Here is a 230,686-nt window from a genome sequence, read left to right on the forward strand (position 1 = left end):
AATGCATCTGTTTCAATCTCAGCGCGTGGTGCAATCGCCTTAAAAGCAGTCCCTACATAAATGATACCTGAAATTAAATCATGCGTTTGTAGCCCTAACTTTCTTTTAAATAGATCCGACTCCACAACAGCACCACTGCGCCACATGGTATTGAAACCCTGAGCTTGTAAACTGAGCAAAAGATTTTGTATTGCAGCACCTGAACTTAAAGTTTGTTCAAAATATGGAACTTTCGCATGATCATGAAATCGTGTTACAGCGATAATCAGCATAGGTGCACGCATAGGATGCTGACGTGCGCGTTCAATTTGAATTGAATCAGTTTCACCAAGGTCTGCTACTGCTTCACTGAGTAAAACTCCAAATGCTTCTCGTTGCTCTCCTTTCACAACAATAAATTGTGTCGGTTTCAGACGATGATGATCAGGCGCGGTTAAAGCTGCTTGAAAAGCTAATTCTAATTGTTCTGCGTTAGGATGAGGTTCTACCAAATGACCAACGGATTGACGCTGATGAATATTGTCATGCACTACTTGAGAAAATTGATCTGACATTTGAAGACTAATCTTTAAACTAACACTATGTACTTAAGCTTAGCATAAACATTGAAAACTACTCTACAGTTATACTTATACACAATGCATCCAGCATGATTACAATCAAACAGAAATCAGGTATTTCACTTCAAAATCGATACAAAACATGCTTAATTCTTTGGAATTTAAGCCCTAGCATACATGACTGAGCTCCAAACTTAATATTGCAACGCTAGAGGAAAAAAAAATGAAAAAATTAATGACATTGGCTTCTGTAGCTACTGCAACAATTCTCCTGAGTGCTTGTGCATCAACACCTACTGAAACACTTGCTATTCAAAAACCAAACAATCAATATGAAGTGTCAGGATTAGGCAAAACCCAAGTTCTTGCAAAAAATAATGCAATTTCTGCCGCGAACAAAACTTGTGGTAAGAATTCTGCGCCTGTCTTAATTGACGAAAAAACTGAATATAACGGCGCACTAAAAGGTGTTGTGGATGAACAGACTGGTAAACTCATTACTGCAGCTTCATCAGTTCTTGGCTCTGTGATCGGCACTAAAAATACAATCGAAAAAGACACTGACTACCAAACTACAATCACCTTCAGCTGTAATTCAACCCGCTAAAATTTCCTATAAAAAAAGTCCCTTTGATGGGACTTTTTTTTATTGAGCAATTAGCAATAACCATCTAAACGTGTCAATGGAATCTTTTGACCAATCGCTTTTTCTATCTCAGGTAAATAAAAAGCATCATCTTCTGACAAGAAACTGATACTCACCCCTCTTGTTCCTGCTCGACCTGTACGACCTATACGGTGTACATAATCATCAGACTGCTCAGGCAGAGTAAAATTAATCACGTGTGACACACCATCCACATGAATACCTCGACCAGCCACATCAGTTGCGATCATAATGTTGTGTTTGCCATTTTTAAACTGATCCAACATCTTTAAACGTTTATCTTGCGCGATTTCACCAGATAACATCACTACTTTGTAACCATCATGCTTAAGATGATCATACAGCTTACGGACCTGATCACGGCGATTTGCAAATATCATGACTTTTTCAATGGGCTCATCACGCAATATTTCTTGTAGCAATTTGTATTTATCCGATTTCCCAACTACATAAACACGTTGCTCTACGTCAGCATTGGTTTTTTTCTCAGGCTCAATTTCGACAGTAACAGGTTCAAATAACCATTGTTGAGCAAGATTGAGTACATCATAACTAAACGTAGCAGAGAACATTAACGTTTGACGTTGTTCTTTGCGTGGAGAGAATCGCACAATGCGTTTAACAGAAGGAATAAACCCCATATCCAGTAAACGATCTGCCTCATCAATAACTAAAAATTCAATTTGATCCAACCAAATTTCTTTTTGTTCAGTGAAATCAATCAAACGACCTGGTGTCGCGACAAGAATATCAACGAAATTTTCATCCAGTTGTTTTTTTTGCTTATCAAAATCTACGCCACCCACCAAAGTCACAACATTTAAGTCGGTAAATTTAGTCAGATCACGTGCATCGTTTTCAATTTGAATCGCAAGCTCTCGCGTTGGCGCCAAAATTAGAGCACGGGGTTCACCACGATATCGCTGTGTTTGTATCGGATTGTTCAATAAATCATTAATAACACTAATTAAGAATGCTGCGGTTTTTCCTGTGCCTGTTTGTGCACGTCCAATTGCATCATGCCCTGCCAACGTATATTTCAATACTTTCTGTTGAATGGGGGTCATTTCATTAAACCCTAAAGCATCAATCGCTTGCTTAAGTTGCGGATGTAAATTAAGGGTTTCGAAACCTGATGACATATAAGGGGCTCTACAATCAATATTTGATAATGGTCTATAGTATAAACAAAAAACGCCCCAATTTATCAAAATTGGAGCGCAACCTAATTTTCAGTGAAAAGTAGGATTAGTCTAAAGGCTGAACTTCTTCAGCTTGAAAACCTTTTTGACCTTGCACAACGCTGAATTCTACGCGTTGACCGTCACGAAGTGAACGGTGGCCTTCACCTTGAATAGCACGGAAATGAACGAATACGTCATCACCGCCTGCGCGTTGAATAAAGCCAAAACCTTTAGTATCGTTAAACCACTTAACAACGCCTTGTTCGCGAGCTGTCATAAGTTAATCCTCAGTTGGTAAGAAAAGGGACCACCCGGTGTTGCAAACAGCAGAGCAAACAAATTTTAAAACATTTTTTATTTCAAAGCTTGTAATCATTCTGTAAAACTATTAACAAAATCCCGGTTATATCCATTATAAATAAGGCTTAGAGAACAAATTTCTCTACGCAATCCTTAAGTACGCATTGAGCTTAACATGGGTACAACACAATTAATAGAAAAATTTTAGCTAATTATCTAACTAAAACTTGTATATTAATCACACAAATTTAGTGCAAAAATTGCACTTTATTTGAACAGTTCATCTAAATCATTTAATTTTATTCTTAAGTCACACTTTTGCTAGAATAATGACCAACTTTATTATTCAATCTCGTGTTTTACTATGTCTCAAGTGTTAATCGATGCGATGGGTAAACCTTGCCCTTTACCTTTACTGCTACTTAAGAAATCGATGAAACAAAATAGTGCACCTCAGCAATTTTTATTAAAAGCTTCAGATCCGAACAGTCAAATCGATATTCAACGTTATTGTCAGCTACATAAATTGACATGCGCATTTAAACAAGTTTCGGATTCTGAATTTCATTACGTGATTGAATCTTAGGTGTTTTCATCTAAATTAATCATGGATAAATATTGTATTTAAATTTACATTTCACTACCCAAATCCGCTTAATTCTGTATGCTATAAGGATTAAGATGAATGTAATTGGTTTTTTAAACTATTTTCCTATAAGGAGTACTCATGACTGACAGCAGCAATCAATTGATGCCCCTGTCATTGTCTGCGCCCGGGGTCAATTTAGGTGCTTACATTAGTACTGTAAATCAGATCCCTATTTTGACAGCTGAACAAGAAAAAGAGTTAGCTGAACGTTATTTTTATGACCAAGATCTAGACGCAGCTAAAATGCTGGTGATGTCCCACCTTCGTTTTGTTGTGCATATTGCCCGCAGTTACGCAGGTTACGGCTTACCTCAAGGCGATTTAATCCAAGAAGGTAATTTAGGCTTGATGAAAGCCGTAAAACGCTTCGATCCCAATATGGGAGTACGCTTAGTTTCTTTTGCAGTACATTGGATTAAAGCTGAAATCCACGAATATGTGATTCGTAACTGGCGTATTGTTAAAATTGCGACAACTAAAGCTCAACGTAAACTGTTCTTCAACTTAAGAAGCTTAAAAAAATCGAGCAAGAAATTAACGCTCGAGGAAGCGCAATCTATTGCGGCTGATTTAAATGTAACAGCTGAACAAGTTCTTGAAATGGAAGGTCGTTTAACAGCTTATGACGCAGCCTTCGAAGCTCAATCCGATGAAGATGATGAAAGCTCAGTTCATGTCGCTCCTGCGCTTTACTTAGAGGATAATCGTTATGACCCTGCTCGTTTAGCAGAGGAAGAAGATTATGAATCTCAGAGCACCTCTGCTTTACATGAAGCAATGGATCAGCTGGATGATCGTTCACGCAATATTTTACAGCGCCGCTGGTTAGATGATGATAAGTCTACGTTGCATGAATTAGCAGCCGAATATAATGTTTCCGCTGAACGTATTCGCCAGCTTGAAAAAAATGCCATGGACAAGATCAAGATCGCCATGTCATCAAATTAATACGATTACAAAAAAAGAGCTATAAGCTCTTTTTTTGTATTTACGCTATGCAAGTTTAAAAAAATCGTACGTCATATATGCTATGGTATGACGCAATTTTCGATTGGGAATAACCTGATGTGGATCTCAATATCAGCCATTAATTTAGCGCTTGCCGTAATGCTAGGTGCTTTCGGCGCTCATGGCCTTAAAGCTCGTGCAACCGAAGCCCAACTGACATGGTGGCAGACTGCAACTGATTATTTCTTTTATCATGCAATTGGATTATTAATACTCGCACTCATACCCAAAATAATTCCAAACTTTTCAACTCAATTCAGCTTTATCTTCATCCAGTTCGGTATCATTTTATTTTGTGGATCTCTATATCTCATGGCTTTAGGGCTCCCGCGCGGGTTAGGGGCAATTACACCTCTTGGTGGAGCATTGATGATTATTGGCTGGCTACTTTTAGCATGGCAAGCATTCAAAATTCAACATTAATTTGAAGGTCATCTGATGAATATTTTTTTAAATGGCGAGTCGATTCAAACGCAATGCCAAAACTTATTAGAACTGGTTCAAGAATTATCGCTAGAAGGTAAACGATTTGCTGTTGAAAAAAATGAAATGATCATTTCAAAAAGTAAACTAGCAGATACCCCTATTTCAGATGCTGACCGTATAGAAATAATTCATGCTGTTGGCGGTGGTTAACTCGGAGTAAATATGGAAGATAGTCCGTTGATCATAGGATCACGTTCATTTAGTTCACGACTATTAGTGGGCACTGGAAAATATAAGGATATGCAGGAAACTGACTTAGCAATCCAAGCCAGTGGTGCTGAGATCGTTACTGTTGCAATCCGTCGCGTAAACATTGGTCAAAATCCAGATCAACCTAACCTACTCTCAGTGATTCCACCGGAAAAATACACCATTCTTCCCAATACAGCTGGTTGCTTTGATGCCAATAGTGCCATTCGCACTTGTATGCTCGCACGTGAACTTTTAGATGGTCACAATTTAGTCAAGCTTGAAGTATTAGGTGATGAAAAAACGCTTTATCCTAATATTACTGAAACCTTAAAAGCTGCAAGAACATTGATCGATGATGGTTTTGAAATCATGGTTTATACCTCTGATGATCCTATCGTCGCGCAAGAACTTGAGAGTATGGGCTGTGTCGCTATTATGCCTTTGGGGAGTTTAATTGGTTCTGGTTTAGGTATTCTTAATCCACATACCATTTCTATCATCAAAGAAAATGCCAAAGTCCCTGTATTGGTGGATGCTGGGGTTGGTACAGCTAGTGATGCTGCTATTGCGATGGAATTAGGTTGTGATGGCGTACTCATGAACACTGCAATTGCTGCTGCACAGAATCCGATTCTAATGGCTTCTGCTATGAAAAAAGCCGTTGAAGCTGGACGCGAGGCTTATCTTGCTGGTCGTATGCCACGCAAACGTATGGCAAATGCAAGCTCTCCAGAAACTGGATACTTTTTTAAATAAAAAAAACCCACTTTTTAAAGTGGGTTTTTTCTTAACTCACTCGACGATACAAAGGATCATCCAATCCATCAATTTTGATAAAGTTAGGTAAATCTTTTATTCTTTCAATCCAAGCGCGTACGTTTGGATAAGGCTCTAGAGAAATATCACCCATAGGTGCTAACGCGACATAGACAAACACTGCGATATCCGCAATAGTTGGTCTATTATTCGCTAACCATTCACGGTCTTTGAGCACACCATCTAAAATAGCCAAAGATTTGTGACCACGTATTTTCGCCTCTTTAAATGTTTGCTCAGTACTTTCTAATCCCAAACCATTGTATGGACCTTTGAAAGACAATATCGCGCGTGCCGTGAAAACCCCGAATTGCACCCAACTGGCAGCAAAGGCAAGCCAATCTACAATTTTAGCTTGTTCTACTAAATCTTCAGACCACCATGTGTTTTTATCTGAATATTTACCTGCTAAATACACCAAAATTGCGGCAGAATCAGTTAAAACAATATCGCCATCTACTAATGCTGGCACTTCGCCTTTAGGATTAATTTTTAAAAATTTCTCACTATGCTGTTCATCACTGAAATAATCTAGTTCTACAATTTCAAGATCCACTTTCAATAATGCTGCTAACAGACGTACTTTATAACTGTTACCTAATTCGTTGTAATAATATAATTTCAAACTCATTTTTTAGTCCAACGATTTAAATACAAAATATAAATATCAGATTTAAATCAGCAACTTAAATAATGTTTAGTTCAAAAAATATCATGAATATCGATATCTTATTTAATGAATTACCACTGAATCTGAAACGAATTATGATGAAAAATTTGTCTTTTTAATGCTCTCTATTTCTGAAAAATATTTGTGAAATTTCTTTGAAAATTTTAGAGTAAAAAAAGAGCCTTTCGGCTCTTTCTCGAAACAAACGGAACGAAACCTTACCTGTTAAGGAATCAATCCTTCATCTCGCATCGCAATCTGTACAGACTGACGCTCTGCAACTTTATTGCGTATATGAATAATATTTTTATAAGGACTCAAGTCATGTTCAATATGATTAGACCAATTGGTGAGTACAAATAAGTACGCATCTGCAGGTCCAAAATTATCATCTACCAAATAATCATTATTAGATTCACCAATTGTTTTATCAATAAATGTCAGTAAACGATCAACTTCGGCATACGCTTTTTGTTTAGCATCGTCCGTGAGCGGTGCACCGAAAAACACTGCATAAGCATCGTGTAATTCAGAATTTAGATAACCAAGCCACTCTAATACTTTTGCTCGACCTAATCCAGAAGGTGGGATTAAATCTTGAGCAGGATCATGCTGTGCCAAAAATGGTAAAATTGCGACATTTTCCGTTAAAATTAAGCCAGGATTAATTTCTAGCGCCGGCACATAGCCTTTAGGATTAATTGCGAAGTAATCTTCGCCTTTTTCAGTGGTATGAGTTTTAAGATCAACACGAACCAAATCAAAATCAACATTAATTTCATTTAAAATAATATGCGCTGCGAGTGAACATGCACCTGGCGAATAATACAACTTCATACTTTTTCCTTGTTATCTAACTACTATCATTTTTAAATTGCTTCACGCTTTTTTTCAATAAGAACTGTTTTTTAAATTGCAAGCAAGCGTAAACATCGATGATCTCTTTATGAATATTGTGCAGATTGAATTAATTTTCAAGCTTTTTTCAGCTTTTATTTGTGTGATGTTTTACCATAGCGCTGCTACATCTTTGTGAAAGGCAAATTGTGATTTATTTAAAGAAAGATCAGTGGTTTTCTAACATTCGAACTGACGTACTTGCAGGCTTAGTCGTAGGCTTAGCTTTGATTCCTGAGTCAATCGCATTTTCGGCGATAGCTGGCGTTGATCCTCAGGTAGGTCTGTATGCCTCATTCTGTATAGCTGTTACGATCGCCTTCTTTGGTGGTAGGACTGCTATGATTTCGGCTGCTACAGGTGCGATGGCGCTGCTGATGATCACTCTTGTTAAAGAACACGGATTACAATATTTATTGGCAGCTACGATTCTGACAGGTGTAATTCAAATTATCGCTGGATATCTCAAAGTCGCAAAACTCATGCGTTTTGTTTCCCAGTCAGTGGTCTATGGTTTCTTAAATGCTTTAGCGATTCTCATTTTTATCGCTCAATTTCCAGAAATTGCTCAAATGAATAGCTTAGGCTATATATTTTTAGCGATTGGTTTATTGGTCATTTACGCATTTCCCTATTTACCCAAAATCGGAAAAATCATACCATCGCCATTAGTGTGTATTATTGTACTCAGTGTATTGGCACTTCTACTTGGCGCTGACATGAGAACAGTTAGTGATTTAGGTGCATTCCCAGATACCTTGCCTGTATTTTTAGTTCCTGAAATTCCATTCAATCTCGACACTTTACTTATTATTTTACCGTACTCTCTCACGCTCGCCACAGTTGGTTTGCTTGAGACCATGATGACTACGACTGTGATTGATGAAATGACTGAGTCTGAAGGAGATCGTCATCAAGAATGTCGCGGTCAAGGGATCGCGAACATGGTAAGTGGCTTTATGGGGGGTATGGCTGGATGTGCAATGATCGGTCAATCCATCATCAATGTCAGCTCAGGTGCAAGAACAAGATTATCGACATTAGTGGCTGGTGTTTTTTTGCTATGTCTCGTGGTCTTCTTTAAAGATTGGTTGGCTTATATTCCTATGGCTGCTTTAGTCGCCATTATGATCATGGTCGCGTTCACCACATTTAATTGGGATTCAGTAAAAAATTTCCGCAAACATCCCGTGCAAAGTAATGTTGTCATGCTTACTGTCGTGATGATTGTTCTTGCAACACATAACCTTGCTCTAGGCGTATTGATTGGTGTAATTCTGTCAGCCCTATTTCTCATTAATAAACTCGAGAGTGAAGTAAAAGTTCAATCTGAATTAGAAAATCACGTGCGCTACTATACGGTGAAAGGTCAAATATTTTTCAGTAGCGCAGAAATTTTTTATGCATTTTTTGATTTCAAAGAAGATATCAAGCAAGTAGAAATAGATCTCAGCTATGCTCATATTTGGGACATCACTTCTGTCAATATGTTAGCGAATGTCGTGGCTAAATTTGAAGCTCAAGGGACTCAGGTACGTGTGATTGGTTTAAACCAAGCGAGCGTAACATTGATAGAACGTATCTCAAATACTTAAAAAAGAGCCAAATGGCTCTTTTTTACTACTAAGTTTTAGGAATGGTTTCTGCGTCTCCAACCAATCAAGGCTAACAGGCTTAATCCTAAAATGGATAGCCAGTTCAACGAACCACCACCTGACTTAGTGTCACGCTGTGGCTGCTCAGCATTTGTTGAGCTGTTAAGTTCTAAGTCGACAATCACTGGATCATGATCAGATGATCTAAATGCATGATCAGCATAAAAGAGCGACTTCTGCTCTGTAGTCTTAAATTCTTCGTTATAATCTAGATTCGTTGGCTCATCAGCGTTGATGTGCCATACAAATGCACGCTTAACCGCAGGAAATAGCGAAGCATCAGCTAAAGCATGATCCAAATTACCTGCTCCACCAAATCCAGCTTTGTTACTGTCGACACCAAATACATAGGTATATGCCTGTTCACCGAGCCCTACAACCTTGTCCGCCAGTACATTCGTATAATTAGCACGCTCTAAAGCCAAAATTGGATCTTCTTTTGCATAACTATTTAAATCACCAATCAAGAGCGTATTCGTATGACCTGTAATTTGCGTTGGATTCTTTGCAATCCACTGCATGAGTTGTTGTACCGCTTTAACCCGTGTCGCATTCCAACACCCCTGACCATCACCTTGATCCGCATCAGCAGATTGATCATTTGAAGGACAACTTCCTTTAGACTTCAAATGATTCGGAATAACCGTAAAGATTTTACCGCCACTCACTGGTTGAAAACTTTGAGCAAGGGTCACTCGATTTCTTTGTGACTGGTCATCAAACACTGCAGCAGCGTTAACAGGTTTTACACGCTTACTGTTGTAAATAATCGCAACAGCAATCGCATCATCACCTAATCGATTTGAATTTGGCGGAGTGATATATTTCCACTCCGATCCAAGTGCTCGTGTTAAATATGCAATGGCACTATTTTCACCATAACCATTATTCGCAATTTCCATTAAACCAAATACATCAGCATCGATTTCTTTCATTGCACTGACTATTTTGGTATGTTGCTTCTCAAACTCAGCTTTGCTGCTAGCACCTCGCTCAGTTGGAAAACCATTTAAACCATTATCATAGTTCAAAACATTGAAAGCCACGACACGGGTTTGGTTTGAATTTTTCTGAATCATTGGTGGCCGCGGGTTATTGGCTTTAATTTGGATTTGAGTACGACCTTGTACAGGTTGAATACGCCAAGAATTAAATCGATATTCTAGAATACCCTCAACAGCATTTAACTGATCACCTACACGTAGGGTATTTAAAGCACTAAACTGACTTGGCAGTGTAGGCGTTAAATTTTGTGCATTATATCCATCATCAAGTTCAATTTTGGACAAAAGATTTTTTTGCGCCAATGCCGTTGCTTCTGCTGATTTAGCTGGATAAATATTGGTCGGCATAAACAAACGTCCTAGACTTAATGACAGTTGTCCGTAGCGACCATAATTGTAATTTTCACTTACCGTTAATGTTTGAGGGATTTTAACCAACATACCTTGATAACGCTTTGGCGCATGCCCTGACGCGTTAGTTAAACTCTCAAATGGTAACTCGATTGATAATGGCGTTATCCAAGCGCTTGCCGCTTGATTACAAGTTAAAATATTTTCGGATAAATTATCAATCTGTAACTGATTTTGATATTCAGTTAATCGACCTTTAAGAACGACTTCTTCTCCGACTTTTCCTCCTTTTATAGGACTTGAAGCAGGAGCATATACAAAAATCGCGTTAGTTAGATCGGGTTTTGCTTTGGCATCAGGGGTTTGGATATAGAAACCTGAGAATCCATTCGCATAACGATAATCCGCAGTAATCACCCCCTTCACAGTATAGTTTTGATTCTTAGCTGCTTGCGAGAGTTCAGCGATAGGTGTATTCGCAGAGTTACAACTTAGAGTCGTCGGAGATGGCTCTATTGGTTCATTTGTACTAATCGCTAAATACTGGTTAAAAGCATTGCGATCCGACCATTTAGCCCACTCTTTTTGAATTTCAAAGGGTGCAGATGGATCTATCGAAACGACATCATGTGTTTTCTTTGTACGTTCAAAGCTTAAACCGGTTGCCCAGTTTTGCTGTATTCCAATCGCACCAAAACGGTCGACAGCCACATTGTTTTTATAGAGAACAATTGCATCATCGCCATTAAATGATAGGTTAGCAGTTTGCTGAACTGCTTCACCCAATTCAGTTTTTAAATTTGAATGTCCAATTAAAAAGTGCTGCTGAGCTGTTAAAGTTCCTTGCAGCTTAACCGTCAAATTCGCGGTGGTTAGACCATTCGGAAATATTTTTAATTGATACGCGGATAAATCAACAACACCTCCATCTGGATTGTATAGTTCAATACCTTTCTTGTTGTTATTACCATCCACATACTGGCTGATCATGAGTTCAGCATACGGCGTTGAACTAAATCCGATCAAACATAAAGATAATGTGAGTTTATTGAACACCCATTTATTTAGCGTTATTTTATTCATTTTAAGTCTTATTCATTGTTCATATTATTTTCCAAGCCTAGTGTACAGGCATGACAAGTAGATGAACAATTCATGACATTTTGAAAAAGTCCATGAATAGATCGACAAATCATTGATAGCTACGTAGTGCTTTCAGGTAGAAAAAGGTTTGACTTAGGAGACTCAGGTCTTAAAATACCGCATTCGAATTTTTTCTCATTTGCCAAAGTTATGTCGAACGATCAATTAGACCCGCAAGTTGTAGAATTAGACAACTTGAACGAGCATCGCGAAATTGTCACATTTATGCGCCGTTCATCTCCGTTGAATACTTCTCAACGAACTGCGCTTGAACAATATGGTCACTTAATTTTGGAATATCCTGTTGGTGATTTACGTCAGCAATTTGAGCATCCTGAACGTCCATTGACGGTTGAAATCGGTTTCGGTATGGGGCGCTCTCTTGTACTTATGGCAAAAGCCAATCCTGAACGCAATTATGTCGGCATCGAAGTACATGTTCCCGGCATTGCACAATGTGTATATGAAGCGGGTATGGCTGGTTTGACAAACTTACGTTTACTTGATGCGGATGCAATTCAAGTTTTGCGTGAAATGCCAGATAACAGTATCAATGCAATTCAACTTTATTTCCCCGATCCTTGGCAGAAAAAACGTCACCATAAACGTCGCTTCGTCTCACACGATCGTATGCCTTTAGTTGAAGAAAAACTTGAAATGGGTGGAACATTCCATGCTGCGACCGATTGGGAACCCTATGCAGAATGGATGTTAGATGTATTAGATAACCGCCCTCGTTTAGAAAATATGGCGGGTAAAGGTAACAGTTATCCTCGTCCTGACTGGCGTCCTCAAACTAAGTTTGAACGTCGTGGAATTGAAGAAGGCCATAAAATTAACGACTTCTTATTTAAAAAGATTCAATAATAAAAAAACAGGACTTAAGTCCTGTTTTTTTATTCTGATTGTCTTTTATAAATTTGATCACTCACCACACTATACACTTGGCTTAAATCCGTACGTCCAGCCTGCGCCAGCATCTCTTGATGCATATGGATAATGTTTTGATCACCACGCATCGCTGGACCAGTTTGCACCTGTTTTGGGGGATTTAAAGTCGCTTTTTTCGCAGTTTCCAAAATCAATGGGTACAATAAATTAAAATCGACTTTTTGTGCATCTACGAGCTGCTTAGCGACGTCATAGCAGTAGTTGGTAAAGTTACACGCGAAGACAGCTGCTAAATGCAAACTCAAGCGCTGTGTTGAGTCATATTGATAAACCTTTTGACTCAACTCTTTTGCCATTTGAGTCAAGGATGCTAAATCCTGGTCGCTCATCGCTTCAACAAATATTGGCGTACTCAACCAATCAATTTGACTTTCAAAGCTAAAGGTTTGTAGTGGATAGAACACACCTGCACGCTCATGATATTGCGTGATTTTAGAGATATGGGTACTGCCAGACGTATGTACAATTAAAGCCTGAGGAAGCTGTTTTGCAACTTTTTCAGCAACTTCTTCAATTGCCTTATCACTCACCACCAATAATGCAATATCAACAGTGTCTTCGAGATCTTCAATTGCATTGCATGGTCTAGCTCTTACTAAAGCCGCCAACAAATTGGCTTTAGATTGCTCTCGACTAAACACTTGGACAATCTCATGATGCTGACTCAATACCTGAGCCAAATGATGAGCTACGCGCCCTGCTCCAATCACACTAATACGCATATCGCTTCCACATATATTCTGTATACCTAAGCATGCCGATAAAAAAAGAGCGAATCAATTCGCCCTTTTGCTATATTGTAATGAATTAATTAAACACATTGTTTAGGTACACAATTCTCTCATTGGTCTTTTGAATGAAACATTTAGAATATTGCATCTCAACATTCATTTGATTCATTTCATTGTCCCAATATTGATAATGTTGCTGATAAGTTTCGCGTTCTTTTTCTGGGATACTTTCAATTGACTTTTGAGAGACCACTTTACAGTCCACGTCACGACGTTCGAACCATTCAGTTTGATCGCTCTTTAGCTGCTCTTTTTGTTCGCCGCTCAAATTATCCCAAGTTAAATTAAGTCGCTCGACAGCTCTTGCTTGCTCTTTATCTAAATCAGATTTTCTCAATTGCATAGCTTTGAGTGCCAAGGCCTTTTGTTTTTGTTGAACAGCCTCATACTCTTCGTAAGCTTTTGATTCATTCTGATTTGCTTTACGAAATGCTTCAAATTGAACAGCATATCTCGTCATACTTGCAGCAATATCTAACAATGCATTATCAGGTTGCACACTCAGCATTAAACCTTCTTTATCCGTCTTGGTAATCTCATAATTCAAAGTGCCTGTGAGCTTATCTTGCCCATAACTGATATTGCCATGAACATCATTAATCCAATGTTGGAGCGTATAACTACCTTCGTCATGTTCACATTCGTATTCGCAAGGTTTTTCAAGGTATGCATTTTCAGCACGACGTTGAAGCCCCTTCGGCAGGTGGATAACCAACTGGCTTGAACACGTCAATTTGTTTGTTGCATTTGAAGGATCACTCGTTGTTGTAATCGACTTGAGTTCAAATCTAAGCGATGAGTTGATTTGGGAAAGTAATTTTAAATCTGACTCATACTGATCTGTTGCTTTTAAACGACGATCTAAAATGTTGTTATATTCCTGTTGCGCAAAGCGTTCAATTTCTTTGACATTCGTAGGAGAAGTACAACTCCAATCAGCAATTTCTACATTCTGTGAGGTGTCTTTGCTTTTCTTATTCAGATCACAACCTGCAACGAAGATGGTAGAGATAATCAAAGCCAATTTAATCTTATACGTCATTTTTTATACCGCATATTTATAATTTTGACATATTTAATCAAATAAAAAACAACAACTCCATCACATTTTTATTTTTTTAAAATTCGATGCGTAAAAGCTAACGCTCAACAACCCTGTTTAATCAATGCCTAACTTAGAGTGAAAATTTTTTGCTGTAATTCAGATGTTCGACTAATCGCCATATTTGTTTCGCAATTCAATCGAAAAACTTCAGGATTATCGGCGCCTTCACTATTTAATTTACATTCTAAATTACGCTTTTTTGCCCACAGTTCTTGCTCGTATTGTATTTTTTGGCGTGCTTGAAGTGAAGCTCTACTCCATACAGAATTTAGATCTTCATTGGCTTGATCTAATTTAAGTTGTGCTTCAGCAATAAGAATGGATTGATAATCATCTGATGTTTTATTTTGCTGATTTAAAAGTGCTTGTTTCTTTTGACGATCTAACACTAAAGCCGTCAAACGTGATGGTTTTAAATGGGCATCTATTAGAACTTTTTGCATAAAACTGGTGAAATGTAGTGCATTCACCAATTGTACAGTTACTTCATGCTCTGAAATTCGTACACTATAATTTAACTCAGTAGAAATCTGATTGTTCTCAAAGTTTAATTGAGAAAGTGCAGCTGATTCTAAAACATTTGACTCTCGATTTAATGCGCGCGATACATCAGCATCCGTCAGATAATTTGATGGTAGTTCAGCAGTGACTCTTGCTGTACACATCGTCTGATCAGAGGATCTCATTTTCTTTATTTTATCAATGTTTTCAATTTTAAATTGAACTGGTTTCAAACTACGCTGTAAGAGTTGACCATCTATAATAACTTGATCATTTTCTATAATACTTTTGAGTTGAGTCGCTGAGATATTCGCGATGTCTTTATGGATGACTTGTTCGAGTTTTAATTGCACTTCAGGTTGATCACAACGATTAAAAGCATACATGATTGAATACACTTGTTGGCATCCTGACAATGCACCAACCATGCACAATGTGGTCAATGTTTTCATCCGAAGTTTCATGCTACTCCCCCAATCAAACTCAAGCTCTTGATACCAAACCTCATTGGTTTTGTTTTGATTCTTATTAAAGCTCTCAGTTAAATTTTATTAAAAAATACAGATCTTCATAAAATATACTGAATCATGAATTATTCAATCATCCAAAATAAAAAAGGCCGATATTAATCGACCTTTAAATGATTGAATTCACATTATTTTATGAAAGTACGAATTACCTTACCTTTGACTTTTTGATTAATCAACGGTGTATTTTTACCTTGAGAAATAATAGAAGATTTATCAAGTGTCCATTCCAAATCTGGATCAACCAGCACCCATCCAGCCTGTGCTTTCCATGTCTCAGTCATTTGTGCAACAGCAGCTGGCGCACTCGTTACTTTTTCAACCCACTCTAATGGACTAAATAAACCTTCTTCAATCAATTTGATTCCAAAAGGAACATATGAATCAAAAGCAGTAAAACCTGGCAAAGTCTCTGCAAAAGGTGCCATTTTTGCAGAACTACTGAGTGGTTCATGATGCGTACAAATCGCGTCAATTACTCCAGATTTCACTCCCTGACGAAGTAACTCTTTATCAGACTCTGAACGCAAAGGTGGACGTACATGTGCCAAGGAATTGAATCCATCAATTAAAGATTCCGTAAGATGTAACTGATGCATTGCAACATCACACGTGACTGGCAATCCTTTTTCCTTCGCGATACGTATTAACTCAACCGAAGCACCACAAGACAGTAATCCGAAGTGTGCGCGGACTTTTGTCGCCTCTATCATTAATAGATATTTTGCGATCGCGACCGTTTCTGCCAAAGCAGGAATCATTGGTAAACCTTGGCGTGAAGCAATAAAGCCTTCATGCACACAGCCATCTTTCGCAATTTGAGGCTCTTCAGCATAGAATACGACAGTTAAATTCAAACCTGCAGCATATTCAAGCGTACGAAGCACCACATCGTCATTCGCAAAAGGTGCATTTGCATTTGATACAGCAGTACAACCACCCTTTTTTAAACCTGCCATGTTGGCTGGTTGATTTCCTTGAAGCCCTTGTGTTTGTGCACCTATCACTTCAAGGTAAATCCCGCCATCTAACATTGCCTTTTCAACAAGACCATGAATTAAAGCACCATTGTCCTGAACGATAGGTTTTGAATCTGGTGGGGTAAATACATGTAAAATGCCATTTTCACGTGCTGCTTTACCTTCAGATTTCAACGTTCCATGTTGTTGTTGACCTGGCTCTCGTAAACGTGCACACAAATCAACCATCGTTGGCATCAACCATTTGCCTTGCCCATCGATGCTTTCATGCACATCTGAAGTCGCTTCGATGCGTTTTCCATCTTGAATAAAAATAGTTTGTATTTGATCAGTTTGAGCAATTGGATCTAGGACGCGTACATTTTCGACTTTAACAATAGACATGACTGATTCCTTATACCGCAACTGCTTCAATTAAACCTTGTTCTTGTAACTGACCCTGCATCGCCAGCGCGAGAACTGCCATACGCACCGCAATACCATTGGTCACCTGATTCAAAATCACTGATTGAGGACCATCTGCAATACTTGAATCAATCTCAACACCACGATTCATCGGCCCTGGATGCATCACGATACAATCAGGTTTGGCCAAAGCCAAACGCTCTTTGTTCAAACCATACATTTTGTAAAATTCAGCTTGTGAAGATAATGCAGGTGAATCGATACGTTCATTTTGAATACGTAAAGTAATGATGACATCACAATCCTTAATCCCAGCTTCCATATTGTTAAATAGGCGAACACCTTCACCATATTCATCGAAGCCATAAGGAAGTAACGTATTCGGCGCAATCACACGAATATCTTTACAACCTAATGTTTGCAATGCAGCCACATCAGAACGTGCAACTCGTGAATGTTTAATATCCCCAATGATCGCAATGGAAATATCTTCAAATTTTTTATTGGTTTCACGGCGAATCGTAAGCATATCCAACATTGCTTGTGTTGGATGCGCATGACGTCCATCACCCGCGTTGATAATCGCAACAGTTGGACAAACATCCTTCGCAATAAAATGTGCAGCACCCGATGAAGAATGTCGAACAACAAAGATATCGGCCGCCATTGCTTCTAAATTCCACAGTGTATCTCTCAGTGTTTCGCCTTTAGAAGTACTTGAGCGAGCAATATCAATATTGAGCACGTTGGCAGAAAGACGTTTTGCCGCTGCTTCAAATGTCGTTCGTGTACGTGTCGAATTTTCGAAAAACAGATTCATTACCGTTTTGCCTTCAAGCATATTATTGGTAATGAGCTGATTTTGGTCATTAAAAAAGGACTGTGCAGTGTCCAATATTTTTGTAAGAGTTTCTTTTGAAAGGCCTTCGATGGTGAGGAAGTGTTTGAGATTCCCATCTTGGTTGAGTTGAATCTGGCTCGGTGTATGCAATGCAGCGAAGTGCATGAGAGATTCCTTATACGTTAAGTTAACGTATTATACAGAAATTCTTTTCTGACCGCAGTTTAACTTTTAAACATTAGTTTTTTAAAAACTAGAAACCAATTAAATTTCAAAAATATAATTATTCCAAATACAACCACGCTGCCATAATTCACGCTTAATACATATATTTGCAACAATTCGAGACCTTTCCAATAATGGAAGTATATCTCCAACTGCAATTTTTATTGGTACATCAGGTATCAGATATTGCATTCTAGCAACTTGTACATTATTGGTGTCTATTTCAATCACTAGGCACTAACTTGAGTAAATTAATGATTGATTTGTGTCGTTGAATAATAAATCCCACCTTTCGGAATATGGTCCTTTCCTCCTTCTTCTAAAGAAAGCCATTAGATAAATACCGAAAATATTGGTTTAGGTTTCATCCTATTTAGCAATAAGTTTTTAAAAAATTTAATTTTTATAAGTTTACATGATACTTTTTTTCATGATCTTTCAATATCTAAAAATATGGACATTACCCCTTTTTTAAATTTATAGGCGCTGTAGTTTAGATTCAACGAGATTGATAACATGAGTAAATTCAACGCCAATAGAATATTCCATCTTTATCAAAAACAACAGATTCTTTCACTGTCTGTCTCTGCCCATTTTTCCAAACACGTGTCTGTATATCCACCTGAAACTTTCCATCATCACGATTGATCCATGCGATAGGTGTTGTTTCAATTCGATCATAATAATTAGAACGATAAAGACCCAACTTCCCCAAATTCATTCCTTCAACTTGACTAATATCAATTTCTTCTAGTAAATCTTGTCCAAATTGCATATAAATTGTGATTTTGTTCTTTCTATCTTGTTTTTGAGTGTCAATCGCTAAGGTCTTTTCGGCGTTCCATAACGCATGTGTTGAAATTTGTGCGTATATTTGCCCTTGAAAGAGAAAAAACATACTCAATATTAAAGCGATTTTTTTCATATGGTTATTTTTTTGGCATTTTTATTGATTCAATTTAACCATAAAAATGCGCCAAACACATCTGAAGTGAAATAAAGATTAAAATCAATCCCATCCAAATATTAAAAATTCTTGCTCGATTTCCCACATTAAGAAACTGAGCCAATTTTTCCCCTGCATATCCCCAAAGCCATAAAGAGACATAGCAGACCATAAAATAAATCAAAACAAAAAGCGCTAAATAAACACTATTCTCTGAAGCTGAAAATAGAGCTGTACCTGAAACAGCGGCAATCCAAGCTTTTGGATTCAGCCACTGCATTAAAGCACCTTGCGTAAAATTTGGAATTTTATCTAGATCTTGTTGATCCGTTTGAATTTTCTCGCCTTTAGCACTTAAAATATTCCAGCCAATCCAAACCAATAGAGCCGTTCCTAACAGCGCAATAGCATCCAAAAGAACCGGATACAATAAAATAATCTGATATAAACCAAAGCAAACTGCTGCAAGTAAAGCAGTAAATCCAATGGTAGCACCTGAAATAAAAGCAAAAGTTTTTCGAACACCAAAGTTCATACTGCTACTGAGAATAGTTAAATTAACAGGTCCAGGAGAGATAGACATCGATAATGAAAAAGTAAACATAGAGAAAATTAAAGCCAGCATATTTTTTATCTTTTAGTGTTTTTTTAGTTTTATGGGGCTATATCAACCAGTTTCAATCAATCTTTAAATTTAAATTATTTTTAAAATGGTTGTATCAGCGCATTAAAGCAGTTTTAAAATCAAAAATAAGTTAAAATATGCGATTGCTTTATTTGTCTTTGGGAATGTTCATGAATTCTAAACCTCGTCTTTCTACATATTGGGTTACCTGTGCAGATGGGCTTGAAACCTTACTTCAAGAAGAAATTGAAGGTTTAGGAGTACAAAACGTTGAACGTTTCCCTGGGCGATTGGTTTTCAAAGGTCAATTGGCTGATGCCTACCGCATTTGTATGTGGTCTCGTCTTGCATCACGTGTTTTGACGCCTATTCATACGTTTGAAGTTGAATTTACTCACGATGCACGCGATGTAGCTGAAGAACTCTACGAAGGTGCAAATAGTTTTGACTGGTCGCTTATTTTTGCACCTCAAAGTACATTTGCTGTGCGTTTACATGTTGAACGTGAGATCAAGGTCAATAGCCAATTCGCCACATTACGTGTAAAAGACGGTATCGTAGATTCCTTCATGGAGGCTGTCGGTAAACGTCCAAGCATCGATATCAAACAACCAGAAATTACCATTTATGCTTTGGCTGGTAAGAAAGAACATACTTTTTGTTTAGATTTGTCTGGTGATTCATTGCATAAACGTGGCTATCGCCACTATATGACTGATGCACCCATCAAAGAAAACTTGGCTGCAGCCATCCTTCAACATGCAAAATTAATTGAAAAGAATCCAGATATTGTTCTTGATCCAATGTGTGGTTCAGGAACATTCATTATTGAAGCTTTGATGATGTTAACTGACCGTGCTCCTGGTTTGGTTCGTCGTTTCGGCTTTAATGGCTGGAATGGTCATGATCATGATCTTTGGATGCAAATTAAAGGTGAAGCTGCGGAACGTCACAAAGTTGCCTTAGAAAAACCGCTTCCAAAATTCTATGCCTTTGACGCAGATTGGGAAGCAGTAAAAGCAACCAAAAATAATATCCGCGCTGCAGGATTTGAGGCATTGCTAGATCAAATTCAAATAGAAGAGCGCACCCTTTCTGATTGGCCAGATTTTAAGGCAGAAGGTAAATCTGTGGTCGTTGTCACTAACCCACCTTATGGTGAGCGTCTTGGTGATAAAGGCTCTAGCCGTTCATTCTATCTTGGTCTATCTGGCTTACTTCAAAAGAACTTTGCCAACCAAACTGCCGCAGTTATTGCAGCTCAAATTGAACAAGCAGACGTTTTGGCATTTAGCGAAACTCAAACACTTCGCTTAATGAATGGTAAGCTACCTATTTATATTCGCTCAGGTAAGATTAAGCCGCCTGTTGTGACACAACCTTTCTTAGCCAATTGGCAACCACTTCAATTCGATAAAATTGAAGGTGCTGAAGATTTTACAAATCGCCTGCAAAAGAATATGCAGAATTTGAAAAAATGGGCAGTAAAAGAAAATATCTATTGTTTGCGAATTTATGATGCTGATCTACCAGACTTCAATGTCGCCGTAGATCTATATGGTGACCGATTGCATGTTCAAGAATATGCCCCACCAAAATCAATCGATCCTGAAAAAGCGAAAAAACGTTTTAATCTTGCTTTACAAGCTATCCGTGCTGTCACAGGTTTAGGTCGCGATGCCATTTTTATCAAGACTCGTGCTCGTCAGGAAGGTAAAAACCAATACACAAAACAAAGTACTGCCTCTAAACGCTTTATCGTTCAAGAAGGCAAAGCGAAAATTTTGGTTAACCTCACAGATTATTTGGATACTGGCCTTTTCCTCGACCATCGCCAAATTCGCTTACGCATCGCTGCTGAAGCAAAAGGTAAACATTTCCTTAATCTATACAGTTATACCTCAACTGCAAGTTTACATGCTGCGTTAGGTGGTGCTGCGAGCACGACCAGTGTCGACCTTTCAAATACTTATTTGAACTGGTCTAAAGAAAACTTTGTCTTAAATGGTTTAACGGTTGATCATGCTGACCAACAACACCAGTTCTTTGCCAGCGATTGTTTTGAATGGTTAAAAGAAGGTCATGAACAATATGACTTAATCTTTATCGATCCGCCAACGTTCTCGAACTCTAAAAAATTCCATGGTACGTTTGACGTTCAACGTGATCACTTATCCCTGATTAAACGTGCAATGAATCGTTTAACCACTGGTGGTACGCTGTATTTCTCAAATAACTATCGTGGTTTCGAATTAGACGACGAAATCAAAGCGTTTTATGACATTGAAGAACTCACCCATGAAACAATTGGTCTAGACTTTAAACGTAATACTAAAATTCATCGTTCATGGAAAATTAGACACCTTCAAGCCTAATGACTAGAGAGCTTGACCAATAAAAAAAAGGGCAATTCGTTTGCCCTTTTTTTATTTTTTTAAATTTTTTGAAGGTGAATATTCCTTTGTCACAATAATGGTTGGATCTGTTGAAACATAGACAATGCGTGGTAGCGTATCATAAGGATAATACGTCAGTAGTTTAATGGTTTTGCTAATCTGCTCTGGATCTGCTTTTTTGCTCAATTCAAAATCAGAAACTGCATTTGAAACCAATTGCTTCTGATTAAACTCTTCTGCTTGAGTCTGAGCCAAATGTTGTTGATTTTGTATTTGTACCTCAGCGCTCTGTGATACTTCTTTTTTTAATTCTTGCACTAAATTTTCATTCAAATTCTGATCAATCACTTGCTGTTCGATGAGTTCAGATTCATCTAATTGCTGTGCAGTTGCCCATTGGAAACCACACATCAGCATGCAAGAAATTAAAATTGACCGTCGAAAAGTAACACTTATGAATTCCATTTTTTATCTCGAGAATTATTATTGTAATTTTATTTATATATTTATTAATTACAGCTAATCAAGTGCGTTCACTCGCATTCCGATGAACGCACCATATTCTTAAATACGACTCACTTCAAAGTAAGAGTATTTAGAACGATCAATCACGTCATAGGGTTTACTTTCATAACTATGAAGCGTGTGAACTGCTTTCATTTTATGTGATGAACACTGCTCTAGAACTTGCTTACGTGGGTCATTCTCAACCACAGTCACACAAAATGATGTTTTACCCTGAGCTTTCACCAATGTATTTACTTTGGTCAGCATAAACTTTAGTACGTCTAACGCACTTGGATCACAGAGGAAACTATGCGTCATGAGATAATCAAAGGATTGCCCTTCTTCGGGAAGCGTTAACTGTCCAGTAATTCGAGCATAAGTGTTATAGACAGGTTTTAACAGTTTTAACGTTGTAGAATAACTCGCCACTTTAGTTTGTTTGAAATCTTTTTGATCCCACAAACCAAATAAACCTACGATTTTATGATCTGAATTGAGCACTAAATGAAAGTCTTCTAATCTCAGCCCATACCAAAAAGGATGATTAGCTTCCAATAACTGTCTAAAGTCATAATCAGGTAAAAAATTATAATGGGAAGCCATTTCTTGTATAAAACCATTGACCGCATCAATCTTATCTATGGTCATTGTTTCAAGGCGAAGTTCAGCAGACTGCTTAAACTTAGGCACCTTAGAAATGGTAAAAGTGGTCATCGAATCAAAGATATAAGGTAAAGCATATCCTTCTCTTTCACGATGCATCATATTACGAGCTACTTTATTATCTTCTAAAATCACACTCTGGAAGATAATTTCACGAGGGAAACATTCAAAAATGTATTCCATAAATACATTAAACGCTTTTTTACCCCGAGCTGTAAGTTTGATTCGTAAATCTGATACATAGCGTAATTGTTCAGTGACGCCATTGATCCAATACGATTTCCAACCGATGTTCATCATGGCAATAATTTGATCAGGCTGATCTTGATGTACGACAACCAAAATTTCAGGCTTATTATATTGTGCATGTGTAGCCCGAAAATAACTCGGTTTCCGCTCAAATGAAATCACCATACCGTTACTCGGCATACTTTCAGAAATCAGCTCAATCAATTGAGGATCATCTTGCTCCGCAGCATAACGTAGATAAAATTCAGGCGAGATTTTTGATCGATATAGTAAATTTTGCTCTGTCATTTTTAAATTCTTAAATAAATTTCATTTTCTTCAACGGTTCTGGCTTGATATTCCCCTCAATCATGCCATTGCGCATTGCGATTGTCTTATATTCATGCCATGCATCTTCCACATGCATCACGCGTGCTTCATCTAATTGCCCTAAATTACGTGCCAACTCATAGTGAAAATTTTGTTTTAGCAATTGATCTAACTGTTGATCGGACGGCTGCCCACTCACACTACCCTCAGAAAGCAAAACATAATAAGGTTTCGATTCGGTCTGTTCTATACCGAGTAAACTAATGGGTAAAAAACCGTTTTGTTTAAATGTATCGATCACACTCAAAGCAACAGATTGATCAATCTTTTCTCCGACCAAATCAACTGTCATCTTTCGACCGAGAAATTTAAAGCACGGAATGCCCTGATAAAAAGAATCAACCAATAATTCATCATCAATAATGTAGCGTTTTAGGCCAGACCCTGTCGTAATAATCGGACTCACGATTTGACCTGGTTTAAGCTGCCAAGCAGGATAAATTTGCTGAGTATCTAAATCTTGAAACTCATAAAAATGAGCTTGATACATCAAGGGATAATGATCATCTAAAGGTATAGTCACTACGCCTTCAGTGGCCCAAAGCCCTTTACCTTCAAAACTTACACCCTTAATTTTGGTTTTTAAAATTTGTGCCCAGTGCTGTGCGCTTGCGGTATCCCAAGATGAAATTAAAAATAGCTTTGGCCACAATTTTTTCCAACAAGTCGGATCTTCCAAATCTAATCGTTCTAGAATCTGGCTACGTTTTACTGATTTTTTTATTTTTAAAAAATCTAAACTTTGACGACTCCACTGACCAGTCGATAAAACCTCAACGATTTCACTCTTATTTTCTTGGATAATTTCGATCAGTTGCAGTGCAAAAGTTGGGCTCCACACTGAAATCATGCCGAGATTTTCATCTCTGACTAAATATACAGCCGTAGCGAACATCGCATCTTCAGCAGTTTCTGCCAAAGCAATGTCAGCAGGCACGGCCTGCGTAATTTGAGTTAAAATTCGTTTTGAAAAAGAAAGTAAGGCACTATCATCATTTAAATTATGAGTGGTCGTCAGTTGACGCTGGCTTTCAGGCAACCAAGATACAGACCAATAGTGAGTTGTACGTTTTAGTTCAGGATAACGACGATATAAACTCGTGAGCCATAAACCAATCGCCTGATCTATTTCATCTAAAAATTGTTGGGTATATGGAATAAATTTGAGTGCTTCACTTGAACCACTTGTAGGCTGGAATCGGATAATTTTACTTTTATTAAGTAAATTTACGCCTTGATTACGTGATGCTTCAACTTTCTGCTTCCAATCAGCATAACGTGTTACTGGAAAATGTTGAGCAAACGACTCATATTCCATCTTTGGATCATCACATATAACTTTTAATTTATCACGCTGAACTTTTTCCAATTGATCAGCGTATTGATAAAAGTCTTTAAATGATTTTTTACAGGCCAAATTTAAAACTTGATGAGCTGCAAATATCACAGACATTAGGCCACCTTAGAATCTTGATCTTGATCTTGATCTTTGGTTTGAGCCGATTTAGATAATTTATCTTTATTCAGATTCGACTTATTTTTTTTGAGCGATGATTTTTTCACAAACCTTACCGCTGTTTGCAAAATATCAACCCAACGCAGCTCACCAATACACGGTAATTCAGTACCTTGAACCCAAGATGGATTGCATTCCTCAAAAAACTCAATTTTACGATTTTTCTGGCGCATTTCTTCTGTTATTGGGGCCACATCAGGTTTCAGACACTGATAGTTTTCTCCAAAATCAATCAGCTTTGATTCATCATCATAGTATTCTGCAAAATACTCACGACAATACGCTTCAACATAATCTTTTAAATATTCATCTTTATTTTCTGGATTTGGATAATAGTGATAATAATTATTTGCAAGAAGTAAGTAGGTCTTAAAGCCCTTTGAGATCAGCATCCAATAGATCGGTACCCCCGTATGACGTAATTTGAAGGTCATTACATAACGAAACATCGCACGTTGTAATGCTCGACTACCCCAATACGCCTCCTCAATAATGGTATCACCACTAAAAAAAGCATGGGCAGTTTTACCATTCACGGTAAAATTTCGCTCCATTACAGTTGAGAAACCCACTAAAAAATCTTTTTTGGGTTCTCGAATGATAAACACACCAGTCTTTTCCAGAAGGTCTCTTTCAAAAATTTCAAAGACTGTATTTGAATAATAGTTACTGTAAATATTGAACATCTTTTCAATATCACGGGGTTTTAAATCTTTTACCTTAACAAACTCACTATAAGGTTCTTTTTTTAATTTTCGGAGTCGTTTTAATTCTAGCATATTGATCCCATTAAGCTAAACAATGAATTCCTTTTGTGAATCAATAAACAAATTAAACATTTATTCACAAAAATATTGAGTGCAATCTTATACTTAATAGATTTGAGTAGCAATTTTATTAAAAAATAAATTTATTATTTTTAAATCACTTAAATGAAAAAAAACCTGAACGAATTCAGGTTTTCTAAGTTTGTTTATTAAATTCTAATTTAATTTAAGTTTACTAAAACTCAAATTTCCATCAGTGCTTTGTATAACAATTGTATCTCCTGGCAAAAATTCTCCCGCTAAGATTTTTTGAGCCAATGTATTTTCAACCTTTTGTTGAATAGCACGTTTAAGTGGTCGAGCCCCATAGATTGGGTCATATCCTGCCTCAATTAATTCATCGAAAGCAGTGTCATCTACAGTCAAACTTAAATCACGATCAGCCAAACGAGCACGTAAGCGATCTAACTGAATATCCGCGATACCTCGAATCTGCGATTTTTTCAGTGCATGGAAGATTACAAGCTCATCAATTCGGTTAATAAACTCTGGTCTAAAATGCTCAGAAACAGCAGCCATCACAACACTGCGTACATCTTGTTCCGTCGCCATGTCACCTAATTCGCGCACTTCATTTGAACCTAAGTTTGAAGTCATGACGATCACGGTATTTTTAAAATCCACCACACGCCCTTGCGAATCAGTCAAGCGACCATCGTCAAGTACCTGAAGCAGAATATTAAATACATCTGGATGAGCCTTCTCTACTTCATCAAATAACACCACGCTATAAGGCTTACGGCGAACTGCTTCAGTTAGCACACCACCCTCTTCATAACCAACATAACCAGGAGGTGCTCCCACCAAACGACTAACAGAATGTTTCTCCATAAATTCAGACATATCGATACGGATCATGGCATCGTCACTGTCAAATAAGAAGTTTGCTAAAGCTTTAGTTAACTCAGTTTTACCGACACCTGTTGGACCTAAAAATAAGAATGAACCACTTGGGCGATTTGGATCTGAAAGTCCAGCACGTGAGCGTCGTACAGCATTAGAAACTGCAACTACCGCTTCATCTTGGCCTACGACGCGGTTATGTAAAAATGTTTCCATACTGAGTAATTTTTCACGCTCACCCTGTAGCATTTTTGCTACAGGAATTCCTGTTGCTGCACTTACAACTTCGGCAATTTCATTGTCCGTCACTTTATTACGCAATAATTTAGGTTCAACTTTCTCTTCAGATGCTTCTTCACTGAGTCGTTTCTCCAAATCAGGAATTACTCCATATTGAAGTCGTGCCATTTCAGCTAGATCATTTTCACGTTGTGCCTTTTGCATCGCAATACGTGCTTGATCAAGCTCAGCCTGAGTTTGTTGATCGCCTTGGACCAAACGCTTTTCAGAAATCCACACTTCTTCAAGATCGCTGTATTCCTTCTCCACTTCAGCAATTTGTTTTTCTAAGTGTGAAACTTCAGCTTTACTTCCCGCATCTTCGTCTTTTTTTACAGCCTCAAGCTGTAATTTGAGTTGAATAAGACGACGCTCTAATTTATCTAGAGACTCAGGTTTTGAATCAAGCTCCATCTTAATTCGAGATGCCGCCTCATCAATTAGATCAATCGCTTTATCTGGTAGTTGACGATCTGTAATGTAGCGATGTGACATTTTAGCTGCAGCAATGATGGCAGAATCTAAGATTTTGACACCATGATGTACTTCATAGCGCTCTTTTAATCCACGTAAAATCGCAATCGTGTCTTCAACGCTAGGCTCGTCAACCAATACTTTCTGGAAACGACGTTCAAGTGCTGCATCTTTTTCAATGAATTGTCGATATTCATCTAAAGTTGTAGCACCTACACAACGTAATTCTCCGCGTGCTAAAGCAGGTTTCAACATGTTACCTGCATCCATTGCACCGTCGCCTTTACCTGCACCGACTAGAGTGTGCAACTCATCGATAAACAGAATAATTTCACCATCATGTTTAGCTAGATCTTTTAATACTGCTTTTAAGCGCTCTTCAAATTCACCACGATATTTTGCACCAGCTAAAAGCGATCCAAGATCAAGTGATAAGACACGTTTATTTTTTAAACTTTCAGGCACTTCTCCATTGACGATACGCTGTGCTAAACCCTCAACAATGGCAGTTTTACCAACACCCGGTTCACCAATCAAAACAGGATTATTTTTTGTACGGCGTGATAAAACTTGGACTGTTCGACGAATTTCATCATCTCGCCCAATCACTGGATCAAGCTTGCCAGAAAGTGCTCGCTCAGTGAGATCAATGGTGTATTTGTTTAATGAATCACGTTGATCTTCATGATTGTTACTCATGACTTTTTCATCACCTCGAACTTTAGTTATCGCCGCTTTTAAACCTGCGGATTGAACACCAACCGCATTTAAAATAGTTTTGGTTGCACCTGTTTCTGCTAAACCAAGTAACACCCAATCTGTTGAAAGAAACTCATCACCCGATTTTTGTGCATAACTATCTGCCAAGTTAAGCGCTTTAACCGCATCTGGACTGAGATTGATATCCCCAGTTGGATGGGCAAGTGTTGGTGCATCAGCAAGCGCCTGTTGCAACTTTGTGCTCAATTCTCGTAAATTCGCCCCTGCCTGCTGCAACAAACTCATATTTGATGGCTCTTCAAGCAGTGTCGATAGTATATGGATGCCTTCAATCGCTGTATGATCCTTGCCCATTGCTAAAGATTGCGCATCAGATAAGGCTTGCTGTAAGCGATTTGTAAATTTTTCAAAACGCATTATTATTTTCCTCACAACAAATTTGGTACTTGCTTAGTTAATGGGTGAGAAGCGTCATATTTCAAGTCGTTTTTTTAATTATTTTCTTAAATTTCAATTATTTAAAAAATAAAGATAGATTATAATTATAATATTTGTGCTGCTCATACATTTTTCAATACCACTTCACAATTTTTTCATGGTGATTATGATATTTATCTACTATTCACTACATATGACAAAGAAAATATATTCTCAGTAAACGGTCATTATTGTTCTCAAATCATCACATAGGAGTACGCCGAACTTATATCGACCTAATCGGTACATGTTGTGCAAAATCATTCAATATGAATTTATAAGATAAACAATTAATTTTATATTTATTTAAAGAATATAGATAAAACTTATAATAATCACCGTTTTCCATAAACGGATGATTTAATCATTCAGGCATACTTATATGAATCATTTTATAAATCTCTCAGAAAATAAAGTCCATCAAGATAAAATTAAATTTATTTTATCTGAAGCAAAAAAAAATGTAGAAGATCATACACTCCTCTTTGCAGGCTCTTTAAAACCCCAAGATGCGTGGCTTTTATTTCAATCCCAGCAAGCGATCATTATTGATGTCAGAACACATGAAGAGCGAAAATTCGTAGGTTATGTCGAACATTCAGAACATATTCCTTGGCTGACAGGCATCTCACTTGAACGTAACCCAGAGTTTTTAGAGAAGTTACAATCTTTTGTTAATGTATATGATATCATTTTGCTCATGTGCCGTAGTGGAAAGCGCTCCGCGGCAGCAGCGAGTGTGGCGTATAATGCTGGTTTCACAAACGTATATAATATCGATCAAGGTTTTGAAGGTGATTTAGATCCCAACTCCCATCGTGGTACTTACAATGGCTGGCGATTTCACAATCTGCCATGGGTACAAGAGTAAAATTGATTCGCTCAACTTACATAAAAAAAGCAACCTTAAGGTTGCTTTTTTCAACTCGATAAAATCAAGCTTCGGCTTCAATGATTTCAAAATCATGTGTAATTTCAACACCGCCATCTGAAAGCATTTTACTTGCTGAGCAATATTTTTCTGCAGATAGCTCAACCGCTTTAGCAACTTGCTTTTCTTTAACTGCTTTTCCTGTAACCACAAAATGCAAATGTATCTTCGTGAAAACCGCGGGAATTGTGTCTGCCCTCTCGGCTTTCAACTGACATTGAACACCCATCACATCTTGTCTAGATTTTTTTAATATGGTCACAATATCAAACGAAGCACACCCACCAAGCCCCATTAATATAAGTTCCATCGGACGTGGACCACGGTTTTCACCACCGTAAGCTTCAGCACCATCCATGATAATTTGGTGACCGCTTTCAGATTTTGCTTCAAAAGCAACATTCTCTAACCAATGTACGCTAGTATGCATTGCAACTACCTAAAAAAAACTATAAATTTACTTAGGACTGTACACTAGCATATATTGAGCTGATAAGGAATTTCACCTCTTATGCTTCACGTGGCAAGTTTATTTAGGTCTAAAGATCTAGTTACTATCCAAATCGGAATTTAAAAAGCATGACTTCTAATTTTTCACAACTTAGTACAGATGCTTTGTCGCCAGGTCAATTACCTGAATCTGTCAAAGCTTTGCTCAAGCGTGCGCACATCAATAGATTTCCAAAACGAACTTCAATTATTGATGCGGGCTCAGAGTCGAAATCTCTGTATCTAATTTTAAAAGGGTCGGTTTCAATTATTTTACGTGAAGATGATGAACGTGAAATTGTGGTAGCCTATTTAAACCCAGGGGACTTTTTTGGAGAGATGGGATTATTTGAAAGTAATCCTCAGCGTACTGCAGAAGTACGTACACGTGATGTATGTGAGATTGCTGAAATTTCATATGCTAACTTCCATGAAGTAAGTAAGCAGTATCCAGATCTTAGCTATGCGGTGTTCGCACAGCTTGTTCGTCGCTTAAAAAATACAACTCGAAAAGTAACTGACCTAGCATTTATTGATGTATCGGGTCGTATTGCACGTTGTTTAATCGACTTGTCAGCTCAACCTGAAGCAATGATTCTTCCAAATGGACGCCAAATTCGTATTACTCGTCAAGAAATTGGTCGTATTGTAGGTTGTTCACGTGAAATGGTTGGTCGTGTTCTTAAAACACTTGAAGAACAAGGCATGATTGAAACTGATGGTAAAGCTATCTTAATTTTTGATTCATCATTAGAAGCAGTAAATTCTGTTGAAGAAGACTTTGACAACAATGATGATGAATAAATTTTCATCTGATCTACATTCAAAAAAGCAAATCTGACGATTTGCTTTTTTATTGCCTTTTTTCTGAAAACTTTCGAATTTATTTTACATACGTTTTGAATCTTAGATTAGGTATGATTTCAATATATCAACTTAAAAAATACAGCAAGGATGTTGAGCATGAAATTTAATCGACTTGGGCAAACAGATATACACGTTCCCGAAATTTGTTTAGGAACAATGACCTTTGGTGAGCAAAATAGCCAGTCCGAGGCTTTCCAACAACTGGAATATGCACTCGAGCGGGGGTTAAATTTTTGGGATACTGCAGAGATGTACCCAGTACCTCCTAAAGTCGAAACTCAAGGCGCGACGGAAGAAATTATCGGCAATTGGATTCAGCAGCGCGGCCAACGTGATCAACTTTTTCTTGCTTCAAAAATTGCAGGTCCAGGCCAAGGTGGTAGCAATATTAGAGGCGGCACAACTCGCTATACTGCCAGCGACATCAGCTCAGCCTTAGACTCAAATCTTAGACGCTTAAAAACTGACTATATTGATCTTTATCAGCTGCATTGGCCTCAACGCCCAACCAATATGTTTGGTCAATTGGGTTATACCAATCACCATGCTCACAGTACACTAGATATCACACCACTCGAGGAAACCTTATCTGCCCTTCAAGCGGAAATTAATAGAGGTAGAATTCGTTATATCGGACTCTCCAATGAGACACCATGGGGAACCATGAAATTTCTACATTTAGCTGAAAAGTTAGGGCTGTCTAAATTTGTTTCTGTACAAAACCCCTATAACTTATTAAATCGTACCTATGAAATCGGCATGTCGGAGATTGCTAAATTTGAAGGCATCGGTTTACTGGCCTATTCACCGCTCGCTTTTGGCTATTTAACAGGAAAATTTAGACATGGTGCGAGACCTGCAAATGCCAGAGTCACCTTATACTCTAGATTTGTGCGTTATAGTAATCCTGAAAGTGAATGGGCAACTGAACAATACGCCCTCTTAGCAGAAAAACATGGACTGACATTAACGCAATTGGCGTTAGCTTTCATTAAGCAGCAGTTCTTCGTGACCAGCACAATCATTGGTGCAACCGATTTAAATCAACTCAAAGAGAATATTGATGCTTTTAATGTGTCATTGTCAGCAGAAATACTTCAGGAAATTGAGATCATCCATAAACAACAGCCAAATCCAGCACCTTAAGTGTCTAATAAATTCGATTTCAATACATTTGAATCAAAGCCATACTGTGATAACAATTTACTAAGTGGTGAATATAAAAAAAAGGATGCTAACGCATCCTTTTTTAGCTTTATTCTTTTAACGGCGACTTTGGTTATAAATCGCTTGAGCTGCAGGTAAGTTTTTACGCATCGCCTCAATTCGTTGAGCATTTGAAGGGTGTGTTGATAAGAAAGATGCATTGCCACCATTACTTGCTTTAGCCATTTTCTCCCATAATGTAATCGCTGCTTGTGGGTTATAACCAGCTCGAGCCATTAACATTAATCCACCCTGATCAGCACGGCTCTCCAAGTTACGTGAATAAGGCAACCCTACACCCAGTTGAGAACCAATTTGTGCAACTGCTGCGCCACCTTGACCTACCCCAGCTGCACTTAAACCAACACCTAAAGCCAAGTCAGTTAAAGCTTGAGCACCCAATTTACTTTTTGCATGCTCTTCCAAAGCATGGATCATTTCATGTCCCATGATGGCCGCAATTTCAGCATCTGTTAAATTTAAACGTTCCACAATACCTGTATAAAAAACAACTTTACCACCCGGCATGACAGAAGCATTTAATTCACTTGATTTAATTACAGATACCTGCCATTGGAATGGCTGACCCGTTTGATTCATTTGATCAGCATATGGACGCAAACGATTGTAGACATTGGTAATACGCTTATAGGTATTTGAGCTTGTATCCAATAAGCCCTTGCTGCGAGCTGTATCAATGGCTTGCGAGTAACTTTGTGCAGCAGCTGCATTTAATGTCGCTGAGTCCGCACCCGCCATATCCGCAAATGTTGTACACCCTGAAATCGAGATCACCGCAGATGCTGTAAGACCGAGCAATAATTTGTTCTTCATTATAATGTTCCAATCTACTTGAAAGTACTTGTTCATAATTATAGACAAACTCAACTAAGCTTAATATCTCATTTTTCTTCACTTTTTTATTTGTTATGTAATTTAGTAAACAAATTGATAGCTGATCCAAAAGACCAAACAAAAAATATTAAGCACGAGATAGGTTTGACTCCACGGTTTTAAACGAGTTTCAAGCTTCTCATCTTTACGTTTAAAAAATAAATAGGTGTTCTGAATTAAAATAATAGGGACCAATATGCAAGCGATCATAATCGACAGCCCAATAAAGACTTGGTAGACCACATCTTCGGCTACTGTTTGAGATCGAATTATCATCATCGCAATCGTGGGTGCCCCCCCCATTGCAAATAACAACGAATAAAACATTGTTCCAGAAATATTTTTATGCATCCTGCACACTCTATTATTTTATACATTCGATTTTAACAATCTCTAAGATTCAGCACAGCCAATTTTTATACAACTTTGGTCGTTGTTTAGATCAAAAAAAGCCCTGTGATATCACAGGGCTTTTTTAAAACTTTTAATTAAGCTTCAAACGGGTGACGAAGAATAATCGTTTCATCACGGTCTGGACCAGTTGATACGATGTCGATTGGACATTCGATTAACTGTTCAAGTCGCTTAATATAGTTGATTGCTGCTTCTGGCAATTGGTCTAAAGATTTAGCACCAAAAGTAGACTCAGTCCAACCAGGCATTGTTTCGTAAATTGGTTTTAAAGTTTCAAATGCAAGTGCATCAGAAGAACCTACGCAGCCCGAATCTGCAGCTTCATAACCTACACAGATTTTGATTTCTTCTAAACCATCAAGAACGTCAAGTTTAGTCAAGCAAATACCCGAAAGTGAGTTTACTTCTACTGAACGACGAAGGATTTCAGCATCGAACCAACCACAGCGACGTTGGCGACCAGTAGATGCGCCAAATTCTGAACCTACAGTACCAAGGTGCTTACCAATTGCATCACCAACATCGTTTGCAGCATCATAAACCAACTCAGTTGGGAATGGACCTGCACCTACGCGAGTTGTATAAGCTTTGGTAATACCCAATACATAGTCAAGGTGTAATGGACCAAGACCAGAACCAGAACTCACACCACCAGCAGTCGTATTTGAAGATGTTACGTATGGATAAGTACCATGGTCAACATCAAGAAGTGAGCCTTGAGCACCTTCAAACATGATGTTGTCACCGTTCTTACGATATTTATGCAATTCGCCAGTAACATCAACAACCAGTGGAGCAACAACTTCACGCCATTGATCACATAACGCAAGCACGTCTTCAAGCTTAACCGCTTCTACACCGTAGAATTGTGTTAATTGGAAGTTATGGTATTCAAGTAACTCTTCAAGCAATGCTTTAAGATGATCACCACCACGCACTAAATCAGCGACACGAACCGCACGACGTGCAACTTTATCCTCATACGCTGGACCAATACCACGACCTGTTGTACCAATCTTGGCATTCCCACGTTTTTTCTCACGTGCTTGGTCTAATGCAATATGGTTTGGCAAAATTAATGGACAGTTTGGAGAAATACGTAAACGTTCTTTAACTGGCACACCTTGCTCTTCAAGAATCGTCATCTCTTTGATTAACGCTTCAGGAGAAAGCACTACACCGTTACCAATTAAGCAAAGTACGTTTTCACGTAAAATACCAGATGGAATGAGGTGTAAAACAGTTTTCTTACCACCTACGACGAGAGTATGACCTGCATTGTGTCCACCTTGATAGCGAACAACTGCAGCCGCTTGATCTGTGAGCAGGTCAACGATTTTACCTTTACCTTCGTCGCCCCATTGGGTACCAAGTACCACAACATTCTTGCCCATAATAGCCTCATTGCATCATGCTGTTAAAATTGAAGAACATGATTTGAAATTTAGTATTCAAATCAGGTGATTAAATCTGTTCGAGTTTCCACTCACCCGCTTGATTCACCAACTGGTGAGTCGCGTTAGGTACTGAATTCAACTCATCTTGACCAAGCAACTGCACAACGCTTTTGCCTTGATCACGTAATCCTTGAATTGCTTTGACTAGGTCAGCATTATTGCCCTTAGGTGCAACGATTACTTCCAATGCTTTAAATTGACCAGCGCTTAAAGCGTATAAGTCACATGAAAAGCCAGTTGCTGGACGTGCACGACCAAAATGCTCACCAATACCATCATAACGTCCACCTTGAGCTAATGGTGCAGCACGATTTGGTGCATACACTGCATACATTAAGCCAGTGTGATAGTGATATGAACGAAGCTCTACAACATCGATACCAATATGCAGATTTGGCCAACGTTGCTGAATCGCATCTTGTGTGCTTTGAACTGCATTAAATGCTTCTTGGAATGCCGAATCTTCTAAGATTTCTTGGCTTAAATGTGATTTTAAAGCGACTAAATCACTTGCATAACGACCAAGCGCATAAAAATCAGAGCCGAATTTAAGTTGTTGCGTATATTCAGCAAGCTCTGGTAATGCTTTACGCTGATATAAATCAGATAGATGCGACTCTGTAGCTTTGTTCAATCCTGCATGTTTAACTAAGCTACGGAATAGACCAACGTGTCCAATATCTAAATGGATCGCCTCAGTTACACCTGTATTTTTTAATAATTCCAACATGACATCGATCATTTCGACGTCAGCATCGATACTGTCTGAACCAAACAACTCAGCACCGAGCTGTAAAGGCGCACGTGTGGTATTGAAACCTTGTGGTTTGGTATGAAGTACCGTTCCAGCGTAGCAATAGCGTGCAACACCTTCAACTGGATACACGTGTGCATCAATACGCGCCACCTGAGGCGTCATATCTGCACGCACACCAAGTAAACGACCTGAAAGTTGATCGATTACTTTAAATGTGGCTAAGTCTAAATCTTGATTCGATTCTGAAAGAGAAGATAGAGATTCGATGTATTCAATAAATGGCGTGTACACCAATTGATAACCTCGAGCTGCGAGGAAATCTAACGCGGTACGACGCAAAGTTTCAATAACTTGCGCTTGCTCTGGTAATACATCAGCTACACCATCAGGTAATAACCATGTCTCTGAAATGGGCATGTTGTAAACCTAAATTCTGTCAGCGCGGAACAAATCCGCATAAAAAAATCGGGAACACACCCGATTTCTCCTAGTCTATCACGATCAACCCCCATGTGCATCAGACTTTTAAATAATTAAATCGGAATTTTAGATTATTCATAAGCTTCGATTGGTAATTCTGAACGCACTAGCAGTTGATCTATGTTATAGACATAAGCCTTTATAAAAGACACAGCATTTCAGTTTCATGACTGATCTGGAAATGAATGACATAAATCCAGTAAACGATTGGTATATCCCCATTCATTATCATACCAAGCATAGACTTTAGCTTGCTTCCCGACCACCATGGTTTGAGTTAAATCAACAATGAGTGAAAACGGAGAATGATTAAAGTCAGATGATACTAAAGGCTCATCTGTTACCGACATAATTTCCGAAAATTGCTCTCGTGCTGCTGAAATTAACGCTTCATTTAACTGATGGTCTGTAATTGACTGTTGCGCTATAAATGTCAAATCAATAGCTGCCACATTAATAGTAGGAACACGAATTGAGTAACCGTCTATTCGCCCTTCCATTTTTGGCATGACACGTTTGATTGCACCTAGAGCAGATGAAGTCGTTGGAATAATGTTTTGCCCAGATGCCCTCGCACGACGTAAATCGCGGTGAACATGATCTAAAACGGATTGATCCGCTGTAACAGCATGAATTTCTGTCATTAACGCACTTTCTATGCCAAAGGCATCGTCAATAATTTTGACCAGAGGAACCAATGCTTGTGTCGTACATGAAACACTCGAAATAATCTGATCCGTAGTTTTAACCTCTGTATGATTTACCCCGTAGACAATTGCAGCATCAACCGTATCAAAAGGTGCAGCCCCAATTATCACACGTTGAGCGCCAGCATTGAGATGGCGTGTCGCTTCTGCTCGAGATCTAAATAAACCAGTACACTCTAAAACAACATCAACGTTTAAACGCTTCCATGGCAGTTGATCAGGTTCTGTTTGACAGTGGACTTCAATAGATAATTTTTTTTGATAGGCATAAATATTGAGAAATACTTGCTCTGCAACATAACTCAACTCCACTTCCCCATGAAATCTTCCATGTGTGGTGTCATATTTAAATAAATGAATTAAAGTTTCTACATCAGCCACATCATTAATCGCAACGATTTCAAAATTGAATTGTTTTGGATTTTCAAACCAAGCTCTTAAAACATTTCGCCCGATTCGTCCAAATCCATTAATTGCGATACGCTGCATATGTAACCTTCAACTCTTTAATACAAGTTCTTGAAAGCTCTATGTTAAAGTATTTCTAAAATATTCAGTAATAAATAATGGTCTTATGACTACTCAATATTTTTGATTGATCTTCGTGCGAGATACACTGCTTAAGCATTTGAAAATGATCTCAACACCAATAATGATTAAAATTTCACCTAAAATCAGAATTAAAGAGAATTGTCATTAAAACACTTTAAAATCATTGGTACAGGTGGCAAATTCCGTTATAATTTGGCGTTTTTAAACTTTTAGCCCGGTATGCTGGGGTGAATTTTTTTGTGAATTCGCACTTTATTTCCCAGACATATTATTTGCCAATACAGAATTAATGGAGTGACTTGGTTGTGAGTACTCGTTTTATGACATCAGCTGAAATTCGTGAAGCATTTTTGCGTTACTTTGAATCGCAAGGCCACACACGTGTCGCGTCGAGTTCTCTAGTTCCTGCCAACGACCCAACTTTGCTCTTTACAAATGCTGGTATGAACCAGTTCAAAGATTGCTTCTTAGGCCTAGAAAAACGAGATTATGTACGTGCAGTGTCATCACAAAAATGTGTTCGTGCTGGCGGTAAACATAACGACTTAGATAACGTGGGCTACACAGCTCGTCACCATACGTTTTTTGAAATGTTAGGTAACTTCTCTTTCGGAGATTACTTTAAACGTGACGCGATTAAATTCGCTTGGGATTTCTTAACCAATGAAAAATGGTTAGGTCTACCTAAAGACAAATTATATGCAACGGTTTATCACACTGATGATGAAGCATTCGACATCTGGAACAAAGAAATCGGTCTAGATGAGTCTCGCATTATCCGTATCGGCGACAACAAAGGCGGTCAATACGCTTCAGATAACTTCTGGGCAATGGGCGATACAGGTCCTTGTGGTCCATGTTCTGAAATTTTCTATGACCATGGCGATCACATTTGGGGCGGCTTACCAGGCACACCTGAAGAAGATGGCGACCGCTTCATCGAAATTTGGAACAACGTATTCATGCAGTTTAACCGTACTGCTGATGGCGTACTCCATCCGCTTCCTGCTCCGTCTGTCGATACAGGTATGGGCTTAGAGCGTATTTCTGCTGTTTTACAACACGTCAACTCAAACTACGAAATTGATCTATTCCAACACCTATTAAAAGCTGCAGCTGAAATTATTGGTTTAGATACTGCTGAACTTGAAGCGAAAGCGCAAGCGGAAGGCAAACCAGTTGAATACCCAGCATCACTTAAAGTCGTTGCCGACCATGCACGCTCGTGCTCATTCCTAATCGCTGATGGCGTAAACCCATCAAATGAAGGGCGTGGCTACGTTCTACGTCGTATCATCCGTCGTGCAGTTCGTCATGGTAACAAGTTGGGTGCGACAGGTTCATTCTTCCACAAAATGTTAAAGCCTTTAATTAAGGTGATGGGCGCTGCCTATCCTGAACTTGAAGCACAACAAGCGCGTATCGAAGCGCAACTTTTAAAAGAAGAAGAGCAATTTGCTAAAACCTTAGAACAAGGTTTGAAATTGCTTGAGGGCGAACTTGCGAACTTAAAAGGTTCTGTAATTCCAGGCGAAGTAGTATTCAAACTTTACGACACGTACGGCTTCCCAACTGACTTAACGGCTGACATCGCACGTGAACGTGATTTAACGATTGACGAAGCTGGTTTTGAAAAAGAAATGGCTGCTCAACGTCAACGTGCACGTGATGCGGGTAAATTCGCAATCGACTACAACAACGTTGTAAAAGTTGAAGGCGAAACTCAGTTTGACGGCTACGATGCAACTGCTGGTGAGGGTCAAATCATCGCAATCTATAAGGATGGCGAACAAGTTGATGAAGTCGTTGAAGGTGATGAAGCTTTAATCGTTCTAAACCAAACACCTTTCTATGCAGAAAGCGGTGGTCAAATTGGTGATACAGGTATCTTTAAAAACGATACAGGTATTTTCGAAGTTCAAGACACGAAAAAATCTGGTGGTGCGTTCGTTCACCAAGGTATCGTGACCATGGGTAACTTTAAAGTTACTCAAAATGTAGAAGCAACAGTTAAAGCAGACATTCGTGCAGCAACAGCACGTAACCACTCTGCGACTCACCTTCTACATGCTGCACTTCGTCAAATCTTGGGTTCACATGTTCAACAAAAAGGTTCATTGGTTGCTTCTGACGTGTTACGTTTCGACTTTGCCAATGATCAACCCGTGACATTTGAACAGATTCAAGAAATTGAACGTCTGGTAAATGCTGAAGTGATTGCCAATACGCCTGTAACAACCGAACTCCTTGACATCGAATCTGCAAAAGCTAAAGGTGCGATGATGTTGTTTGGTGAGAAATATGGCGAAGAAGTTCGCGTACTTTCTATGGGTTCAATCATTGAAGAGAAAAACTTCTCGATCGAACTTTGTGGCGGTATTCACGTAAAACGTACAGGTGACATTGGTCTGTTCAAAATCACTTCTGAAGGCGGTGTTGCTGCAGGTGTACGTCGTATTGAGGCAGTTACAGGTACGAAAGCAATTGAGGTGGCTCAAAAAGCTGATCGAGACATCAACACGATTAATGGCTTATTGAAAGCACAAAAAGATCAAACGATTGAGAAAGTTGAAGCCTTAGCGGACACAGCATCAAGCTTACAAAAGCAAATTGATCAATTGAATCAAAAACTTGCACATTTACAGGCGGCTGAACTACTTAGCCAAGTTAAGGAAATTGCAGGTCGCAAAACGTTAATCACGACTGTTCAAGGTATGGATGCGAAATCACTTCGCAATCTACACGACGGCGTGAAATCAAAATTAGAAAATGCTGTGATTGTCCTTGCAGGTGTAGAGGGTGACAAGGTGAGCTTGATCGCATCTGTAGCTAAAGACTTCACAGCTTCTATAAAAGCAGGTGACATCATCAAACACTTAGCAACTGAGCTAGGTGGTAAAGGTGGTGGTAAGCCTGATTTGGCACAAGGTGGCGCGCCACTTAACGAGAAGTTTGCTTCTGTCATGGCAGAATTAACTGCTTGGCTAGCTGCAAAATAAAACTTCACCTTTTGTGTAACTGACCTTGAACAACTCTTCAAGGTCATGGTTTATATGGAACAACTATGGCATTAATCGTTCAAAAATATGGCGGTACTTCAATGGGTACTCCTGAGCGCATTTTAAATGTTGCTCGTCGTGTAAAGCGTTGGCATGATCACGGCCACAAGGTTGTGGTTGTTGTATCAGCAATGAGTGGTGAAACTAATCGCCTACTCGCTTTAGCGAAAGCCATTACCGACACCCCTGACCCACGAGAATTAGACCAAATGGTTTCAACGGGTGAACAGGTAACGATTTCAATGTTAGCAATGGCACTGAACTCTATCGGTGTGGAAGCGAAATCTTTGACTGGACGCCAAGTTGGTATTAAAACTGACAGCTCATTCACAAAAGCACGTATTGAATCAATTGATACAGATGTCATGACTGAACAATTAGATGCTGGTCGTGTCATCGTTGTTGCAGGTTTCCAAGGTTTTGATGCTAATGGAAACACAACAACTTTGGGTCGTGGTGGTTCTGATACTTCTGGTGTTGCATTAGCAGCTGCACTCAAAGCGGATGAATGCCAAATTTATACAGATGTGGATGGTGTATATACAACAGATCCACGTGTTGCACCAAAAGCGAAAAAAGTTGATCGTATTTCTTTTGAAGAAATGCTCGAAATGGCTTCTCTTGGTTCTAAAGTTTTACAGATACGTTCTGTTGAGTTCGCGGGTAAATATCAAGTCCCTTTACGCGTACTCTCTAGCTTCGACAATGAAAATGATGGCGCATTTGACGAAGAATTCAAAAACAACGTCGGAACACTTATCACTACTGAATTGGAAGACAACATGGAACAGCCAATTATCTCTGGTATCGCATTTAACCGTGACGAAGCTAAATTAACTATCTTAGGTGTGCCTGATCTTCCTGGTATTGCATCTAAAATTTTAAAACCGATTGGTGATGCTAATATCGAAGTGGATATGATCATCCAAAACGTTGAAGAAGATGGTACAACTGACTTCACATTCACAGTCAATCGTGGCGAACTTGCTAAAGCTAAAAAAATTCTTGAAGAAACTGCTCAAGCAATCGGTGCTCGTGAAGTTGCAACACGTGATGATATTGTAAAAGTATCTATCGTAGGTGTTGGTATGCGCTCTCATGCTGGTGTTGCAAGTAAAATGTTTACAGCACTTGCTGATGAAGGCATCAATATCCTGATGATTTCAACTTCTGAAATCAAAATCTCTGTTATTATTGAAGAAAATTATTTAGAGCTTGCTGTTCGCTCACTTCACACTGCGTTTGGTCTTGACCGCGAACATGGTGAGTCTAGCGCACGTGCTTAATTTTCTGCCATGAGTTAGCAGAAACAATGCATACTTGATGAAGAAATATTCAGAGCCACTATAGTTTTTCCTATAGTGGCTCTGTTATATTAGGTCTAGAGGTTTATGGGATAATTTCAATAGTCCTGTGCGAATGGTTAAATTCGTCACATTTATCTATTAAAATATTTCGTGGTGCCGAGGTTGTTATTTTCATTTTTGAAAAAACTATCGCAGGTTTAGCGTTTAAGCAAGGAGATAAACATGCTGATTCTCACCCGTCGTGTTGGTGAAACATTAATGATTGGGGATCAAGTCAGTGTCACTGTACTTGGTGTAAAAGGTAACCAAGTGCGAATTGGTGTGAATGCGCCTAAAGAAGTATCTGTACATCGTGAAGAAATCTATCAACGAATTCAGCATGAACGTGCGATGCATGAGCACTTGCAACATCTTGACCAAGATTACCAACCTTCTTACGAAGAAGAGAATTACACTCAAAATGATTTCAATCGTTGATTAGAAATGATTTTGTGACTAAAGCGGCTAAATTTAGCCGCTTTAAATTTTTGGTGTTTAAGCTGTTTAAAGTCCCAATGATTTGCGTACTGGACCAAAACTACGCCTGTGCTCTTCAACCACGCCAAACTGTGCAATAGCTTCAAAATGAGCTTTGGTCGGGTAGCCTTTATGTTTTGCAAAACCAAACTGAGGATATTTAGCATCAAGTTCTAACATTTGATGATCACGTGTCACCTTAGCCAGGATACTGGCAGCAGAAATTTCTGGATGTAATGCATCTCCTCCAACTACAGCATCACAACTCATACTCAATCCTTGGGGAATTTTATTACCATCAACCAATACATGTTGTGGTTGCACAGTCAATTGTTCAACGGCACGACGCATTGCCAACAACGAAGCATTCAATATATTGAGTTCATCAATTTCGTGATGACTCGCTTCAGCGATAGCCCAAGCTAGTGCTTTTTCTTTGATCTCTATAAATAATTTTTCACGTTTCTTTTCACTGAGTTTTTTAGAATCATTTAACCCAAGAATCGGATTGTTAGGATCCAAAATTACAGCAGCCGCAACGACCGATCCCACCAGTGGACCGCGCCCTGCTTCATCAGCACCAGCAATCAACATCATTTTCCTAATTTATCCTTAAAAAAATAGGCCGATCAAAATCAGCCTATTCATATATCTTTAAAATTAACGTACAGCTTCAGCTACACATTCATTAATAGTTTTAGTCACGATATTGCTGACGATTGTTGCACGTGCTGTTGGATCAATCGCTGCTGTAGCCAAATCAACCGTAGTTACGCTTTGAGGAGCTTTTTCACTTACACATCCACAAATTTCACCTTGGATATTTTCTTTCTGCTCTGCAGTCATTAATTTCGTTGCAGTTTTCCAAGCAGAAATATTGTTCAATTCAGTTGTGCATTTTGCATTGATCGCAATTTTAAGTGCAGCCGAACCTAACTGTTGAGTGGTATTTGCGGCAGGTGATGATGTCCCTGTTGTACCTGTAGCACAAGCTCCGAGCACTAATGTCATTGGTGCGAGTAAAGCGATTAATTTTTTCACAGTATTGTCCTTATCATCTTACGAATTGAGCTATTTTGCCTAATGTAACATCATGAAGAAATAGATTTTTTGTATTTCCCGACTATATGTTCAGTTATAAGTCGCATTCCGTTGCATATTTTCAACACTGTGTCCCATTTCAATACTTATAAATAATTTATGCTTAAATTATTATGTGCGAAATTCAATCATAAGTTTATATCATGAATAATAAATCCAAATATTACACACGTACAGCTCAAGTCTTGCATTGGGTCATGGCGATTATTTTTATCACGGCGTGGGCGATCGGCTTTTATAGCGGCAATTTTTTAAGTTATGAAGTAGATGGTAGCTTCAAAGGTGACGTCATCACGCTTCACAAAAATATTGCAACCACAATTATTTTTCTGGTCGTGGTTCGTATCTTTTGGCGCTACACTCATCCTGCACCCGAGTTACCAGAGACAATGTCTCCCCTCATGAAAAGACTCGCACATTTAGGGCATCTTGGACTTTATTTTATGCTTCTGGCTTTACCAATTACGGGTTGCTTATGGAGTTGGAGTCTCGGCTACCCTGCACCAGTATTATTCTTATTTGATCTACCCGCTTTAATAGGTGAGAATCCTCAAGTAACTGAAATTGTAAAACCACTTCATATTTGGATTTCTTGGGCTGCAGGTTTACTTTTACTCGGACATATTGCTGCGGCATTAAAGCATCACTTTATAGATAAAGATCATGTCTTAGACAGCATGACCAAACAACCTAAAGATTGATTGAGTACGGCTCTAAATTTATGAGTTAGATTTAGAGCTAATCACACATGCTTTTAGGCTATTCAACATGGCTTTTCGAATGACTTCTTGCTTGATATCTTCGTTAACTGTTGCTTTGACAAGTTCCTGAGCCGGAATATCTTTTAAAGCATGATTTGATACACAATCACAGGTTTCTAATTTTAATTTCTTTTTGTTTTCTTCATTCATTAAATATGTCGTTATTTTCCATATTTTTGAATGGTCGACTTCACGCTCACATTGATACTGGATGACAGGCTTTAATATACGCTGTGTCAATGTCGTATTTGCATTCGCGATAACTACGGGCAACATTAGCAGACTCAAGTAAAACAAAGACTTCAATTTCAACATCACATTCGGCTCTATTGTTTAAAGCATATTAAACCAAAGGTGGGATTTTGCCCCCACCTTCCAGTATTTCACATAAACAAGTTTAACTGTTTTAAATTGCGAGAATTTTATCTTTCCACTTTTGTTTTTGCACATCGGAAATAAACGATGCTTCAAATGAATTTATAGCGAGTTGCTTTAATTCATGATTTGTTAAATCTAAGGCCTCAGCAATCGCAATAAAGTTATCATTCATATACCCACCGAAATAAGATGGATCATCTGAATTGACGGTTACATGCACACCCTGCTGTAACAAACGGCGAATATTATGATCTGCCATATCATCTACAACACAAAGCTTTAAATTTGATAATGGACAAACCGTTAAAGGCATTTTTTCAGCAATCAAACGCGCCAACAACTTTGGATCTTCTTCAGAGCGTACGCCGTGATCAATACGATTCACTTTAAGTAAATCCAAAGCTTCCCAGACATATTCTGCTGGACCTTCTTCACCTGCATGAGCAACAACCAAAAATCCTTCATCACGTGATTTTGCAAATACCCTTTCAAATTTAGAAGGTGGATGCCCAACTTCACTTGAATCTAACCCTACCCCAATAATTTGGTCTTTGTAAGGTAAAGCCTGTTCAAGTGTTTCAAATGCTGCCTCTTCACTCAAATGACGTAAGAAACACATAATCAAATGCGTTGTGATGCCTAATTTTACCTCAGCATCGTGGCAAGCTCGTTTTAAGCCTTTAATTACCGTTTCAAATGACACACCACGATCCGTATGGGTTTGCGGATCAAAAAACATTTCAGTATGAACCACTCGATCTTCTGCACATTTTTCAAAATATGCCCATGCAAGATCATAAAAATCTTGCTCATTGATCAATACATTCGCACCTGCATAGTAAATATCTAGAAATGATTGCAGATTGTGAAAATTATAAGCCTGTTTGACTTCTTCAACTGATTGATATGGGATTGCAATTTCATTGCGCTGAGCAATGGCAAACATCAACTCAGGTTCAAATGTCCCTTCAATATGGACATGAAGCTCAGCTTTAGGTAAAGCTTTAATTAACTCAACACGGTTCATTGCTACTCCTCATGAAACCAAAAATAAAAAGGGTGCAAACTGAGTTTACACCCTTTTAAAAACTGTTAAAAATTAGCCGCCAAACATTGCAAATTTTAGCGCCCATAATACTGCGATAATCCATACCATATATGGTACTGTAGATGCTTTACCTGTAAGTAACTTCACCAACGCATAACTGATAAAGCCCATGGCAATACCATCAGCGATTGAGTAAGTGAACGGCATAAACACGATCGTTAAGAAAGCAGGAACCGCTTCAGTAATATCATCCCAATCAATATGTGTAATACCCTGAATCATCAATACCCCTACAAAGAGTAAGGCTGGTGCAGTTGCAAATCCAGGAACAGATTGAGCCAACGGTGCTAAGAACAAACAAGCAATAAAAAGTAAGCCAACTATTACCGCTGTAAGACCTGTACGCCCCCCTGCTGCTACACCCGCAGAAGACTCAATATATGGTGTCGTTGATGATGTACCTAATGCAGCACCAGCAACAATCGCTGAAGAGTCGGCAAACAGAGCTTTCTTCAAACGTGGTAATTTACCATCTTTGAGTAAACCAGCACGATGTGAAACACCAACCAGCGTTCCTGTTGAATCAAATAGATCAACTAAGAAGAACACAAAAATTACACCGATTAAACTTGCGGTAAATAAGCCTTCAAAATCCATTTGCATGAATGTTGGTGCAATTGAAGGAATTTGACCAACCACACCTTTAAATTCACTCAATCCTAGGAATGTTGAGATTGCAGTCAACACTAAAATACTAATGATAATCGCACCACGTATTTTAAAGTGATGCATAACAACAACCATCAAAAAACCGAATAAGGCTAAGAGAACGGTTGGTTGTTTTAAATCACCTAAACCCACTAGAGTCGCAGGATTATCCACAATGATGCCAGCATTTTTCAAAGCGATTAATGCTAGGAATAAACCAATACCACCACCAATAGCCAATTTTAAAGACATTGGAATGGCATTCACGATCGCTTCACGAATTTTAAACATACTGATCGCGATGAAGACCAGACCAGACACAAATACCGCAGCTAAAGCGGTTTGCCAAGGTACACCCATTCCTAAACATACCGAATAGGTGAAATATGCATTTAAGCCCATACCCGGAGCCAATGCGATTGGGTAATTGGCAATAATACCCATGACAAAACAACCAATTGCTGCTGCCAAACATGTCGCAACAAATACCGCACCATGATCCATTCCTGTTTCAGACAGAATCATTGGATTGACAATGATGATGTAGCACATTGTCAGGAATGTCGTCATCCCTGCAATCATTTCAGTTCGAAAAGTTGTTTTGTTTTCACTTAGTTTAAATAAGCGTTCAAGCAAACCCGCTGAAGAATTTGGATTTGTCATTGTCGAGCCCCTGCTTAAGATCGAGCGAGTCGTAAAAATTATTTAGATCATTTATTCAATGATTCATTGGCAAATGTAGCTCAGATGACGCATTCAATAAACGTACCAAAATGACATTTCCGATAAATTGAAGCACAATTAAAAAAGCTGCAATAAAGCAGCTTTGATATGATGATCTATCAATTGAACAGTCGCTAGACAATTCGATCTATCGGGATATATTTTTAATTATAACATAGACTGAATTTGAAGGGCTGAATACACAGTCATAGGTTATAAAACGCTAAAATTTAATCTTTATTTAAATCACGTTAAAAAATATAAATTTAAATATACCCCTTAAAAAATCACTGATGATTTTTAGATCATTTAATTTTAAATGGTAGAGTAAATTATGCTTGCTAACAGTGAATACTTTCTAAATTTGCACTCTTACCGATCAATATGAACATTATTTCATTTGGAGGTATTCCCAAATTATGTAACCTAATCCAAAGCCCAAACAGGAATACGCAGTAATAATAAAGAAAACGAAACTTGCTTTATTCTTTTTTTTCAAGAAATTCATAATGCTCACCTTAAGTTAACTCGTCATGCACTATGATAATGCATTTAGCTAATAATACCAGTGAAATAGAATTATTTCCCTTAAATATCAATAAATTACTATTTTTAATAAATACTATCAGTACTTTTCATAACCACTTCATTTTATTATAAAAAATTGAGCACCCTAACTAGATGCATCGATTTGCTGATCTTTAAAATAAAAAGGCCACTATTCATAGTAGCCTTTCATTCGATCAGTTTTGTTGAGAAACAAAACGTGCTCTGGCAGCATGAAGCTTCTTATAGCTCTCAATAAGTTTTAAATGACGATCGAGACCTTCAAGTTGCATATTGGTTGGCGTCAATCCATAAAAACGCACATCACCTTCGATTGAGCCTATTGCAGCATCAACTCTCTCATCACCGAACATACGTCTAAAATTCGGTTCATAGTCTTCAATTTCCATTTCTTCATCTAACAACACTTCTAATACAACATCCATGCATTGATAGAATAAGCCTCGTTCTACAGTATTGGTGTTGTATTGTAAGAACTGTTCTACTTGGTCTTTCGCTTCTTCGAAATTTTCCAAAGCTAAGTTAATTAATAGTTTTAATTCAAGAATAGTTAACTGACCCCACACCGTATTATCGTCAAATTCAACACCAATCAAGGTAATAATATCGGTATAGTCATCCACTTCAACTTCTTCAAGTTTCTCTAGCAAAGCTTCGAGCTGTTTATTATCTAAACGATGTAAGTTAAGAATATCTTCTCTAAAGGCTAAAGCTTTATTGGTATTGTCCCAAACCAGATCTTCAACCAAATACACCTCAGAATATCCTGGCACCAGAATTCGGCATGCAGTTGCACCTAAATGTTGGTATACAGCCATGTAAACTTCTTTACCCATCTCTTTTAGGATATTGAACATCTTTTCAGCTTCTTCAGCGTTTGTATTTTCACCTTGACTGGTGAAATCCCACTCTACGAAATCATAATCAGATTTCGAACTGAAGAATCTCCAAGACACAACACCCGATGAATCAATAAAGTGTTCCACAAAGTTATTTGGTTCTGTCAGTGCATGGCTATTGAAAGTAGGACGTGGTAAGTCATTTAAACCTTCAAAACTACGACCTTGTAAAAGCTCTGTTAGGCTGCGTTCTAATGCAACTTCAAAGTTTGGATGAGCCCCGAATGATGCAAAAACGCCACCCGTTCTTGGATTCATTAATGTCACGCACATGACTGGGAATTTCCCACCTAATGAAGCATCTTTGACCAGCACTGGAAAACCTTGCTCCTCAAGCCCCTTAATACCCTCAACTATTTTTGGGTACTTTGCTAGAACATGTTCAGGTACATCTGGCAGGGTAATTTCACCCTCTAAAATTTCGCGCTTAACCGCACGCTCAAATATTTCAGATAAACATTGTACTTGTGCTTCAGCCAAGGTATTTCCTGCGCTCATACCATTTGACAGATACAAATTTTCAATCAAATTTGAAGGGAAATATACAATCTCACCGTCTGACTGGCGCACAAATGGTAACGAACAAATACCTCTCTCAGTATTGCCAGAATTTGTGTCGTACAGATGTGTGCCTAATAACTCATCTTCAGGATCGTAAATTTCAAGTGTATATTCATCTAAAATTTCTGATGGCAATTCACCATTTGGACCTGGTTGGAACCACTTTTCATCTGGGTAATGCACAAATTCTGCATTTGCGATTTCTTCACCCCAAAATTGGTCGTTATAGAAGAAATTACAATTCAAACGTTCAATAAACTCGCCTAATGCAGACGCTAAAGCACTCTCTTTCGTTGAACCTTTACCATTGGTAAAGCACATTGGCGCTTGTGCATCGCGAATATGTAAAGACCATACGTTTGGCACTATATTCCGCCAAGACGCAATTTCAATCTTCATCCCTAAGCCCGCCAAAATTGCAGACATGTTGGCAATCGTTTCTTCAAGCGGTAAATCTTTGCCCGGAATAACAGTCACATTTTTCTTGGCAATATTTGGCATAAGTAAAGCTTGAGCATCCGCATCAATGCTTTCAACTTCCTCAATAACAAATTCAGGACCTGTTTGAATGACTTTTTTTACAGTGCAACGGTCGATTGAACGCAAAATACCTTGTCGATCCTTCTCAGAGATATCTGAGGGTAATTCGACTTGAATTTTAAAAATTTGTTTATAACGGTTTTCTGGATCAACAATATTATTTTGGGATAATCGAATATTTTCTGTAGGAATATCTCGTGCAGCACAATACACCTTTACAAAATAAGCTGCACATAATGCTGAAGACGCAAGAAAATAATCAAATGGGCCTGGTGCAGATCCATCACCTTTATAACGAATAGGTTGATCGGCAATAACCGTGAAATCGTCGAACTTTGCTTCCTGTCGAAGATTGTCGAGATAATTGACTTTGATTTCCATGCGGGCACCTACAGAACTTATCCAAACAGCTAGATAAGTTAAAAATAAATTAAAACGCATTGTAATCAGAAATGCTTGCAAATTGAATGAAAGTTTTTTAAATCCTCCCCTTAAGCTCTCTCTAATTGGGCGTTATCAGTGTTTTATTTACAAAAATTTTAATAAAAAAAAGCTGGTACCGAAGTACCAGCTTTTTTAATCCGCCAAACTGAAATTCAGTTCAAATTAAGTGTTATTAGATGCTTGCAATAGCAGCATTTAAAGTTGCACTTGGACGCATAACTGCATTTACTTTCTCTTGATCGATTGCGTAGTAACCACCGATATCAACAGATTTACCTTGAACTTCTGCAAGTTCAGCAACGATCTTCTCTTCATTTTCAGCTAAAGTCTTCGCTAAAGTAGAGAATGTCGCTTTTAATTCAGCATCTTCGTCTTGAGCTGCTAATTCTTCAGCCCAGAACTTCGCTAAATAGAAATGGCTACCACGGTTGTCTAACTCACCTGTACGACGTGATGGAGATTTGCCGTTGTCAAGTAATTTACCAGTTGCAGCATCCAATGTTTTCGCAAGAAGTTTAGCTTTAGGGTTGTTTTCTTTAATACCAAGCTCTTCAAGTGAAACAGCGAGTGCAAGGAACTCACCTAAAGAATCCCAACGTAAGTGGTTTTCTTCAACAAGTTGTTGTACGTGTTTAGGTGCTGAACCACCTGCACCAGTTTCGTACATACCACCACCCGCCATTAAAGGCACGATAGACAGCATTTTCGCAGAAGTACCAAGCTCCATAATTGGGAACAAGTCAGTGAGGTAGTCACGTAGAATGTTACCCGTTACAGAGATTGTATCTAGACCACGAGCAACACGTTCAAGTGTGTAACGCATTGCACGTACTTGAGACATGATTTGGATGTCTAGACCATCTGTATCGTGATCTTTTAAGTATTTTTGAACTTTCTTGATCAATTCGTTTTCGTGTGGACGGTATGGGTCTAACCAGAAGATTGCTGGCATACCAGAGTTACGTGCACGTGTTACAGCTAGTTTCACCCAGTCGCGGATCGGTGCATCTTTCACCTGACACATACGCCAGATATCACCTTCTTCCACGTTTTGAGACATTAACACTTCGCCAGTTTCGATATCTGTGATGTTAGCAACACCAGCTTGCGCGATTTCGAAAGTTTTGTCGTGTGAACCGTATTCTTCAGCTTTTTGAGCCATTAGACCAACGTTAGGTACAGTACCCATTGTACGTGGGTCAAAGTTACCATTCCACTTACAGAAGTTGATCATTTCTTGGTAAATACGTGCAAATGTAGATTCAGGCATTACTGCTTTACAGTCGTAAGGCTTACCGTCAGCACCCCACATTTTACCACCACCACGGATCATTGCAGGCATAGAAGCATCTACGATCACGTCGTTTGGAGAATGGAAGTTAGTGATGCCTTTTGCTGAATCCACCATTGCTAAAGCAGGACGGTGTTCTTGACATGCGTGTAGATCTTCGATGATCTCTTCACGTAAAGAAGTCGGTAAAGTTTCGATCTTCTCGTAAAGACCAGCCATACCGTTGTTTACGTTAATACCTAGTTCGTCGAACAGTTTACCGTGTTTTTCGAACGCTTCTTTGTAATAAATCTTCACACAGTGACCGAATACGATCGGGTGTGAAACTTTCATCATGGTTGCTTTAACGTGTAAAGAGAACAAGATGCCCGCTTCTTTACAATCATCTAATTCTTTTTCATAGAAGTCGCAAAGCGCTTTCTTGCTCATGAACATAGAATCGATGATTTCGCCGTCTTGCAGTGCAACTTTGTCTTTAAGAACGATGGTTTCACCAGAATTCGTGATCAATTCCATTTTCACATTGCGAGGACGATCTAAAGTCATAGACTTTTCGCCGTGATAGAAATCACCTTCATCCATGTGAGAAACGTGAGTTTGTGACCACTGTTTCCACTCACCCATAGAATGTGGGTGTTTTTTCGCATAGTTTTTAACAGCAGCAGGCGCACGACGGTCAGAGTTCCCTTCACGCAATACTGGGTTTACTGCTGAACCTAAGCATTTGCCAAAACGTGCTTTGAGTGCTTTTTCTTCTTCAGTCGTAGGATTCTCAGGATAATCTGGAATTGCATAGCCTTTTGATTGAAGCTCTTTGATACATGCAGTCAACTGAGCTACAGATGCACTGATGTTTGGAAGTTTGATGATGTTTGTGTCTGGATCTTGTGTAAGACGACCTAATTCTGCAAGATTGTCTGATACTTTCTGCTCTTCGCTAAGGTATTCAGAGAATTCAGCGAGCACGCGTGCTGCAACTGAGATGTCAGTTTTTACAATCTCAACACCAGCAGGCTTAGTAAAGGTCTCAATGATCGGCAGTAGTGAGTAAGTCGCCAGTAATGGCGCCTCGTCGGTCAGTGTGTAGATGATAGTTGACTTTCCACCAGCCATATATAGCCCCTTGCTTTGGATTGAGTTACAGAGCACCGAACTTTTGGTCCAGTCTCTTAGAACCGATTTGCTTAAATTAAAACGTTGAGAGTATCGTTCTTCGTCGCATTTCAGTCAATGAAATAAGCTTTTAGTACGCTATTTTGATGAAATAACATACAAAATAGTATCCATTTTTAGTTTGATAATACTGTATGAATTTCATTACTTCTGAATGAAAAGTGAAGAACTGGTAATGAACGTTGATCTCAACTTCCCTGTAATATGAACATTATACGTGTCTCATATTTAAACAGGATGGCAAAAGCGTACATTTCGGACGTTATTGTAAGTGTTAATGTACAGGCATATTAATAAATTACGGAAATACCCAATATTTAGATTAAAGCATTTTGGGTATTTATACTTAAAATATATAATTTAATATCAAATTTAGAGATTTTTGAAACGCAATTTTTCTTGATAGAGCAAGTGATAACGAATACTTTACTTTTAAATAAAGAAGTAATATCTTGCTTACGAAAAAAGGGCTTAAGTAAAATACTTAAGCCCTTTTTTTAAATCTTGGTAGGTATATCCAGACTCGAACTGGAGACCTCTACGATGTCAACGTAGCGCTCTAACCAACTGAGCTATACACCTAGAATGCTTCGCATCTTATGCAAAAATCACTTGGCTGACAAGCCTTTTTCATATTTAACCAAAAGATATGAACAAGTTTTAATCATTGACTTAAAATTTGCGAACTCTTGTTTAGAAATACTCGATTGTGAATAACTTAAGTGCTCGTACAGAATGATAATTTCGAGGAAAACAGCTCTATCATTTTGACTTAAAGGTGATGAAATTCTTTCTAACCATTGTCGAACCGTTTCGTAAGAATAACGGCGATTGTGAAGTCCTAATTTTCTATTAAAAACATGAAGTACCCAATCGATTTGTGAATAGTGTTTTCTTTTTTTCCTCAACATCCATAGTGCATAACATCCTAATATGCTCAGTGAGCCTGCAAGGATAATCACAAACACTGAAGCAACTGAATGAATTCCAAATTTTGTCATCCAACTCTGCTGTTGATCAGCGTTATATCCAACAACTTTACTTTGCCATTGATAACTTGCGTAATCACTCCATACGCGAATTTTTGTCAAAAAAGGATATTTTGTAACTGACCAATTTTTATTCTCAGAGTAAAGTGTTTGATTATTTTGAATTAAACTTTGCATTCCCTGGTCAATACGCTCTGGAGCAATCATTGCAGTGGGATCAATCCTCTGCCATTGACCTCCAAAATATACTTCAGTCCAAGCATGTGCATCTAACTGCCTCACTTCCCAACTTTTTTGGTCTGGCGCAAATTGACCTCCTTGATAACCAGTCACGACTCGGGCAGGAATACCGACATAACGCATCAACATGACAAAACTAGAAGCAAAATGCTCACAAAATCCATGTCGTGAATTAAACAGAAATGCATCTATCCGATCACCACTCAAAACACCGGGAGATAAAGAATACTGAAAGCTATTTTGCTTAAACCAGTCTAAAACTTGCTGGATATAACGCTCTGGCTGCTCTCCACTTTTAATAAATAAGTCCCACGCTAAACTTTGACTTTTGATATCACTCTGATGGAGATACTGGGTGTAATACTGAGTTTGAAACTGACTAAGTTCATGATTTATTTTCGTCTCACGCCCTAACCAAACTAAGTTTATGGGTTGAGCCGTTTGAATAGGTCGTTGAGCTGAAATACCACCGTCATAACGCAGATAATAATTTCGTTGTTGAGGTACAGATTGCTCTAATCCCATGATCCATTCTACAGAAGAATCTTTAGCCAAATACTGATAATCAACTTTTTGATTTAAATTAGAAAGTTGATAAGAGTTTAACTCATTTAGCCCTCTATTAAATCCATGACTCGTCCATTTTTGACCATCATATTTATCTAAGACCAAAGCTCGCCAATACATTTCTGAACGCTTCGGTAATTTTGTGATATCACCAATAATACGAAATGCCAATTCATTTGACTGAGACAGCTCAGCAATATCACCTGGGGACATAGAATCACTGATTCCTGTCATCCCCTTATTTTGTTGAATGGGGATATGCCAGAGCGGAGGTAATCGTGGAAAAAAAATAAAGAGTAGTATAAAAAAAGGAATTGCCAATCCGATGAATTTACCGACATGAATGACATCGTGCTTTAAGCCATTTTTAGTTTCAGGAGTGGACAGAAACTCCGCGGTTTGAATTCTATACAGTCCTACAAAACAGCTCACTAAGCACAGCACCACTCCCAAAGCAACATACAACGTTTGACTGTATAAAAACGTACTTGCCGCCACGAATAAGGCAAAATTAAAAACGATGATCAAATCACGTTTTTTTTGGGTTTCTAATGCTTTTGCAAATAGAAAAGTTGTCAGCGATGCTACCCCAGCCTCAACACCAACAAAGGTATGGTAATGCAGATAAATCGCGCCAAGTGCAATTGCTGTAAAACTAAATTTTATTGCTTTGGAGACATTTTTTTTACTTTTTTGAATATGCCATAAATACATGAGCTCAATACAGAGCACCAAAATTAAAGTATAAGGCAGATAAATAATCTGGATAAATAAAATGAGTGCCAAACTCACTAGCATGGATTGTGAAACTTTAGGATGTACCATATATCTAAACCTATTTTCTATTTCACACTTTATGCCTGAGCAAGCAGAATTTTAGCCTGCTTGATATGCTCAGCTCCAAATCCTTGATTCAATTCGGCATGAGGTAACACTAGCTTAAAAGAAATTTGTAATTGCTCACACTGCTCCACCACACCCATCATATATTTGAGCTTTTCTTCATGCTCGACTGACGGCATATGATGATAATGAATATCAACACATCGATCCTGTTGATGCTCTTCAAAAACTTTAATATACAAACCTTGGCCACGAGCAGCCTGCTTCCACGATACACTTTGTAATGAGTCGCCGACCTGAAAACTTCTTAATTCTTTAAACTCATCTTTTTCCTGATCCAATACAAATGCATTTGAAAAGCTTGTATTCGGATTTATTTTGGCTTGAGGCGCAATCCATGCATGTCGTCCATGAAAGATATAAGTCCAAGCTCGAACTAGTCCAAATGGATACACAGAAGCAATGCGTATATCGGGATAGTTATACTTTCCTCGTTGATCAACATGAATCGGTATAACACATTCAGACTGTTTTTGGTCAATGTGAATGTGCTGTGTCTCAGAATCGATGGAGATCGATAAATAACGTGAATATGAATAAGATTGATTCAAGTAGATTTTAAATAAAATCGAGTGCCCTACCTGTCCGACTTCATCAGTAATGATGTCTATCTCAAGACCATGCAATTGTTTAAAGGTGATATAAAAACTAATGCATAAGATTGCACTAATTAAAAAGCAGAAACCTAATATCAAATTATTGGCATAGTTAATACCCGCAATAAATGTGATCAAAATCAACACAAGATATAAGAAACCTTGCTGATAAATAAAAATCAAAATATCGCGTTGACCAATTTTTTTACTCTGCTCAAACCGAAATCTTTTTTTTAACCATTGCTTCCAGATACTGGTCACCTGCATACCCTCAAATCAATTTAACCTGATTCATTAGGGAGACCGTCTCATCCTCACTCAAGTTTAATCGATGAGCGCATACTGCTGAAAATACAGCTTTTACATCATCAGGAATGACAAAGGCTCTGGCATGCACGATCGCTCTCGCTTGTGATGCTCGTTTTAAAGCCAATAATCCACGCGTCGATAAACCATGCGCACTTTTTCGTGTTACCGCAGCCAAATCCAATAAATAGTCTTGAATTGCATCACTTAAATGGACTTGATGAGTCAAGGATTGCAATCTTAGTATTTCAGTCTCATTAAATACATGGATCAACTGTGCGATTAATTTGGCACGTGATTCTTGTTGAAGAAGTATTTTTTCTGCATGGCGAGATGGATAGCCAAGAGATAACCGCATGAGGAATCTGTCTAACTGAGACTCTGGTAGTGCATAAGTCCCGCTTTGAAAGAGTGGATTCTGAGTTGCTATCACCCAAAAAGGCTGAGGTAAAGCATAACGCTGTCCATCAATCGTGGCGTAGCCCTCTTCCATCGCTTCTAGCAATGCACTCTGTGTCTTAGGACTACAGCGATTAATTTCATCTGCCAAAAGAACTTGGGTAAAGACAGGTCCGTACTTAAATTCAAACTGATGCTCTTTTTGATTAAAAACATTCACGCCAATTACATCACTGGCGAGCATATCATTGGTAAATTGGATTCTTTGAAATGATAAACCTGATAATGATGCCAAACTACTGGCCAATGTGGTCTTACCCAATCCAGGTAAGTCTTCAAACAAAATATGACCACCTGCAATTAAACTACATAAAGCCAATTCAGTTTGCGTATTTTTATCCAAAACAATTTGATTGATTTGTTCTAGAAATAATGAAATTTTGGGAGTAAATGATTGAATCTGAGATTCTAACTCAGGCTGTATAATATCTTTTGATTGAACACTCTGCTTCATTCCCCAAATCATCATTTACATTTCCAAAACTATATATTTCTACCATACAGGTTTTTTTTATTTTCTCAAATATTTCTAATAATCAGTGTATTAAAGAATCAGTATCAAACTTAATGCTGAATAAGCTTCAACTGTGTGAGCATCTCTTCAGGTCCAATTTGAAGGCTTGAATTATTGTTTTCCGCCAGCTTGATCTGTTCAATAAAGTAGCTGTTGATCGGTGCATTCCCCCCGAGTGTATTAGCAAGTCTGACCACTTCACCATTAATCCAATCAACCTCCGTCGTGCGCCCTAAATTCAGATCATCCTGCATAGATGAACGAGCTAGTGGATCAATGGCTAACATTTTGCGACTGATCAACTTAAACAACCAATTAGGCAGTCGAAGAATATGAGGAATGATGTTCGCTGGTACAGGCGTTAATTGTGCGGGTTTAATATTTGCCTGCTTTAAAATTTGAAGCGTCTCTAACTGTGCCTGAGCAAGGCACTTTCTATACATTCGATTAGTAAGTTGATTTCTTAAAGTTAGACCAGATAAAGCGTTAATCGAATTGTTCAAGTTGAATAAGACTTTAGCCCACTGTACCTCTAACATATCATCACGGAATTCAACTTGTAGTTTCGCCGCATCTAACATTATTTTTAGCTGATTATTTTCTGCAAATTTTTTTATCATTAATATTCCATCAGAACCTTGATGAAAATGAGAAGGTTTGAGTTCTGCGACATTAAATGGAACCATTCCTTCCATAATCTCCCATTCTGGCAGCATTTTTTTTAACCGTGGAACATTACTCACCCCATTTTGAAAACCGATGAGACGTGGTTTATTGAGAGTGTCACAGCTTCGTATTTCAGATGCCACTTGCTCTGTCGCTGCTGATTTTACACAAATCATGACTAAGTCCGTGACTAGGACTTCTGCTAGATTTGTTGTAAGTCTTAATTGATCTGGAATGAGCTTATGATGGTAGCCGTTTAAATCACTGAGCTCCAACCCATTTTGGCTTAATTTTTGATAGCTTCTTTCCCTACAGTAAAATGTCACCTGATGGCCTGCTGCGACCATTCTTCCACCGATATAACACCCAATCGACCCAGCACCATAAATTCCAATTTTCATGTTTTTATCCTTTGTTATTAATCAAGAGTATACGAGTTTCAGAACAATAAATTTGTCAGGTTTTATACAATTAAGACAAATAAAAAACGACACCTCAGTGCCGTTTTTTATGTAAAGCTAAAAAATTAACATGGACATTTCTTCATACCGCCTGCTGCACTTGGATAGCGTGCATCGACACAATAACGATGAAAAGTTTTTTCATCCATCGGCTCTAGGTCAGGGTGATGCTTTTTCATATGTTCTACATAGTTTTGGTAATCTGGGACACCCACCATTAAACGAAAACTTTGTTGTAGCCGCTGCCAAATCAGTTGAACTGTTTTGATTCCATTCAACATTAAAAACTTCTTCGGCTGAGCCAAAATCGTGAATTTAATGATTTTACCCAATGCCAGCTTTTGACGAATTTGTTCTTTCAAACTCATTTGGTCTCTCCTGCAGGGATTTGATCTGTATAAATTGCTTCAGCTTCCTGAGCCGTTGTCTGCGGATTTGCCAAAGCACGACGAATCACTTTAATGGCAGCAAACAACATCACCACGGCAACAATCATAAAGAATGCACACAACGCAGCATTAATCTGATTAGATAAAGCAACAGTTTGCATTTCCGCAATTGATTTCGCAGGCGCTAAAATTTCGTTTCGCTCAATAGCCGCATTGAAACGATCTGCTTGTGCCAAGAATCCGATTTTTGGATTTTCATGGAAGATTTTTTGCCAACCAGCAGTCATCGCTGTAATGAATAGGAAAATCGTTGGAACAATGGTGACCCATACATATTTTTCTTTCTTCATCTTAAACAGAATTACGGTACCCAGCATCAGCGCCATCGCAGCTAAAATTTGGTTACCAATACCAAATAATGGCCACAAACTATTGATACCGCCCAGTGGATCAACTACGCCTTGATATACAAAGAAACCCCAGCCTGCGACTGCAACGGCAGTACCAATCAAGTTGCCCACAAACGATTTAGAGTTTTTAACCGATGGGACAACGATACCCACAGTATCTTGAACCATAAAACGGCAAGCACGTGTTCCTGCATCAACAGCAGTTAGAATAAATAGCGCTTCAAACAATATTGCAAAGTGATACCAAAATGCCATCATTTCACGACTATTAAAAATTTCAGTGATGATGTGCGCCATACCAATCGCAAACGTCGGAGCACCACCAGTACGAGAAAGAATTGTGCTCTCACCAACCTCTTGAGCAAGTAGCGTTAAAGCTTCAGGTGTAACCACAAATCCTAAATTACGTACCGCTTCTGCGGCACTTTCAACCGTTGTTCCTATCACCGCAGCTGGTGAGTTAATGGCAAAATAAACGCCTGGATCCAATATCGTTGCACAGATCATCGCCATGATTGCGACAAATGATTCCATCAACATACCGCCGTATCCGATCATCCGAATATCGCGTTCATTATTTACGAGCTTAGGTGTAGTTCCTGATGAAACCAATGCATGGAAACCTGAAATTGCACCACAGGCAATGGTAATAAATAAGAATGGGAAAAGTGATCCAGAGAATACAGGTCCCGTACCATCTACGAAGTGGGTAATTGCAGGCATTTTTAATTCAGGCATCGCAAATACGATACCCAATGCTAAACCTGCAATCACGCCAATTTTCAAGAAAGTCGATAAATAATCACGTGGCGCCAATAACAACCATACTGGTAATACAGAAGCGATGAAACCGTAGATAATCAATGCCCATGTTAACTCTGTACCAGATAAAGTGAATAATTGCCCCCAATAAGGATGTTGAGCAATATTTTCACCGTAGATGATACCGAGCATCATCAGTACAAAGCCAATGATTGAAACTTCGGCAATCTTTCCTGGACGGATATATCGCATATATACGCCCATAAATAATGCAATTGGAATGGTAGCAGCAATACTAAACACACCCCATGGACTATTGGTTAATGCTTTAACCACTACGAGTGCAAGCACAGCAAGGATAATGATCATTACCCCTAATGCACCAAGCATCACAATAATTCCTGCAAATGAACCCAGTTCTTGTTTTGCCATTTCACCCAGTGAACGTCCGTCACGGCGTGTAGAAATAAATAAAACTAGAAAATCTTGGACTGCACCAGCCAGTACAACACCGACTAACAGCCAAATCGTTCCTGGTAAATAACCCATTTGCGCAGCAAGAATAGGCCCAACTAACGGACCAGCACCTGCAATCGCAGCAAAGTGATGACCAAACAAAACACTTTTATTTGTAGGCACATAATCTAGACCATCCGCTAGACGGTGCGCAGGTGTTAAACGCCGAGCATTTAACTCGAATACTTTATTAGCAATAAATAAACTATAAAAACGATATGCAATACTGTAAACACAGACTGCAGCGAGTACGAGCCAAACTGCGTTGACATGTTCTCCACGACTAACCGCTAATATTCCAAAGGATACTGCACCGATTATGGCCACAATAATCCAAATCAATTTCGAAGTCATGGATGACTTCGGTTGTATTTGATCCATATCAAACCCTCATTATTTCGTATTTGCAATCAGCTCAATTTTATTATTCGTGTTACTGCTGTTTTCCCTTGCGACTATACTCCTCAATAATTCTTCTTTACCTTAGACCTTGGCATTAAAAAAGGGATGATTGTCATCATCCCTTTCGATAATAGTATAAATTTACACCATTATGCACGTTCTAAGTATTCACCAGTACGTGTATCAACACGAACGCTTTCTTCTTGTTGAACGAATAATGGAACACGTACTACAGCACCTGTTTCAAGTTTCGCTGGTTTACCACCACCGCCAGAAGTATCACCACGTACGCCTGGATCAGTTTCAACAATTTTTAATACCACGAAGTTAGGTGCATTCACTGTTAAAGGAACACCATTCCATAACATGATTGTGCATTTTTCGTTTGAATCGTCTTTCAACCATTTCGCAGCATCACCCATTGCAACTTTGTCAGCCGCAATTTGCTCGAAAGTCACAGGATCCATGAAGTTCCATAGTTCGCCGTCGTTGTATAAGTAGTCCATTTCTACTTCTACGATATCTGCTGCTTCTAAAGAATCACCAGATTTAAATGTTTTTTCTAATACTTTACCTGATTTAAGGTTACGTAATTTAACACGGTTGAACGCTTGGCCTTTACCTGGTTTAACGTATTCGTTTTCCATGATTGAGCATGGGTTACCATCAAGCATTACCTTAAGGCCAGACTTGAAATCGTTCGTAGAATAATAGGCCATGAGAGGCTCACTCCAAACTTACTAACTTTAATCTATTAATGCGATGGGCTGCTACACTGTCATTTAGCAAGGCTGACAGGTGCATGATATGCCACATGCACATGCATTTATGTTGCGTATTCTAAATGACCAACCTACTCTGCCGCAATGATAAATTCCGAAATACAACGTTTAAGCTGTCTAAGTTCCATGCAGAACTACTGTTGTAGACTTAATTTGATCATCTTTAGGCTTGAGTATTTTCATCCCAACATTCAATAAAGAAGGCTTAATCAGGACACAACTGAGTTTTTCAATGGGTTTTGATTTAAAATGAAGCCTTTCATCTCCCTCTAAATTTAAACTGTATGACCCACTATTTGTATCAAGAGCAACATTGGCAAAATCAACTCAGCGATTTAATCACTGACCCACATGAGCTCATTGAACTCTTGGAATTGCAACCTGAAGATTTAATACATGGTGCAATTTTGGCATCAGCCCAATTTAAATTAAGAGTCCCTCGCGCCTTCGTCGCGAAGATGCAAAAATCTAATCCTGATGATCCACTGTTACTTCAAGTACTCCCTCATCATCTGGAGTTAAATGAACATCCTGATTTTGTGACAGACCCCCTTGATGAGGAGGCTGCCAATTTAATTCCAGGTGTATTACATAAATATCAGTCACGTTTTTTACTGACTTTAACAGGTGCATGTGCTGTTCATTGTCGTTATTGTTTTAGACGTCATTTTCCATATCAAGAAAATTTACCTAAAAATGACGACTGGAAAAAAATACAAGACTACTTACTCGCTCATCCAGAAATCAATGAAGTGATCTTAAGCGGAGGGGATCCCCTAACACTTTCAAATCGTAAACTTGCCGTTTGGATCGATAGATTAAGTTCAATTCCACATCTTAAAATTTTGCGTATTCATTCTAGAGTTCCAATCGTTATCCCAAATCGGCTTGATGATGAACTTATTTCTCTGTTAAAAAACAGTAGGCTACGTATTATTCTAGTGGTACACTCAAACCATGCTACTGAAATTGATGACTTTACCGCTTCGAAATTAATGCAAATTTCACAACAAAATATTTTGGTGTTGAATCAAGCTGTGTTATTAAAAGGTATTAATGATCATCCTGATATTTTGGTTGATCTAAGTCATCGATTATTTGATGCGCGTGTGATGCCTTATTATTTACATGTGTTGGATAAAGTGAAAGGTGCTCAGCATTTTGATTTACCAAGTGAATCTATTGATTCAATCTATAAAGAGGTTTTGGCAAGGTTGCCTGGATACTTGGTTCCAAAGCTGGTTAGAGAAATTGCGGGAGAACAGAATAAAACACCGCTTTATGGAGTTGCCACTTTTTAGAGACTCATTCACATGCTTCAGGCTCAGATTTCAGAAATTTTTCACTATCCTACTGCCTTGACTCGAGATCAACTGAGTTTTGCAAATGCAAATGTTCAGGACTTGGGTTTTTGGGCATCTCAACTTTCAATTATGCAATTAGGTGACACCTCTGAAGCGGTGTTAAAAGCCCTATATGAAATCGCTGAACTCAAATGTTCGGAAACATTGCGCTTTGATCTTATTCAAGCGCTACACCCTTTGATCGAAAATATTTTAGAGAGACTTGAAAAAAACTTTTTAAATCAAGGTCTTTTTCTATCTGACCGTAACAAAGATATTATAGAATTAACCACTCGCTTGAGAACATTATTTGCTGATATCTACATAGATATTGCACAGCGCAGTGAAATGCAGCTAAAACAACAAAAGTTTTCTATTTTGAAGTTTGCTCAAAAGCGTAATGTGAAAACTGCACGACTCCTTTCCAGTTATTACGCTCTTCAACAATTGGGTTTATTGCTAGTACAACAACAGATGCTTTATCGTTCTGCCTTGTCTAAGCAATGGTTAATGACCCATTATCTGTATGATTTGGCATTAAAAAACCAAGAACACACGGTCAATATTAATTTATTGCAAGGCACTCATCACGCTTTAAAAAATATTCAACAGTGCTATGCCCAAGTCTTATTATTAGAAATATTTAATACTCACCAAATTCGTCCTTCTGAGATCTACGCGCTCTATCAATGCACAGCGGATTGGGCACAATTAGTGCAAGTTTTACCACGCGAAACCGCTTTATCTCGTTACGTCATTGATACCACTAAAGATCATCCGCCAGTTTACAACCGAAAACACCATGAGAGTTTTAAACCTAACATTTTCGTGGCGACACAATCGTTGCTTGAGCATGTCAACTTAACCATTCAAAAGGACAATGAATATTTATCTAAGAAAGAGAAAGCATATTTAACTGCGCCTCTTAAATTTCATGTACAAAATGTTTTAGGCTCGACCATTGAACGCAGACATGAACGTTATGAACATTCCGCTCAGTTACAACTCTGTTTCAGTTTACTTACCGCTCATTATTATCTCTCTAAAACCAAAACTTTTAGCGAAACCTTACGACTAACACCGCCTAAATCAAAATCAGAAGACGAGTTTGCATTTACATATTTAAATGACTACCCAGATGCCTATACAGACAAATCAAACAAGGTTCTAGATAAACAGGCACGTCAAATCCATGCGGCTCAAGTTTTAGATATCAGTTTAAATGGTTATCGCGTACGTTGGTTAGAAGAAGAAGCACCTCCAAATTTAAGAACTGGTGAATTTATCCTGATCAATGAGGGAGTGAACAGCAAATGGAAAGGTGGTGTAATTCGTTGGATCAAACAATCTGTTAAAAAAAGCTATGAACTTGGGCTTGAAGTGATTGGACCCGACATCCACCCTTGCGCCGCAAAAGTTTATACAGATCGAAGTTCTTTTAATTATCATCCATGTTTATTTGTACATACCTTGAAGATTGATGCTCCACAGCATTCTCTTATTTTGCCAAATTTACAGTTTTTCAAAGAACAACAATCTATTTATTTACGCTTAACTGATCAAGATATCAAAGTAGAATTGATAAAGACCATGCTCATCACACAAAGTTTTGTTCAATTTGAATTTGAATTATTTAATGATGAGCAGCAATATCTGATTGATGAATTTTTACAACATCAAAACCTTGAATCAAATCGTTTTCAAGATGTATGGGAAGCATTGAAGTGAAAAACCTACTTCTATCAACACAATTAAAACAATCTGGAATGCGCTTACTCATTGTCGATGATAACCAGATTCGTTATAACCATATTATCTCTTTACTCGAAAAACGCGAGTACAAGGTAGAAGCAGTGCTACTCGATGATCAAGTGAGTCTTGAAAAGCAACTTCATTTAGATTGGGATTTAATTCTGTTTGGTCGTGCCTATGAACTGACCTTAACTCATTTTCTTCGACTGCTTGCAGATTCTGATAAAGCTTTTACCCCAACACTTTATCTAGCTCCAGAAGCGCTAGAAATGTCTGAAGTAAAACTCATTTCGATGGGCATCTACGATGTTTTAAATATTGATCAACCTGAACAATGTTTACTTAAAATTATTCGAGCATTGGCTTTTAGTCGCTTACAAAAAAATCAGATGCAATTAACGGATGAACTGAAACACAATGTTCAAATTAAACAAAATTGGATCGAAGAGCATAAAAAAGCAGTTGCAATCATAGAAGAAGGGATTGTCGTTGAATGCAACCATGAGTTTACGCATTTATTTGGCTTCAAAACGTGTGATGACGTTATTGGATCCCCGCTCATTGATTTAATACAACCTGAGGATATTCAATCTTTTAAAGCACGATTTAAAAAATTAGCTTTCGGTAAATTTGAGTATGGACCTTTTGAACTGATTTCTCTTAATCCACAGTTAACACATCAAAATCCAGTCCAAATTGAATGTAATCCTACAGATCAAAATCAAATCATTGAAATTACGATTTCAACGCATTTTCAACAGGATGATCAACCATTTAGTCCTCAACTTGAGACTGCACCTCACCAAGACAGTAGAATTGCACCACACACAACATTGGCAAAAATTTTACAACATCTTGAAGAACACCCTGCTCAAGAAAATGCTTTAGTCATCTTCAGCCTAGCCAGTTGTCCAGACTATATCTTGAGTTCTGATTGGGATACTTTTAAAGGCTATTTCGGCAAACTTTCAGACTTTATTCTCGAACAGACCAATGGCGCTGTATTTAAAATTGAAACAGCCCTGTATGCCACTATCATTCAAGCTGAAACGATTAAAGTTCTAAAATCAAGACTCTCTGCGCTACATGCGCTTGAAAAACCTAGGCTCGTCAATCTGGGAGATCAAACCTATCAACAGCATGTCAAAATTGGTTATAGTCTCTTCAAACTGTCAGATTTAAATGTAGTTAATTTTGAACAGCTCATTGCAAATGCTTATAACACACCCCTACCCAATTTATTGAGCAATGATGCTGCTTTAGAGACAACGCTTGAAGAAATTGAAGAGATTCATTTTGAAGTTACTCAAGCAGATGAGCCGACCTCTATTCAGTTGAATACACCTTCTTCTGAAGTAGAGCCTGATCATTCAACAGAATTTGTATTTCAAGCAATTGAAGAACCTGTACAGTCAGACGAAGTTCACGGCGATATCCTAGTACATCTTCGTAAAGTTCTTGAACGCGATCAAATTACGCTAAAGTTCCAACAAATCTATGATAAAGAAGACACTAGTCTTAATACCTATGAAGTAAGCAGTGGGTTTATTTTTGAAAACCAATGGATTCAATTGGATGATATTGAAGAATTGGTGGATGACCCTGAGTTGTCTATTAAAATTGACCGATGGATTTTGGTTGAAGCAGCAAAGCAACTGCACAATTTTTTAACACAATATCCTGAAGCTAAACTGATTATTAATTTACGACACCATGTTCTTTTAAAGCATCATCAATTGGCAGAATTAATTTCAAAACTGCTCATGATTGTAGGCGCAAAAGCACCTCAACCACTGATTTTACAGTTTAAAGAAAAATACATTGCTCAACATTTAAATGAAATTCTGCCTGCGATTGAGGTATTGAGAGCGCAAGGTGCAGATATTGCCGTTTGTGAGTTTGGATTAAGTAAATGTAGCGATCTCATTCTCAAAGTTGCCAATATTCAGAATTTCACGCTGCATGAAGAATTCACAGATGATTTAAATACTGAAGAAGGTATTGAACGTTTTAAACAAGCGATTGAATACTTCAATAGTCATCGATCAGTCAATTTATTACTCAAAAATCTCAATGATATGAATAGCTTTGCCAACGCGTGGAATGTCGACGTGAGATTTTTACAAGGTGATTATTACCAGCGTAAATTGGATCAGCTCATGAATGTTCAAGATCAAAGTTAAATCCGAATTTTGGACATAAAAAAACAGGCTGAACGCCTGTTTTTTATTTTGGGTATTAACGTTTGATAGAACGTGACATACCAGCAAAACGTTGTTTGAACTTGTCGATACGACCGCCAGTGTCAACGTTCTTTTGCTTACCAGTGTAGAATGGGTGGCAAGCTGAGCATACGTCTAGGTAAAGTGTTTCTTTACCAACAGCTGAACGAGTTTCGATTACGTTACCGCAAGAGCAAGTAGCAACTAATTTTTCGTATTTTGGGTGAATATCGGCGCGCATGGTCGATTCTCCATAGAGTTAAGAAGGCTTTAGCTGTCATCGCAATTGATCACTCTCTTCATCCATTACAACAGACGCAGAGGAAAGGCTGAAATACAGCAGATCAACACCACAACAGACCATTCTTTTGGCCCACCGAGACGGCTTCCGTCAGAGCTAAGCACAACAAGTGGACGACATTATACGCCACTTTATTTCAGATAGCGAATTTTTCCTTTAAGACTTTTCAATTTGCTTGGACCAATGATTTGCAATAATTCCGCACACCATTAATTGGATTTGATGGAAAATCATAATTGGCAATATGATCATCCCCATAGGTTGTCCAATGAAAAGAATTTGCGCCATAGGCACTCCACTTGCGAGTGTTTTCTTAGAACCACAAAAAAATACAGCGATTTGATCGGCACGATTAAATCCAAACCACTTTGGGGCGTGATAGGCTAAAAGCATAATCAAAGTCAGAAGCACAGAGCATGCAATAATTAACCACATTAAGGTCACCCCACTGACTTCATTCCATAGATCTGCTACGACTGCACTACTGAATGCGCCATACACCACCAAAAGAATTGAGCCTTGATCAAAAGTTTTGACAATACTCGGGGCTTTTTGAATCAGAGGAAAAACGATAGGACGCAATAATTGTCCCAGAATAAATGGAACCAATAACAGCAGAATAATTTTGACGATCGCACTGGTTGGATCAAACCCATGATCAGACTGGCCTAAAATAAATAAGGTCACTAATATAGGTGTGATAAACATACCAATAATATTAGAGAATGAAGCACTACACACAGCACTTGCGACATTACCACCTGCTACTGAAGTAAATGCAATAGAAGACTGAACTGTTGAGGGTAAGAAGCACATAAACAAGAAGCCCCAATACAGTTCTTGTCCAAGTAGCGGTAGCAATACAGGTTTAGCCATTAACCCTAGAATTGGGAAAACTGCAAACGTCAGTGCAAAGACCAAACTGTGTAATTGCCAATGTTTAATGCCTTGAATCACCGCCTCACGTGATAACTTTGCACCATGTAAAAAAAATAGGATTGCAATTGCAATCGTGGTGAAATAAGAAAAATAGTGAGCAGCAACACCTGAAATTGGCATCAGTGACGCTAAAATCACCATAACAAACAGCAATATCGTGAAACGATCTAACGCTAAGAGCTTTAGCACCCCATATCCCTCTTTTTATTCTCTAAATTGAAAATAAGCCCAATACTCATCGATTGGGCTTATCTTTAAAATTTTACTCACCAATCAGCGAGTGAAACTTAATTATTTCTCGCATTACTGTCTTGTTGAATAAGTTCAATCTTGTAACCATCTGGATCTTCCACAAAAGCGATTACGGTTACACCGCCTTTCATTGGTCCAGCTTCACGGACAACATTACCACCACGTGCTTTGATTTCTTCACACGCTTTATAAGCATCATCCACTGCGATCGCAATATGACCATACGCATTACCCAGCTCATAGCTGTCTGTATCCCAGTTATGCGTTAGCTCAAGAACAGTATTGTTTTCTTCATCACCATAACCTACAAAGGCTAAAGTGAATCGACCTTCTTCATAATCGCGTTTACGAAGCAAAGTCATACCGAGTACTTCAGTATAGAACGCCAATGAACGCTCTAAATTGCCTACACGTAACATGGTATGTAACATTCGCATAAAATTTACCTATTGATTGAAAGATGTACTTTTCAACTGATTTAACAATTTCGCCACCCAAATAACAAGTAACAAAATAGGTAAACCCATTAAAAAAGTCATAAAGAAGAATGATGAATAACCGAAGTTTGTCACTATTGTACCTGAATAGCCACCAATCATCTTTGGAAGTAATAACATCAATGAACTAAAAATTGCATATTGCATTGCTGTAAATGAAACGCTAGTCAAACTTGATAGGAACGCAATAAATACTGCACCAGCAAGTCCTGATGCGAGATTGTCAAATACAATCCCCATCACCAGCCACACCTTGCTATAAGGGACAACCACTTTACCTTTGAGTTCGACTATTTGATCACTATCAACTTGAACAGCTGGAAGATCAGATAAAGCCATACGTGACTTCGGTTGGATCGTTGAAACTGTTTTATAAATATGATCTTGGGTTAATTCATGCGCCTGACCTGCATGCTGCACAACCGCTTGCACCGTAAATTTAGTGTGGTCTTTTAGACTGTCTCCGGGGACGACCACGCTCCAATTATTTTGATCCAACTTCGCAGGTATCACTTGCTGATTTGAAATACGAATATTCAGTGTTTGTAGTGTGCTGTCAGCTTTTAAGTTCGAGAGTTGACCGCGAATAATGACATCCTTGCTTAACTCATCTTGGTAGAGAACATTATCCCCTCCAATGGCTTGGATGAAAATCTGAGAATCATCTTGACTCGAATAGCGTTGAAGCGGGATTTCAACATTCAGGGCTTTATCATAACCATCAGGGGTGGATAACACTTGAATACTATTATGTTCAGCAAAATTAGATGCAGGGAGCTTTAAAGACCAGTTCCCCACTTCATCAGGAGTCACTTGATGCTGTTGCCCCCCCATTTGTACCAAGACTTGATTCATCGTTGGTCCAGATTTTACGAGCCCCACAAAGATGAGATTGGTCGTGCTGGCAACAATAGCGCCCACCAACATCATTTTCATAATGTTATAACGCTGAGCTAATAAGCCTCCAAGGAAGCCACCTAAAATTACAAAAAAAATGGCGAAAAACTTGTTAAACCAAGCGATTTCTTCTTTATCAAAATTCAAATCAAGATAAAAAAGATTGGCAACCACTCCAGCGACAATATCTGAAATTCGATAAAAACCAATGAGTAATAAAATAGCTAACGCAACTTTCAAACCATAACGTTTGAAGAAATCTAAAATCGGTGATAGCCATGTCTCGACGACTATTTTTTCATCAATGAGTTTTGCTCGGATTAATCCAAATACGACTAGCACAGCCAACGCCACACTCGCGAAGAAACGTAAAACTTGCCCGATAAATGACAAAAAATTACCATCAATATTTAACTGTGAAATCCAAGCACCAAATTGGAGAAACCCACAAACGAAAACTACTGTTGAAATCACAAAGACGATAAATAACTGAAAATAATCCTTTGCTTGATATTGATGAGGTTCTTGATTTACTACCGGTTCATGAATCACTAAAGTCGTCACAATCCCAATCATCATCAATCCAGCCATAAGTAAATAGGTGGACTGCCACGCCTCATAAATATAGTTACCCATGGCTGTACCAAGTGATGCAGCGAAGAGTAATGCACCGAGCTGAGTTACAATGGTCGCAATTCGATAACCTGCGTTATAGGTCGAAGCCATAACCGTCTGAACACTCGTATCTTGTGTCAACTCAATACGATAAGCATCCACGATAATATCTTGTGTCGCTGATGAGAATCCTAGAAAGATTGCGGATATCGCCATGAACGTTAAACTTGAAAATGGCCCTACACTTCCTCCATGAATACTCGGATCAGTAAATGCCATTGAACAAATAGCAATTGCGACCAAAATCTGAGAAACCAATAACCACCCTCGTCGTTTACCCAATTTCCTTGTTAAATAAGGCAATGGTAATCGGTCAATCAAAGGTGCCCAAATGAACTTGAAGGCATAAGCTAAGGCTGCCCATGAAAACATGGTAATGGTACTACGCTGAATACCGGCTTCACTCAACCAGAAAGATAGAGTTGAAAAAATCAGAAAAATTGGGATACCTGATGAGAAACCCAAAAAAAGCATAATGATCGCGCGTCGATCAAGAAAGGCTTTAAATGCCGAAGTCCATCCAGCTGATTCTGGTGACGAAGATTGTGATGTCATTGCGTTGTTATTTTCAGTGAAAAGTACTCTCGCTATTCAACTCTGTAATGCGCTTGGTTTCAATATAATTTACGCAAACTTCACCGAGTATTTCATCAATTTGATCTATCTCAACTTGATATTTTTGGCTAAACCTGTATACCTTAAACTATCAAATGTAAATTATAGTTTTGGATTTCACCTGTGACCCAGAGACACGATCAAATTAGTTCCACCGCAGTAGCTTTAACCACGACATCCACAAACTTAGAACAAAACTCGCAAAACAAGCTCCTATCCGTATTTGAACTTGAAGCCACGCAAAACACCTTGAATGCAACAGCACTCAAACCAGAACAACTGACGCATATTCCAAATTATGACAATATTCCTGCGTCTACAAAACGTATCAAGCCTCTTAATAATTTTTTAGGACAAGATCGTGCTAAAGCATCTGTAGAAGCAGGCATTGCCCTTCCATACTCAGGTTATAACATCTTTGCTGTGGGTACGGCAGGGTTGGGTAAACGCACCATGATCAAGCGCTTACTCCAACAACATGCCAAAGATATGCCTACACCGGATGATTGGGTTTATGTATACAACTTCAAAAATGCACGCAACCCAATTGCGCTTAACTTTCCTGCAGGACAAGGCGCAAAGTTTCAAAGTACGCTACATCAAACATGGCAAACCATTTTCAAACAGCTCGAACGTCGTTTTAGTGCTGAAACGTATCACAATCGGATAGAAAAAATTCGTTTAACGACAGGTCATGAACAACAACAAGCTTTGATTGAGCTCACCAAAGAAGGTGAAGAGCTTGATTTAAAGTTGATCAGTCGTAATGAAGAACACTGCTTTATTCCTGTTCATATTAAAGACAATAAAATTCAAGAGATGTCTCAAGATGACATCAATGCACTGAGTAGCAAAGAACGTTCTGAAATTGCGTCCAATATCCGTTATATGGATAAAAAGCTTGAGCGTTTAGGTTTACAAATTGGTGATCTTGAAGATGAAGCACGTGATATGGTGTCTGAGTTGAATCGTGACATTGCCAAACAAGTCATTATTCCTCGCATGGAACATATTTTAAATAAATTTCCAGATATCAAACATCTTGAACAATACTTAAAATTATATGCTCAAGATATTATCGACAATGTGGAAACCGTACTAGAACAGGAAGAAAGTGATTTTTCACCTGCATTATTTAACCGTGTCCCTGCGCGTTATCAAGCAAATTTAGTCATTAGCAACAAGCCAAATTCTGGGGCACCAGTCATCTTTGAAGATTTCCCCACACATTACAACTTACTTGGCCATGTTGAACAATTAACGCAAAATGGCACTATCAGCACTGATTTCACTTTAATACGACCTGGTGCACTGCATCGTGCCAATGGTGGTTTTTTAATGCTTGAGGCTGAGCAGCTTTTAGAACAACCTTATGCATGGCAAGGACTCAAACGAGCGATTAAGTCTGGTCAAATTAAACTCTCATCTCTAGAGCACATGCTAACGCTGACGGGCAGCATTTCAATTGAGCCAGCATCGATTCCATTACAATTGAAAGTCATTTTAATGGCTGAACCAGAAATCTATTATGAGATTCTGGAGGTGGAGCCTGAGTTAGGAAGTATCTTTAAAATCAGAGCTGATTTTACTGACACATTACAACGTAATGACGAAAATGAACAAGCTTATATGCATTTGATTGCAGACTATGTTCAATCCTCTAAACTCCTTCCATTTGATCGTTCTGCCTTGGCTGCTTTACTGACCGACTCAAGTCGTCAAGCAGAGGATCAGAGTTCGTTGTCACTACATGCCTTAACTTTAGGTGATCTGATTCATGAATCTCATCACCATGCATCCAAATCTAATGCAACTATGGTGACAGCAGAACATATCGGCACTGCGCTCAAACACCGCCAATATCGTCTAGGTTATTTACGAGAGTTGTACTGGCAAGATTTATCTCGTGGTACACAGCTTATCGAAACGCGTGGTCATCGACTCGGTCAGATTAATGCTTTGTCTGTGATTCACTACGCAGATGTCGAGTTTGGCTTACCATCACGATTGACTGCTTCAGTGTATCAGGGTGGCGGCGATATTTTAGATATCGAACGTAGCGTGGAGTTAGGAGGTTCACTTCATGCTAAAGGTGTACTGTTAATGTCATCTTTCTTGAAAGCACATTTCGGACGTGAACAAACCTTGCACTTCTCTGCCGCTTTGGCTTTTGAACAAAGTTATGGTCAAGTCGATGGTGATAGTGCAACCGTTGCAGAACTCTCCGCTTTAATTTCTGCGATCAGCCAACTGCCGATTGATCAGTCATGGGCGATTACGGGTTCAATGAATCAACTGGGTCAAGTACAACCGATTGGTGGCGTCAATGCCAAAATCGAAGGTTTCTTTGATGCATGTAAACTTCAAGGTTTAACAGGCAAACAAGGTGTCATTATTCCACGTCAAAACATGCAGCATCTAATGTTACGTCAAGATGTGATTGATGCTGTCGAGGCCAGTCAATTCCATATTCATGCCATCAACACAATTGATCAAGCACTTGAGATTCTCATGGCGCGTCCTGTCGGAGAATTAAATAAAAAAGGTCGCTATACCAAAGGATCAATTTACGCTGCTGTCATGGAGCAGCTAGAATATTGGCAAGCCATTGAAGATGGCGCTGAAATTGAAGAAGAGCCAAAGAAAAAGAAAAAAAAGAAGAAAAAAGACAAAGCTAAAAAAGATAAAGCGATCAATGTTGAAGAACAACATTCTCAACTCGCTGATGAAACTTCAAACTAGTTTGAAGTTTTCAAAATAAAAAAAGCACCCATCGGTGCTTTTTTTATTGCGCTCAAATTAAGCTTCAGGCGCTGGGCTATATTGCTCCACGAGCGTTTTTAATTCGCCTGTTTGGAACATTTCTAGCATAATATCACTACCACCGATCAACTCACCATTGATCCATAATTGTGGGAATGTTGGCCAGTTTGCAATTTGTGGCAAAGTCGCACGAATGTCTTGGTTTTCAAGAATATTTACATAAGCAAATGGGCGACCAATTTGGCTCAATGCTTCAACTGCACGTGCAGAGAAACCACATTGTGGGAACTGTGGTGTGCCTTTCATATAAAGAAGAACTGCATGTTTTGCAATTTGATCACGAATTAACGCTTCTGTATCACGCACTTGTTCAGTCATTGATTAAATCCTCAACTATTCTGCCTGCATTATACCTAAAACCGCCGTAAAGAGTATGGATTGGTAAATTTTTCCAGTTTAATTTGCAATTAGGCTTTTAATCTTAAGCAGATTTTGCTTAGATAAACTTTTATTTTCCACCTAACAAATACGAGTTAGACATGAACAATATCACCCTCGCTCCAGTTCAAACTGATCAACCATCTCATTTGATGCCTGTATTCAGCCGTCAACCGATCAGCTTTGTGCGTGGCCGAGGTTCGTATCTTTATACAGCTGAAGGTACAGAATATTTAGATGCGCTGACTGGCATTGCAGTATGTGGTCTAGGTCATGCACATCCAGTTTTGGCAGAAGCAATTGCAGAACAAGCGGCGACGCTTATTCACACCAGTAATATTTATGAAGTACCTTGGCAGACTGCAGCTGCGCAAAAGTTAGCTAAAGTATCTGGTATGGAAGAAATTTTCTTCTCGAATAGTGGTGCTGAATCAAATGAAGGTGCAATTAAAATTGCGCGTAAATATGGTCATATGCAAGGTATTGCTCTTCCGAAAATCATTGTAGCTGATCATTCTTTCCATGGTCGTACAATGGCAACACTTTCTGCGACAGGCAATAAAAAAGTACAAGAAGGTTTTGGCCCGCTCGTTGAAGGTTTTATCCGAGTACCTTTTGGCGACATTGAGGCAATTGAAGAAGCAGCAATCAACCATCCAGATATCGTCGCGATTCTCGTTGAACCGATCCAAGGTGAAGGTGGTGTAAATACTGCCCCTCAAGGTTTTAGTTATCTTGAAGAAATTCGTCAAATCTGTAATCAACATAATTGGTTGATGATGCTAGATGAAGTTCAAACAGGTAACGGTCGTACAGGAAAATATTTCGCGTATCAACATACCAATATTATTCCTGATGTCATGACGACAGCTAAAGGCTTGGGTAATGGTTTCCCAATTGGTGCAGTGATGACTCAAGGTAAAGGTGTAGGTATTCTTACTGCAGGTAACCACGGATCAACTTATAGTGGTACTGCATTAGGTTCGCGCATTGTCTACACGATTATCGATTTGATGCAAAAAGAAAATATTGTTGAAAATGCAGCAACAATTGGCCAATACTTAGTCGATCAATTCCGTACACAACTTGCAGATCAAAACGTTATTGTTCGCGGCTTTGGTATGATGATTGGTATTGAATTACCAAAACCATGCGCAGAGTTGGTGGATATTGCACGCATAGAGCACAATCTAATTATTAATGTCACCGCAGGTAATGTCGTTCGTTTGTTGCCAGCGTTGAATATGAATCAAGAACAAGCTGATGATTTATTAAAACGCTTAGTTCCAGCGATTAAAAACTTCTTGGCTTAAGCCAAGATCAATAAAAAAGCCGCATATTGCGGCTTTTTTATTAAGAAGAACACTTAAGATGCCTCTTGGAATACTCGACCACCAGGCAACTGGCTGAAATATTGTTTTAAAGCATCTAGGCAGCGATGAATTTTCATTGGTTGTTGTTCACGTTTTAATGTCATTGCATTCAAAGTGTATGCAGGTAACTTCCATTCAGGTAAAACTTCAACCAATGTGCCATTCATTAATTCTTTTTGCACATCTAGATATAATAATCGCGCAATGCCGTGACCATTTTGGCACAATGATTTAGCGACATAAACATTGTTTGTCTGTAAACGATTTTCCATGGACACATTCACCAATTCACGCGATGTACTGTGTTCAAATGTCATCATTTGCTGATTTTTTACAATATTTACTGGAATCAAATCATGCTGTGCTAAATCTTCAGGTCTTGAAATAACTGCATTTTGATTCAAATAACTTGGTGAAGCCACCAAGACTTGATCCACACGTGCAAGCGGCAGACAAGATAAGTGATTAGATTCATCCACGCGAGAACACATTCTCACTGCAATATCGATTCTTTCTTGAATCAAATCGACAAACTGATTTTCAACTTCAAAGTGAACGGTTAAACCACGATGTGCCGAAATCCAATGCGACAGCGCAGGAACTACATGGGTTGCACCGAGTTCTGGCGTTGTTGCAATACGTAAATCACCAACTAAATCGTCTCGTAACTCATTAATTCGAATTTTACCGCGCTCTGCTGCAGCGAGCATTTCTTGACAGCTATGAAAAAAGGCCTGCCCTGCTTCCGTTAAACTTAGTTTTCTTGTGGAACGGTGCAGAAGTGTTACTTCCATTTCTTGTTCTAGTGAACGAATTTGCTGACTAACTGCACTCGTCGTAATGCCTAAATCTCGAGCAGCACCACTGAAAGAGCTTTTTTCAACAACACATGCAAATACGCCCATCGAGCGAAGTTGATCTAACATAAATTTCCCTCTGAAATTATGAGATGCTTCTCTAATTAACAAAAATTAACAAAAGCAACTCATTGTATTATACGAAGAAATTGTTAAATTGCACTAAATATCTTCAGTTGATTGGCAAAATATTTGCTGGATTGATTGGCTTACCATCTAAACGAACTTGAAACTCAAGCATCGTACGGGTTGCACCACTCGAGCCCATTTCTGCAATTTGTTGCCCTGCACTTACGTTTTGCCCACTCTTCACTAACATCCGGTTATTGTGCGCATACGCAGTGATATAACCATCAATATGTTTAATGAGCACCAAATTACCATATTCTTTTAAACCATCAGCTGCGTAAACCACTTGACCATCAGCTGCTGCAAAAATTGGATCACCAACATTGCCACCAAAACGTAATCCCTTGACATTACTTGCCACATTAAAGTTTTCAATGACTGGACCATTCGATGGTTTCACCCAGCGTAATGAAGTTGCTTTAGTCGAAGTCGTCGGTACTGCAGCAGTTACCGCTGGTACTGGTGTGGTTTGTGGTGGTGGCGTACCCACAGCTGGTTTTGTTGGTAACTGAATGGTTTGACGTTGAATCTGAGTTTCAGTCGCTGTCAAAGGACGCGTGGTCGAACGTGTCACTTGTCGATTGCCAGAGGGTTTTAATCTTAAAGATTGATTTACATAGATGCGATAAGGCGGTGCAATATCATTCATCTCCGCAATGCTCAAATAGCTCAATCCATAACGTGCCGCAATTTTACTTAAAGTGTCGCCAGAACGAACTGTATAGAAGTCAGGAGCAACCGCATAACGAGCAGAATTGTGGATTTGGGGTTTCGATGCACAGCCCGACAAACCAAGAAAAGAAGCGACAGCAACCGCGATCAATGCTGAGTGAATAGATGGTTTAGACAACTTCAAAACTGTTTTGGGTCTGGCCAAAAGCATGATTTCCCTCTCTGACAAAAGATTAAAAAGACTGAATTCGGCTTAAGAGTAGCAAAATTAATGCTAAATTCACCGTTTCAAATATATTTTTCACAAAGTTATAACACATCCTACCTGTGGTCATTCAATTAAAGCTCTAACTGAGATTCAAGTGAAGCCAACACCTGATAGTTGGTAGCATCCATTTGGATCGGTGTCACACTGACATATCCATTTGCAATGGCATAAAAGTCTGACTGATAACCCAGTTGGCTTTTTTCGGGATCTGTTACGGCCTCTCCAGCCAAACCAATCCAAACAACTTGACGGCCTCTCGGGTCAACTTGTGTGGTAATCGGTTTCGTTTGTTTTCTTCTTCCTTGATAAGTCACTAATGTCCCTTTTATTTCAGCCGTATCCGGAATATTAATATTGAAAATATGACGCGGTGGTAACTCAGGCAAACCATTTTTAATAAACTCATATACCCAATTTGCAGCTTGTGCATAATCTTGAGCATCTTGATACGAACGAACATTTGGACCAGCCAATGAAACTGCGATTGCAGGTTGTTTCATGAGTCGGCCTTCAAACGCGGCCCCAACTGTACCTGAATACAACACATCATCACCTAAATTCGCTCCACTGTTGATCCCGCTTACAACTAGATCAAATTCAAAATCAAATAGACCATTCATGGACAGATAAACACAGTCCGCTGGCGTGCCATTAATTGCCCATACATCCTCTGAAATTTGCACGGGTCGCAATGGACGATCAAGCGTTAATGCACTTGAAAAACCACTCCGCTCACTTTCTGGAGCAACCACGACTACTCGACCCAAAGGTTTTAATGCTTGTGCTAATGCTTGTATTCCTGGTGCGAACACACCGTCATCGTTGGCAATCAAAATATTCAAAACAATTCACTCAATTCATGTAATCCCATCTGTTCGATAGCCTAATCAAAATCCCCCAACACAACAATGAGTACACGCATAGATGTTGAGGTTTTAAACGCCTTTAATCTTGAAAATCTGCTTACCCTTTAATCTTGAAAACTCGGCATGTAGTCATCCCCCTGTTCATACCTGAACTTTTCTTCTTTACTTTCTGAGTTCCAACAGCATTAATACACTTTCTCTATTTTTTAAACACGAAAAAAGATTATTCTATTCTTATAACTAACTTACTAATTTTTGAGTCATTTATGCAAAACCGTTTTTTACAATTGATTTCAACCGCATTTATCAGCAGCTCAATGTTATTTTCAAGTTTCACTTTCGCCAATGCTCAAGACTTAAAAGAAAATATCGAAGTTACTCAACAAAAAGTGACTAAAGATGAACTCGCTGCAATCTATGTCTTTTCAGAATCATGCCCAAGTTTAGTGGAAGAAGATGCGGCGTTTAAAGCAGGATATCAAAAGCTATTAAAAGACTATTTACCTAACGAAAATTCACCTCAAACCACGCTGAACAATCTAATTAAACAACAGGATTATCAGCAAGCATTAGCTCAAGCGAGACAAGATGCGAAAAACGCTGGAGATAAAGCAAATCAACAAGTGTGCGAGGATATAAAAAAATATCAGTCTTCAGTTAAATAGAGCACGAAATAGTTACAATTCGATTGAAATAAGCCGACACCACTGCTAGAAGTCGGCTTTGCTTTGTCCTAGAATGCAAAGCTGATTTTTGCGTTCATACAAGATTGGAACTACATAGAATGACCCGAAAAAGCGCCATTGCTGCATTATTACTATTACCTTCATTTACTTATGCAGCAACTGTTTTATCTTCACCACCAGAACTCAATAACAAGTCTTACGTTTTGATGGATTATGAAACAGGTCAAATTCTCGCAAGTAAAAATGAAAATGAAAAACTTGCGCCTGCTTCAATGACCAAAATGATGACCAGTTTCATTATTGAACAAAAGTTGTTGAACGGTGAACTCACTGAAGATGAAAAAGTTCGTATGAACGAGTCTGCTTGGTGTCGTGGTAGTAGTACAGAATCTTGTATGTATGTACCTCTCAACGGCACAGCAACCGTATTGGAAATGTTACGCGGGATTATCATTCAATCTGGTAATGACGCATCTAAGGCGATGGCTGAGCATATTTCTGGTAATGAAGGTACATTTGTACACAGCATGAACCAAGAAGCTAAGCGTATTGGCATGACCAACACGAACTTTATGAACTCAACAGGTATGCCTGCTGAAGGTCATTATTCTACTGCGAAAGATATGGCTACTCTTGCGAAGCACATCATTCATGACAGTTCAAAGTATTATCCTATCTACTCTGAAAAAGAGTTTACTTTTAACGGGATCAAGCAAGGTAACCGTAACGCGTTGCTATATACAGATCCGAGTGTAGATGGTCTTAAAACAGGTCATACTTCTGAAGCTGGTTATTGTTTAACGACTTCAGCTAAACGTGGCCCGATGCGTTTAATTTCAGTGATTTTTGGTGCTCCATCAATGCAAGCACGTGCAACGCAAACACGTGATTTGTTATCTTGGGGTTATGCAAACTTTGAAACTGTCAGTGTTCAACCCGCTCACAAAGAGTTGACCACTTCTAAAGTTTGGTTTGGTCAATCTAATCAAGTGAGTGTGGGTCTTGCTGAAAACTTCAACGTGACTATGCCAAAAGGTCAAGCAAATGCCATTCAAACTCAAATCGCGGTTCAACCGAACTTAAATGCCCCTCTTCAACAAGGGCAAGTTGTAGGTAAATTAACAGCGACACTTGACGGCAAAGTTATTGCTGAGAAGCCGCTTGTTGCTTTGCAAGCTGTTGAAGAAGCTGGTTTCTTCTCGCGTATGATCGATCATATCAAACAGTTCTTTAGTAATTTGTTTTAAGTCGCAGCTTGACTAAAGATATAAAGGCACTCAAATTCTTTTGGGTGCTTTTTTGTTTATAATGAGTAAAAACAGGCAATTTTTTATGACTGAAAATATCCGCAAATACTTAGAGACTTACCCAAAATTTGATACAACAAATTATATTGATCCAACTGCGTTAGTGATTGGTGATGTTTTCTTGGCTGAGAATGTTTCAGTCTGGCCTTATGCTGTGATCCGCGGTGATGTTAATTTTATTCGGATTGGTAAAAATTCCAATATCCAAGATCATTCCATGTTGCATGTCAGTCATAAGAAAGCTGATAAACCTGAAGGTTCACCGCTCATTATTGGTGAGGACGTTACTGTGGGTCATCATGTGAAATTACATGGTTGTACTATTGGTAATCGTGTTTTAGTCGGTATTGGAACGATTATTTTGGATGATGTTGTTGTTGAAGATGATGTGATGATAGGTGCGGGTTCGCTTGTTCCACCCAACAAAGTTTTAGAAAGTGGTTATTTGTATGTGGGTAGCCCAGTTAAAAAAGTGCGTCCACTGACTGATAAAGAAAAAGCGTTTCTGCCGTATTCAGCGCAGAATTATGTAAAGGTTTCGGGAAATTATAAATAATTTTGAATTCGCATAACAGCCATTATGTTAAATGGAAGATGGAAATGTATGGAATATAAAAAATTTTACTACCTAAATAAATAAAACATCAAAAATGTAAATTATTTACCATAAATATTTTTTATAGCTTAGATACTTGACCCTCACGTAACGTTAGCCTCTAGCATAAAACATGCCTAAGGGATAAAGGAGTCAAAAGATGTTATTACAAGTCGGTGAATTGGCGAAGCGAACAGGGTTAACTATTCGTACCCTTCATCACTATGATGATATCGGTTTACTTCAGCCTTCGGCCCGCTCCGACGCCGGTTATAGACTTTACAGTCGTCAAGATATTACTCGCTTATACCAAATTCAGGCATTGCGAGGGCTTGGAATGACATTGGCAGAAATTGGCGCGGTTCTTAATAGTCCAAACCTTGCACTCGCCCCTTTAATTGATCGGCAGATTCAGGCAATCGATCAGATGATCATTAAGCAGACTCAACTGCGCTATCGTTTGAGCAGTCTCAAAAATCAACTGATGAATGGTGAAGAGCTGGAACTGGACAATTGGCTAAAAACATTGGAGCTTATGTCTATGTACGAACAATATTTTACAAAAGAGGAACTTGCAGAACTGACTTTTTTACAGGCAGATAGTAGACAACAAAAAGAATGGGAAGCGCTTGTCATCGAAGCCAATGCACTCTTTAAGGCCGGAGAATCTTCTAGTAGTGAAACTGCCCAAAACCTGGCTTCACGCTGGATGCTGACCCTCGAACAGAATACGGCTGCTAATCCTGAATGGTTGGCTAAATTGAATAGCATGCATTCAGCTGAATCGGCATTTCAGGAAAAATTGGGTGTGCGTCCGGAAGTGGTTGAGTTTCTACTTGAAGCATTTGCCGAGAGTAAGCTGAACGTTTTTGCACGTTATTTATCCGAGCAGGAATTTGCTTTTATGAAGCAACATTATGTACGTGAGATGAAAAATTGGCCCCAGTTATTGATTGGATTGGAGAAGGCCATTCGTGCTGGGATTGAACCTGACAGTGAACAAGCAAAATGTTTAGCACAGCAATGGCTCTCCATGTTACAGGGTTACGCAGGCAAAAATCCAGCGACACATGCGAAGATTCGCAATGCCATGCAAAATGAACCAAGTCTTGCCGAGGGAACCTGGCTCAAACCTACCACTTTGCAATTTTTAGAAAAAGCAGTAGCAGCTTTGATGCGTTGTGCTTAGTACATGCTTACCTCTATTCAAATAATCAAAGTAGTGTGGCTATCCCATAATACGGGGTAGTCATTAAGCTTATGATTTCAAAATATTTTATATAGAGAAAGTAGAGTAAATGGTATTATCACAAACTTATCCAACTACACTATATAAGTTGGTTATTTTCGATTTTGATGGAACCTTAGCAGATTCATTTCCTTTCTTTGTTTCAACTATAAATCATCTGGCTGACATGCACTCTTTCAAGAAGATTCATTTAGATGAAGTGGAATCTTTTAGAGAAATACCTTCCCGAGAGCTAATGAAAACTCTTGGAATACCAGTATGGAAACTACCTGCGATTACTCAGAATTTTATAAAACTCATGAAGGTAAATCCTTCAAAGATTCCTCTATTCGACCATACCGATGAAATGCTTTCCCACCTTAATGAACATGGAATTACAGTGGGCCTGGTTTCTTCAAATGGATACGAAAATGTGACCCGTATTCTTGGTTCAAGCTGTCGATACTTTAATTACTTTGAATGCGGTGCATCTTTTTTTGGAAAAGCATCTAGGTTAAAGCAGCTTTTAAAAAAAGCAGGCTATAAACCCTCAGAAACTATCTATATAGGTGATCAGATTACCGATTATGAGGCAGCTAGATCGGTAGGAATTGCTTTCGGTGCAGTTTCATGGGGTTACAGCACAGAAAGACTTTTAAAGAAATTGTCACCTGATGAGACATTTGAAAATGTGTCTGCCATAAAGAGGATTACTGTCAGCAAAAAATAACCCTACTAAATTATGCTTATAAGCAGAGAATCGCCATTCTAGATACCCGAGGTAAATTATGCTTTCTTTAAAGATAACTACACATATTGATATTCATGCGACACCGGAGCAAGTTTGGCAGGTACTGACTGATTTTAAATCGTATGACAGTTGGAATCCCTTTATCCGTAAAGTTTAAGGAAAGTTAAACATAGGTGAAAAACTAAAGATTAGGATTCACCCAACTAAGCAAAAAGCAATGGAATTTAAGCCTACACTATTGGAAGTTAAAAATGCTCAGTCTTTAAGCTGGCTAGGTCACTTTCTAATCCCTGGTCTTTTAGATGGTGAGCATCATTTTAAACTTTGCTCCCAAGAAGATGGCAGCACTTGTCTCATACATTCTGAGACATTTAGTGGTCTACTTGTACCTATGATGCGTAATAATTTGAAATCTATAAGGAAAGATTTTGAATACATGAATCAATCTCTAAAATTATTTGTAGAATCAAAACTTTAGATTTGAAATCATAGGGTAATAAATTGTTATTTTTATTAAAACAGATCCATGTAGGCACTTCGCTTCTTTATTCTTTCAATTTTTAAATTCCCCTAAAATTAACATAATACACCTTATGCGAAATTATCTTTTTTATTTCATATAAATCATAATCTTAAATTACATTCAAAAGCCCAATTTACTTAAATTGGGCTTTTTTGTTGATTCTTCATGTTCCACGCCCTTTATTAAATTATTGATCCAAAGAACTTCTTAGTTAAACTTAAGATAGAATGCCTTCAAAGAAATCCCCTCCCATCATAGCCACACACCTCAAAATTTTATACAATATGCCTTCCCTTCATCTGGTGCTTTTTTATGACCGCTTGGACTGCTCACGTCACTGTTGCAACAGTGGTTGAAAAAGATGGTAAATATCTGTTTGTAGAAGAACAAACAGAAGGTGTCATGCACACCGTTTTTAATCAACCTGCAGGTCATGTTGAAGCTGGTGAAACCCTTATTCAAGCTGCGGTTCGTGAAACCATGGAAGAAACAGGTCACCAAGTTGAAGTCACAGATTTATTGGGTATATACACCTATACCCCACCTATGTTTCCAGATCGTACCTATTACCGCTTCTGTTTTTTAGCAAAATCAACACAGTATTTTGCAGATGCAACACTAGATACAGGTATCGTAGGTGCAGTTTGGATGAGCCTAGATGAGCTGTTAGAAACGGCACGCGCGCGTAGCCCATTGGTCATCAAAGCCATTAAAGATGCCCAATCAGGACAAAAATTTCCTTTATCGCTCGTTTATGAGCACCAAAACTCTCCCTTAATTTCAAATTTGGATGCCTAATCCTATGCAACAACGTGTCATCGTCGGTATGTCAGGTGGTGTAGACTCATCTGTCTCTGCGGCTTTATTACTTCAACAAGGATATCAAGTTGAAGGTCTTTTCATGAAAAACTGGGAAGAAGATGACGGCACAGAATACTGCACGGCTATGGATGATCTTGCAGATGCGCAAGCCGTATGTGATCGTATCGGTATCAAATTACATACAGCCAACTTCGCAATGGAATATTGGGATCGTGTATTTGAGCACTTCTTGGCTGAATATGCTGCGGGGCGCACCCCAAACCCAGATATTTTATGTAATAAAGAAATTAAGTTCCGTGCATTCCTCGATCATGCCATGAAATTAGGTGCTGACTTCATCGCGACAGGACACTATGCTCGTCGCGGTGAAACCATGACCAACTCTAAAGGTGAGCAATATGCGCCTTTACTCCGTGGCGTGGATAACAACAAAGACCAAACCTATTTCCTACATGCCGTTCATGGTCGTGAAATTAACAAGACCTTGTTCCCTGTCGGTGAAATTGAAAAGCCTCAAGTTCGTAAAATTGCTGAAGATTTAGGTCTTGTAACAGCGCAGAAAAAAGACTCTACAGGTATCTGTTTTATTGGTGAACGCCGATTTAATGACTTCTTGAAGCAATATTTACCTGCTCAACCGGGTAAAATTGTACTTGAAGATGGTAAAGAGGTTGGTGATCATCACGGCTTAATGTACTATACGCTCGGTCAACGTGGTGGTATTGGTATCGGTGGAATGAAAGGCGCTGAAGAAGGTGCTTGGTTCGTATTACACAAAGATATCGAAGGCAATCGTTTAGTTGTTGGCCAAGGTCATGAGCATCCCCTCATGCAAAGTACCATGTTATGGTCTGAAGCGATTGATTGGGTTGCAGGTGAGCAAGAGATTCCAGAAAATGGTTTCCGTTGCACAGCGAAAACTCGCTATCGACAACCTGATCAAGCATGTGTCTTATTTAATGACCCAAATGCACCGCAAGGTGTACGTGTAGAATTTGATGAACCTCAACGTGCTGTTACGCCAGGACAAAGCGTTGTGTTTTACGCGGATGAAGTTTGTTTAGGTGGCGGTGTGATTCATCATACTAATGCGCCTAAACCTGATTTTATTTAAAGGAATTTTCAGGCATGACAGAGTTACCGTTCCAGCAGCTTCAGACTCTGAATGATCGTCAAAACAGAGCTTTGGCTTTGGCAGCAGTATTTCAATCGACTCAGCTGACACATATGACAGCCATTGCAGGTCGACAAAATATTGGTGAAAACGGTAACTTCTATTTAGAACAATTAATTAAGGCGAGTTTAAATATTCGCCCTACTTCCAATAAGAATTGTCAAACCTTAGATTTTTTTAACCAGCTTGCAGATATTTCTCTGGGATTAAAAACATTAGAAAGTAGCATCACCCAACCATTCAATACTGCACCAAAATCAAGAATACCTAAATTTGCCAATGCAAAACTTCCAATGTCCTATGCAATGGCATTATTACATTTAGAAAAGAAAGTATATAGCAACCCAAAATTCGTTGAAATTATTGAAAAATCACAAGAAAAAATACTAAAACAACTCTCCTTTTTTGATCATAATTATCTACATCCAAGTATTCTTGCAAACCTTGCTCAAACCTATGTCGAAACTGCAGGACAGATTAATCCTCGCATTATGGTGAAAGGCAATGCAGAAGCTTTTAAGGATTCTTCGCACACCAATCGTATTCGTGCTTCATTGTTTACAGGTTTACAGATGGCGCATTTATGGCGTCAGTCAGGTGGAAGTTCATGGAGCATGATCTTCACCAAACGCAAGTTACTGAAAGATATTCAAGATCTCGCTCGTTTACAGTTTCAGGTGGTTTAACCTGATGTATATCGAGTTCTGTTTTACGTTTCATTCCAAAGTTTAAGGAATTGCTATGAACGCTTTAACCGCACTTTCTCCATTAGATGGTCGCTATGCAAGCAAATGTGATGCTTTGCGCCCTTTCCTCTCTGAGTTTGGTTTAATCCATGCTCGTGTGACTGTTGAAGTGCGCTGGTTACAAGCACTTGCAAATCGCCCAGAAATTACTGAAGTGCCAGCTTTTTCTAACGAAACAAATGCAGCTTTAGATGCAATCGTTGCAAATTTCTCTGAAGACGATGCTAACCGTATCAAAGAAATCGAACGCACAACCAACCACGATGTAAAAGCGGTTGAATATTTCTTAAAAGAGAAAATTGCAAACATTGATGAACTTAAAAATGCGGGTGAATTCATTCACTTTGCTTGTACATCTGAAGACATCAACAACTTGTCTCATGCACTCATGCTAAAAAGCGGTCGTGAAGTACTAGCTACGTCTATGCAACAAATCGTGGACTCAATTGTTGCACTTGCAGAAAAACACGCTGACCAACCAATGTTGTCTCGTACACATGGTCAAACTGCAAGCCCAACAACATTGGGTAAAGAAATGGCGAACGTGGCATACCGTCTTGCACGCCAAATCAAACAATTCAACAATGTTGAGCTTCTAGGTAAAATCAATGGTGCGGTAGGTAACTATAATGCTCACCTTTCTGCTTACCCTGAAATTAACTGGCCTGCTCACTCGCAAGCATTTGTTGAATCTTTAGGTCTCACGTTTAACCCGTATACAACTCAAATTGAGCCGCACGACTACATGGCTGAATTGTTTGATGCGCTTCGTCGTTTCAACACAATCCTCATCGATTTCAACCGTGATGTTTGGGGTTATATCTCTCTTGGTTTCTTCAAACAAAAATTAAAAGAAGGTGAAGTTGGTTCTTCAACAATGCCACACAAAGTGAACCCAATCGACTTTGAAAACTCTGAAGGTAACTTGGGTATTGCTAATGCAGTCCTTGCTCACCTTGGTGAAAAGCTCCCAATTTCTCGCTGGCAGCGTGACTTAACTGACTCTACTGTTCTTCGGAACATGGGCGTTGGTTTTGCACAAAGCTTGATCGCATTTGAAGCTTGCTTGAAAGGTGTGGGCAAACTTGAATTGAATGCCGACCGTATTCTTGAAGACTTAGACAACGCTCAAGAAGTTCTTGCTGAACCAATTCAAACAGTAATGCGTCGTTATAACGTTGAAAAACCATACGAAAAACTGAAAGCCCTTACTCGTGGTCAAGCAATGACTCGCGAAATGATGGTGAATTTTGTAAATAGTAACGAATTAGAAGCTGTTCCTGCAGCAGATCGTGCGCGTCTTGCTGAAATGACACCTGCATCTTATACAGGTAATGCTGCTGAGCAAGCGAAACAAATTAAAGATTTGATTGCTAAAATCTAAATATGAATTGAGAAAAAAAGCGAAGCTTAGGCTTCGCTTTTTTTTGTATGAGACTCATCAAATGTTTCAATAAAAATCATGCTTCATCAGGACAGTAACGTATAAAGTCAGTTCTGAGCTTTTCTAATTCATCACCAGTTAAAACATCGCTATAGTAAATATAATGAGTCACTTGAGCATATTGAATGTCATGCCTAAACATCATTCCTCGAAGTGATACTGAGATCTCTTCAGGAAAGTCATCCAGAGTAAGCTCTTCAAACTCATAATGAAAATATGCATTTTGCTGTGCAAGAAAAGCAGCTGAAACCGTCATAATAAAAACTCAAAATAAATCATATTCTAACTGATCATTCTGATTGCAATGAGCTATTGATATAAACAACTATTTATAAAAATAATGCGATCTGCAGCTTATTCTCAGGATTGATCCATTACAATCATATGAAGAAATTAATCAAATCAACATATAACAAAATGCACTACAAAAAATTTACTCCTAAACACCACCTCGTATTCTTCATTTTCATAATGGTGCTGATCTTGGCAAGTATAAAGCCTCTTGAATATGCTTCTTATGGCTTACATCAACTTGGCACAGCTTTAATGCTGGTGTTTTTGATCTATATACAAAAGAAAGTTGGTTTGAGTTTTATCGCATTTTCTCTCTATATTGGATTTCTGATCATTCATATTCTTGGGGCGCACTATTTATATTCGTATGTTCCCTATAATGAATGGTTGATGCACTACTTCAACATACATTTAAATGCACAGATGGGTTGGGAGCGAAATATGTATGATCGCTTGGTCCATTTTGCCTATGGTCTACTTCTCTATCCTTTTTTCCTGAGGATCATTCAATTCTATTTACCACAATTATCTGAACGAGTACTTTTTCTTATTGTGGTTCAGTTTGTCATGGCCACCAGTCTCATTTACGAATGGATTGAATGGTCGATTGCGATTAATCTTTCCCCTGAGGCAGCAGAAAATTATAATGGTCAACAAGGTGATATTTGGGATGCCCATAAAGATATGCTGTTCGCAACACTTGGGTCCATGATCACAGGAATAGTGATGTTATATCGAAAATTAGACTCTCGACCATACAAATGATAAATCATAAAAAAACCAATCATTAGATTGGCTTTTTTTATTTCATCGAATTTAAAGTTTAGGATCACGTAGTTGCACTAAGTTCGCATTAGTTTTGACTAAAGTGTCCATAACTTTATTCATCACAGCAGGAATCAAACTGTCCGCCATTTGTGCCGCTTGCAGTCCTAATTTCTCACCTAAGGTAGGTTTACGGCGAGTTTGAATCAAGTAAACATCATGCACTGTCAATAAACTTAATAAATACTCATCCGAGGTTTGAAGCTTATCAACCAAATTCAAATCTAATGAATCTTGACCGTACCAATGTTCACCTGTTGCTACTTTTTCAACATTTAACTGTGGACGATATTTTTCAACAAAATGCTTGAACAATGCATGCGTTTGTTGCAACTCTTCTTCAAACTTTGCTTTACCTTCTTCCGTATTTTCACCAAACATGGTCACGGTACGTTTATATTGACCCGCAGTATAAAGCTCAAAATCAACATTATGTTCTTTAAGTAAACGATTAAAATTAGGCACTTGAGCAACAACACCAATTGAACCAATCACTGCAAATGGAGCAGAAATAATTTCGTTACCGATACATGCCATCATGTATCCACCACTTGCTGCGACTTTATCAACACAAATGGTTAAATGAAAACCAGCATCGCGCAGACGCACCAATTGAGCAGCCGCAAGTCCATAACCATGTACCATCCCACCTGGACTTTCCAAACGAACTACGACACGATCACGCCCTGCTTTAGCAGTCGCCAAAATCAAGGTGATTTCTTCACGAAGATTTTCTACAGCTGAAGCTGCCATGTCACCTTTAAAATCAATTACATATACTTTCTGATTATTCTTTTTACGCGTGCGTGCTTCTTTTGAAAACTGCTGAGACAACTGCAGAAGTTCAAGTTTAGATGCAGTACTTTGCGCAATTTTTTTTCGTTGTTCATTAATACGCGCATTTAAGTGAGTGACTCGAATTTCGGCAGGAAGTTTCGGCAAATGAAATAACATATAAATTCACATCTCTATAATTCATCTTTATGAGGATAACATGAGGTCAAAATAGACAAATTTCAATAGCTTTATTGAAATGTTCTGCCAATCATAGGATCAATTTTATCAACAATCAGCATAAAAAGTAGATACATTATGCATACTATCTCGATAAAAAATTATCGAACCGGCTCGCATCCACGCATCATCTAATGATTGATATCTATCTTTATAATCAATTAGAGACTCTTATATGATTTGAGAGTGAATAAATTGAATTATATTTGAAGAATAATTCTTAAAATCAATATCTTAATACTCATTATTTTACTTCTTAAACTTTTCTGAAATGCATTTTCAATGCGCCAAATTATGTCGTGTCAGCATATATTTTTCACGATTTTTTTGGCATGATGGTTCCATACAGTGATGATGAATAATGATAAATGACTCAAATGCGTTGGCTGGAACTGTTATCAACAGTTCGATTTGGTAGTTCAAAACAAAATACAGAACAAGCACGTAGCCCCTTCCATAAAGATTACGATCGTATTATTTTTTCTCAGAGTTTTAGGCAACTTAACCGTAAAACTCAAGTTCATCCCCTGACTCAACATGATGGCATTCATACGCGTCTAACACATTCCCTTGAGGTTTCTTGTATAGGACGCTCTTTGGGAATGCTAGCAGCTGAAAAAATTCGTGATGAGTTACCTATGTGGATCTCTCCTGCAGATGTCGGTGCAATTATTCAAGCAGCTTGTCTTGCACACGATATTGGTAATCCCCCTTTTGGTCATGCAGGTGAATATGCGATTCGAGAATGGTTTGATGATGCATCACATGGCAATTTTTTATCGAGTTTAACCCCTGAACAGCAGGCCGATGTTCGCCAGTTTGAAGGCAATGCTCAAGGTCTTCGTTTACTCACGAAAATTGACTATCACCCTAATGACGGTGGAATGCGCCTCACTTACGCAACCTTAGGAGCTTACTTAAAGTACCCATGGCTTTCTAAAACCATTGACTCTCAGGGAAATACGCCTGCCAGTAAACGAGCTAAGTTTGGTTGTTATCAATCTGAAAAAGAAATTTTGCAACAAATTGGTCACCAATTAGGTCTTATACAATATGGTGAATATCATTTCTGTCGCCACCCACTCACCTATTTACTCGAAGCTGCGGATGATATTTGTTATGCCCTGATCGATTTAGAAGATGGCATTATTCTTAACATGCTCAGCTATGAGCAAGTCGAACCTATTTTTTTAAATCTGCTCGGTGACTATGGCACGCCTGCTGAACTTGCAATGCCATACACCACGTGGCAACAAAAGATTGCAGCATTGCGTGGTCGTGTGATGAAACGCTTGGTTGATGAAGTCACTTCCGCTTTTGCTAAACATCATTTTGAAATTTTGTCAGGACAGCTTAAAGGTAGTTTGCTCCAATATTGCTCGCCCGATATCGAAGCAGGAATTGATTGTGCAAAGAATTTAGCGCGGGAAAAAATCTTTGAGCATCCTCAAAAATCTGGTTTAGAAATCATTGCACATCAAAGCTTACAGCACATACTAGGTGCCTTTATTCCGCTTACGACCCCCAATAAAATTCATAATTTTAAGGAAGGACGTTTACTGTCTATTATCTCAGGCTTAGGTGTACGTTTTAGTGATGATCACTATGACAATATCATGCAAGTCTTAGATGTGATCTCAAAATTTTCGGATCATCAGGCTTATCATTTGGCACAGGAACTTCAAGGGAATAAAGTTGGATTTTTATAAACCTTAAATTAGTGTTCAGGAAAAGAGCATAAAGTGTTTTTTGATTTTGCGTTCTGAAGCAATGAACACTACTATGCTGACATAGTGAATTTAACATCGACAAATAAGTGAAATAATTGAATGATTGGATGTCTTATTGGTGAAGTGCTTGCTTTAGAAGCACCAACAGTTTTATTGAATGTAAATGGTGTTGGCTATGAGGTAGATACACCTCTCTCAACATTTTGCCAATTGCAGAAAGGACAAAAAGTCACATTGTGGACGCACTTGGCTGTACGTGAAGATGCTCAATTACTGTATGGTTTTTCCAACGCACAAGAAAAAAGTATTTTCCGCACTTTACTTAAAGTGAACGGCGTTGGTCCCAAAATGGCATTGGGTATTCTCTCAACACTCAGCGTAGACATGCTCATTCATACCGTTGAACATGAAGATGTAAACACTTTAGTCAAAGTTCCAGGTGTTGGTAAAAAGACTGCAGAGCGTTTGATGATTGAACTTCGAGATCGCTTTAAAGCGCTTGCAGCTCAGCCATCCACATCAAACTCTACAACAGCGCAAATTCAGTTTACGGGTAACTCTGCTGTCGCTGAGGCTGAAGCTGCTTTACAGTCATTAGGTTACAAGCCACTAGAAGCACAAAAGTTAGTCAATACCGTTAAAGGTGACTTCACTGAGGCATCCGATATTATCCGTGCTGCTTTAAAATCGATGAATAAATAAGATCTCATATTATGCAAGACCGTATTATCAGTGGTTCTGAAAAACCAGAAGATCATTTTGATCGTGCCATTCGACCAACATCATTAGATGATTATATTGGTCAACCTGTTGTGCGTGAGCAGATGGAAATTTTCATTGGTGCAGCTCGTGGACGTGGTGAAGCTTTAGACCATACCTTGATTTTTGGTCCTCCGGGTTTAGGTAAAACCACACTTGCCAATATTATCGCGCGTGAAATGGGTGGCAATCTCAAATCCACCTCAGGTCCTGTGTTAGAGCGCGCTGGTGATTTGGCAGCAATGCTCACCAACTTAGAAGAAGGTGACGTTTTATTTATTGATGAGATTCACCGTCTCTCTCCAGTGATCGAGGAAATCCTTTATCCCGCGATGGAAGATTACCAACTGGATATTATGATTGGTGAAGGCCCTGCTGCGCGTTCAATTAAGTTGGATTTACCGCCATTCACTTTAGTCGCTGCGACTACTCGTGCCGGTTTACTGACCTCTCCGCTTCGAGATCGTTTTGGTATTGTCCAACGATTAGAGTTTTATTCGGTTGAAGATTTGACCCATATCGTGACTCGTTCTGCAAACCTGATGGATGTTCCAATCACAGAAGCTGGTTCGAAGGAAGTGGCTCGTCGTTCTCGTGGTACGCCTCGTATCGCAAACCGTTTACTGCGTCGTGTACGTGACTATGCTCAAGTGAAAGGTACAGGTGAGGTCACACAAGAAATGGCGCAACGTGCGCTTGATATGTTGAATGTAGACAAGGATGGTTTAGATACACTCGACCGCCGTTATTTATCCATGTTATTAGAACGTTTTGATGGTGGTCCTGCAGGTGTTGAAGCTCTAGCAGCGGCAATGGCAGAAGATTCAGGCACGCTTGAAGACGTGATCGAACCTTATTTAATTCAGCAAGGTTATGCAATGCGTACTGCTCGTGGTCGTATTGCGACGAATCAGGCATATTTACAGTTTGGGATGACACCACCTGAACCTAAAGAAAAGTGATGAAAAGCAGCTTAGGCTGCTTTTTTTCTTAAATTATTTTTTAAATTTTTATTAATTTCACGCATTAATAAAGAGAGTATTTCTAATCTATTTAATTTATTTCCATTTTTCCAACTTGCTAGCCTTAATATCTTGTTATCTCCATAATCAATATGAGATAAATCTTCAAAAACTTCGAATAACTCAATAGAATGTTTGTTATAAAACTCATCTATTAATTCCTGTGATAAAATAGTGAAATGATCTAATAATTTAATAAAATATTCATGCATATCATTATTGTCTTCCAAATATAGATCAAGTTTCGAATTTTTAAGAATTAATTGATGACTAATTTCTTCCAACTCACCTATCTTTTCCCCAAATATACTTGAGGGATTTGATTTATCTCTACTATTAGTTCTCAGGTAAAACTTGATTATTTCCTGTGCTTTAAAAATATAGTTATTGATTAATATATTACAATCGGCACATATTTCGTAAACTAAATCATTCCATACTATACGCTCTTTAGACTGCAACTCATTTTTTTGTAACGCTATCTGTTGCTCAAATAATTTTTGATTTAGATCAAAAGCAATTTGTTGTGAACTTTTTATTTCTAGTACTACTGTATTAAAAGACATTTCAGTTAATTTAAAACTTCTGACACCATACCAAATTGCAATGATTGTTGCTGAAATTCCTAGAATAAAAGCTATCGCCATTGCAATCATAAAAGACCAAATTGCAGTCGTATCAGTTGAGCTTACATTCAAATCCAAAGGAATTTTCTGCGTTTCAGGATCAACTTGAATACTCGTCGTATATAAAGGCGGTTGTGGCACGGTCCACGGAAGTTGAATCATGACATCTTGATTATGCTTAAGTTCTTCTTCAACGCCCATTAGCTCCCCCACAACTATTAAAATAATTATTTAAAATGAATAATTTACAAATAATAACAACTTTAAATCTATGGATAAAGCATTAAAAATCAATGCTTCATGTTCACTATACTTTTCATGTATTTCGATATACCTGTTAAGTTTTGCAACTATCGGAAGTGAATGAGAAGCTCCTAAAACTTTTGGATTTTTAGGACATTGTGTTCATGATTTCACTTAGGCTATTTTCTGCTTGTACCATCTTGCCCCTTTGTTCAACCTTGAGTTTTGCAGATTGGGTTGATGACGGTGTAAACGCTGTTGAACAACATACCATCAAATTAAGACAGCACATTCACCAACATCCCGAACTCGGCAATATGGAATTTAAAACCTCGGCTCTGGTTCAAAAAGAATTAAAAAAATATGGAATTGAAGTCCGCACAGGCTATGCCAAAACAGGTGTAATCGGAATTCTTAAAGGTGCAAAACCTGGCCCAGTGATGGCATTACGTGCAGATATGGATGCATTACCGATTGAGGAAAAAACAGGACTTTCTTTTGCGAGTAAGGCAAAGGCAATCTATCAAGGTAAAGAAACGCCAGTGATGCATGCCTGTGGACATGATGCTCACACAGCAATGTTACTCGGCGCTGCAAAAGTGCTTTCGGAAAATAAAGATAAAATTGCAGGTACTGTTGTGTTTGTCTTCCAACCAGCTGAAGAAGGTGGAGCAGATATTGATAACTTTAGCCATGGCGATCAAATTGGTTCACGTAAGATGATTGCAGATGGGGCTTTAAAAAATCCTAAGCCTGAAGTGATCTTCGGTATGCATGTTATGGCGGGTATGCCAAGTGGTCATATTTTTTATAAAGATGGCACCATTTTAAACAGTGCAGATCACTTGCGCATTCAGGTCAGTGGAAAACAAGTTCATGGTTCTATGCCATGGCTTGGACGCGATCCCATTTACGCTTCATCTCAAATGATTAGTAATATGCAGAGTTTGATCAGCCGTCGTGCAGATTTAACCAAAGGTATGGGGGCAATCAGTATTGGTAGTATCCAAGGTGGAACGGTAGGAAATGTGATACCAGAGCAAGTCAATATGGTTGGCACGATTCGATCAAATAGTGAAGAAGTCCGCCAGAATATTCTCAAGGATTTACCGAAGTTGATCGAACATAATGCTCATGCAAATGACGTAAAAGCCAAAGTAGAAATTGCCGCTTATGCCCCCGTCACTACGAACGATAAAACACTAACTCAACTCATCGCGCCCTCACTTGCGAAAGTTCATGGCGAAAATAAATTACATGTGCTTGAGAACAATGCGAGTGCCAGTGAAGACTTTGCCTATTATGGTCAACTTATGCCTTCATTGTTCATTTTCATTGGTGCAACACCTCAAGATCAAGAGATGAGTAAGGCTGCACCCAATCATAACCCTCAATTTATTGTAGATGATGCGACATTAAAAACTGGCGTTGAAAGCCACATTCGTTTTGTGATGGACTATCCGACTATTGCACAACAAGTTCAACAAGATTGGAATAACAAATCTTAAGCATCATAAAAAAAATCCTCCTTGATGGAGGATTTTTTTATTTCAATAATTTATTTCTGCTCGACGAACTCTTTAAAATCTGCTTTACGAATCATCGCATGGATGCCTTTGGTTTTATCTACAACTTGAGAAGCTTCAAAATCAGTCGCAGCGCTGAGATAAGCATATGCAATTTCTTCACTTATGCCATATTCATTTACTAAGAAATTGATTGCTTCACGCGTAGATTTGCGCATTGCTTCATCCAAATCTTCATCTAAGCCAGGTGTAATCCAAAATTGATCATTTTCACCTAATGGCTGAGAAAGTTGCTTACCTGGAATATAATCTTTACCCGCTTTTAACACACTAATTTTAAACGTTGCACGCGCTGAACCTTCTAAAGCAGTTAATGCAACCTCACCATCACCTTGAACAAAATGACTATCACCTGTGTAGAATAATGCACCTGGAACTTGAACAGGATAATAAGCGGTTGCCCCAGCAGTTAAATCATTAATATCAATATTTCCACCATAAAATGAGGGTGGAACTGAGTGAACAGGTTCGCTGGTATTTGGTGCAACACCCATTGTTCCCATAAACGGATTTAATGGAAAACGAATCGCTTTACCAGATTCTGTTTGAATCACCCCCTCCCATACACCCTCTTTATTTTGCGCAATGGGTGTAAATACTGAAACATTGCCATAAGCATCTGGATTTTCTGGCGAAGCATGATCATGTTTTTGTCGTTTAGGGAATTCAGGCAATGTACCTTTACCATGGCGGTTCGAAATAACACCATAAGGAACACGTGGTTCTATTTTCAATATTTCAACTTTAAGCACGTCTCCCGGCATTGCACCTTCAACGTAGATCGGACCAGTAATAATGTGTGGACCATCTTTATGGAAATCATGCTTTAAATTAGAGCGGGTGATCAATTTCGCTTCATCTAAAATGTGCTCTTTTTTAACACCTTTAGATGTAAAGTATTTTTCAGCATCACGCCCTTGATCCTCTAATAAACCTTCATGTGACACTGTATCAAAAGTCACATGACTCCCCCGATGGAACCGTTAAAACTGGCTTAGCATCTTTATTCGGTAGATAACCCCATTGAATAGTATTGAGTGTGCTTGGAATATAATAGTGTCCAGCATATTCCCCTTTTTTTAGTAAAGTTGGCTTGCTTTCAATCTGTTTTAAAATTTTAAAATCTTCAGCCGAACTAAAAGTCGAAAAACTTAATATTGATGTAGCAATCGAAATCGATAAAGCTAACTTTTTTAACATGCACTCAAATCCAACTATAAATTTCATGTGAATTTATTTAAGCAATCCCTATGCCAAACATGATTAAAATTCAATTAAATCTGCATTTTCATCTTAAAATATTTCGCCCAATCTACAGCTATTTTTGAAATCTTGTGCCATTGGTCTGTAAAAATGGAGTGCTAAACTTCAAGCCTTTCAAACATTGTATAAATCAGCGTTTCGCATTCTTTGTCAAGAATGTTGCAAAACACTGGACTATTTAAAGTAATGGAACACCTGTATGGCGAACAAATTTGAATTTCAAATCCGAGTGTATATTGAAGATACAGATGCAGGAGGCATTGTTTATCATGCCAATCATATTCGCTTTATGGAACGCGCACGTACAGAATGGTTACGCGCTTCAGGGATTTCACATTACTGGCATCAAAAAGATTACAACTTTGTCGTGCATAAATTAGCGCTTAAATATTCACGCCCAATATTAATGGATGACTTAATTACTGTTACAGCAAGTGTAGTTTCGTGTAAAGCAACGTCTTTTGTATTGCAACAAAATATTTATCGTGGTGAAATCATGCTAGCTTCAGGGGAAGTAGAATTGGCGTGTATTAGCGCCGAAATGAAACCGCTGAGAATTCCAAATGAAATCCGTGATCTAATCGAAAAAGAATTAGCCCACGCATAAAAATATGATTGGCACATGTAACTATGGCAACACAACTCGAATCTTCACTTCACGTCACAGATTTAATTCTTCAAGCGAGTCCAGTCGTACAACTGGTCATGCTGGTGTTGGTACTAGCTTCACTCTTTAGCTGGTACCTTATTGCCAAGTTACATATGACGTTTAAAAAAGCTCGCCAAGGTGATGATCATTTTCAAAAGATTTTTTGGTCTGGTGCAGAACTCAACACTTTATATAACAATGCACAAGTCAACTCTAAGCGTGAAGGCTTGGAAGATGTTTTTTATCTTGGTTTTGCAGAGTTTCTCAAACTCAAAAAAACCAAAGCTGAAACAGCACAAGTCATTGATGGCACAGAGCGTATTCTTGGGGTGGGTTTAAGCCGAGATCAGAGCCGTATGGAGCAAGGCGTCAGTGCACTTGCCAGTATTGGTTCAGTTGCGCCCTATGTTGGTTTATTTGGTACAGTTTGGGGCATTATGAATGCTTTTATCGGCTTAGCCCAAGTCGATCAAGTGACGCTAGCAACTGTCGCACCAGGTATCGCGGAAGCCCTCATTGCGACTGCTATTGGTTTATTTGCTGCGATTCCTGCAGTACTTGCATTCAACCACTATACGGCCAAAAGTGAAGAAATTTACTCAGATCGTTCCTTGTTTGCTGAAGAAATGGTGGCGCTTTTACAACGTCGTTCTGTGGGTTCTACACAGGAAGCTGAATAAATGGTCGTTCGTCGTTCAGGGCGTTTCCAACGCATCAAAAAACCACTTAAAAGTGACATGAATGTAGTTCCTTATATTGACGTCATGTTAGTACTTTTGGTGATTTTTATGGTGACCGCACCAATGATCACAAGTGGCATAAAAGTTGATTTACCTGAAGCAAATAGTGTACCGATTGAATCTAAGGATGCACCAGCTATGGTGACTTTAGATCAACAAGGACAATACTTTTTAGAATACAAGGGTAGCCAACCAAATCCACTGAGCTTGCAAGAATTACAACAGACACTTCGTGATGCACAACAAATTGCTGAACGTGAGAATAAACAATTTAGTGTCGTCATCAATGGTCATAATACTCGACCTTATGGTGAGGTGATGACGCTCATGTCTAACTTACAAGATGCAGGGATCAATCAAGTTGGCTTGCTGACCAAACCGATTCAATAAGCTATGAAAGAATCTAACTCCCGCTTTTCAAAAGAAAAGAAAATTGCAATCGGATTCACTGTTGCGGTCCATGTGATTGCAATCACAGGCTTATTGTTCCTTGGGTTGACTCAACCTCCTGAGCCAACTAAAACTGTTAAAACAGTTTTAGTTAAACCTGAAGATCTGGTACCACCTGAACCCACACCATTGGTTGAATCTGATCACTCAGATACAGCGCACCAGAACGTTCAAGAAAATGTTCAACAGACCAATGAGCCGATTAAAAATGCTCCTGTGATTCCTGTTGCGCCTCCTGTATCTCCTCCAACTCAACCAAAAGCCGAAGAGCCAAAATCCGACCGTAAAGCTGAGCAAGTGGCAGCGGTTAAAGCTCAACAAGAAGCCGAACGTAAAGCTGCGGCTGAAGCACAACGTAAAGCGACTCAAGAAGCGAATCGGAAAGCTAAAGCTGAGGCCGATGCTAAAGCTAAACAAGAGACCGCTCAAAAAGCCAAAGCAGCTGAGCAAAGCGCAAAACAGGAACAACAACAAAAGGCGAAAGCTGATGCGGCTTTAAAAGCGAAACAAGAAGCTGATCGAAAAGCTAAAGCTGAGGCAACTCAAGCCAAAGCTAAGCAAGATGCTGATCGGAAAGCTAAGGCGGAGGCCGATGCTAAAGCCAAACAAGAAGCCGACCGGAAAGCCAAAGCTGCTGCTGAAGTCAAAGCAAAACAAGATGCTGATCGTAAAGCTAAAGCGGAAGCAGATGCAAAAGCCAAACAGGATGCTGATCGTAAAGCTAAAGCGGAAGCAGATGCAAAAGCTAAACAAGAGGCTGATGCGAAAGCTCGTCAGGAAGCACAAAGAAAAGCAGATGCTGAAGCCAAAGAACGTGCCGAAGCTGAAGCTCGAGAATCTGCCGCTGAAAAAGCTAGACAAGAAGCAGCCAACAAAAAAGCTGAATCTAAACGCATCGCTTCTTCAGCAAAAAGAGACTTTGAGCAAAAAATTAAAGGTGCTTGGAGAATGCCAATAGGCTCTTCAGGTCAAAAAGCGACAGCACGCGTGACATTATCTGACAGTGGTTCTGTGACTTCAGTCATCGTCAATGCATCAGATCCAGATGTCAAAGCCAGTGTCGAACAGGCTGTTCGTGCAGCAGCACCATATCCGATGCCATCCGATCCTGATGCAAGGCGTGAAGCTCGTAGTTTCACTTCTTCATTCACCGTGAAATAATAAAAAACCTTTCGATTCGTCGAAAGGTTTTTTCATGAATTGCGGATAATTACACGCTTTATATAGATTCGGTACGGAGCTATATGCTAAAAAGCTAGAATATTCGAAAAATTAGTATCTTGAGTACGTGACCTCTCATGAAAATGATCTCAAAACATCTTCTCGGTTTAGCAATTTTGGCAGCATTTAGCCCTGCTCTCATTACGACCTCTTATGCACAGCTTCATCTTGAAATTGCTAAAGCACCTGAAGAAGCACCAAAAATTGCTATCGTGCCATTCGTAGGTGATCAACGCTTATACCCTGTTGTAGAGCAAGATTTAAACCGTTCAGGTCGCTTTACCAGTTCATCTAAAAATTTACCTGCAACAGCAACCATCAATCAAGCCAATGGTGCTGCTTGGCAATCTGCAGGCGTACCTTATGTTGTGAATGGTGAAGTTAAAACCAATCCTGATGGTTCATTGGCTGTTCATTACCAACTCTATGATGTCCAAAAACAACAATATTTGCTCAATGAACTATTAACTGTACCACCATCGCGCATTCGATCTGCAGCACATATGATCAGTGATGCGATTTACCAAGCATTAACAGGTATTCCTGGTGACTTTAGTGGTCGCATCGCTTATGTTTTGCGAAATCCTGCGACTCCTGATAATCGCTACACTTTACAAATCGCAGATACGGACGGCGAACAACCACGTACTGTATTGAGTTCGCGCGATCCAATTTTATCCCCTGCTTGGACGCCTGATGGCAAAAAAATCGCTTATGTTTCATTCGAAACCAAACGTCCAGCGATCTATGTTCAAGATTTAGCGACTGGACAACGTGAAAAATTAGCTGGCTTCCGTGGCTTAAACGGTGCGCCAAGTTTTTCCCCTGATGGTAAAAGCATGTTGTTCACTGCTTCAATGCATGACAACCCTGAAATTTATCAAATGGATTTAAATACGCGCCAAGTGAAGCGTATGACAAATAATACAGCAATTGATACAGAAGCTCGCTATACCCCAGATGGTAAAGGTTTTATCTTTACCTCAGACCGTGGTGGTTCAGCACAGATCTATCATTACACGTTTGCTGATGGTTCAACAAAACGTTTGACTTTCCGCGGAGCATTCAACGCACGTGGCAGTTTAAGTGCCGATGGTAAATATGTTGCTTTAGTACATCGCCCTTCAGGTAGCAACTATAAGGTAGCAATTCAGGAAATCTCCACTGGGATCACGAACATATTAACGCCAACCAGTTTAGATGAATCACCAAGCTTTTCACCAAATGGTCAAATGGTCGTATATGCGACACGTGAAGGCAGCCGTGGATTGTTATCGATTATGTCTACAGACGGCCGCTTCCGCATGAATTTACCTAGCGAGCAAGGTGAAGTTCGTGAACCTGCTTGGGCACCTAAATAATCGAATTTAATCTTTCAAGGAGATGAACATGTACGCGATTAAAACGTTTGCTCTTCCACTCATTGCTGTAAGTTTAGTAATGACGGGTTGCGCAAGCCGTAAACCAGCAACTACAGATACCACTACGATGACACCACCATCAACGTCCACCTCTGTAAATACGACTGGTCTCAGTGAAGATGCAGCATTAAATGCTCAAAACTTAACGGGTGCTTCTGCTAAAGGGGTAACTGAAGCCAATAAAGCTTTCTTGGCTAAACGTGTTGTTCACTTTGATTATGACAGCAGTGAGCTATCTACTGAGGACTATCAAACCCTCCAAGCACATGCACAATTTTTATTGGCAAATGCAAACTCTAAAATCGCATTAACTGGTCATACCGATGAACGTGGAACGCGTGAATACAATATGGCTTTGGGTGAGCGACGTGCCAAAGCAGTTGAAAGTTATTTGGTTACAAATGGTGTAAATCCAAACCAACTCGAAGCTGTGAGTTATGGTAAAGAAATGCCAATTAATACAGGTAACAATGAAGCTGCGTGGAAAGAAAACCGTCGTGTAGAACTCAATTATGAAGCAGTGCCACCACTTCTTCGCTAATGAATGCAAAAAAAGCGCTCAATTCGAGCGCTTTTTTTATATCAGGTTTAAGACCTTTGCGAGTCTGGCATGGGCACTTGCATAGACTCAATCATGTCATGCTTATTAAACTCTTTATATTCAGGTTTAGCCTCGTACTGTTTCCATGCTTCCTTGGAACTCTCTGAACTAATTTCGTTTAAGTCGATTGCCTCACCTGGCGTTGGAGTTGCTTCAAACTTTTGAATGCTCATTTTAAAGCTCCTTTTAAAATCATCCTCCTATCAACATACCATGTTCTAAAACTCTGGCAAGTGCAAAATCACCACAAATAACGCAGGATAATTTCTATTTTGCACTGAACTCATCTAAAATAACCCAAGATCCAAATTTTATTCTTTTAAAGCTTTTAGGAGCGTCCTTGTAATGTCATACCTCACCTTGTCACAATATCTTGCACAACAACAAGGAAATCTAACGCCTGAACTCTCTAATGTGATTGAAACAATTGCTGAAACGTGTAAAACCATCGATTCAGCATTGCAAAAGGGTGCCTTAGCGGGTGTGTTAGGTAGTGCTGGTAATGAAAACGTACAAGGTGAAGCGCAAAAAAAATTAGATGTTATTTCAAATGACTATTTAATTGATGCGCTAAAAAACAACGAAAATGTTGGCGGTTTAGCTTCTGAAGAACTCGATGAGTTTACCCCAGCACAAGAGAACGGTAAGTATTTAGTTTTATTCGATCCACTAGATGGCTCAAGTAATATCGATATCAATATGTGTGTTGGCACCATCTTCTCTATCCTACCTGCCAAAAATTCAGTGACACAAGCAGAAGATTTCCTTCAAGCAGGTACTGAACAAGTCGCAGCTGGTTATGTGTTATATGGCCCATCAACTATGATGGCATTAACCGTTGGTGCAGGTACTGTTTTCTTTACATTTGATCCAGAGTCAAAAACATTCCTGTTGACGACTGAAAATATCCAAGTGGATGCCGATACAAAAGAATACGCCATTAATGCTTCAAATCAACGTCATTGGGAAGAACCTGTTCAACGCTATATTGGTGAGCTACAAGCGGGTAAAACATCTGTACGTGAAAAAGATTTTAACATGCGTTGGGTTGCCTGCATGGTCGGTGATATCCACCGTATTCTTTGCCGTAGTGGGATCTTCTTATATCCTTACGATACCAAAGATCCTAAAAAAGCTGGTCGTTTACGTCTTATGTATGAAGCAAATCCAATGAGTATGCTCATGGAACAAGCAGGCGGTGCTTCGACAACAGGTCGCGTGCGTATTATGGAAATCCAACCGACTGAACTTCACCAACGTGTACCAGTCGTCATTGGTTCAAAAAATGAAGTTGAGCTTGTTACTGCTTATCATCAATAATTTTACAATTGAGAGCCTATTGATTTAGGCTCTCATGGAAGTCAAACTGAATGGCCATTATCTTTTTAGAATCTAAAGACAACCCGAAAATTAAACATTTACGTGGTTTAATTGATCAAAATAGTTACCGTAAAAAGCAAGGCCAAACTGTTCTTGAAGGCACACATTTGTGCTTAGCTTGGTTAGAAAAAAATCGTAAGCTGAATTCGATTTTTACCACTGAAAAAGCAATGGAACACGCCGATTTTGACGAAATCGCACAACACTATACAGGTTCAGTGTTTGTTATTAGTGAATCACTCTATAAAGACATTAGCACGCTAGGAACCACCTTAGCATGTTTAGCGATTGTAGATTTACCAACTCAACGTGATGCTCTAGATTACACTCAAGACACTTTAATTCTTGAAAATGTTCAAGATCCAGGCAATGTGGGTACATTACTTCGTTCAGCTGCGGCTGCAGGTATTGAACAAGTTGTTTGCACCAAAGGTTCAGCATCTTTGTGGTCTCCTCGCGTATTACGAGCAGGAATGGGTGCGCACTTTTCATTAAAAACCTATGAAAACGTTGCGCTTGAAGATGTGCTGTCTCAATTCAAAATTCCCGTGTATGTCACGAGCTCACATGAATCAGAAAGTTTATATGCAAAAGACTTAACTCAAGCTTGCGTATGGGTACTGGGCAATGAAGGTCAAGGCGTTTCGGAATATGCCCTAGCGCATGCTTCAGCAATTACCATTCCCCAACCGGGTGGTCAAGAATCATTAAACGTTGCAGTTGCCGGATCGATTTGTTTCTTTGAAATGGTACGCCAACGGATATGATTCGTTAAAATATATTAACGAAGTCACTGAAAATAAAAAAATCTATTAAACTGCTAAAAAATAGTTGCTTAGATTGTCAACCTACCATTATGTTTTGACGTTATATAAGTAACGATTAGAAAATAATGGTGGGTACCCAATGACGGGATTTTCCATCTCTATGGATTTAGCACCAAAAAAAGTCAAGCCTGAAGATTCGAGTGTTCTTTTGAATACGGCAGAACAACGTCTTAAATATTTTATGCAAGACGTCACTGGGCGTGCATTGGTGATGATGGAAAGCGCAACTCAAGGACACAATGGCATTGCCATGGATTTAGTCCAAGAAGCTTTTATATCTTTGCATAAATCATATGCTGATAAATCCACTGCAGAGTGGTATCCCCTTTTCTATACCATTTTAAATAACAAACTTCAGGATTGGCGTCGTAAAGAATCTCGACGGGCTTTTCCATTCTCGTTATTTAAAAAAAATAACCACGATGAAGATGATGACGAAACCATCAATATTGTGGATGAATCAACACCTAATCCGCTGCAATTTCTTGCACAAGAGATGGCTGTTGAGGAGATTCAAAATGCAATTTCTAAGTTACCTGTTCGCCAACAACAAGCATTTATGTTGCGAGCATGGGAAGGGTTTGACACACAAACCACAGCCGAAATCATGAATTGTTCAGAAGGCAGTGTGAAGACCCATTACCATCGAGCTATACAGGGCTTAAGATCTGCTTTGTCTCACTTAAACCCAAATGACGGGGGATCATCGGATGAATCATGATGAATTTACGAAACAAGTGACTGAAAAATTGAATGTACTGGCATCAAAACATCGCAATAAAGCGGTCGTGATGGAGCATGTACTCGATGAGATTAAAGACAAACCGTTATTTTCTCAGTTGATGACTTGGAAAGTTACTGGTTTTGCATTAGCAGCCGCGATCACAGGATTTGTGGTACTTCCAAATGCATTTGATTTGGAAGAAGCTCCAAGCCCACAACAAGTGATTGTCACCCCTAAACTTTCTCCGCAAATGATGGAAGATCTAGAAATGTTATCTGTTTTTGGTGAGGATAAATCAGCTCATGGCAGCTAAAGGCTTAGCGATTGCACTCTGCACATTAGGTTTTTTACAAACCAGTTTTGCAGGCTATGAACGTTTTTGGATCTTCTCGAAAGACAATAATTCTGAACTTAATGAATCTTGGGAATCGCTTTCTGAAGAAGAACAAAAAGCACTGATTAAACGCTATCAAAATTTGAAAGAAATTCCTGAAGAGCAAAGTGTTGTTCTACAACAAAGAATGGATTGGTTTACTAAACTGCCTGAACAAGAAAAAATACAAATGCGCGAAACTTGGCAACAGATGAGCTCAAGTGAACGAAATGATTTGCGTAAAAAAATGATGAACGCGACGACTGCCGAGCAGCGCAGGGAAATACGCGAAACTTATATAAATAAATATATGCAACAAACCACGATGAAATAATAAACTTTAAAGCCTCCACAAGAGGCTTTATTTTTTTGTTAAAGATATATACCCTCACGTTCAGGCTGATAGAGCACTTTATCAATTTTCACTTTCATTGTTTGCCCATCAGGCTGAGGCCATTCAATTTCTTGTCCTTCCGCCAAACCTAGGATTGCTGCACCAATAGGTGCAATCACATTAACCTGCCCCTTTTCACCTTTAAAGTCATGGGGATATACCAGCACAATCTCTGTAGATTCAGTGGACGGTGCAACCGTTATCAGCACTCTAGCATTCATCGTTACTACATTGGCAGGGATATCTTTAGGCTGTACGACTTCAGCACGAGCCAACTCATTTTCTAAATGCTCCATCGTTGGAGTTACCTGCTTCTGATGTTCCAACATGGTTTCTAAACGATTTAAATCCTGTTCAGAAATAATAATATTTGGATGGCTCATTTTCTGCTCCAATTCAAATGTATAACGACAATTGAATAATTAATAGATACATCAGTTATATCAGAACTATCTAAAAATGACAGATTTGACATTCCAACATTCAATAAAAAAGCCCCCTTGAGGGGGCTTTTCTCAAGTCGAAGATTATTTTGCGTAAACTGGGAATTTAGCGCATACAGTCTCAACTTTAGCTTTCACAGCGTTGATGACAGTTTCATCACCTTTAGAATCTAAGATATCCGCGATCCAACCTGCAAGTTCACGTACTTCTGCTTCACCGAAACCACGAGTTGTTACAGCTGGAGTACCGATACGGATACCAGAAGTTACGAATGGAGAACGTGGATCGTTTGGCACAGAGTTTTTGTTCACAGTGATGTGAGCCGCACCTAACCAAGCATCAGCATCTTTACCTGTAATGTCTTGTTTGATGAGAGACAACAAGAACAAGTGGTTTTTCGTACCACCTGAAACAACATCATAACCGCGTTCGATTAACACTTCAGCCATTGCTTGCGCGTTTTTCACAACTTGTTGTTGATATGCTTTGTATTCAGGAGCCATTGCTTCTTTGAAGCAGATTGCTTTAGCCGCTACAGCATGAACTAAAGGGCCACCTTGGTTACCTGGGAATACAGCAGATTGAAGTTTTTTCTCAATTTCTTCATTTGCTTTTGCAAGGATTAAACCTGAACGTGGACCACGAAGTGTTTTGTGAGTCGTCGTTGTAGTTACGTCAGCAATTTGAACTGGGCTTGGATAAACACCAGCAGCAACAAGACCAGCAACGTGAGCCATATCAACGAATAGATAAGCGCCTACTTTGTCTGCGATTTCACGGAAACGCTGCCAATCAACGATTTGGCTATAAGCAGAGAAACCAGCGACAATCATACGTGGCTTGTGTTCTATAGCTAAACGTTCAACTTCTTCGTAATCGATTTCACCCGTTTCTGGATCTAAACCGTATTGGATCGCATTATATGTTTTACCAGAGAAGCTAACTTTAGCACCGTGAGTCAAATGACCACCGTGAGCTAAGCTCATACCTAAAACAGTATCGCCTGGGTTAAGAAGCGCTAGATAAACTGCAGAGTTTGCTTGAGAACCAGCATGAGGCTGAACGTTCGCGTAATCAGCACCAAAGAGTTCTTTAGCACGGTCAATTGCCAATTGTTCAATCACGTCTACATATTCACAACCGCCATAGTAGCGTTTGCCTGGGTAGCCTTCTGCATATTTGTTAGTGAGTTTTGAACCTTGAGCTTCCATTACTGCTGGAGAGCAATAGTTTTCTGAAGCGATTAACTCAATATGAGCTTCCTGACGAGCATCTTCACTCGTAATAGCTTGAGCTAATTCTGGATCAAAGTCAGCAATAGAGATATTGGCAAACATTAGCGAGGTCCTATTAATGTAGGGCTTTTAAGCCGTGCTAAGATTGGCGCGTATTGTAACATGAACTTGTTAAATTTCGAGAATGAAGTTTAAACAGTTTGCAATTAAATTTGATTAATTCCTGTGTGTTTACTCAATTACTATTAAAAACAAATATCTGAATTATGACTATTCTTTTTTAAATTCATTCATTTTTGAAAATTGCCTTTAACAACCTACAGTCTAAACTTGCAGCGTCAATATCATAGAAAACGAAATTTCTTTAAATGAGCACCTTATCTAAATAATTCCCATAATTTGTTCAATTCAGCATAATTTATACAATTCATTGACTTTATTACTGTGAGCTCAGATTTGAAAATGTTAAATTAATTACATCTTTATCATTAACTTGGACATTTGCATGCAAGCCATTATCTTGGATACTGAAACCCATACATTAAACGGTTTGCCCATAGAAATTGCATATGCTCCTATTCAGATTGAACAAGGCAAATTAAGTCTTGATCGCGAAAAAATTTTTGACCAACTATATAGCATTGGTGACGAAAAAATTTCCTATGCTGCAATGGCGGTTCATCATATTCTTGAAAGCGATTTAGTAGATCAACCCAACTTCAGAACCTTCGAGTTACCTCAAGAAACGACGTATATTATTGGTCATAATATTGATTATGATATTCGAGCTATTCAGCAATGCGGCGTTGAAACAAGTCATATTAAAGCCATCTGTACACTCGCTCTTTCTCGACTAGTTTGGCCTCATGCAGAAGCACACAACATTTCTGCTTTAATTTATATGATTAGTAAAGGCAGTAGCAAAGCTAGAGAGATGTTAAAAGGTGCCCATCGAGCTGACGCAGATATTATTTTGACTGCAAATATTTTAATGCACATTATTCATCATTTGGGTATTCAAAACATTGAAGAACTCTATGAAGTATCTGAAGATGCACGTATCCCTCGTACAATTAACTTCGGTAAACATCGTGGGACAGCCATTGTAGATCTTCCAAAAGATTATGTTTCATGGTTACTAAGACAAGAAGACTTGGATCCCTATTTGAAAAAAGCCTTAGAAAAAACTTTAATTGATACGCTTTAAGCAATATTTCATGACTCTCACTTTGAACCTAAACCTCAAAGTGAGAAATTAACTATTTTTTTTAATACTTTTAAACGATTAAACTAAAATTTACACCAATAATTAAAATAATATAATCACATGATAATTAAATATTTTTTATTATTTTTATTCATTCAACACTGCCCACCTCATCCGCTATTAGACTAAGGCGAAGTAGAACATCTTTCTCATAAATATATTAATACGATCATACAACAACGGTATAAATAGGTGCCTTATGTCTAAACTCAGCCAAATTCTAGAATTTGATCCTTTAGATAATCCTATGTATCTTAAAAAAGTCGGAAATTGGGTTCTCACCTTCTTGCATGCCCATGACCAGGTGGAGAAAATCCAGCTCGCCATTACCAATGTTATTCCGCGTCAAGCAGATGGCTCATTGCAGCCTCGACGTATTATCATTGAGCAAGCTGATCAAGAACATCAATGGCAAATCAATCACATAGAATGTTTTGATAGCCTTGAAAATAAAGAAGTCCTGCTCAATGCTTCAGAACAAACGGGTGGATCGATCATTCAAGACCTGCTCAGTGAATTTCGAAAATATGATGTTGAAGTCATGTTTAAAGCATAATTCCGATATGAAAAAGCCCGCTTTACGCGGGCTTTATGTTGGAAGGCTAGTGTTAGATTTATTGTTCAACTGAACTCAACTAACTGTCATTGATCCGTCCAACTCGTCAGTAGCGCTACGTCGAATAACCTACTTTATATTAAAAATATACAACTCGATCAAAAATAATAAAATAGTTGCAAACATTTTTATACATTAAACCAATTTAATCACTCTTGTATCAGTATATAGAATTGAGATAAGATTTTGGTGATAAGAATTATAATTTATTTTATATATCTTTATCTTTCAAATAGATAACAATCCAATAGTATGCTCATCATTTATAAACTAATAAATCTAAGCATATTATTTTATTCTCTCCCTGTAATAACTTTCAAATAGTATTCTTTCTAAACAATGCAACTTATATAAAACAAGTAGAATAATTTCTACTTTTTAAACCACGCACAAACAATATATCTTAGATTAGCATTAAACCACAGCATAGAATACAAGTATTACTGCAATTACAAAATATTCACATATTTAAAATATAAATCAATTACTTAACACAAATTTTCAATCCAAATGTATTTAATAATTTAAGTATAGTACCTAAGGTTGGATTAGCATTAGATTGCTCCATTTTATGTAAAGTAATAGGTGCAATCTTAGTTATTTTAGACATTTCTTCTAAAGTTAAATTTAGCTCTGTTCGTAAATATTTAGCAACCTGATGAAGAGGCCAATCTGGATTAGCTCTTATTTCATTCAACACTTTTTCACGATTTTGCATTTGTTCAATTGGTGTTAATGGTTTCAATCTTTTATCCATTTCTTAGTTTCTCTAATTGCTCACAAATTGAATTTATCCGATGTGTACTGTTTTCAAGGACTTGTTGATCGATCCCAATAGAGACCATATAAGATAATAAATTTTGATATTTTGGAAGTTCTGCTATTAGGGCATTTGTTAATATTTCTCTTTTTATACTGGTGACTTCACTAATTTGATCTATCACTGATTGCCATAATGGTGCTCCACCCTCATCATCTTTATACCATCTTGTTGATCTTGCAATACCATCTGGATGGAGCCACATTGGAGCGAAATCGTATAAAGGACTTAATTGTATGTGTCCATTATTAAAACGTTGTATAGCAGTATTGCGGGTATGATTATCTTTGTTGCCCAATGCGACATTTGCTAAATCTCGTTTTAAATACTCTATAACTTCAAGCTCTGGATGCGTACAGCATTCAATTAGTAATGAACAGATATGATTATGACTTAACTTAACTCCAAAACCTACTTTACCACTCAATGAAGCAATGCTTTCTTGGGCAACTCTTTCAACTTTTCCATTAGTTATAATTCGATCAAACCTTGGAATAAATAATGTTCTACCATAAAGGTGAATATCATCATGAACCCTCAATCCTAAGAATCGCGCTATGTTCATATAGAGCGCCTCTTGACTTAAAATTTTATCAAGTTGCGTATTTCCACCTCTACTGAATTTAACTAACCAATGTTTTTTAGCGTCCACGTCAGAAATAGTATGATCCAAGTAAAAAAGATCATCTATTCCTTGGGTTAATAATAATTTTGGCCACTCTCCTTGGACGCCTGATGAGCCAGCAACAAATTGTCCATAAGAAGCGAGTGCCTCAATGAATTTTTCATCTCTATTAGTAACTTCGTTTAGGCTAAATCCTTGAACAATACGATCTGAAGAATTTTGTAACAACCATTCGTATGCTTCTTTAATTCTAAGATTTCCGATTGGATTTCCTGATCCCGTATTAAGAAGTAGCCAATCTACTTCTTCTTGAGCATTTTCTGAATATTCCAGCTGCCGAAGTAATTCTTTACGACCAAATCCTTGAGGTAAAAGATCCATAAGAAATGAAGGCCATGTCTTTTCTATATTATTTTTTACGTTTACAGGATATCGAAAAGAAATTGCTCTACCATCATTATAATCCATATGTTGAATCGCATATTCGAATAAATACGAAGTCCTTGTCGAAGTGTTCCAGCCATTATTTTCATGGTCGAGTGATTCTATTAAAGCACAATCAATCCATTGATTATTCTGAAATATCTGTAAAGTACAATATTTACTCATAATTATATTTTAGTATAAAACCAACCTTATTTTTAACACTAATTATTATACTTAAATATAAAACTATTTATTGGTTTTGAATTGTAATTTGCTTATTTTTAGTCAAAATCAAAAACCTGTCGTAAGCGTTTAGACGTGAAACCTGTTCAGCTATAAAATTACCAATCTTAGTATTAATCTATCTAAGAAACCTTCTATGGTGGATATTCAAAAACGTTTTTCTAAGCTGCCTATATGGCAGTGAACTAGTAACAGAACTTGATGAAACAGATCCATCATTTCTAAGCTGCCTACTCGGCAGTGAACGCATCATTTTTACATTCTCCGAGCAGTAATAATTTCTAAGCTGCCTACTCGGCAGTGAACTGTCTGATCCTGAATTGCAAGCGTGGGCAAAATTTCTAAGCTGCCTACTCGGCAGTGAACCTGTTCCAATCCACGGTCATATCGTTGTGATTTTTCTAAGCTGCCTACTCGGCAGTGAACATACACCTTTTAGAACTCTATAAGTCTTTCAAATTTCTAAGCTGCCTACTCGGCAGTGAACGTTTAGCAGCAGTATCTTGTAAAGCAGGGTTATTTCTAAGCTGCCTACTCGGCAGTGAACCATCTTTCGATTTGAGCCCCAAATCTTTTAAATTTCTAAGCTGCCTACTCGGCAGTGAACTATTTGCTTAGCAAAAGTAGGCGCTGAAGCAATTTCTAAGCTGCCTACTCGGCAGTGAACTTTCACGTTAAATTACTGAAATAGCTTTTAAATTTCTAAGCTGCCTACTCGGCAGTGAACACATTTATTTGCTAGAAGTTGCTAAAAATGGATTTCTAAGCTGCCTACTCGGCAGTGAACATTAATATTTTTACTTAAATTTTGATTTTAAATTTCTAAGCTGCCTACTCGGCAGTGAACATTAACTATAAAGCCAAGAAAGTTGATTGTATTTTCTAAGCTGCCTACTCGGCAGTGAACAATAATTTTAAAGCAAAAAATAAAGCTATAACAGTGATTTAGCCCTTAAATCTTTTAAAAGACCCAAGATTTAAACCACTATCATAACCTATTGATTTTATTAAGCTGTTAAAGAGTTAAAAAATATTGGGTTAAAATTCGGGTACAGATGACACCGAACTTAATCCATAAGTGCTAAAAACCTGAGTTTCAGATTTTTCAGCAGATCGCTTTTCAATAAACAATTTAAATCGTTTTTCACTTTGCTGATCTGAAGTGCTTAGACTTTTCATTTCGACATAAGGTAAATTCGTTGTGGTCACCACATTACTATATCTTGCTAATGCTTCATCAAAACCAATATCCCCACGTTTTACACGATGCCGTGCCAAACGCTGTGCATTGGTTTTCACTTGTTTACGCTTGTAAATGGCATAGCCCTTAATATCGCTAGGTACTTCACGAATAGAGGTGATATGTACATAATCATTTAAGTCTAAGTCTTTATACTGCATCCATTTTCGAATATCCAATTTTTTGAAATTGGCTTCAGACTCAGCAAACAAACGTAACTTTGTACCAATAAATCCTATCCCTTTATCTTGATGAAAGCGATATTGAGGAAATGAAAATCCAATATTTACTTTATTGTCAGCATTTTTAACTTCAACCAAAGCAAGATGCAATTGAGGATAAAGTTGTGACCATAATTCATAAGGGGAAAACTTTTCATTTTCCATTAGTGTCACTTCAATGTAATAGTTCATATCCCTTCCTTAAGGTCTAATATCCGTGACATAAGCCAAGCCTTTTTTACCTAAGTAAAAAGATGAAACACCCGCATTTTCAATCTTCTCTTCTAAATCTCTTGCTTGTTCTTTAGTGATATCTAAATGGATTTCTAATTGACCATTATTAGCTTTTGTAAGCATTTTTGTAGGCTCTGAAATTTTCTTTGAGGGAAGCACAAATGGTGAACCCCAAGATTTCTTCTTACCTCCCGTTGAATATCGCGCCATGAAATCTTTTTCAGTAAAAATACCCGATAAAGAAATACCTGTTAATTTTCCTTGTGGCGATAACACAGATCTAACATCATATTCTTTTCTAAGCTGATTGAGCTGCCAATAAAGAAGCAAAGCATATATTGTAGATATATTGATCTTCTCTTCTAATTTATGCATTTCAAAATCAATTAGATCTTTTGCAAATATTTCAAGTAGACTTGGAATTTCTCCCTCTATATTTACAGATCCATTAAAACTAGATAAGCGATTTTTGATGTCTATGGGATGAATTTTTTGCTTAAACTTGGCAAAATCAATTTTCTCATTGTTTAGTACAAATGTAATGATTTCATCTAAATCTAGAAAAAGCACTCCCCACAAATACAAAGAGTAATCAGATGTAAAAGATAAATCTGCTGCTTTTACAATCCCTGTGAAGGCTTTTGGGTCTTCACTATCTTTGCTGATGTTTCTCAAATAAACGATTTCTGAACTTTCTTCTGATTTATCAAAAAATGTAACTTTGGACTCTATTTCTTTAAAAAAATAATCCTCTCTTTGACGAGCCTTAAATAGTTTTTTCTGCTCACCAATTAGGCGATTCAAAATCCCCATAACCGTATTATGAGTAATTCCAACTTCTTTAAAGTTTTTTGGTAACTGCTTTGAAGTTGCAATAAAGTTGCGTTTTAAATCCCCTTCCTCTTTCTCATCTGACAAAAAAGAGTTTCTCCAAGAAGATTCATATTTAATAATGATCTGCATATGAGTTCCTCATTAGACAACTTCATAATAGATAGCATAATCTGTCTGAGGTGCTGTATTTACTTGACTCTGTAGTTTTGGCTGCTTAATTCGCATCATTTTATAACTATCGTTATAATCCACTTCAACGGTATCTACACACATATAGCCTTTTGCTTGTTTAATCACTAACTGTTCAATCATCGTCAGTGTTTCTTTGACTAAAATATCAATCGCAGTATTGTCGAGTAAAATACCTGCTTCATATTCCTTATATATTGACCCTTTTCTTGCATACTTTTCATTAAAAACTGCTTTAGGCTCTCTAGATGGATCTAAACTTTTAATAAAATCTTGAATACGCTGAGCAATCTTTTCACCTGTATTATCTTTATTATCAACAATCATTGCAGCACGATCGAAATTCTTATCAAGAGAAATAAATTGCAACTGCTCAATACTTATTGAACCATAAGCTTCGTATTCAGTATCACCGAAAGTAATTTTTGAAAATATACTGTTACTAGATTCTTCACCTTTTTTATTCAATTCTTTTTCTTTAGAACCTGCACGACCCATCTGTTCGTAATTTCCATTCCCTAATTGATCTACAAAATCAGTAATTAATAAAGCACTTGTACGTTTAAACTGCTCACCTTGAGGAATAACGTAACCTCGTACTAACCCAGTAATAGAAGCGAGTAAATCAACCATAGGCTTATCTTTTGCATTACTTACATCATATGTTTGATCTTTAAAAAGATGATGTCGAATACAATTTTGGCTTATGTATAAACGATTTTTTTCAAAATCTACTTCTCTCGGATCTTTTTTAAATAAATGACCTTTCTCTGACTTTTCTCCTGTTAAATTTGTATATCCACGTAATTTAGGAACACTATGATTTTTAGAATCTTCTCTCATTCCTTCATGACGAATAGCAACATTACCATTCCAATTCACTACCCCATAACCATACGCTGTAATTTTAAAATCTACGCTTTTTACACCTGTTACTTTAGCCATGTTAATTTCCCTCTGGCGTTGTTGTTAAAATATTGAGTTTGTCTAATGTGATTGAACCAATCGGTTGCTGATCGCATACTGCATAATAAATTGCACATTTATGTTGTGCTTTCCCACCACCAATAATATCGAGGTGCTCAGGTATATAACTTAAATAAATTGGATACTCGGGATCACATGCAAGATTTAATAATTTATTGTCACTATATTCTTTCTTTCCTCCAAACATTTGGTGATGTTTTTGATACATATATGCCAATAAATCTTCATCACTTTTTCTTTGCCCATTTGGAGTAATTCCTTGAATAATATTTAAGGACTCCGTCAAATTGTCATATTCCGTCGTATCATCTAATGGTGGCTGATAAGCATATTCATTTTCAAATACAGGCTTGGCATAATCATTCAGGTTCAATTTCGCTAATTGAACAAAACGACTATCGCCACGCAACGAGTTTTTACTGATCTTTGACTTACGTTCAGCCGTTTTTGGTTTTGATACCTTAGTCGGCTCTGTAACTTTGTTATTGATTCGATCAATACTTTTCTTTAAAGCTTTTTGCATATCTTGAGATACAGCTGAATTTTCTTGATCTTGTGATTCATTAAACTGTTTATAAAGTTGATAAAGCTTGGATAATTTGAAGCTTTGTCCTGTAAGTTGATCTTGTAAAAAGTCGTACCAAGCCTTTGTTGTTTGCAAGCAATTGAGTTGATTTAAGAAATATGCCAACGAACCTTTGCAACTGCCATTTTTTACATGTTCAGTAATCGCAACTTTTAAAATATTCAGACTTTCACTTTCACCAAAACGATCTAAACGTCCTAAGCGTTGCAGCATATTTTCAGGCGATGTCATTTCAGTCAGCATGTTTTTAGCTGTAATGTTTAATGACGCTTGGACAATTGGACCACTCCGCAATACCTCAAATTTGTGTGTGCCCTCTTTTTTAAATGACTCATATACTTCATTAAATAAGTCTTTTTTATCAAGACGTTTAAATTTTGAATGAAAAAGCACGCTTTTTTCTTGGTTCTTTTGATAAATAAAGCCCAATTGTGCCGTTAAGGCTGTATTGGAAATAATAAAAGTTTGTGCATCATGGACTTGGTAAAATGGATTTCCTGCAATGATGGATTCATCATAGTCGATAAATTCAATTTTATAGTCACGATCATTAAATGAATCCATTTCAATTAATTGATTATCATCAAACTCTGTTTCTATTTTAAAACCTAATACATTTTGTAAATAATAATAATGTGGTGTTGCTGAAATTAATAAAGCATTTCTCTTATCTTTGCTATTCATTCTCTTATTTGCCACTAATTCTGCAAATAAAAGATTAAATATCTCCATACTTATATACTCATGGTATTCATCAAACACTACATGTGCATTCATAAATGGAATCAAATTATCAACTTTGCTGTGTGTCACAATTGATCCCAATATTTGATCAATCGTTGTGACGACCACATCGCCTTCTAAATATTCATCTTCAGGTGTAACTTTGTCCCAAGCATTGGTAAACTTAAATTCGCCGGTAAAGATTTCTACTTTTGCGTCAGGCAAATAGCTTTCTGTCAGTTCTTGGAAAATCCCTTGACACACTTGTACCCGTGGGCAAATCCAAAATATTTTTTTTGCATTCTTCAGTTTTGCCCACTCCAATGCAATTTTGGTTTTACCACAACCTGCTGGACCTACTAGAACTGCAATATCACGCACATCTGCCAATTTCTGTGCAACTTGGTCTTGTTGAATAGATCGCTCACTACTTGGAAACTTGCTTTTTACTTGTGCTAGATGCTCAGTAAGATTCGATAATATTTCTTGTTCTTGTAACAATTCATCTAAACGTTTTTCAGCAATATATTCTAATAAATTTTGAGCAGATACTTTTTCTTTATTAGATATAATTCTATCAGCACTGATTACACAAGCTCTTAGAATGTTCATTTCAGCTGAAATAGTTATGGCTGAACGAATTTCTTCAGGTTTTGCTTCATTTATATCGTATGCTTTAAATTTTGGTAAATTATGCTGTTTAGCTAAAAAATCTGAATGTAGTTCTTGATCATCTACAGACCATGGTAGTAAATCAAATATATTAATATTATCCTTATCATAATTTTGAGAAATCTGATTTATTCTTTTTAATACAGTTAAAGCACTTTGAAAGAATTGATTAAATCTTTCATCATCTAAAGACGATTTATAGATACTATAAATGCTCTTAACATCTGTGAATTTATCATCTTTTCTATAAAATTTAGCATGATGCCAATAGATAGTATGTTTGAGTAAATTCTTATTTGTAGTATTCATTTTTTTGTGTGAAATCGAATCAAAAAAATGAAAAATCAATAAAGAAAGCTCATTATGTGATGGGTTATCTTCTAAGTGATGCTTTTTATTTTTCACAGTATCAATATGCTGCCCATCTTCAGCTTCATAATCTTTATTTTTAGGATTTCTTAACCAATCTTGAAAATTGATATCAATTTTCCCTAAATCATGCAAACAACCTGCTAAAAATGCAACTTTAGATAAATTGTTATATTCATCGTTATCTACTACTTTTTTAAATAGTTGCTGTGCCAAATAACCAATTGCAAAGCTATGCTCGGCTAAACGCTGTAAATGGGTATTGGCATAAAATTCATCTTGTTTTGCTTTCATTGTAACTACATCCATAAATACATCTTTTTGCGTGCTATTTACTGGCACGACTCCAATGTTATTAAACCTATTCCGATTCCCTACAATCCATAGCAATTCACTTCTGCGTCTACCCCGTATCCAATGACAGCTCACCGCAGTACTTTTAGTCACAGTTTTACGTAGTAACCTTTTAACCGCAATGAGACCATCTTCTGTAATCACAGTTTGCCACGTGTTATCACCAATCCGGTTTGCAAAGGCATCTAAAACACGGCGTGTTCGAGGAATGGCTTTCTTTTCACATTGACTAATAAAGGTAACAATCATAATGCTTCCCCATTCACATCATGATCTTTACCAGCTAGTGCTTTGACTTGATCAAACATGAAATCTAAACATTTATGCTCGGTAAATTTCTGTAAAATCTGTTGACGGAATTCTTGTTCAGTCATTTTTTCTTTGGCACAAATAAAGGCATACGGTAAAACCACTGCATCCTTAATTAAATCCGCCACATCAAACACCAAAGCCCCACGGCGGGTTTTCCCGTGCATCACTGCAAAACCGTGCGGAATTCCAAGTACCCAAAGCGTAGTTGCAGCCAGCCCATAAGCAAGATAATTTCCATGATTTAAGAAATCATTAGCTAAATCACCTTGTTCAGGATTACGACTAAAATCTTTTAAACCCGTCCGTATTACAGCAATTTTATAAAGTTGTTTAGTCATTGCTGCTTCAGCAAGTAGCAAATCACCTACTTTATTTTGTTGTGGAATTTTCTGTGCAAAACCTTCAAGTGCTTGGCTAATGTCTAAATCATCAATATGAAAGCTATAATCTTTTAAATCACGATCTTTAGCCCAAATTTTTTGAATAAATTCAATACGTTAGAGTTGAAACTGTTTTGCAACTTCTAAACGTTTGGCATCATCAAACCAAAACTGCATCCATCCCTGCATATATTCAGTAGGTCGATACTCGCTTTGTGGTGTCATCCATTCAATTTCACAGCCCATAAATAAAGGCGTACCACCGCCACCACAAAATCCAACCAGTACACCTGCACTCGCCAGCATACGCATAGCGGCTTGGGTGATAGAAGTACCCGTTCCAAGCATAATGACTGTGGTATTGGCGATTGGGATATTCCAATATTGATTTTCGTTTTTTGCTTCGGTCAGGTAAAGAACACGCCCATCTTTCTGTATTACACGGCAATGTTCAAGATAGTACAGATTCGCACGCTTTGAATGTAAAATTGCCTTTAAATCTGCAGGGTTTAGTTGTTCCATTTTTTCTTGTTCTTTCGTTGTTTTGATTAACTTTAATTTACAAAAAATTAAATGGACTGAATACGTTAATTTCAAACTTAACGACAACTGATGTCGTCTTTATTAACCCTTTTAAATTGAATGCTTTAAGTGTTACCAGCTCATAGCACAAAGATTTTTTTAATTTAGGTTTTCCCTAAGCTATTTATATTCTTAGATTAGCTCTTGCTCAGTCAGATCAGTGCTTAAAGCTACTTAATGTTATTAACCTAATTTAACCATTAACTCTATCTACATCACTTGATGCTAGTTTTCATACAATTAAACTAGACTTTCTACTCTTTAAAATGAAATATCCCTTTTCAATAAGTAAAATTTGTACGATTAGAGTATATGAGATGCAATATCAGCAACATACGACATTCATTTTTTTACTATATTTTTAAAATAATATTGGTGCGCTCAGCGCGCACCAAACTCAGGAACTATCATATTGTTTTATATTAATAAAAATTAAATACCATTGAGCTTTACCGTAAAAAATACCGTAAAAAAATCTCTTAACTTATTCTAGAGAAGTTAGATTCCCTAAGATGACATGAATTTAGATCAAGGCATAAGCCACGGACTTTTGTTCAAATTTTTCTTGAGAATTTGAAATTGTATACTGAGTTTAACACGTAAATTCTCAATATAAGATGAAACAATATAACATCACATTTTATATTTATTTTTTTCATGTATCATTTAATGGTACAACTTCAGGGTTAAGGTTATGTTTGAAAATATTGATGCTTTAAAAATGAGATTAGATCAGCATCGTCCTCTTTCCTCTGCAATTGTAAAAAATCTACAAGAAGACCTTATTGTTCGTTGGACATATCACTCAAATGCAATAGAAGGCAATACACTTACATTGCTAGAGACCAAAGTCGTTTTGGAAGGCATAACTATTGGTGGAAAAGCTTTACGAGAACATTTCGAGGCAATCAACCATAGAAATGCTATCTACTATGTTGAAGACATTATTCGCAAAGAAGAGCCTTTTTCTGAATGGCAGATTCGTAATATCCATCAACTTATTCTAAAAAACATTGATGATGACAATGCTGGACGTTATCGCCAACAAAACGTATTAATTTCAGGTGCTACGACTACCCCACCCGACTATACATTATTGAATGATAAGATGGCTCAACTTGTCGATTGGTACAACTCCGAAGCACATAAGTTACACCCCATTGAACGTGCAGCTAAAGTACATGCTGATTTTGTTGGAATTCATCCATTCATTGATGGTAATGGGCGTACATCACGCCTATTGATGAATCTAGAATTACTTAAAGCTGGTTATCCACCTTGTGTTATTACAGTAGAAAATCGTTTGGCTTACTATGAGGCTCTTGATCAGTGGATGGCTTACGGAAAAACCGAAGCCTTTATCAATTTAGTCTCCGATACAGTGCTAGAAGGATTTAAACCATATCAAGTGGTATTAGGTATTTAGCAAAGCTTGTACGGTAGCTCGGACAAAAATGAGACTGTAAATTAAATTGTGTAATTGCCTGAATTTGCTATGTTCATATTCACAACGGAGTCAGGCAACATGATGAACGAACAAAAACTAAAAGACCTTGCTGCAGAATTTGCTAAAGGAATCAAAACAGAAGAAGATCTCAATCAATTCACCCAATTGTTGACTAAACTCACTCAACATCATCCGACGGTTCCATCGAGTTCAGCCACTGCCAAAGCCATCAATTACAGCCTAAAACGTTGGGAACGTCTTAAGCCATTATCTGGATGATGGCAATCTACCTATTTGCAATAATTGGGTAGAGAACCAAATGCATCCCTGGGCTTTGGGGCGTAAGAACTAGTTATTTGCAGGTTCGCTGCGCAGTGGTCAGCGAGCGGCGAACTTCATGACCCTGATTCAATCAGCAAAACTGAATGGGCTGGATCCGTATGCCTATTTAAGTGATGTACTGAAAAGGCTGCCGACACATAAAGTGACTCAAATAGAAGAATTACTGCCACACTGCTGGAAACCTGAACCGAATTAAAAATAGGTATGGGGTTCAGCGAACGCTTACAAACAGCGTAATACGTCAGGCGATCAAAAAGCGTAAAGTCTTTCCAACGGATGATTCTGTACGTAAAGTGATTTACCTGGCAATTGATGCAGCGGCTAAAAAGTGGAATATGCCTATCTTGCGCAGCAGTGCTGCTCATGGCGTTTAGCTATGAGTCGCTTTATTATTGAATTCGGTGACCGCTTAAGTGTATTAGTTCAGACTTGATCGTACATTCTTCTTGAAAAAGAGAAAGTTACCCGTTTTGATAAAGGTGTCGAAATCTTAATCAAACAAAGGTAACTTTCTTATGTTGCATACTAACAATCAAATCATTAAACACAAAGTAGGTCTGCTCAATTTAGCTGAAGAGCTTCAGAATGTATCCAGAGCATGCAAAGTGATGGGTGTTTCAAGAGATACATTTTATCGCTATCAAGAGTTAGTGAAGTCTGGTGATATTGACGCACTGATCAATAAATCCCGTCGAGTACCAAATTTTAAAAACCGTGTAGATGATGCTACTGAACAGGCTGTTATTGATTTCGCAATTCAATATCCCGCATATGGTCAGCACCGTACTAGTAATGAATTACGCAAGAAGGGTGTATTCGTTTCAGGGAGTGGGGTTCGCTCTATATGGCTTCGTCATGATTTAGAAAACTTTAAGAAGCGTTTAAAAGCACTTGAGGCTAAAGTGGCACAGGATGGTATTGAATTAAATGATCAGCAGATTGCGGCACATGAAGTAAGCATGAGGAGGACGTTGCTTGTGGTGAAATCGAAACAGCTCATCCAGGCTATTTAGGCGCGCAAGACACCTTTTATGTCGGGAATCTCAAAGGTGTTGGACGAATCTACCAACCAACATTCATCGACACTTATAGCAAGGTCGTTCATTGCAAGCTCTATACAACAAAAACACCGATTACAGCGGCTGATTTACTCAATGATCGTGTGTTGCCATTTTATCAATCTCAGGACTTACCAATGCTTCGCATCCTCACAGACAGAGGTACTGAGTATTGCGGTAAGGTAGAACAACATGACTATGAGTTGTATCTGGCAGTTAATGATATTGATCACACGAAGACAAAAGCAGCTTCCCCGCAAACAAATGGTATATGTGAGCGTTTCCATAAGACGATTTTGCAGGAGTTCTATCAAATTACATTTAGGAAGAAGCTTTATAGCTCATTGGAAGAATTACAAGTTGATCTAGACGATTGGCTGAAATTCTATAATACTGAACGAACTCATCAAGGAAAATGTGCTGTGGTCCTACACCACTTGAAACTTTACTTGATGGAAAACGGATTTGGGCTGAGAAAAATTTAGCTCAAATTTAACCTTACAGGCACAATAAAAAATGGGTAACTGTCAGATCAGGTTTGAGCTAGTACAGCTTAAGCAATCACCTTTAATTTATGAAAAGCAATTACACAAAATTATTTACACGCTCCTTCCGTAGGCTAGAAATATAATTTCTAATTTTAGAACCTATTATTTTTAGGAAGGATTACCTAGGTTACATAGAGAAACCTAGATAAATAATAAGAGCAATTAATAATAGATTAATAATACTTATTCCTAAAGTCATCGTCTGCATTTTTTATATTTTGCCAATTGGTCTTTAATGTTTTCATCAAATGCTTTTAATTCTGAAGCTTGCTGATCTAAACGATTTTGTTGAAACTCTTGCAGCTGATTGATATTGTTTTGCTGTTTATTTAATGACAGATCTGATGAAGACTTAATTTGTTCAATGAGTTACAGTATAACAGCATCTTGTTTATTAGATATCTTTGTTTGAAAATCGATCAATAATGTTGAAATTAATTCAGATTGAGAATTCAAAGAGCTTATATGTTGATTAGATAAACTCTAGACCTCTTTCATAAATCAAAAACTGATCTATCTTTAGTTGATTATTTGTACCGAAGAATTTTAAATCTTCATGCATAATCTGCGGATGAAATACATTGATTCAAAGAAGCTTTCTGAAACACAGTTTAAGCGATACACAGGCATCTCATGGTCAACCTTTGATTCAATGGTTGAACAACTAAAAATGTATGTCCCTACTAAAGGTAGACCAACTAAATTGAGCACAGAAGATCAAATCCTTCTGTGTTTAAGTTATTGGCGCGAATACAGAACCTTATTCCATGTTGCAACAAGTTTTGGTGTGTCAGAGCCCACTGCTTCAAGAGTCGTACGTCATGTAGAAGACTGCCTGATCAAGTCCAATCTATTTAATTTACCGAAGAATTTGCCTGAAGGTGAAGGCATCGACTGGAATGTGGTGATTGTTGATGCCACAGAAATACCAATACAAAGACCTAAAAAAACAGAAGAAAAGCTATAGTGGCAAAAAGAAAGCGCATACCTTTAAAGTACAGGCCATTATTCATTATAGAACTCAGCAAATTCTGAGTTTATGTACAAGTCGTGGAACGGTACATGATTTCGAGCTCTTCAAACAGAACTTAAATCAAATTCCTGCAAATACCTTTATTCTTGCAGATAAAGGCTATCAAGGGATCTATGCAGTGTATCCAAATAGTCTATTGCCATTAAAAGCAAAAAAGCGCTGTAAACTACATCCTGAGCTAAAACTTTATAACCAAGAAATCAATAAAAGAAGAATTGGGATTGAGCATGTATTTGGAACTTTGAAGACCTTCAAAATCCTTGCCGAGCGATATCGTAATCGAGGAAAAAGACTGGGTTCAAGATTCAATTTAATTGCTGGAATATACAATATGGAACTGAGTAAAAAATGAATTATGAAAGAGGTCTACTCATTATGTATTCGATTAAAATAAGCCAACCCTCCAACTAACAGAGTTATTGGGTTAAGCAAGATTCAAATTACAATAAAGTATAAAAACAATTCTTATCATAAAGTTACTTTGGTAAAACATGCTCCCTTTAAATTATTCTCTTCATATATATTTTTTATTCTTTGACTCACTATGATAGTCGTTTTCTCTTTTTCTAATCTAAATAAATCGGCATTATCAACTTTTGAGGCATCAATAGTTAATTTAAAAAAAGCTCTATATTGCCCAGCTAGATCAGGTCTTACAGGATCATTCTCAATAAATTTTTGAAATTCAGAATTAACTTCATCTACACAGTCATATGTTAAAAAATCTACTAAAAGATAAAATCTTTGTGTTAATTGTTTTTCGAAAGATAATGGCACGATTAAAAAGTCATCAATTTGAATTCTTTCTAATAATTGAGCAAATTTTTCACTAACTATACAAAATCCATATAATGTCGTAGAAAAATCTACTTCTTCATTACCACTTTCAATAGTTGCTATATATTTTTCATGCCTATCAGTAGAATAATTTTTTAAGAAATCATCCCAATTCAACTGAGCTTTTGGATTATTAAAATTACTAATCTCAGTAATAAAATACTGATTGGGAAAATTATAAAAATCTGCCTTAATTTCATAGTAGTCCATTATCTGTCCTATTTCTTAAGTAACCAAAGATTAACTGTTGTGCCGGGTGTAATAGCTTCCATCTTTATTCTACCTAATGTTCCTATTACTGCATTACGATATTCAATTGTATTTGGTTTTAACCCTCTAACTGCAGTAGCTAAGTTTTTTTCAACATATGCATGATACTCTTGTGGATGCGGTCCTTTATGGCCAGGGACTGCAACTAAGTTCTCTACTGACTTATTAATATCTAAGCCCGAACCTTCAAAATACTTTTGAAACTTAGGTGTCCACGGTCCACCTCTAACAGTACTTTCGCAGTTTTTATTTGTACAAATATGATGTACCGGCCCTCCCCCCTTAAGCTGAATGATTTCCTTATCTTTCATTGCTTGTGCAACATTTTTTCCAGCTTTGATATCAACACCTACTGCCAAATCAACAGCAGCAGAAACCTTATCAAACCAAGTAGCTGTAGGACTGATTAAAGTACTAATATTATCAGTGATATCTATTATTTCTTGTGCACCTGCATCTCGAAACATTTTTGTTATATCACTTGATTGCAGAGGCTTATTTGAAGGCCAAACTTTTATTTGATCCAAAACTTTCTTAGCAATTTTAGCTCCAGATGTTCCTAATTTTGGCAATGAATTATTTTCTACAGCGATATCTGCACTATTAGCTGCTGTATTTACATCATATCCTGCAAAGGCAGCAGTCGTTCCAGCGATAAGTTTACTTGTATCTTTTATGCGAACTCTCTCATCATCAGTTAAATCTAATGCAGTTTTCTCTTGTGGAATCATTAACTGAGCTACAATTTCTCCCACACCGGCTCCAATTGCTGCCGCTTCACAACTTGCTTTTGTTGCGGCTGCTGCCGCACAACCAACAGCAGCATGGGCAATTTTGTGAACTATGTATTCAAGAGCATTCGGATCAACTTTATCTAGACTTGTACCGATTTGACTCGCCAGTTCTCCCTGTAATGCTCCGGCCAAACCGGCTAATAAAGCGATCTGTAAATTATCCTCAAGATTTCCCCCTTTGATAGCAGTTTGTACTAAAGTAGATCCTACTGAAGATGTAAAATTATTCATTAGTCTATCTGATATAAGAGTACTATCAGGTTTTAAGTTTAATGCTGTACTGACTTGACTTAATAACCCAGCAGTCACAACACTAGCAACTAGGTTCTTTACAGCATCTTTACTACCTAAATCCTTTAATGTTGCTCCAAGATCACCACCATTATTTACCAAACTTACACTAGCTTGAGAAGCAAGTGAGGTTACAAAAGCATTTGCCATAGCTGTTGTAGTTGTTGTAGTAGTTCCAAATATGGCAGCTCCAGCTCCAGCAGTTCCCGCTCCCATCGTTGCAATTGTTACTACTATGACCAAAAGTGCAGCTCCAGCTCCAGTTAAGCCTTGTGACTTATAATCCCAATCTTTCTGAGCTAAAATAACAGTATTCCAGTTAACGTCTTTTCTATTTACGAATTCTTTTAAATACGCATTCCCTGGCTGATTAGCCAGTTTTAAAATCTCATCACGGATAACAACTTTATTTTGATCTTTTTCAGAAATTGGGATTTGAATACTTAAGCCCCCAGCTGCTTTAAATGTTGGTAAGACTGGCCCATTAAATTGTGGAAGTTTTGCTGTTTCAGTAATTGAACCTTTATCCTGCATAGACTGCCAGACAACTGAATTTTTTTCTTTTTTAAGTAATTCGGTGATATTAGTTTTTGCGGCAATTAATTCAAGCTTTCCGCCTGCCTCAATAGTTGCACTCTTTAAATACTCAAACTCTGTTCCAACTAGACGTGTATCAAAGCCTGATTTAGTACCAATATAATCAGCTTTTAATGATGCAGGAAGTTCTGTCACTTGTGTACGAGTTGCATTTGTCTTTGATGAATTATATTTAATTCCTGCAAATGAAGACTTTTTCGTGATATCAATATTACTGCTTGTAGACTCTTCTACCGTATAAAAATTAAGATTTCCTCCAGCTTTTATAGAGAGAGAGCCACCATTAGCTGTGAATTTCCCTGAGTAAATGTCAATACTGGTATCTTTATTTTGATCCTTACTCTCGATTTTTATATTTTTTCCGTAAATATCTACAGAAGCAGCATTTGCTGTATTATTTTCTGTAACTGTGGTGATATACTTTTTCTTTAAGCCACCCCAAGATTTTTTCTTCTCAGTTTTAGTATGCCGGTCATAGCTTTGTTCAATTGCTGCATCAAATAAAATACTTCTATTTGATTCAATATTAATATTACCTTGAGATATCATTCCTGTCGCTTGCATCACTAAATTATCATCAGCTGTTAAACCAACAGTTCTGATATTTATGCCTTTATTCCCATTAATTATAGTTGGGCTTACTAAAGTTCTCATACTATAATTAGCATCACCTTCATTTCCTTGATCGTAAAAGTTTGTATGACCATCTAAAATCATGCTAACTGTAGTATGTTTAGCTATAGTCGAGGTGCTAGGCGTCGCTGTTAATGTGTATTTTTCTGGTAATACTCCATGTGCCTCTAAATTAATTTGTCCAGCTTTTGCTGTTAGCTCACTTCCACTGATAGATAACCCTTTAGCTGATGTTATGCTGATGTTACCCATATTGGATGTTAGTAATGTAGCAGCATGCTCGTAGCCATTTTTCTTATCTATAAAAAATTTCTTATCACTTTCAAATTCTTCTACTTCTTTCTGAAGTTGAGACATTAATATTATAATATCTTCATATTTAGTATAAGCTTGTTCTAATAATTGCTGTCCATAGGATACCATTGCGTACCCATTATTAGTCTCTCCTAGCTGTACACGTGCGAATCCTTGTTCAATCATAGCTTGTGCTTTTTTCTTATTTTCTACTAAAATTTTATATCTTTCTGTATTTTCTATCTCTGCTTTAGCAGCATAAACAATTTGAATCTGATCTTCTAATTTTTTTAAATAACTATTATTTATTTTTTGGTTAAAAACATTTTTTACTCCATCAATTAATATATCACCAGAACCAGAAATAATATTGATATCACTTTTTGAGTTTAACTGAGCACCTTGTAACTCTATATTTGAGCCTTCTAATTTAATCCCCCCTCCAGCAGTATTGAGCTTAACAACTTGTTCCGAACCATTGCCTTGTGTACCACCATAACCTGCTAATTTTAATACGCCGTTCTTTGCAACTAATTCAATATCCCCTACTGCCGAGAGCTTTATGATCTTTGGATCAATGGTTAAACCGTTTGTTCCCGTGGCCTGAATACTTAAGTCGCCATTCAGACTGTTCAGCTTCGTATCATTTTTTAATAAGTCACTTCCAGTGGCATTGAAGACCAGACCTGGCTTCATAAATAAATTTGTGGTTTCTAATAAAATAGCACCACCTGTCAATTGAGCATTCTGCATTACCTGGTTGCCTGTAGCAGTAAGTGACAAGATACCCTTTGCTGTTAAATTAGTTTTAGCTGATGGATGCCACACTGTAGCTGTCGGCGTATAATCCGCATTCAGATACAGGGTTCGTTTTGAATTAACCGCTAAATGTTGATCTGAGTTCGCTGTGATATTTTTAAGATTCAAAATATCTTTGGCGTAAATTTCAGTATTCCCCTTAGACTGCAGCTTACTGTCTGCAACACTGAGCATACCTGCTTCACTATTTAAATGCAGTTGATCCACAGTTGAGGTCAATACAGTATTCTTAATATCAATATTACCCTTTTTAGTTCCGATTGATACAGATTGACCTTTGAGCTGATTGCTAAGAGTAGTGTCATATCCATTATCTCCACCACCAACAACCACATCAATATTGGAATCCAGATTTACACCATTTTGTCCAAGGATCTTTAAATCACCTTTAACTGAAGTTAAATCTGCTGAGTTAACACTGACTGTACCTTTTTCCGCACTAGCAATTACAATCCCTTGAGCTGCGTTAATCACGGTCTTATCTGTAATCTGTTCATCACGATCGGCCTGGGGCGCGGGCACAGTGGTTTGGACCGAATTCAAGTTTACATTTTCATGGGCGATGATCGATGCATGGCCTGTAGTGGAGTTAACTTTCAGACTTTGTGCCTGAATACTGCCCTGTAATGAGGCTAAATTGACATCTTTGACTGCAGTTAACGATGTGCCTTGTGCTAAAGACATGGCATTATAAGTCGTTAAGTCAATGCCCTGATCTGACTTTACTGTTGTGTTCAAGTTTAGAGTATCAGACTGGGTGACAATACCATTGGCTGCATGGAGCGCTGTACCCGCAAGCTCTAGTCCTTGCTTGGCTTCAAGTTGTAGTTTTCCTGAAATCTTAGCTAAGGGTTTCGCTTTATTATCCCAAGTCAGATTTTTGCCACTGTAGACATTGATATCTTTTAAACGTGTAGCATTATTGACCAAGTTAAAGCTTAAGTTTTTAAGACTGATATCACCTGAGCCATAGATATTTAAGTCTTTACCGGCATAGAGTGTTCCACCATCTACTTGGAGCAAATGTGCCTCTTCAGCTGACTGGACATTGATTGAACCACTCGTGGCCTGTAGGGTATTTCCTATTAGTTTCAGATCTTTGTTGGCATTTAAATTTAAATCTTTCGCAGCGATCAGTCTTGCTGTGCTGTTACTCACCAAACTTTCATTGGCATTAATATTGGCAGAACCACGGTTACTACGTAGCTCTGAATTTGCTGCCAGACTGATCCCTTTAGCATCGACATATAAGTCCCCATTTGTACTGAGGTTATTGATTTTGGTCCCAGTGGCTAAGTTTAGATTACCTTGAGCTCCAATAATCAATGCTGCTGAGTTCAGAGTTGTGGCATCATAATTTAGCGTAATATCTTTTGCATTCAGATTTAAATTATTACCTGAATCAATATTAATTAAACCATAACTATTTACTGATCCACTTATAGCAATATCCGCAGCAGCTCCTGTTCCGATACTGGCAACACTGACCAAACCATTCTTTCTATCTGTGGTTGAGATTGTTCCGCTATGAACAATTTTACCAGCGTTGGTCACCACTATATTATTTACAGCTTGCAGGGTACCGGCATTCGTGACACCTAAGCCCTTTTCATTCCCCATCAGGAAGATGTTATTGGCATACATCCCGCCCAAACTTTTAATATCTACTGCCAATGCAGGTGCTGCGACTGTTGAGGTTTTACTCTCAATACTCTCAAGGTCGGCTGAGATGGTATTTGCACCTGTGATGACATTAATGTCTTGATTGGCATGCAGTTGTGCATTCAAGTCTAACGCACGTGCATAAATATCTACATAATCGGCATTATTGTTGTTCCCACCTAAACCTAAAGTTGAACCTGTGTTGGCTGTAACCGTCACCTTACCTTGGTCTACAACAAATTGCTTTAGGCTTCCATCCGCATTTAGCTGTGCCTTGCCTGTGGTAAAAATGGCCTTATTGGCATTAATAAAACCGCCACCTTTAATATTAATACCAGCTGGGTTAGCAATAACGACATCTGCACGTTGACCTGCAACCTCAAGATTTCCTTCAAAACGGGTTGCTGCAGTTGAATTGATTTCATTTAAAATAAGCCGTGCTTCACCTTTAGCTAAAAATGGGTTTGCTCCTACATTCCCAACAGTGGCGGAACCTGCACCTGTACGGCTGTTATTCAAGACTACACCATTACTCAGCACATCCATTTGTTTATAGATGTTGTGGGAGACACCATTTACTGGGGTTTGAATGTTGACTACAGGTACATTTTGACCTTGGCTATTCTTCCCCACGCCTACGACTGGACGGTTCGCTGTATTAGCCGCCGGATCTGCCTGAATCTGTGCATATACAGGCGCTACAGACATCCATATACTCATGCTGGCCACCAAGCTTTTCACCACCCAATGCTGGTGTAAAGCTGTACTATCATGAGTTCCTGGAGATATCGCTATTTTTGCACTCTCCCCAGCAGTTTTGGTTTGGCTTTTACTATTTTCCCCTACAGCGATGAACATATTGCGGGCTTTGCTGAAAATGATGCGATAAAGATTTTTATTCATTGAAAGTACTTCTATTTTTAAATCAAGTTTTTAAATTCAAAGGTTTAAAAGGAATAATTCAGGCTAAAGCCTGTAATAAACTCTTTTTTCATACGCTGTGGTGCAACCAGTCCGTGTCCAACAAAAGCATCCAGATATAGCTGCTGATAGTAGCTACGTACTCCCATAACTCCCCCAGCTAAATAACGCTGCCCTGCAATACTGTGCTCTCCAGTAACCCAACCCTGATCCACCCCTAGATAGACTTGGCTGTTAAAGGGAGTGTTGATATTTATTTCTTGCTGCAGGAAATGACCATTATCTCCAGATAACATAATTTCCCCATCGAAGCCGCGAACACTATAGCGGCCACCAATATAGAAGCGGTCTTGGGGCACCAAGACCTTGGGGGCATACTGCCCTTTCCAATTGATGCGGTATTGAGCTGCCTGATTGAATAAATTAAAAGGATAATTTATTCGTAAGTCAGCGCTCCAGAGTGGTGCACGTGAGTAACCTTCGACCGGAAGTGGATTTCCAAAAATGTCGGTAATTTCTTCTTCTGGCGCAGCCAGTGAATTAAAAGCGCCCACCCCTCTTCGATAATCTAACCCGACATCGACTAAGGTATTGCCGATATAGTGCTTATGCTGAATACCCGCATGCCAGCCGGCTGTACGTCGATGCTGAACACTGATTTCAATATCTTCAATATAGTTGCGGTTTTGTTTTTGATAAAATTTGCCATATACGGAAGTTTTATATTGGGTTCCGCGTAACAACATTTTAGACAAGGTGATATTAGCCTGCTGACTTTCACCACTGTATAAAATCGGACTCTCATAACCCGCAACATACTGATCGTATTCATACCAGTTGTAAGTTGCACTCAAGTCAAAAGTCTGGAACGGTAATTGATAGCTAGCAAAGTAACTTTTATTACGGTCTTGATCAAAATCATCAAGTGAATGGCTGAAATTAAGATACAGCCTGTCATTCATTCGGGCAGGATTATTCAGGGTCAGTCCAATGTTACCAATATATTGGCCAGTGCTTTTATTACCCGAATCATCTACAGACATGCTAACATTAAGTTTTTTATAAGGTTGCGTGCTAATCAGAATATTACTGTGCCCTACTGCTGTTGCTTCTGTAGCGGGCTCTATTTGAATATCAACCTCTAATCCAGATACTTTTTTTAAATTTTCTAATGCTTGGTCTAATAAACGAATATTAAGAATATCGCCTTCTGTAAAAGGAAGGGCTGTCTTTAACTGCAGAACTGAAATATCAGGCCCATTATGACTGATCTTAGCTATACGTCCTGGCACCAATTCAAATCTTAATATCCCTTGAGTCATATCCTGTTCAGGCACCACAATTTGAGTCGTGACAAAACCTTTCTTGATCAATTCATTCTGAGCGAATCTCACCACATTCTGTAAACTCTTAGTACCTATACACTGCCCTATAATTTGACCATTTTTTTTATTGAGTAATTTAGTCAAAAAAACAAAAGCATCTGTCGTCTTTGGTTTCAAATCATCTACGTCTAAAACTATTCTTTGGATATCAAAACAAGGGATTTCATCAATAATTAGTGATTTCTGTTTAGCTAAATTATCAGTTTTAGGTTTAATATTAGTTTGTGTATCTAGCTGCTGTTTTAAATCTTTTAACCGCTGGTCTTGCCTAATCAATTCGGGTAAAAAAATCTCTTCAGGAAATAAAGGCTTTACACTAGAAGTACTCACATTTTGACTAGCAGCACACACAGTATTTAAAGTAAAAAAACAACTCAAACTTAGATAAAAAAAAATTTTCATTTTTAACGATTATTATTATAAAATTAAACATTGTGACGAAATCTACTTTATTTATCCATAATCCTCAATACCACAAATCTTTACTTTTTTTACTTTTTTGTTAATTTAGCTTCGTTGCACCATTTTTAGAGAGTATGACACTTATCGAAAATTCAATTACAATTAATTCCTCACCCTAAGTCTCTGTTACTTGAACAACGCACATCGACTGCTGCGAATCTGTTAGATGCATAGTGTAATTCTTCAGTACTTATATGGGGAGTTATTAGAACAGCTATATCAAATATATAATTTATTGTTTTTGATATTTTTTAATTTAGATTTTAAAATTTACAGCTTCAATTAATTTTTTAATCGGAATTTTATTATTTTACAATGTAGTTAGCTTAGAGGTGGTGGCAATTGAACTCACCCGAAATCTTTAATGAAATCTTGCAATTAAAAAATTTGAAGTACTAGATTTTTACCCCAATTTACCCCATCATCTTTTCGAACAAAAATTCTCTATTTATAAAAATGTTTAAAACAGAAAATTACTATCGTGTCGATTATTTAGGTGAAGAAGGCATTACAGAAACATGTCTATTAAGCCTGCACAATTTGATCCAAACTCATGCAGATCTAAGTTACGCTCTATTGCTGACAAGTGAACAATCTCATGCCTTTATCCTGAAAGATCTAACCGAAAATTATTATGTCATTCGCTCTGGCTTTACATCGGGTTATTTCGGAGAAGGACCTAAAGGTCTAGCAGTAGCTCTGTCTCTTTTAAAGAGGCATCATATTGAAACTGAAGAAATTCTAGTATCCACAAAACTCCTTAATAAATTGAATAGCTCATCATTGAGTGATCAGGACATCGAATTTATTTTTCAGCAAAAAATCATTCGTCCTATTCGTCTGCATGATTATATATATCCTTTCGAAAATGAAGCAGCCCACACTGTTAATTCAAAGCGTTACTACCCTTTAGAACTACCCTACTCGATTATTGATGACAGAATTTTTGACTTAGCGTTACTGTTTAAGCAAGATCCCGACTCTGCTTTAACAAAAGCGTATAAACGTCTTGAAGATATTGTTCGTACACGTACAGGTATCCGTGAGCATAGCACCAAGCTATTTGCACAAATCTTTCAAGGTGAAAATGCCATCCTCACTTGGGACGTACCTGATAATGCAGAAATCAAAGGCCGAGTAAATTTATTTACGGGTGCATACATGGCATTCAGGAATGCTCGTGCCCATCGAGAAAAAGATGAAAACATAATTCATCAGTATCGAGAGTTTTTATTAATTAATGAACTCTATTTACTCGAGCAAGAGGCTATTTTGATTCAACCCAAAGAATAAGTCTAAAGTGTGAGTTCAACTTCCATAACTTTATAAGTATACTTTTTTTAATATAGATACTTATAAAGGGTAAACATGTCTCCAGAAGATAAAGCTCGAGTTATCATTGATCAAAAACTAGAATCTTCTGGGTGGCTTGTTGTCGATAAAAAAGATTTCAATCCCGGCGTAGCTCCAGGTATTGCTGTTCGAGAGTTCCAAACTAAAACGGGTCCAGCAGATTACATTCTTTTTGTAAATCGTACCCCTGTTGGTGTCATTGAAGCAATGAGAGATGAAGAAGGTGAAAATATCACCATACATGAACGCCAAACAAAAAGGTATGCAACATCAGGTTTGAAATCAAAAAAACCATACGATAACCTCCCCTTCCTTTTCCAAGCAACATCACAAATTACACGCTTTACAGATAGACGAGATCCTGAGCCGCGCTCACGTGAGATTTTTTGGTTTTATAGACCTGAATTTTTAAACGAGCTATTTAAAAAAGAGAAGACTTTACGTCAACGGCTTCAGGAAATGCCGGCTTTGAATATTGACAACCTGCGGGACTGTCAAATTGATGCTATTACAGGACTAGAAAAGTCATTAGCGGTACAACAGCCTCGTTCACTTATTCACATGGCAACTGGTGCTGGTAAAACATTTACTGCGATTTCCTCGGTCTATCGTCTGCTCAAATTTGCAAAAGCCAAACGTATTTTATTCTTAGTTGATACGCGAAACTTAGGAAAGCAAGCTCACCAAGAATTTATGGCATTTACGCCACCTGACGATAAACGTAAGTTCACTGAACTTTATAATGTTCAACGCCTCATGTCTTCTACCTTAGATAGCAAAGCGGATGTATGCATTTCTACAATCCAACGCATGTATTCGATTTTGTCTGGTGAAAAACTGGATGAGCAAGATGAAGATATTAACTTAAATGAATTGAATACATTAGAAGAAAATACAAGCTTGTCTAAAAAGCATATTCAGTACAACCCTAATGTGCCTATCGAGTCATTTGATTTCATTATCATTGATGAGTGTCATCGCAGTATTTACAATTTATGGAAACAAGTTCTTGACTACTTTGATTCATTTTTGATTGGTTTAAGTGCAACACCAGATAAACGCACCTATGGCTTCTTTAATGAAAATATTGTTGCTCAATATAGTTATGAGCAATCTGTGATTGATGGTGTCAATGTTGGCTATGACATCTATGAAATTGAAACTGAAATCACGAAAAAAGGTCAGACTATTCGTGCAAAGCAATTCATTGATCGCCGTAGTCGCCAAACCCGAGCTAAACGTTTAGTTGAGGCTGATCAAGATATTGTCTACACCCATAAAGACTTAGATAAAGATGTGGTCAATCCAAGTCAAATTCGCAACATCATTCGAGAAATGAAGCGAGCTGTAAGCCAAGAAATTTTCCCAGACCGTCAAGAAGTTCCAAAGACTTTAATCTTTGCTAAATCGGATAGCCATGCAGATGACATTATTAATATCGTGCGTGAAGAATATGGCAAGGGAAATGAGTTTTGTGAAAAAGTAACTCATAGCGCCAAAGATCCTGATGGCGTACTCAGCGATTTCCGTAACGAATATAATCCTCGTATTGCAGTGACTGTCGATATGATTGCCACAGGTACAGATGTAAAACCATTAGAAGTTTTACTGTTTATGCGAGATGTTCGTTCTAAAGGCTATTACGAACAAATGAAAGGTCGTGGTGTTCGTAGTTTAGATGAAGATGGATTAAAGAAAGTTTCACAAAGTGCGAGTGGTGCCAAAACTCGATTTGTGATCATTGATGCTGTGGGTGTAGAAAAATCCCAAAAAACTGAGAGTCGCCAATTAGAGCGTAAACCAACCACAACCTTAAAGCAGCTCATAGATGGCATCATTATTGGTGATGTAGATGAAGATACTGCTTTAAGTTTGGCAAACCGACTGATTCGACTCAATAAAAATTTAGATGCAGAAACGCAAGCTAAAATCAGCCAGCTTACCGATGGCAAAAGTCTAAAACAGATTACTGAATCGATTTTGAATGCGGTTGATCCTGATACGATTAATCAAGCCATTATCACAGATGCTACGTCTCAAGGTCTGGTTATTGAGGAAGATTCTATTTCTGAACAGCAGTATTTGGACAAAATGAGTGAACTCCTTGAGCAGGCTTACCGTGTATTTGATGATCCTGAACTTAGAAAGTTACTAATCGAAAAGAAAGATGCTGAACAAATTATTGATACTGTCAACATTGATCAAATCGTTCACCGTGGTTTTTCTGCAAATGTAGAACATAAAGCTCAGGAAGACATCGAAAAGTTCGAAGCCTATTTAAAAGAGCATCGTGAAGACATTGAAGCCTTAAGTTTCTTTTATGATCAACCCTATCAACGCCGTGAACTGACTTTAAGCATGATTCAAGTGCTTCATGATAAACTCAGCCGTCCTCCGTTATTACTGACCACTGAACGTCTTTGGTCTGCTTATGAAAGAGTAAAAGGCAGTCAAGTCAAAAGTGTAAATACTCAGCGTAAATTAACTGATTTATTATCCTTAGTTCGCTTTGCTTCTGGCTTAGATCAAGAGCTTTCTCCTTTTAGTGAGGAAGTCGATAAGCGTTTCCAAAAGTGGGTGTTTAGACATAATGCTCAGAATGCAACGGCATTTACTGAAGAGCAGATGACTTGGCTCCGTTTAATGAAAGATCATATTGCGAATAGTTGTCAGCTAACACCGAACGATTTTAAGTTTGGTTCGTTGGCGAGGCATGGCGGGGCATTTAAAGCGGCAGAAGTTTTTGGTCGAGAGAAACTTATGCCATTAATGAAAGAATTGAATGAAGAGTTAGTGGCATGAGTAAAACTTTACCTAAAGGTTGGTGTTGGGCAACAATTAACGATACAGGATCATATATTAATGGTTTTGCATTCAAACCTTCTCATCGCTCGGACTCTGGACGACCTATCATTCGTATTCAAAACCTTACCGACCCAAGTAAGCCCTTTAACTATACAGAATTAGAGCTTCCTGACGATTACAAAGTTTCCCAAAATGATATTTTAGTCAGTTGGTCTGCAACTTTAGATGTGTTCTTATGGCATGGTCCAAATGCCTTATTAAATCAGCATATCTTTAAAGTCGTTCCAAATGAATCCTTAGTAGATAAAACTTTCTTGCGATATTCTTTAAAAAAATCTATTGAGGAGTTATTAAATACAGAACATCTTCATGGAAGTACTATGAAGCATATTAATAGAGGACCCTTTCTAGCACATCAAATTCCTTTACCTCCTCTAAATGAACAAAGTCGTATTGCTGATAAAATTGATGAATTATTTAGCGAACTGGATAATGGCATTGAAGAGCTTGAAACAGCTCAGAAGAAATTAGAACTTTATCGTCAGTCATTATTAAAATCAGCGGTTGAAGGCGAACTCAGTAAAGTATGGCGTGAAACTCAAACTGAGATTTCTGAAACTGGTGAACAGTTATTAGCACGTATTTTAAAAGAACGCCGTGAACGTTGGGAGCAAGAAAAGCTTAAAGAATTTGCAGAAAAAGGGAAAAATCCACCAAAAAATTGGCAGGACAAATACCCTGAACCTGTTCAACCTGATACCGAAAATCTACCTCAATTGCCTGAAAGTTGGGTGTGGGCTAGTTTAGATCAAGTTATGCTCATCAAAGGTGGTATACAAAAGAAACCATCAAGAGCACCTGTTAATAATAAATTTCCTTTTCTTCGTGTAGCAAATGTTTATAGAGCTCAATTAAACCTTGATGATATTCATGAAATTGAATTATTTGAAGGTGAAATAGAACGCTATAAACTTGAAAAAGGTGATTTGTTAATTGTAGAAGGAAATGGAAGTCTTACTGAAATTGGAAGGTGTGCTATATGGGATGGATCTATTCCAAATGCTGTCCATCAAAACCATTTAATTAGAGCTAGACCAATTCAAGTTTTAAGCCAGTATTTAGAAACATGGTTAAACTCGTCAGATGGTATTAATTACATGGCAAAACTTGCCGTTACTACTAGTGGATTATATTCGCTAAGTGTTGGAAAAATTGCTCAAATTCCCGTTCCCCTTCCGCCTTTAAATGAGCAATCTTTTATCACAATTGACTTAGCATCTAAATTAGAACAGCAAAAACAACAATTGATGAATTTAAAAGAATTGCAAAATTTAAATAAACTTCAAAAGAAAAATATCTTGTCAGATGCTTTTACTGGGAAATTGATCCCTCAAGATCCAAATGATGAACCAGCTCAAGTCCTGCTAGGGCGTATTCAACAGCAACGTGAAGCAGGAGCTCTAGTGAAAAAAGCTCCCCCCCAAAAGCGTTCAACTCAAAAAGTAAAAAAGGAGGTTGCTATGTCTAAGAATATCCTAGATATTCTAAAAAATCAGTCAGATTGGATTTCAGGACAAAAGTTGGCAGATGCTTTCGGACTTAATGGAAATAGCAATATTGACGATATTGAGCAATTTTATGAGCAGCTTCGTGCTCTCAACTTAGATGAAAAAATAATGGTAAAACCAGATCAACAGAAAAATAAAGAACAGGATCTGATCAAAATTAGGGAGAATACGGATGCGTCTTGATTACTTAAAGATCGGTAGCGCTAAAGATAGCCCTACCCATCAATTTAAAAATTTAAAAGATGTCTGTATAAAATTTAACGAAAAAGAATGGATTACTGTTGTTATTGGCTGGAATGGAACTGGTAAATCCAATGTTCTTGAAGCTCTAGCTGTCATTTTTGGAGACTTCCTGGACCTCAAAAAAAGCCCTAAATTTGCTTATGAGATCATATACAAAATAGGTAAGTCCTCAAATCAAAAAAACATTAGAGTTGTGGCTGATCCAGATTTGCCTCCTAAAGAACAGCTAAAAATTTATATAAAAACTCAAAATATTATTTCATCTAAGTCAATACAAACTGAATTATTTGAAGAATCTTCAGATTTAGCATCATCAGAAAACTATTCTGACCTTAAATTAAATGAATTCTTAGTAGAAGATAGTGACTACCTTCCTAAATACATTTTTAGTTATTATTCTGGTCATTCAGAACGTATGTTTAAAATTTTTGAACCTGCATTGAAAGATCATTATAACAAGTTAATGAATTTTGAACTCTCAGACGAGAACTTTATTCGTCAAAAGTTTTATGCATTACCAGAACATAGTCAATTTGTACTTCTATCTTTTCTTTCCCAGTTAGATGATTCGTCAATAGGATTAAAGTTTTTAGAAGAACATTTTGGAATTGATCCTGAAAATGCGCTTCATTCAGTATTATTTATTCTTAGACAACCACCTTGGAATGGTCAACCAACTGGAGATAAGCGAGTATGGCGAGCTGTCGGCGATGCACAAACTTTCCTTTCAAAACTCTATGATATAAGCCTAGCCCCTATTACATTAAAACAATATGAGCATCAATATATTTGGTCAAATAAAAAAAAGAGTTTTGAATATAAGTATTTATATCTAAAAGATCCTAATGATATCAAGCAACTTGGATACAATACCCCTCGAGCCCTCTTTAATGCAATTGAAAGTGTTTTTATTTCACTCTTGATTAAAGAAATTAGAGTCAGAGTTAAACTCAAAAACAATTCAAATAATGTTGTTTTTCAAGAATTAAGTGAAGGTGAACAACAATTATTAACTGTCTTAGGCCTCTTAAAATTCACAGCAGGTGAAGAAAGCTTATTTTTACTAGATGAACCTGATACTCACCTAAATCCCAAATGGTCGGTAGACTATATTAAGTACTTGAAGATGTTCATCAGTAATAATCAGTCTGATGAAGATCAAACCAGCCATATTATTTTAACAACACATAATCCAATTGCTATCGCTGAGCTTGAAAAGCAACAAATACAAATTTTACATCGTAAAGATGATCAGAAAATCTATGCTGATCAACCTGATCAAGATCCTAAAGGTATGGGTTACGCTGGAATTATCACGAGTGATATGTTCGGATTAGGTAGTTCTCTAGACAAACAAACTAATCAACTATTAATCGAATATCAAAAGTTAGTGATTAAATCAAGAGCAGATAAAACCCCAAAAGATAAACAACGACAAAGGGATTTAAAAGAACACCTTGAAAAATTAGATTTTAATTTTGATTTTAAAGATCGAATTAAGCGAGAATTTATGCGCGCTCGTTTTGATCTAACACACGGTATTGAATATACAGATCAACCTATTGTTACTGATGAAAATAAGCAAAAAGCTTTAGAAATTTTATTAGATAATCTACTTAATAATTAATTATGAATTTTATTGATCATTCTACTCCCCCTACACATGTTAATTTCTATAATCCTAATGATGAGGAAACAACTTATACTTATCAAATCTTAAAAGCTTCTAACATTATTAATTCAGGCGATAAAGTATCACCAAGAACTAAATTGATAGAAGCTGGACACTGGAGAAATCTAAAAACTTGGCTAGCTCTTAAAAGCGATGGAAAATGCTGGTTTTGTGAAGCAAAAGAAAATCGTGCAACATATGACGTTGAACATTTTAGGCCTAAAAATCAAGTTAAAGTTAATAAAAAATTTTTAAAATTTCCGGTTTCTCACAGTCGATCAGGTGAAATTTTTGATGGATATTGGTGGCTTAGTTACGATTGGACCAATTACAGATTATCATGTCAAAGATGTAATAGACTCGATACAGACTCTATAACAAGTACAGTCCACGGCAAAGGCAATGAATTTCCTTTAATAGATGAAAATCAAAGATGTTGGGATGAAACATTTAAATTAAATGATGAACAACCTTACCTTTTAGACCCTTGTAACCAATCAGATACATATCTGCTTTTACATCCGCGAGGAGGGAGTGTTTTTCCAACGTACTCTGATACTAACTGTATAGATCATCATAGAGCTCAATTTACAATTAGTTTCTTAGGGCTTAATGCTTACCGTGTTAAGGAAAAAAAATTAGAAATTCAAAATACATTAGAATGTATTCTTGAACCACAAGTTGGTAAATTTGATCTACCGATAAAAGTACAAAATGAAATTCTGAAAAGACTTTGTCCTTGTTCAGAATATTATTCATTTAGCAAAAGCATTATTTTAGAATTTCGTGAGGATATACCATGGCTAGAAAACCAACTAACATCAATGGGGTTATAGGTCTTGTACTAGTATTGTTGTATTCTTGACCGAGCTTCTTAGACTTGATTATTTTGTAATGAATGCAACTACTTTAATTTCCAAAATTTGGAATTTCTGCCATACCTTACGTGATGATGGTGTGGGCTATGGTGATTATCTAGAACAACTGACATTCTTACTTTTCTTAAAAATGGCTCACGAGCAAAAAACATTGCATCCATTTGAATCAGTTGATATTGGCATTCCTAATGGTTTTGACTGGGACAGCCTCATTAATTTAAAAGGGGCTGAGCTAGAAGATCACTATCTTAAAGTACTTAGTAAGCTTGGCACAATGTCAGGCATGTTAGGTGCTATTTTCTTTAAAGCACAAAATAAAATTCAAGATCCTGCAAAACTGCATCGCTTAGTATCACTGATCAACGAAGATACTTGGAGTGGTATTGGTGCTGATGTAAAAGGTGATATGTACGAAGGCCTTTTACAGAAAAATGCAGAAGATACCAAAAGTGGTGCTGGTCAGTATTTCACCCCTCGTCCTGTTATCGATGCAATTGTTGAATGTGTACGACCAAAACCAATGAAAACAATTGCAGATCCAGCATGTGGTACAGGCGGTTTTTTCCTTGGTGCGCATAAATATTTACTATCCCAAAAGCTAGATAACAAACAAGCTGAATTCTTAAAAGAAAAAACCTTCTTTGGTAATGAGATCGTAGCTAGTACACGCCGTTTATGTTTAATGAATTTGTATCTGCATAACGTTGGTCATCTTACAGATGAACCACATATTGCTCGTGCCGATGCCTTAATCAGTGAGCCTTCAGTAAAAGTAGATTACGTTTTAGCCAATCCTCCTTTTGGCAAAAAAAGTAGTATGACTTTGACCAATGAGGAAGGCGAAGAAGATAAAGAGTCCCTTACTTACGAGCGTCCCGACTTTTGGGTAACCACATCAAATAAACAATTAAACTTCTTACAACATATTGTCAGTATGCTAAAAGCAGACGGTAAAGCTGCTGTCGTTTTACCTGACAACGTACTGTTTGAAGCTGGTGTAGGTGAACGTGTACGTAAGAAGTTATTAACTGGATGTGATGTTCATACGATCTTGCGTTTACCTACTGGTATCTTCTATGCGAATGGCGTAAAAGCAAATGTGATTTTCTTTGATAACAAACCTAAATCAGAACAAGTTCAGACTAAAGGTATTTGGTTCTATGATCTTAGAACCAATAAACGCTTTACGCTTAAAACTCGTCAACTTCGTAAAGCTGATTTAGATGATTTCGTCAAATGCTATAATCCTGAAAATCGTTTTGAACGCCAAGAAACGGAACGCTTCAAGTATTTCAGCTACGATGAAATTATTGCTCGCGATAAAACTAGCTTGGATATCTTCTGGCTAAAGGACAATAGCTTAGATAACCTAGATGAGTTACCTGCTCCAGATGTATTACAGCAAGAAATCATTGAGCACCTAGAAGCTGCTCTAGAATCTTTCAAATCAGTTGCTATTAGTTTAAAAGATTAAAAACAAATCAAAAGCTAGGCTAATTCTATTAGCCTAGCTTTAACCGCTATTGCAGACGCTGTTAAATCAATAGTTTGGAACTCCAACCCATAGCCCTGAATTTTTACTTTTTCCGATATATCTACTCCAACGCTCGGATGAAGTAATATCCCTCTTTGAAATACTGGATATCCATTTTCTTCTTGGGACCTTAGGTATGTGTAAATTTGATAGATATACCCATTCCTAAATTTTTCTTTACCAAATCGATTAGATACTAAAACGTTATTAAATTTAGTATCAATCATGGTCGCCTGTCCTGTCTGTGTATTTCTTAAAATAATATCAGCCTCCATCTGAGGTAGCATATCTGTAATCAATGCATCAGTATCAAACTTCCATTGCAATTTTTTATTATGACTAACTGTCCACACCTTAGCTGATAAGTTCTTAGAGTAAAAACCATAAACCGCTTTTTCAAACAATTTTCTTAACCATTCCTCACTCATTTCTTCTAAATTTGGAAGTAATTGATTTCCTTTTTGCATTGTTGGTATTTTCAATTCATTTAACAGCTGACACGTTTGAAGAAGTGCCTGTTCAGAATAATCAAAATGACCAAACCGATCTGATTTTAGATCATAGTTTTGAATGAATGGACAAGTAACTCCCAGCCCTTCAAGAATATTAATATTCTGAACAATCCTTCCTTTCAATCCATCTATGCCCTTTAAAAAAAGTGCATTTTTCAAAGTCCTGAGTACATACTGATATCTTGGGATATCTAGAGTAAGCTCGTCATAAGAACAATTGACTTGTCCCCTCTGCATCAACATCTTACTTTCAGTTGTTAAAAAATTAATACTGCCTCGTACACGAGTTAAATTTTCACTCCTAGTGACATAATTACTCGACAGCCCCTTAGCTATATTCCTATCAAACTGATCGCACAATAACTCTAAGATAATGGTGTATAAGTCATCAGGGTTCTCTTCAACATTCAAAAATTTATCTTCAGAAGTCTTATAGACTTCCGAAGCATAAAGAATTAACAACCAAACATTTTTTATAGGGATTCCATACTTAGTGATGTAATGGTAATGGATATCTAACATGTTACTTAGATGTCCTTTAATGCATTACATAAATTTGAAACTTGAGGTGTATTGTCAGGCCAATAATCTAATAACAATGGCTTAACTTCTGATTCAACAACATCTTCAAGCCATTCTTGTAGATCATCAAATACTTGAGCTGGTGTAAAGAAACTATGGCCAACGCAGAATGGTTTACCTAAACGAGGATCTTCCTGAATTACTCCATTTAACTGCTCAATATTAAGGCGCAGTTTTTGGAGTTGACCTTCAGTTACTTGTTCAACATTTTCTTTAACAACTTTCATCCAGACATCATTAAAAGTTGGTTCTAATTCTTCAAAGGCAAAACGTCTACGAAAAGCTAAATCCAGCTTAGCCAATGAACGATCTGCGATATTCATCGTTCCCAATACATAAACATTTTCTGGCACATAAATTTTTTCATTTTTATCTTTCTTATAAATCAACTCTAGTGAATGCTGATGAGCTCTTTTTGAGTTTTCAATGAGCGTTAGCATTTCACCAAAAATTTGAGAAGGATTACCCCTGTTAATTTCTTCAATCAAAATAACAAATTTTTGCGCAGGGTTATGGCGTGCACGATGGATCAATTCTAGGAAGGGACCATCAACAAGGTTTAGTTCTCCTTTAGAGTTAGGTCTCCATCCCCTAATGAAATCCTCATATGACGTTGTCGGGTGGAACTGGATATGAATGAAGTTTTCTTTGTACTGCCCAACAAGATACTCTGATAATTGCTGTGCTAGCCAAGTCTTTCCAGTGCCTGTTGCACCTTGAAAAATAACATTCTTTTTTGATTCAATTCTACGAACAATTTGTTCAAGCTTTTCTTCAGACATAAAACATCGATTATCAAGAATATCTTTGAGTGATATCTTTGGTTCATCAATGATTGGAGACTCTGTCATATTCTCTTCTTCATCTAGAAAATTAGGGTCATATGCTTTAATGCTGAGTTCGGGAAAACTTTTGACCGAAGAATTATCTTTTTCAAAGATTGTTTTAAGTTTAGCGATCAATTCTAAATAATTTTTGCCATCTATCGTTTTCTTAAAACCACTGTATGGAATTTGGAGCTTTAATTCTTCTTCAATGAACTTACGCGAACTACCGTCTAAACTTAGATAATCCCATGGGCGTATCCAAAACAACGCCATCGTAATGTTCCATCCAATTCCTTTTTGTTTTAGAAGGTTGTTATAAGAATCTATAAAAACTCGGTTTGCTTGAACTGTGTCTTCACCATCAGCAAACGCAATTGACGATTCAAAGAAATCCCATAAATTTTGTATGTCATTTGGTTGCTGAAATTCTTCAAAAGAGAAGAACCAAGACTTCATGTTATTTAAGAGTGGAATACCATCAAAATCACTAGGTAGTGTTGATTCTACAGATAAGGCCTGTGCCAAATCTGAAGCAATTGCTTGCCTATTTGAATCCTTCATTTGTCTATTCATCATGCCAATGACAGTAAATGGACAAATATCATTAAGCTCTTTGTTCAATAAATAGGATAAGTTATTTTTTGCTGCAATGGTCTTAACTTTTTCAACTAGAATTTTTCTATCATGCTTAAATTCTAACAACTGATTTGATAAATCAACCAAGAATGGTGCCCAAGTAATTTCTTTTTTAAGAGTATCTCCAAAACGACTCTTCCAATAAGGTTCATTTCGAAAGAAATCAAAATTTTGCTTTTGGTTATCAAAAGTAAAATCTATTAGCTGTCTAGCGTAATTAGACTCATATTTGACTTGCCATAATGTAGTCCTACTTGTATAGAAATACCATTCTTTTGGCTCTTTCAGTACAGACCAGTCGACATCAACAAAGTGACCATCATATCGATTTGCTGTTACGGTTCCTATGGCTTTTATGGCCATAACAGAAACGAAATTACCTTTACTATCGAATGGCAAATCTTTTTTGCGAACATATGATGATTTGATGGCAATTTTATCACCAACCTTCATCAAATTAACTTTATCTGTTAACTCATTTTCATAGCCATTTTCCCAAATTCCCTGTTCAATAAAGCGATCAAACTGATCTGCATTACGTCCAAACGTTGCCCCTACAAACCAATATGTTAAAGCAGATTTATCTAATTTCTGGTGAATTTCTTCGAAAGACATTTTTTGCTACTAATTTTATAAAATTTAAGTGATTATATATATTTATACGGTTCAATAATTACCTCTTTAACACTTAAGTATTACTGGACTTGACTAGTCATATAACATTAAATTTAATTCATAATGAAAACTTATACATCCGATACCAGCCTAACGAATAACTTCAGATCTATTTTTTTGATCGGTGCCAATACTGCAACATATAAGTTTGCTCTAGCAAAATCATTGCTTGAATTAAATAATCAAACTTTTGTGAGCTTAGATGACCTATCCTCTATTTTCGCCAAACATCTCATTGAACATATTCAAACTGGAAAACGTCAAATTCAAGGAAAAGGGACTGCGAAACTTTTAAATGTACTGTACCTCTACACCCAAGAGCAAATTTCAGAAGAATTGATGCTCAACGTTACAAGAACTGAGGGCTTTAAATGTGTACTTGATGCTTTCCACAATTTACCTAAAAAACAACAAGCTTCTAAATTTTTTGAAAAAACAATTCAGGATAAAAAACAAGGCATCACGCTTACCGATAATCTATTTCACCTTTTAGCAACAGAAGATTCAGAAAACTTTCATAATGAAATTGAAGGTCGCTGGAATTTAGTAGAGTCAGCTTGGAGTGAAGAGTCGCTAATCCATGTTCAGTACGATACAGCTACCGAAGATCTTTACTATCTGAAGCCCGTTTCTAATAATTCTTTCCTGCATTCACATTTACGCACCAACCTCACAGGTGTCAGAAAACCACTAAATGGTTATCAAAAAAGTAAATGCTTTTACTGTCTCAAATCGATATCAATTCAATCAGGCCAAGACACTACTTGCGATGTAGACCATGTTATTCCAATGTCCATTCAGTATGGTTCAACATATGACTTACAACTCAATGAAGTTTGGAATCTGGTCCTAGCATGTAGAGAATGTAATCGATGGGATCATGGTGGAAAAGCAGGTAATATCCCTCATCTCCAATTTCTTCTTAGATTGCATCAAAGAAATGAATACCTTATTGAAAGTAATCACCCTCTTAAAGAAAACATCATCTTAAGAACTGGAAAAAAACCTGATCAACGTTTAGATTTTTTGACAAAGCGCTTTGATTTTGCAAAAGGTATCAAGAGTACCTCTTGGATTCCCAAAGAAGTTTTTGACATATCGTTCTAGCTCAACTTTCTTAAAAGTAAGTTCAACCACTTTTCCTGTCGATCAGGTCGCTTATCTACTGTAATCCATTGCTGGATCTGTTGAACATTATCAAACTGCTCAAGTAAAGCCTCCGCTTGTTCTTCATTCAAATCTGTAAATTGCCGACCATCCTTTTCTCGATCACTATCCCCATATTTGAAAGACATATAAAGCACACCATTTGGCTTGAGCGTACTCAGCAGTTTTCCAATCACCTCTTTTAAACGAGTACGCTCACAATGCAACAACGATGCGCACGCCCAAATTCCATCATAAGTTTCATAGTCATCAACCTCATAAAAGCTCTTCCACTTAATAGGAATACCTGTAAGTAGAGATGCTTTTTTAACGAGTTCTTCGGAATAGTCTATTGCATCGACCTGATAGCCTTTATTTTTAAAAGCCAGAGTATCTCGTCCTGAGCCACAGCCAACGTCAAGAATCTTGGCACCTTCCTGCAGCTCAGCCAAAAATGGCTTGTATAGGCTTTCCATATCAACTACAAAAGTTGAAGCTGTAAATTCTTCTGTATGTTTATTGTAGTAGTCTATTGTTTTCATTACGGACACTTAGGCTAAAAGACATTTTCAGTCTACAAGAAAACAAAAAAATAAGGGAGCTAAGAGCATCCCTTATTCTCGACTCGCCAACTTACTTTCGATCCATTGATGGATCTCATAAGCTGACCAGCCGATACGGTTTTGGGTAATTTTGACTTTCTTTGGAAAAGTCGGATCGTAGTATGGTGAATTCTCATCCATCATTTCATAGATGGTGGAACGTCCAACGCCAACTAGCTCTACGACCTGCTTGATACTAATCAGTTGGTTCATTTGGAATGTTTGTCCTACAAATGTACTCATGGTGTTTACTCCGATCTCATGATGTCGAGCAACTCGCTCATGAGATACGGCAATCCCGTAAGGATTTACCCTGTCCGATTCAATTCAACGCAGTCACGGAACCTTTTAAACCCTGTTGAATATCAAAAGACTCATTTTGAACAACGGACTGCTGTTGCTCTTCTCCCTGATGAAACTCCTCTACTACATCCAATCCTTCCTCTATATCCATTTCAAACTTCGCATTAGCAAAGCCCTGTCGTGCCATCTGATCGAGTGCCTCTTGATTAAATCCCGACTGCTTAGTTTGCTGATCAATCTCACGTGCTGTGTGAATCGCAGACTGTAAATCAACACCCTCTCTTAATGTTAAATCCACGTAATACACAGGCTGACGATAACTTTGTGTTGTACTCTTTCCTCGTAACGTCAGTTGCAGTGGCAAGCATGAAAGCAAGCCGTTCGATGCTGCATGGTAGTAGCTCAGTCGAGCTGCCAATGTGCGTATGCTATTAAAGCCTGTCGTTCTAAAAATAAATGTACCAAACTCATCCGACTCATCTAAGTTCACATGCAAACGCCCATAGGGCTTACAGTACCCACCTTGAGCCAATGGACATAAATCAGGTGAAGGACACGGATGCTGTTCAACGCCTTGATTGGTTAAACGCTGACAGGTCTGACCATCACCGACACAGACAGGTCGTCCAGTCTGACGATCAAATAAGGTGTATTCTGCTCGTAGGTTCAGATCAGGATCATTAAAGATCATGCGTACAGGAATTGAACGGAGCTTCTGATTGGGTGCATTGGCTCGAAGCTGTTCATCTAATGGGTGCTTGACCCATCCTTCTTTATTTTGGATTTGTGAGGTAATAGTAAATTGGTCATCTTTCTCAGGTAGACGTTTACCATTCTTTTCCACGACTCGACCAATACTGATACGCCCAAGTGTAGGCGGTGTGATCGCTAGACCTTTAATCATTTTAATACTCCAATTAAATCTTTAAGGCGTAGGGTTCTTATATGTAAGTTTCAACGACTGCTATAAAGTAGACATAATTACTAAAAAGCGAGTGTTGACTGCAAAAATCGCGACCGATTTACTCTCTACAAATGTTGTAGAGAGCGGGGAGCGATTTTTGTGCATTTTTGATGAGGTTAATGATGTGGGCTTAGTCGGTATAGATATTGAAGCGACGACTGCCCTGTCTTTTTAGTGGATATTGTTCAATAAGATCAGGCTGATGCTTGAGCAATGCTTTGGTACCTAAACTGACACTGTCATTGGCTTTCTTCCAAACCACCGAACCACGACTAAACGTGGCACGCTCTGCATCCTTCATCATCATTTGGATTTGATGCTTTAGCTCATCAAAACGTTCTTGTTTATGCTGAATCTCTTCTTTCAATTTGATCAGCTTATCGAACATGAGATTGGCTGTTTCATTCTGTGATAGATCTTCAACTGTCAGTGGAACATGGACTGGATACAACTGCTGAATGGCTTTGGCGGCCGATTCACTTGCATCTACTGAAGGGGGTGTATCCTTTTCCACACATTCCCAGAAGTAACGTTCCGCATTAATAATGTGTTCAATTACAGATTCAGAACGAGTCACTTTAAAGATTTTAGTTTCATGCCCACAAAGCAATACACACACATGGGCTGCCTGTTTTCCTGTCACTGCTAATTGGTGCTGTACCTGACAAAGTACATAGAGTGGTACACCATCACGCCACAGCTTCGCGCCATGTTCCCCTGCTGTTTTGCATTCAAGAATTTGGACTTCATCACTCCCTACAACAGCGTAGTCCAAGTTTGCCAACATAAAATGCTTATCAGGATCAGGGTGCTGTAATACAGCATTGACTCGACGTACCTTATTGTTGGTATGCATGCTGTAATACTCAGCGACCAAAGGTTCAAGCTGTTTGCCCCAATACAGTGGTGCAACACCTGAGCTTTCATCTTCAATGGACTGAGTTTGACGACCTGTTTTGATCAGCCAGAGCTCTAGCATCGACATGTAGGGATTTAAACCACAGGCTGTCGCTGCATCACTGCTGCCAATCCCTTGCTTACGGACTTCAAGCCAATCTTGATACGCCATATCTTTGGTACTGACTAAGCGTTTTGCAGAGTTAGCTCGCTTGGTTGTGGTTAATGGGTTTAATGCTGTTTGAACACCTGCCTGTACAGATTGATTAGAAATTGGTGCGATTTGATTCATAGTTCTATCCTTATAAATTTCAGTTTTTGTAAAAAAGAAACGCATAAAAAAGCCATACCCGACACGAGGTCGGGTATGGCGATATGCATGCTGATTCAGATTGTTGATTGTGAGTTGTAAGTAGAGAGAGTTACGTGTGTGCTGTACTCAGCGATTGTTGAGACTTGCGGGGTTAAGGTTAGATTTATTACATGAGCTTAGGCTATCATGGATAGAGCTTGTTCCAGTCCACGTTGTTTAAGACCTGCGCCTGCACCAAACCATGCAGAATTCAAACGATGATCTGTACTCATGGCACGACGTTCATGATCAACGAATTCCGTGATTGAACACAGTAAACCATAAGCTGAATCTTTAGCCGACGATAACTCCGCACCTCGACCTTGACCATTAAACATGTCGAGAGCTTTAGTCATGGCTCTGCCATTGGGTTCAGTTTTGTTTTGCTGTGGTGGGTTGCTTGCCACCTGACGATAGAACTGAATGATGTTCTCTTCAGGATCAGCAATTGACATAGTGCTATTGTTGAACACAGCATCAAAATAAGCCTTCGCTTCTTGCTGACTAACCTTACGTTGTGTGAGTTGTTTCATTTCATACATGTGCTCATCCCATGCACGCACTGAAATACCCAATTGCTGTTTGACCTTCTCAGCATCAAACTTAGTACTGTGCGGGACTTTAATCACACCAGCACTGTCTGATGCTCCTTTAAGGGCAATTGCCAAAGTGTTATTACACACGACTCGTATACTGGTGAATTGTGCTGTAGTTGCTAGCGTACCATCACATGCAGAGGCAAGGAGCACATAGCCATTACTAACATCCTTTCCTTTCAACGCTGTGCTTTGACCTGTACGTGCTAAAGCCCAGAACTTCTTACCACCTTTCAGCACGCCTGCTGTTTCTAACTCAAAGCCTGATTGTTCTGTCAGATCACGGTAGAACTCCAAAATCTCTTTCGGTTGTACTTCCTGATAACGCTGACTGACCACAGATAACGGTGCATGTGTATCTGAACGATATAACACACGTTGTTCTTCAAAGGGCATGATGATGCTTTGACCACGTTCATTCTGAGCCATGTAACTGACATTAGATGATTCGATGCGCCAATCCATGCCTGCTTGTTGTGCCCAAACCTCGAGTGGCTGATTTGGACTGAGTTGATTACCTAAGCCATGCCATGGGGTTTCGCCCACATAGGCCATTTGTTCTAATTGATGTGCCATGATTGTAACCTCTATATTTGTGCAATCTGCAGCTGCATAAAAAAAGGCCTGCTGGGGAAGCAGACCAAACTTGGACATGTAGATATTCAATCACTGTGAAATCTACAAAGGATTCATTTAGATGTTATATATCTCTATTTTTTTATAATTGATGGATACATTTGTTTAAAATTCAGCTTAAAGTTTAGCTCGGTCAAATTGACCTAAACCCTTTCAACGATTATGATTCTAGCGCTGGCCTACATTGCCAGTCGGTTTTGACAGACCGTAGATCCAGGCAAGAAATAACCCTTGTTATTTTTTGGGAATCCTCTCGTCTCCCTTTTTTCTTAATGGTAGGACGGAAGGGGGACACCTACGGGTGTGCTGGTTCCTTGGATCCCAGTCTGTCAACCCTCTTTCGTTCTGCCACCATAATCAATTGACAGTGATTCGGTAGAACTTCTTAATTCCAAGGAGTCAACCATGACCAGTTTTTCTTATTTATATCCCTCGCCTTCATTGCAGCGAATAAATACCCAACGCTTTTGTATGGGTGTGTATTCACGCAAATCATAATAATTACATTCACCCACATTTTTTTGGTGATTACTTTTTAACTTAGCCTTCTTTTAAAGTAGGTATGAGTGTTTTGTCATGAAAAAATTTTGCTTTTTGATGCTCATCATTTTTGGGATAAGTGCTTGTCATTCAGATTCATCTTCACCTGTATCTGTACGTCTTGACCTCATGGCGAATCAATTCCATATCCCTAACAATCCCTATACCCCTGCTTATTTCAATTCCGTGATTATTCAAGCGACTAAAGATCAAGTCACTATAGAAAACATTGTCATTAATCGTGGGCAATGTCCTTTATCTTCATGGAGAAAACGCATGTCCACACTGAAATTTGGGCAGAGCTATCAAAGTGTGATCGATTGCAACATTGAGCAAGTCAGAGAAGTCACCGTTAAGACCAATCAGGGTGAATTTACTTTTAATTTTTAACACGCTTTTACATCAATATTTATAAATAATTAGGACACAATAATGAAAGGTAAAATTTTAGATTTTTCAGTACAAGATCAAACAGGTCTAATTCTTGGCGACAATCAACAACGCTATACATTCGATATTCATGAATGGAAGGATTCTCTTGCTCCAGCACGTGGACTATCGGTAGATTTCGACGTCAACTCAGAACAACAAGCAACCGCCATTTATCTGGATCTCCATCAGCAACAACCGAGCCATGCATCTCACCCCCTTGGTTCCGACTCAAACAATACGCTTCAACAAGATAGCTCTAGTCAACTAAATCCTTCGTTGTTGTCTAAATTTGAACAGGCTGAACATCATTATCGACAAGCCATTATCACCTGCTTTAAGAAGTTTGCTGATTTCAAAGGACGTGCACGTCGTCGTGAGTTTTGGTATTTCGAACTCTTTTGTGTATTGCTCAGTCTTTTGCTTAGTCTGTTTAGCGATAGCTTAGCCACTTTGGCAATGCTCATTACTTTCATTCCAAACCTTGCTGTCAGTGTAAGACGTTTGCATGACATCGGTCGTTCAGGCTGGTGGATGCTCTTGGTCTTTATTCCCATCATTGGCATCTTGTGGCTTTTGTTTTGGGCGACTCAAGAAGGCACTACAGATTCAAATCAATATGGTGAATCACCTAAAAACTAAAACACGATTCTTTATATTACTAATTCAAGGATTTAAGCATGAAAAAAAGAATTCTATTCCCTAGTTTGATCGTCTGTTTGGCATTATTCGGTTGCCAACAAAAAGATACAACGAATGATCAAGTAGACACACAGGCACAACAAAATAGTGAGCCTACACCACCATCGGGAATCAAACATTCTAAATTAGGAATAATGGCAATCGAAAGCTATGCTCAAGCTGAGCTACAAACATTGCTTGATTCTGAATTTCCCAATACCTATACCGCTTTACCTCTTCTCAATGTGCAATATCTTCGTCGAAATGATCAAGGTCTTTATCTCTACTCAAGCAGTTTAAGATTTAAAGAAAATAGTTCAGGGCAAATTCTGGGTTGTGATCAGTCTGAAATATCGTGGAATATTGACACCAATGACATTGGTATCGGACTTCAAGGTAGTTGCTTTAATGCTGTAGATGATCAGACTGAATATTCAGGAGATCATTCATCACAAACTATTCCCAAAGAATCACCTATTAAAATTAGCCTTGAGCCTAATCCTGCTCATAACTTTATGTCGATTCTCAAAATTCAATCTGTGGTGGATGAAGTAACGGTACAAGACGTTCATTTAAACCGTGGAAACTGTCCGCTTTACGCAAAAATGAATAGTCCTCGCAAAGTCACTTTTGGCAACTGGATTTTAGTGGATGCCAATTGCAATAAAAATAAAATTATTGAAGTGACGATTTCAACAGATCAAGGTGACTGGATCTTCAAGCCTTAAGAAAACCAAAGTCACTTTAACAACATGGGAGCAATACCACTCCCATGTTTTTTTTAATTTAGTAAAACTTTTGTCCACAATGTTGGCATTGAAAATAAGAATGTGTCACTGCTGTAGATTGACTCCCAAATACATTATCTAACAGCCCACCTACAACAATGCCTGCAATACCTCCAACTAATGGTGAGATCGGTAAGCTTTTGGAGAGGGTCGCTCCGATTGTGGCAAATGATGCAGAGGATGAGAAAATATTCTGAGAAGGATGATTTGACGGTTGTGGCATGATACGGACAACATGCTCCGAATGGCAGTATGGACAGTTAATTTGCATAAAATATACCTCTATAAAAGAAAAAGGCTTATCACTAGATAAACCCTTGAAAGAGAAGATGTTTCTCATCTAGATGATATATATTTAAAGTTATTTCTAAACGATGTACGTTCTCGATATCGACGATCACTACGATGATATTTACTCATACCAAAGGTACGCATTCTCAAGGGTTTAACCCGTAAATACTGCTTGTCCTTTTCAGGATTTACCAAGTAGGAACATACATGCTTAGCATTCTCAACCGATCTTAGGTCATTTCGGTAAATCATCCCAATGCCTAGCTTCCCCGATTTTCTGAACTGCTCTTTATGCTCCGTACTATTGCAATTAAAGCCATAGCCATCCTGTTTCGTTATCTGCTTCCAGCGCTCAATGACTTCATTTGCATAGTAATAATCTTGCTTTTTCACTGCACCGTTATAAATCATCAAGAGATGGCAATGGTAGCCCTTTTCCTCCCCTTGCTCTAATGCCCAAGCATAACCCTCTAGATCACTAAAACACCTATCCCCATCCTGAATATATCCTATTAACTTTTGTACATCATCCCTAAATAGGCGAATATCAATGTCAGCATGTTTTTCTTTTATATAGGCTAAATCAACCCTAACAAACAAGAGCTTGCTATAATGTTGAGTTAAATTATCAATATGCTTAAGTAACTGTTCACGATTACGTTCTTCAGCCTGATAGAAGTTTTTTCTCTCAACCTCACGCTGTCTCACGAATGTAGTAAAAAATGCCTGAACATCTTCAAACTTCATCTGATAAAGTTGTTCATAGTCAACTTTTCCATTAATGGTGTTTTGCTTCTTTAGCTGAAGAATGGCTTGGATATAGGCGGAATACCAAAGGTTATCATCATATTCAAAATCTATTTCGTTTATAAGAAATTCGAGTTCTTGCTTAAAACCTTCCCAGCCTATGTTGCCAGAGTGATAAATGGTTTTCTCAACAAAATCTTCTATGTCAATGAATAGCTTTGAATGATTACAAGTTGAAAAGTTTGCCATGGTAAAATCTCCTATGTGATATGACGCTACATAAGAGAAGTGAAATATGTTTTATATTACAGAGAGTCCTATAATGTTTACCGCTATTAGTATTTCTAGATAATTATGTTTCTTAAAATTGTTTATACGCTTTTTACTAAATACTAGCCATTGCTAATGAATGCAGAAGATTTACTAATCTCCACAAGAACAGCCATAGCACTGTTCAAACAATAAACTTAATAAATCCTACTTATATAAACTTTATTAATTTTGTATATGTTATAAATACAACTATAAGTACTATTAACTTAATTAAGTACATGTATTATAAATACAATTAAATACAATAATATTAATAACCTACTAAGCAAACGCACATGGACCAAATATAAGAATAGGCACTTAGCCTGCATTTCATCTCGTCCATTGAAATATACTCCCATAGGAACAGCGCAGTAGGTGCTATAAATCCTGTTTTGAAACTATTCCCTTAACAATATGGAAGCGGAAGTTATCTCCTGCCAGAAACTTATAAATAGAATGAAGGGAGCCAAAGCTCCCATATACTCGTACTCAACGGCTATTCAACTTGCTTTCAATCCACTGATGTCCTTCTAATGCTGACCAACCAACTCGACCAGTTGTTAAATGTACAGGCTTTGGAAATGTTGGATCATAACACTCCATCTTAACGTTTATAAGCTTGTAAATTGTGGCACGACTAATACTAGTAAAGAACACAACTTGCTTTAGGTTGATAATCTGATGCATGGTAAAGGTTTCACCAACAAATGTATTCATTATGAATGCTCCTCAATGATTAGACTGAGCTGATTTCGCTCAAATAATCAGGGAGTTCTGTGAACTAATAATAAGATTCCATTTTCCGACTCAATAATATTTTTCTAATGCATTGTTAACTAGGTGTCATTTTTTAATGCTATCAAATGCATCTATAGCCCGTTGAATGAATTTAGAGCTCAATTCTTCCATAGAGACCACTTGCTCCTCATGATCAACATATTCTTCATCAAGCCCCACATTTTCTTTCATCTTCGACTAAGTCAAAATATCCCCCTGTTTAGTTTTTGATTGTTTGGGCTTTTCTGCAACTACATGCCCTTTCAAAAACTGATCCAAGCTTCTAATCCTATGACCTTTATCAGTCGAATCCAGATTTTCTAGTAAGTTAAATTCCCATCTACACAACAGTCCATGTGCTGCATAACAATCAGCAAGCTCAGATTTGAAAGTTTGTAATTTTTTACCGTCATAATGCTTGATATGTAAAAAATCTAGTGATCGCGGTAAGGATGTAATCATAGCGCTTTGGCTAATTTTGAGATCTTCATTTCTGAAAAGTTTTAAGTAATTGGGGCTAGTGTCTAATGATCCTTTTTTACTTTTAGAAATCTTCTCCTTTTTTATAGAGATGTACTTGCCCCAGTACTCAATTACTTTTCTTCTGGATTGCTTAATGCATTCTTCATTTTTCTGTTCATCATAATCGGACAATGTCTGAGCATTAAAAATCAATGTAATATCAGTATTCAGTACTCTGTCTATAAACATACGTGTACCAACATAAGCAACTAGACTCTCACCACTTATTTTTCTAGTTCGCTTCAGATTTTTTAAGAAGTCTGTAAGCAACGCATTGAATGCAGTAGTGTTGTCCTCTGTAGTAAAAACGTTATTCGGTTGGTAAGAAAATTTCAATCGAAAAGCGAATACATCTTGCCTGATTGTTTGATTTAAATAGTCTTTTGCTTTAGCTTTATTTCGTTTAACACTCACGATCTCTTGTTTTTCAATATCAAAAAAAGAAGGCCCTCCTTTTAAATCGCCTGCAATATAATTGTCTAGATTTTTAAAACTATCTAGGCAAAACTTCAAGTCTGCTATGCCATCCCTATTGATTTTAAAATTCCATCGATTCCTAATGAATAGTCGCAGAAATATTCTTACCCGCCATCCAATAAAATCTAATTTTTCTAATTTTTCTATTAAGTTAAGACCCAGTTGCTTTAACTGCTGCCCAATATGCAAATACTGCTTTGCCAATTGAGATAAACATTTCAATGGAGCTTTTTCAATCTGACTTTGTGGCAAGTATTCTTCAATCAATATCTGAACTGGGTTGTACTGAACCAACCGCATGAAGTGCTCAATAGACACAAATAACTGTACACAATTCTCTTGCTCTCTCCACCCAAAAGGCAACATGTTTTTGTATTGTGAATAAACTAATGCTAACAGCTTTAAATCATCTTTGGCTTGTTTCGGTAAGTTATTATTTTTCCAAATCTGCTTAGCTTCTACACTGAAGTCCAAATCAATAAAATCATCAATTTTTTCAACACACGCTTCGATCTGCTCCCGATCCTGCAGAAGATTGACATTGTGGTCATTACTTGAAGATCTTTTAATTGCCATGAGTGAAACTGGATGTTCTAGATATTTATCTACGTAAATACTATCCGCTACCCGCACCAAATCAGGTTTAAGGAAAGAATCGACACGATAGAAGTAGCCAAGCACCCAATATTCAAATGCCTTTCTTTCAAACCTAGAACGTGCCTTAATAACCTCTTTATATCTAGGATCCAATGATTGAATTAAACGGCCTAAATCTTGTATATCAACTTTAAACGGCTTATTACCCAAATGCTCATCTGCATCCATCTGTAATTCTAAATCTTTCTGTATAACGGCTCGTATCTTTCTTGAATCCAGCTTTTGATTTTTAAATAATAATATCCACTGCAACACAAGACTTGAATTTATCCCTATCTCAATACGAGAATATTCAGCAAGCAACCCATACCTTTCAACCAGTAGACGAAAACAACCTCGTAATTCGATTCGCTTTCTACTTAAAGCCTGCCACTTTCTACCAATTGTATGTTCCTGTGGCGTCAAGGTGATCTCAAAACACATCACCCTTGAAGACTTATGGATTGCTAGAAACTCGTTAAATTGTCTTACCCCCTCATCAAATTGCTTATAAACACCCAAAGTTAGTTCTTCGGTAAGACAGGTGGCTACCTCGGAATCAATATTTTCTGATTCAGCAAGTTCTTTTGGCTCAGTCTGCCCTACATGTAAAACACTCAAATACTTTTCGAAGAAATCAAAAATAGTTTCATAGGGAAATGTTTCAACTTGCCATCTTTGTCCCCTTTTCCAAAAAAGAGTATCAGGATACCTCTCAAGGTACGCGATATAGGATGCTACATTCTTACTAAAATTGTGCGTTGGCTGTGCATATTTGATTAAATCACGCTCAACACGTAAATCCTCATAAAACGTTATAATCTGATTTAGTCTTTGCTGATCACCTTGTTCTTGAGCAGATAAAAATTCATCCCTTGTTGGATAAGCTCGCTCATAGACTAAGCCAAGTTGACGTTCTAGATTTTCTAAAAGACATATTGTTTCGTAAAAAATGCCCTCTGAAATCTCTTTGCCATATTTTTTATAGTTTATCCATTTGTGGTTGTATCTTTTTTTTAGGAAACGAAAAAGATCTTCATTACTAATCAAATCCACATCTGAATCGCGACTCACAACTTTATTATCATCATTTTTTAGCCTGTTCGTATGCACTTCAGACACCTCTTCATTCAATACAATTGATTAATTATGTTAAAAATAAAATACACCAAGTCTAATAAATAGATATGAAAAGCCAATATAATACTAAAATCGTGGTATTTGAAGAGGTATAAACTTATATCACCTTATTATAAAGATTAAAATTCCAATATAATAATTCATCAAATCCAATTTATGGCCATTTAAATTCCAACTAATAAATTATAGTTTTATAGTAATAGATTTGTAATGACAGACTAGTTGCACCCCCCGACCTTCTACATCATGATATGCAACAATACCCTTTTGTGGATGATGCGAGTGATCATTCAGAGTAAGTTAAAAATGTGTGTATGATTCAATACAGCGACTTCTTAAAATGGCTTAAGCCCCAAAAGAATTTAGATCGATGACATGTTTTATCCCCAACTAGCTTTAAGCGCGCCAAGCAACCTAATTAAGAAAAGTGTGTTTAGAAGAAAGTTTGACACAGGCTAAGAGTTTAAGATCACTCTATGAAAGACATACTCATTTCTATATCTGTCTAATAAAGTATTAATAAAGATTAATGCATCTACATTTTGATGTGGGGCATATTGAGGGGTAAGCACATAGACAAAAAATAAGCCACTGTAAAAACAGGGGCTTATTTAAATATTTGGCGGAGATGACGGAAACTGAATTCGCTTGCTACATTTAAGCTTACTGATCAGTCCACAGTCTTATACATTAACTTATCTAAATAATCAGACCATGCTTGCATCATAACCGTACGTTCTTCTAAGTATTTTGTACGGTTGTATGCTCTTCCATGCATATCACGAACCTGATGAGCAAGTTGCTGTTCAATCCGTTCGATAGGAAACTTTAATACTTCATCTAATAGAGTTCTGGCAGTCGCTCTAAAGCCATGACCGGTCGTTTCACCATTTTCAAAACTATATTGCTTTAATCGTTTGTTAATAGTTGACTCGCTAATTGTTTTAGACTGATCTCGCATCGATACAAAGCAATACTCCGTATAACCTGTTATCTGGTGCAATTCTTTGAACAAGGTCATAACTTGATCTGACAAAGGAACAATATGCTGTAATGCCGTTTGATTCTTTGTCTTTGGAGGGGTGTATTTCCAAACTCGATTTTCAAAATCAATGTCTGCCCACTTCGCTCCTCTTAATTCTCCTGGACGCACAAAAACATGAGGTAATATTTTCACGGCATAATCTATCGCGATATCACCACGGCCAACACTATTATTAATATTCCTCAATAACTGTCCTAGCTTTTGCTCATCTGTGATCGCTGATCTATGCTTGGTTTTACCAACTTTTAAGATCCCACTAATTTGATCTGCCACGTTAAATTGACACAAGCCTAAAGCAATCGCATAACGGAAGACTTGGGATGCTTTGCTTCTCATGCGCTTTGCTGAATCTGTCTTACCCTGCTTTTCGTAAATACGACAAACTTCTAAAATTTGTGATGGAGTAATACTATCTATTGGATAATCCCCAATTGCAGAATACAACTTACCCCAAACAAATTGATTCCGTCGTTGAGTACTAGGCTCTAACTCCTCTGTCTCTCTATATTCATCTGCGATTAAAGCGAAAGTATTTTGGCCTAATTTAGCTTTTTCTTCATTTTTCTTCACATCCGCTGGATCTATATTTTGGGCGAGTAATTCTCGACATTCAGTTCTTTTTGCTCGTGCCTTTAGCAACGATACCTCTGGGTATGTTCCAAAAGAAATGCTATTACGTTTTTTAGTGATAGGGCGAGCATAGTCCCACCTCCAATATGAGTTACCATTCTTATCAATGATAAAAAACAATCCTTTACCATCGGCTAGTTTGATTTGAATATTGGTTGATAACTTTTTATGTGCATTTACAGCTGAACGAATCTGTGTATCTGTCAGATTTACAATTATTTTTGGCATTTTTACGGTAAGCCTTTGCAATAATTTTGAAATTACCGCAAAAATTACCGCAAAAAACTTAAATAACCTAAAACATGCTCGGACTATATCGGAAAAGATAAAGACATAAGTTGTTTATTTTTAATGATTTTCGTATTTATTCGGATGAGGTAAAACAGTGAAATGGTGCGCTCAGCGGGACTCGAACCCACGCCACAGGCTTCGGAGACCTGTACTCTATCCAGTTGAGCTATGAGCGCATTTTAGGAAGTGCGCACATCATAACAAAAAAAACTCTAAGGTAAAGCAACTATATATCTTTCCTATTTTTAGTGCTCATGCTTTATACAGCGTTTCAACATCAAAACAGAGAATTCTGATTACAAAGCTTGGTTTATTTTTCAAGATCACTCACAATATCTCAACTTTTCACCATTCGAGATATTCATGACTGATGCATTGACCTTAAGGGATTTGTCGAAGACCTATCGAAATGGTTTTCAAGCACTAAAAGGAATTAATTTAGATGTTCCAGAAGGTGAATTTTATGCACTTCTAGGCCCTAATGGTGCAGGTAAATCAACCACTATTGGCATCATCAGCTCTCTTACAAAAAAAACTGCAGGAACTGTCCAGATTTTTGGTCATAACCTCGATACACATCCTTCTCAAGCTAAACAATGCTTGGGTGTAGTCCCTCAAGAGTTTAACTTTGCGCAATTTGAAAAGACTTTCGATATTTTAGTCACACAAGCAGGTTATTACGGCATTCCAAAAAAAGTTGCTGAAACTCGTGCAGAGGAGTATCTGACCAAATTAGGTTTATGGGAAAAACGTTCTACTCAAGCACGTATGCTATCTGGGGGAATGAAACGCCGCCTTATGATTGCCCGAGCAATGATGCATGATCCGAAACTGTTAATTCTCGATGAACCGACTGCTGGTGTTGATATTGAACTACGTCGCTCGATGTGGGACTTCTTAACAGAAATGAATCAGAAAGGTACATCTATCATTCTCACAACACATTATTTAGAAGAAGCAGAAGTACTGTGTCGCAAAATTGCAATTATTGATCGTGGCGTCATTAAAGAAGACACCACCATGAAGAACTTCTTAAATCAATTAAATGAAGAATCTTTCATTTTTGATTTGGCTGAACCTATAGAACCGATACAACTTGACATTATTGGTGTGAAATTTAATTTGGTTGATCCTGTGACCTTAGAAATTACGCTGGATAAAGCACATAGCATGAATGATCTTTTTCAACTTCTAGAATCACAGAACATTCAAGTTCGAAGTATGCGTAATAAATCAAATCGTTTAGAAGAGTTATTCGTCAAAATGGTCGAAAAGAATCTTGATGGAGCTGCGCAATGAATTTTAACCAACTCGCTGTAGCTTTATATACGATTATCCATAAGGAAATTCGTAGATTTATGCGCATTTGGCCACAAACATTGTTACCACCAGCAATTACCATGTCACTGTATTTTGTGATTTTTGGAAATCTAGTCGGTTCAAGAATTGGGGAAATGGGTGGCTTTACCTACATGCAGTTCATTGTACCTGGTCTAATTATGATGGCTGTCATTACTAATAGTTATGCCAACGTTTCATCAAGCTTTTTTAGTTCTAAATTTCAAAAAAGTATTGAAGAACTGATCATGAGTCCAGTGCCTTTACATGCCGTACTTTGGGGTTATGTGCTTGGTGGTGTTGCTCGAGGCTTATTGGTTGCTATCATTGTGACTGCAATGAGTTCATTTTTTACTGACTTATATATTACCAACTGGTTCGTCACAATTTATACCGTCCTGATTACATCATTACTGTTTGCATTAGGTGGATTTATTAATGCTGTCTATGCAAAGTCATTTGATGATATTTCGATTATTCCCACTTTTGTTTTAACACCGTTGACCTATTTAGGTGGGGTGTTCTATGCAATTTCTGCATTAAGCCCATTTTGGCAAAATTTATCTTTAATTAACCCTGTCGTATATATGGTCAATGCATTCCGTTATGGGATCCTTGGTCATAGCGATGTAAATGTATCTATTTCTTTATTAGTAATCACAGCGTGTTGCGCCGTGCTATATGCGGTCGCTTATCACTTACTCTCCCGTGGTTCAGGAATGCGTGAATAATGAGCGTTGAACAATCTCTTTTAGGCAAAGACACCAACTATCCAACTGAATATCAACCTGAGGTGCTATTTCCAATTGCTCGCGCAGAAGCACGAGCGAAGTACGCACATGTAGACGGTATTCAACAAGGAATTGATTGGTGGCATATTTTTGAAATTTCTTGGTTGAATCTGTTAGGGATTCCTCAAGTTGCAATTGGTCGAATGCATCTTCCTGCTTCATCACCTTATCTCATCGAGTCCAAATCTCTTAAACTATATTTCAATAGTCTGAATTTTGCTAAATTTGAATCTCAAAATCAGTTTATTGAGACAGTCGAGCGTGATCTTTCTAAAGCAGCCAATGCAGAAGTCAGACTTGAATTATTCGATGTTGATCAGTTGAATATTGCCCAGCCTGAAGGAATATGCATCGACCATTATGAGCCTGAACGTCTTGAAAACCACCCTGATGCGAGCTTACTTAAACTCGATGCAGCGTCTTCCGAAGAAATCGTTGAAATTCAATTATATTCGCATTTATTAAGAAGTAACTGCCCAGTCACAGGTCAGCCTGATTGGGGCACAGTTTTTTTAAGATATCGTGGCAAAAAACCTTGTTATCGTTCAGTTTTAGCTTATATTATCTCCTATCGTCAGCATAATGGCTTTCACGAACAATGCGTTGAACAAATCTACGCAGATATTTGGGAAAACTTTAATCCTGAAAAGTTGATGGTATATGCGACTTATACACGCCGTGGTGGTTTAGACATTAACCCTTGTCGTGTATCGGACTTTGCATGGATGCCAAGCCCAATTCGATTGGCGCGACAATAAATTGAAGAATAGTTGAGGTTATACGATGTCATATTTTGGTTTTATTCCATCTGAATCTTTGTTAAAGAATATTCAAACTGGAATTGAGAAAAAAAATTCAAACGAACCACTTTACCCTTTGCGTGATCAAACTGCACTCGCTATTAATGATGAAATTATCGATGCAATTTTAGTTGAACTTGTACGTCGTTTCCCTGCAAGTGACAAACGAGAAACAGCTGAAAAACTTGCTGGTTATATTAAATCAACAGTATCGGTACTACTTAAACAGTTATTGGGTAAAGCACCAAATGACGTCGTGAGACAATCGATTGAATTCTCTGAAAAGAGTTTATTCAAAGATCCAGAGGGTAATTATCGTGTCGGTGCTCCATTACCTGCTGATCTAGTGACAAACTTAAAAAATAGCTTTGCAGAAGTACGTGCAGGCAATGATGTCAATCGTGCAGTTCTGTCTGAACAATACAAGCAATTCGGTGAAGCTGCAGTCCGTCACTTTATGAATGATTTTAACAAGACTTTAGATTTGGGTATGATTAAACGTAAGGCGTCTGATATCGCTTCTTCAGCGGTCATCAAAGCAGTTCATATTGCTATTGATAAGCTCATTCCTAACTTTACTAAAGAAGAATTGTTAGCTACAGCTGAATATCATGACACGCTATTTATTCAAGAATAAATCAGACTAATCAAAAACCTAGCTTCTGCTAGGTTTTTTTATGTTTTAAAAATAGTTCATCAATATTGAATAAATAAAAGGCATAATTCATCCATTTTTACACTTTTTATGTAGGTTTTTGTGAATCCATCACGACCTAATGTTATCTTAATAAACATTGCGATTAATCAAATGATGTTGAACTTTTAATCCTTATCAACACTTATACCTTTGCGTCTACCACCGATAATAATTGGATCTGCTGCTGTTATGTTATTTGAAAATTTTAATGTTAAATTACAACGTATTGGTTTAGCACTCAGTGCGTTTATGATCACAAGTTTTGTTCAAGCCAATGACTTCGCTCAACATCCTCAATATCAAAATTTTAAACTAAAAACGATGCAGACCTATGGTTTGAGTGCTGAGCAAGTTGACTGGGCCATGAATGGATCAAAAAACCTACCAAATATTATCAACATTATGAATCGCCCAGGAGAAAGCAAGCCTTGGTACGAATATAAAAAGAATTTTTTAGCAGAAAGTACAATTCAACGTGGTGTGCGTTTTAAAAATCAATATGCAGACACTTTAAATCGAGCAGAACAGCAGTTCGGTGTTCCCCAGTCCATCATTCTCGGTATTCTCGGCGTAGAGACAGGTTTTGGAGCAAATAAAGGTTCATTCATCACACGTGATGCACTAGCCACTTTAGGGTTTGGATATGAACGACGTGCACAATACTTTCAAGACGAATTAAGCGCTTTGATTGCATGGTCTTATAAGGACGGCATTCCAGCTAATTCAGTCGTTGGCTCTTATGCTGGTGCTGTGGGCTATCCTCAATTTATGCCAAGCAATATTCCGAAATTTGGTGTGGATTATGACGGTAATGGTCATATCGATCTCAGAAACTCTGCTGTAGATGCAATTGGTTCTATTGCAAATTATCTTGCTCAACATGGTTGGCAACGAGATCAACCGATTGCTTTTGCCGCACGCTACCAAGGAAATAATGCTGATGCCATCATAGCCAAAGACTTAACACAACCTACTCCATATGGTGCATTAAAAGTTCAAGGCATTAGCCCACTCAATCCTATTGTTAAAATAGATGACTTAGACATGGTCAATGTGATTCAACTACAAGAAAATTATGGACCAGCTTATTACCTTACATATCCTAATTTTCAAGTCATTACGACCTATAACCGTAGTCGAATGTATGCAACTGCACTGTGGCTTTTAGGGACTGAAATCGCGAGCAGATAATTATAAATCTACTTGTTTTCACAAAAGTCAATAAATATTTTTGTGATTAAGTTCACTATTTGCACATTTTACATATTTTGTTACACTATTGATTAATTTTTAACCATATTTTGTGATAATTTGTCGTTTTTGTAACTAAAGTGAAAATAAAGCTAGACACTTTTGTATCAGGATGAATATCATCCACTACCGTTAAATGCAGTTGCACAAGTAAATTTACAGACCATTTAGGTTAATTATCAGCAACTTAGATAATTAACTTAGGGTTCCAAGGAGTTAAACGATGCATGCTTCGCTGAAAATGTTATCAATATTAGGTATTAGTTTGGCTTTGACTCAAACTCATGCCGAGTTGGTTCAATCCTCTTATCTAAATAATGATGTTGACCAATCAAGTCTTGCTTCACGCGTGATTAGCAAAGACTCTACAAGTTTCAATTCGCACTTCTCGAATTTAAACAGTTTAGCAATTACTGAAAGTTCAGGTGATAAAATTCGTCGCGAAACAATCGCAGCGAAAATTCAAGTACCTGTTGAAGAGCCTTCAGTGATTGATAAACTTAATAATGTTGCTTCAAACACTGTTCGTCGTTTTAGTCAAACAGGAGTTGCTTCTTGGTACGGTCGTCAATTTCACGGTCGTAAAACTGCAAGTGGCGAGACATTTGATATGAATGCACTTACTGCAGCGCATCGTAGCCTACCGCTTAATTGCTATATTCGTGTAACGAATAAATCTAATGGTAAAAGCGTCGTTGTTAAAGTAAATGATCGCGGCCCATTTCATGGTAATCGTGTTGTAGATTTATCTTACGGTGCTGCGAAATCTCTTGGTATTACCAATGCTGGTACTGCGCGTGTCAGCATCGAACGTGTGGATGGTCCAAATTCTTAGGTTCTCATGATTCAGCGAAGCATTTAACGGCAAGCCACTCATTGAGTGGCTTTATTATTTTTAATTTTTTTTGATGTGACCAATATACAAAAAAGAATCTTGATTTATCATCTTATGTCATACTGTCGTTTATAGAATAAATAAAATTCAAATAATCAGTGAAGGAAATAGGATGAAGACAATTACAGAATGGTTAGATGAATATAGTGATAGCCATCAAAACCCAACCAATAAAACATTACACTGGATTTGCGTACCCACGATTCTATTCTCGATCATTGGCATACTCGCTCATTTCAGCGCATTACTGACTACCCTTTTACTGGTGTTAACACTCATCTTTTATGCAAGATTAGATCTTGTACTCGCGGTTGCAATGGCAGCGTTATTATTGGTCATGTCTTGGCTTATTATTTTTCTTCCATTCGGGAAAGGATTCTATATTGCTCTATTCGTTTTGGCTTGGATAGGTCAATTTTACGGGCACAAAATTGAAGGGAAAAAGCCATCTTTCTTTAAAGACCTCCAATTCCTTCTGATTGGCCCTCTATGGTGTATGGATGCCTACCTAGATAAGATACTACCCAATTGGAAATCACGCCAAATCAGCGCTTAAATTAGCAAATACAGCATGGGTTAAATTAGAATTTAATTTAGCCCGATGTTCATGCTCTAATTAAGTAATTTATGAGATAGAAAAACAGTAAAGTAAAAACTAAATTACTGATAACTTTTTGACTTATTAGCGCAAGCAGTACACAAAATATTGCTGCCCATAAATAGTGATTACTCGACATAACCCTTAATTCTGCTGCTTCATAAAATACAATCGGTACACATATTGCAGTCAACAAACATGGCGCAGAATATTTCAACATCTGTTTCAAAATTCTAGGAAGTGGCACATTTACCCTTGGCTCCAAGAATAAATATCGATTAATAAAGATCATGATCGACAACCCCAGCAAAAGCATCCAGCTCATTTTTAATCCCCTTCTGTTGTTTGCCATTTTTCAACTATCACACTGGCAAACATTCCACATAGACCAGAAATAATTAACGCTGCATTTACTTGGTAAGCCTCTAAAATTAAAGAAAAAATTATGGTAATCACAACACCAACAAGTATTGTAAGATTTTTTATCATTGGCACTATAATTAATATAAGCAGTGCAACGACTGAGAAATCAAGATGCAAATTTGATAAATTAGGAATGAAGTGAGCAAGCACAATCCCAAATAAACTAAATATCAGCCAAAAAATATAAAAACAAAGTCCTGCTCCAAATAAATATGCGAATGATCGTTGTGATTTATTTTTTACTCCAACCGCAAATAATTCATCCGTCAGCAGAAAGCCAAATACAATACGTTTAAATAGTGGAAATTTACTAACATCATTTCTAAAATTAAGCGCGTAAATTAAATGCTGACTCGTCAGAAAAAATATCGTCAGATAGATTGTCATCAGCGAAGCCTGCCCCGAAACCAATCCTAAGCTCACTAATTGTGCAGCACCAGCAAACATAAACAATGACATTGCAAAAGCTTGTATCGCATTCAATCCAGTCTGTATCGCCAAAGAGCCAGCCAATACCCCCCATGGCATGACTGCAATTGCCAACGGCATAATACCCAGCACACCATGTATAAAATTCTTTTTTGTATCACTCATCTTTTTCATCAATACATCTTAATCTGATTCACTTATCGATTATTATCATCTGATGAGTAATGATTGATCTTGAATAATATTGCGGCGCAAATTTAAGGAAAATTAATAGTTCAAAAGATATTGTCTAGGCGTTACACCTATTGCACTTTTAAAATGTCGATTTAAATGACTCTGATCAGAAAATCCAGTGAGTTGTGCAACCTCAGTTATTCGCACCCCCTGCTTAAGCAATTGTTTAGCTTTTTGAATTCTTCTTTGAACAAGCCAACTATGTGGAGGCAATCCCGTATGTTTTTTAAATTCACGTAATAAATGCCATGGGCTTGTATCTACATATGCAGACAACTCGTGTAGAGAATAGTCATGTTCAGGAAAACTACTCATAAGTTCTTTTATTAGTTCAACTTTTTTTCTCATTTCTGGTATGTTGATTGGACTCAATTTCGCCCGCCCATAGCAATAGATCAATCTGGCCAATGTCGTCAAATAGAGGCTTTCTTTAAGCAAAGTATCCTCGCCCTGCTCAAATAAATCGAATAAAAATACTAGTTGCCTCGCCAAACCCAAATCATGAATCACTGCATCCGAGAACCATGGGACTGCATTCTTGGTTGTAAAAAAATCTCGACTCAGATCTAATATCATTTCAGGTGTTGGGTAAATTGCTCGATATTTCCAACCAGTTTCCACAGCGGATGAACCAGTATGTATTTCATCAGCATTCACCAGAATAATATCGCCTTTAGGTGCGATATGAAGCTTTCCAGAGCGGTAAAAACTTTGTGCCCCATCTTCAATGACACCAATACAATAGCCCTCATGAGCATGTTTTGAAAATTGCTTACGTTGAAATTGAGCTTTTAATAATTCCAATCCGCCCAATTCTTTGAAATGAAGATAATTAGCAGACTCTTGCATCTTTTTTCTGGATATTACGCCTATAAAATTGCATAAAAACTATCACGCCTGCATTTTAAATCTAGAATGAAATTGCTCATCTCATATATTTATTTTTATAAAAATTATTGATAACTTCGACCCTGATGCTTTAACCAACCATCAATATGCAGTTTTTTAGGATCATGGTGAGTCCAATGAATTACACCACCCTTGTCGGTATATTCATATTCACCATAGAACTCGACGATATCCCCTTTTTGAATATTCTCAACACGTGGTGCCAAGTCTATATTATGAGCTACCAAAACTGTCTGACCATGATTAAGTTTTAAAATAAATTTCTGATGTCTAGATCCTTCATTATCATCATTTAATATTGCAACAACTTCTCCAGAAGCCCTAACTTGCACATCACTCATCTTTTTTTGAAAAAGTGTCGCTATTTTTGCGGCATCATCATTATCCGCAGAGGATAGTTCTCGTTGGTTAGCATCATTATATTGAGTACTTGCATCTGTAGGATTTAGTGCGTGCTCATTACTCTGTTTTAAATCCTGTTTTAAATCGACACCGAAATATGCTGCGACCAACACTGCAATTAACGCAACAATACTCATTTTTGATTTCTGAGACATATTGATCTCTAAGTTATATTTTTATTTCACCCTAAAGTTTATATCATTTAGACTCATCAAAAAAAAGAAAAAGCCCTTAAAGGGCTTTTTCTTTTTCAAAATAATTGATTCAATTATTTTGCAGCAGCTTGAGCAGCAGCAACTTCTTCAGCGAAAGAAAGTTCAGCTTTTTTCTCAATACCTTCACCCACTTCGAAACGTACGAATTGAGCAACAGTTGTACCTGTAGACTTAAGAACATCAGCAACTTTCTTGTCGTTGTCGATAACGTACATTTGACGCTCAAGAACAACTTCATTTAAGTATTTTTCAACTGAACCAGTTACCATTTTTTCAACGATATTCGCTGGTTTACCAGATTCAATTGCTTTTGCTTCAGCAATTTCTTTCTCTTTAGCGATTAACTCAGCAGAAACACCTTCAGCATTTACAGCAACTGGGTTGAACGCAGCAACGTGCATTGCGATACCTTTACCAGTAGCAGCATCACCAGCAAATGAAACTACAACACCGATTTTTAAACCGTGTTTGTAAACTGCAAGGTTTTCACCTTCAACGATTTGAGCACGACGAACTTGAATGTTTTCACCGATTTTTTGAACAAGCGCAATACGAGCTTCTTCTACAGTTGCACCATCTTCAAGTTTCAATTCAGCAATTTGAGCAGCATCAGTTACATTCGCAGCAAGCGCAGCAGCAGCAACTTTCGCAGAGAAACCAGCAAAGTTTTCGTCTTTAGCAACGAAGTCAGTCTGACAGTTTACTTCTAAAAGAATTGCTTTATTGCCTTCTTGAGCAATTGTAATCGCGCCATCAGCAGCAATGTTACCTGCTTTTTTAGCAGCTTTTGCTTGACCAGATTTACGAAGGTTGTCGATCGCTAACTCGATATCGCCACCAGCTTCTGTCAACGCTTTTTTACATTCCATCATTGCTAGACCAGTACGATCACGCAACTCTTTAACCATGCTTGCAGTAATAGCAGTCATGTTATTCTCCTAAATTCGGTCGAGATATGTATCTGTTAACAAAAACGGCCCAAATTAATCATCTGGGCCGTTTTGCTTGATTGATGCTTAAGATGCCACGATTACGTGTCGCAAAAATGACAAATCCGCATCAAATCGCATTAAGCCTCAGGAGCTTCTTTAGCAGCTTCTTCGCCTTTAGCTTGCGCATTAGCTTGAGTTTGAGCGTATTCTTTACCAGCAATAATCGCATCAGCCATCGCAGTAGCGTAAAGAGTTACAGCGCGGATCGCATCATCGTTACCAGGAATAACGAAATCAACGTTATCTGGGTTAGAGTTAGTATCAACGATACCGATTACTGGAATACCAAGGTTCTTAGCTTCTTTGATTGCAATCGCTTCGTGGTCAACGTCGATGATGAACAATGCGTCAGGTAAACCACCCATGTTCTTAACACCGCCAAGAGCACGTTCAAGTTTTTCCATTTCACGAGTACGCTCTAAAGCTTCACGTTTAGTAAGCTTAGCGAAAGTACCGTCAGTAGACTGAGTTTGAAGATCTTTAAGACGGTTGATTGATTGACGAAGAGTTTTCCAGTTCGTCAACATACCACCTAACCAACGGTGATCTACATATGGTTGACCAGCACGTTGAGCTTGTTCACGGATGATGTTAGAAGCAGCACGTTTAGTACCAACGAACAATACTTTGTTCTTTTTGCTTGCTAGGTTGTTAACAAAGTTCAATGCATCATTTAACGCAGGAACAGTGTGCTCAAGGTTGATGATGTGAATTTTGTTACGCGCACCAAAAATGTATTGACGCATTTTTGGGTTCCAGAAGCGAGTTTGGTGACCGAAGTGCGCACCAGCTTGAAGAAGGTCGCGCATGCTTACGTTGTAATCTGCCATTTTCTTTACCTTAAAAGTTTGGGTTAGGCCTCCATATGTCCGCATTCTCCACCCTTACGGGCACCCAGAGTAATGTGTCGACATATGTGCGGATTTTATTAACCAACATATCATCCGATTAAGTGAATCTATTCACGAAAAGCATTTGATAAATTGGGCGGCTATTTATACCATAGTCACACACAAATTTCCAAAAGTTTTTAAAGATCATGAACAGTACTTATGAAGCACCACGTCGTTTAATTAAATCTGCTGAAGATATCGAAAAGATGCGTGTGGCGGGACGACTAGCGGCAGAAGTTTTGGATATGATCAAACCGCATATCAAGCCTGGTGTGAGTACACTAGAATTGGATACGATTTGTCATGATTATATTGTGAATAAACAAGATGCCATTCCTGCTTGCCTAGGCTATGGTGCTGCGCCTGGCCGTCCTGCATTCCAGCATACGATTTGCACATCAGTAAACCATGTGGTTTGCCACGGTATTCCCTCTGAAAACAAAATCTTAAAGAAAGGTGACATCTTGAATATTGATGTCACAGTGATTAAAGATGGATTTCATGGTGATACCAACATGATGTACATCGTGGGTGGCGAGACTTCTATTCTTGCAGATCGCTTATGCAAAGTTGCACAAGAAGCAATGTATCGTGGTATTGCTACGGTAAAACCTGGTTCGACGATCGGTGATATTGGTCATGCGATTCAAAAATATGTTGAGTCAGAGCGTTTCAGTGTCGTTCGTGAATATTGTGGTCATGGTATTGGCACTGTTTTCCATGATGAACCTCAAGTGCTTCATTACGGTCAACCAAATTCAGGCATGGTTTTAGAAGAAGGTATGACATTTACAATTGAACCAATGGTCAATGCTGGTGTATGGCAAACTAAACTTCTTGGTGATAAATGGACAGTTGTAACGAAAGATCATAAATTATCTGCGCAATATGAACATACTGTTTTAGTCACTAAAACAGGTGTCGAGGTATTAACTGCTCGCCCTGAAGAGGATTTATCCCGATTTCAATAATTTTAGTTAATTAATAAAGTTAAAAAAGTCAGATCAATTTAAATTGATCTGACTTTTTATTTTGCTAAGTCACTCAATAAGAAATAAATTAACAAACAAACCTAACAAATGTTGGATTTTTAAAATTTAAATTCATGATTTTTAAAAATTTTTTATCACAAAAATGAGTAAAAACGCTTTTCAAACTGATTCATTTTATGTTTATATAACGCTTAAAGAATGTAAAACAACAACTAGCAACAAAATCGGACAGGGAGTCCAAAATGACGAAAAAAGCATTCTGGTGCATGGTCGTACCTATTGTTTTTGCATCTACAACTATTTATGCAGAATCATCATTTTTTAATCTGGATGAAACTGAAGGGTTTAAACGATATTCAATTTCAGTCGGACCATTACATGTTATGCCTCAAGGTAAAGCCAAGGCACCTAAAATTCGTACAGCAGTAAAAAATGGTGAAGTTGCAAAAAATGGTGATATTACACTTTCTACAGTTTTTGATAACTTAGATCCTGATAAAGAAAAAGAAAATCAAAGTATGCAAGCGCTTTTGAAGATCGTTGATGCTTTTAGTGATACTTATCCAGCCAGTCAAAGTGGAACTTCAACTGTAAGCGGCATTGAAAGTTGGAGTATGGATGGTTCTGGAATGACTGCAGATGATGTCACAACACTTGGCATCATGATCAATTACCATTTCAACGATAAGATCTCATTCGAGAGTAAAGCTGGATTCCCCCCAAAAGTAGATATTCAAGGTAAAGGTAAGATTACAGCACCATTTACAGCCGAAGCTAATTCAACACTTTTAGGTATACCTTTACCAACAATCTATCTTAAGAATGATCTGCCAATTACAGATCTTGAAAGTCATGGAAATTCTATTGCGACAGCTCGTGCATGGACCCCAATGTGGGAATTGCAGTACCATTTTGGACAGACTGGGATCAATAAATTTAGACCTTATGTTGGGCTTGGACTTATGGTCGCATACTTCAATGAATTAGAATTGAATCCAAGTCTTGAAAAAGACCTAATTGATTCAGGTCACATGATTGCCAATATGAAAAATGGACGCGGTGGCGATGCATTAATTAAAGGTAAAAAAAGTACAGCAAATCCCAAGGTTAAACTTGAGTCCGAATTGAGTTTTGCGCCAATAGCCACGCTTGGATTTACTTACGACTTCAATCAAAACTGGTTTGCAGTAGCCTCTATTAGTTATGCACACCTAACAGGTAAAACCACGATTGAAGTCAACGATGATAAACTTGGAACATTATTTTCATCGGAAGTTGATTTAGAAGTAAACCCGATTATTGGTTATGCTGGTGTAGGCTATCGCTTCTAAAACACTTGAGGCATATTGAAACCACACCCCAATATGCCCAATCCATCACTAACAAAGGAAAAATAAGACAATTAGTATACATTTTAAAATCTAACTTATATCATATTTTTCAATAATTTAACAATTGTAAATTAGGATAATAAATTTGATTTCAAGTGAACAAACTGCTTTGCATTTAGATGATTTAATGAATATAAAATGAACTAAAAATTGGACATGGAGTCCTTCAAACAATGAAGAAGTTTTTAGTTCCTACATTATTCGCAAGTTCATTCTTATCTACTCTGAGTTATGCGGAGTCAGGATATTTCAGCCTTTCTGATGAGGGGTTTAAGCGTTTTTCAATTTCAGTGGGTGCATTACATGTAATGCCGCAAGGTAAGGCCCAACCTTTTAATGTCAAAACAGTCATAAATGACAATTATGAATCAAAAGTTGGGGATATTAATGCTTCAACGGTAATCGATAACCTTGACCCAGATCGTAAACCAAATTATTTAGTAGAAGGTATTGTTAAATTAATTTCTGCTTTTCAAGGCAATGTCTCAGGGGCTATTAGTGGAAAATCCTATATTAATGGATTAGCTGAATGGGATAATCCGAATACTGGCTTGGAGGCTGATAAAGTTACAACAGTTGGCATCATGAGTAGTTATCACTTTACAGATAATTTGTCTGTGGAAATAAAAGGTGGAATTCCACCTAAAGTGGATATCAAAGGTATTGGAAATATTAAAGCCCCCTTCTCAGCTACTGCAGCACCGTTAGGTGGAATTGCGGGGAACTTAGACCTCAAAAATAATATTCATATTACTAATCTAGAACAATCTTCAAAAGCTGCTGAAGCTAGAGCATGGACCCCTGCTTTTGAATTACAATATCGTTTTGGTGAGACCGGGATTAATAAATTCCGCCCTTACGTTGGCGTTGGATTAATGTACGCTTATTTTAATGAGCTAAAAATGGATCCAGGTATTGAAAAAGATTTAGTCGCCGCTGGGCATATGATCCAAAATATTATTAATCAAAATGCTGGTGCAGCACTCGATAAGAAAGATACCAATGGAAAAATGAAAGTTAATTTAGAAGCAACTGATGTTTTTGCACCTATAGCTACAGTTGGATTCACCTACGACTTTAATGATACATGGTATGCAGTAGCATCTATTAGTTACGCTCACTTGCAGAATGAAACGAAGATCACAGTCGTCAATGAAAATACTGGACAAGAGTTAATCAACTCAAAAGCTGATATCGAGATTAACCCGATATTAGGCTATGCTGGGGTTGGCATGCGTTTCTAACGCATAGAGTAAGAAAAGAGGCAATTGCCTCTTTTTTTTGTAATCAAACAAAAACCAAACATAATTGGCAAATTATTACTACAATGTGTCTAAAAATAAATTTGATAATAAAAATACAAAAATAATCACTCTTTATTTACAGTTTTGGACATGGAGTTCCATAATGAAAAAAAAACTAGCTTACTTAGTTGCATCCATCAGTGCGTTAAGTTTTCCAGTCTTCAGTTATGCAGATTCACCTTATTTTAGTTTAAAAGATGGCGATGGCTTTAAACGTTTTTCGGTTTCAGTGGGTGCATTACATGTAATGCCTCAGGGCAAAGCTCAACCGATTAATATTAACACTGCTGTAGCCGAGGGTGAAAACACTCGCGTAGGTGATATCTCTATGAATTCAGTTATTGATAATTTAACTGAAGAAAATACAGGTTTAGCTGATTTAGTTAAATTTCTTGACAACTCAGGACTTAATCAATTACCTAGCCAGCTAAGCGGTACTGCTGATATCTATAATTTGTCACAGTGGAAAGCTGAAGGTACTGGTTTAGAAGCTGATGATGTCACAACACTCGGTATCATGACCAACTATTTTTTCACCGATAATATTTCATTTGAAATCAAAGCTGGTATTCCACCTAAAGTCGATATCCAAGGTAAAGGTCAAATTTATGCACCTTTTAAAGCTACAGCAAAACCAGAATTAGATCTTATTGAGTCAATCCCTGGTGGTATTGAACTTGGAGAAATGTACTTAGAAAAAAATCTACCAATCACTGATTTATCAGCCCACGGTAAAGTTGCAGAAGCTCGTGCATGGACGCCAGCATTCGAATTCCAATATCATTTTGGCAAAACAGGCGTAAATAAATTTAGACCTTATGTAGGGCTTGGTTTGATGTATGCATACTTCAATGAATTGGAAATGAACTCCAACCTTGAAGCTGATCTAGTCGCTGCAGGTCATAAAATTGCGAACATCAAATTAGGTGAAGCTGGGAAAGCACTTGATGGAATTGAAAGTACTGCGAATCCTAAAGTTAAACTCGAAGCTAAAGATGCTTTCGCCCCTGTAGCTACTGCTGGTTTTACTTATGATTTCAATGATCGTTGGTTTGCAGTCGGATCAATTTCCTATGCGCATCTTAAAGGTGAAACAACAATTACCGTAAACGATGCTGAACTTGGTGAATTAATCAATGCAAAATCAGATATCGAAATTAATCCGATTCTGGGATATGCCGGTATTGGTTATCGATTCTAATTTCCATCAGTCTTCATAAAGCGGCCAAGTGCCGCTTTATTCATTCTAATAACTAAATTTTATTGATTGATAAATTTTTATTCTGTCGTCATGATGCTACTGATCTTTTAAAATTACAAAAAATGCTAAGCGGATTGACCATGTCAGAAACCAAATTTTCAAAACCCCTCATCTTTATGCTCATTGGGAGTGCTTTTATTTTGGCACTCTCCTTAGGTGTCAGACATGGATTTGGCTTGTATTTAGTTCCAATGAGTCATGAGTTTAATTGGAATCATCAAGTTTTCAGTTTAGCAATTGCCTTTCAAAATTTATTATGGGGTGCTGTTCAACCCTTTACGGGAGCGCTAGCAGATAAATATGGGAGTAAAAAAGTCGTTGCCGTAGGCGGCGCTTTATATGCGATTGGACTTGTGATGATGGCATTTAGCTCAACAGGGCTTCTCATCAATCTTAGTCTAGGTCTAATCATTGGTTTGGCTTTATCAGCTACTTCATTTTCTGTTTTGCTCTCTGCTGTCGGACGTGCAGCGCACCCAAGTCGACGTAGTATGGCTATGGGTATTGCCAGCGCAGCAGGCTCTTTTGGGCAATTTATTATGTTGCCAACCACACTTTTACTCTTACAAAATTTTGGTTGGTCATCGGCGCTACTCATCACAGCGATTTTAATTGCATTAATTGTACCCTTGGCTTGGATGCTAAAAGCTCCAATGTATCAAGCGCCTCAAGCAGTTGATGCGATTTCTAAACCTTCTTTAAGTTTTAAACAAATACTCATTGTTGCTAAAAACCACAAACCTTTTATCTGGTTAGCATTAGGATTTTTAGTTTGTGGATTTCAAGTCGTGTTTTTGGGCATTCATTTGCCGGGTTATTTAACTGACCATGGTTTCAGCACCACCACTGGTACTATGTTTTTAGCCTTGGTTGGGCTATTTAATATTGTTGGAACTTACACAGCTGGTTGGCTGGGTGATAAATATTCCAAACCTAAATTGCTCATGTGGTTATATGGACTACGTGGCATTGCCATCATTTTATTCCTCGCATTGCCACTCTCGATCTTTACGATTTATAGTTTTGCCATCATTATGGGGTTGTTATGGTTATCAACCGTTCCCCTTACCAATGGTATTGTTGCGAATATGTTTGGAGTTAAGTATCTCACCATGCTAAGTGGAATTGTATTTTTTACTCACCAAGTCGGTTCATTTTTTGGAGGATGGTTGGGTGGCTTAAATCATGATATGACAGGCAATTACAATATTATTTGGATGATGTGTATTGCGCTCAGTATCTTCGGTGTATTCATTCATTTATTTGTTAATGAGGAGAATGTCGTCAATGACTAATCGCTTCAATCTGCTCAACATCAGCATATTCATCGGAGTCATCCTTCTGCTTGGTCTATCAATTGCTTTATGGATGAACACTCCTGATTTATTTACATATTTTAACCAAGCTTTTTGCGCACATTAATTTATATAACTTCATAGTTTTGACAACTCAGTTTTTTAAACTCCTCAATTAAATAATCTAATAAACATCTCACGGCAGGCATCATGCCTTGTCGTGATGTATAGGCAACATGAATAACGCCACGTGGCAACTCCCATTCAGGGACTAATTCTACAAGAGTGCCTTGATTAAGCTCTTCATAAACAAACACTCTAGGTAATGATGCTATTCCAACACTGTTCAATACTGCAGATTTCATGGCAGCAAAATTATCAGTTTTGAGTCTTGGAAAGAATTCTATTTCTTGAAATTGACTAACTGTGTCAACTTTAGATTGAAATCTCCAAATCGATTTCGGGACATGAAAACCTATACTCGGAAGTTGTGCAAGGTTATCCAAATGGATAGGCTCATGAATCTGTTTAATTAATTTAGGCGTTGCCACTAAAACATGTTGCCAAGCATCAAGCTCTCTTACAATCAAGTCGCTATCTTCAAGTGGTAAATTTCTCACCCTAACAGCCAGATCAATCCCCTCTTCTATGAGATCAATTTTACGATTTGTTGCGACCAGATGAACTTGAACACGTGGGTAATGTTGCATGAATTTAGCAATCATATTCCCCAATGGAAACTCGACCAAACCAATTGGACACGAGATTCGAATTAAACCTGAAGGCTCGCTCGACAAACTTTGCTCTACAAAATTTTCTGCCGCCTCCACTTGATCCAAAATCTTAATACAATATTCAAAAAATTCTTGACCAACTGCGGTTACGGCAAACTTTCGTGTATTTCGTTGCAATAATCTTACGTGTAAACGGTTTTCCAAATCTGAAATATGACGAGACAACTTAGATTTTGTAATACCTAAAGCTTCACTTGCCTTAGTAAAACCTTGATATTTCACGACTTGCACAAAATAGTAGTAATCATTTAAATTTTGCATAATTGTTTCATTTTTGGAATTATCTGTTGAGAGAATCGCCCTGTAATCTCATCAATATACCTCAATATCATGATTAGAACGATATATAGAGGAATACAAATGACACAAGTTCAGAAAGTCTATACCAGCGATCGAAGCACATGGGTGGGTGATGGTTTTCCAACAAACTCTATGTTACCCATGCATGAAATAGGAAATCATACCAGCCCATTCTTGGTAATGGGTTATACAGGTCAATATCGATTTTCTCCAAGTCACCACCAACGCGGTGTTGGTTTACACCCCCACCGTGGCTTTGAAACGGTGACGATTGTCTATAACGGCGAATTAGAGCATCGTGACTCAAAAGGCAATCATGGAAAAATTGGTCCAAACGAAGTGCAATGGATGACCGCAGGTAAAGGTATTCTGCATGAAGAACACCATTCGGAAGCTTTTGCAAAAACTGGCGGAGTTTTGGATATGGTTCAACTTTGGGTAAATCTACCAGAGCATGCCAAGATGACTGAGCCGAGATATCAGGAATTGACTGAGCAAAATATTCCTGAAGTTTTATCTCACGATGAGCAAACCAAGATTCGTGTTATTGCTGGTCAATATCAAATCGGCTCAACTGTTTATCAAGGACCAGCTCAAACATTTAGCAACATGAATGTTTATGACATTAGACTTAATCATGGAGCACGCCTTCCATTAAATCTTATGCCAAACTGGAATCATCTGATTTTCATCCTTGATGGAGAAGTTGAGATTGATGGTCAGATCTATACAGCCATGCAAACGCTTTATCTTGACCCAAAATCAACACAAGTCGAAATATTTGCTCATCGTACGGCGAAAATTCTTTGCTTAAGTGGTGAACCATTGAATGAACCCATTGTTGCCCACGGTCCTTTCGTCATGAATACTCAGGAAGAAATCGTGCAAGCATTTGATGATTTCAGAAATGGAAATTTTGCTTAATTTAACATCCACAAGCCTTATCATTTTCAAGATAAGGCTTACCCCTCATCACTCCTTCATTAATTTCAAATACTTGTCATAATCGCCTATTAGACTTAGTTCAAAAACATCGTACGATTACTAAATGAAATCAGATAATTTTCCTAAAGTTAGCTTATCAGCACTATTTTTTATTTTTCTTAAATTAGGATGTATTTCATTTGGCGGTCCTGCAGCGCATTTAGTGTTATTTCATCGCACTTTTGTTGATCAACTCAAATGGTTAAGCTCTCATGAATATGGACAATTGGTCGCATTAGCGCAATTGTTGCCAGGTCCGACCAGTAGTCAAGTGGGGCTATCGATAGGATATTTATCCAAAGGATATTGGGGGGGCTTTATTGCTTGGTTAGGATTTACATTACCTGCCTTCATTCTAATGACTTCATTTGCTATTTTTGGTCAATATTTTTTTTCCGATGTACCTCTTGAACTCTTTCACGTCATCCATTTGATTGTAATAGCCGTCGTCATTTGGGCTTTTTTACAAATGTTCAAAAGCTTCTGTACTGAAATTTGGCAGTATGTCCTGATGCTGAGTTCTGCTTTTTTTATTTATTTTACACAGTGGAGCTATAGTCAAATTTTCTTAATTTTAGTGTCTGGATTCATTGGCTTAGCTTTTACAAAAAAAGGAAAATCTCAGCCATCACCTCGCTTAAAAACCACTCAGACATCTTCAAAATATCATTATCTCTGGCTCATCCTGTTTGTCGCTTTATTTATTTTTTTTCCTGCGCTGCAATTTATCTATTCATCAAGCTTGCTTAGAAATATAGAAAGCTTTTATCACACTGCTTCAATGGTTTTTGGGGGCGGTCATATCATCCTGCCACTCATGTATGAAGATTTTGTGCTTACTCAACACATCACTGCGGAACAATTTGACTTAGGCTATGCATTTGCTCAACTTATTCCAGGCCCTTTATTTAGCTTTGCAGGATACGTTGGCACATATTTAGGATTTAGCGCATCGCCTTTACTGAACGCTGCGATTGCAACCAGTATAATTTTCCTGCCCTCATTTCTGCTTATTTTCGGCACGCTCCCTTATTGGTCAAAATGGGTCAAAAACAAAAAGATTGCAGCAGCCGTCGCTGCTATTAATGCAGCGGTCATCGGATTATTACTCTGTTTAATTGCTCAAATGGCTGAAAAACATCTACACTCAATTTATGATTTTATTTTTATCGGCATTGTCATTCTTTTACTGAGATCAAAAATCCCTGTCATCATCTCTTTATTAGCGAGCTTTGTTAGCTATGGAGCTTTATTGTATTTTGTGATTTAAAGATCAAACTTAAATGCAAAAATAAAAAACTCGCAAGCCTGAACTTGCGAGTTTTTTGTCATCACGTTGCCTTAGAACAAGCGATTCATCCCGTTTAACGTTGCTACGCGATAAGCTTCAGCCATCGTTGGGTAGTTAAACGTTGTCTCAACAAAATACTTGATCGTGTTGTTCGGACTATTCATCACGGCTTGACCAATATGAATAATTTCAGAAGCATTATTACCGAAGCAATGCACACCTAAAATTTCTAAGGTTTCGCGATGGAACAAAATCTTTAACTCACCCACTGTATCTCCCGTGATTTGTGCACGAGCAAGGTGACGGAAAGACGCCTGACCAACTTCATAAGGAATTTTTTCTTCAGTTAATTCCTGCTCAGTTTTACCAATTGATGAAATCTCTGGAATGGTATAAATACCAGTAGGGATATCAACCACGGGTTGGATACCTTGTTCACCACTCATAATCGCGCCAGCACAGCGACCTTGGTCATATGCAGCTGAAGCTAGAGACGGCCAACCAATTACGTCACCCGCAGCATAAATATTTTCAACCTCAGTTTGATACTGCTCGTTCACTGATAGTTGTCCACGGCTGTTTGGTTTGATACCGACATTTTCCAAGCCAAGACCATCTGTATTACCAGATCGACCATTACACCATAGAATTGCATCAGCTTTAATTTTCTTGCCACTTTCAAGATGCAACACCACATGATCATCAAATGTTTCTAAGTGATCAATCTGCTCATTGTGGCGAATCAATACACCTTGTTCACGTAAGTGATATGACAATGCATCTGCAATTTCGTCATCTAAATAGCTCAATAATTTATGCTGAGTATTAATCAAATCAACTTTGTGATCTAAGCCAATAAAGATAGATGCATATTCACAGCCAATGACACCAGCGCCATAAATAATGATTTTTTGAATTGAAAAATCTAGGTCTAAGATTTTGTCAGAATCAAACACACGTGGGTGATTAAAATCTAAAATTGAAGGACGATATGGACGACTACCTGTCGCAATCACCAACTGTTTAAAAATAATCGTTTCTTTCACACCTTCAGGCGTGAAAATCACCACCGTATTTTGATCTTGGATATAAGCACGACCGTGGAAAATATCAATGCGGTTACGGTCATAAAAACGCGAGTGTGTATCCACTTGCTGTTGGATCACTTTATGCGCATTACGAAGCACTTGCTTCATGGTGAATTGTTTCCAATCACCCACTTTTTGGAACATTGGATCACGTTGATAACGGATAATGCTAGAAACCGTTTGACGTAAAGCTTTACTTGGAATGGTTCCTACATGCGTACAGTTACCACCAAGTTGTTCACGCATATCAACTACTGCAACGCGCTTGCCTGATTTGGCAAGTTTCATTGCCGCACCTTCACCAGCAGGGCCTGAACCTAAAACGACTGCATCATATTTGACAAAGGTTCCACTCACGACCTCTTTCTTACGCGGCATTCAATGCTCCTATACAATTATCTCTTCATTTATCTAACTTATATTATGACTGAAAATGCATACATTTGCTGTATTTCAATACCATATATTGCTTGATAGCCACATTTATTTTATGAATATCGTTTTTGCCCAATTTATGCATAAATTCGCTATAATAAGAGACCTATTTTTAATATTTCCTCCCGTCACACATTAGTGGAATCGTTGAATATGTCAGAAAACCGTAAACCAGTACAGGGTGAAAAACTTCGTGGCGCTGAGAAAGTTGCACGTATTCCTGTAAAAGTGATTCCTACGGTTGAAGCACCTCGTAAACCAGACTGGATTCGCGTCAAAATGGCTGCACCAGAAGAGGTTCAACGCATTAAATCAACTTTACGTGAACAAAAATTACATACAGTGTGTGAAGAAGCTGCATGTCCAAATCTTCCTGAATGTTTTGGTGGTGGTACAGCAACTTTCATGATTATGGGTGACATTTGTACACGTCGTTGCCCATTTTGTGATGTGGCACATGGTCGTCCGAATGCATTAGACCCAGATGAACCACGCCACATGGCTGAGACAATTGCAAACTTAGGTTTGAAATACGCTGTCATAACATCTGTAGACCGTGATGATCTACTCGATGGTGGAGCGCAACACTTTGTTGATTGTATTAAAGAAGCGCGTGCTTTAAGTCCTAATACATTATTGGAAATTTTAGTACCTGATTTCCGTGGTCGTATGGATGTTGCATTACGCATCATGACGGAATGTCCTCCAGATGTGTTTAACCACAACATTGAAACCGTACCACGTTTATACAAAGCAATGCGTCCAGGTTCAGACTATCAACATTCCTTAAATCTTCTTAAAATGTTTAAAGAATACTGCCCAGATATTCCAACTAAATGTGGCTTGATGGTAGGTATTGGCGAAACTGAAGAAGAAGTTCTCGCACTTCTTGATGACCTCAAAGCACACGATGTTGACTACGTAACAATTGGTCAATATTTACAACCATCGAAAGAACATGCACCAATTGATCGCTTCGTCACACCTGAAGAGTTCGAACGCTATACAGCACATGGGCAAAAATTAGGCTTTAAAAATATTTGGGCTGCACCAATGGTACGTTCAAGTTATTTTGCTGATCGTCAATACTATGGCGAACCAGTACCAGCAGTTCGTCGTAAAGCTGATCCTGCAAAGAAAATTACTGTTCAAACAATCGAAGCATAATTCTTCTTACTTTAAAGCCCTCGTATGAGGGCTTTTTTGTTTGTGGTTTTTATAATTCTCAATTACTTATTGACACATTTCTTATCTCTCTTCTGCTTGAATTTTGAATATTTTTCAAACAATCTTATCCAATATAAGTATTAATATGCGTCCGTTTTAGAACTCAACGCTTTCGTTTCACATTTCATGATCCAATATCGCTGTAGATCTGATGTTTGTGCTTTGATTAAATTTACTGTGGGTATTGGCTCCATGACCAAATCATAAATGGAGCAGTTCATAATGTTTTTTATACTCAGTTTAATTATTCTATTTATAACACTCTGGGCTATTTTTTATTTCGAATTCTCAAGAACTTCTGGGGCTATCACACTCACAGTCGTATCTATTTTAGTTGCGTTGATCAGCCCTTGGTCGCTGATACTCGGTATTCCTTTTATCCTAATTTCATTGATTGTCAGTATTGATACGTTAAGGATGAAATTTATTACACAACCTGCCTATAAAGCTCTAGCCAATGCAATGCCAACAATGAGTAGTACCGAGCGTGAAGCATTAGATGCAGGAACCAGTTGGTGGGAAAAAGAATTATTTATGGGGGCACCAGACTGGAAGAAATTTGATCAGTATCCGTACCCCACACTGTCTGAAGAAGAACAATCATTTATCGATCATGAAGTCGAACAGCTCTGCCAGATGCTGGATGAATGGGATATTCACCATCATCGTAAAGACCTCCCTGAAGAAGTCTGGTCATTTATTAAATCCAAAGGTTTTCTGGGGTTAATTATCCCTAAAGAATACGGCGGTAAACAATTTAGCTCATTTGCGCAAAGCCGTATCATGAGTAAGATTGCCTCACGCTCACTTACCACTGCTGTCAGTTGTATGGTGCCTAACTCTTTAGGTCCAGGAGAATTACTCTTACACTACGGTACTGAAGATCAGAAGAATCGTTATTTACCAGGTTTAGCAAAAGGTGAAGAAATTCCATGTTTTGGTTTAACAAGCCCTGAAGCAGGTTCAGATGCAGGTGCAATTCCTGATACAGGTGTGGTTTGTTATGGTCAATTTGAAGGACAAGAAGTTCTTGGCCTAAAAATGAATTTTTCCAAACGTTGGATTACACTTGCCCCTGTTGCTACGGTGGTCGGTTTAGCTTTCAAATTATATGACCCTGAAGGTTTACTAGGTGATAAAAACAAAACTGAATACGGAATCACATGTGCCCTATTACCAGCTGATCATGAAGGTGTGATTGTAGGAGCACGCCATAATCCAGGTTCACCATTTATGAATGGTACCGTGGATGGTAAAGATGTCTTCATTCCGCTAGATTGGATTATTGGTGGTGTAGAAAATGCAGGTAAAGGCTGGCGTATGCTAATGGAATGTCTGGCAGTTGGCCGCGGTATTTCTCTTCCAGCATTATCAACAGCTGCAGGTGAAATGTGTTATTTAAATGTCGGCGCCTTTGCTCGTGTCCGTCAACAATTCAAAATTTCAGTCGGTAAATTCGAAGGTGTTCAAGAGGTTTCAAGTGATATCGCTAGCGATACCTATATGCTTGAAGCTTTCCGTTACTTAGTCACTTGTGGTTTAAACCAAGGGGGTAAGCCCGCAGTTATGACCGCAATGGCAAAATACTACGCAACTGAGACCATGCGTAAGATTGTTAATCATAGTATGGACATTGTGGGCGGCCGTGCTATCCAAATGGGTCCTCGTAACTTCTTGGCGCTCATGTACCAAGCGATCCCTGTTTCGATTACTGTTGAGGGTGCCAATATTCTGAGTCGCTCACTGATGATTTTTGGTCAAGGTTCGATGCGTTGTCATCCCTATTTATTTGAAGAATTACAACTTTTACAAGCAGAAAATAAAGATGCAGCCTTAAAAGAGTTTAATGACATTCTTTATAAGCATTTGGGGTATACATTCAATCGAACCGCTAAATCATTTGCTTATGGTTTTATAGGTGGATCAACAGAAGGCTCAGCAAAAGCGGATGATTTCAGTCGCCCCTACTACAAAACCATTAATCGTTTGAGTGCTAATTTTGCCTTAGTCGCAGATATGTGCTTAGGCCTCCTTGCAGGTGATATCAAACGCAAAGAAATGCTGTCTGGACGATTAGCAGATATGCATTCACACTTATTTATTGCGACTGCAATTCTTAAATTTTATGAAAATGGTCAACGTACTGAAGCTGAACAACTGCATGCTAAACTCGCACTTGAGAAAGCATTATATGCATCTCAAGAAGCGTTCTATGGTCTGTTTGATAACTTCCCTGTAAAAATTGCCGCAAGTTTAGTCAAACTTATTTGTTTCCCTTTTGGTCGTCCTATTGCTCAACCATCGGATGCCTTGAAACTTAAATTAGGTGAACTAATTCTTCAGGAAAATGCTTTCCGCAATGAATTAAAAAAACATGTCTTCTATAGTACTGATCCCGATGATGTCAATGGGCGCATGGAGTCTACATTCCAAATGTTGCTTCAAATTGAGGAATTATGGAATAAGTTTAAAAAGGCTGAATCCAAAGGCCAATTTACAGGTCTGACTTTTGAAGAGCACATTGAGTCTGCTCTTAATGACAAGTTCATCACTCAGGCTGAAGCAGATCAGTTACTTACGTATAACGCTAAACGTTTTGACAGTATGTTGACCGATGTTTTCGATACTGAACTTAACCAGAGTTTAGAACTTGAGAACCCTCACGCTCAGATGTTGTCAAAATCTACACAATACTAGTCACTCAATTGCTTCTGAAAAAACGATCCTAAAGGGTCGTTTTTTATTTTTCATTCCACTTTTTATATTTCATTCCACTATGGTGTTATAGAAAACAACATCAAAAAAAGCGAAATTAAATGAAAACAAAAAAATGAATCTTTATTCATTTTTTATGATAATGTGATTACAACTAATAAAATAGCTGTCATTAAATTTTGAACATATGAAATTGACACGCATTTGAATCATATAAACTACAGGACAAGGATCAACGCTATGAGTCAAGAAATCGTATTAGTTGCAGGTAGCCGTACCGCTATGGGTAGCTTTCAGGGAGGACTTTCAAGCTTAACAGCCCCGCAACTTGGTGCTGAAGTCATTAAAGCCGTACTTGACCAATCTAAGCTTGCTGCAGACCAACTAGATGAAGTGATTATGGGCTGTGTTTTACCTGCGGGATTAAAACAAGGTCCTGCTCGTCAAGCGATGCGAATTGCAGGTGTACCAGATCATGTAGGTGCAACAACGATCAATAAAATCTGTGGGTCTGGCATGAAAGCCGTAATGCAAGCTGCAGATGCCATTAAAGCTGGCTCGGCAAATATTATTGTCGCTGGCGGAATGGAATCCATGTCGAATGCACCTTATCTCATGGACAAAGCACGCGCAGGTTACCGTATGGGACATGGCAAAGTGATTGATCACATGTTCCAAGAAGGTTTGGAAGATGCTGAAACTGGCTATTCAATGGGTATTCTTGCTCAAGAAATGGCAGATAAGAAAAACTACACACGTGAACAACAAGACGATTTCGCGATTCGCTCCTTAACTCGTGCTCAGAATGCGATTCAAAATAATTATTTCAAAGATGAAATCACCCCTGTTACAGTAAGTTCACGTAAAGGCGATGTCATCGTTGCCCAAGATGAAAATCCATTTACAGCAAAAATTGATAAAATTCCTACGCTACGCCCAGCATTTGCTAAAGACGGTACAATTACTGCAGCCAATGCCAGTTCAATTAGTGATGGTGCATCAGCATTTTTAGTGACTTCTGCTGAACTCGCAACAGCAAAGGGACTTTCAACTTTAGCAACGATTAAAGCTTACGCAACGCACTCTCAACACCCATCAGAATTTACCATCGCACCTGTTGGTGCAATAGAAAAAGTATTAAACAAAGCGGGCTGGACTGTTGAAGACGTGGATTTGTGGGAAATTAATGAAGCGTTTGCGATGGTGACCATGGCAGCGATCGATGCTTTTCATTTAGATCCTGAAAAAGTGAATATCCACGGTGGAGCTTGTGCACTCGGACATCCATTGGGGTCATCAGGTTCACGAATTATTTTGACTCTCATCCATGCATTAAAACGCTTAGGTAAAACAAAAGGTGTTGCCGCACTTTGCATTGGTGGTGGAGAAGCAACTGCGATTGCGATTGAAATCCCAGCTTAATATTTATGCTATAGCGCATCTCAAGATGCGCTTTTTTTATGAGGAAAAAAATGTCAAAACAAGATTATGAAAATGGTTTAAAAGTTCGTACAGAAGTGATGGGAGAAACTTTTGTCAAACGTGCACAAGACAATACAGTTCCATTTACTCAACCACTTCAAGATTGGATTAATGAGCATGCATGGGGTTCAACTTGGCAACGTGAAGGCGTTTTACCACGCAAGTATCGTTCGTTAATCACGATTGCATTTTTAACAGCCCAAAAAAGCCCAACAGAACTTAAAGGTCATGTACGTGGTGCTTTAAATAACGGCGCAACTGTTGAGGAAATCCAAGAGGTTCTTTTGCACAGCTTGCCGTACTGTGGTGCTCCAGCTACACAAGAAGCATTTAGAGCCGCGTTAGAAGTCATTAATGAATATCAACAAAGCTAATCTCATTGAGCATTCATAGATGAACCGCTTAATCTACATTAAGCGGTATTTAAGGTATTTGGACGCTAGATTTAACTTAATTCAATTTTAGATTGATGTTCAAGCACCTGAACCACAGCTGAAAAATCAGAATCTTGAGCTTTCACTTTTTCAATTTGCATATACTGATTTTGTATAAGTTGCATCGCTGGCAAATTCAACGCTTGCTCTTGAATTAGATCAGTCGCAATTCCTATATCCTTTTGTAAAAGAGCTAAGGCAAAGGTTTTTGGAAACGCACGACTCAGAACACGTTGCGCCATAATATTTTCAGACATTGAACTTTTACCACTAGAATGATTAATACAATTCAATGCACTATTCAAATCTACTCCTTTTGACTTTAATACCGTCAATCCTTCTGCGAGTGCCCATAGATGGGTTGCCATCAACGTGTTATTCACTGCTTTAACAGCAAATCCAGAACCACTCTCCCCGACATATTCAATTAATCCTGCAAATGCCTGAATAATCGGTTTTGCACGCTTATAAGCATCGACATCCCCCCCAACCATTACCGTCAATGTCCCTTTTTCAGCGCCTATAGTTTGCCCAGAAACGGGGGCATCTAAATATTCAACACCATTAAATTTCAACTGATTTGCAAGTTTTAAAGCACTTACAGGTACACCACTGGTACAGTCGATCCATACGCTCCCCTTGACCGGAGGATTTTGAGCAATAAGCTGTTCGACATCTGCACTGGTGGGTAAGCAACTGAAAATAAAATCTGCTTTCACTGCTTGATCGACAGAAGTCGCTTTAGTACCAAATGTTTGTGCATGTGCTTCTGCTTTTTCAAAATTACGGTTCCAAACTAAAACTTCAAATCCTAGTTTTGGTAAATGGCTCGCCATGTGCCATCCCATAGCACCTAAACCGATAAATGCAATTTTCATTTTTAATTTCACCTTAAATTTGAGTGTTAGGGAGTGCCGTTGCTTCTGCTGAATGCGGTTCGTTTTCGAGCTCTACTGTTTGCGCATTCTTATCTTCTCGATTTAAGAAAAGATTCAATAAAATAGCCGCTAATGTTGCAGTCCCTATTCCACCCAAATCAAAATGGCCAATTTGCAAACTATAATTGCCTGTCCCCATAATTAAGGTGACAGCAGCAATCAACAGAGTACTGTTTTTGGTAAAATCTACGCGGTTGTCCACCCAAATTTTAGCACCGGCCACTGTAATCAGACCAAAAACAACAATCGAAGCTCCCCCTAATAATGCGACAGGAATCGTACTAATAACCGCGCCAAATTTTGGTGATAGACCTAGCAAAATTGCAAATACGCCAGCAAATAAAAATATGGTGGTTGCGTAAATTTTGGTTACCGCCATCACACCAATGTTCTCAGCATATGTTGTCATTCCTGTTCCACCGATTGATGCAGACAAGGTCGTACATACACCATCTGCAAAGAAACCTCTTCCCATATATGGTGATAGATTACGTCCAGTCATTGCAGATACCGCTTTAAAATGTCCTAGATTCTCTGCAACTAAGATGATCGCTATGGGAGCAATAAGCAGCATGGCATTAAATTCAAACACTGGCGCATGAAAAGTAGGTAAACCGAACCAAGCTGCCTCACTGACTTCAGTAAAATCGATCGCTGTACCAAAACCCAAAACATTGGTGAGTAAAAAATAAATAAAGTAAGAAGCCACTAAGCCAATGAGCAATAACAATCTACGGATCATGCCCTTAGTAAATACGGCGATTACACTAATACAAATAATCGTGATTAGAGCCATCCATGAATCAAACTGATTAGCAGAGACACTTTTGATCGCCACTGGCGCTAAATGCAAACCAATGATCATCACAATTGCTCCAGTCACAATTGGTGGCATCAACTTTTCAATCCATGCTGTGCCAGTTTTCATCACGATCAAACCGATCAAGGCGTACAAAATACCGCATGCAATGGTACCGCCAAGTGCTAAGCCTAAGTTTGGATTTAAGCCAACACCGGTATAACCAGTGACTGCAATGACTGCTCCAATGAAAGCGAAGCTCGAACCTAAATAGCTCGGCATACGCCCCCCAGTCATTAGGAAAAATAATATTGTCCCAATACCCGTAATAAACATTGTAAGATTCGGATCGAAACCCATCAGTAATGGGGCAAGTACTGTTGCCCCAAACATTGCAAATGCATGCTGCAGCCCCAATACCATACTTTTACCTGGCGGCAAGTACTCATCTACTTGAACTGCGGTCGTGTCTAGATTTCCTTGGAAAGGTTTAAATTTTGGAAACCATGTTTCTTTTGTGCTCATCGACCTTCTCCTGATCAAGCATGCTGTTTTAGACCATTGGAACTGGCTCGCAATATACGCGGTTAAAATACATGAGGGCTTTTTCACCCGCTTGCTGTTTCATCCCCTTTACATGGCAGAACAAAACATCATGACTGCCTACCGATAAACTTTGTACGACTTCACAATCAAAACTCACTAGCGCACCTTCTAAAATAGGTGCACCTGTGACTAATGTTGACCAGTCCCCCTTTTCGAAACGTTCTGCCATTGGAGTTTTACCCCCAAACACATTCGATAAATGCTTTTGACTACTGCTTAAAGTATTGACACACAAAACCTGATTACTTTTAAATGTTTCAAATACAGATGCTGATCGATTTAGACATACCAGCAATGTTGGTGGCGTATCTGTCACACTACATACAGCTGAAGCTGTGAAGCCAGCTTTTCCTGCTAGACCAGCTGTAGTAATGACATTGACAGCTGCACCTAAATTCGACATTCCTTGTCTAAAAACCTGTTGGTCAATGTTGAGTGTGGCACTCACTGCCTCGGGTAAATTGATTGATTGCACATTTGCATTCATAGTGTTCTCCATCCCTCATCGCCTAAGCAGTCAGTGAGGGACTCATAATAGGGTGATGAAAGCTTTCAAATTAAACATGAGCAATTGAAGCAATTTCGATGAGTGCATCAGGTTTGACTAATCCTGTTTGAACACAGTAACGAGCTGGTTCTGCATTCGGAAAATATTCGGCATATACTTCATTCATTGCAGCGTAGTTTGCCCAATCTGTCAGAAAAATATGGTTGAAAGTAATGTCCGACATTGTTCCGCCAGCAGTTTCGATGACCTTCTTTATTGTTTCAAGGACATGGCGTGTCTGTGCTGCTACGTCTCCAACATGAACTACATTGTTGTTTTCATCAAAAGGCAAAGTGCCTGAAACATAGACAATGTTGTCTGCTTTAGTTGCTGGCGAATACGGTGCGAGTGGCTTACCTGAACCCACTGGAATAATGACTTCTTTTGACATGACTTATTTCCTAATTTTAGAATTTATAAATATCTATGCGCTTTCAGCGAGTGTTGGTTGACCTGCAAAACTACTGACAAAACTTTCTGTATCCGACACCCATCCAAAGAAGGTTTTTATGTTGTACATACTTGCGACATGGGCTTCTTTTGGCCCTGCTTGATGACAGGCATCGTCTAAAGCCACGCCAAAATATTCTAGAAAGAAGCCATCTCTGAGCGTCGATTCAACGCATACATTGGTCGCGATACCGACAAAAACCAAATTACGAATTCCACGCACTCTGAGCATGCTGTCTAGCGCTGTGTTAAAGAATCCACTATAACGAGGCTTTTCAATCACAATATCTTGCGGAGCTGGCACCAACTCATCAATCAACTCAAAATCCCAATCCCCTTTTGCTAACAATTTGCCTTGTAACTCAGGACGCTTACGCATGGTCTTCAGTGCATTTGATTTATGAAAGTTTGGTGAATCAATACCACCTGCTTCACGATATTGATTATCCCAACCGTTTTTGAAATAGATCACTTGAATACCAGCATCATGTGCTGCAGAAACTGCCTTTTTAATATTTTCAACCACAGGTTTTGTCGTCGACACATCAAACCCAGCAAGATCTAAATAACCACCTTTTGACGTATACGCATTTTGCATATCAATCACGATTAGTGCTGTTTGCTCTGGTGCAAGCACAATATTTTCCGGTTCGGCTTTGAGTTTTACACCCGTACCCGCTTGTGCAGTAAATCCAGCTTCAACGGTATTTTCTAAATGACTCATGCGATTTTCTCCAACACAGGTTCTGAACTCATTCCTTCAACCACAACATGTTCACGACATTTCATAAGCGGCTGAATCCGTTGTCCAAAACTTTCAACACCTTCAACAAAATCATCAAATGTCAGTAAAATGCCTTCAGTTCCTTTCACCTCACTAATCTCATCTAGCATTTTTGCGATAGTTTCGTAAGAACCCACCAACGTTCCCATATTGATGTTGACTGGTGATACTGATGAAGCCATTTGACGAATATTAGTATCTGCACCGGATTTAGTATCTTTTCCGCCTTGATTCATTAACCAGTTGATCGCTTCAATATCAGCGCCATCGTTATAATGTTGCCACTTCGCCATCGCTTCTTCGTCTGTTTCAGCAGCGATAATCATGAACAAAACGTAGGTTTGAACATCACGCCCCGTAATATCTGTTTTTGCTTTTAAACGATCGTTGATTTCTGCATATGCTGTTGGTGTATTAAGCCCTTTACCAAAAACAAAATTGTAATCAGCGTGTTGAGCAGAAAATTCCAAACCTGTATCCGATTGACCAGCGCAGATAATTTTCATCTCTGCTTGCGGGCGTGGGCTAACTCGGCAATCATCCATTTGGAAATGGTCACCTTTAAAATCAGATTTACCTGTTGCCCATAATTCACGCAGAATTTGTACGTATTCAGATAAGTATTCGTAACGCTTTCCGAAATATTCATCACCGGGCCACATGCCCATTTGGGTATATTCTGGCGCTTGCCAACCTGTGACGACATTTAGGCCGAAACGACCATTCGAAATTGAATCAATCGTAGATGCCATGCGTGCAACTATGGCAGGCGGCATCACTAGCGTCGCAGCTGTTGCATAAATTTTTATTTTGCTGGTGACTGCAGCAAGACCCGCCATAAGCGTAAAAGTTTCTAAGTTGTGATCCCAAAACTCAGTTTTACCCCCGAAACCACGCAGCTTGATCATAGACAATGCAAAGTCAAAACCGTAATGCTCTGCGCGTTGGACAATTTTTTTATTTAACTCAAAACTTGGTTTGTATTGAGGAGCATTTTCTGAGAGTAACCAGCCATTATTTCCGATCGGACAAAAGACACCAATTTTCATATCTAACACTCCTAATTTAACGATCAGTTAAATTTTATTTAGTAGGATTAAGCCTTAGAGCTTGTATTAGATATTTAGCAAATGATGTGCCAATTATTATTTTATTATATATTACAACAACTTAATAATTTTATATTTTACCTTATGATAAATTAATCATATAATCCCAATACCCATTACTCCTAAATAACGTCATAAAAAAGTGCACAAGATGTTCCAAAAAATACCATTTGGTAAAATAATTAAAAAAACCACGATCTCAATCGTGGTTTTTTATATGCAATTGAAAAGTTTCAAATGCTAGAGTGATCGAAGAAATTGAATAATTGCCTGATTAGTGATATCTGGCTCAGTCACAGTAGAAGCATGTGCACCTACATCAAAAATTGAGCATTGTGCATGTACAAAATTTTTCTGAAGATCAAGAGTCTTATGTACTGGAACCAAGAAATCATCACGATTTGCAATCAAGTGAATTGGAGTTCGTTGAAGTGCGGTGATATGTTCATTCGTTATTTTAAATTCCTTTAAAGCCTTCAGACGTCTCAATACATTCTCTTTTGGTGGAAAGTTTCGGAGTTGATTATTTTCTGCTTGTTGTATTTGATCGATATTAACAGAGATCCATACAGGTGGATAAAGAAATAATGCTTGAGCTCTAACATATGCCTCTGCACCAGCATTTTCTAATAACGATTCTCGAGCTTCAAAACATTTGAGCGTATGTGGATCTAGTGAGTCCCACGCATTAATATTGGTCAAACTCAACATTTCCAATTTTGTATTTTGAATTAAAACGGCTAACTCCGCTCCAATATGCCCACCTAAAGCATGACCGATAAAATGGAATTCATCGATCTTTAGATCCTCTAAAATCTGTATCACTTGTATTGCCATATCGGTCATTGAATAAGTTGGTGCTAGTAATGCAGCATCTGCATGACATCCTTGTTGATCATATGTAATGACATGAAAAAATCGAGTCAATATATCTAATTGAGGATGCCAAAAATGTCCATGCCCTCCTAACCCTGAAGATAACAACACAAATTGAGCATTAGGATTAGCTTTGCAGTAAAAAACTTGATACGTCATAAATTTTACCTATCGATAAAAAATAACTACAACTCTGCAATTAACATGCCCAAGCTAATTCAATTAAAAATTTATTTCTAAAATGCTAAATTTATAATTCTAAAGATAAACAATAATTGTTATCATTTACAATAATTACATACACTCACACTTTCTTACTTTTATGAACAGTACAGAATTCGAACTACCAGGCGAGTTAACACTTGGGAATCAAGTAAAAAAAATTCGTAAGACTACTAAATCAGTTTCTATCAGTTATCGCCTGATGGTGCTCTATCGTTTTTTATTGGCGGGTATTGGAGGTTATTTGCTTGCATCCCTCTCTGCTATCGTGATTGCACAAACATTTAGCACATATCAATCTAGCGCAGCGATGTCAGCAACGCTCATTGCTTTCTGTTTACAGTGTGCAGCGTTTATTTGGGTTTTTATGGTTCACAAAACCAGAAAAGCTACATTGGGCATCGTCTTACCTAGCCTTGCTTTATTTCTCATCTATAAAATCATGGGGAACTAATTCATGAGAAGTGATGCCAAAGCTGAAGGCCCACGCCAGTCTATGTCATGGTTACATACTTGGGCTAGTTTGATACTAGGATGGTTGCTGTATGCGATCTTTGTAACTGGTACTTTGAGTTTTTTCCAAGCAGAAATCAGTACATGGATGAAGCCCGAGTATCACCAATCGATTCCAAGCCAATCTCAACTCGAGCAGACGCAAGTGGCTCTGCAATATTTGCAGAATAATCATGATGATGCAGGGAGCTGGGGAATTCAATTGCCCAATGCTCGTCAAAATTACACCACACTGAATATCCGGAATGTCGGAGAAGATCCCAATGCTCGTCGCGGTGGTAAACGTGTGACGATTGACAGTGCCACAGGTGAAGTATTAGAAGCCCGTGAAACCCGTGGTGGTAGTTTTCTGTATCGTTTCCATTTTGAATTATACGGAATGCCACGTATATGGTCACGTTGGATTGTGGGCATAGCAACCATGTTTATGCTTGTTGCAATTATTAGTGGCATCATCACCCATAAGAAAATCTTTAAAGATTTCTTTACCTTTAGAACAGGTAAAGGACAGCGTTCTTGGTTAGACGCACATAATGCAACAGCTGTATTCGCACTTCCCTTTCATATCATGATCACTTTTAGTGGTTTACTTTTATTATTGTTTACCATCATGCCATGGGGGGTACAGCAAATTTATGACAATCGTGGCGCCTTTCTACAAGACCAACGAAAATCCTTAATTCAAAATCCAGCAGAACCACAAGGGCAGACTCGTACTGATCAACCGCAAGGAAATCAGCGCTCAATGATGAATGCTCGTACAGAAATTGAGGCTCGTGGTACGCAGTCAGCATCAAATGAACATACTAACAACATGGATGGTGAGAGAAAGAATCGAGGTGAAAGTCGACGTACGCGCAACCAAGATCGAAAAGCTGAACCTGCACCACTTACAGATATTGCTCCGATCCTCACTCAAGCTGAAGCGAAGTGGAAAAACAATCCGATTGGTTCGATCACAATTAAAGCACCAAATACATCGAAGGCGACCATTGAGTTACGTGCTTTACACGGCGCAAGTATCGCTCATCGTGGCGTATATGAAACTTTAGACTTCAATGGTGTGACAGGTCAAAACATTACAGATGATTCCGCTCAACTCAAAAATCCTTCTATTCCCAATGGCATTTACAATGTTGTCACTGTTCTACATGAAGCACGAGGAGTTGATTTAGCCTTACGTTGGATACTCTTTTTTTCTGGTATCGTTGGCACGCTAATGGTCGCAACAGGATTAATTTTATGGTGCGTCAAACGTGCACCTCAACAAGCGAAACAAGGTTATAAATCCTTTGGGTATCGTACGGTCGAGATTACCAACATCGCTGCGATTATCGGCTTACCAATTGCTTGTGCAGCTTATTTTTATGCAAACCGTTTTATCCCTGTTGATATGGAAATGCGTATAAACTGGGAAATCCGTACATTCTTTATAGTGTGGCTCTTCACACTGGTTTATGCTGTTTTTCGCACCCATCGCCAAGCTTGGCTTGAATTACTGAGTCTCGCTACCCTGCTTTTTGCTTTACTTCCGCTTTTAAACTTTATCACAGGTGGTCAACCTTTATGGCGTTCTATAGCTCACGGACAATGGGTTATCGCTTCGTTCGACCTGGCGATGATAGTTTTAGCAGTAGTTTTTTATTTTGCACTTTACAAAGTTCAAAATCATCAAGGAACTCCATTAAAAAAGAGTCAAGTTTTACCTAAGGTAGAGGGGTAATCACCATGAGCTTTTTTCTCCTCATTTGGGCAGTTTGTACTTTAGGTTTTATAGGTTTAGCCAGTGCAATACAAAAGCATCAAAAACAAATTTTTGGTCAAACATTGAGTATTAAACACCAGAAAATAGCCTCAATGGTTGGATGGGGATTCCTGTCGTTAGGGCTTATCCTCTGCATGAGCAAAGGACAAGTCAGTAATATGATGAGTTATTGGGTTGGTGTACTGACATTCGCTGCGCTTTTTGTTGCACTTTGTCTGACCTATTTTGAGTCACAAATAAAAAAAATCATTTTGGGCGTATCTTTTATTGGATTCATTAGCTTGATCTTCTCAATCATTTAATACTTTACTTGATAAAAACCGACCCATATTTCATTTCAATATGGGTCGGTTTTTTTCTTCTTAAATTAGCTTTAAACGTGAATCACGCTGAAGTTCTAGCAATTCAAACGTATAATCAACCTCATTTATTATGGCGATTAAGGATCGGTACGCATGGAACTTCGACATTTGAAATATTTCGTCTCAGTTGCCGAAGAACTTAATTTTACGCGTGCTGCAGAAAAACTCTTTATAGCGCAGCCCTCTTTAAGTCAGCAAATTAAAGATCTTGAAGCGGAATTAGGTACATCCCTGCTGATTCGTAAAAGCAGAAGCTTATCGCTCACAGAGGAAGGAGAAACTTTTTTAAAAGATGCTCGACATATATTGAAACTTGCTCAAGACGCCAAACACAAGATTCAAATTATGGCGAATACCAAGAAAAATAAATTAAATATTGGCTTTTTACCTGTGGCAGAAATGAAAATTTTTCCCTATGTCATGCCTATTATTCGTGCACAACAGCCTGATTTAGATATTCAATTTCATAGTTTGAGCTGTGTACATCAAATCCAAGCACTTCGTGATCAAAAAATTGATGTCGCATTCACTCGCCAATGTATCGATGATGAGCATATTACCTCTATCGAATTGTTCAGTGAGCCTCTGATCTTGCTGATTCCTCGTCATTCAGCCCATGCGCATTTAGACTGTATTTCAAAACAGGATTTAATTGCCCAAAAATTTATCATGAGCGAGGAAACTGCCTCACCGATCTTATTCCAAAAAATTCAAAACATTTTTGAAGCTCTAAATACATCTATTCAAGTTGCTCAATACTCGAGTAACATTTTAATGAATATTAATCTTGTAGCGATGCAAGTCGGTTGGACCATTGTTCCAAAATATGTTGAAAGCTTGCTCAGTGAAAATGTCTTAATTAAATCAACTGAAATCGATTTACCGAATATCAGCTTATATTTGAGTTTCAGAAAACAAGATCAAAGTAAGCATTTGCAAACTGTCAAAAATATTCTTAGCCAACACTTTCATTGTCATATTTTTTAAAAATTTGAACGCTATTTTAAAAATAAAAAACCTGCAAATTTGCAGGTTTTTTTTAGATTAGTCTTAAACTTTTTGATTAAACGCCAAGTTTATCAAATAGTTTTTGGCTGAGCTCTTCGCTCGTCTGAGGAATACTTAAGCCCGCCACAAATTTATCTGGTCTTAAAAATGCCATCGAGTATTGAGTGCGACCAAACCACGCACGAATCGCATGCTCTGTATCCCCAAGTGTCAATATTTCATCATCATGAGCATCAGTTTTCAATTGTTCAGGTGGAACGACTTTAATAAATTTCACACCCAAGGCTTTCCATTTTTGAATACTTGTTGGTGTGAGTCCCCAAGTCGGATCTACTCCCCAAGCAATAATAGCAAAGCCTTGACCAATAAAATCATCCAGTAATTTCACCTGACCTGTGCTATCTTGCATTTTAGGTTGAATAAACATTTTACCGATTGGTGATGTCTTATTGACCTGTCCAACCAAAATACCAGATTTATATTGTGGCATTGGCTTAAAGCGCATTTCCAACAAATATTGTTTAACTGGTTTAATGTAATTTAGAACATATGAAATAGCATCACGCGCAGTACCTTGCCATTTTTTAGGCGGAGCTAGCACATGGCCTGCTGTAACAGATAAATCAATCATCGCTTTGGCATGATCATGACGCTCTTCTTGATAAGAATCTAGAACTTTAGCATCTACTTTACCTTGTACGACCATAGCCAGTTTCCAAGATAAATTGAACGCATCACGCATTCCACTGTTATAACCCTGTCCCTGCCATACTGGCATAATGTGCGCTGCATCTCCCGCAAGTAAGATACGCCCTTCTTTAAATCTACTGGCAATACGTGCATTATGGGTATAAACACGATTTCGGATCACATCGATATTTTCAGTGTTTGGTAATACTTTGGATAAAAGTTTAGCCATGTTTTCAGGTTGACTAAGTTGCTCTTGCGTCTCCCCTGGCATCACCATAAATTCAAAACGACGGATACCATGTGGTAAAGCCGCTGACACATATGGACGTACTGGATCACAACATAAGTAAATATGTGGTGTCGCCAATGGATCGTTTGCAATATCGACAACAATCCATTGGTTTGGTGCAGTTTTACCTTCAAAAGGAATATTCAACATACGGCGAACGTAGCTATTACCACCATCACATGCCACAAGATACTTTGCAGTTATATATTCAATTGTTTTATCTTTATTTTGGATTTGAACTTCAACTTGATCTTCAGTCTGCTTAAAACTTTGAAGTTGACGAGAAAAAAGTACTTCCACATCATCAAAACGTTCTAAACCTTCCAATAATTCTGCATCAACATAAGGTTGTACGAATGCGTTACGACGAGGGAAACCAAACTCACGTGTTTTAGGTTGAATATCTGCAAAACAACGGCCTGAAGGCGTAAGAAAACGCATCGCATGATCGGGAGTGGTATGCGGCAATACTTTGTTGATCAAACCAATCGATTGCATTGTTCTTAGAGATTCATCATCAATACCAATTGCACGAGGATAATCAATCAATTGATCGAGCTGTTCAATCACTTTTACTTTTAAGCCCGCAAGGCCAAGGCCGTTCGCCATCGTTAAACCGACTGGGCCTGCACCAAGTACGATCACATCTGCTGAATAAGTGTTGGTCTGTGACATGGTCAATCTCCTCTAATATTCGCATTAGAGAGGATTTTCAGCATAGGAAAAAGTTATGCTAAGGTCTTATGAAATTTAAGAAATTGTCACTTTTACTTCAATTCCATCAAAAAACCTTAATTTATGTCGCTCAACTATAGCTTTTACCTATAGTTGAATTTGTAATTCATCTACAAAATATCTTAGTAAATAGGCTCGAACCATACTATTCAAGCTTTGAATCAGTTTTACAGTATAATCAGGGAACAACTTTAATATTTTTTGCTTCGCTTTGAAGCCATGGAATCCCACTATGACGAAACGTGTTACCGTCCCGATTGCTCTCGAAAATCGTGCTCATGCAGGTAATGCCGCTGCTCAATTTGAACTTGCTGAACTTTATATGACGAGTGAACACGATGAAGACATTGCGCTTGCAGAAGAATGGGCTTTACGTGCTGGTCAATTGGGTCATGTCGAAGCGATGTACTGGTTAGGGGAAGGTTATACCCATTATGCAAAAGAAGTTTTAGAAGAAGATCCTGAAGATGCAAAACTAAACTTTGAGTACGGTTTTAACTGGCTCACGCAAGCTAGTAAACATCAACATGCTGCTGCAATTTTAGAGCTCGCAGGTTATTACCGTCGTGGTAATGTGGTCGAAAAAGATGTACAAAAATCTGTTGAATTGGTGACTCAAGCCGCTGAACTTGGTGATACTCAAGCAATGCGTGATTTATCTGCCATCTATGCACATGGTTTAGGTGTGGATGTCAACGAGGAAAAAGCTGATTATTGGCAGGAAAAGGCTCAATCATGCACTTGAGATAAATCTCGTTTTTTGCCTCAAAAGCCTTCATGATTGAAGGCTTTTTATTGAACTACTTTAGATCTTTTTGAAACTATAACACACCTTAAGATAGCAACCCACTATAAGATAGAAACTTACTTTTAGATATTAATTAACTTCAGCGATGATGGCTTGTCTACAGATCCCGTCTACTGCCCTTTGCTGTTCAAATACTTTTTTCGGCATTGCTTCAAAACTATCAAAAAAGCAAATTTCTTCTTCATTAATGTCATATACCAATGAATGATTACCAATGCCTTCTAAAGTATCGTAATACACGATCACGAATTTATTGGCTTCAAATGCGATTTGAATATCTTGATAGCTGATTGCGGGGGATATTTTTAGCGCAAGTTTTTCAGCTTCTAAATAGCTTTGCTTTTCTTGCTCTTGAAGTGCATTGTCTTCATCTGTGGTAAATTCCACATCTAAGCCAAATTTTTTAAGTCCCACCGCTAGACCGATCGTGGTCGTTCCATCACCTTCTACATAACCACAGACTTCTTTTAGTTGTTCAATATCTGGGTCTAACCCAAGATGTTGAAAGAGCATCCATACGGCGTAAATGCCAGCATTAGCTTCGAGGTTAGCGAGTTCTTCGGGAATTTCCATCAAAAATATATATTATTTATTGAGCTATCAATTATAACAAATAATCTTCTTCAAAATTTAAGAAATTAAATACAAAATTCAAGCTCACTCATCTAAAAGTTTCAAAAAGTCTGGACATTGTAAATGGTCATCGTATGGACATTTTTCAACGTGTGTCAAAATTAAGAGTAAGTTATTTAAAGTCTCAATTTTATCTTTGATTTCGTTTTTTGCTTCCCTAACTTGATCTCTTTTAATTTTAATTTTTTCATGATCAATTGCCATATTTTTAATTTGGCTCAGCGTCATACCACCATTTTGGAAGATCTTGATTAATGAGATATTCTGTATTGCTCGGGATGAATACTGTCTTCTAAGCCCTTTCCTTCCAATAGATCGAATAAGTCCTTTTGATTCATAAAACCTAATCGTGGCAGTTGAAGTATTTGTCCGATCAGCTAGATCACCTATATCTATTTCCATTAATGCACCTTGACTTCAAGTTAGCTTTAAGTTGCACACTAGCATGACTTAAATTAGAGAGTCATCCTTTCATGAATATTTTAATTTACATTTTAGCTTTAGGCCTAAGCGCTACTTTAATTATGGATTTTTTAGGTTGGGCAAGAGCGATGATTTTTAAAATCCCCTCATTTAACTATGCTTATTTGGGTAGGTTTTTCTTTTTAGTTAAAAATAAAAAATACGTATACAGAAATATTACCGAAGCCCCTGTACACAAATTTGAATACATTACGGGTTGGGTATTTCATTATATAACCGGTATTTTTTTCGCTTTAATTTATACTTATATCGATAATTCACATACTACTTTGGAAGCTTTTATATCTTCTATTTTATTTGGACTTTCAACTGCTATTATCCCATTTTTGGTGATGCAACCTATTCTTGGATTTGGTTTCTTTGCGAGTAAAACGCCCAATCAATGGATCAGCATAAAAAATAGCTTAGTGGCACATTTAAACTTCGGAATCGGTTTATTTATAGCCCAAATTATTCAATCCTACATTTTCTCAACATTACACTAATGAAAGCTTGATAGATTGAATGATAAAAATTTTAAATTAAATTTCTAATACGTTGCCAAAATAAATCAATCAAAGACAAAATTATTCGAATTTGTGATGAAAAAATCGATCGGAAGGGAGAGTCTGTAGGTTTGTCATTTTATGCTTTCTTTTCAAATAAAAATAATGACCCCGATGCACTCATGGAAGTAGCTCATTGGTGGATCATGAAACATAAACTTGACCACTTTGAAAAAGCACAGAAAATAAAATCTCTAATATCATCGGAATCTGAAGTTGACGCGATTTAATTGAAATACTTTGAATCACCAATAACCAACTTAACATTGGAAATTCGCAAGTTTATAAGTACAATACTGCCCTAGTCGAGGGATGCTGCGACGTTTTACAAGTACAAAATGTAAAAGCGCCAGGCTCGACGATCGGTCAATCTGCTCAGATGGACCAACAACGGCATCCGCGAACATAATGATCAATTTTTGTTTTTTATAAGGAGATCGTGATGAACGCGGTTAATGCTTCATTTACAGATTATAAAGTTGCCGATATTTCACTTGCTGACTACGGCCGTAAAGAAATCAAACTTGCAGAAGCTGAAATGCCAGCCCTTATGGGTCTGCGTAAGCGTTACTCTGCGGCTAAACCACTTGCTGGTGCTAAAATTTTGGGTTGTATCCACATGACAATCCAAACAGCTGTTCTTATCGAAACTTTGGTAGAGCTTGGTGCTGAAGTTCGTTGGACATCTTGCAACATTTTCTCAACTCAAGACCACGCTGCGGCAGCTATTGCAGCTTCTGGTGTTCCAGTATTTGCTTGGAAAGGCGAAACTGAAGAAGAATACATGTGGTGTCTTGAACAACAAATTAATGTAAATGGTACGCCTTGGGATGCCAACATGATTCTGGACGACGGTGGTGACTTAACTGCGCTTGTTCATGAAAAATACCCAGAAGTACTCGCAAAAATTCACGGTATTACTGAAGAAACCACGACAGGTGTTCAACGTCTTCTCGAAATGTGGAAAGACGGTTCATTGAAAGTGCCTGCGATCAACGTTAACGATTCAGTCACTAAATCTAAAAACGACAACAAATACGGTTGCCGTCACTCTCTAAACGATGCCATCAAACGTGCAACTGACATGCTGTTATCTGGTCGTCGTGCACTTGTAATTGGTTACGGTGATGTAGGTAAAGGTTCTGCGCAATCGCTTCGTCAAGAAGGCATGATCGTACGTGTTTCTGAAATCGATCCAATCTGTGCAATGCAAGCCTGCATGGACGGTTACGAAGTAGTTTCTCCATACAAGAATGGCGTACAAACAGGTAAAAAAGAAGACGTTAACGCTGACCTTCTTCAAAATACTGACTTAATCGTAACAACGACTGGTAACTACCACGTTTGTGACGCTGCAATGCTTGATACATTAAAAGCAGGTGCAGTAGTTTGTAATATCGGTCACTTTGACACTGAAATCGATACCAACTACTTACGTGGTTATAAATGGGTTGAAGTTAAACCACAAGTTCACCAAGTATATCGTTCAGAAAATGAAAATGATTACCTCATTCTTCTTTCTGAAGGTCGCTTAGTAAATCTTGGCAATGCAACTGGTCACCCATCACGCGTGATGGATGGTTCTTTTGCGAACCAAGTTTTAGGTCAAATGCACTTGTTCGCAGAGAAATTTGCTGATCTTCCTGAAGATCAAAAACAAGCAGCGATTCGTGTTGAACTTCTTCCTAAGAAATTAGATGAAGAAGTTGCTGCAGCAATGGTTGCAGGTTTCGGTGGTGTTCTGACTCAATTAACTCAAGAACAAGCGGACTACCTTGGGGTTGCTGTTGAAGGTCCATTCAAATCTGACGCTTATAAATACTAATCTTTGAACAAGCAGGCTGAACAGCCTGCTTTTCTTTGAATTCTATTTTGCTGAAATAAGTACAAAGGATTTGAACATGTCTAAACAGATTCCAATTTCTTTTGAGTTTTTCCCAACCAAAACTGATGCAGGTGCGGAAAAACTTAAAGTTGTTCACCAAGAACTGCAGTTGCTGAATCCAGAGTTTTTCTCTGTGACTTATGGTGCAGGTGGTTCTACACGTGAACGTACACTTTCGACTTTAGCTGATTTTAATGGCAAAGGCACGCCTGTTGCTCCTCACCTCTCTTGTATTGGTGATAGTAAAGAACGTATCGCTGAACTTTTAGATTTATATAAATCTCAAGGGATTGACCGTATTGTTGCACTACGCGGTGACTTACCTTCCGGTCAAGTTGGCTTAGGTGAATTACCGTATGCTCAGGATTTAGTACGCTTTATCCGTGAACATTCGGGTGACCACTTCCAGATTGAAGTTGCAGCTTACCCTGAAATGCACCCACAAGCAGATAGCTTTGATTTAGACATTAAACGCTTTTGTGAGAAAGCCAATGCAGGTGCAAATGCAGCCTTAACTCAATTCTTCTTTAATCCAGATGCGTATTTTTACTTTGTAGAGCGCATTCAAAAAGAAGGTGTGAATATTCCTGTGGCACCTGGCATTATGCCAATTACCAATGCAAGCAACTTAATTCGCTTTGCAGATGGTACAGGTGCTGAAATCCCTCGTTGGATTCGTAAGCAACTGGCAGCCTATGGTGATGATACTGCATCAATCAAAGCCTTTGGTCATGAAGTGATTGTAAAGCTATGTGAACGCCTCATTGCTGGTGGTGCACCAAGTCTGCATTTTTATACGATGAACACCACTGATCCAACTCGTCAACTTGTAAAAGACCTCGGTCTAGCATAAGTCTCCTGACTTCTTTTATCGACAGCTTAGGTTCAATTTATTTGATGTAAGGACTGAAGATAAAAGAAGTTTTTATTTTACCGATTTTAGAGTAATGCACATGCCTCGTTTTTTTATTGAAGCAGAACTTAATGTAAATACAACAGTTGAACTGACTGAAACTGTATTTCATCATTGGGTCAAAGTTTTACGTGCACAAGTCGGTGAAAAAGCGACCTTGTTTAATGGTCAAGGTGGCGAATATCAAGTTGAATTAACTGAAGCCAATAAAAAAACAGCCTCGGTTCTAGTTCAAGAATTTAACCCAGCCAATCGCACACCAAACTTTAATGCCTTACTTGGTCAAGTAATGAGTAAAGGTGACCGCATGGATTATGCTATTCAAAAAGCGGTTGAGTTAGGCGTATCTGAAATTCAACTTCTCACCTCTGAACGTTGCGAAATGCGTTTAAAGTACGACCGTGATCAGAAAAAACTTGATCATTGGCAAGGTGTAGCAATTGCAGCTTGCGAGCAGTGTGGAATGAATATTGTTCCAAAAATATTAGCTCCACTCCCTTTGGCACAATGGTTAAATAGCACACTCCCTGAAACGAAATTAGTCTTAGCCCCCAATAAAGATGAGGTCGATGTGTTAAATGATGCCTCCTCAAATATAACGCTACTCATTGGTCCAGAAGGTGGATTAAGTGAAGCTGAAATCCAATCTGCAAATCAGCATGGATTTATCAATTGGTGTATTGGTGAACGTGTTTTACGTACAGAAACTGCACCAGTGGTTGCTTTATCGATCTTAAATTACAAATTTTAATAAATATTTTCTCAAAATTCCGTGATTTAACTCACAATAGAATTGATTTTCTTCCAATTAGACAGTACTTTAAGGAGAAAAGAGTTGTCGCGCTAAATTTATATTTTTTTAAGTTCGTACTCAAAAATAATACAAATAAAGTAGAAAGAAAATTAAGGTATTGCCAGTTATGAGTGAAGTTCAGGGAGAGCATGTTTCCAACTCTGTACTCGATAGCCAGATCAAAAGTGCGACTTCTAATTTGCATTTTTTTTTAGCGTGGGTGCTCTTTGCCTGCATCTATAATCAACTTATTTACTTCTTTTATTTCAAAAGCTTTTCAATACCTTATACCATTTGGCTCATTATATTTACCGCCATTCTTTTAATCTGTTTTTGCTTTACCCTCTTTTTTAAAAAATCTAATCAAATTAGTATTTTTAATTTAGACATGTGGGCACAATTGGTTTGCTTAATTACTGGAGCTGGTCTAGCTATTGGTATTTATACCGTATTACAGCTTATCCCCGAACATAATCCAGAAGTCAAAGATATACATATGTTGACTTTAGCTGGGTTAATGTTATCTATTGTTTATACTTTTGCTATTGTATTTTTATCACAGCGGTTAAGATACTTCCTTTATGTTTTTTTGCCTTCAGCTTCGGCCATAGTCCTCTCCAATTTCCTTTTTTTAGATAATACTCCTGATGTTTTTAGTTTAATCTTTAATATTTGGTTTGGTGTATTACTTATTTGCGCTCTCCTTACCCATAAGATGTACCGCCGTCTTGGAATATTAAATAGTCACAATAAATTCTATTTATCTGAATCTAGAAAACATCTTATGGAGTCATCACTTCTCCAAGAAAAGCTAAAAAATGAGATTGAAAAATCCAAAGAAATTGAAAGCCAATTACAAATGCATAATCAATTACTCGAACAAAAAGTAATTGAACGAACCTACGATATTAATAAGATCAACGATCGACTGCAGCACCATCAAGCTAACCTTGATTTTGCGCATGAAACTGCTGGAATTTCATCTTGGCTATGGAATATTGAGAAAAGAACCATTGAAATTTCAGGCATTAAATATGGTAATCAGGTTTTACATTACCAAAGTGCAACTGATCAAATTAACGAGTTTATTCACCCAGAAGATCAAGAAAATTATCGTAAAGAGCTCCGTAAACATTTAAGAGGAAATACTGAACGTTTTGAAGCACATTATAGAACTAAAGTAAAAGATCAGTGGTTTTGGATTAAAGATATTGGTCGAGTTATTACACGTGATCCTGAAAATAATAAACCTCTTAAAATGGTGGGTATTTTCCAAGACATTGAAAGTGAAAAAAAAGCACAAGAAAAATTGAAATTAGCTTCGAATGTATTTAATCAAGTGGCCCAAGGAGTTTTCGTTTTAGACAATAACTTGTGTTTTTTAGAAGTTAATCCTTATTTTAGTGAATTGGTCAACATCCCACCGCAGGATATTATCTCAAAACACATCTTTGATATTACCAAATCTTCCACATCCCAACTCAGCCAACATCACGCCGATATAACTCAAACGGTGTTACTCACCGGACAATATGATGCTGAGGTCACAGAAGAATTTATTTCAGGAAAGATATTAACCTTGTGGCTGCATATCAATGCAGTTCGTGATGATAAAAATAGAATTTTAAATTATGTAGGCATCATTTCAGATTTGACTGAACGGAAACAAAATCTTGAAAGAATGGCCTACTTAGAGAATTACGATCTACTTACAGATTTACCTAACCGTGTTTATTTTAATTTACAGTTACACCAGTATCTAATTAGTAAATCTAAAATTCTGAGCCATTTTTCTATTATTCGTCTTAACATTGATCGATTTAGACATTTTAATGAGTTTATTAATCATCAAACTGGAGATGAAGTTCTCAAAGAAGTTTCCCGAAGACTGAAATATACCTGTTCTAAAGCTGTTCTGATTTCATATTTAAATAATGATGACTTTGCTATGATTTACAACTTAAATCATAGTCATTACACGATCCAACAAGTCGTCGATCAGATCCTTGAGGCCTTTGAAATACCCTTTATCATCGATGGGCAAGAACACATGATTCATGTCTCACTGGGTATCGCAATTTACCCCAATCATGGTAGACAAATTGGTAGCTTAAATAGTCACGCGGAAAGCGCTTTAACAGAAGCAAAAAAACTAGGGGGCAGCACAGCCTATTATTATGACAACAAGCCTGAATCCATTTTTGGCAGTGATATTGAGCTCGAAAGAGATTTACGACTTGCTATAAAAAATCAGGACTTAGAAATTTACTATCAACCTAAGATAGAAAGTAAAACGATGCAAGTGAGCGGCTTTGAAGCGTTAATCCGCTGGAATCATCCAAAGTACGGCATCATCATGCCAGATCGTTTTATACCGATTGCTGAAATGACTAGTCTGATCTCAGATATCGGAAAATTTGTTATTTTCCAGACATGTAAGCAACTTAAAATATGGCATGAATTAGGTTTTGATAAGTTACAAATTTCTATTAATGTCGTGGCGCAACAGATCCATCGTGGGGAATTTCTCAATTTTATTGATCAAGCCGTGCTTAAATACTCACTCAAACCGGAGTTTATAGAGTTTGAACTTACCGAGTCATCATTGTTAGATAAATCATCTCATGTTTTTGATTTGTTAGACCAAATTAAGGATAAAAATTTCTCAATTGCCTTAGATGACTTTGGAACAGGCTATTCTTCACTTGCATATCTTGCCGACTATCCTATTGATACACTCAAGATTGATCGCGCCTTTATTTCAAAGATTGGCACTCGTAAAAATAATGCTATTGTCGATGCAATTATTTCAATGGGGAAAACGATGGGGATGAAATTAGTTGCTGAAGGTGTTGAGGATATCGAGCAAATTGAATATTTAAAAAAACAAGGTTGTGATTATTTCCAAGGTTATTATTTTTCGAGACCATTAAATAGCGCTGATAGCACTCAATTTCTGCAAAATGAATATCAATTCTCAAAAATTAAATAAAGGCTAGACCAAAGTCCTAAATATGTATGAAATTTCGACTTTTAACTGTGATCAATGTGCAACTAGTGGTATATTCGAACCGATATAACCAAAAAACCAGCAAGGCTGGAACATTGTAATAACTGGGATTCAGATGGACGATCAATCTTTAAAACAGCAAGCACTCTATTACCACGAATTTCCAACGCCAGGAAAAATCAGCGTTACTCCGAGTAAGCAACTCGTCAACCAACATGATCTAGCATTAGCATATTCCCCAGGTGTTGCAGTGCCATGTTTGGAAATTGAAAAAGACCCTTCTAAAGCAGCGCTTTATACTGCACGTGGTAACTTAGTCGCAGTCGTCAGTAATGGTACTGCAGTACTCGGTTTGGGTAATATTGGTCCCCTCGCCTCTAAACCAGTGATGGAAGGTAAAGGCGTCCTGTTTAAAAAGTTTGCAGGCGTTGATGTTTTCGATATCGAAATTGCAGAAAACGATCCAGATAAAATCGTAGATATTGTTGCTGCTCTTGAACCGACTTTCGGCGGTATTAACCTCGAGGACATTAAAGCTCCAGAATGTTTCTATATTGAACAGAAACTTCGCGAGCGTATGAATATCCCAGTTTTTCATGATGATCAGCATGGAACATCAATTATTGTAGGTTCAGCGCTTTTAAATGCTTTGCAATTGAACGGCAAAAAAATTGAAGATATCAAGATCGTCGCTTCTGGAGCAGGTGCTGCAGCACTATCATGTCTAGATCTTCTTTGTGCGCTTGGTGCTAAAAAAGAAAATATCATTGTTGCTGACTCTCGTGGACTCTTAACAAAAAAACGTGAAGGTTTAGACGAGTCTAAAAAACGCTATGTTCAAGATATCGAAGGTTCTCAGCTTGGCGACGTAATTGCTGGTGCAGATATGTTCCTTGGTCTATCAGCTGCGGGTATTTTGACTAAAGAAATGGTCAAAGTCATGGCGAAGGATCCAATTATCTTCGCGCTTGCTAACCCAGATCCTGAAATTCTGCCTGAACATGCACATGAAGTTCGTGATGATGTCATCATGGCGACGGGTCGTTCAGACTATCCGAACCAAGTCAATAATGCGCTTTGCTTCCCATATATCTTCCGTGGTGCACTTGATGTAGGTGCAACAACCATTAACGAAGAAATGAAGATTGCATGCGTACACGCAATTGCTCGTATGGCACATGTAGAAGCTGATGCTGCATCTTATGGTGAAAAATCTGCATCATTTGGACGTGATTACCTAATTCCACGCCCACTAGATCAACGCTTGATTCTTGAAATTGCGCCTGCTGTTGCAAAAGCTGCGATGGATTCTGGTGTAGCGACTCGTCCAATCCAAGATTTCTCCGTGTATCATCAGCGTCTTTCTGAGTTCGTTTACAACTCAGCATTTATGATGAAACCAATTTTTGCTCAAGCGAAAACTGATCCTAAACGTATTGCTTATGCGGAAGGTGAAGATCTTCGTGTTCTTCGTGCTGTTCAAATTGCAGTAGACGAAGGCTTGGCAAAACCGATCTTGGTGGGTCGTACTGCTGTCATCGAAGCGAATATTAAGAAATTAGGTTTACGTTTAGAAAATGGTGTGAATATCACTATCGTTGATCAAGAAACAAATCCTGATTACGAAAAGTTTGCTGATGATTACTATAATCTGATGATGCGTAAAGGGGTAACACCTGAGTATGCACAACGTGAATCACGTCGTCGTTCGACCCTGATCGCAGCGATGTTAGTACGTCACGGCTTAGCAGATGGTATGCTATGTGGTACGTATTCTAGCTACGATATTCATTTAGATTTCGTGAGCAATGTCATTGGTTTAAAAGAAGGTCATAACACTTTCTTTACCTTAAATGCGTTGATGCTCGAAGATCGTAACTTGTTCATTGCAGATACATACATCAATCGTAACCCTACGGCTGAACAGCTTGCTGAAATGACTATATTAGCAGCAGATGAAGTCCGTCGTTTCGGTATTACTCCACGTGTAGCATTGTTGTCGCACTCAAGTTTTGGTTCTGATCAGACTGATCCTAGCGCTCAAAAAATGCGTAAAGTGTATGAAATCCTTTCTGAAATCGCACCTGAACTTGAAGTTGAAGGTGAAATGCATGCAGATGCAGCACTTGATGAAAATATCCGTAGCTTTGCATTCCCGAACTCGCGCTTCAAAGGTTCTGCGAATCTATTGATTATGCCGAATTTAGATGCTGCAAATATTTCATTCAACCTGTTGAAGTCAACTTCAGGAAATAATGTAACAATTGGTCCAATCTTATTAGGTGCGGCTAAGCCAGTTCATATCTTAACACCGACAGCAACTACGCGCCGTGTTGTGAATATGACTGCATTAACTGTTGCAGAAATTCAAGAAGAGGAAAAAAACGCGCTCTAATCCTTCATTTAGGGCACGTTTTGTGACTTGAGAAAACCTCTATTCTGATGCATGATGGTGTTAAGAATAGAGGTTTTTTATGCAAGTTTATTTAGTAGGCGGCGCAGTGCGAGATCAGTTGCTCGGACACCCCTATCATGAAAAAGATTATGTCGTTGTCGGTGCAACACCAGAACAACTTTTAAACCAAGGTTTCCAACCTGTTGGTAAAGATTTTCCTGTATTTCTACATCCCGAAACTAAAGATGAATACGCCCTCGCTCGTACTGAGCGTAAATCTGGGCATGGTTATCATGGCTTTGAATTTTTTACCGATCCCTCGGTAACCCTTGAAGATGATTTAATTCGTCGTGATTTGACCATAAATGCAATGGCCATGAATGAAGATGGTGAGTTGTTCGACCCTTATCATGGTTTTCAAGATTTGAATCAACGCATTTTACGTCACGTTTCTGATGCATTTGCAGAGGATCCACTACGAGTATTGCGTGTTGCCCGTTTTGCAGCTCGCTATCATCAGTATGGTTTTAAAGTAGCTGAAGAAACCATAGCCTTAATGAAAAATTTGGCTGATTCTGGTGAATTGCAAGCACTTACACCTGAACGTGTTTGGAAAGAAACTTCTCGTGCTTTAATGGAACGTGATGCTGATATTTATTTCGAAGTCCTTCGTCAGTGTGATGCTCTCAAAATCCTCTTTCCAGAAATCGAAGCATTATTTGGTGTACCACAACGTCCTGAATACCATCCTGAAATTGACTGTGGTATTCATACCTTGATGTCATTACAACAAGCTTGTAAAGCAGACTACTCGATGGATGTACGCTTCGCAGTATTAGTGCATGATCTGGGTAAAGCACTCACGCCTAAAGATGAGTTACCTCGCCATATCATGCATGAGGAACGTGGTGTTCAGCCCGCGACTGATTTATGTGAACGTCTTAAAGTTCCGACCCAAACCAAACAATTGGCAATTGCGGTGTGCAAAGAACATCTTAAATGCCATCAGGCGTTTACATTAAAACCAGGAACACTTTGGCGTCTATTACAACGTTTAGATGTATTACGCCGTCCTGAACGTGTTGAGGCTTTTGTACAAGCATGTGAATGTGATGCCAAAGGTCGCTTAGGTCTCGAAGACCGTGAATATCCTCAAGCAAAATATGTATTAGATGCGGTACAGATTGTTCGTTCAATTAAAGCATCTGATTTACCGCCTGAGATCAAAGGCCCTGATATTGGTGAAATGCTGATACAAAAAAGAATCGAGGCTTTGGCAACGCACCGAGAAAAACATCAATCCTTGGTAAACGCATAATATTTACCTCCTGAGACTCAGGAGGTAATCGTATTTTAAAAGAATGATTGTTGAAAATATTTAAAAGAATCAACCATTGGTTTAATGATTGAAGCCACTAATAGTAGCGCCATACTGTAATTGAAAATTTTTAGATGCTGTGGTGTACGCACCAAAGTTTGTAATTTTTCTCCGAGTATTCCCCAAGCTCCCGTACATGGAATACAGACTAACCCAAACACAACACCCAAAATGATATACCAATAAAATTCACTGCCTGCAGCTAAATAAGTCGTCACCGCGCCCATTGCCATAATCCAAGCTTTTGGATTGACCCATTGAAATAATGCAGCTTGCAAAAAAGTAATGGGTTTTGCTTGAGTTTTATCTAATTCAACTGAGCCTGATTGAGCAATCTTAATGGCTAAGTAGATTAAATAAGCAATACCGATCAACTTTAGAATTTCGTAAACCAATTGATTTTGACTCAGTAATGTACCTATCCCTAAACCAACCAAAATCACCATGACCCCAAAACCGATCGCTACACCTAAAATGTGTCCATAAGTCGCACGGAGTCCAAAATTCACTCCTGAGGTTGCGACCATCAAATTGTTAGGTCCCGGTGTTATGGATGTCACAATTGTATAAATTACAAAAGATAAAAATATAGAAAAAGACATATAGTCGCCTATGATTATTGTTTTAAATCTTCAAATCGGAAAGATGAATTAAATCCAATATTAAAAGATAAAATATTAAATTTATCTAAACAAAATACATGAAAGATTAAATTATTTAAACATACTTCAATTCATACTTATAAACCATGTTTCAAGAGCCACGACAATGCTGATTAAACCTGTAAATTTAAACCATGATGTTGCAGCGATCGCTGAATTGACTACCCAACTTGGCTATCCAACTCGAACAGAAGTTATGAAAGAACGTTTAATGAGGTTGCAAGCTCAGGAGCGTTATACAACCCTAGTATTTATCGATCATGGACAAGTTGTCGCATATATTGGTTTTGTTGAAGAAATATCATGGGAATGTACTGATCCGTATTTTCGCATTCTAGTACTCATTGTAGATCAGGCGCATCGCGATAAAGGGATTGGTCAAAAAATGTTGGCTCACGTTGAACATATAGCCAGTCAACAAGGTATTCAAAAAATTGTGGTCAGTAGTGGTAATCGTGCTGAACGATTACCTGCACATCAGTTTTATTTAAATCACGGTTTTAAAGCGTATAGCACGACATTTGTCAAAATATTAGCTCCTCAAGATCGTCCTTTATTCTGAGGATAAAAAAAACTTATGAGCGATCAGCAGGAAATGTAATCACTTGCTCTAATTTCATTTTCTCTGTTGCCACCATCAGTAAACGATCGATTCCTAATGCGATACCTGAGCATTCTGGCATTTTAGGCAATGCGGCTAAGAGATTTTCATCTATTGGCATAACATCTAAGCCTAATTTTTCGCGTTCAGCATTATCAGCTTCAAAACGGGAACGCAATACATCTGCATCAATCAACTCATCATAAGCATTTGCTAACTCTAAGCCCTCAATGTAAAGCTCAAAACGTGCTGCAACCAATTCCCCATCTTCATCAACTCGAGTTTTTGCAAGAGATGCAAGTTCTGGTGGAAAATCTGTTAAAAATACAGGCGTATCAAAACCTAAGCTCGGTTCCACCATATGCGAAAATAACAAGTCGATATAACCTAGACGATCATCACCCAGATCTAGATTTAACCCAACACGATTACAACAATCCTTTAATTCCTTTAATGTGGATTTAAGTGGGTTGAGATCTAAGCGATCTATAAATGCATGTTTATAACTTAAAATCGTAGGTCGCACTTCGCCAAAACGATGTGCCAAAGTGACATTGAGTAAATCTGTAACTTCAAACATTAAGTCTTTGAGACTAAAATCAGGTCTATACCACTCAAGCATGGTAAATTCACTGTTATGTTTACGGCCATGTTCATCATCACGAAAAACTTTACAGATTTGATAAATTGGCCCTACTCCTGCTGCCAACAGGCGTTTCATGGCAAATTCTGGTGAAGTTTGAAGATAGTGCTTTTTCAAATGACCATGCACATGACGACTTGCCTCAACTGACGCCAAGTGGACATCGGTTACTCCAGCATGAGACAAAATTGGAGTTTCCACTTCCAAAACATCACGTTCTAAAAAAAATTGGCGAATCTGTTGATACATCCTCGCTCTGGCTTTCATGGCAGCAAAATCGCAAGTTGGTAGATAGCTCAGAGAGTCAGTCATGCCTGAGGCCCTCCATGAGCAGCCCATTCACGACGTAATGGATATGTTTTGCGTAATTGATCAAATGAGGCTTGATCTACTTTCCCATCTTTGAGGCATGCTCTTAAGTTCTGATCATCTCTAAAGATATCGTAGATATGGTTTAATTGAGTTTTCAGCGTGTGCTTGAGATCACTATTGTTAAAATATTGTTCACATGTAGGCAATTGGGTTTCGAACTGTTTTGAAGGTTGATGACCGAAATGCTGACAGAAAGCATCATAAATCATCTGGGTACCACGCGCTTTACCCTCAAGACTATACCCCGCAATATGAGGTGTCACCAATTGCACAAGATCCAGTAACTCTTCCGTAATGACTGGTTCATGCTCAAAGACATCTAGTACAACTTTACGACCTGTTGCTCGAATATCTGCAATCAAAGCTTGTTCTTCAATGACTGGCCCACGGGCAGAATTAATTAAAATTGTAGATGGTTTAAGCTTTTTTAAGGTCTCAGCATTAAACATATGTCGGGTTTCATGCATCCCTGAAGTGGTTAATGGCACATGGATAGAAATTGCATCTGCTTTTGAAAAAACTTCATCTAAAGTGACTTGCTGAATATTTTCTCTTTGTACAAAAGGATCAACCCCGATGACGCTCCATCCCAATAGTTTCGCCATATGTGCGAGTCGTGAACCGACATTACCCAGCCCAATAATGGCTAAAGTGAAATCTTGTTCAGCATCTAGAAGATGAGGATTTAGAGCTAATAACGCAGTAATAACATATTCAGAAACAGCTTGGGCATTACATCCTGCAGCATTTGACCAATGAATATTTTGTTGTTCAATTGCTGGAATGTCCAAATGATCTGTGCCGATCGTTGCACTACCCACAAAGGTTAATGCAGTATTTTGAATGAGCGCAGAATTCACTTTCGTCACAGAACGTACTAATAAGGCTTCAGCATCGACCACATCTTCATGCTTTAAGGTACGACCAGCTTTATTATCAATATCGCCAAATTCTGAAAAGAAATAATCTGTGAATGCGAGATTTTCATCTGCAACGATTTTCATGAGCCTACCCATCAAGATTTTAGCATTATGATAACGCTTCTGGGAGGGTTAGGCTATGTGGCTCGCAGCTTGAGCGACTGACTACCAACCACATAGCACCATTCCTTAAATCAATCTAAATAGAACGTTTTTAAAGGTGGATAACCATTAAATTCGACCGAAGCATAAGAGGTTGTATAAGCTCCAGTACTTAACCAATAGAGTCGATCTCCAATGCTCAAGTTTTTAGGTAACTGATAAGGCACTTTTTCATACATGATATCAGTTGAATCACAGGTCGGGCCTGCAAGCACAACACTTGAATGCTCAGGTGCTGAATGCATTTTAGGTGTGTATATAGGATATTTGATCATCTCACCTAAAGTTTCAATTAGTCCATTAAAGACGCCCACATCCGTGTAGACCCATCGTTTATCATCATGTGCTGATTTATTGGCGATAAGAACAATCTCTGAAACAATCACACCAGCATTACCCACCAACGATCTGCCTGGCTCCAAAAATAATATCACCTGATCATCAAAGTGTTCATCAAGATAGCGTTGAATCTCGTGCGCATAACTTTGGATACTGTCAACATCAGCTAAGTAATGTGCTGGGAAACCACCACCCAAATTGATTAATTGTAAACTGATACCGTATTGGTCTTTCAAAGTATTAAATATTTGCTTCACTATCGTTAAAGCTGAACGCCATACAGTGACATCACGTTGCTGACTACCGACATGGAATGACACGCCAAAGGGTATTAAACCCAATTGTCTAGCTTTCACCATTAAATCAACCGCCATATCTGGATGGCATCCAAATTTACGTGATAGTGGCCAATCTGCTGTACCTCCTGACTCTACCATTGCCCTGACAAAGACTTTAGAGTTCGGTGCGAATTCGGCTATTTGGGCGAGATCTGCTTCAGCATCAGTGACAAATAAACGGATTCCTTTTTGGTAAGCGTATTCAACGTCTGAAGCTTTTTTAATAGTATTACCGTATGAAATACGATCTGGATGAATTCCACATTCAAGCGCTTTGTCTAACTCATAAATTGATGCAACATCAAAACATGAGCCAAGTTGATCAAGTTTATGAATAATTTCACGACCTGGATTTGCTTTCACTGCATAATAAATATGGGCTTTTGGAAAGCTATTTTGCAACTCAATAAATTGAGTTTGCACTTGATCTAAATCAACAACTAAAAAAGGGCTTTGCTTTGTTTCGGCAAAATTTTGGATTTTTTTCCATTGTTGATCAGAATAGTATTTTTCTAATTGCATGTAAGATCCACTCACGTTAGCGAATAATTTAACGAAAATGACCTTTGGCTATAAGTGTTTTGGCTAGGGCCGTTGATTGTGCATGTGTTGATTTTCAAGGTATGCACATTAGTCTTACATTAATCTCTATCCAATTTAAGACGATCACTCCATTCATTCAACGTTGGCTCCTCCACCAGATCTTGAAATTCAATTTGAAAGCCTTTTTCACGTAGCAATCCAACCAGCGTCATAAGACTTACTGAATCAAGTCCTAACATAAATAAATTATCCTCCTGCTGAATTTCATCTACAGGTAAATTCAATTGATGAGCGACCATATTTTTTAACTCAAGCATGCTTAATTCATTCATGATCATTGCCCCTGACCTAAGGCGTTAATCACAGTCTGAGTATCTATGACTTTTGCACAGCGCCCAGTCGCATACTTTAGTGCAAGATCATGTTCTTCTCGGCTAAAATCCGCCAAGGCATCACCCACCATAAATGCTTGAATATCCAACATAAATGCTTCGGCAGCTGTTAATAAGCAACCAATATGGGCATATACTCCACAAATCACTAATTGATCGCGATTGGCTTGTTTGATTTGCTGCTCAAAATCACTTTTTTTAAATGCGCTATAGCGCCATTTTGTCAGCACGGTGTCTTCATTTTTTGGTTGAAGCGGATCAATAATTTTGGTCAATGCTGGATCAGCTGACAAACCTTTACCCCAAAAATCCGTTAATAGTTGACGATGTTCTTGCGTCTGATCTCCAGGTTGTGCGGTGTAATAGACTGGAATTCCTAGTGCATGTGCCTGATCAATAAGGGCTTTACAATTTCGGATTAATGTGGGAATGGGCGCTTGGGTCTGATCGTAAAAATCTAAAAAATATTGCTGAACATCATGTACCAATAAAACCGACCGTGACGCATCTAAAGTCCAATCAACTTTGTTAACTGGAAAATCTTGAGCAGATGGCATGGGATAACTTGCAATACGTGGGATTGACATATTTTATTTCCTTAGTTAAATCGTGTCTTCGGTGAGGCGTTTTCTGAGTTGTTTCTTGTCGATTTTGCCCAATGCCGTATAAGGCATTTCTTCAATAAATTCGATGCGATCTGGGATCTTATAGGTCGCCAGACCGTATGCTTGAACGAATTGTCTAATTTGCAGTTTCAGCCTTGTTTCTGATGCATCTTGATCGTTAGGTCGCCATTGAATAAATGCACAACTTTTTTCTCCTAACTTTGGATCTGGTTGTGCAACCAAGGCGGACAAGATGATTTGTTGGTGTTGATTTAAAACCTGTTCGACTTCTTCCGTCGCGATTTTTTCACCGCCACGATTAATTTGTTCCTTACTTCGTCCTTCAACAATAATATTGCCTTCTGGCGTTAATCGTACTAAATCACCAGTGCGATAAAATCCATCTAAGGTAAAAGCACTTCGATTATGTTCTGAAGCCCGATAATAACCTCTAATGGTATAAGGGCCGCGAGTTAAAAGATGCCCCACCTCACCCAATGGCAGCTCGTGATCCTCCTCATCGACGATTTTTATTTCATCATCTGGACTTATACGGGAACCTTGGGTACCTATAATGACTTCTTTCGGATCATCGTAACGCGTGTAATTCACCAAGCCTTCTGCCATACCAAATACTTGTTGTAATCGGCATTGGTATTGATCAATCAACTTTTCAGCTAAAGCATCTGGCAACCTTGCTCCACCGACCTGTAAGGCCGTTAATTTTTTAAAAATATTTGTTCCGCCATTTTGAACAGCTTCAGCCCATGTTGCTGCTAATGCAGGGACAAGAGCAACATGCGTGATATTGTGCGATTCAATGAGTGGAAATACAGTTTGGGGAGAAGGATCTTTCGCTAAAATAAGTGTTCCACCTGCATAAAATAGCCCCAATGAACCAGCCGAACTCATACTGAAATTATGTGCTACAGGAAGCACCATAAGCATACGGCTTTCTGTATCAAGTTCACAAATATCTGCACTGGCACGAACACTATACAAATAGTCATCATGTGTTCGTGGTATAAGTTTCGGTGTGCCAGTACTGCCCCCTGAAAGTTGAAAAAAAGCCACATGGCGAGCCGTTAATTTGGGCTTTGAAACCATATGATTTTTAAACGATGCAAGATTCGGCCAAGGATCAAAATCGCCTGCATCACCAACGACAATCACTTGCTGTAAAGTCGGACATCTGCGCTGGCACTCTTGCGCTAAGGATCTGTAATCAAAGCCTAGATGCTTATCTGCACAGATATACAATTTGGCATCTGTTTGCTGAATAAAATGACTTACTTCGGCATGACGGTGTGCTGGTAAACTCATCACTGGTCGCATCCCTATCCGCAAAGCTGCAAAATAAGCAATAAAAAACTCTGCTATATTTGGCATTTGAATCACAACAGCATCTGCCAGCCCATAGCCTTGTTTAGTCAAGAAGACTGCAAATTGTTCAATATTTTGATTCAGCTCTTGATAAGAATACTGGCGATCACCACAAATCAATGCCACCTGATTGGCAAATTTCTGGGCTGATTCTTGAAAAAATTCAGAAATGGTTTGACCTTTCCAATATCCCTTTTGAATGTACCGTTCTACGAAATCTTCTGGGTATGGCACGATGCCATCCCAGAGCAAAGACTCGTCATTTACATTTGCATTCATTTTATTCCCCATGATTTAAGTGCTGAGAATCTAAACCCAATGCATTTAACATCGTTTTAAATTTCACGATGGTTTCTGACAGTTCACTGTTCGGCTGTGAAGCTTCAACAATTCCTGCACCCGCATAAAGACGCGCATAATGGTCAAAGATACGCCCACAACGTACATTCACTGCCCAAGCACCATTCCCTCGGGCATCACACCACCCCATAGTTCCTGCGAATAGGTTACGGTTAAAAGGCTCTAGTTCCGAAATCAACTGGCGAGCCATAGGGGCTGGTTGTCCACAGACTGCTGGCGTTGGATGTAAAATTGAGACCACATCAAAGATATGTTGCTCTGGATCTTTCAACGTTCCCTGAATTTTGGTCGCCAAGTGCCAAACCGCCTCTGTTTTAATCAGTGAAGGTGATTTTGGGATATTGAGCGTTTTGCACAAGGGAGAGAGTTGATCTGCAATGGCTTCGATGACCACGGCGTGTTCATGCTGATCTTTTTGCGAAGCAAGCAATTTTTCAGCTTGTTGTTGATCCAGTGTTGGATCTGAATGACGTGCTAATGTTCCTGCAACTGGATGGCTAAACAAATATTCATTTTGCTTCGCAACGAGAAGTTCTGGACTTGCCCCCATAAACCAACCAGATTGTTTTGGGTTTTGGGCCAATGCAAATGTGTAGCCATCAGGATTAGAGGCCAACAACTGGTAAAATAAATCAATAATATTAATTTTGTGTTGGGTTTTAAGATCAATTGCCCGAGCCAACACTGCTTTTTCTAGCGGTGATGACCTCATCAATTCAACCAATTTGACGACTCCAGCAATGTATTCCTCTTGTGCTGGGATGAGAGTCGCTTGCACTTGATCATCAAGAAAAGACTGAGCCGAATGATCAATGCGCTCATTTACAAATGTGTTTTTTGCTTCCGCAATCGAGATTTCTGGTAAATCTCGATGATCAAAAGGCAAGCTCCCGACCAAAATAAGATCTTTATTCGCTGTTAATTCGATTTTTTTTTGTAGTGTAGATTTTGCTTGTTCGAGCCACTGTGCTTGCTGCTGATTAAAATTTAAATGAGAAGCTCGATCAAATTCGATATGTTCAATTAACTTTTTACTTGAAATGGTCCCCGTTGGCGTTGCGAACACGAAGCCAGGTTGATCTTCCTCAATTAACTCTTCCTTTTTTATACCTATCATATTTTGAAAAACTGACGGTTCTATTGGCAACATATTTGTTCTCACGATTATCTGTTCGCACTGCGTGCATCAAACTTTCAACATTCACAAAAGGACAACCTCTAGGAGTTGAACGCAACCAATATAATAATTATTATTCCCAATTGAAAATGATTATCGTTTCAATTTGTTAATAAAATTAAAGGATACTTAAATGGGTTTATATATCGTGACGGGTGCAGCCAGAGGAATTGGCGCTGAAATTTGTCGTCAACTATTGCAGAAGGATCATCAAGTCATTGCAATTGATCGGATCGATGACATCAATCAATGGGAACTTTTTAAATTAATTCCTGAAGCATCACTCAACCATCTAGACCACATCAGCTGTGACATTCGTAAGACCAATGAGATTATTCAGCACATTGAAAATTCTATACTTTTTAAAGGCACGATCACGGGTTTAGTGAATGCTGTAGGAGTCTTAGAAATGGGATCTTTATTAAATACATCTGTTGAACAATGGCATGAAAATTTGTCGATAAATTTCATTGGCCCTGCCGAACTTAGTCGTTGGGTCGCTCACCAAATGATTCCGCAAAGAGAAGGTGCGATTGTGAGCATCAGTTCAAATGCAGCCCTCATTCCAAGAATGAATATGGGTTTGTATGCAACGACCAAAGCTACAGTGAGTCACTATTTTAAAAATCTTGCGTTGGAACTCGCGCCTCACAATATTCGCTGTAACTTAGTTTTACCTGGCTCAACCCTTACACAAATGCAAAAACAACTATGGACTGAGGATCGCCCTCCAGCAGGCATTGTCAACGGAAATCTAGAACAATTCCGAAATGGTATTCCATTGCAAAAGATTGCTGAGGCTGAAGATATTGCCAATGCCGTGATGTTTTTACTTTCAGAGCAAGCACGCCAAATCACAATGCACGAATTAGTGGTTGATGGTGGAGCAACTCTAGGCGTGTAACAGCCCTATTGCCTCATTCAAAGGATAAACTGCCAGACTATTCTGGCAGTGGTTTATGAATTTGAAGTTGTTCAAAAACAAGTTCTGGTTGAGCTAACCAAGTTTTCATCATCCCCATAAAATCATACCAATAAGCTTTGAGACTTGGCACATCATAAAGTTCTTTATGGCCGTCAACAGCGAGATACAAACGCTCAATACCATTAACAAACTTATTGGTAATCGCGGTATCAAAGTCTTCAATTGGGCCAGCGGATATGGTTGTTTTTGTTAACTTACACCCTTCGAAATGTTCAGGTAAAGGATAAGGAATCCAATTCACAATAGGTCCAAACAAGATATTTTCATAGGGATCAAAATCTTCTAATACAAATCGCATTTGCTCAAAATAGCTTTGCTGATGCGGTCGAATTTCGGCAAACCTTTTCGTTAATAATAAAATGATTTCTTTTAAGTTTTCTTGTCCAGTAATGCCCAACCTTAATGGCAGGATATTCATGACTAAGCAAGGAATACGCATAGATGAAGTACCCAACCGAGACATAAAAGGTACCCCAAAGCATTGTTGAGGATCTTTAGACTGTTTTATTAAATAACTCATCATCACTGCCATGACAATAAGAGCACTGGGCAATTTTAATTCAGTTGCTAATGCATTTAATTGTAGCTGTGTAGGCCAATCAATTACCTCTTCATAACGTGGCCCTTGTGAAAATGGTTCTTTTAATTTTCGTTTAAGTCGTTTCTTAGGGGCTTTCTCATACGAAAAATTAGCCTTCCAAAAGTCCAAATCTTTTTTAGCTTTTTCAGAGTGAAGGTAGTGCTGTTCTTCTGCAATAAACTTTTCATAATGATCGAACCCTTTAATTTTTAATTCAGTACCATTTTTGAGAGATTGATAATAATCAATAAATCGGCTAATCATCAGTCCGTAAGCGTAGCCATCTAATGCAACGTGATGCGCTTTAAAAAATAATCCATACTTTTGCTCACCTAAGTGTGCAAACACATAGTCATATAAATGACCCGATTCTAAATTAAATGCTGGTTCTACTTCTTTTTCAGCCCACGCTAAAATTTCCTCCTCATCAAGCTGAGATAAATCAACGAAGCTAGGTTTCCGTATCGTGACATCATCTACTCGATAGACGTGTTCGCCCTGAACTAAAGCTCGCCAATGAAGCGATTTAGCTTCCTTTAATGTGAGATAAACTGCTTTTTGAAAAAGCTCTCGATCTAATGGTCCCTCAATCACCAACCACTCCGCCGTATGAAAAGGATAACTGCCATGATAATGATGTCCTTTCCACATACTGTGTTGTGCACGAGTTAATAGATCATGGGATTCATTGATTTGCATAAGACAACCGCATATATTTAATTTTCATTATAAAATCAAAGCTTTACAAAATATCCTAACCTTCATATTTTGTGATTACACTTTGGCACAAAAAGATTATTAAATATAATGATTATCATTTGCAAATTTAATTTGTTTGATTTAGATTAATAACCATTCAAATCTGTCGACTGACGCACGTATTACTGTATCGACGATCTTCACTCCATTGATAAGTACAGAAGATTAAATAATGACGACACAATCTCCTCCTCTAGCTCGACATATTTCTGTCCATTCAACAGAACAAATTTCCACTCATTTACAGCGTATTAAGTTTAAAAGTGAAGATTTCACAGGTTATGCAAAATGTGATGGTGGTGCGCACATCAAATTGTTTTTTCCTAACCCTGATCAACAAGCACCTGACCTCCCGTTTCGAAATTCTTTAGGCAAAATTACGTGGCCAAATGGAAAGAAACCAATTACGCGGACATATACTGTTCGAGATTTCGATGAAGAACAGCAACTTTTAGTCATCGATTTTGTAAGACATGAAGATTTTGGTATAGCGGCTGATTGGGCAAAGCATGCGAGTCCAGGTGATCTGTTAGGTCTAGCCGGTCCAGGAGGACCAGCACGTTTTAAAATCGATGCAGAATATTGGATTTTTGTTGGAGATCTTTCAGCAATCCCGATGATCGCTGCCTCGCTTGAACAATTACCAAAAGACGCTCATGGTGAAGTTTGGATCGAAATCGAAGATGATTCAGACCAAATACATCTGAATAAACCTGAACACATTAAGCTTCATTGGTGCAAAGGCCCTCATGAATTGAATAATAACATCCGTCATTCTTTGCAAAACTTAGACTGGAAAAATAAAGATATTTCAGTATCACTGGCGGGTGAAAATTCAACGGTGGTTGAACTTCGTAAAATACTGAGACAAAACTTTCAGCTACCCAAAAGCAATTTATATGCTGTGCCTTATTGGAAGCAAGGTCACAACGAAGAGGCTTATCATGAGGAACGCCATCAAGTGATGGATGCCGTTGAATAAGTGAATAGAATTATTTTAATGAAATATGTAGAAAGATATGAAATATAAAATTGCAATTATATTGAGTGCTATCACTCTCTTCACAGCATGTTCTCAGTCGAATGAACCTTCTTCACGAGACAGTAAAGCGACGGTTGAATCTCAAATAAATACGACACGACAAATTGAAGATGCTTTAGGTCGTCAAGTCACAATTCCTGTACAGCCACAACGTGTTGTGGTTTTAAGTGAACTTGATTTGGATAGTGCTATTGCGCTTGGAATAAAACCTATAGGCAGTAGTTATGTTCGAGGTCAAAGTAATTTTCCAGATTACCTCAAAAATGAAACACAACAAATCGCCTCCGTCGGTAACTTTGGACAACCGAGCATGGAACAAATTCTTACGTTACAACCTGACTTAATTATTGCTGGAAGCATGATTGATACACAAATGATTAATCAATTGCAGCAAATTGCACCCACTGCAGTCAGTTTTGCACGCGGCGAGCCATGGAAAGACAGTTTCAAAAAGGTAGCTCATTTATTAAACAAAGAACAACAAGCCCAAAAAGCTCTAGAAGCGTACGATCAATATGCGCAAGAAGCTCAACAGAAATTACATGCTCAACAAGGTCAATCAGTCAGTGTCATTCGTTGGACAGCCAATGGACCTGTGTATATGTTAAATGATTCATTTGCGAGCCAAGTTTTAAAAGATATTGGCTTAACACGACCTCAACATCAGCAACAACCAGGTGCAAGCCATACGCCTCCAATCAGTCGTGAACGTTTTGATCAAATTAATGCAGACTGGCTCATCATTGGCAGCCATCTAAACGCAGATAAGCAGCTGGCCGAACTAGAAAAATTACCAGAATTCCAACGTCTTAATGCTGCAAAAAACAAGCATTATTTCGTGGTTGATGCATCTATGTGGACTGGCATAGGTGGACCACATGCTGCTCGTCATGCCATTGATGATGTATTGAAGCATCTCCATAATTAACATGCTGACGAATGCTACAACTGTACTTGACCGATTCCCGCTGATGGGAATCGTGCTTAGCTTGATTATTTTATGTTGCACTGTTTTATCGATCGCGTACGGCGCTGGTCAGCCCTACTTTACAGACAGTTTGCAACTTATTCTTCAGGCATTAAGTCAATGGTCGTTAGAGCCAATCACTTCCCTATTGGAAATTAGAATACCACGCACTATTGCGGCGGTGAGTGTCGGATTAGCTTTAGCGATCTCAGGCGTCATCCTTCAGAACTTGCTTAAAAACCCTTTGGCTGATAGTGGATTAATCGGAATTAATAGTGGTGCCTCTCTTGCCATTGTTTTGGCCATTGTTCTTCAAATGGATACCTTAGGACTATTTTTTTGGGCGCTAATTGGTGCATTAGTGAGTGCCTTATTGGTCTTTGCCATCACCCCTCGTCAAATGACAGATCAAAGCTCACTTACACGTTTAGTCTTGGCTGGACTGGCGATCACCAGTACATTCCAAGGTTTTATGGCTGCCATTCTTCTGAGTTTCCAAAATGGCTTAGACGACTATCGCTTTTGGGTTTTGGGTTCGCTCAATCGCGTTGATATTCAATATCTTGGTCTTGCACTAATTTTAATGGCGATCGGACTCATCATCGCTATATTGGTGATACGCCCTCTAGCTCTTAGCTTAGTTGGTGATCAACTGGCGAATAGCTTAGGCTTAAATACGAAACTACTTGATGCATTCTGCATTTTAGCTGTGGTTTTATTAACTGGAAGTGCCGTTGCATTAACAGGACCAATTGCCTTTTTAGGCTTGATTGCACCTTACTTTGCACGAGCTATTGGTGCTCAGAGTATTCAGAAACAACTCATCTATAGCGGACTATTTGGCATGTTGTTGTTGCTGATCGCGGATATCATTGCACGTGCAGTCGTTCAACCTTTCGAAGCCCCTGTCAGTATTCTTTTAGCCTTATTAGGCGCACCTATTTTGATATGGATGGTACGTCAAAACAACTTACAAAATATCATTCAAGCGGAGAAATAATATGTCTTCTCTGTTAAGTCATTTAAAACAAAAATCAGTGATAAAGGCTTGGATAATCATTGCGATTCTACTGATATCACTTAGTTTATTTAGCTTGATGTACGGTGAAATCACATTAAATTTGAATACGCTATGGAATGTATTGACAGGCAATGCGTCAGCTCTACATCAACTTCTCGTTGAAAAGATTAGATTACCACGACTTTTGGCGGCCTTATTGATTGGCGCTGCACTCGCCTTATCTGGTCTCATTCTTCAAATTATCACCAAAAACCCTCTTGCGAGCCCAGATGTTTTTGGTATCAGTGACAGTGCAGTGCTTGCTTTGGCATTCACCATTCTCCTCTCAAGTTCTAGTATGTTAGGTCAATGGTGGCAAGCATTGATGGGCGCGATCTTCTGTGTTTTTTTTATTTTAATTGCTTCAGGCGGCGTGGGAACACAGGGGTATCGTATTTTGGTCATCGGGGTCGGAATTGCAACACTCATGAAAGCCAGTTTTGACCTTATCCTTGCGACACTGCCAGTAATGCACACCAGTAATATTTTAATTTTTAGTAGTGGTAGTTTGATTGGTCGCAGCTACAGCATCTTGCTACCAACTTCGATTTTTATCATGCTGCTTGTCAGTATTATTGTGCTGTGGCGGCGACTATTTAGTGCAATAGTTCTCCCTGATTCTGTCATTGATAGTCTAGGAGAACCCTTATCTAAAATTAGACTGATGCTCATTATTATTGCTGCCTTTCTCGCTGGGACCGCTGTCAGTATTGCAGGCCCCATTGGATTCGTGGCTATTGCCGCACCAATCATCGCATTTAAATCATTTCCTCATCATTTATTTCCGATTTTCCCAACCATGTGTATTGGTGCATTAATGGTTTTAAGTGCTGATTTACTTGGAAAAAATTTGCTTGCCCCTGTCGAAATTCCCGCAGGCATTATTAGTGGCATGGTTGGTGGTCCACTGTTGTTGTGGTTGTTATATCGTCATTCTAGAAGTATGAGTCGTACATGAGTTTAATCATCAATCAATTAAGTGCTGGATATAATCATCATCAAGTTTTGAAGGGTATCAATGCTGAATTTCAGCAGGGTCAAGTCATCGTCCTCATTGGTCCAAATGGCTGTGGAAAATCGACCTTGTTAAAATGTATTGCTCAAATTCATCCTTATGATCAAGGCGAAGTCATTTGGGAAAAAAATCAACTGAATATACTCAGTAAAAAGTTGCTCGCTAAACAACTTGCATTACTTCCACAGCATGTAACTGCACCCAACGGCATGACAGTTGAGCAGTTAGTGCGCTTCGGTCGTTTTCCACACCAAGGTTGGTTTAAACGACTCAACATCGAAGACCAAAAAGCGATTGATGACGCCTTGTCTGCGACCCATTTAAGCGAATTAAAAAATCAAAATTTAAGCAATCTATCAGGAGGTCAACGTCAACGTGCATGGATCGCAATGGTCCTCGCACAACAAACTCCTTTAATTCTTTTAGATGAACCAATCAGTATGCTCGATATCGGTCATCAAGCCGATATTTTAAATTTAGTCCGCTCTCTAGCCTCACAAGGTAAAACCATAGTGATGGTTCTACATGAATTAGCCACTGCTGCACGCTGTGCCGATTTTCTAGTTGCCATGAAAGATGGTCAAATCATTGCACAAGGAAAATCAGAAGATGTTTTAACAAAGCAATTAGTTCATCAACTCTATAACTTAGATGCTGAAGTCAGGCTGGTTGAAGATGATCAACTCAAAAAAAGGTTACTGGTCATCCCAAATAAGTTTGGTGATTAAACACTCGAATAAAAAGCTTGAATATATAGAATGAAAAAAACCCTGACATTAGTCAGGGTTTTTGAATTTGGCGGAAGCGGTGAGATTCGAACTCACGGAGGACTCACACCCTCGTCGGTTTTCAAGACCGGTGCATTAAACCGCTCTGCCACGCTTCCATGTGCGCCATAATACGAAGCTTTTCATATCATGACAAGTAAAAATTACAATCAAACCATTCAAGTGAATATAGTTTCACCAAATGATTCAAATTTATTAAATTTTGGCTGCAATTTCAGCACCTTCACGAATCGCGCGCTTAGCATCAAGCTCAGCAGCAAGCTTTGCACCACCAATAATGTGATATTTCGCTAAAGTTGTTTCAGTCTCTGATGGCATAATCTCTTTAACAGATTCTTGCCCTGCACAAACAACGACAGTATCGACTCGTAATAATTGATCATGTCCACCAACTTCGATCCACAGACCTTCATCACTCACTGATTTGTATTGAACGCCACGCAACATTTTCACATGATGTTTTTTTAATTGGGCGCGGTGAACCCAACCAGAGGTTTTACCTAATCCTATACCCAAAGGCGTTGTCTTACGTTGCAATAAATATATTTCGCGAACTGGACGATCCACTTCAGCAGGTTGTAAACCACCTTCAGAAACATACTGAATATCAGGATCAACTCCCCACTCACGTTTCCATTCTGCCAAAGGTTGTGGCTGTGGCTGATGTTCAGGTTTTAATAAAAACTCTGACACATCAAATCCGATACCACCAGCACCAATTACTGCTACCTTTTGACCCACAGGCGCACCTCTTAATACTTCTGCATAAGATAAAACTTGTGGTGCATCACTTCCTTCAATCTTCAATGCACGTGGTACAACGCCTGTCGCAACAATCACTTCATCAAAGCCTTCACGCTCAAGCTGTTCACGATTAACTTTAGTATTTAAACGAAGTTCAACCCCAGTGCGCTCAATTTGGACTTTAAAATAGCGAATGGTTTCATGAAATTCTTCTTTCCCAGGAACAACTTTCGCTAAGTTGAATTGTCCCCCTACATCATTAGTGGCTTCAAATAAAGTAACCTGATGACCACGACTGGCAGCAACGGTCGCTGCCGACATTCCAGCTACACCACCACCCACAACAGCTACTTTTTTTGGCTTCTTGGTTTTTAAATAAACCAGTTCAGTTTCATAGGCTGCACGTGGATTCACTAAACATGTGGCACGTTTATTTTTGAAAGTATGATCCAAACAAGCCTGATTACACGCAATACACGTATTGATTTCATCAACACGATTAGTTGCCGTTTTATTCACCCAGAAAGCATCTGCCAATAATGGTCGAGCCATTTGAATCATGTCGGCTTTACCTTCAGCCAAAATAGCTTCGGCAGTTTCAGGCATATTGATTCGGTTGGATGCAATCACAGGCACAGACACATGTTTTTTTACCTCTGCGGTATAATCTACAAATGCCGCACGAGGAACAGAGGTTACAATTGTTGGCACACGAGCTTCATGCCAACCAATACCTGTATTCAATAATGTGATACCCGCTTCTTCTAGCGCTTTGGCAACCGTGATCACTTCATTCATTGTATTACCGTCATGAACTAAATCGAGCATAGATAAACGGAAACAAATGATAAATTTTTCGCCAACTTTCGCGCGAATTGCCTTAACAATTTCAACTGCAAAGCGCATACGGTTTTCTATTTCCCCGCCCCATTGGTCTGTACGCTGATTGACATGACGACTCATAAATTGGTTCAGCAAATAGCCTTCTGATCCCATGATTTCGACACCATCATAGCCAGCTTTTTTCGCGATACTTGCTGTAGCCGCATAATCTTGAATCGTATCCAGAATTTGTTTTTCTGACATCTGACGTGGTTTAAATGGTGAGATCGGCGATTTTATTGGGCTTGCAGAAACTACAAA

Annotated in this window: 204 protein-coding genes, 3 tRNA genes, 5 pseudogenes and 1 CRISPR repeat array (2 of these 213 cut by a window edge); of the genes and pseudogenes, 104 read left to right on the forward strand and 108 right to left on the reverse strand. The window is 38.1% G+C overall.

Features of this window, described 5'->3' with window-relative positions; genetic code table 11:
• Positions 1-554, reverse strand: the 5' portion of a protein-coding gene (locus AC1M9M_RS02385; protein ID WP_481586680.1) for a nitroreductase family protein. The gene continues 22 nt to the left of window position 1, outside the view; the window shows 554 of its 576 coding nt (coding positions 1-554); its start codon is at positions 552-554; the stop codon falls past the left edge of the window.
• A gap of 229 nt (positions 555-783) precedes the next feature.
• Here AC1M9M_RS02385 and AC1M9M_RS02390 point away from each other — a divergent pair, with 229 nt between their 5' ends.
• Positions 784-1,167 carry a hypothetical protein gene (locus AC1M9M_RS02390; RefSeq protein ID WP_481595500.1) on the forward strand — a complete coding sequence of 128 codons (384 nt, stop codon included), beginning with the start codon at positions 784-786 and terminating at the stop codon, positions 1,165-1,167.
• Between the two features lie 50 nt (positions 1,168-1,217).
• Here the strand turns inward: AC1M9M_RS02390 and rhlB are convergent, their stop codons facing one another.
• Positions 1,218-2,369, reverse strand: coding sequence for an ATP-dependent RNA helicase RhlB (gene rhlB, locus AC1M9M_RS02395; protein ID WP_481595501.1), 1,152 nt, complete (start codon positions 2,367-2,369; stop codon positions 1,218-1,220).
• 106 nt (positions 2,370-2,475) lie between these two features.
• Positions 2,476-2,688: a cold-shock protein gene (locus AC1M9M_RS02400; RefSeq protein WP_004824348.1), complete on the reverse strand. Its 213-nt coding sequence runs from the start codon at positions 2,686-2,688 to the stop codon at positions 2,476-2,478.
• A gap of 387 nt (positions 2,689-3,075) precedes the next feature.
• Between AC1M9M_RS02400 and AC1M9M_RS02405 the strand changes: the two genes are divergently transcribed.
• The 5 genes from AC1M9M_RS02405 to AC1M9M_RS02425 all read left to right on the forward strand — a co-directional run bounded on the left by AC1M9M_RS02405 (position 3,076) and on the right by AC1M9M_RS02425 (position 5,802).
• Complete coding sequence (locus tag AC1M9M_RS02405) at positions 3,076-3,297, forward strand: sulfurtransferase TusA family protein (RefSeq protein WP_035265917.1); 222 nt, start codon at positions 3,076-3,078, stop codon at positions 3,295-3,297.
• Positions 3,298-3,438: 141 nt separating this feature from the next.
• A complete protein-coding gene (rpoH, locus tag AC1M9M_RS02410; RefSeq protein ID WP_035265916.1) occupies positions 3,439-4,308 on the forward strand; it encodes an RNA polymerase sigma factor RpoH in 870 nt (289 codons plus the stop codon).
• 117 nt (positions 4,309-4,425) lie between these two features.
• The gene (locus tag AC1M9M_RS02415; protein WP_035265913.1) at positions 4,426-4,791 is read left to right on the forward strand and encodes a DUF423 domain-containing protein; all 366 of its coding nucleotides are present in this window, start codon (positions 4,426-4,428) and stop codon (positions 4,789-4,791) included.
• Between the two features lie 15 nt (positions 4,792-4,806).
• Positions 4,807-5,004: a sulfur carrier protein ThiS gene (gene thiS / locus AC1M9M_RS02420; RefSeq protein ID WP_035265912.1), complete on the forward strand. Its 198-nt coding sequence runs from the start codon at positions 4,807-4,809 to the stop codon at positions 5,002-5,004.
• A 12-nt stretch (positions 5,005-5,016) separates the two neighbouring features.
• Positions 5,017-5,802, forward strand: coding sequence for a thiazole synthase (locus AC1M9M_RS02425; RefSeq protein WP_092766137.1), 786 nt, complete (start codon positions 5,017-5,019; stop codon positions 5,800-5,802).
• A 31-nt stretch (positions 5,803-5,833) separates the two neighbouring features.
• On the opposite strand, the gene AC1M9M_RS02430 is transcribed toward AC1M9M_RS02425, so the two are convergent.
• Together AC1M9M_RS02430 and AC1M9M_RS02435 are read right to left on the reverse strand one after the other, a co-directional pair.
• Complete coding sequence (locus tag AC1M9M_RS02430; RefSeq protein ID WP_481595502.1) at positions 5,834-6,493, reverse strand: glutathione S-transferase family protein; 660 nt, start codon at positions 6,491-6,493, stop codon at positions 5,834-5,836.
• Between the two features lie 264 nt (positions 6,494-6,757).
• Entirely contained in the window at positions 6,758-7,369 is a 612-nt protein-coding gene (locus AC1M9M_RS02435; RefSeq protein ID WP_092766135.1) for a glutathione binding-like protein, read from the reverse strand.
• A 209-nt stretch (positions 7,370-7,578) separates the two neighbouring features.
• Here AC1M9M_RS02435 and AC1M9M_RS02440 point away from each other — a divergent pair, with 209 nt between their 5' ends.
• Entirely contained in the window at positions 7,579-9,024 is a 1,446-nt protein-coding gene (locus tag AC1M9M_RS02440) for a SulP family inorganic anion transporter (protein ID WP_481589793.1), read from the forward strand.
• A gap of 35 nt (positions 9,025-9,059) precedes the next feature.
• Here AC1M9M_RS02440 and AC1M9M_RS02445 read toward each other — a convergent pair whose 3' ends face one another.
• On the reverse strand, positions 9,060-11,522 hold the full coding sequence (locus AC1M9M_RS02445) for an ExeM/NucH family extracellular endonuclease (RefSeq protein ID WP_481595503.1): 2,463 nt from the start codon (positions 11,520-11,522) through the stop codon (positions 9,060-9,062).
• A gap of 210 nt (positions 11,523-11,732) precedes the next feature.
• Between AC1M9M_RS02445 and trmB the strand changes: the two genes are divergently transcribed.
• Positions 11,733-12,449: a tRNA (guanosine(46)-N7)-methyltransferase TrmB gene (gene trmB / locus AC1M9M_RS02450; RefSeq protein ID WP_035265903.1), complete on the forward strand. Its 717-nt coding sequence runs from the start codon at positions 11,733-11,735 to the stop codon at positions 12,447-12,449.
• 29 nt (positions 12,450-12,478) lie between these two features.
• Here the strand turns inward: trmB and AC1M9M_RS02455 are convergent, their stop codons facing one another.
• The 7 genes from AC1M9M_RS02455 to AC1M9M_RS02485 form a co-directional block, all read right to left on the reverse strand.
• Complete coding sequence (locus AC1M9M_RS02455; protein WP_092766132.1) at positions 12,479-13,255, reverse strand: Rossmann-like and DUF2520 domain-containing protein; 777 nt, start codon at positions 13,253-13,255, stop codon at positions 12,479-12,481.
• An 85-nt stretch (positions 13,256-13,340) separates the two neighbouring features.
• Complete coding sequence (locus AC1M9M_RS02460; protein ID WP_035265899.1) at positions 13,341-14,366, reverse strand: lysozyme inhibitor LprI family protein; 1,026 nt, start codon at positions 14,364-14,366, stop codon at positions 13,341-13,343.
• Between the two features lie 128 nt (positions 14,367-14,494).
• Complete coding sequence (locus AC1M9M_RS02465; protein ID WP_481589789.1) at positions 14,495-15,394, reverse strand: lysozyme inhibitor LprI family protein; 900 nt, start codon at positions 15,392-15,394, stop codon at positions 14,495-14,497.
• A 191-nt stretch (positions 15,395-15,585) separates the two neighbouring features.
• Positions 15,586-16,821 (reverse strand): dihydroorotase, encoded by a 1,236-nt coding sequence (locus AC1M9M_RS02470; RefSeq protein ID WP_481586674.1) that lies wholly within the window; start codon positions 16,819-16,821, stop codon positions 15,586-15,588.
• A gap of 10 nt (positions 16,822-16,831) precedes the next feature.
• Complete coding sequence (locus tag AC1M9M_RS02475; protein ID WP_092766128.1) at positions 16,832-17,848, reverse strand: aspartate carbamoyltransferase catalytic subunit; 1,017 nt, start codon at positions 17,846-17,848, stop codon at positions 16,832-16,834.
• A 586-nt stretch (positions 17,849-18,434) separates the two neighbouring features.
• The gene (locus tag AC1M9M_RS02480; protein WP_481595504.1) at positions 18,435-18,833 is read right to left on the reverse strand and encodes a hypothetical protein; all 399 of its coding nucleotides are present in this window, start codon (positions 18,831-18,833) and stop codon (positions 18,435-18,437) included.
• Positions 18,834-18,867: 34 nt separating this feature from the next.
• Positions 18,868-19,479, reverse strand: a complete 612-nt coding sequence (locus tag AC1M9M_RS02485; RefSeq protein ID WP_481595505.1) for a LysE family translocator — start codon at positions 19,477-19,479, stop codon at positions 18,868-18,870.
• Between the two features lie 170 nt (positions 19,480-19,649).
• Between AC1M9M_RS02485 and rlmKL the strand changes: the two genes are divergently transcribed.
• Complete coding sequence (gene rlmKL / locus AC1M9M_RS02490; RefSeq protein WP_481589786.1) at positions 19,650-21,854, forward strand: bifunctional 23S rRNA (guanine(2069)-N(7))-methyltransferase RlmK/23S rRNA (guanine(2445)-N(2))-methyltransferase RlmL; 2,205 nt, start codon at positions 19,650-19,652, stop codon at positions 21,852-21,854.
• A 51-nt stretch (positions 21,855-21,905) separates the two neighbouring features.
• Here the strand turns inward: rlmKL and AC1M9M_RS02495 are convergent, their stop codons facing one another.
• The 5 genes from AC1M9M_RS02495 to clpB all read right to left on the reverse strand — a co-directional run bounded on the left by AC1M9M_RS02495 (position 21,906) and on the right by clpB (position 28,739).
• Positions 21,906-22,340: a hypothetical protein gene (locus AC1M9M_RS02495; RefSeq protein ID WP_481595506.1), complete on the reverse strand. Its 435-nt coding sequence runs from the start codon at positions 22,338-22,340 to the stop codon at positions 21,906-21,908.
• A 99-nt stretch (positions 22,341-22,439) separates the two neighbouring features.
• Complete coding sequence (locus AC1M9M_RS02500) at positions 22,440-23,582, reverse strand: GNAT family N-acetyltransferase (protein WP_481595507.1); 1,143 nt, start codon at positions 23,580-23,582, stop codon at positions 22,440-22,442.
• Positions 23,583-23,592: 10 nt separating this feature from the next.
• The gene (locus AC1M9M_RS02505; RefSeq protein ID WP_481595508.1) at positions 23,593-25,116 is read right to left on the reverse strand and encodes a GH3 family acyl-acid amido synthetase; all 1,524 of its coding nucleotides are present in this window, start codon (positions 25,114-25,116) and stop codon (positions 23,593-23,595) included.
• On the reverse strand, positions 25,116-25,958 hold the full coding sequence (locus tag AC1M9M_RS02510; protein ID WP_481586668.1) for a hypothetical protein: 843 nt from the start codon (positions 25,956-25,958) through the stop codon (positions 25,116-25,118). Before AC1M9M_RS02510 ends, AC1M9M_RS02505 begins: the two co-directional genes overlap by 1 nt.
• Positions 25,959-26,162: 204 nt before the next feature.
• Positions 26,163-28,739: an ATP-dependent chaperone ClpB gene (gene clpB, locus AC1M9M_RS02515; protein ID WP_481595509.1), complete on the reverse strand. Its 2,577-nt coding sequence runs from the start codon at positions 28,737-28,739 to the stop codon at positions 26,163-26,165.
• A 442-nt stretch (positions 28,740-29,181) separates the two neighbouring features.
• Here clpB and AC1M9M_RS02520 point away from each other — a divergent pair, with 442 nt between their 5' ends.
• The gene (locus AC1M9M_RS02520) at positions 29,182-29,670 is read left to right on the forward strand and encodes a rhodanese-like domain-containing protein (protein ID WP_092766120.1); all 489 of its coding nucleotides are present in this window, start codon (positions 29,182-29,184) and stop codon (positions 29,668-29,670) included.
• 64 nt (positions 29,671-29,734) lie between these two features.
• Here the strand turns inward: AC1M9M_RS02520 and AC1M9M_RS02525 are convergent, their stop codons facing one another.
• Complete coding sequence (locus tag AC1M9M_RS02525) at positions 29,735-30,160, reverse strand: OsmC family protein (RefSeq protein ID WP_180027588.1); 426 nt, start codon at positions 30,158-30,160, stop codon at positions 29,735-29,737.
• Between the two features lie 149 nt (positions 30,161-30,309).
• Between AC1M9M_RS02525 and crp the strand changes: the two genes are divergently transcribed.
• Positions 30,310-31,023 carry a cAMP-activated global transcriptional regulator CRP gene (gene crp, locus AC1M9M_RS02530; RefSeq protein WP_035265881.1) on the forward strand — a complete coding sequence of 238 codons (714 nt, stop codon included), beginning with the start codon at positions 30,310-30,312 and terminating at the stop codon, positions 31,021-31,023.
• 159 nt (positions 31,024-31,182) lie between these two features.
• Positions 31,183-32,232 (forward strand): NADP(H)-dependent aldo-keto reductase, encoded by a 1,050-nt coding sequence (locus AC1M9M_RS02535; RefSeq protein WP_481595510.1) that lies wholly within the window; start codon positions 31,183-31,185, stop codon positions 32,230-32,232.
• A gap of 117 nt (positions 32,233-32,349) precedes the next feature.
• Here AC1M9M_RS02535 and AC1M9M_RS02540 read toward each other — a convergent pair whose 3' ends face one another.
• The 5 genes from AC1M9M_RS02540 to gap all read right to left on the reverse strand — a co-directional run bounded on the left by AC1M9M_RS02540 (position 32,350) and on the right by gap (position 37,490).
• A complete protein-coding gene (locus AC1M9M_RS02540) occupies positions 32,350-33,126 on the reverse strand; it encodes a M48 family metallopeptidase (protein ID WP_035265878.1) in 777 nt (258 codons plus the stop codon).
• 102 nt (positions 33,127-33,228) lie between these two features.
• Positions 33,229-33,537, reverse strand: coding sequence for a hypothetical protein (locus tag AC1M9M_RS02545; RefSeq protein ID WP_180027584.1), 309 nt, complete (start codon positions 33,535-33,537; stop codon positions 33,229-33,231).
• 137 nt (positions 33,538-33,674) lie between these two features.
• Positions 33,675-34,994, reverse strand: a complete 1,320-nt coding sequence (locus tag AC1M9M_RS02550; protein ID WP_035265875.1) for an adenylosuccinate synthase — start codon at positions 34,992-34,994, stop codon at positions 33,675-33,677.
• A 70-nt stretch (positions 34,995-35,064) separates the two neighbouring features.
• A complete protein-coding gene (locus tag AC1M9M_RS02555; RefSeq protein WP_179998348.1) occupies positions 35,065-36,231 on the reverse strand; it encodes an ATP phosphoribosyltransferase regulatory subunit in 1,167 nt (388 codons plus the stop codon).
• Between the two features lie 227 nt (positions 36,232-36,458).
• A complete protein-coding gene (gene gap / locus AC1M9M_RS02560; RefSeq protein WP_481595511.1) occupies positions 36,459-37,490 on the reverse strand; it encodes a type I glyceraldehyde-3-phosphate dehydrogenase in 1,032 nt (343 codons plus the stop codon).
• 368 nt (positions 37,491-37,858) lie between these two features.
• Between gap and alaS the strand changes: the two genes are divergently transcribed.
• The 3 genes from alaS (at position 37,859) to csrA (ending at position 42,396) form a co-directional block, all read left to right on the forward strand.
• Entirely contained in the window at positions 37,859-40,552 is a 2,694-nt protein-coding gene (gene alaS, locus AC1M9M_RS02565; RefSeq protein ID WP_481595512.1) for an alanine--tRNA ligase, read from the forward strand.
• A 65-nt stretch (positions 40,553-40,617) separates the two neighbouring features.
• Positions 40,618-41,898, forward strand: a complete 1,281-nt coding sequence (locus AC1M9M_RS02570) for an aspartate kinase (RefSeq protein ID WP_092766113.1) — start codon at positions 40,618-40,620, stop codon at positions 41,896-41,898.
• A gap of 243 nt (positions 41,899-42,141) precedes the next feature.
• Complete coding sequence (gene csrA, locus AC1M9M_RS02575; protein WP_035265869.1) at positions 42,142-42,396, forward strand: carbon storage regulator CsrA; 255 nt, start codon at positions 42,142-42,144, stop codon at positions 42,394-42,396.
• 66 nt (positions 42,397-42,462) lie between these two features.
• On the opposite strand, the gene rnhB is transcribed toward csrA, so the two are convergent.
• Both rnhB and AC1M9M_RS02585 read right to left on the reverse strand, forming a co-directional pair.
• The gene (gene rnhB / locus AC1M9M_RS02580; RefSeq protein WP_481595669.1) at positions 42,463-43,029 is read right to left on the reverse strand and encodes a ribonuclease HII; all 567 of its coding nucleotides are present in this window, start codon (positions 43,027-43,029) and stop codon (positions 42,463-42,465) included.
• 66 nt (positions 43,030-43,095) lie between these two features.
• The gene (locus AC1M9M_RS02585) at positions 43,096-43,476 is read right to left on the reverse strand and encodes a hypothetical protein (protein WP_180027580.1); all 381 of its coding nucleotides are present in this window, start codon (positions 43,474-43,476) and stop codon (positions 43,096-43,098) included.
• Positions 43,477-43,679: 203 nt separating this feature from the next.
• Between AC1M9M_RS02585 and AC1M9M_RS02590 the strand changes: the two genes are divergently transcribed.
• On the forward strand, positions 43,680-44,237 hold the full coding sequence (locus tag AC1M9M_RS02590) for a cytochrome b (RefSeq protein ID WP_035265864.1): 558 nt from the start codon (positions 43,680-43,682) through the stop codon (positions 44,235-44,237).
• An 18-nt stretch (positions 44,238-44,255) separates the two neighbouring features.
• Here the strand turns inward: AC1M9M_RS02590 and AC1M9M_RS02595 are convergent, their stop codons facing one another.
• The 14 genes from AC1M9M_RS02595 to efp form a co-directional block, all read right to left on the reverse strand.
• Positions 44,256-44,573, reverse strand: coding sequence for a hypothetical protein (locus AC1M9M_RS02595; RefSeq protein ID WP_481595513.1), 318 nt, complete (start codon positions 44,571-44,573; stop codon positions 44,256-44,258).
• 130 nt (positions 44,574-44,703) lie between these two features.
• Positions 44,704-45,702, reverse strand: coding sequence for an adenosine deaminase (locus AC1M9M_RS02600; RefSeq protein ID WP_481591235.1), 999 nt, complete (start codon positions 45,700-45,702; stop codon positions 44,704-44,706).
• 72 nt (positions 45,703-45,774) lie between these two features.
• Positions 45,775-47,094: an NCS2 family permease gene (locus tag AC1M9M_RS02605; RefSeq protein ID WP_035265860.1), complete on the reverse strand. Its 1,320-nt coding sequence runs from the start codon at positions 47,092-47,094 to the stop codon at positions 45,775-45,777.
• Between the two features lie 451 nt (positions 47,095-47,545).
• A complete protein-coding gene (locus AC1M9M_RS02610; RefSeq protein WP_481595514.1) occupies positions 47,546-47,662 on the reverse strand; it encodes a hypothetical protein in 117 nt (38 codons plus the stop codon).
• A gap of 235 nt (positions 47,663-47,897) precedes the next feature.
• Positions 47,898-50,102, reverse strand: a complete 2,205-nt coding sequence (locus tag AC1M9M_RS02615; RefSeq protein ID WP_481595515.1) for an OsmC domain/YcaO domain-containing protein — start codon at positions 50,100-50,102, stop codon at positions 47,898-47,900.
• A 235-nt stretch (positions 50,103-50,337) separates the two neighbouring features.
• On the reverse strand, positions 50,338-52,569 hold the full coding sequence (locus AC1M9M_RS02620) for an NADP-dependent isocitrate dehydrogenase (protein ID WP_481595516.1): 2,232 nt from the start codon (positions 52,567-52,569) through the stop codon (positions 50,338-50,340).
• A gap of 565 nt (positions 52,570-53,134) precedes the next feature.
• Positions 53,135-53,211 (reverse strand) — tRNA-Val (locus AC1M9M_RS02625).
• A 26-nt stretch (positions 53,212-53,237) separates the two neighbouring features.
• Positions 53,238-55,250, reverse strand: a complete 2,013-nt coding sequence (locus tag AC1M9M_RS02630) for a transglutaminase TgpA family protein (RefSeq protein WP_481595517.1) — start codon at positions 55,248-55,250, stop codon at positions 53,238-53,240.
• Between the two features lie 29 nt (positions 55,251-55,279).
• Positions 55,280-56,185, reverse strand: coding sequence for a DUF58 domain-containing protein (locus AC1M9M_RS02635; RefSeq protein WP_481595518.1), 906 nt, complete (start codon positions 56,183-56,185; stop codon positions 55,280-55,282).
• 10 nt (positions 56,186-56,195) lie between these two features.
• Complete coding sequence (locus AC1M9M_RS02640) at positions 56,196-57,155, reverse strand: AAA family ATPase (RefSeq protein ID WP_035265922.1); 960 nt, start codon at positions 57,153-57,155, stop codon at positions 56,196-56,198.
• A 98-nt stretch (positions 57,156-57,253) separates the two neighbouring features.
• Positions 57,254-58,270, reverse strand: a complete 1,017-nt coding sequence (locus AC1M9M_RS02645; RefSeq protein ID WP_481595519.1) for a 2-dehydropantoate 2-reductase — start codon at positions 58,268-58,270, stop codon at positions 57,254-57,256.
• A 125-nt stretch (positions 58,271-58,395) separates the two neighbouring features.
• Complete coding sequence (locus AC1M9M_RS02650; protein WP_481588442.1) at positions 58,396-58,698, reverse strand: YbdD/YjiX family protein; 303 nt, start codon at positions 58,696-58,698, stop codon at positions 58,396-58,398.
• Positions 58,695-60,788 carry a carbon starvation CstA family protein gene (locus tag AC1M9M_RS02655; RefSeq protein WP_481595520.1) on the reverse strand — a complete coding sequence of 698 codons (2,094 nt, stop codon included), beginning with the start codon at positions 60,786-60,788 and terminating at the stop codon, positions 58,695-58,697. The genes AC1M9M_RS02650 and AC1M9M_RS02655 overlap by 4 nt, the downstream gene beginning before the upstream one ends.
• Before the next feature lie 170 nt (positions 60,789-60,958).
• Positions 60,959-61,528 carry an elongation factor P gene (gene efp / locus AC1M9M_RS02660; RefSeq protein ID WP_035265851.1) on the reverse strand — a complete coding sequence of 190 codons (570 nt, stop codon included), beginning with the start codon at positions 61,526-61,528 and terminating at the stop codon, positions 60,959-60,961.
• Positions 61,529-61,875: 347 nt separating this feature from the next.
• On the opposite strand from efp, the gene epmB reads away from it, so the two are divergent.
• The 3 genes from epmB to AC1M9M_RS02675 are packed head-to-tail and all read left to right on the forward strand — an operon-like array spanning position 61,876 to position 66,869.
• Positions 61,876-62,892 carry an EF-P beta-lysylation protein EpmB gene (epmB, locus tag AC1M9M_RS02665; RefSeq protein WP_035265849.1) on the forward strand — a complete coding sequence of 339 codons (1,017 nt, stop codon included), beginning with the start codon at positions 61,876-61,878 and terminating at the stop codon, positions 62,890-62,892.
• Positions 62,893-62,904: 12 nt separating this feature from the next.
• Positions 62,905-64,662: a GTPase gene (locus AC1M9M_RS02670; protein WP_481595521.1), complete on the forward strand. Its 1,758-nt coding sequence runs from the start codon at positions 62,905-62,907 to the stop codon at positions 64,660-64,662.
• Positions 64,659-66,869 (forward strand): EAL domain-containing protein, encoded by a 2,211-nt coding sequence (locus tag AC1M9M_RS02675; RefSeq protein ID WP_481595522.1) that lies wholly within the window; start codon positions 64,659-64,661, stop codon positions 66,867-66,869. The genes AC1M9M_RS02670 and AC1M9M_RS02675 overlap by 4 nt, the downstream gene beginning before the upstream one ends.
• Positions 66,870-66,924: 55 nt before the next feature.
• Here the strand turns inward: AC1M9M_RS02675 and rpmE are convergent, their stop codons facing one another.
• From rpmE to AC1M9M_RS02695, 4 genes are all read right to left on the reverse strand, one after another.
• The gene (gene rpmE / locus AC1M9M_RS02680) at positions 66,925-67,149 is read right to left on the reverse strand and encodes a 50S ribosomal protein L31 (RefSeq protein ID WP_004971624.1); all 225 of its coding nucleotides are present in this window, start codon (positions 67,147-67,149) and stop codon (positions 66,925-66,927) included.
• Positions 67,150-67,365: 216 nt separating this feature from the next.
• Positions 67,366-68,337, reverse strand: a complete 972-nt coding sequence (locus AC1M9M_RS02685) for a bile acid:sodium symporter family protein (protein WP_481595523.1) — start codon at positions 68,335-68,337, stop codon at positions 67,366-67,368.
• 98 nt (positions 68,338-68,435) lie between these two features.
• Positions 68,436-68,837 carry a lactoylglutathione lyase gene (gene gloA, locus AC1M9M_RS02690; protein WP_481588447.1) on the reverse strand — a complete coding sequence of 134 codons (402 nt, stop codon included), beginning with the start codon at positions 68,835-68,837 and terminating at the stop codon, positions 68,436-68,438.
• 9 nt (positions 68,838-68,846) lie between these two features.
• Entirely contained in the window at positions 68,847-71,024 is a 2,178-nt protein-coding gene (locus AC1M9M_RS02695) for an AmpG family muropeptide MFS transporter (RefSeq protein WP_481595524.1), read from the reverse strand.
• A 183-nt stretch (positions 71,025-71,207) separates the two neighbouring features.
• Between AC1M9M_RS02695 and AC1M9M_RS02700 the strand changes: the two genes are divergently transcribed.
• A complete protein-coding gene (locus tag AC1M9M_RS02700) occupies positions 71,208-73,826 on the forward strand; it encodes a Lon protease family protein (protein ID WP_481595525.1) in 2,619 nt (872 codons plus the stop codon).
• A 57-nt stretch (positions 73,827-73,883) separates the two neighbouring features.
• Here AC1M9M_RS02700 and grxD read toward each other — a convergent pair whose 3' ends face one another.
• On the reverse strand, positions 73,884-74,225 hold the full coding sequence (grxD, locus tag AC1M9M_RS02705; RefSeq protein WP_092766094.1) for a Grx4 family monothiol glutaredoxin: 342 nt from the start codon (positions 74,223-74,225) through the stop codon (positions 73,884-73,886).
• Positions 74,226-74,386: 161 nt separating this feature from the next.
• On the opposite strand from grxD, the gene AC1M9M_RS02710 reads away from it, so the two are divergent.
• Positions 74,387-75,598: an acetylornithine/succinylornithine family transaminase gene (locus AC1M9M_RS02710; RefSeq protein ID WP_481595526.1), complete on the forward strand. Its 1,212-nt coding sequence runs from the start codon at positions 74,387-74,389 to the stop codon at positions 75,596-75,598.
• A gap of 53 nt (positions 75,599-75,651) precedes the next feature.
• Here AC1M9M_RS02710 and AC1M9M_RS02715 read toward each other — a convergent pair whose 3' ends face one another.
• The 3 genes from AC1M9M_RS02715 to surE form a co-directional block, all read right to left on the reverse strand.
• Entirely contained in the window at positions 75,652-76,584 is a 933-nt protein-coding gene (locus AC1M9M_RS02715) for a LysR family transcriptional regulator (RefSeq protein ID WP_179998372.1), read from the reverse strand.
• Positions 76,585-76,687: 103 nt separating this feature from the next.
• Positions 76,688-77,527: a peptidoglycan DD-metalloendopeptidase family protein gene (locus tag AC1M9M_RS02720; RefSeq protein WP_035270483.1), complete on the reverse strand. Its 840-nt coding sequence runs from the start codon at positions 77,525-77,527 to the stop codon at positions 76,688-76,690.
• Between the two features lie 128 nt (positions 77,528-77,655).
• A complete protein-coding gene (gene surE / locus AC1M9M_RS02725) occupies positions 77,656-78,426 on the reverse strand; it encodes a 5'/3'-nucleotidase SurE (protein WP_035270482.1) in 771 nt (256 codons plus the stop codon).
• Positions 78,427-78,716: 290 nt separating this feature from the next.
• Here surE and AC1M9M_RS02730 point away from each other — a divergent pair, with 290 nt between their 5' ends.
• From AC1M9M_RS02730 to purB, 11 genes are all read left to right on the forward strand, one after another.
• A complete protein-coding gene (locus AC1M9M_RS02730) occupies positions 78,717-79,115 on the forward strand; it encodes an MCR_0457 family protein (RefSeq protein WP_092766090.1) in 399 nt (132 codons plus the stop codon).
• Positions 79,116-79,234: 119 nt separating this feature from the next.
• Positions 79,235-80,383 (forward strand): D-alanyl-D-alanine carboxypeptidase PBP5/6, encoded by a 1,149-nt coding sequence (dacC, locus tag AC1M9M_RS02735; protein WP_035270478.1) that lies wholly within the window; start codon positions 79,235-79,237, stop codon positions 80,381-80,383.
• Positions 80,384-80,468: 85 nt separating this feature from the next.
• The gene (locus tag AC1M9M_RS02740; RefSeq protein ID WP_481595527.1) at positions 80,469-80,999 is read left to right on the forward strand and encodes a gamma carbonic anhydrase family protein; all 531 of its coding nucleotides are present in this window, start codon (positions 80,469-80,471) and stop codon (positions 80,997-80,999) included.
• Positions 81,000-81,198: 199 nt separating this feature from the next.
• Positions 81,199-82,227 (forward strand): MerR family transcriptional regulator, encoded by a 1,029-nt coding sequence (locus tag AC1M9M_RS02745; protein WP_481595528.1) that lies wholly within the window; start codon positions 81,199-81,201, stop codon positions 82,225-82,227.
• 109 nt (positions 82,228-82,336) lie between these two features.
• The gene (locus tag AC1M9M_RS02750; RefSeq protein WP_035265744.1) at positions 82,337-82,996 is read left to right on the forward strand and encodes an HAD-IA family hydrolase; all 660 of its coding nucleotides are present in this window, start codon (positions 82,337-82,339) and stop codon (positions 82,994-82,996) included.
• 58 nt (positions 82,997-83,054) lie between these two features.
• The gene (locus AC1M9M_RS02755; protein ID WP_481595529.1) at positions 83,055-83,174 is read left to right on the forward strand and encodes an SRPBCC family protein; all 120 of its coding nucleotides are present in this window, start codon (positions 83,055-83,057) and stop codon (positions 83,172-83,174) included.
• A gap of 60 nt (positions 83,175-83,234) precedes the next feature.
• Complete coding sequence (locus AC1M9M_RS02760; RefSeq protein WP_481595530.1) at positions 83,235-83,495, forward strand: hypothetical protein; 261 nt, start codon at positions 83,235-83,237, stop codon at positions 83,493-83,495.
• A 357-nt stretch (positions 83,496-83,852) separates the two neighbouring features.
• On the forward strand, positions 83,853-84,338 hold the full coding sequence (locus AC1M9M_RS02765) for an NUDIX hydrolase (RefSeq protein WP_481595531.1): 486 nt from the start codon (positions 83,853-83,855) through the stop codon (positions 84,336-84,338).
• 4 nt (positions 84,339-84,342) lie between these two features.
• Positions 84,343-85,476, forward strand: coding sequence for a tRNA 2-thiouridine(34) synthase MnmA (gene mnmA, locus AC1M9M_RS02770; RefSeq protein ID WP_481595532.1), 1,134 nt, complete (start codon positions 84,343-84,345; stop codon positions 85,474-85,476).
• A gap of 14 nt (positions 85,477-85,490) precedes the next feature.
• A complete protein-coding gene (gene hflD / locus AC1M9M_RS02775) occupies positions 85,491-86,222 on the forward strand; it encodes a high frequency lysogenization protein HflD (protein WP_092766084.1) in 732 nt (243 codons plus the stop codon).
• 55 nt (positions 86,223-86,277) lie between these two features.
• The gene (gene purB / locus AC1M9M_RS02780) at positions 86,278-87,666 is read left to right on the forward strand and encodes an adenylosuccinate lyase (RefSeq protein ID WP_481594239.1); all 1,389 of its coding nucleotides are present in this window, start codon (positions 86,278-86,280) and stop codon (positions 87,664-87,666) included.
• A 76-nt stretch (positions 87,667-87,742) separates the two neighbouring features.
• On the opposite strand, the gene AC1M9M_RS02785 is transcribed toward purB, so the two are convergent.
• Entirely contained in the window at positions 87,743-87,982 is a 240-nt protein-coding gene (locus AC1M9M_RS02785) for a hypothetical protein (protein WP_092766082.1), read from the reverse strand.
• A 161-nt stretch (positions 87,983-88,143) separates the two neighbouring features.
• On the opposite strand from AC1M9M_RS02785, the gene AC1M9M_RS02790 reads away from it, so the two are divergent.
• Positions 88,144-88,785 carry a DUF2238 domain-containing protein gene (locus tag AC1M9M_RS02790; protein WP_481595533.1) on the forward strand — a complete coding sequence of 214 codons (642 nt, stop codon included), beginning with the start codon at positions 88,144-88,146 and terminating at the stop codon, positions 88,783-88,785.
• A 51-nt stretch (positions 88,786-88,836) separates the two neighbouring features.
• Here the strand turns inward: AC1M9M_RS02790 and sohB are convergent, their stop codons facing one another.
• Positions 88,837-89,799 carry a protease SohB gene (gene sohB, locus AC1M9M_RS02795; protein ID WP_179998383.1) on the reverse strand — a complete coding sequence of 321 codons (963 nt, stop codon included), beginning with the start codon at positions 89,797-89,799 and terminating at the stop codon, positions 88,837-88,839.
• Positions 89,800-90,227: 428 nt separating this feature from the next.
• On the opposite strand from sohB, the gene AC1M9M_RS02800 reads away from it, so the two are divergent.
• The 3 genes from AC1M9M_RS02800 (at position 90,228) to ruvB (ending at position 93,310) form a co-directional block, all read left to right on the forward strand.
• Entirely contained in the window at positions 90,228-91,568 is a 1,341-nt protein-coding gene (locus tag AC1M9M_RS02800; RefSeq protein WP_481595534.1) for a deoxyguanosinetriphosphate triphosphohydrolase, read from the forward strand.
• Between the two features lie 120 nt (positions 91,569-91,688).
• Positions 91,689-92,291, forward strand: a complete 603-nt coding sequence (gene ruvA / locus AC1M9M_RS02805) for a Holliday junction branch migration protein RuvA (protein WP_481595535.1) — start codon at positions 91,689-91,691, stop codon at positions 92,289-92,291.
• 11 nt (positions 92,292-92,302) lie between these two features.
• Positions 92,303-93,310 (forward strand): Holliday junction branch migration DNA helicase RuvB, encoded by a 1,008-nt coding sequence (gene ruvB / locus AC1M9M_RS02810; RefSeq protein WP_481595536.1) that lies wholly within the window; start codon positions 92,303-92,305, stop codon positions 93,308-93,310.
• An 11-nt stretch (positions 93,311-93,321) separates the two neighbouring features.
• Here ruvB and AC1M9M_RS02815 read toward each other — a convergent pair whose 3' ends face one another.
• On the reverse strand, positions 93,322-94,197 hold the full coding sequence (locus AC1M9M_RS02815) for a hypothetical protein (RefSeq protein WP_481591338.1): 876 nt from the start codon (positions 94,195-94,197) through the stop codon (positions 93,322-93,324).
• A 206-nt stretch (positions 94,198-94,403) separates the two neighbouring features.
• Here AC1M9M_RS02815 and AC1M9M_RS02820 point away from each other — a divergent pair, with 206 nt between their 5' ends.
• The gene (locus AC1M9M_RS02820; RefSeq protein ID WP_481595537.1) at positions 94,404-95,747 is read left to right on the forward strand and encodes an amidohydrolase; all 1,344 of its coding nucleotides are present in this window, start codon (positions 94,404-94,406) and stop codon (positions 95,745-95,747) included.
• Between the two features lie 50 nt (positions 95,748-95,797).
• On the opposite strand, the pseudogene AC1M9M_RS02825 reads toward AC1M9M_RS02820, so the two are convergent.
• Positions 95,798-97,025, reverse strand: a pseudogene (locus AC1M9M_RS02825) (acetamidase/formamidase family protein).
• A 262-nt stretch (positions 97,026-97,287) separates the two neighbouring features.
• On the opposite strand from AC1M9M_RS02825, the gene ybgC reads away from it, so the two are divergent.
• The 6 genes from ybgC (at position 97,288) to pal (ending at position 102,110) form a co-directional block, all read left to right on the forward strand.
• Positions 97,288-97,695: a tol-pal system-associated acyl-CoA thioesterase gene (ybgC, locus tag AC1M9M_RS02830; RefSeq protein WP_035265725.1), complete on the forward strand. Its 408-nt coding sequence runs from the start codon at positions 97,288-97,290 to the stop codon at positions 97,693-97,695.
• Between the two features lie 23 nt (positions 97,696-97,718).
• Positions 97,719-98,417, forward strand: coding sequence for a protein TolQ (gene tolQ, locus AC1M9M_RS02835; protein ID WP_481595538.1), 699 nt, complete (start codon positions 97,719-97,721; stop codon positions 98,415-98,417).
• Positions 98,418-98,867: a protein TolR gene (tolR, locus tag AC1M9M_RS02840; RefSeq protein ID WP_481595539.1), complete on the forward strand. Its 450-nt coding sequence runs from the start codon at positions 98,418-98,420 to the stop codon at positions 98,865-98,867.
• 3 nt (positions 98,868-98,870) lie between these two features.
• Positions 98,871-100,088, forward strand: a complete 1,218-nt coding sequence (gene tolA, locus AC1M9M_RS02845) for a cell envelope integrity protein TolA (RefSeq protein WP_481595540.1) — start codon at positions 98,871-98,873, stop codon at positions 100,086-100,088.
• 137 nt (positions 100,089-100,225) lie between these two features.
• Complete coding sequence (gene tolB, locus AC1M9M_RS02850) at positions 100,226-101,509, forward strand: Tol-Pal system beta propeller repeat protein TolB (RefSeq protein ID WP_179998402.1); 1,284 nt, start codon at positions 100,226-100,228, stop codon at positions 101,507-101,509.
• 28 nt (positions 101,510-101,537) lie between these two features.
• Positions 101,538-102,110 carry a peptidoglycan-associated lipoprotein Pal gene (gene pal, locus AC1M9M_RS02855; RefSeq protein WP_481595541.1) on the forward strand — a complete coding sequence of 191 codons (573 nt, stop codon included), beginning with the start codon at positions 101,538-101,540 and terminating at the stop codon, positions 102,108-102,110.
• A 47-nt stretch (positions 102,111-102,157) separates the two neighbouring features.
• Here the strand turns inward: pal and AC1M9M_RS02860 are convergent, their stop codons facing one another.
• Positions 102,158-102,343 carry an NF038105 family protein gene (locus AC1M9M_RS02860; RefSeq protein WP_035265716.1) on the reverse strand — a complete coding sequence of 62 codons (186 nt, stop codon included), beginning with the start codon at positions 102,341-102,343 and terminating at the stop codon, positions 102,158-102,160.
• Between the two features lie 172 nt (positions 102,344-102,515).
• On the opposite strand from AC1M9M_RS02860, the gene AC1M9M_RS02865 reads away from it, so the two are divergent.
• The 5 genes from AC1M9M_RS02865 (at position 102,516) to AC1M9M_RS02885 (ending at position 105,808) form a co-directional block, all read left to right on the forward strand.
• A complete protein-coding gene (locus AC1M9M_RS02865; protein ID WP_180027536.1) occupies positions 102,516-103,490 on the forward strand; it encodes a class 1 fructose-bisphosphatase in 975 nt (324 codons plus the stop codon).
• Between the two features lie 50 nt (positions 103,491-103,540).
• Positions 103,541-104,317, forward strand: coding sequence for a TrmH family RNA methyltransferase (locus tag AC1M9M_RS02870; RefSeq protein WP_481595542.1), 777 nt, complete (start codon positions 103,541-103,543; stop codon positions 104,315-104,317).
• Between the two features lie 160 nt (positions 104,318-104,477).
• On the forward strand, positions 104,478-105,098 hold the full coding sequence (locus AC1M9M_RS02875; protein WP_171260669.1) for an RNA polymerase sigma factor: 621 nt from the start codon (positions 104,478-104,480) through the stop codon (positions 105,096-105,098).
• Positions 105,088-105,414, forward strand: coding sequence for a hypothetical protein (locus AC1M9M_RS02880; RefSeq protein ID WP_481595543.1), 327 nt, complete (start codon positions 105,088-105,090; stop codon positions 105,412-105,414). Before AC1M9M_RS02875 ends, AC1M9M_RS02880 begins: the two co-directional genes overlap by 11 nt.
• The gene (locus tag AC1M9M_RS02885; protein WP_481595544.1) at positions 105,404-105,808 is read left to right on the forward strand and encodes a DUF3106 domain-containing protein; all 405 of its coding nucleotides are present in this window, start codon (positions 105,404-105,406) and stop codon (positions 105,806-105,808) included. The genes AC1M9M_RS02880 and AC1M9M_RS02885 overlap by 11 nt, the downstream gene beginning before the upstream one ends.
• A 38-nt stretch (positions 105,809-105,846) precedes the next feature.
• Here AC1M9M_RS02885 and rnk read toward each other — a convergent pair whose 3' ends face one another.
• Both rnk and glyA read right to left on the reverse strand, forming a co-directional pair.
• Positions 105,847-106,251, reverse strand: coding sequence for a nucleoside diphosphate kinase regulator (rnk, locus tag AC1M9M_RS02890; protein WP_481588470.1), 405 nt, complete (start codon positions 106,249-106,251; stop codon positions 105,847-105,849).
• 144 nt (positions 106,252-106,395) lie between these two features.
• Positions 106,396-107,649: a serine hydroxymethyltransferase gene (gene glyA / locus AC1M9M_RS02895; RefSeq protein WP_481595545.1), complete on the reverse strand. Its 1,254-nt coding sequence runs from the start codon at positions 107,647-107,649 to the stop codon at positions 106,396-106,398.
• A gap of 403 nt (positions 107,650-108,052) precedes the next feature.
• Between glyA and AC1M9M_RS02900 the strand changes: the two genes are divergently transcribed.
• Positions 108,053-108,754, forward strand: a complete 702-nt coding sequence (locus AC1M9M_RS02900) for a putative quorum-sensing-regulated virulence factor (RefSeq protein WP_481595546.1) — start codon at positions 108,053-108,055, stop codon at positions 108,752-108,754.
• 259 nt (positions 108,755-109,013) lie between these two features.
• Positions 109,014-109,370: a hypothetical protein gene (locus AC1M9M_RS02905; RefSeq protein WP_481592887.1), complete on the forward strand. Its 357-nt coding sequence runs from the start codon at positions 109,014-109,016 to the stop codon at positions 109,368-109,370.
• 544 nt (positions 109,371-109,914) lie between these two features.
• Here the strand turns inward: AC1M9M_RS02905 and AC1M9M_RS02910 are convergent.
• From AC1M9M_RS02910 to cas1f, 7 genes and pseudogenes are all read right to left on the reverse strand, one after another.
• Complete coding sequence (locus tag AC1M9M_RS02910; protein ID WP_179998411.1) at positions 109,915-110,187, reverse strand: helix-turn-helix domain-containing protein; 273 nt, start codon at positions 110,185-110,187, stop codon at positions 109,915-109,917.
• Positions 110,180-111,484 (reverse strand): type II toxin-antitoxin system HipA family toxin, encoded by a 1,305-nt coding sequence (locus AC1M9M_RS02915; RefSeq protein WP_481595547.1) that lies wholly within the window; start codon positions 111,482-111,484, stop codon positions 110,180-110,182. Before AC1M9M_RS02915 ends, AC1M9M_RS02910 begins: the two co-directional genes overlap by 8 nt.
• A gap of 217 nt (positions 111,485-111,701) precedes the next feature.
• A CRISPR array of direct repeats spans positions 111,702-112,451; the repeat unit is 29 nt; unit sequence ATTTCTAAGCTGCCTACTCGGCAGTGAAC.
• Between the two features lie 131 nt (positions 112,452-112,582).
• Positions 112,583-113,197, reverse strand: a complete 615-nt coding sequence (gene cas6f / locus AC1M9M_RS02920; RefSeq protein ID WP_481595548.1) for a type I-F CRISPR-associated endoribonuclease Cas6/Csy4 — start codon at positions 113,195-113,197, stop codon at positions 112,583-112,585.
• A gap of 9 nt (positions 113,198-113,206) precedes the next feature.
• Positions 113,207-114,202: a type I-Fv CRISPR-associated protein Cas5fv gene (gene cas5fv, locus AC1M9M_RS02925; protein WP_481595549.1), complete on the reverse strand. Its 996-nt coding sequence runs from the start codon at positions 114,200-114,202 to the stop codon at positions 113,207-113,209.
• Positions 114,203-114,214: 12 nt separating this feature from the next.
• Positions 114,215-115,207 carry a type I-Fv CRISPR-associated protein Cas7fv gene (gene cas7fv / locus AC1M9M_RS02930; protein ID WP_481595550.1) on the reverse strand — a complete coding sequence of 331 codons (993 nt, stop codon included), beginning with the start codon at positions 115,205-115,207 and terminating at the stop codon, positions 114,215-114,217.
• 1 nt (position 115,208) lies between these two features.
• Positions 115,209-118,202 carry a CRISPR-associated endonuclease Cas3'' gene (locus tag AC1M9M_RS02935; protein WP_481595551.1) on the reverse strand — a complete coding sequence of 998 codons (2,994 nt, stop codon included), beginning with the start codon at positions 118,200-118,202 and terminating at the stop codon, positions 115,209-115,211.
• A pseudogene (gene cas1f, locus AC1M9M_RS02940) lies at positions 118,199-119,167 on the reverse strand (type I-F CRISPR-associated endonuclease Cas1f). The gene AC1M9M_RS02935 and the pseudogene cas1f overlap by 4 nt, the downstream one beginning before the upstream one ends.
• 754 nt (positions 119,168-119,921) lie before the next feature.
• Here cas1f and AC1M9M_RS02945 point away from each other — a divergent pair.
• From AC1M9M_RS02945 to AC1M9M_RS02970, 6 genes and pseudogenes are all read left to right on the forward strand, one after another.
• Positions 119,922-120,653, forward strand: a complete 732-nt coding sequence (locus AC1M9M_RS02945) for a Fic family protein (protein ID WP_481595552.1) — start codon at positions 119,922-119,924, stop codon at positions 120,651-120,653.
• A gap of 219 nt (positions 120,654-120,872) precedes the next feature.
• Positions 120,873-121,212 (forward strand): annotated as a pseudogene (locus AC1M9M_RS02950) (transposase domain-containing protein); the annotation flags it as partial.
• Positions 121,213-121,243: 31 nt separating this feature from the next.
• Positions 121,244-121,449, forward strand: a pseudogene (locus AC1M9M_RS02955) (IS256 family transposase); the annotation flags it as partial.
• 82 nt (positions 121,450-121,531) lie between these two features.
• Positions 121,532-122,570: pseudogene (locus AC1M9M_RS02960) on the forward strand (IS481 family transposase).
• Positions 122,571-123,193: 623 nt separating this feature from the next.
• Positions 123,194-123,589 carry a transposase family protein gene (locus tag AC1M9M_RS02965; RefSeq protein ID WP_481595553.1) on the forward strand — a complete coding sequence of 132 codons (396 nt, stop codon included), beginning with the start codon at positions 123,194-123,196 and terminating at the stop codon, positions 123,587-123,589.
• Positions 123,537-124,007 (forward strand): transposase family protein, encoded by a 471-nt coding sequence (locus AC1M9M_RS02970; RefSeq protein WP_481595554.1) that lies wholly within the window; start codon positions 123,537-123,539, stop codon positions 124,005-124,007. The genes AC1M9M_RS02965 and AC1M9M_RS02970 overlap by 53 nt, the downstream gene beginning before the upstream one ends.
• A 116-nt stretch (positions 124,008-124,123) precedes the next feature.
• Here AC1M9M_RS02970 and AC1M9M_RS02975 read toward each other — a convergent pair whose 3' ends face one another.
• From AC1M9M_RS02975 to AC1M9M_RS02985, 3 genes are read right to left on the reverse strand one after another with little or no spacing between them, the layout of a single operon-like run.
• Positions 124,124-124,702 carry an imm11 family protein gene (locus AC1M9M_RS02975; RefSeq protein ID WP_481595555.1) on the reverse strand — a complete coding sequence of 193 codons (579 nt, stop codon included), beginning with the start codon at positions 124,700-124,702 and terminating at the stop codon, positions 124,124-124,126.
• Between the two features lie 8 nt (positions 124,703-124,710).
• Positions 124,711-130,755, reverse strand: a complete 6,045-nt coding sequence (locus tag AC1M9M_RS02980) for a two-partner secretion domain-containing protein (protein ID WP_481595556.1) — start codon at positions 130,753-130,755, stop codon at positions 124,711-124,713.
• Between the two features lie 44 nt (positions 130,756-130,799).
• A complete protein-coding gene (locus tag AC1M9M_RS02985) occupies positions 130,800-132,560 on the reverse strand; it encodes a ShlB/FhaC/HecB family hemolysin secretion/activation protein (protein WP_481595557.1) in 1,761 nt (586 codons plus the stop codon).
• A gap of 516 nt (positions 132,561-133,076) precedes the next feature.
• Here AC1M9M_RS02985 and AC1M9M_RS02990 point away from each other — a divergent pair.
• The 6 genes from AC1M9M_RS02990 to AC1M9M_RS03015 all read left to right on the forward strand — a co-directional run bounded on the left by AC1M9M_RS02990 (position 133,077) and on the right by AC1M9M_RS03015 (position 142,613).
• A complete protein-coding gene (locus tag AC1M9M_RS02990; protein ID WP_481595558.1) occupies positions 133,077-133,913 on the forward strand; it encodes a TIGR02391 family protein in 837 nt (278 codons plus the stop codon).
• Between the two features lie 75 nt (positions 133,914-133,988).
• Positions 133,989-136,775 (forward strand): type I restriction endonuclease subunit R, encoded by a 2,787-nt coding sequence (locus tag AC1M9M_RS02995; RefSeq protein WP_481595559.1) that lies wholly within the window; start codon positions 133,989-133,991, stop codon positions 136,773-136,775.
• The gene (locus AC1M9M_RS03000; protein WP_481595560.1) at positions 136,772-138,529 is read left to right on the forward strand and encodes a restriction endonuclease subunit S; all 1,758 of its coding nucleotides are present in this window, start codon (positions 136,772-136,774) and stop codon (positions 138,527-138,529) included. Before AC1M9M_RS02995 ends, AC1M9M_RS03000 begins: the two co-directional genes overlap by 4 nt.
• Positions 138,519-140,216, forward strand: a complete 1,698-nt coding sequence (locus AC1M9M_RS03005) for an AAA family ATPase (protein WP_481595561.1) — start codon at positions 138,519-138,521, stop codon at positions 140,214-140,216. Before AC1M9M_RS03000 ends, AC1M9M_RS03005 begins: the two co-directional genes overlap by 11 nt.
• A 2-nt stretch (positions 140,217-140,218) precedes the next feature.
• Complete coding sequence (locus AC1M9M_RS03010) at positions 140,219-141,097, forward strand: HNH endonuclease family protein (protein WP_481595562.1); 879 nt, start codon at positions 140,219-140,221, stop codon at positions 141,095-141,097.
• A gap of 58 nt (positions 141,098-141,155) precedes the next feature.
• Positions 141,156-142,613 carry a class I SAM-dependent DNA methyltransferase gene (locus AC1M9M_RS03015; protein WP_481595563.1) on the forward strand — a complete coding sequence of 486 codons (1,458 nt, stop codon included), beginning with the start codon at positions 141,156-141,158 and terminating at the stop codon, positions 142,611-142,613.
• A gap of 14 nt (positions 142,614-142,627) precedes the next feature.
• Here the strand turns inward: AC1M9M_RS03015 and AC1M9M_RS03020 are convergent, their stop codons facing one another.
• Positions 142,628-143,707, reverse strand: coding sequence for a 5-methylcytosine restriction system specificity protein McrC (locus AC1M9M_RS03020; protein ID WP_481595564.1), 1,080 nt, complete (start codon positions 143,705-143,707; stop codon positions 142,628-142,630).
• A gap of 5 nt (positions 143,708-143,712) precedes the next feature.
• Positions 143,713-145,845, reverse strand: coding sequence for an McrB family protein (locus AC1M9M_RS03025; protein WP_481595565.1), 2,133 nt, complete (start codon positions 145,843-145,845; stop codon positions 143,713-143,715).
• Positions 145,846-145,968: 123 nt separating this feature from the next.
• Here AC1M9M_RS03025 and AC1M9M_RS03030 point away from each other — a divergent pair, with 123 nt between their 5' ends.
• Positions 145,969-147,012 (forward strand): HNH endonuclease, encoded by a 1,044-nt coding sequence (locus AC1M9M_RS03030; protein ID WP_481595566.1) that lies wholly within the window; start codon positions 145,969-145,971, stop codon positions 147,010-147,012.
• Here the strand turns inward: AC1M9M_RS03030 and AC1M9M_RS03035 are convergent.
• From AC1M9M_RS03035 to AC1M9M_RS03055, 5 genes are all read right to left on the reverse strand, one after another.
• The gene (locus tag AC1M9M_RS03035) at positions 147,009-147,593 is read right to left on the reverse strand and encodes a class I SAM-dependent methyltransferase (RefSeq protein WP_481595567.1); all 585 of its coding nucleotides are present in this window, start codon (positions 147,591-147,593) and stop codon (positions 147,009-147,011) included. The genes AC1M9M_RS03030 and AC1M9M_RS03035 overlap by 4 nt on opposite strands.
• Before the next feature lie 72 nt (positions 147,594-147,665).
• On the reverse strand, positions 147,666-147,896 hold the full coding sequence (locus AC1M9M_RS03040; protein WP_071321306.1) for a helix-turn-helix transcriptional regulator: 231 nt from the start codon (positions 147,894-147,896) through the stop codon (positions 147,666-147,668).
• Positions 147,897-147,975: 79 nt separating this feature from the next.
• Positions 147,976-148,860, reverse strand: coding sequence for a recombination directionality factor (locus AC1M9M_RS03045; protein WP_481595568.1), 885 nt, complete (start codon positions 148,858-148,860; stop codon positions 147,976-147,978).
• A 190-nt stretch (positions 148,861-149,050) separates the two neighbouring features.
• Entirely contained in the window at positions 149,051-150,109 is a 1,059-nt protein-coding gene (locus AC1M9M_RS03050; RefSeq protein ID WP_481595569.1) for a YqaJ viral recombinase family nuclease, read from the reverse strand.
• A gap of 197 nt (positions 150,110-150,306) precedes the next feature.
• Positions 150,307-151,341 carry a DUF932 domain-containing protein gene (locus AC1M9M_RS03055; RefSeq protein ID WP_481595570.1) on the reverse strand — a complete coding sequence of 345 codons (1,035 nt, stop codon included), beginning with the start codon at positions 151,339-151,341 and terminating at the stop codon, positions 150,307-150,309.
• A 636-nt stretch (positions 151,342-151,977) separates the two neighbouring features.
• On the opposite strand from AC1M9M_RS03055, the gene AC1M9M_RS03060 reads away from it, so the two are divergent.
• The 3 genes from AC1M9M_RS03060 to AC1M9M_RS03070 are packed head-to-tail and all read left to right on the forward strand — an operon-like array spanning position 151,978 to position 153,779.
• Positions 151,978-152,331: a hypothetical protein gene (locus AC1M9M_RS03060; RefSeq protein WP_481595571.1), complete on the forward strand. Its 354-nt coding sequence runs from the start codon at positions 151,978-151,980 to the stop codon at positions 152,329-152,331.
• Between the two features lie 42 nt (positions 152,332-152,373).
• Positions 152,374-153,012, forward strand: coding sequence for a DUF805 domain-containing protein (locus tag AC1M9M_RS03065; protein WP_481595572.1), 639 nt, complete (start codon positions 152,374-152,376; stop codon positions 153,010-153,012).
• Positions 153,013-153,050: 38 nt separating this feature from the next.
• The gene (locus tag AC1M9M_RS03070) at positions 153,051-153,779 is read left to right on the forward strand and encodes a hypothetical protein (RefSeq protein ID WP_481595573.1); all 729 of its coding nucleotides are present in this window, start codon (positions 153,051-153,053) and stop codon (positions 153,777-153,779) included.
• A gap of 58 nt (positions 153,780-153,837) precedes the next feature.
• On the opposite strand, the gene AC1M9M_RS03075 is transcribed toward AC1M9M_RS03070, so the two are convergent.
• The 7 genes from AC1M9M_RS03075 to AC1M9M_RS03105 form a co-directional block, all read right to left on the reverse strand.
• Positions 153,838-154,110 (reverse strand): hypothetical protein, encoded by a 273-nt coding sequence (locus tag AC1M9M_RS03075; protein WP_481587863.1) that lies wholly within the window; start codon positions 154,108-154,110, stop codon positions 153,838-153,840.
• Positions 154,111-154,175: 65 nt separating this feature from the next.
• Positions 154,176-155,126 carry a YagK/YfjJ domain-containing protein gene (locus AC1M9M_RS03080; protein ID WP_481595574.1) on the reverse strand — a complete coding sequence of 317 codons (951 nt, stop codon included), beginning with the start codon at positions 155,124-155,126 and terminating at the stop codon, positions 154,176-154,178.
• 555 nt (positions 155,127-155,681) lie between these two features.
• The gene (locus tag AC1M9M_RS03085; RefSeq protein WP_481595575.1) at positions 155,682-155,909 is read right to left on the reverse strand and encodes a helix-turn-helix transcriptional regulator; all 228 of its coding nucleotides are present in this window, start codon (positions 155,907-155,909) and stop codon (positions 155,682-155,684) included.
• A gap of 126 nt (positions 155,910-156,035) precedes the next feature.
• The gene (locus AC1M9M_RS03090; RefSeq protein WP_481595576.1) at positions 156,036-156,161 is read right to left on the reverse strand and encodes a hypothetical protein; all 126 of its coding nucleotides are present in this window, start codon (positions 156,159-156,161) and stop codon (positions 156,036-156,038) included.
• Between the two features lie 6 nt (positions 156,162-156,167).
• On the reverse strand, positions 156,168-158,726 hold the full coding sequence (locus AC1M9M_RS03095) for a hypothetical protein (RefSeq protein WP_481595577.1): 2,559 nt from the start codon (positions 158,724-158,726) through the stop codon (positions 156,168-156,170).
• Between the two features lie 688 nt (positions 158,727-159,414).
• Complete coding sequence (locus AC1M9M_RS03100) at positions 159,415-160,647, reverse strand: tyrosine-type recombinase/integrase (RefSeq protein WP_481595578.1); 1,233 nt, start codon at positions 160,645-160,647, stop codon at positions 159,415-159,417.
• A 163-nt stretch (positions 160,648-160,810) separates the two neighbouring features.
• A tRNA-Arg gene (locus AC1M9M_RS03105) sits at positions 160,811-160,886 on the reverse strand.
• Positions 160,887-161,073: 187 nt separating this feature from the next.
• Between AC1M9M_RS03105 and AC1M9M_RS03110 the strand changes: the two genes are divergently transcribed.
• The 7 genes from AC1M9M_RS03110 to AC1M9M_RS03140 all read left to right on the forward strand — a co-directional run bounded on the left by AC1M9M_RS03110 (position 161,074) and on the right by AC1M9M_RS03140 (position 167,038).
• Positions 161,074-162,009: an ABC transporter ATP-binding protein gene (locus AC1M9M_RS03110; RefSeq protein WP_481595579.1), complete on the forward strand. Its 936-nt coding sequence runs from the start codon at positions 161,074-161,076 to the stop codon at positions 162,007-162,009.
• Positions 162,006-162,779 (forward strand): ABC transporter permease, encoded by a 774-nt coding sequence (locus AC1M9M_RS03115; RefSeq protein WP_481595580.1) that lies wholly within the window; start codon positions 162,006-162,008, stop codon positions 162,777-162,779. The genes AC1M9M_RS03110 and AC1M9M_RS03115 overlap by 4 nt, the downstream gene beginning before the upstream one ends.
• Positions 162,779-163,597 carry an NADPH-dependent 7-cyano-7-deazaguanine reductase QueF gene (gene queF / locus AC1M9M_RS03120; RefSeq protein WP_481595581.1) on the forward strand — a complete coding sequence of 273 codons (819 nt, stop codon included), beginning with the start codon at positions 162,779-162,781 and terminating at the stop codon, positions 163,595-163,597. The genes AC1M9M_RS03115 and queF overlap by 1 nt, the downstream gene beginning before the upstream one ends.
• A gap of 25 nt (positions 163,598-163,622) precedes the next feature.
• Positions 163,623-164,276: a hypothetical protein gene (locus AC1M9M_RS03125; protein ID WP_092766031.1), complete on the forward strand. Its 654-nt coding sequence runs from the start codon at positions 163,623-163,625 to the stop codon at positions 164,274-164,276.
• A gap of 309 nt (positions 164,277-164,585) precedes the next feature.
• Positions 164,586-165,527: a lytic murein transglycosylase B gene (gene mltB, locus AC1M9M_RS03130; RefSeq protein WP_416224309.1), complete on the forward strand. Its 942-nt coding sequence runs from the start codon at positions 164,586-164,588 to the stop codon at positions 165,525-165,527.
• A gap of 283 nt (positions 165,528-165,810) precedes the next feature.
• The gene (locus AC1M9M_RS03135) at positions 165,811-166,422 is read left to right on the forward strand and encodes a septal ring lytic transglycosylase RlpA family protein (RefSeq protein WP_218947276.1); all 612 of its coding nucleotides are present in this window, start codon (positions 165,811-165,813) and stop codon (positions 166,420-166,422) included.
• Between the two features lie 172 nt (positions 166,423-166,594).
• Positions 166,595-167,038 (forward strand): Mpo1 family 2-hydroxy fatty acid dioxygenase, encoded by a 444-nt coding sequence (locus AC1M9M_RS03140; protein ID WP_481588475.1) that lies wholly within the window; start codon positions 166,595-166,597, stop codon positions 167,036-167,038.
• Positions 167,039-167,087: 49 nt separating this feature from the next.
• Here AC1M9M_RS03140 and AC1M9M_RS03145 read toward each other — a convergent pair whose 3' ends face one another.
• From AC1M9M_RS03145 to rpsB, 6 genes are all read right to left on the reverse strand, one after another.
• Positions 167,088-167,405, reverse strand: coding sequence for an AzlD domain-containing protein (locus tag AC1M9M_RS03145; RefSeq protein WP_481595582.1), 318 nt, complete (start codon positions 167,403-167,405; stop codon positions 167,088-167,090).
• A gap of 2 nt (positions 167,406-167,407) precedes the next feature.
• A complete protein-coding gene (locus AC1M9M_RS03150; RefSeq protein WP_481595583.1) occupies positions 167,408-168,106 on the reverse strand; it encodes an AzlC family ABC transporter permease in 699 nt (232 codons plus the stop codon).
• A gap of 93 nt (positions 168,107-168,199) precedes the next feature.
• Complete coding sequence (locus tag AC1M9M_RS03155; RefSeq protein ID WP_481595584.1) at positions 168,200-169,015, reverse strand: AraC family transcriptional regulator; 816 nt, start codon at positions 169,013-169,015, stop codon at positions 168,200-168,202.
• A gap of 104 nt (positions 169,016-169,119) precedes the next feature.
• Entirely contained in the window at positions 169,120-169,632 is a 513-nt protein-coding gene (locus tag AC1M9M_RS03160) for a DUF3465 domain-containing protein (RefSeq protein ID WP_481589746.1), read from the reverse strand.
• A gap of 113 nt (positions 169,633-169,745) precedes the next feature.
• Positions 169,746-170,621, reverse strand: coding sequence for a translation elongation factor Ts (tsf, locus tag AC1M9M_RS03165; RefSeq protein WP_035265686.1), 876 nt, complete (start codon positions 170,619-170,621; stop codon positions 169,746-169,748).
• A gap of 140 nt (positions 170,622-170,761) precedes the next feature.
• Entirely contained in the window at positions 170,762-171,514 is a 753-nt protein-coding gene (gene rpsB / locus AC1M9M_RS03170) for a 30S ribosomal protein S2 (protein WP_035265684.1), read from the reverse strand.
• Positions 171,515-171,723: 209 nt separating this feature from the next.
• Between rpsB and map the strand changes: the two genes are divergently transcribed.
• The 5 genes from map (at position 171,724) to AC1M9M_RS03195 (ending at position 177,820) form a co-directional block, all read left to right on the forward strand.
• Positions 171,724-172,548: a type I methionyl aminopeptidase gene (gene map / locus AC1M9M_RS03175; RefSeq protein WP_035265682.1), complete on the forward strand. Its 825-nt coding sequence runs from the start codon at positions 171,724-171,726 to the stop codon at positions 172,546-172,548.
• A 263-nt stretch (positions 172,549-172,811) separates the two neighbouring features.
• Positions 172,812-173,900, forward strand: a complete 1,089-nt coding sequence (locus AC1M9M_RS03180; RefSeq protein ID WP_481595585.1) for an OmpW/AlkL family protein — start codon at positions 172,812-172,814, stop codon at positions 173,898-173,900.
• A 233-nt stretch (positions 173,901-174,133) separates the two neighbouring features.
• Positions 174,134-175,204, forward strand: coding sequence for an OmpW/AlkL family protein (locus tag AC1M9M_RS03185; RefSeq protein ID WP_035265681.1), 1,071 nt, complete (start codon positions 174,134-174,136; stop codon positions 175,202-175,204).
• A gap of 160 nt (positions 175,205-175,364) precedes the next feature.
• Complete coding sequence (locus tag AC1M9M_RS03190; RefSeq protein ID WP_481595670.1) at positions 175,365-176,465, forward strand: OmpW/AlkL family protein; 1,101 nt, start codon at positions 175,365-175,367, stop codon at positions 176,463-176,465.
• A 140-nt stretch (positions 176,466-176,605) separates the two neighbouring features.
• Positions 176,606-177,820: an MFS transporter gene (locus AC1M9M_RS03195; RefSeq protein WP_481595586.1), complete on the forward strand. Its 1,215-nt coding sequence runs from the start codon at positions 176,606-176,608 to the stop codon at positions 177,818-177,820.
• 128 nt (positions 177,821-177,948) lie between these two features.
• Here the strand turns inward: AC1M9M_RS03195 and AC1M9M_RS03200 are convergent, their stop codons facing one another.
• Positions 177,949-178,875, reverse strand: coding sequence for a LysR substrate-binding domain-containing protein (locus tag AC1M9M_RS03200; protein ID WP_481595587.1), 927 nt, complete (start codon positions 178,873-178,875; stop codon positions 177,949-177,951).
• A gap of 99 nt (positions 178,876-178,974) precedes the next feature.
• On the opposite strand from AC1M9M_RS03200, the gene AC1M9M_RS03205 reads away from it, so the two are divergent.
• Both AC1M9M_RS03205 and chrA read left to right on the forward strand, forming a co-directional pair.
• Positions 178,975-179,838, forward strand: a complete 864-nt coding sequence (locus AC1M9M_RS03205) for a pirin family protein (RefSeq protein ID WP_481595588.1) — start codon at positions 178,975-178,977, stop codon at positions 179,836-179,838.
• A 124-nt stretch (positions 179,839-179,962) separates the two neighbouring features.
• Positions 179,963-181,168 (forward strand): chromate efflux transporter, encoded by a 1,206-nt coding sequence (gene chrA, locus AC1M9M_RS03210; protein WP_481595589.1) that lies wholly within the window; start codon positions 179,963-179,965, stop codon positions 181,166-181,168.
• A 71-nt stretch (positions 181,169-181,239) separates the two neighbouring features.
• On the opposite strand, the gene sthA is transcribed toward chrA, so the two are convergent.
• A complete protein-coding gene (gene sthA, locus AC1M9M_RS03215; RefSeq protein WP_035265673.1) occupies positions 181,240-182,655 on the reverse strand; it encodes a Si-specific NAD(P)(+) transhydrogenase in 1,416 nt (471 codons plus the stop codon).
• A 210-nt stretch (positions 182,656-182,865) separates the two neighbouring features.
• Between sthA and lipA the strand changes: the two genes are divergently transcribed.
• From lipA to AC1M9M_RS03235, 4 genes are all read left to right on the forward strand, one after another.
• Complete coding sequence (gene lipA, locus AC1M9M_RS03220) at positions 182,866-183,879, forward strand: lipoyl synthase (RefSeq protein WP_035265671.1); 1,014 nt, start codon at positions 182,866-182,868, stop codon at positions 183,877-183,879.
• 282 nt (positions 183,880-184,161) lie between these two features.
• Complete coding sequence (locus AC1M9M_RS03225; RefSeq protein WP_481595590.1) at positions 184,162-186,636, forward strand: acyl-CoA dehydrogenase; 2,475 nt, start codon at positions 184,162-184,164, stop codon at positions 186,634-186,636.
• A gap of 258 nt (positions 186,637-186,894) precedes the next feature.
• Positions 186,895-188,076: a thiolase family protein gene (locus tag AC1M9M_RS03230; protein WP_481588487.1), complete on the forward strand. Its 1,182-nt coding sequence runs from the start codon at positions 186,895-186,897 to the stop codon at positions 188,074-188,076.
• A gap of 50 nt (positions 188,077-188,126) precedes the next feature.
• A complete protein-coding gene (locus AC1M9M_RS03235) occupies positions 188,127-188,510 on the forward strand; it encodes a carboxymuconolactone decarboxylase family protein (RefSeq protein WP_179998434.1) in 384 nt (127 codons plus the stop codon).
• A gap of 71 nt (positions 188,511-188,581) precedes the next feature.
• Here AC1M9M_RS03235 and AC1M9M_RS03240 read toward each other — a convergent pair whose 3' ends face one another.
• The 7 genes from AC1M9M_RS03240 to rutD form a co-directional block, all read right to left on the reverse strand.
• Entirely contained in the window at positions 188,582-189,448 is an 867-nt protein-coding gene (locus AC1M9M_RS03240) for an NAD(P)-dependent oxidoreductase (protein ID WP_481595591.1), read from the reverse strand.
• Positions 189,449-189,461: 13 nt separating this feature from the next.
• Positions 189,462-190,832 carry a pyrimidine utilization transport protein G gene (rutG, locus tag AC1M9M_RS03245; RefSeq protein WP_481595592.1) on the reverse strand — a complete coding sequence of 457 codons (1,371 nt, stop codon included), beginning with the start codon at positions 190,830-190,832 and terminating at the stop codon, positions 189,462-189,464.
• A 28-nt stretch (positions 190,833-190,860) separates the two neighbouring features.
• Positions 190,861-191,400, reverse strand: a complete 540-nt coding sequence (rutF, locus tag AC1M9M_RS03250; protein ID WP_481595593.1) for an NADH-dependent FMN reductase RutF — start codon at positions 191,398-191,400, stop codon at positions 190,861-190,863.
• A gap of 70 nt (positions 191,401-191,470) precedes the next feature.
• A complete protein-coding gene (gene rutC, locus AC1M9M_RS03255; protein ID WP_035265663.1) occupies positions 191,471-191,851 on the reverse strand; it encodes a pyrimidine utilization protein C in 381 nt (126 codons plus the stop codon).
• Positions 191,852-191,884: 33 nt separating this feature from the next.
• The gene (gene rutB, locus AC1M9M_RS03260) at positions 191,885-192,634 is read right to left on the reverse strand and encodes a pyrimidine utilization protein B (protein ID WP_481595594.1); all 750 of its coding nucleotides are present in this window, start codon (positions 192,632-192,634) and stop codon (positions 191,885-191,887) included.
• Entirely contained in the window at positions 192,631-193,743 is a 1,113-nt protein-coding gene (gene rutA, locus AC1M9M_RS03265; RefSeq protein WP_035265660.1) for a pyrimidine utilization protein A, read from the reverse strand. The genes rutB and rutA overlap by 4 nt, the downstream gene beginning before the upstream one ends.
• Before the next feature lie 300 nt (positions 193,744-194,043).
• Positions 194,044-194,838 (reverse strand): pyrimidine utilization protein D, encoded by a 795-nt coding sequence (gene rutD, locus AC1M9M_RS03270; protein WP_481595595.1) that lies wholly within the window; start codon positions 194,836-194,838, stop codon positions 194,044-194,046.
• Positions 194,839-195,001: 163 nt separating this feature from the next.
• On the opposite strand from rutD, the gene AC1M9M_RS03275 reads away from it, so the two are divergent.
• The 4 genes from AC1M9M_RS03275 (at position 195,002) to AC1M9M_RS03290 (ending at position 198,528) form a co-directional block, all read left to right on the forward strand.
• Positions 195,002-195,355, forward strand: coding sequence for a hypothetical protein (locus AC1M9M_RS03275; RefSeq protein ID WP_481595596.1), 354 nt, complete (start codon positions 195,002-195,004; stop codon positions 195,353-195,355).
• Positions 195,356-195,358: 3 nt separating this feature from the next.
• Complete coding sequence (locus AC1M9M_RS03280; RefSeq protein WP_481595597.1) at positions 195,359-197,137, forward strand: PepSY-associated TM helix domain-containing protein; 1,779 nt, start codon at positions 195,359-195,361, stop codon at positions 197,135-197,137.
• 5 nt (positions 197,138-197,142) lie between these two features.
• On the forward strand, positions 197,143-197,481 hold the full coding sequence (locus AC1M9M_RS03285; RefSeq protein WP_481595598.1) for a DUF3325 domain-containing protein: 339 nt from the start codon (positions 197,143-197,145) through the stop codon (positions 197,479-197,481).
• A 153-nt stretch (positions 197,482-197,634) separates the two neighbouring features.
• The gene (locus AC1M9M_RS03290) at positions 197,635-198,528 is read left to right on the forward strand and encodes a LysR substrate-binding domain-containing protein (RefSeq protein WP_481589734.1); all 894 of its coding nucleotides are present in this window, start codon (positions 197,635-197,637) and stop codon (positions 198,526-198,528) included.
• Positions 198,529-198,604: 76 nt separating this feature from the next.
• Here the strand turns inward: AC1M9M_RS03290 and AC1M9M_RS03295 are convergent, their stop codons facing one another.
• Entirely contained in the window at positions 198,605-200,203 is a 1,599-nt protein-coding gene (locus tag AC1M9M_RS03295; protein ID WP_481595599.1) for a bifunctional 3-(3-hydroxy-phenyl)propionate/3-hydroxycinnamic acid hydroxylase, read from the reverse strand.
• A 292-nt stretch (positions 200,204-200,495) separates the two neighbouring features.
• Here AC1M9M_RS03295 and AC1M9M_RS03300 point away from each other — a divergent pair, with 292 nt between their 5' ends.
• Positions 200,496-201,008, forward strand: coding sequence for a tetratricopeptide repeat protein (locus AC1M9M_RS03300; protein ID WP_481595600.1), 513 nt, complete (start codon positions 200,496-200,498; stop codon positions 201,006-201,008).
• 132 nt (positions 201,009-201,140) lie between these two features.
• Here AC1M9M_RS03300 and AC1M9M_RS03305 read toward each other — a convergent pair whose 3' ends face one another.
• Both AC1M9M_RS03305 and AC1M9M_RS03310 read right to left on the reverse strand, forming a co-directional pair.
• Complete coding sequence (locus AC1M9M_RS03305; protein WP_481595601.1) at positions 201,141-201,644, reverse strand: cysteine peptidase family C39 domain-containing protein; 504 nt, start codon at positions 201,642-201,644, stop codon at positions 201,141-201,143.
• 84 nt (positions 201,645-201,728) lie between these two features.
• Positions 201,729-202,106, reverse strand: coding sequence for a MerR family transcriptional regulator (locus tag AC1M9M_RS03310; RefSeq protein WP_092766006.1), 378 nt, complete (start codon positions 202,104-202,106; stop codon positions 201,729-201,731).
• Between the two features lie 71 nt (positions 202,107-202,177).
• On the opposite strand from AC1M9M_RS03310, the gene AC1M9M_RS03315 reads away from it, so the two are divergent.
• The 8 genes from AC1M9M_RS03315 (at position 202,178) to AC1M9M_RS03350 (ending at position 213,046) form a co-directional block, all read left to right on the forward strand.
• Positions 202,178-202,672 carry a DUF2938 family protein gene (locus AC1M9M_RS03315; protein ID WP_481591309.1) on the forward strand — a complete coding sequence of 165 codons (495 nt, stop codon included), beginning with the start codon at positions 202,178-202,180 and terminating at the stop codon, positions 202,670-202,672.
• 47 nt (positions 202,673-202,719) lie between these two features.
• Complete coding sequence (locus AC1M9M_RS03320) at positions 202,720-202,962, forward strand: DUF6500 family protein (RefSeq protein WP_481591343.1); 243 nt, start codon at positions 202,720-202,722, stop codon at positions 202,960-202,962.
• A 212-nt stretch (positions 202,963-203,174) separates the two neighbouring features.
• The gene (gene ahcY, locus AC1M9M_RS03325) at positions 203,175-204,557 is read left to right on the forward strand and encodes an adenosylhomocysteinase (protein WP_481588499.1); all 1,383 of its coding nucleotides are present in this window, start codon (positions 203,175-203,177) and stop codon (positions 204,555-204,557) included.
• Positions 204,558-204,633: 76 nt separating this feature from the next.
• Positions 204,634-205,470: a methylenetetrahydrofolate reductase [NAD(P)H] gene (gene metF / locus AC1M9M_RS03330; protein WP_035266512.1), complete on the forward strand. Its 837-nt coding sequence runs from the start codon at positions 204,634-204,636 to the stop codon at positions 205,468-205,470.
• Positions 205,471-205,570: 100 nt separating this feature from the next.
• Entirely contained in the window at positions 205,571-206,281 is a 711-nt protein-coding gene (locus tag AC1M9M_RS03335) for a 16S rRNA (uracil(1498)-N(3))-methyltransferase (protein WP_481591308.1), read from the forward strand.
• A 169-nt stretch (positions 206,282-206,450) separates the two neighbouring features.
• Positions 206,451-209,315: an EAL domain-containing protein gene (locus tag AC1M9M_RS03340; protein WP_481591307.1), complete on the forward strand. Its 2,865-nt coding sequence runs from the start codon at positions 206,451-206,453 to the stop codon at positions 209,313-209,315.
• A gap of 133 nt (positions 209,316-209,448) precedes the next feature.
• Positions 209,449-211,728: an NADP-dependent malic enzyme gene (locus AC1M9M_RS03345; RefSeq protein WP_035266506.1), complete on the forward strand. Its 2,280-nt coding sequence runs from the start codon at positions 209,449-209,451 to the stop codon at positions 211,726-211,728.
• Between the two features lie 79 nt (positions 211,729-211,807).
• Complete coding sequence (locus AC1M9M_RS03350) at positions 211,808-213,046, forward strand: multifunctional CCA addition/repair protein (protein ID WP_481595602.1); 1,239 nt, start codon at positions 211,808-211,810, stop codon at positions 213,044-213,046.
• A 35-nt stretch (positions 213,047-213,081) separates the two neighbouring features.
• Here the strand turns inward: AC1M9M_RS03350 and AC1M9M_RS03355 are convergent, their stop codons facing one another.
• Positions 213,082-213,708: a LysE family translocator gene (locus tag AC1M9M_RS03355; protein WP_481595603.1), complete on the reverse strand. Its 627-nt coding sequence runs from the start codon at positions 213,706-213,708 to the stop codon at positions 213,082-213,084.
• A gap of 166 nt (positions 213,709-213,874) precedes the next feature.
• On the opposite strand from AC1M9M_RS03355, the gene AC1M9M_RS03360 reads away from it, so the two are divergent.
• Complete coding sequence (locus AC1M9M_RS03360) at positions 213,875-214,330, forward strand: GNAT family N-acetyltransferase (protein ID WP_481595604.1); 456 nt, start codon at positions 213,875-213,877, stop codon at positions 214,328-214,330.
• A gap of 13 nt (positions 214,331-214,343) precedes the next feature.
• Here AC1M9M_RS03360 and epmA read toward each other — a convergent pair whose 3' ends face one another.
• The 7 genes from epmA to AC1M9M_RS03395 all read right to left on the reverse strand — a co-directional run bounded on the left by epmA (position 214,344) and on the right by AC1M9M_RS03395 (position 221,576).
• Positions 214,344-215,324 (reverse strand): EF-P lysine aminoacylase EpmA, encoded by a 981-nt coding sequence (epmA, locus tag AC1M9M_RS03365; protein ID WP_481595605.1) that lies wholly within the window; start codon positions 215,322-215,324, stop codon positions 214,344-214,346.
• Positions 215,321-216,388 carry a 4-phosphoerythronate dehydrogenase gene (locus tag AC1M9M_RS03370; protein WP_481595606.1) on the reverse strand — a complete coding sequence of 356 codons (1,068 nt, stop codon included), beginning with the start codon at positions 216,386-216,388 and terminating at the stop codon, positions 215,321-215,323. Before AC1M9M_RS03370 ends, epmA begins: the two co-directional genes overlap by 4 nt.
• A gap of 110 nt (positions 216,389-216,498) precedes the next feature.
• Positions 216,499-217,665, reverse strand: coding sequence for a type III PLP-dependent enzyme (locus tag AC1M9M_RS03375; protein WP_481591300.1), 1,167 nt, complete (start codon positions 217,663-217,665; stop codon positions 216,499-216,501).
• 119 nt (positions 217,666-217,784) lie between these two features.
• Positions 217,785-218,018, reverse strand: a complete 234-nt coding sequence (locus tag AC1M9M_RS03380; RefSeq protein WP_092765993.1) for a phosphopantetheine-binding protein — start codon at positions 218,016-218,018, stop codon at positions 217,785-217,787.
• A 2-nt stretch (positions 218,019-218,020) separates the two neighbouring features.
• The gene (locus tag AC1M9M_RS03385) at positions 218,021-218,665 is read right to left on the reverse strand and encodes an isochorismatase family protein (protein ID WP_481595607.1); all 645 of its coding nucleotides are present in this window, start codon (positions 218,663-218,665) and stop codon (positions 218,021-218,023) included.
• A 15-nt stretch (positions 218,666-218,680) separates the two neighbouring features.
• Complete coding sequence (locus AC1M9M_RS03390) at positions 218,681-220,345, reverse strand: (2,3-dihydroxybenzoyl)adenylate synthase (RefSeq protein ID WP_481595608.1); 1,665 nt, start codon at positions 220,343-220,345, stop codon at positions 218,681-218,683.
• A gap of 1 nt (position 220,346) precedes the next feature.
• Complete coding sequence (locus AC1M9M_RS03395; protein WP_481588511.1) at positions 220,347-221,576, reverse strand: isochorismate synthase; 1,230 nt, start codon at positions 221,574-221,576, stop codon at positions 220,347-220,349.
• 160 nt (positions 221,577-221,736) lie between these two features.
• Here AC1M9M_RS03395 and AC1M9M_RS03400 point away from each other — a divergent pair, with 160 nt between their 5' ends.
• The gene (locus AC1M9M_RS03400; RefSeq protein WP_481595609.1) at positions 221,737-222,507 is read left to right on the forward strand and encodes an SDR family oxidoreductase; all 771 of its coding nucleotides are present in this window, start codon (positions 221,737-221,739) and stop codon (positions 222,505-222,507) included.
• A 37-nt stretch (positions 222,508-222,544) separates the two neighbouring features.
• Here the strand turns inward: AC1M9M_RS03400 and AC1M9M_RS03405 are convergent, their stop codons facing one another.
• A complete protein-coding gene (locus AC1M9M_RS03405; RefSeq protein WP_481595610.1) occupies positions 222,545-223,867 on the reverse strand; it encodes a condensation domain-containing protein in 1,323 nt (440 codons plus the stop codon).
• A gap of 232 nt (positions 223,868-224,099) precedes the next feature.
• Here AC1M9M_RS03405 and AC1M9M_RS03410 point away from each other — a divergent pair, with 232 nt between their 5' ends.
• The 5 genes from AC1M9M_RS03410 to AC1M9M_RS03430 are packed head-to-tail and all read left to right on the forward strand — an operon-like array spanning position 224,100 to position 228,739.
• Positions 224,100-224,909, forward strand: coding sequence for a siderophore-interacting protein (locus tag AC1M9M_RS03410; RefSeq protein ID WP_481588514.1), 810 nt, complete (start codon positions 224,100-224,102; stop codon positions 224,907-224,909).
• Positions 224,910-224,946: 37 nt separating this feature from the next.
• A complete protein-coding gene (locus AC1M9M_RS03415) occupies positions 224,947-225,897 on the forward strand; it encodes an ABC transporter substrate-binding protein (protein WP_481595611.1) in 951 nt (316 codons plus the stop codon).
• Between the two features lies 1 nt (position 225,898).
• A complete protein-coding gene (locus tag AC1M9M_RS03420; protein WP_481595612.1) occupies positions 225,899-226,936 on the forward strand; it encodes a FecCD family ABC transporter permease in 1,038 nt (345 codons plus the stop codon).
• Position 226,937: 1 nt separating this feature from the next.
• Positions 226,938-227,954 carry a FecCD family ABC transporter permease gene (locus AC1M9M_RS03425; RefSeq protein WP_481595613.1) on the forward strand — a complete coding sequence of 339 codons (1,017 nt, stop codon included), beginning with the start codon at positions 226,938-226,940 and terminating at the stop codon, positions 227,952-227,954.
• On the forward strand, positions 227,951-228,739 hold the full coding sequence (locus AC1M9M_RS03430) for an ABC transporter ATP-binding protein (protein WP_481595614.1): 789 nt from the start codon (positions 227,951-227,953) through the stop codon (positions 228,737-228,739). Before AC1M9M_RS03425 ends, AC1M9M_RS03430 begins: the two co-directional genes overlap by 4 nt.
• 68 nt (positions 228,740-228,807) lie before the next feature.
• On the opposite strand, the gene AC1M9M_RS03435 is transcribed toward AC1M9M_RS03430, so the two are convergent.
• A tRNA-Ser gene (locus tag AC1M9M_RS03435) sits at positions 228,808-228,897 on the reverse strand.
• 97 nt (positions 228,898-228,994) lie between these two features.
• On the reverse strand, positions 228,995-230,686 hold the 3' portion of the coding sequence (locus tag AC1M9M_RS03440) for an FAD-dependent oxidoreductase (protein WP_481595615.1). Its footprint extends 342 nt past the window's final position; only the last 1,692 of its 2,034 coding nucleotides appear in the window; its start codon lies off the right edge, out of view — the gene reads right to left on this strand; it ends in the stop codon at positions 228,995-228,997.

The sequence above is a fragment of the Acinetobacter sp. ANC_7503 genome, from assembly GCF_056780035.1.

Coding starts and splice junctions, on each gene's coding strand:
- AC1M9M_RS02390 (WP_481595500.1), top strand. CDS start 784: ATGAAAAAATTAATGACATTGGCTTCTGTAGCTACTGCAACAATTCTC.
- rhlB (WP_481595501.1), bottom strand. CDS start 2,369: ATGTCATCAGGTTTCGAAACCCTTAATTTACATCCGCAACTTAAGCAA.
- AC1M9M_RS02400 (WP_004824348.1), bottom strand. CDS start 2,688: ATGACAGCTCGCGAACAAGGCGTTGTTAAGTGGTTTAACGATACTAAA.
- AC1M9M_RS02405 (WP_035265917.1), top strand. CDS start 3,076: ATGTCTCAAGTGTTAATCGATGCGATGGGTAAACCTTGCCCTTTACCT.
- rpoH (WP_035265916.1), top strand. CDS start 3,439: ATGACTGACAGCAGCAATCAATTGATGCCCCTGTCATTGTCTGCGCCC.
- AC1M9M_RS02415 (WP_035265913.1), top strand. CDS start 4,426: ATGTGGATCTCAATATCAGCCATTAATTTAGCGCTTGCCGTAATGCTA.
- thiS (WP_035265912.1), top strand. CDS start 4,807: ATGAATATTTTTTTAAATGGCGAGTCGATTCAAACGCAATGCCAAAAC.
- AC1M9M_RS02425 (WP_092766137.1), top strand. CDS start 5,017: ATGGAAGATAGTCCGTTGATCATAGGATCACGTTCATTTAGTTCACGA.
- AC1M9M_RS02430 (WP_481595502.1), bottom strand. CDS start 6,493: ATGAGTTTGAAATTATATTATTACAACGAATTAGGTAACAGTTATAAA.
- AC1M9M_RS02435 (WP_092766135.1), bottom strand. CDS start 7,369: ATGAAGTTGTATTATTCGCCAGGTGCATGTTCACTCGCAGCGCATATT.
- AC1M9M_RS02445 (WP_481595503.1), bottom strand. CDS start 11,522: ATGAATAAAATAACGCTAAATAAATGGGTGTTCAATAAACTCACATTA.
- trmB (WP_035265903.1), top strand. CDS start 11,733: ATGTCGAACGATCAATTAGACCCGCAAGTTGTAGAATTAGACAACTTG.
- AC1M9M_RS02455 (WP_092766132.1), bottom strand. CDS start 13,255: ATGCGTATTAGTGTGATTGGAGCAGGGCGCGTAGCTCATCATTTGGCT.
- AC1M9M_RS02460 (WP_035265899.1), bottom strand. CDS start 14,366: ATGACGTATAAGATTAAATTGGCTTTGATTATCTCTACCATCTTCGTT.
- AC1M9M_RS02465 (WP_481589789.1), bottom strand. CDS start 15,394: ATGAAACTTCGGATGAAAACATTGACCACATTGTGCATGGTTGGTGCA.
- AC1M9M_RS02470 (WP_481586674.1), bottom strand. CDS start 16,821: ATGTCTATTGTTAAAGTCGAAAATGTACGCGTCCTAGATCCAATTGCT.
- AC1M9M_RS02475 (WP_092766128.1), bottom strand. CDS start 17,848: ATGCACTTCGCTGCATTGCATACACCGAGCCAGATTCAACTCAACCAA.
- AC1M9M_RS02480 (WP_481595504.1), bottom strand. CDS start 18,833: ATGAAAAAAATCGCTTTAATATTGAGTATGTTTTTTCTCTTTCAAGGG.
- AC1M9M_RS02485 (WP_481595505.1), bottom strand. CDS start 19,479: ATGCTGGCTTTAATTTTCTCTATGTTTACTTTTTCATTATCGATGTCT.
- rlmKL (WP_481589786.1), top strand. CDS start 19,650: ATGAATTCTAAACCTCGTCTTTCTACATATTGGGTTACCTGTGCAGAT.
- AC1M9M_RS02495 (WP_481595506.1), bottom strand. CDS start 22,340: ATGGAATTCATAAGTGTTACTTTTCGACGGTCAATTTTAATTTCTTGC.
- AC1M9M_RS02500 (WP_481595507.1), bottom strand. CDS start 23,582: ATGACAGAGCAAAATTTACTATATCGATCAAAAATCTCGCCTGAATTT.
- AC1M9M_RS02505 (WP_481595508.1), bottom strand. CDS start 25,116: ATGTCTGTGATATTTGCAGCTCATCAAGTTTTAAATTTGGCCTGTAAA.
- AC1M9M_RS02510 (WP_481586668.1), bottom strand. CDS start 25,958: ATGCTAGAATTAAAACGACTCCGAAAATTAAAAAAAGAACCTTATAGT.
- clpB (WP_481595509.1), bottom strand. CDS start 28,739: ATGCGTTTTGAAAAATTTACAAATCGCTTACAGCAAGCCTTATCTGAT.
- AC1M9M_RS02520 (WP_092766120.1), top strand. CDS start 29,182: ATGAATCATTTTATAAATCTCTCAGAAAATAAAGTCCATCAAGATAAA.
- AC1M9M_RS02525 (WP_180027588.1), bottom strand. CDS start 30,160: ATGCATACTAGCGTACATTGGTTAGAGAATGTTGCTTTTGAAGCAAAA.
- crp (WP_035265881.1), top strand. CDS start 30,310: ATGACTTCTAATTTTTCACAACTTAGTACAGATGCTTTGTCGCCAGGT.
- AC1M9M_RS02535 (WP_481595510.1), top strand. CDS start 31,183: ATGAAATTTAATCGACTTGGGCAAACAGATATACACGTTCCCGAAATT.
- AC1M9M_RS02540 (WP_035265878.1), bottom strand. CDS start 33,126: ATGAAGAACAAATTATTGCTCGGTCTTACAGCATCTGCGGTGATCTCG.
- AC1M9M_RS02545 (WP_180027584.1), bottom strand. CDS start 33,537: ATGCATAAAAATATTTCTGGAACAATGTTTTATTCGTTGTTATTTGCA.
- AC1M9M_RS02550 (WP_035265875.1), bottom strand. CDS start 34,994: ATGGGCAAGAATGTTGTGGTACTTGGTACCCAATGGGGCGACGAAGGT.
- AC1M9M_RS02555 (WP_179998348.1), bottom strand. CDS start 36,231: ATGCCCATTTCAGAGACATGGTTATTACCTGATGGTGTAGCTGATGTA.
- gap (WP_481595511.1), bottom strand. CDS start 37,490: ATGCAGCGTATCGCAATTAATGGATTTGGACGAATCGGGCGAAATGTT.
- AC1M9M_RS02570 (WP_092766113.1), top strand. CDS start 40,618: ATGGCATTAATCGTTCAAAAATATGGCGGTACTTCAATGGGTACTCCT.
- csrA (WP_035265869.1), top strand. CDS start 42,142: ATGCTGATTCTCACCCGTCGTGTTGGTGAAACATTAATGATTGGGGAT.
- rnhB (WP_481595669.1), bottom strand. CDS start 43,029: ATGTTGATTGCTGGTGCTGATGAAGCAGGGCGCGGTCCACTGGTGGGA.
- AC1M9M_RS02590 (WP_035265864.1), top strand. CDS start 43,680: ATGAATAATAAATCCAAATATTACACACGTACAGCTCAAGTCTTGCAT.
- AC1M9M_RS02595 (WP_481595513.1), bottom strand. CDS start 44,573: ATGTTGCCCGTAGTTATCGCGAATGCAAATACGACATTGACACAGCGT.
- AC1M9M_RS02600 (WP_481591235.1), bottom strand. CDS start 45,702: ATGAACCGTGTTGAGTTAATTAAAGCTTTACCTAAAGCTGAGCTTCAT.
- AC1M9M_RS02605 (WP_035265860.1), bottom strand. CDS start 47,094: ATGACAAATCCAAATTCTTCAGCGGGTTTGCTTGAACGCTTATTTAAA.
- AC1M9M_RS02610 (WP_481595514.1), bottom strand. CDS start 47,662: ATGAATTTCTTGAAAAAAAAGAATAAAGCAAGTTTCGTTTTCTTTATT.
- AC1M9M_RS02615 (WP_481595515.1), bottom strand. CDS start 50,102: ATGGAAATCAAAGTCAATTATCTCGACAATCTTCGACAGGAAGCAAAG.
- AC1M9M_RS02620 (WP_481595516.1), bottom strand. CDS start 52,569: ATGGCTGGTGGAAAGTCAACTATCATCTACACACTGACCGACGAGGCG.
- AC1M9M_RS02630 (WP_481595517.1), bottom strand. CDS start 55,250: ATGGTACATCCTAAAGTTTCACAATCCATGCTAGTGAGTTTGGCACTC.
- AC1M9M_RS02640 (WP_035265922.1), bottom strand. CDS start 57,155: ATGATTTGGGGAATGAAGCAGAGTGTTCAATCAAAAGATATTATACAG.
- AC1M9M_RS02645 (WP_481595519.1), bottom strand. CDS start 58,270: ATGAAAATTGGAATTTATGGTGCTGGGTCGATTGGGTGTTATATCGGT.
- AC1M9M_RS02650 (WP_481588442.1), bottom strand. CDS start 58,698: ATGAGTTTGAAAGAACAAATTCGTCAAAAGCTGGCATTGGGTAAAATC.
- AC1M9M_RS02655 (WP_481595520.1), bottom strand. CDS start 60,788: ATGGATCAAATACAACCGAAGTCATCCATGACTTCGAAATTGATTTGG.
- efp (WP_035265851.1), bottom strand. CDS start 61,528: ATGGCCTATTATTCTACGAACGATTTCAAGTCTGGCCTTAAGGTAATG.
- epmB (WP_035265849.1), top strand. CDS start 61,876: ATGACCCACTATTTGTATCAAGAGCAACATTGGCAAAATCAACTCAGC.
- AC1M9M_RS02670 (WP_481595521.1), top strand. CDS start 62,905: ATGCTTCAGGCTCAGATTTCAGAAATTTTTCACTATCCTACTGCCTTG.
- rpmE (WP_004971624.1), bottom strand. CDS start 67,149: ATGCGCGCCGATATTCACCCAAAATACGAAAAATTAGTTGCTACTTGC.
- gloA (WP_481588447.1), bottom strand. CDS start 68,837: ATGCGAATGTTACATACCATGTTACGTGTAGGCAATTTAGAGCGTTCA.
- AC1M9M_RS02695 (WP_481595524.1), bottom strand. CDS start 71,024: ATGACATCACAATCTTCGTCACCAGAATCAGCTGGATGGACTTCGGCA.
- grxD (WP_092766094.1), bottom strand. CDS start 74,225: ATGACTGAACAAGTGCGTGATACAGAAGCGTTAATTCGTGATCAAATT.
- AC1M9M_RS02710 (WP_481595526.1), top strand. CDS start 74,387: ATGAACAATATCACCCTCGCTCCAGTTCAAACTGATCAACCATCTCAT.
- AC1M9M_RS02715 (WP_179998372.1), bottom strand. CDS start 76,584: ATGTTAGATCAACTTCGCTCGATGGGCGTATTTGCATGTGTTGTTGAA.
- AC1M9M_RS02720 (WP_035270483.1), bottom strand. CDS start 77,527: ATGCTTTTGGCCAGACCCAAAACAGTTTTGAAGTTGTCTAAACCATCT.
- AC1M9M_RS02730 (WP_092766090.1), top strand. CDS start 78,717: ATGCAAAACCGTTTTTTACAATTGATTTCAACCGCATTTATCAGCAGC.
- dacC (WP_035270478.1), top strand. CDS start 79,235: ATGACCCGAAAAAGCGCCATTGCTGCATTATTACTATTACCTTCATTT.
- AC1M9M_RS02740 (WP_481595527.1), top strand. CDS start 80,469: ATGACTGAAAATATCCGCAAATACTTAGAGACTTACCCAAAATTTGAT.
- AC1M9M_RS02745 (WP_481595528.1), top strand. CDS start 81,199: ATGTTATTACAAGTCGGTGAATTGGCGAAGCGAACAGGGTTAACTATT.
- AC1M9M_RS02750 (WP_035265744.1), top strand. CDS start 82,337: ATGGTATTATCACAAACTTATCCAACTACACTATATAAGTTGGTTATT.
- AC1M9M_RS02755 (WP_481595529.1), top strand. CDS start 83,055: ATGCTTTCTTTAAAGATAACTACACATATTGATATTCATGCGACACCG.
- AC1M9M_RS02760 (WP_481595530.1), top strand. CDS start 83,235: ATGGAATTTAAGCCTACACTATTGGAAGTTAAAAATGCTCAGTCTTTA.
- AC1M9M_RS02765 (WP_481595531.1), top strand. CDS start 83,853: ATGACCGCTTGGACTGCTCACGTCACTGTTGCAACAGTGGTTGAAAAA.
- mnmA (WP_481595532.1), top strand. CDS start 84,343: ATGCAACAACGTGTCATCGTCGGTATGTCAGGTGGTGTAGACTCATCT.
- hflD (WP_092766084.1), top strand. CDS start 85,491: ATGACAGAGTTACCGTTCCAGCAGCTTCAGACTCTGAATGATCGTCAA.
- purB (WP_481594239.1), top strand. CDS start 86,278: ATGAACGCTTTAACCGCACTTTCTCCATTAGATGGTCGCTATGCAAGC.
- AC1M9M_RS02785 (WP_092766082.1), bottom strand. CDS start 87,982: ATGACGGTTTCAGCTGCTTTTCTTGCACAGCAAAATGCATATTTTCAT.
- AC1M9M_RS02790 (WP_481595533.1), top strand. CDS start 88,144: ATGCACTACAAAAAATTTACTCCTAAACACCACCTCGTATTCTTCATT.
- sohB (WP_179998383.1), bottom strand. CDS start 89,799: ATGTTATTTCATTTGCCGAAACTTCCTGCCGAAATTCGAGTCACTCAC.
- AC1M9M_RS02800 (WP_481595534.1), top strand. CDS start 90,228: ATGACTCAAATGCGTTGGCTGGAACTGTTATCAACAGTTCGATTTGGT.
- ruvA (WP_481595535.1), top strand. CDS start 91,689: ATGATTGGATGTCTTATTGGTGAAGTGCTTGCTTTAGAAGCACCAACA.
- ruvB (WP_481595536.1), top strand. CDS start 92,303: ATGCAAGACCGTATTATCAGTGGTTCTGAAAAACCAGAAGATCATTTT.
- AC1M9M_RS02815 (WP_481591338.1), bottom strand. CDS start 94,197: ATGGGCGTTGAAGAAGAACTTAAGCATAATCAAGATGTCATGATTCAA.
- AC1M9M_RS02820 (WP_481595537.1), top strand. CDS start 94,404: ATGATTTCACTTAGGCTATTTTCTGCTTGTACCATCTTGCCCCTTTGT.
- ybgC (WP_035265725.1), top strand. CDS start 97,288: ATGGCGAACAAATTTGAATTTCAAATCCGAGTGTATATTGAAGATACA.
- tolQ (WP_481595538.1), top strand. CDS start 97,719: ATGGCAACACAACTCGAATCTTCACTTCACGTCACAGATTTAATTCTT.
- tolR (WP_481595539.1), top strand. CDS start 98,418: ATGGTCGTTCGTCGTTCAGGGCGTTTCCAACGCATCAAAAAACCACTT.
- tolA (WP_481595540.1), top strand. CDS start 98,871: ATGAAAGAATCTAACTCCCGCTTTTCAAAAGAAAAGAAAATTGCAATC.
- tolB (WP_179998402.1), top strand. CDS start 100,226: ATGAAAATGATCTCAAAACATCTTCTCGGTTTAGCAATTTTGGCAGCA.
- pal (WP_481595541.1), top strand. CDS start 101,538: ATGTACGCGATTAAAACGTTTGCTCTTCCACTCATTGCTGTAAGTTTA.
- AC1M9M_RS02860 (WP_035265716.1), bottom strand. CDS start 102,343: ATGAGCATTCAAAAGTTTGAAGCAACTCCAACGCCAGGTGAGGCAATC.
- AC1M9M_RS02865 (WP_180027536.1), top strand. CDS start 102,516: ATGTCATACCTCACCTTGTCACAATATCTTGCACAACAACAAGGAAAT.
- AC1M9M_RS02870 (WP_481595542.1), top strand. CDS start 103,541: ATGGCCATTATCTTTTTAGAATCTAAAGACAACCCGAAAATTAAACAT.
- AC1M9M_RS02875 (WP_171260669.1), top strand. CDS start 104,478: ATGGATTTAGCACCAAAAAAAGTCAAGCCTGAAGATTCGAGTGTTCTT.
- AC1M9M_RS02880 (WP_481595543.1), top strand. CDS start 105,088: ATGAATCATGATGAATTTACGAAACAAGTGACTGAAAAATTGAATGTA.
- AC1M9M_RS02885 (WP_481595544.1), top strand. CDS start 105,404: ATGGCAGCTAAAGGCTTAGCGATTGCACTCTGCACATTAGGTTTTTTA.
- rnk (WP_481588470.1), bottom strand. CDS start 106,251: ATGAGCCATCCAAATATTATTATTTCTGAACAGGATTTAAATCGTTTA.
- glyA (WP_481595545.1), bottom strand. CDS start 107,649: ATGTTTGCCAATATCTCTATTGCTGACTTTGATCCAGAATTAGCTCAA.
- AC1M9M_RS02900 (WP_481595546.1), top strand. CDS start 108,053: ATGCAAGCCATTATCTTGGATACTGAAACCCATACATTAAACGGTTTG.
- AC1M9M_RS02905 (WP_481592887.1), top strand. CDS start 109,014: ATGTCTAAACTCAGCCAAATTCTAGAATTTGATCCTTTAGATAATCCT.
- AC1M9M_RS02910 (WP_179998411.1), bottom strand. CDS start 110,187: ATGGATAAAAGATTGAAACCATTAACACCAATTGAACAAATGCAAAAT.
- AC1M9M_RS02915 (WP_481595547.1), bottom strand. CDS start 111,484: ATGAGTAAATATTGTACTTTACAGATATTTCAGAATAATCAATGGATT.
- cas6f (WP_481595548.1), bottom strand. CDS start 113,197: ATGAACTATTACATTGAAGTGACACTAATGGAAAATGAAAAGTTTTCC.
- cas5fv (WP_481595549.1), bottom strand. CDS start 114,202: ATGCAGATCATTATTAAATATGAATCTTCTTGGAGAAACTCTTTTTTG.
- cas7fv (WP_481595550.1), bottom strand. CDS start 115,207: ATGGCTAAAGTAACAGGTGTAAAAAGCGTAGATTTTAAAATTACAGCG.
- AC1M9M_RS02935 (WP_481595551.1), bottom strand. CDS start 118,202: ATGATTGTTACCTTTATTAGTCAATGTGAAAAGAAAGCCATTCCTCGA.
- AC1M9M_RS02945 (WP_481595552.1), top strand. CDS start 119,922: ATGTTTGAAAATATTGATGCTTTAAAAATGAGATTAGATCAGCATCGT.
- AC1M9M_RS02965 (WP_481595553.1), top strand. CDS start 123,194: ATGAAATACATTGATTCAAAGAAGCTTTCTGAAACACAGTTTAAGCGA.
- AC1M9M_RS02970 (WP_481595554.1), top strand. CDS start 123,537: ATGCCACAGAAATACCAATACAAAGACCTAAAAAAACAGAAGAAAAGC.
- AC1M9M_RS02975 (WP_481595555.1), bottom strand. CDS start 124,702: ATGGACTACTATGAAATTAAGGCAGATTTTTATAATTTTCCCAATCAG.
- AC1M9M_RS02980 (WP_481595556.1), bottom strand. CDS start 130,755: ATGAATAAAAATCTTTATCGCATCATTTTCAGCAAAGCCCGCAATATG.
- AC1M9M_RS02985 (WP_481595557.1), bottom strand. CDS start 132,560: ATGAAAATTTTTTTTTATCTAAGTTTGAGTTGTTTTTTTACTTTAAAT.
- AC1M9M_RS02990 (WP_481595558.1), top strand. CDS start 133,077: ATGTTTAAAACAGAAAATTACTATCGTGTCGATTATTTAGGTGAAGAA.
- AC1M9M_RS02995 (WP_481595559.1), top strand. CDS start 133,989: ATGTCTCCAGAAGATAAAGCTCGAGTTATCATTGATCAAAAACTAGAA.
- AC1M9M_RS03000 (WP_481595560.1), top strand. CDS start 136,772: ATGAGTAAAACTTTACCTAAAGGTTGGTGTTGGGCAACAATTAACGAT.
- AC1M9M_RS03005 (WP_481595561.1), top strand. CDS start 138,519: ATGCGTCTTGATTACTTAAAGATCGGTAGCGCTAAAGATAGCCCTACC.
- AC1M9M_RS03010 (WP_481595562.1), top strand. CDS start 140,219: ATGAATTTTATTGATCATTCTACTCCCCCTACACATGTTAATTTCTAT.
- AC1M9M_RS03015 (WP_481595563.1), top strand. CDS start 141,156: ATGAATGCAACTACTTTAATTTCCAAAATTTGGAATTTCTGCCATACC.
- AC1M9M_RS03020 (WP_481595564.1), bottom strand. CDS start 143,707: ATGTTAGATATCCATTACCATTACATCACTAAGTATGGAATCCCTATA.
- AC1M9M_RS03025 (WP_481595565.1), bottom strand. CDS start 145,845: ATGTCTTTCGAAGAAATTCACCAGAAATTAGATAAATCTGCTTTAACA.
- AC1M9M_RS03030 (WP_481595566.1), top strand. CDS start 145,969: ATGAAAACTTATACATCCGATACCAGCCTAACGAATAACTTCAGATCT.
- AC1M9M_RS03035 (WP_481595567.1), bottom strand. CDS start 147,593: ATGAAAACAATAGACTACTACAATAAACATACAGAAGAATTTACAGCT.
- AC1M9M_RS03040 (WP_071321306.1), bottom strand. CDS start 147,896: ATGAGTACATTTGTAGGACAAACATTCCAAATGAACCAACTGATTAGT.
- AC1M9M_RS03045 (WP_481595568.1), bottom strand. CDS start 148,860: ATGATTAAAGGTCTAGCGATCACACCGCCTACACTTGGGCGTATCAGT.
- AC1M9M_RS03050 (WP_481595569.1), bottom strand. CDS start 150,109: ATGAATCAAATCGCACCAATTTCTAATCAATCTGTACAGGCAGGTGTT.
- AC1M9M_RS03055 (WP_481595570.1), bottom strand. CDS start 151,341: ATGGCACATCAATTAGAACAAATGGCCTATGTGGGCGAAACCCCATGG.
- AC1M9M_RS03060 (WP_481595571.1), top strand. CDS start 151,978: ATGAAAAAATTTTGCTTTTTGATGCTCATCATTTTTGGGATAAGTGCT.
- AC1M9M_RS03065 (WP_481595572.1), top strand. CDS start 152,374: ATGAAAGGTAAAATTTTAGATTTTTCAGTACAAGATCAAACAGGTCTA.
- AC1M9M_RS03070 (WP_481595573.1), top strand. CDS start 153,051: ATGAAAAAAAGAATTCTATTCCCTAGTTTGATCGTCTGTTTGGCATTA.
- AC1M9M_RS03075 (WP_481587863.1), bottom strand. CDS start 154,110: ATGCAAATTAACTGTCCATACTGCCATTCGGAGCATGTTGTCCGTATC.
- AC1M9M_RS03080 (WP_481595574.1), bottom strand. CDS start 155,126: ATGGCAAACTTTTCAACTTGTAATCATTCAAAGCTATTCATTGACATA.
- AC1M9M_RS03085 (WP_481595575.1), bottom strand. CDS start 155,909: ATGAATACATTTGTTGGTGAAACCTTTACCATGCATCAGATTATCAAC.
- AC1M9M_RS03090 (WP_481595576.1), bottom strand. CDS start 156,161: ATGAAAGAAAATGTGGGGCTTGATGAAGAATATGTTGATCATGAGGAG.
- AC1M9M_RS03100 (WP_481595578.1), bottom strand. CDS start 160,647: ATGCCAAAAATAATTGTAAATCTGACAGATACACAGATTCGTTCAGCT.
- AC1M9M_RS03110 (WP_481595579.1), top strand. CDS start 161,074: ATGACTGATGCATTGACCTTAAGGGATTTGTCGAAGACCTATCGAAAT.
- AC1M9M_RS03115 (WP_481595580.1), top strand. CDS start 162,006: ATGAATTTTAACCAACTCGCTGTAGCTTTATATACGATTATCCATAAG.
- queF (WP_481595581.1), top strand. CDS start 162,779: ATGAGCGTTGAACAATCTCTTTTAGGCAAAGACACCAACTATCCAACT.
- AC1M9M_RS03125 (WP_092766031.1), top strand. CDS start 163,623: ATGTCATATTTTGGTTTTATTCCATCTGAATCTTTGTTAAAGAATATT.
- mltB (WP_416224309.1), top strand. CDS start 164,586: ATGATCACAAGTTTTGTTCAAGCCAATGACTTCGCTCAACATCCTCAA.
- AC1M9M_RS03135 (WP_218947276.1), top strand. CDS start 165,811: ATGCATGCTTCGCTGAAAATGTTATCAATATTAGGTATTAGTTTGGCT.
- AC1M9M_RS03140 (WP_481588475.1), top strand. CDS start 166,595: ATGAAGACAATTACAGAATGGTTAGATGAATATAGTGATAGCCATCAA.
- AC1M9M_RS03145 (WP_481595582.1), bottom strand. CDS start 167,405: ATGAGCTGGATGCTTTTGCTGGGGTTGTCGATCATGATCTTTATTAAT.
- AC1M9M_RS03150 (WP_481595583.1), bottom strand. CDS start 168,106: ATGAAAAAGATGAGTGATACAAAAAAGAATTTTATACATGGTGTGCTG.
- AC1M9M_RS03155 (WP_481595584.1), bottom strand. CDS start 169,015: ATGCAAGAGTCTGCTAATTATCTTCATTTCAAAGAATTGGGCGGATTG.
- AC1M9M_RS03160 (WP_481589746.1), bottom strand. CDS start 169,632: ATGTCTCAGAAATCAAAAATGAGTATTGTTGCGTTAATTGCAGTGTTG.
- tsf (WP_035265686.1), bottom strand. CDS start 170,621: ATGACTGCTATTACTGCAAGCATGGTTAAAGAGTTGCGTGATCGTACT.
- rpsB (WP_035265684.1), bottom strand. CDS start 171,514: ATGGCAGATTACAACGTAAGCATGCGCGACCTTCTTCAAGCTGGTGCG.
- map (WP_035265682.1), top strand. CDS start 171,724: ATGAACAGTACTTATGAAGCACCACGTCGTTTAATTAAATCTGCTGAA.
- AC1M9M_RS03180 (WP_481595585.1), top strand. CDS start 172,812: ATGACGAAAAAAGCATTCTGGTGCATGGTCGTACCTATTGTTTTTGCA.
- AC1M9M_RS03185 (WP_035265681.1), top strand. CDS start 174,134: ATGAAGAAGTTTTTAGTTCCTACATTATTCGCAAGTTCATTCTTATCT.
- AC1M9M_RS03195 (WP_481595586.1), top strand. CDS start 176,606: ATGTCAGAAACCAAATTTTCAAAACCCCTCATCTTTATGCTCATTGGG.
- AC1M9M_RS03200 (WP_481595587.1), bottom strand. CDS start 178,875: ATGCAAAATTTAAATGATTACTACTATTTTGTGCAAGTCGTGAAATAT.
- AC1M9M_RS03205 (WP_481595588.1), top strand. CDS start 178,975: ATGACACAAGTTCAGAAAGTCTATACCAGCGATCGAAGCACATGGGTG.
- chrA (WP_481595589.1), top strand. CDS start 179,963: ATGAAATCAGATAATTTTCCTAAAGTTAGCTTATCAGCACTATTTTTT.
- sthA (WP_035265673.1), bottom strand. CDS start 182,655: ATGCCGCGTAAGAAAGAGGTCGTGAGTGGAACCTTTGTCAAATATGAT.
- lipA (WP_035265671.1), top strand. CDS start 182,866: ATGTCAGAAAACCGTAAACCAGTACAGGGTGAAAAACTTCGTGGCGCT.
- AC1M9M_RS03225 (WP_481595590.1), top strand. CDS start 184,162: ATGTTTTTTATACTCAGTTTAATTATTCTATTTATAACACTCTGGGCT.
- AC1M9M_RS03230 (WP_481588487.1), top strand. CDS start 186,895: ATGAGTCAAGAAATCGTATTAGTTGCAGGTAGCCGTACCGCTATGGGT.
- AC1M9M_RS03235 (WP_179998434.1), top strand. CDS start 188,127: ATGTCAAAACAAGATTATGAAAATGGTTTAAAAGTTCGTACAGAAGTG.
- AC1M9M_RS03240 (WP_481595591.1), bottom strand. CDS start 189,448: ATGAAAATTGCATTTATCGGTTTAGGTGCTATGGGATGGCACATGGCG.
- rutG (WP_481595592.1), bottom strand. CDS start 190,832: ATGAGCACAAAAGAAACATGGTTTCCAAAATTTAAACCTTTCCAAGGA.
- rutF (WP_481595593.1), bottom strand. CDS start 191,400: ATGAATGCAAATGTGCAATCAATCAATTTACCCGAGGCAGTGAGTGCC.
- rutC (WP_035265663.1), bottom strand. CDS start 191,851: ATGTCAAAAGAAGTCATTATTCCAGTGGGTTCAGGTAAGCCACTCGCA.
- rutB (WP_481595594.1), bottom strand. CDS start 192,634: ATGAGTCATTTAGAAAATACCGTTGAAGCTGGATTTACTGCACAAGCG.
- rutA (WP_035265660.1), bottom strand. CDS start 193,743: ATGAAAATTGGTGTCTTTTGTCCGATCGGAAATAATGGCTGGTTACTC.
- rutD (WP_481595595.1), bottom strand. CDS start 194,838: ATGACGTATCAAGTTTTTTACTGCAAAGCTAATCCTAATGCTCAATTT.
- AC1M9M_RS03275 (WP_481595596.1), top strand. CDS start 195,002: ATGAACAGTACAGAATTCGAACTACCAGGCGAGTTAACACTTGGGAAT.
- AC1M9M_RS03280 (WP_481595597.1), top strand. CDS start 195,359: ATGAGAAGTGATGCCAAAGCTGAAGGCCCACGCCAGTCTATGTCATGG.
- AC1M9M_RS03285 (WP_481595598.1), top strand. CDS start 197,143: ATGAGCTTTTTTCTCCTCATTTGGGCAGTTTGTACTTTAGGTTTTATA.
- AC1M9M_RS03290 (WP_481589734.1), top strand. CDS start 197,635: ATGGAACTTCGACATTTGAAATATTTCGTCTCAGTTGCCGAAGAACTT.
- AC1M9M_RS03295 (WP_481595599.1), bottom strand. CDS start 200,203: ATGTCACAGACCAACACTTATTCAGCAGATGTGATCGTACTTGGTGCA.
- AC1M9M_RS03300 (WP_481595600.1), top strand. CDS start 200,496: ATGACGAAACGTGTTACCGTCCCGATTGCTCTCGAAAATCGTGCTCAT.
- AC1M9M_RS03305 (WP_481595601.1), bottom strand. CDS start 201,644: ATGGAAATTCCCGAAGAACTCGCTAACCTCGAAGCTAATGCTGGCATT.
- AC1M9M_RS03310 (WP_092766006.1), bottom strand. CDS start 202,106: ATGGAAATAGATATAGGTGATCTAGCTGATCGGACAAATACTTCAACT.
- AC1M9M_RS03315 (WP_481591309.1), top strand. CDS start 202,178: ATGAATATTTTAATTTACATTTTAGCTTTAGGCCTAAGCGCTACTTTA.
- ahcY (WP_481588499.1), top strand. CDS start 203,175: ATGAACGCGGTTAATGCTTCATTTACAGATTATAAAGTTGCCGATATT.
- metF (WP_035266512.1), top strand. CDS start 204,634: ATGTCTAAACAGATTCCAATTTCTTTTGAGTTTTTCCCAACCAAAACT.
- AC1M9M_RS03335 (WP_481591308.1), top strand. CDS start 205,571: ATGCCTCGTTTTTTTATTGAAGCAGAACTTAATGTAAATACAACAGTT.
- AC1M9M_RS03340 (WP_481591307.1), top strand. CDS start 206,451: ATGAGTGAAGTTCAGGGAGAGCATGTTTCCAACTCTGTACTCGATAGC.
- AC1M9M_RS03345 (WP_035266506.1), top strand. CDS start 209,449: ATGGACGATCAATCTTTAAAACAGCAAGCACTCTATTACCACGAATTT.
- AC1M9M_RS03350 (WP_481595602.1), top strand. CDS start 211,808: ATGCAAGTTTATTTAGTAGGCGGCGCAGTGCGAGATCAGTTGCTCGGA.
- AC1M9M_RS03355 (WP_481595603.1), bottom strand. CDS start 213,708: ATGTCTTTTTCTATATTTTTATCTTTTGTAATTTATACAATTGTGACA.
- AC1M9M_RS03360 (WP_481595604.1), top strand. CDS start 213,875: ATGCTGATTAAACCTGTAAATTTAAACCATGATGTTGCAGCGATCGCT.
- epmA (WP_481595605.1), bottom strand. CDS start 215,324: ATGACTGACTCTCTGAGCTATCTACCAACTTGCGATTTTGCTGCCATG.
- AC1M9M_RS03370 (WP_481595606.1), bottom strand. CDS start 216,388: ATGAAAATCGTTGCAGATGAAAATCTCGCATTCACAGATTATTTCTTT.
- AC1M9M_RS03375 (WP_481591300.1), bottom strand. CDS start 217,665: ATGCAATTAGAAAAATACTATTCTGATCAACAATGGAAAAAAATCCAA.
- AC1M9M_RS03380 (WP_092765993.1), bottom strand. CDS start 218,018: ATGAATGAATTAAGCATGCTTGAGTTAAAAAATATGGTCGCTCATCAA.
- AC1M9M_RS03385 (WP_481595607.1), bottom strand. CDS start 218,665: ATGTCAATCCCACGTATTGCAAGTTATCCCATGCCATCTGCTCAAGAT.
- AC1M9M_RS03390 (WP_481595608.1), bottom strand. CDS start 220,345: ATGAATGCAAATGTAAATGACGAGTCTTTGCTCTGGGATGGCATCGTG.
- AC1M9M_RS03395 (WP_481588511.1), bottom strand. CDS start 221,576: ATGTTGCCAATAGAACCGTCAGTTTTTCAAAATATGATAGGTATAAAA.
- AC1M9M_RS03400 (WP_481595609.1), top strand. CDS start 221,737: ATGGGTTTATATATCGTGACGGGTGCAGCCAGAGGAATTGGCGCTGAA.
- AC1M9M_RS03405 (WP_481595610.1), bottom strand. CDS start 223,867: ATGCAAATCAATGAATCCCATGATCTATTAACTCGTGCACAACACAGT.
- AC1M9M_RS03410 (WP_481588514.1), top strand. CDS start 224,100: ATGACGACACAATCTCCTCCTCTAGCTCGACATATTTCTGTCCATTCA.
- AC1M9M_RS03415 (WP_481595611.1), top strand. CDS start 224,947: ATGAAATATAAAATTGCAATTATATTGAGTGCTATCACTCTCTTCACA.
- AC1M9M_RS03420 (WP_481595612.1), top strand. CDS start 225,899: ATGCTGACGAATGCTACAACTGTACTTGACCGATTCCCGCTGATGGGA.
- AC1M9M_RS03425 (WP_481595613.1), top strand. CDS start 226,938: ATGTCTTCTCTGTTAAGTCATTTAAAACAAAAATCAGTGATAAAGGCT.
- AC1M9M_RS03430 (WP_481595614.1), top strand. CDS start 227,951: ATGAGTTTAATCATCAATCAATTAAGTGCTGGATATAATCATCATCAA.